Annotated in this window: 176 protein-coding genes, 3 tRNA genes and 3 pseudogenes (1 of these 182 only partly in view); 108 read left to right on the top strand and 74 right to left on the bottom strand. The window is 72.6% G+C overall.

Annotated features, from left to right (window positions below):
- Positions 1–251 precede the first annotated feature (251 nt).
- Positions 252–689, bottom strand: coding sequence for a MarR family transcriptional regulator (locus IE219_RS23045; protein WP_229849954.1), 438 nt, complete (start codon positions 687–689; stop codon positions 252–254).
- A gap of 115 nt (positions 690–804) precedes the next feature.
- Here IE219_RS23045 and IE219_RS23040 point away from each other — a divergent pair, with 115 nt between their 5' ends.
- Positions 805–1,635 (top strand): alpha/beta fold hydrolase, encoded by an 831-nt coding sequence (locus IE219_RS23040; protein ID WP_189980515.1) that lies wholly within the window; start codon positions 805–807, stop codon positions 1,633–1,635.
- A gap of 214 nt (positions 1,636–1,849) precedes the next feature.
- Positions 1,850–2,053, top strand: a pseudogene (locus tag IE219_RS32305) (DUF6243 family protein); the annotation flags it as partial.
- A gap of 250 nt (positions 2,054–2,303) precedes the next feature.
- Here the strand turns inward: IE219_RS32305 and IE219_RS23030 are convergent.
- From IE219_RS23030 to IE219_RS23005, 6 genes are all read right to left on the bottom strand, one after another.
- Positions 2,304–3,125, bottom strand: a complete 822-nt coding sequence (locus tag IE219_RS23030) for an MBL fold metallo-hydrolase (RefSeq protein ID WP_189980511.1) — start codon at positions 3,123–3,125, stop codon at positions 2,304–2,306.
- A gap of 228 nt (positions 3,126–3,353) precedes the next feature.
- On the bottom strand, positions 3,354–3,692 hold the full coding sequence (locus IE219_RS23025) for a MerR family transcriptional regulator (protein WP_189980509.1): 339 nt from the start codon (positions 3,690–3,692) through the stop codon (positions 3,354–3,356).
- Between the two features lie 139 nt (positions 3,693–3,831).
- Complete coding sequence (locus tag IE219_RS23020) at positions 3,832–4,140, bottom strand: SCO5918 family protein (protein ID WP_189980507.1); 309 nt, start codon at positions 4,138–4,140, stop codon at positions 3,832–3,834.
- Between the two features lie 159 nt (positions 4,141–4,299).
- The gene (locus tag IE219_RS23015; protein WP_189980506.1) at positions 4,300–5,592 is read right to left on the bottom strand and encodes a DEAD/DEAH box helicase; all 1,293 of its coding nucleotides are present in this window, start codon (positions 5,590–5,592) and stop codon (positions 4,300–4,302) included.
- Positions 5,593–5,871: 279 nt separating this feature from the next.
- A complete protein-coding gene (locus tag IE219_RS23010) occupies positions 5,872–6,075 on the bottom strand; it encodes a cold-shock protein (protein WP_189980504.1) in 204 nt (67 codons plus the stop codon).
- A 423-nt stretch (positions 6,076–6,498) separates the two neighbouring features.
- Entirely contained in the window at positions 6,499–6,915 is a 417-nt protein-coding gene (locus tag IE219_RS23005; RefSeq protein WP_189980502.1) for an arsenate reductase ArsC, read from the bottom strand.
- Positions 6,916–7,013: 98 nt separating this feature from the next.
- On the opposite strand from IE219_RS23005, the gene IE219_RS23000 reads away from it, so the two are divergent.
- Positions 7,014–7,319 carry an ArsR/SmtB family transcription factor gene (locus tag IE219_RS23000; protein WP_189980501.1) on the top strand — a complete coding sequence of 102 codons (306 nt, stop codon included), beginning with the start codon at positions 7,014–7,016 and terminating at the stop codon, positions 7,317–7,319.
- The gene (gene arsB / locus IE219_RS22995; protein ID WP_373298875.1) at positions 7,313–8,401 is read left to right on the top strand and encodes an ACR3 family arsenite efflux transporter; all 1,089 of its coding nucleotides are present in this window, start codon (positions 7,313–7,315) and stop codon (positions 8,399–8,401) included. The genes IE219_RS23000 and arsB overlap by 7 nt, the downstream gene beginning before the upstream one ends.
- 141 nt (positions 8,402–8,542) lie before the next feature.
- Here the strand turns inward: arsB and IE219_RS22990 are convergent, their stop codons facing one another.
- Both IE219_RS22990 and IE219_RS22985 read right to left on the bottom strand, forming a co-directional pair.
- Complete coding sequence (locus IE219_RS22990) at positions 8,543–9,043, bottom strand: GNAT family N-acetyltransferase (protein WP_189980497.1); 501 nt, start codon at positions 9,041–9,043, stop codon at positions 8,543–8,545.
- On the bottom strand, positions 9,040–9,402 hold the full coding sequence (locus IE219_RS22985; protein WP_189980495.1) for an ArsR/SmtB family transcription factor: 363 nt from the start codon (positions 9,400–9,402) through the stop codon (positions 9,040–9,042). Before IE219_RS22985 ends, IE219_RS22990 begins: the two co-directional genes overlap by 4 nt.
- A 155-nt stretch (positions 9,403–9,557) precedes the next feature.
- Between IE219_RS22985 and IE219_RS22980 the strand changes: the two genes are divergently transcribed.
- Positions 9,558–10,928 (top strand): NAD(P)-binding domain-containing protein, encoded by a 1,371-nt coding sequence (locus IE219_RS22980; RefSeq protein WP_189980493.1) that lies wholly within the window; start codon positions 9,558–9,560, stop codon positions 10,926–10,928.
- A 380-nt stretch (positions 10,929–11,308) separates the two neighbouring features.
- On the opposite strand, the gene IE219_RS22975 is transcribed toward IE219_RS22980, so the two are convergent.
- A complete protein-coding gene (locus IE219_RS22975; protein ID WP_189980491.1) occupies positions 11,309–11,626 on the bottom strand; it encodes a hypothetical protein in 318 nt (105 codons plus the stop codon).
- Positions 11,627–12,001: 375 nt separating this feature from the next.
- Here IE219_RS22975 and IE219_RS22970 point away from each other — a divergent pair, with 375 nt between their 5' ends.
- Together IE219_RS22970 and IE219_RS22965 are read left to right on the top strand one after the other, a co-directional pair.
- Positions 12,002–12,400 (top strand): hypothetical protein, encoded by a 399-nt coding sequence (locus tag IE219_RS22970; RefSeq protein WP_189980489.1) that lies wholly within the window; start codon positions 12,002–12,004, stop codon positions 12,398–12,400.
- Positions 12,401–13,691: 1,291 nt separating this feature from the next.
- The gene (locus IE219_RS22965; protein WP_189980487.1) at positions 13,692–14,066 is read left to right on the top strand and encodes an STAS domain-containing protein; all 375 of its coding nucleotides are present in this window, start codon (positions 13,692–13,694) and stop codon (positions 14,064–14,066) included.
- A gap of 506 nt (positions 14,067–14,572) precedes the next feature.
- Here the strand turns inward: IE219_RS22965 and IE219_RS22960 are convergent.
- From IE219_RS22960 to IE219_RS22945, 4 genes are all read right to left on the bottom strand, one after another.
- Positions 14,573–14,845 (bottom strand): hypothetical protein, encoded by a 273-nt coding sequence (locus IE219_RS22960; RefSeq protein ID WP_189980486.1) that lies wholly within the window; start codon positions 14,843–14,845, stop codon positions 14,573–14,575.
- A gap of 41 nt (positions 14,846–14,886) precedes the next feature.
- Positions 14,887–15,153, bottom strand: a complete 267-nt coding sequence (locus IE219_RS22955; RefSeq protein WP_189980484.1) for a hypothetical protein — start codon at positions 15,151–15,153, stop codon at positions 14,887–14,889.
- Between the two features lie 107 nt (positions 15,154–15,260).
- Positions 15,261–15,470, bottom strand: a complete 210-nt coding sequence (locus tag IE219_RS22950) for a hypothetical protein (RefSeq protein ID WP_189980482.1) — start codon at positions 15,468–15,470, stop codon at positions 15,261–15,263.
- A 4-nt stretch (positions 15,471–15,474) separates the two neighbouring features.
- Positions 15,475–16,029 (bottom strand): DUF5994 family protein, encoded by a 555-nt coding sequence (locus IE219_RS22945; protein ID WP_189980480.1) that lies wholly within the window; start codon positions 16,027–16,029, stop codon positions 15,475–15,477.
- Positions 16,030–16,318: 289 nt separating this feature from the next.
- Here IE219_RS22945 and IE219_RS32480 point away from each other — a divergent pair.
- Positions 16,319–16,435 (top strand): annotated as a pseudogene (locus tag IE219_RS32480) (hypothetical protein); the annotation flags it as partial.
- Positions 16,436–16,653: 218 nt separating this feature from the next.
- Here IE219_RS32480 and IE219_RS22940 read toward each other — a convergent pair.
- On the bottom strand, positions 16,654–17,862 hold the full coding sequence (locus tag IE219_RS22940) for a PP2C family protein-serine/threonine phosphatase (RefSeq protein WP_189980478.1): 1,209 nt from the start codon (positions 17,860–17,862) through the stop codon (positions 16,654–16,656).
- A gap of 427 nt (positions 17,863–18,289) precedes the next feature.
- Here IE219_RS22940 and IE219_RS22935 point away from each other — a divergent pair, with 427 nt between their 5' ends.
- On the top strand, positions 18,290–18,799 hold the full coding sequence (locus tag IE219_RS22935) for a DUF5994 family protein (protein WP_189980476.1): 510 nt from the start codon (positions 18,290–18,292) through the stop codon (positions 18,797–18,799).
- Positions 18,800–18,816: 17 nt separating this feature from the next.
- On the opposite strand, the gene IE219_RS22930 is transcribed toward IE219_RS22935, so the two are convergent.
- A complete protein-coding gene (locus IE219_RS22930; RefSeq protein ID WP_189980474.1) occupies positions 18,817–19,248 on the bottom strand; it encodes an STAS domain-containing protein in 432 nt (143 codons plus the stop codon).
- Positions 19,249–19,329: 81 nt separating this feature from the next.
- Positions 19,330–19,728, bottom strand: coding sequence for an ATP-binding protein (locus IE219_RS22925; protein ID WP_189980472.1), 399 nt, complete (start codon positions 19,726–19,728; stop codon positions 19,330–19,332).
- A gap of 601 nt (positions 19,729–20,329) precedes the next feature.
- Here IE219_RS22925 and IE219_RS22920 point away from each other — a divergent pair.
- Positions 20,330–21,187: a slipin family protein gene (locus IE219_RS22920; RefSeq protein ID WP_189980470.1), complete on the top strand. Its 858-nt coding sequence runs from the start codon at positions 20,330–20,332 to the stop codon at positions 21,185–21,187.
- Positions 21,188–21,652: 465 nt separating this feature from the next.
- On the opposite strand, the gene IE219_RS22915 is transcribed toward IE219_RS22920, so the two are convergent.
- Positions 21,653–21,723 (bottom strand) — tRNA-Gly (locus IE219_RS22915).
- Positions 21,724–22,124: 401 nt separating this feature from the next.
- Here IE219_RS22915 and dcd point away from each other — a divergent pair.
- From dcd to IE219_RS22900, 3 genes are all read left to right on the top strand, one after another.
- A complete protein-coding gene (gene dcd, locus IE219_RS22910) occupies positions 22,125–22,700 on the top strand; it encodes a dCTP deaminase (protein WP_189980468.1) in 576 nt (191 codons plus the stop codon).
- 14 nt (positions 22,701–22,714) lie between these two features.
- Entirely contained in the window at positions 22,715–23,212 is a 498-nt protein-coding gene (locus IE219_RS22905; protein ID WP_189980467.1) for a phosphoribosyltransferase, read from the top strand.
- A 193-nt stretch (positions 23,213–23,405) separates the two neighbouring features.
- Positions 23,406–23,930, top strand: a complete 525-nt coding sequence (locus IE219_RS22900) for a hypothetical protein (RefSeq protein ID WP_189980465.1) — start codon at positions 23,406–23,408, stop codon at positions 23,928–23,930.
- A 74-nt stretch (positions 23,931–24,004) separates the two neighbouring features.
- On the opposite strand, the gene IE219_RS22895 is transcribed toward IE219_RS22900, so the two are convergent.
- The 3 genes from IE219_RS22895 to IE219_RS22885 form a co-directional block, all read right to left on the bottom strand.
- Entirely contained in the window at positions 24,005–24,922 is a 918-nt protein-coding gene (locus IE219_RS22895; RefSeq protein ID WP_189980463.1) for a Yip1 family protein, read from the bottom strand.
- A gap of 159 nt (positions 24,923–25,081) precedes the next feature.
- Entirely contained in the window at positions 25,082–27,343 is a 2,262-nt protein-coding gene (locus IE219_RS22890) for a (Fe-S)-binding protein (protein ID WP_189980461.1), read from the bottom strand.
- 163 nt (positions 27,344–27,506) lie between these two features.
- Entirely contained in the window at positions 27,507–28,094 is a 588-nt protein-coding gene (locus IE219_RS22885) for a sugar transferase (protein ID WP_189980459.1), read from the bottom strand.
- Positions 28,095–28,338: 244 nt separating this feature from the next.
- Here IE219_RS22885 and dnaK point away from each other — a divergent pair, with 244 nt between their 5' ends.
- The 4 genes from dnaK (at position 28,339) to IE219_RS22865 (ending at position 32,531) form a co-directional block, all read left to right on the top strand.
- Positions 28,339–30,183 (top strand): molecular chaperone DnaK, encoded by a 1,845-nt coding sequence (dnaK, locus tag IE219_RS22880; RefSeq protein WP_189980458.1) that lies wholly within the window; start codon positions 28,339–28,341, stop codon positions 30,181–30,183.
- Positions 30,180–30,806 (top strand): nucleotide exchange factor GrpE, encoded by a 627-nt coding sequence (gene grpE / locus IE219_RS22875; protein ID WP_189980450.1) that lies wholly within the window; start codon positions 30,180–30,182, stop codon positions 30,804–30,806. The genes dnaK and grpE overlap by 4 nt, the downstream gene beginning before the upstream one ends.
- 92 nt (positions 30,807–30,898) lie before the next feature.
- Positions 30,899–32,074 carry a molecular chaperone DnaJ gene (dnaJ, locus tag IE219_RS22870; protein WP_189980448.1) on the top strand — a complete coding sequence of 392 codons (1,176 nt, stop codon included), beginning with the start codon at positions 30,899–30,901 and terminating at the stop codon, positions 32,072–32,074.
- Positions 32,075–32,078: 4 nt separating this feature from the next.
- Entirely contained in the window at positions 32,079–32,531 is a 453-nt protein-coding gene (locus IE219_RS22865) for a heat shock protein transcriptional repressor HspR (RefSeq protein ID WP_189980446.1), read from the top strand.
- Positions 32,532–32,645: 114 nt separating this feature from the next.
- Here IE219_RS22865 and IE219_RS22860 read toward each other — a convergent pair whose 3' ends face one another.
- The gene (locus tag IE219_RS22860; RefSeq protein WP_189980444.1) at positions 32,646–33,617 is read right to left on the bottom strand and encodes a helix-turn-helix transcriptional regulator; all 972 of its coding nucleotides are present in this window, start codon (positions 33,615–33,617) and stop codon (positions 32,646–32,648) included.
- Positions 33,618–33,963: 346 nt separating this feature from the next.
- Here IE219_RS22860 and IE219_RS22855 point away from each other — a divergent pair, with 346 nt between their 5' ends.
- Positions 33,964–34,296: a Rieske (2Fe-2S) protein gene (locus tag IE219_RS22855; RefSeq protein WP_189980441.1), complete on the top strand. Its 333-nt coding sequence runs from the start codon at positions 33,964–33,966 to the stop codon at positions 34,294–34,296.
- A 128-nt stretch (positions 34,297–34,424) separates the two neighbouring features.
- On the opposite strand, the gene IE219_RS22850 is transcribed toward IE219_RS22855, so the two are convergent.
- Positions 34,425–34,829 carry a pyridoxamine 5'-phosphate oxidase family protein gene (locus tag IE219_RS22850; protein ID WP_189980439.1) on the bottom strand — a complete coding sequence of 135 codons (405 nt, stop codon included), beginning with the start codon at positions 34,827–34,829 and terminating at the stop codon, positions 34,425–34,427.
- A gap of 122 nt (positions 34,830–34,951) precedes the next feature.
- Here IE219_RS22850 and clpB point away from each other — a divergent pair, with 122 nt between their 5' ends.
- Positions 34,952–37,537, top strand: coding sequence for an ATP-dependent chaperone ClpB (clpB, locus tag IE219_RS22845; RefSeq protein WP_189980437.1), 2,586 nt, complete (start codon positions 34,952–34,954; stop codon positions 37,535–37,537).
- Between the two features lie 42 nt (positions 37,538–37,579).
- Here clpB and IE219_RS22840 read toward each other — a convergent pair whose 3' ends face one another.
- On the bottom strand, positions 37,580–38,008 hold the full coding sequence (locus tag IE219_RS22840) for a hypothetical protein (protein ID WP_189980435.1): 429 nt from the start codon (positions 38,006–38,008) through the stop codon (positions 37,580–37,582).
- A gap of 115 nt (positions 38,009–38,123) precedes the next feature.
- Between IE219_RS22840 and IE219_RS22835 the strand changes: the two genes are divergently transcribed.
- Positions 38,124–38,657 carry a type III secretion system chaperone family protein gene (locus IE219_RS22835; protein WP_189980433.1) on the top strand — a complete coding sequence of 178 codons (534 nt, stop codon included), beginning with the start codon at positions 38,124–38,126 and terminating at the stop codon, positions 38,655–38,657.
- 59 nt (positions 38,658–38,716) lie between these two features.
- Here IE219_RS22835 and IE219_RS22830 read toward each other — a convergent pair whose 3' ends face one another.
- Positions 38,717–39,895, bottom strand: coding sequence for a pyridoxal phosphate-dependent aminotransferase (locus IE219_RS22830; RefSeq protein WP_189980431.1), 1,179 nt, complete (start codon positions 39,893–39,895; stop codon positions 38,717–38,719).
- Between the two features lie 633 nt (positions 39,896–40,528).
- Between IE219_RS22830 and IE219_RS22825 the strand changes: the two genes are divergently transcribed.
- The 17 genes from IE219_RS22825 to IE219_RS22745 all read left to right on the top strand — a co-directional run bounded on the left by IE219_RS22825 (position 40,529) and on the right by IE219_RS22745 (position 59,224).
- Complete coding sequence (locus tag IE219_RS22825; protein WP_189980429.1) at positions 40,529–41,047, top strand: DUF2617 family protein; 519 nt, start codon at positions 40,529–40,531, stop codon at positions 41,045–41,047.
- Between the two features lie 75 nt (positions 41,048–41,122).
- Positions 41,123–42,799, top strand: coding sequence for a polyamine aminopropyltransferase (locus tag IE219_RS22820; protein WP_189980427.1), 1,677 nt, complete (start codon positions 41,123–41,125; stop codon positions 42,797–42,799).
- A 62-nt stretch (positions 42,800–42,861) separates the two neighbouring features.
- Entirely contained in the window at positions 42,862–43,857 is a 996-nt protein-coding gene (locus tag IE219_RS22815) for an SRPBCC family protein (RefSeq protein ID WP_189980425.1), read from the top strand.
- A 69-nt stretch (positions 43,858–43,926) separates the two neighbouring features.
- Positions 43,927–44,718: an aldose epimerase family protein gene (locus IE219_RS22810; RefSeq protein ID WP_189980423.1), complete on the top strand. Its 792-nt coding sequence runs from the start codon at positions 43,927–43,929 to the stop codon at positions 44,716–44,718.
- A 10-nt stretch (positions 44,719–44,728) separates the two neighbouring features.
- On the top strand, positions 44,729–45,268 hold the full coding sequence (pyrE, locus tag IE219_RS22805) for an orotate phosphoribosyltransferase (protein WP_189980421.1): 540 nt from the start codon (positions 44,729–44,731) through the stop codon (positions 45,266–45,268).
- Positions 45,269–45,519: 251 nt separating this feature from the next.
- A complete protein-coding gene (gene fbaA / locus IE219_RS22800) occupies positions 45,520–46,542 on the top strand; it encodes a class II fructose-bisphosphate aldolase (RefSeq protein ID WP_189980419.1) in 1,023 nt (340 codons plus the stop codon).
- A 74-nt stretch (positions 46,543–46,616) separates the two neighbouring features.
- Entirely contained in the window at positions 46,617–47,834 is a 1,218-nt protein-coding gene (locus IE219_RS22795) for a MalY/PatB family protein (RefSeq protein ID WP_229849946.1), read from the top strand.
- A 205-nt stretch (positions 47,835–48,039) separates the two neighbouring features.
- Positions 48,040–50,031 (top strand): WD40 repeat domain-containing protein, encoded by a 1,992-nt coding sequence (locus IE219_RS22790; protein WP_189980417.1) that lies wholly within the window; start codon positions 48,040–48,042, stop codon positions 50,029–50,031.
- A gap of 87 nt (positions 50,032–50,118) precedes the next feature.
- Positions 50,119–50,532 (top strand): DUF3151 domain-containing protein, encoded by a 414-nt coding sequence (locus IE219_RS22785; RefSeq protein ID WP_189980415.1) that lies wholly within the window; start codon positions 50,119–50,121, stop codon positions 50,530–50,532.
- Between the two features lie 277 nt (positions 50,533–50,809).
- A complete protein-coding gene (locus IE219_RS22780) occupies positions 50,810–51,508 on the top strand; it encodes a DUF3152 domain-containing protein (RefSeq protein WP_229849945.1) in 699 nt (232 codons plus the stop codon).
- 124 nt (positions 51,509–51,632) lie between these two features.
- Positions 51,633–52,637: a tryptophan 2,3-dioxygenase family protein gene (locus tag IE219_RS22775; RefSeq protein ID WP_229849944.1), complete on the top strand. Its 1,005-nt coding sequence runs from the start codon at positions 51,633–51,635 to the stop codon at positions 52,635–52,637.
- On the top strand, positions 52,630–53,826 hold the full coding sequence (kynU, locus tag IE219_RS22770) for a kynureninase (RefSeq protein WP_189980409.1): 1,197 nt from the start codon (positions 52,630–52,632) through the stop codon (positions 53,824–53,826). Before IE219_RS22775 ends, kynU begins: the two co-directional genes overlap by 8 nt.
- Before the next feature lie 103 nt (positions 53,827–53,929).
- A complete protein-coding gene (locus IE219_RS22765) occupies positions 53,930–54,808 on the top strand; it encodes an alpha/beta hydrolase (protein ID WP_189980407.1) in 879 nt (292 codons plus the stop codon).
- Between the two features lie 96 nt (positions 54,809–54,904).
- Entirely contained in the window at positions 54,905–55,891 is a 987-nt protein-coding gene (locus IE219_RS22760) for a hypothetical protein (RefSeq protein WP_189980405.1), read from the top strand.
- 76 nt (positions 55,892–55,967) lie between these two features.
- On the top strand, positions 55,968–57,335 hold the full coding sequence (locus IE219_RS22755) for a sensor histidine kinase (RefSeq protein WP_189980403.1): 1,368 nt from the start codon (positions 55,968–55,970) through the stop codon (positions 57,333–57,335).
- Complete coding sequence (locus tag IE219_RS22750) at positions 57,332–57,997, top strand: response regulator (RefSeq protein ID WP_189980401.1); 666 nt, start codon at positions 57,332–57,334, stop codon at positions 57,995–57,997. Before IE219_RS22755 ends, IE219_RS22750 begins: the two co-directional genes overlap by 4 nt.
- A 27-nt stretch (positions 57,998–58,024) precedes the next feature.
- Entirely contained in the window at positions 58,025–59,224 is a 1,200-nt protein-coding gene (locus IE219_RS22745; RefSeq protein ID WP_189980399.1) for a cytochrome P450, read from the top strand.
- Positions 59,225–59,230: 6 nt separating this feature from the next.
- On the opposite strand, the gene IE219_RS22740 is transcribed toward IE219_RS22745, so the two are convergent.
- Together IE219_RS22740 and IE219_RS22735 are read right to left on the bottom strand one after the other, a co-directional pair.
- Positions 59,231–60,799, bottom strand: a complete 1,569-nt coding sequence (locus tag IE219_RS22740) for an ABC transporter permease (protein WP_189980397.1) — start codon at positions 60,797–60,799, stop codon at positions 59,231–59,233.
- The gene (locus IE219_RS22735) at positions 60,796–61,695 is read right to left on the bottom strand and encodes an ABC transporter ATP-binding protein (RefSeq protein ID WP_189980395.1); all 900 of its coding nucleotides are present in this window, start codon (positions 61,693–61,695) and stop codon (positions 60,796–60,798) included. The genes IE219_RS22740 and IE219_RS22735 overlap by 4 nt, the downstream gene beginning before the upstream one ends.
- Before the next feature lie 102 nt (positions 61,696–61,797).
- Between IE219_RS22735 and IE219_RS22730 the strand changes: the two genes are divergently transcribed.
- The gene (locus IE219_RS22730; protein ID WP_189980393.1) at positions 61,798–62,337 is read left to right on the top strand and encodes a GbsR/MarR family transcriptional regulator; all 540 of its coding nucleotides are present in this window, start codon (positions 61,798–61,800) and stop codon (positions 62,335–62,337) included.
- Here the strand turns inward: IE219_RS22730 and IE219_RS22725 are convergent.
- Both IE219_RS22725 and IE219_RS22720 read right to left on the bottom strand, forming a co-directional pair.
- Positions 62,328–63,629 carry a hypothetical protein gene (locus IE219_RS22725; RefSeq protein ID WP_189980391.1) on the bottom strand — a complete coding sequence of 434 codons (1,302 nt, stop codon included), beginning with the start codon at positions 63,627–63,629 and terminating at the stop codon, positions 62,328–62,330. The genes IE219_RS22730 and IE219_RS22725 overlap by 10 nt on opposite strands.
- 69 nt (positions 63,630–63,698) lie before the next feature.
- Complete coding sequence (locus IE219_RS22720) at positions 63,699–64,502, bottom strand: diacylglycerol kinase family protein (protein WP_189980389.1); 804 nt, start codon at positions 64,500–64,502, stop codon at positions 63,699–63,701.
- A 142-nt stretch (positions 64,503–64,644) separates the two neighbouring features.
- Here IE219_RS22720 and IE219_RS22715 point away from each other — a divergent pair, with 142 nt between their 5' ends.
- Positions 64,645–65,928 carry an adenylosuccinate synthase gene (locus tag IE219_RS22715; protein WP_189980388.1) on the top strand — a complete coding sequence of 428 codons (1,284 nt, stop codon included), beginning with the start codon at positions 64,645–64,647 and terminating at the stop codon, positions 65,926–65,928.
- A 90-nt stretch (positions 65,929–66,018) separates the two neighbouring features.
- Here the strand turns inward: IE219_RS22715 and IE219_RS22710 are convergent, their stop codons facing one another.
- Both IE219_RS22710 and IE219_RS22705 read right to left on the bottom strand, forming a co-directional pair.
- Positions 66,019–68,049: a serine/threonine-protein kinase gene (locus tag IE219_RS22710; RefSeq protein WP_189980386.1), complete on the bottom strand. Its 2,031-nt coding sequence runs from the start codon at positions 68,047–68,049 to the stop codon at positions 66,019–66,021.
- Positions 68,050–68,100: 51 nt separating this feature from the next.
- Complete coding sequence (locus IE219_RS22705) at positions 68,101–69,693, bottom strand: PstS family phosphate ABC transporter substrate-binding protein (RefSeq protein WP_189980384.1); 1,593 nt, start codon at positions 69,691–69,693, stop codon at positions 68,101–68,103.
- 194 nt (positions 69,694–69,887) lie between these two features.
- On the opposite strand from IE219_RS22705, the gene IE219_RS22700 reads away from it, so the two are divergent.
- The 5 genes from IE219_RS22700 (at position 69,888) to IE219_RS22680 (ending at position 75,083) form a co-directional block, all read left to right on the top strand.
- Entirely contained in the window at positions 69,888–70,829 is a 942-nt protein-coding gene (locus IE219_RS22700) for an NADP-dependent oxidoreductase (protein WP_189980382.1), read from the top strand.
- 271 nt (positions 70,830–71,100) lie between these two features.
- Positions 71,101–71,988 (top strand): glycoside hydrolase family 19 protein, encoded by an 888-nt coding sequence (locus tag IE219_RS22695; RefSeq protein ID WP_189980380.1) that lies wholly within the window; start codon positions 71,101–71,103, stop codon positions 71,986–71,988.
- 182 nt (positions 71,989–72,170) lie between these two features.
- Positions 72,171–73,532, top strand: coding sequence for an aspartate aminotransferase family protein (locus IE219_RS22690; RefSeq protein WP_189980377.1), 1,362 nt, complete (start codon positions 72,171–72,173; stop codon positions 73,530–73,532).
- An 81-nt stretch (positions 73,533–73,613) separates the two neighbouring features.
- The gene (locus IE219_RS22685; protein ID WP_189980374.1) at positions 73,614–74,327 is read left to right on the top strand and encodes a GntR family transcriptional regulator; all 714 of its coding nucleotides are present in this window, start codon (positions 73,614–73,616) and stop codon (positions 74,325–74,327) included.
- A gap of 105 nt (positions 74,328–74,432) precedes the next feature.
- Positions 74,433–75,083, top strand: a complete 651-nt coding sequence (locus IE219_RS22680) for a putative DNA-mimic protein (protein WP_189980373.1) — start codon at positions 74,433–74,435, stop codon at positions 75,081–75,083.
- 27 nt (positions 75,084–75,110) lie between these two features.
- On the opposite strand, the gene IE219_RS22675 is transcribed toward IE219_RS22680, so the two are convergent.
- Entirely contained in the window at positions 75,111–75,815 is a 705-nt protein-coding gene (locus tag IE219_RS22675) for an SLATT domain-containing protein (protein ID WP_229849951.1), read from the bottom strand.
- Between the two features lie 288 nt (positions 75,816–76,103).
- Here IE219_RS22675 and IE219_RS22670 point away from each other — a divergent pair, with 288 nt between their 5' ends.
- From IE219_RS22670 to IE219_RS22645, 6 genes are all read left to right on the top strand, one after another.
- A complete protein-coding gene (locus IE219_RS22670; RefSeq protein ID WP_189980369.1) occupies positions 76,104–76,439 on the top strand; it encodes a YbaB/EbfC family nucleoid-associated protein in 336 nt (111 codons plus the stop codon).
- 58 nt (positions 76,440–76,497) lie between these two features.
- Positions 76,498–77,097 carry a recombination mediator RecR gene (gene recR / locus IE219_RS22665; protein ID WP_189980368.1) on the top strand — a complete coding sequence of 200 codons (600 nt, stop codon included), beginning with the start codon at positions 76,498–76,500 and terminating at the stop codon, positions 77,095–77,097.
- Positions 77,098–77,132: 35 nt separating this feature from the next.
- Entirely contained in the window at positions 77,133–77,789 is a 657-nt protein-coding gene (locus IE219_RS22660) for a DUF5063 domain-containing protein (protein WP_189980366.1), read from the top strand.
- 127 nt (positions 77,790–77,916) lie between these two features.
- Entirely contained in the window at positions 77,917–79,185 is a 1,269-nt protein-coding gene (locus tag IE219_RS22655) for an aspartate kinase (protein WP_189980364.1), read from the top strand.
- A gap of 377 nt (positions 79,186–79,562) precedes the next feature.
- Complete coding sequence (locus IE219_RS22650; protein WP_373298872.1) at positions 79,563–80,270, top strand: SigE family RNA polymerase sigma factor; 708 nt, start codon at positions 79,563–79,565, stop codon at positions 80,268–80,270.
- Complete coding sequence (locus IE219_RS22645) at positions 80,267–81,493, top strand: hypothetical protein (protein WP_229849943.1); 1,227 nt, start codon at positions 80,267–80,269, stop codon at positions 81,491–81,493. The genes IE219_RS22650 and IE219_RS22645 overlap by 4 nt, the downstream gene beginning before the upstream one ends.
- Positions 81,494–81,551: 58 nt before the next feature.
- On the opposite strand, the gene IE219_RS22640 is transcribed toward IE219_RS22645, so the two are convergent.
- On the bottom strand, positions 81,552–82,301 hold the full coding sequence (locus IE219_RS22640) for an SURF1 family protein (protein WP_189980362.1): 750 nt from the start codon (positions 82,299–82,301) through the stop codon (positions 81,552–81,554).
- A 233-nt stretch (positions 82,302–82,534) separates the two neighbouring features.
- Between IE219_RS22640 and IE219_RS22635 the strand changes: the two genes are divergently transcribed.
- Together IE219_RS22635 and IE219_RS22630 are read left to right on the top strand one after the other, a co-directional pair.
- Positions 82,535–83,923, top strand: a complete 1,389-nt coding sequence (locus IE219_RS22635) for a tetratricopeptide repeat protein (RefSeq protein ID WP_229849942.1) — start codon at positions 82,535–82,537, stop codon at positions 83,921–83,923.
- A gap of 51 nt (positions 83,924–83,974) precedes the next feature.
- A complete protein-coding gene (locus IE219_RS22630; RefSeq protein ID WP_189980358.1) occupies positions 83,975–84,985 on the top strand; it encodes a YdcF family protein in 1,011 nt (336 codons plus the stop codon).
- Here IE219_RS22630 and IE219_RS22625 read toward each other — a convergent pair.
- Positions 84,975–86,843 (bottom strand): alkyl/aryl-sulfatase, encoded by a 1,869-nt coding sequence (locus IE219_RS22625; protein WP_189980357.1) that lies wholly within the window; start codon positions 86,841–86,843, stop codon positions 84,975–84,977. The genes IE219_RS22630 and IE219_RS22625 overlap by 11 nt on opposite strands.
- Before the next feature lie 134 nt (positions 86,844–86,977).
- Here IE219_RS22625 and IE219_RS22620 point away from each other — a divergent pair, with 134 nt between their 5' ends.
- The gene (locus tag IE219_RS22620) at positions 86,978–87,259 is read left to right on the top strand and encodes a hypothetical protein (RefSeq protein WP_189980356.1); all 282 of its coding nucleotides are present in this window, start codon (positions 86,978–86,980) and stop codon (positions 87,257–87,259) included.
- A 14-nt stretch (positions 87,260–87,273) separates the two neighbouring features.
- On the opposite strand, the gene IE219_RS22615 is transcribed toward IE219_RS22620, so the two are convergent.
- The gene (locus tag IE219_RS22615) at positions 87,274–88,416 is read right to left on the bottom strand and encodes a serine/threonine-protein kinase (RefSeq protein WP_189980544.1); all 1,143 of its coding nucleotides are present in this window, start codon (positions 88,414–88,416) and stop codon (positions 87,274–87,276) included.
- A 311-nt stretch (positions 88,417–88,727) separates the two neighbouring features.
- Between IE219_RS22615 and IE219_RS22610 the strand changes: the two genes are divergently transcribed.
- Positions 88,728–89,606 (top strand): glycosyltransferase family 2 protein, encoded by an 879-nt coding sequence (locus tag IE219_RS22610; RefSeq protein WP_189980355.1) that lies wholly within the window; start codon positions 88,728–88,730, stop codon positions 89,604–89,606.
- Here IE219_RS22610 and IE219_RS22605 read toward each other — a convergent pair.
- The 6 genes from IE219_RS22605 to IE219_RS22580 all read right to left on the bottom strand — a co-directional run bounded on the left by IE219_RS22605 (position 89,599) and on the right by IE219_RS22580 (position 94,956).
- The gene (locus IE219_RS22605) at positions 89,599–90,357 is read right to left on the bottom strand and encodes an alpha/beta fold hydrolase (RefSeq protein WP_189980354.1); all 759 of its coding nucleotides are present in this window, start codon (positions 90,355–90,357) and stop codon (positions 89,599–89,601) included. The two genes, IE219_RS22610 and IE219_RS22605, sit on opposite strands and share 8 nt — an antisense overlap.
- 132 nt (positions 90,358–90,489) lie before the next feature.
- Positions 90,490–92,007, bottom strand: a complete 1,518-nt coding sequence (locus IE219_RS22600; RefSeq protein ID WP_189980353.1) for a flotillin family protein — start codon at positions 92,005–92,007, stop codon at positions 90,490–90,492.
- Positions 92,008–92,072: 65 nt separating this feature from the next.
- On the bottom strand, positions 92,073–92,576 hold the full coding sequence (locus tag IE219_RS22595; protein ID WP_189980352.1) for an NfeD C-terminal domain-containing protein: 504 nt from the start codon (positions 92,574–92,576) through the stop codon (positions 92,073–92,075).
- Between the two features lie 125 nt (positions 92,577–92,701).
- On the bottom strand, positions 92,702–93,769 hold the full coding sequence (locus IE219_RS22590) for a PucR family transcriptional regulator (RefSeq protein WP_189980542.1): 1,068 nt from the start codon (positions 93,767–93,769) through the stop codon (positions 92,702–92,704).
- A gap of 88 nt (positions 93,770–93,857) precedes the next feature.
- Positions 93,858–93,931, bottom strand: a tRNA-Pro gene (locus IE219_RS22585).
- Positions 93,932–94,014: 83 nt separating this feature from the next.
- A complete protein-coding gene (locus IE219_RS22580) occupies positions 94,015–94,956 on the bottom strand; it encodes a metallophosphoesterase (RefSeq protein WP_189980351.1) in 942 nt (313 codons plus the stop codon).
- Positions 94,957–95,030: 74 nt separating this feature from the next.
- On the opposite strand from IE219_RS22580, the gene IE219_RS22575 reads away from it, so the two are divergent.
- Entirely contained in the window at positions 95,031–95,495 is a 465-nt protein-coding gene (locus IE219_RS22575; protein WP_189980350.1) for a GatB/YqeY domain-containing protein, read from the top strand.
- 84 nt (positions 95,496–95,579) lie between these two features.
- Here IE219_RS22575 and IE219_RS22570 read toward each other — a convergent pair whose 3' ends face one another.
- Positions 95,580–97,823 (bottom strand): transglycosylase domain-containing protein, encoded by a 2,244-nt coding sequence (locus tag IE219_RS22570; protein WP_189980349.1) that lies wholly within the window; start codon positions 97,821–97,823, stop codon positions 95,580–95,582.
- A 538-nt stretch (positions 97,824–98,361) separates the two neighbouring features.
- Between IE219_RS22570 and IE219_RS22565 the strand changes: the two genes are divergently transcribed.
- On the top strand, positions 98,362–98,706 hold the full coding sequence (locus IE219_RS22565; protein WP_030749207.1) for a WhiB family transcriptional regulator: 345 nt from the start codon (positions 98,362–98,364) through the stop codon (positions 98,704–98,706).
- A gap of 25 nt (positions 98,707–98,731) precedes the next feature.
- Here the strand turns inward: IE219_RS22565 and bagB are convergent, their stop codons facing one another.
- Together bagB and bagA are read right to left on the bottom strand one after the other, a co-directional pair.
- A complete protein-coding gene (gene bagB / locus IE219_RS22560) occupies positions 98,732–100,177 on the bottom strand; it encodes an ATPase BagB (protein ID WP_189980340.1) in 1,446 nt (481 codons plus the stop codon).
- The gene (bagA, locus tag IE219_RS22555) at positions 100,174–101,139 is read right to left on the bottom strand and encodes an ATPase BagA (protein ID WP_189980338.1); all 966 of its coding nucleotides are present in this window, start codon (positions 101,137–101,139) and stop codon (positions 100,174–100,176) included. Before bagA ends, bagB begins: the two co-directional genes overlap by 4 nt.
- A gap of 176 nt (positions 101,140–101,315) precedes the next feature.
- On the opposite strand from bagA, the gene sp36 reads away from it, so the two are divergent.
- The 5 genes from sp36 to IE219_RS22530 all read left to right on the top strand — a co-directional run bounded on the left by sp36 (position 101,316) and on the right by IE219_RS22530 (position 104,917).
- A complete protein-coding gene (gene sp36, locus IE219_RS22550; RefSeq protein WP_189980336.1) occupies positions 101,316–101,474 on the top strand; it encodes a Sp36 family protein in 159 nt (52 codons plus the stop codon).
- Complete coding sequence (locus IE219_RS22545; protein ID WP_189980334.1) at positions 101,471–101,941, top strand: RidA family protein; 471 nt, start codon at positions 101,471–101,473, stop codon at positions 101,939–101,941. The genes sp36 and IE219_RS22545 overlap by 4 nt, the downstream gene beginning before the upstream one ends.
- Positions 101,942–102,113: 172 nt before the next feature.
- A complete protein-coding gene (locus IE219_RS22540; RefSeq protein WP_189980332.1) occupies positions 102,114–102,974 on the top strand; it encodes an NUDIX hydrolase in 861 nt (286 codons plus the stop codon).
- On the top strand, positions 102,971–103,807 hold the full coding sequence (locus IE219_RS22535) for an MBL fold metallo-hydrolase (protein WP_189980330.1): 837 nt from the start codon (positions 102,971–102,973) through the stop codon (positions 103,805–103,807). The genes IE219_RS22540 and IE219_RS22535 overlap by 4 nt, the downstream gene beginning before the upstream one ends.
- A gap of 225 nt (positions 103,808–104,032) precedes the next feature.
- Positions 104,033–104,917 (top strand): prohibitin family protein, encoded by an 885-nt coding sequence (locus tag IE219_RS22530; protein WP_189980328.1) that lies wholly within the window; start codon positions 104,033–104,035, stop codon positions 104,915–104,917.
- Between the two features lie 92 nt (positions 104,918–105,009).
- Here the strand turns inward: IE219_RS22530 and IE219_RS22525 are convergent, their stop codons facing one another.
- Positions 105,010–105,684, bottom strand: coding sequence for a Crp/Fnr family transcriptional regulator (locus tag IE219_RS22525; protein ID WP_030495802.1), 675 nt, complete (start codon positions 105,682–105,684; stop codon positions 105,010–105,012).
- 501 nt (positions 105,685–106,185) lie between these two features.
- Here IE219_RS22525 and nth point away from each other — a divergent pair.
- From nth to IE219_RS22510, 3 genes are all read left to right on the top strand, one after another.
- Complete coding sequence (nth, locus tag IE219_RS22520) at positions 106,186–107,172, top strand: endonuclease III (protein ID WP_373298871.1); 987 nt, start codon at positions 106,186–106,188, stop codon at positions 107,170–107,172.
- 64 nt (positions 107,173–107,236) lie between these two features.
- Entirely contained in the window at positions 107,237–107,941 is a 705-nt protein-coding gene (locus IE219_RS22515; protein WP_189980324.1) for an NUDIX hydrolase, read from the top strand.
- 68 nt (positions 107,942–108,009) lie between these two features.
- The gene (locus IE219_RS22510) at positions 108,010–109,209 is read left to right on the top strand and encodes a MarP family serine protease (RefSeq protein ID WP_189980322.1); all 1,200 of its coding nucleotides are present in this window, start codon (positions 108,010–108,012) and stop codon (positions 109,207–109,209) included.
- 75 nt (positions 109,210–109,284) lie between these two features.
- Here the strand turns inward: IE219_RS22510 and IE219_RS31905 are convergent, their stop codons facing one another.
- The 6 genes from IE219_RS31905 to IE219_RS22485 form a co-directional block, all read right to left on the bottom strand.
- Positions 109,285–109,479 (bottom strand): hypothetical protein, encoded by a 195-nt coding sequence (locus tag IE219_RS31905; RefSeq protein WP_229849941.1) that lies wholly within the window; start codon positions 109,477–109,479, stop codon positions 109,285–109,287.
- A 118-nt stretch (positions 109,480–109,597) separates the two neighbouring features.
- The gene (locus IE219_RS22505) at positions 109,598–110,533 is read right to left on the bottom strand and encodes an alpha/beta fold hydrolase (protein WP_189980314.1); all 936 of its coding nucleotides are present in this window, start codon (positions 110,531–110,533) and stop codon (positions 109,598–109,600) included.
- The gene (locus IE219_RS22500; RefSeq protein ID WP_189980312.1) at positions 110,530–111,027 is read right to left on the bottom strand and encodes a phage holin family protein; all 498 of its coding nucleotides are present in this window, start codon (positions 111,025–111,027) and stop codon (positions 110,530–110,532) included. Before IE219_RS22500 ends, IE219_RS22505 begins: the two co-directional genes overlap by 4 nt.
- Positions 111,028–111,062: 35 nt before the next feature.
- The gene (gene nhaA / locus IE219_RS22495) at positions 111,063–112,451 is read right to left on the bottom strand and encodes a Na+/H+ antiporter NhaA (RefSeq protein WP_189980310.1); all 1,389 of its coding nucleotides are present in this window, start codon (positions 112,449–112,451) and stop codon (positions 111,063–111,065) included.
- A 271-nt stretch (positions 112,452–112,722) separates the two neighbouring features.
- Entirely contained in the window at positions 112,723–114,735 is a 2,013-nt protein-coding gene (acs, locus tag IE219_RS22490; protein ID WP_189980308.1) for an acetate--CoA ligase, read from the bottom strand.
- A 339-nt stretch (positions 114,736–115,074) separates the two neighbouring features.
- Positions 115,075–117,414 (bottom strand): SulP family inorganic anion transporter, encoded by a 2,340-nt coding sequence (locus IE219_RS22485; RefSeq protein ID WP_189980306.1) that lies wholly within the window; start codon positions 117,412–117,414, stop codon positions 115,075–115,077.
- Between the two features lie 347 nt (positions 117,415–117,761).
- Here IE219_RS22485 and IE219_RS22480 point away from each other — a divergent pair, with 347 nt between their 5' ends.
- The gene (locus IE219_RS22480) at positions 117,762–119,060 is read left to right on the top strand and encodes a polysaccharide deacetylase family protein (protein WP_189980304.1); all 1,299 of its coding nucleotides are present in this window, start codon (positions 117,762–117,764) and stop codon (positions 119,058–119,060) included.
- A gap of 155 nt (positions 119,061–119,215) precedes the next feature.
- Here IE219_RS22480 and IE219_RS22475 read toward each other — a convergent pair whose 3' ends face one another.
- The gene (locus tag IE219_RS22475; protein ID WP_189980302.1) at positions 119,216–120,202 is read right to left on the bottom strand and encodes an ATP-binding protein; all 987 of its coding nucleotides are present in this window, start codon (positions 120,200–120,202) and stop codon (positions 119,216–119,218) included.
- A gap of 102 nt (positions 120,203–120,304) precedes the next feature.
- On the opposite strand from IE219_RS22475, the gene IE219_RS22470 reads away from it, so the two are divergent.
- Positions 120,305–121,123 carry a Fic family protein gene (locus IE219_RS22470; RefSeq protein ID WP_189980300.1) on the top strand — a complete coding sequence of 273 codons (819 nt, stop codon included), beginning with the start codon at positions 120,305–120,307 and terminating at the stop codon, positions 121,121–121,123.
- Between the two features lie 345 nt (positions 121,124–121,468).
- Here the strand turns inward: IE219_RS22470 and IE219_RS22465 are convergent, their stop codons facing one another.
- The gene (locus tag IE219_RS22465) at positions 121,469–122,329 is read right to left on the bottom strand and encodes an HAD family hydrolase (RefSeq protein WP_189980298.1); all 861 of its coding nucleotides are present in this window, start codon (positions 122,327–122,329) and stop codon (positions 121,469–121,471) included.
- A gap of 450 nt (positions 122,330–122,779) precedes the next feature.
- On the opposite strand from IE219_RS22465, the gene ssd reads away from it, so the two are divergent.
- The 7 genes from ssd (at position 122,780) to IE219_RS22430 (ending at position 128,192) form a co-directional block, all read left to right on the top strand.
- The gene (gene ssd / locus IE219_RS22460) at positions 122,780–123,910 is read left to right on the top strand and encodes a septum site-determining protein Ssd (RefSeq protein ID WP_189980297.1); all 1,131 of its coding nucleotides are present in this window, start codon (positions 122,780–122,782) and stop codon (positions 123,908–123,910) included.
- Entirely contained in the window at positions 123,907–125,127 is a 1,221-nt protein-coding gene (locus IE219_RS22455; RefSeq protein WP_229849940.1) for a TadA family conjugal transfer-associated ATPase, read from the top strand. The genes ssd and IE219_RS22455 overlap by 4 nt, the downstream gene beginning before the upstream one ends.
- Positions 125,124–126,002 carry a type II secretion system F family protein gene (locus tag IE219_RS22450; protein ID WP_229849939.1) on the top strand — a complete coding sequence of 293 codons (879 nt, stop codon included), beginning with the start codon at positions 125,124–125,126 and terminating at the stop codon, positions 126,000–126,002. The genes IE219_RS22455 and IE219_RS22450 overlap by 4 nt, the downstream gene beginning before the upstream one ends.
- Positions 125,992–126,807, top strand: a complete 816-nt coding sequence (locus tag IE219_RS22445) for a type II secretion system F family protein (protein WP_189980295.1) — start codon at positions 125,992–125,994, stop codon at positions 126,805–126,807. Before IE219_RS22450 ends, IE219_RS22445 begins: the two co-directional genes overlap by 11 nt.
- A 161-nt stretch (positions 126,808–126,968) precedes the next feature.
- Positions 126,969–127,106: a DUF4244 domain-containing protein gene (locus IE219_RS32585; protein WP_373298870.1), complete on the top strand. Its 138-nt coding sequence runs from the start codon at positions 126,969–126,971 to the stop codon at positions 127,104–127,106.
- A 46-nt stretch (positions 127,107–127,152) separates the two neighbouring features.
- Positions 127,153–127,560, top strand: coding sequence for a TadE family type IV pilus minor pilin (locus IE219_RS22435; protein ID WP_308434038.1), 408 nt, complete (start codon positions 127,153–127,155; stop codon positions 127,558–127,560).
- Entirely contained in the window at positions 127,554–128,192 is a 639-nt protein-coding gene (locus IE219_RS22430) for an Rv3654c family TadE-like protein (protein WP_308434037.1), read from the top strand. Before IE219_RS22435 ends, IE219_RS22430 begins: the two co-directional genes overlap by 7 nt.
- Here IE219_RS22430 and sftH read toward each other — a convergent pair.
- Positions 128,101–130,623 carry a DEAD/DEAH box helicase gene (sftH, locus tag IE219_RS22425; RefSeq protein ID WP_189980284.1) on the bottom strand — a complete coding sequence of 841 codons (2,523 nt, stop codon included), beginning with the start codon at positions 130,621–130,623 and terminating at the stop codon, positions 128,101–128,103. The two genes, IE219_RS22430 and sftH, sit on opposite strands and share 92 nt — an antisense overlap.
- Positions 130,624–130,703: 80 nt before the next feature.
- On the opposite strand from sftH, the gene IE219_RS22420 reads away from it, so the two are divergent.
- The 10 genes from IE219_RS22420 to IE219_RS22375 all read left to right on the top strand — a co-directional run bounded on the left by IE219_RS22420 (position 130,704) and on the right by IE219_RS22375 (position 145,019).
- Positions 130,704–131,057, top strand: coding sequence for an STAS domain-containing protein (locus tag IE219_RS22420; RefSeq protein WP_189980282.1), 354 nt, complete (start codon positions 130,704–130,706; stop codon positions 131,055–131,057).
- 12 nt (positions 131,058–131,069) lie between these two features.
- On the top strand, positions 131,070–131,540 hold the full coding sequence (locus IE219_RS22415; protein ID WP_189980279.1) for an ATP-binding protein: 471 nt from the start codon (positions 131,070–131,072) through the stop codon (positions 131,538–131,540).
- Between the two features lie 354 nt (positions 131,541–131,894).
- Positions 131,895–132,551, top strand: a complete 657-nt coding sequence (locus tag IE219_RS22410; RefSeq protein ID WP_189980277.1) for a small secreted protein — start codon at positions 131,895–131,897, stop codon at positions 132,549–132,551.
- A gap of 385 nt (positions 132,552–132,936) precedes the next feature.
- Positions 132,937–134,496, top strand: a complete 1,560-nt coding sequence (locus IE219_RS22405) for a DUF7059 domain-containing protein (RefSeq protein ID WP_189980275.1) — start codon at positions 132,937–132,939, stop codon at positions 134,494–134,496.
- Positions 134,497–134,810: 314 nt separating this feature from the next.
- A complete protein-coding gene (locus tag IE219_RS22400; protein WP_189980274.1) occupies positions 134,811–135,008 on the top strand; it encodes a hypothetical protein in 198 nt (65 codons plus the stop codon).
- 427 nt (positions 135,009–135,435) lie between these two features.
- Complete coding sequence (topA, locus tag IE219_RS22395) at positions 135,436–138,270, top strand: type I DNA topoisomerase (protein ID WP_189980272.1); 2,835 nt, start codon at positions 135,436–135,438, stop codon at positions 138,268–138,270.
- A gap of 206 nt (positions 138,271–138,476) precedes the next feature.
- The gene (gene tmk, locus IE219_RS22390; RefSeq protein ID WP_189980269.1) at positions 138,477–141,812 is read left to right on the top strand and encodes a dTMP kinase; all 3,336 of its coding nucleotides are present in this window, start codon (positions 138,477–138,479) and stop codon (positions 141,810–141,812) included.
- Between the two features lie 160 nt (positions 141,813–141,972).
- On the top strand, positions 141,973–143,175 hold the full coding sequence (locus IE219_RS22385) for a DNA polymerase III subunit delta' (RefSeq protein WP_189980267.1): 1,203 nt from the start codon (positions 141,973–141,975) through the stop codon (positions 143,173–143,175).
- Positions 143,176–143,283: 108 nt separating this feature from the next.
- Positions 143,284–144,861, top strand: a complete 1,578-nt coding sequence (locus IE219_RS22380; RefSeq protein WP_189980265.1) for an alpha/beta hydrolase — start codon at positions 143,284–143,286, stop codon at positions 144,859–144,861.
- Between the two features lie 84 nt (positions 144,862–144,945).
- A tRNA-Thr gene (locus IE219_RS22375) sits at positions 144,946–145,019 on the top strand.
- Between the two features lie 253 nt (positions 145,020–145,272).
- Here IE219_RS22375 and IE219_RS31900 read toward each other — a convergent pair.
- Positions 145,273–145,809 (bottom strand): annotated as a pseudogene (locus IE219_RS31900) (hypothetical protein); the annotation flags it as partial.
- Between the two features lie 170 nt (positions 145,810–145,979).
- Between IE219_RS31900 and IE219_RS22370 the strand changes: the two are divergent.
- The 3 genes from IE219_RS22370 to IE219_RS22360 all read left to right on the top strand — a co-directional run bounded on the left by IE219_RS22370 (position 145,980) and on the right by IE219_RS22360 (position 149,882).
- Positions 145,980–146,363, top strand: coding sequence for a hypothetical protein (locus tag IE219_RS22370; RefSeq protein ID WP_189980263.1), 384 nt, complete (start codon positions 145,980–145,982; stop codon positions 146,361–146,363).
- A gap of 88 nt (positions 146,364–146,451) precedes the next feature.
- Positions 146,452–147,909 (top strand): ATP-binding protein, encoded by a 1,458-nt coding sequence (locus IE219_RS22365; protein WP_189980261.1) that lies wholly within the window; start codon positions 146,452–146,454, stop codon positions 147,907–147,909.
- Entirely contained in the window at positions 147,906–149,882 is a 1,977-nt protein-coding gene (locus IE219_RS22360) for a Druantia anti-phage system protein DruA (RefSeq protein WP_189980259.1), read from the top strand. Before IE219_RS22365 ends, IE219_RS22360 begins: the two co-directional genes overlap by 4 nt.
- A gap of 227 nt (positions 149,883–150,109) precedes the next feature.
- Here the strand turns inward: IE219_RS22360 and IE219_RS22355 are convergent, their stop codons facing one another.
- The 5 genes from IE219_RS22355 to IE219_RS22335 form a co-directional block, all read right to left on the bottom strand.
- Positions 150,110–151,303 carry a hypothetical protein gene (locus IE219_RS22355; protein ID WP_189980257.1) on the bottom strand — a complete coding sequence of 398 codons (1,194 nt, stop codon included), beginning with the start codon at positions 151,301–151,303 and terminating at the stop codon, positions 150,110–150,112.
- Entirely contained in the window at positions 151,300–151,866 is a 567-nt protein-coding gene (locus tag IE219_RS22350) for a DUF4365 domain-containing protein (RefSeq protein WP_189980255.1), read from the bottom strand. The genes IE219_RS22355 and IE219_RS22350 overlap by 4 nt, the downstream gene beginning before the upstream one ends.
- A 145-nt stretch (positions 151,867–152,011) precedes the next feature.
- A complete protein-coding gene (locus IE219_RS22345; protein WP_189980253.1) occupies positions 152,012–157,579 on the bottom strand; it encodes a DEAD/DEAH box helicase family protein in 5,568 nt (1,855 codons plus the stop codon).
- On the bottom strand, positions 157,576–158,667 hold the full coding sequence (druD, locus tag IE219_RS22340) for a Druantia-type antiviral defence protein DruD (RefSeq protein WP_189980251.1): 1,092 nt from the start codon (positions 158,665–158,667) through the stop codon (positions 157,576–157,578). Before druD ends, IE219_RS22345 begins: the two co-directional genes overlap by 4 nt.
- Positions 158,664–161,546: a hypothetical protein gene (locus IE219_RS22335; RefSeq protein ID WP_189980249.1), complete on the bottom strand. Its 2,883-nt coding sequence runs from the start codon at positions 161,544–161,546 to the stop codon at positions 158,664–158,666. The genes druD and IE219_RS22335 overlap by 4 nt, the downstream gene beginning before the upstream one ends.
- A gap of 971 nt (positions 161,547–162,517) precedes the next feature.
- On the opposite strand from IE219_RS22335, the gene IE219_RS22330 reads away from it, so the two are divergent.
- Both IE219_RS22330 and IE219_RS31895 read left to right on the top strand, forming a co-directional pair.
- Complete coding sequence (locus tag IE219_RS22330) at positions 162,518–163,312, top strand: nucleotidyl transferase AbiEii/AbiGii toxin family protein (protein WP_229849937.1); 795 nt, start codon at positions 162,518–162,520, stop codon at positions 163,310–163,312.
- Between the two features lie 211 nt (positions 163,313–163,523).
- A complete protein-coding gene (locus tag IE219_RS31895) occupies positions 163,524–163,811 on the top strand; it encodes an integrase (protein WP_229849947.1) in 288 nt (95 codons plus the stop codon).
- Positions 163,812–164,292: 481 nt separating this feature from the next.
- Here the strand turns inward: IE219_RS31895 and IE219_RS22320 are convergent, their stop codons facing one another.
- The 4 genes from IE219_RS22320 to IE219_RS22305 form a co-directional block, all read right to left on the bottom strand.
- Positions 164,293–165,732 (bottom strand): hypothetical protein, encoded by a 1,440-nt coding sequence (locus IE219_RS22320; RefSeq protein ID WP_189980247.1) that lies wholly within the window; start codon positions 165,730–165,732, stop codon positions 164,293–164,295.
- Positions 165,729–166,655, bottom strand: coding sequence for a hypothetical protein (locus IE219_RS22315; RefSeq protein ID WP_189980245.1), 927 nt, complete (start codon positions 166,653–166,655; stop codon positions 165,729–165,731). The genes IE219_RS22320 and IE219_RS22315 overlap by 4 nt, the downstream gene beginning before the upstream one ends.
- 651 nt (positions 166,656–167,306) lie before the next feature.
- The gene (locus tag IE219_RS22310; RefSeq protein ID WP_189980243.1) at positions 167,307–167,804 is read right to left on the bottom strand and encodes a sigma-70 family RNA polymerase sigma factor family protein; all 498 of its coding nucleotides are present in this window, start codon (positions 167,802–167,804) and stop codon (positions 167,307–167,309) included.
- Between the two features lie 91 nt (positions 167,805–167,895).
- The gene (locus IE219_RS22305) at positions 167,896–168,276 is read right to left on the bottom strand and encodes a DUF6479 family protein (protein ID WP_189980241.1); all 381 of its coding nucleotides are present in this window, start codon (positions 168,274–168,276) and stop codon (positions 167,896–167,898) included.
- Positions 168,277–168,416: 140 nt separating this feature from the next.
- Here IE219_RS22305 and IE219_RS22300 point away from each other — a divergent pair, with 140 nt between their 5' ends.
- The gene (locus IE219_RS22300; RefSeq protein WP_189980239.1) at positions 168,417–168,926 is read left to right on the top strand and encodes a SigE family RNA polymerase sigma factor; all 510 of its coding nucleotides are present in this window, start codon (positions 168,417–168,419) and stop codon (positions 168,924–168,926) included.
- A 187-nt stretch (positions 168,927–169,113) separates the two neighbouring features.
- Positions 169,114–170,460 (top strand): hypothetical protein, encoded by a 1,347-nt coding sequence (locus tag IE219_RS22295; protein ID WP_189980236.1) that lies wholly within the window; start codon positions 169,114–169,116, stop codon positions 170,458–170,460.
- 34 nt (positions 170,461–170,494) lie between these two features.
- On the opposite strand, the gene IE219_RS22290 is transcribed toward IE219_RS22295, so the two are convergent.
- A complete protein-coding gene (locus tag IE219_RS22290; RefSeq protein WP_189980235.1) occupies positions 170,495–172,204 on the bottom strand; it encodes a bifunctional 3'-5' exonuclease/DNA polymerase in 1,710 nt (569 codons plus the stop codon).
- Between the two features lie 178 nt (positions 172,205–172,382).
- On the opposite strand from IE219_RS22290, the gene IE219_RS22285 reads away from it, so the two are divergent.
- Positions 172,383–172,955, top strand: coding sequence for a GNAT family N-acetyltransferase (locus IE219_RS22285; RefSeq protein WP_189980233.1), 573 nt, complete (start codon positions 172,383–172,385; stop codon positions 172,953–172,955).
- Positions 172,956–173,008: 53 nt separating this feature from the next.
- Here the strand turns inward: IE219_RS22285 and IE219_RS22280 are convergent, their stop codons facing one another.
- Positions 173,009–173,341, bottom strand: a complete 333-nt coding sequence (locus IE219_RS22280; RefSeq protein ID WP_189980230.1) for a hypothetical protein — start codon at positions 173,339–173,341, stop codon at positions 173,009–173,011.
- Between the two features lie 584 nt (positions 173,342–173,925).
- Between IE219_RS22280 and IE219_RS22275 the strand changes: the two genes are divergently transcribed.
- The 3 genes from IE219_RS22275 (at position 173,926) to IE219_RS22265 (ending at position 177,735) form a co-directional block, all read left to right on the top strand.
- Positions 173,926–175,077 carry a DUF2786 domain-containing protein gene (locus IE219_RS22275; RefSeq protein WP_189980228.1) on the top strand — a complete coding sequence of 384 codons (1,152 nt, stop codon included), beginning with the start codon at positions 173,926–173,928 and terminating at the stop codon, positions 175,075–175,077.
- Positions 175,078–175,139: 62 nt separating this feature from the next.
- On the top strand, positions 175,140–177,266 hold the full coding sequence (locus IE219_RS22270) for an FUSC family protein (RefSeq protein ID WP_189980226.1): 2,127 nt from the start codon (positions 175,140–175,142) through the stop codon (positions 177,264–177,266).
- Positions 177,267–177,522: 256 nt separating this feature from the next.
- On the top strand, positions 177,523–177,735 hold the full coding sequence (locus IE219_RS22265) for a DUF397 domain-containing protein (RefSeq protein ID WP_189980527.1): 213 nt from the start codon (positions 177,523–177,525) through the stop codon (positions 177,733–177,735).
- 95 nt (positions 177,736–177,830) lie between these two features.
- On the opposite strand, the gene IE219_RS22260 is transcribed toward IE219_RS22265, so the two are convergent.
- Positions 177,831–178,328: an ATP-binding protein gene (locus IE219_RS22260; protein WP_189980224.1), complete on the bottom strand. Its 498-nt coding sequence runs from the start codon at positions 178,326–178,328 to the stop codon at positions 177,831–177,833.
- 384 nt (positions 178,329–178,712) lie between these two features.
- Between IE219_RS22260 and IE219_RS22255 the strand changes: the two genes are divergently transcribed.
- The 6 genes from IE219_RS22255 to IE219_RS22230 all read left to right on the top strand — a co-directional run bounded on the left by IE219_RS22255 (position 178,713) and on the right by IE219_RS22230 (position 184,372).
- Entirely contained in the window at positions 178,713–179,585 is an 873-nt protein-coding gene (locus IE219_RS22255) for a Sco1979 family transcriptional regulator (protein WP_189980222.1), read from the top strand.
- A gap of 89 nt (positions 179,586–179,674) precedes the next feature.
- Positions 179,675–181,138, top strand: a complete 1,464-nt coding sequence (locus IE219_RS22250) for an aldehyde dehydrogenase family protein (RefSeq protein ID WP_189980219.1) — start codon at positions 179,675–179,677, stop codon at positions 181,136–181,138.
- A 121-nt stretch (positions 181,139–181,259) separates the two neighbouring features.
- Positions 181,260–181,799, top strand: coding sequence for a DinB family protein (locus tag IE219_RS22245; RefSeq protein ID WP_189980217.1), 540 nt, complete (start codon positions 181,260–181,262; stop codon positions 181,797–181,799).
- 42 nt (positions 181,800–181,841) lie between these two features.
- A complete protein-coding gene (locus tag IE219_RS22240) occupies positions 181,842–182,555 on the top strand; it encodes a PadR family transcriptional regulator (protein ID WP_189980215.1) in 714 nt (237 codons plus the stop codon).
- Positions 182,556–182,642: 87 nt separating this feature from the next.
- Positions 182,643–183,611: an ATP-binding cassette domain-containing protein gene (locus IE219_RS22235; protein WP_189980213.1), complete on the top strand. Its 969-nt coding sequence runs from the start codon at positions 182,643–182,645 to the stop codon at positions 183,609–183,611.
- The gene (locus IE219_RS22230; RefSeq protein ID WP_189980205.1) at positions 183,608–184,372 is read left to right on the top strand and encodes an ABC transporter permease; all 765 of its coding nucleotides are present in this window, start codon (positions 183,608–183,610) and stop codon (positions 184,370–184,372) included. The genes IE219_RS22235 and IE219_RS22230 overlap by 4 nt, the downstream gene beginning before the upstream one ends.
- A gap of 7 nt (positions 184,373–184,379) precedes the next feature.
- On the opposite strand, the gene gad is transcribed toward IE219_RS22230, so the two are convergent.
- The 3 genes from gad to IE219_RS22215 form a co-directional block, all read right to left on the bottom strand.
- Entirely contained in the window at positions 184,380–185,801 is a 1,422-nt protein-coding gene (gene gad / locus IE219_RS22225; RefSeq protein ID WP_189980202.1) for a glutamate decarboxylase, read from the bottom strand.
- Positions 185,802–185,868: 67 nt separating this feature from the next.
- A complete protein-coding gene (locus tag IE219_RS22220) occupies positions 185,869–187,146 on the bottom strand; it encodes an ion channel protein (protein ID WP_189980200.1) in 1,278 nt (425 codons plus the stop codon).
- A 260-nt stretch (positions 187,147–187,406) separates the two neighbouring features.
- Positions 187,407–187,775 (bottom strand): YbjQ family protein, encoded by a 369-nt coding sequence (locus IE219_RS22215; RefSeq protein ID WP_189980198.1) that lies wholly within the window; start codon positions 187,773–187,775, stop codon positions 187,407–187,409.
- A gap of 198 nt (positions 187,776–187,973) precedes the next feature.
- Here IE219_RS22215 and IE219_RS22210 point away from each other — a divergent pair, with 198 nt between their 5' ends.
- On the top strand, positions 187,974–189,116 hold the full coding sequence (locus IE219_RS22210) for a DedA family protein (RefSeq protein ID WP_189980196.1): 1,143 nt from the start codon (positions 187,974–187,976) through the stop codon (positions 189,114–189,116).
- Between the two features lie 70 nt (positions 189,117–189,186).
- On the opposite strand, the gene IE219_RS22205 is transcribed toward IE219_RS22210, so the two are convergent.
- Both IE219_RS22205 and IE219_RS22200 read right to left on the bottom strand, forming a co-directional pair.
- On the bottom strand, positions 189,187–190,836 hold the full coding sequence (locus IE219_RS22205; RefSeq protein ID WP_189980194.1) for a threonine/serine exporter family protein: 1,650 nt from the start codon (positions 190,834–190,836) through the stop codon (positions 189,187–189,189).
- Positions 190,837–190,975: 139 nt separating this feature from the next.
- On the bottom strand, positions 190,976–191,467 hold the full coding sequence (locus tag IE219_RS22200) for an inorganic diphosphatase (RefSeq protein ID WP_189980193.1): 492 nt from the start codon (positions 191,465–191,467) through the stop codon (positions 190,976–190,978).
- 102 nt (positions 191,468–191,569) lie between these two features.
- Here IE219_RS22200 and dacB point away from each other — a divergent pair, with 102 nt between their 5' ends.
- From dacB to IE219_RS22165, 7 genes are all read left to right on the top strand, one after another.
- Positions 191,570–192,970 (top strand): D-alanyl-D-alanine carboxypeptidase/D-alanyl-D-alanine endopeptidase, encoded by a 1,401-nt coding sequence (dacB, locus tag IE219_RS22195; RefSeq protein WP_189980191.1) that lies wholly within the window; start codon positions 191,570–191,572, stop codon positions 192,968–192,970.
- Positions 192,971–193,052: 82 nt separating this feature from the next.
- Entirely contained in the window at positions 193,053–194,195 is a 1,143-nt protein-coding gene (locus IE219_RS22190) for an Rv3626c family coenzyme F420 biosynthesis-associated protein (RefSeq protein WP_189980189.1), read from the top strand.
- A 239-nt stretch (positions 194,196–194,434) separates the two neighbouring features.
- Complete coding sequence (gene tilS / locus IE219_RS22185) at positions 194,435–195,451, top strand: tRNA lysidine(34) synthetase TilS (protein ID WP_189980187.1); 1,017 nt, start codon at positions 194,435–194,437, stop codon at positions 195,449–195,451.
- Between the two features lie 41 nt (positions 195,452–195,492).
- Positions 195,493–196,032 (top strand): hypoxanthine phosphoribosyltransferase, encoded by a 540-nt coding sequence (gene hpt, locus IE219_RS22180; protein ID WP_189980525.1) that lies wholly within the window; start codon positions 195,493–195,495, stop codon positions 196,030–196,032.
- A 174-nt stretch (positions 196,033–196,206) separates the two neighbouring features.
- Positions 196,207–198,240: an ATP-dependent zinc metalloprotease FtsH gene (gene ftsH / locus IE219_RS22175; RefSeq protein ID WP_189980178.1), complete on the top strand. Its 2,034-nt coding sequence runs from the start codon at positions 196,207–196,209 to the stop codon at positions 198,238–198,240.
- A 96-nt stretch (positions 198,241–198,336) separates the two neighbouring features.
- A complete protein-coding gene (gene folE / locus IE219_RS22170) occupies positions 198,337–198,942 on the top strand; it encodes a GTP cyclohydrolase I FolE (RefSeq protein ID WP_189980176.1) in 606 nt (201 codons plus the stop codon).
- Between the two features lie 27 nt (positions 198,943–198,969).
- A complete protein-coding gene (locus IE219_RS22165) occupies positions 198,970–199,503 on the top strand; it encodes an SMI1/KNR4 family protein (RefSeq protein WP_189980174.1) in 534 nt (177 codons plus the stop codon).
- 7 nt (positions 199,504–199,510) lie between these two features.
- On the opposite strand, the gene IE219_RS22160 is transcribed toward IE219_RS22165, so the two are convergent.
- Entirely contained in the window at positions 199,511–200,005 is a 495-nt protein-coding gene (locus IE219_RS22160) for a DUF3180 domain-containing protein (protein ID WP_189980172.1), read from the bottom strand.
- 48 nt (positions 200,006–200,053) lie between these two features.
- Positions 200,054–200,308 carry the 3' end of a 2-amino-4-hydroxy-6-hydroxymethyldihydropteridine diphosphokinase gene (gene folK, locus IE219_RS22155; RefSeq protein WP_189980170.1) on the bottom strand. 345 nt of this gene lie beyond the right edge of the window, so only the last 255 of its 600 coding nucleotides appear in the window; its start codon lies beyond the right edge, outside the window; its stop codon occupies positions 200,054–200,056.

The raw sequence follows: 200,308 nt of genomic DNA, 5'->3' as shown, positions 1-200,308 counted from the left end.
AGACCGCCCAGTCCTACGAAGCAGCCGTCACTCTCGCATCACTCCTGATGTGGGCGTGACATTTGACGACAGAACCTAGGGCGAGCTGCGGTTCGGCGGCCACGCCGCCTGCGACCGCGTCCCCCTTTCGGCGCGGGTCGGGCGACCCATGTCCTTCGCCGAGCGGGGCGAACGGGGCACGGACCTGACCCCGTGGTGATGGAGGGAAGGCCGGAGGGGCGGGGAGCGCGTGCGGCCCCGCCCGTACCGCCTCAGCCCTCGACGCGGCTGAGGGCGCCCGGGTCGAGGTGGGCGGCGAGGAGGTCCAGCGCGGCTTTGACCTCGTCCAGTCGGTCCGGGTCCGCGAGGGCGCGGGCGAGGACGCCGTCGACGGTCGCGGACCGGACCTCGGCGACGCGGGGCGAGGCGTCCGGGGCGGGGCTGAGGAGGGTGCGGCGGCGGTCGGCCGGGTCGGTGCGGGCCTCGACCGCGCCCGCCTCGCGCAGCCGCGCGACGCAGCCGGAGACCTTGCTCTGGGGGAAGCCGGTCCGCGCCGCGATGTCCTTGACGGACGTGCCCGGGTGCGCCTTGACGTCGGCCGCGACGATGATCACCGACTGGGCGCTCGTCCCGTGCGCGCCGATGCCCTCGGTGGGGATGGCGGCCTCGCCGAGCTTCATGAGTGTGCGGCCCAGCAGGGCCAGGTCCATGCCGTTCACGCGACAAAGGTACATCGAATCCGATGCATCAGTATTGATGCATCGGATTCGATGGAATAGCGTGGGGTCACCCTCCACCGAGACGCCCGTGAAGGAAGGACCACCCATGACCACCGGCCTGCTCCCCGTCGACGGCGCGACCCTCTACTTCGAACGGCGCGGCTCCGGCCCGCTCCTGCTCGTCTCGCAGAGCGGCGAGGGCGACGCCCGCCGCACCGCCGACCTCGTCGACGCCCTGGCCGGCGACTTCACGGTCCTGACCTACGACCGCCGCGGCCTGTCCCGCAGCACGCTCGACGACCCCGGGCGCCCCGTCACCGTGGCCGACCACACCGACGACGCCCACCGGCTCCTGGCCCACACCGCCGACGGTCCGGCGCTCATGCTCGGATGCAGCTTCGGCGCCGTCATCGGCCTGCACCTGGCCGCCCGCCACGGCGCACGGCTCGACACCCTGATCGCCCACGAGCCCGTCGCCCCCTGGCTCCTCGAAACGGACGCGGAGGCCGACGCCCACCGTCGCGAACTGGCCGGAATCCAGGACCTGTTCGCGACCGGCGGTCTGCCCGCCGCGCTGCCGGCCATCGTCGCCTCCCTCGGCATCGACCCGGCCGCCGCCGACACCGAACCCGACCTGACCCCGCACCCGATGGACGCGCGCCGCCGAAGGAACTTCGCCCGCTTCATCTCCGACGAGTTCACGGCCCTGCGCGCCGACCCCGGCTGCCGCGACCGCCTCTCCGGCACCCCGACCCGCATCCTCCCGGCCACCGGCCGCACCACCCCGGTGACCGTCTTCGACCACCGGGCCGCCCACGGCCTGAGCGCCCTCGTCGGCCACCCGGTCGTCACCTTCCCCGGCGGCCACAACGGCAACACCACCCACCCCCGTGCCTGGGCGACCCGCCTCCGCACCCTCCTCGCCCCCGCGCGATGACCGGACCCGGCCCGCGTCGGCGCGGTACGGGCCACCGGGGCGGGCGGCGGGACCGGCCCCGCCCACCGGCGTGCGGGCCCGGCGGAACCGGGTAACGTCGTGGCCGTCTTCCAGACGCCGATTCACCGGTGGGGGCGCGACGGGCCTCCGCGTCGCCGCGCCCGTCCCCGCCGGCGCATCCGTAGATCACCTCACACCAGCACCGGGAGAACCCATGCCCGACAGCAAGAACATCGACAACCCCGTGGGCCAGGGCGGCGGCCAGCGCAAGAAGCTGTCCCGCGCCGAACGGCAGGACAACGGGCCGCACCGCAACCTCGACCGCCGGGGCGCCGCCGACCGGAAGGCGGAACTGGTGCGCAGGATGCGCGAGAAGACCCGGGCGGCGGAGGACACCGCCCAGCCGGACGCCCGCACCGGCGGCCGTACCGCCGACGCCGGAACCGACGCCGCCGCCGACACCGATGCCGGAACCGCCGCCGACACCGGTGCCGGAACCGCCGCCGGAACCCCGGAAAGCTGACGCGACCGCGCGGGACCGTCCCCCTCGCGGTCGGCGACGCCGTCGAGGCGACGGCTGCCGGCAGGGACCTCCCGGGACGGAGGCGGACCTCCGGTCAAGGTGTCCACGTGCGCCCGTTTCCCCGGGTGAGGCGCCGGACCTCCGGTCAAGGTGTCCGCTCGTGCCCGTTTCCCCGGGTGAGGCGCCGGACCTGTCCTTCGTGGATGCCGCTCGTCCACTCCCAGCCGGGCCGGGGCGAGACGACCCGCGGGTCGCGGGAGGCGCGGGTGTCGCGCAGGTCCTCCACGTACGCCCGGTCCAGTCCGATCCTCGCGCGCACCTCCCCGTCCCCGGCGACGGACCCGTGCCCGGGGACGAGGACGTCGACGTCGTCCGCCACGCCCTCCAGCAGCCCCAGCCCGGCGAGGTAGTCCTCGACCGGGTCGTCGGTGTCGCCGAGCATGGGGACGAAGACGTCGGAGAGCATGTCGCCGGCGATGAGGACCCGGCTCTCCGCGACCAGCAGCGCCGCGTGGCCCGGGGCGTGTGCCGCGTGCTCGACGATCCGCACCTCGGGCCCGTCCCAGGGGAGCCGCGCGGTTCCGGCGGGCAGGCCGGTGACGAGGCCGTACGAGGCCAGCGGCGTGTCCTCGGCGATCTCCGGCGGCAGCCCCTCGGTGACGCCGGTCCTCCAGTCCGCGTGCGACAGCACGTCCCGCATGAAGTCCGCGCAGCGTGCCGTGCCGTAGCGGGGCGCCTCGCCGAGTGCGGGGTGCCAGAGGACGTGGTCCCAGTCGGGATGCGTCGAGAAGCCCGCCACCACGGGCAGGCCCAGCTCGCGGAGGTCGTCCGCCAGGCAGGTCATCTCGGTGCCGGTGATCCCGGCGTCCACGAGGAGCACGCCGTCCCCGCCCCGCACGACGACGGTGTTGTTCCGGAGCAACTCGCTCCGGTGGATCAGCACGCCCTCGGCGATCTGCTCCAGCATGGGCACCTCCCGTTCGAAGACCGCGACCGCGGCCGTTTCCCGCCCGGCACCGGTCCGCCGCGCCTGAACCTAAGTCAGATGACGTCCCCAGGAGGGCACTTCGAGCGGGAAGGGACTCGCCGACCCGGGGCTTCACACGAGCGGGCGACGGGACGCGGACCCGCGCCGGAGACCCGGGAGCCACCCGCTGTCCACCGCTCCTGCCGGCACGTCGTGGCGCGGGCCGGTTCAGTCGGTCGCGGGAGACTCGGGTTCGCCCGACGCGCGGCGGTACTCGGCGTTGATGCGCTGGGCTTCCTCGAGCTGGTCCTCAAGGGCGATGATGCGGCAGGCCGCCTCGATGGGGGTGCCCTGGTCGACGAGTTCGCGGGCTCGGGCGGCGATGCGCAGTTGGTAGCGGGAGTAGCGGCGGTGGCCGCCGTCGGAGCGGAGCGGGGTGATCAGCCGGGCTTCCCCCAGGGCGCGGAGGAAACCGGGCGTCGTACCGATCATCTCGGCGGCCCGGCCCATCGTGTAGGCGGGGTAGTCGTCGTCGTCGAGACGGCCGAGCGGATCGTCTGCTGTCATTCTCACCTCTCCGGCGGACCTTCCGGTGCGCGGCCGGTGGCCCGGCTCGTTCACCGAGGGTAACGCCGCGGTCCGCGGTGCCGTTACCGGCACCGCGGACGGACCGGTGGACGGGCGGTGCTCCCGTCCCGCCGGCCCGTCAGGCCGCCGGGGGTGTGCCCAGGAGGTGCGACGCCCGCCGGACCGGGTCGGTGACGGCCGGGGCGGAGGCGGCCGGACGCGTGCCGCACGTGAAGCCGAGCCTGGTCATGGCCCGGAGGACCTCGCCGACGCCGAAGTCGCGGCGGTCCTGGCGCGTGACGACCGCGCCGACCTGCTTGGCCGGGTAGTCACGGTGTCCGATGGTCACGAACGGGCCGGAGACGGGTTCGGGCACGACGCTCTCCATCGCCTCCAGGACCCCCCTCTCCGTCAGCTCGAACGGGAATCGGGCGATCACACAGCGCATGGGACCTCACAGGGGAAGGGAAGGGGCGCTCCGGGCGGGTTCTCCCGGTGCGGGCGGGGCGGGGTTCGGGTCGGTGCGGGTGTCACGAGCGGCTTCTGGCGGGGAAGGGAGGACGTGCGGGGTGGCGCGGGGTCCGTCGGCCGCCGTTCCGGACGGCGGCTACGCCCCGGGGACGGGGACGCCCGAGGGGGTCCGCGCGCCCGTGATGCGGCGCAGTTCCGCCTCCCCGGGACGGATCCGGGTGACGAGGGGCTCGACGCCCGCCGCCGACATGAGACGGGCGGTGGCGCGGCGTTGCTTCGGTGTGACCAGGGTGACGACGCTGCCGGGGTTTCCGGCCCTGGCGGTGCGGCCGCTCCGGTGCAGGTAGTCCTTGGGGTCGGCGGGCGGGTCGACGTTGACGACGAGGTCGAGTCCGTCGACGTGGATGCCGCGGGCGGCGACGCTCGTGGCGACGAGCACCGGCACCTGCCCGCTCCTGAACCGCGCGAGCGCACGGGAGCGCTGGGGCTGGGACTTGCCGCCGTGCAGGGCCGCGGCGAGCACCCCGCGGGCCAGCAGGTCCCCGGTCAGCCGGTCGACGGCGTGCTGGGTCTCGAGAAACATGATCACGAGCCCCGTACGGGCGGCGATCTCGGCGGTCGCGGCCTGTTTGTCGTCGGGGTGGACGTGCAGGACGTGGTGCTCCATCGTGGTGACCGCCCCGGCGGCGGGGTCCACGGAGTGGACGACGGGGTCCGACAGGTAGCGGTCGACGAGCCTGTCGACGCTGCGGTCCAGGGTGGCGGAGAAGAGCAGCCGCTGACCCCCGGCGGGCACCTGGTCGAGGAGTTCGGCGATCTGGGGGGCGAAGCCCATGTCGGTCATCTGGTCCGCCTCGTCCAGAACGGTGACGGCCACCCGGTCCAGGCGGCAGTCGCCCCGGACGACGAGGTCCCTGAGCCGGCCCGGCGTGGCGACGACGATCTCGGCGCCCTTCCGGAGGACGTAGGTCTGCCTGCTGAGGGGCGTTCCGCCGACGACCGTGGCCAGCCTCGACCCGACGGCGCGGGCGTACGGAGCGAGTGCCTCGGCCACCTGCTGCGCCAGCTCGCGGGTGGGGACGAGGACGAGGGCGAGGGGCCGCCGGGGCGCGGCCCGGGTGCCGGCCGTACGGGTCACCAGGGCGAGCCCGAAGGCCAGTGTCTTGCCGGAGCCGGTGCGTCCGCGCCCCAGGACGTCCCGGCCCGCGAGCGCGCTCGGCAGGGTCGCGCCCTGGATGGGGAACGGCACGGTGACGCCCTCGGCGGTGAGCGCGGCGAGCAGCCGGTCCGGCAGACCGAGTTCGGCGAACGATCCGACCGCCGGCAGGGCGGGAACGGCCGGAGCGGAGCGGGAGGCCCCGTGCCGGCCGGAGGCGGAGTCTTCGCCGTCCGGGGCCGAGGGGCGGCGGGTCTGGTGCGTGCTGTTCATGCGGGACCTTCCTCGGTGCGAGGCGCATCAAGGAATTTCCGCGGTGAAGGAGCGGAACGGAAGATTTCCCGACGGTCTCGAATGGGGCATGAAAGCTGAACCGCCGGAGAACGGGCCGGAAAGAGGCCGGAAAAGTGTGAGCGGCGGAGGGGCGGCACGGAGGCGGTGACCGGGCCGACGGCCGCGGCGGCCCCTGGGCGGAACCGCTCGGTGGGGCTTACGCAGCAGGGGCCCGCACCCCGAAGGATGCGGGCCCCTGCTGCGGCATGTGCGCCAGGATCAGGCGGCGACGATGTTCTCGGCCGTCGGGCCCTTCTGGCCCTGCGCGATGTCGAAGCTGACCTTCTGGCCTTCCTGCAGCTCACGGAAGCCCTGGGAGGCGATGTTCGAGTAGTGGGCGAACACGTCGGGGCCGCCACCGTCCTGCTCGATGAAGCCGAAGCCCTTTTCCGCGTTGAACCACTTCACGGTGCCCGTGCTCATGACGTTTCTCCTTCTGGGGATCATCGGTGTCCGCACCGCGCGGAAACCATGTCGCCGTGATGATTGCCCCACCGGAGAATCCGGAGATGGAAAAAGTGCTCCCGCTGCCTTGGGGGCCGCCTGGGGCACTTGAAGTCTTGGGAACCACAACTGCAACTGAAATCGACAGTAGCACGGCCTCGGCCGAGGGGCCGGAGAAATATCTCCGCTCTTTTTGTGCGGCATTAATTCTCCCCGCGCAGCCTGTCGAATTCTCATGCCGCGCGACCAGATATCGGCCCGGCGTCCGAGCTCCGTCCACCACTCCCTGCCCGCGGGCGGGGCGGGTCTCGAACCTTCCCGCGCCTGCTCCGGGTGCGCCCACGCCCCTGAGGGGGCCACCCGAGGAGGGTTACGGCTCCGGGAGAAGCCGCCCGCGGAGGGTTACGCCTGCCGCCCCGCGTCGATCTCGGCGATCAGGGCCTCGACGCGGAGCCTGATCTCGTCCCGGATGGGGCGGACGGCTTCGACGCCCTTGCCCGCCGGGTCCTCCAGGGCCCAGTCGAGGTAGTTCTTGCCGGGGAAGACCGGGCAGGCGTCGCCGCAGCCCATGGTGATGACGTAGTCCGACGCCCGGACGGCCTCGGTGGTGAGCGCCGTGGGCGTCCGGCCGGTGATGTCGATGCCCGCTTCGGCCATGGCCTCGACGGCGGAGGGGTTGATCCGGTCGCCCGGGACCGAACCGGCGGAGCGGACCTCGACGCGGTCCCCGGCGAGGTGGCGCAGGAATCCGGCGGCCATCTGGGAGCGGCCGGCGTTGTGGACGCAGACGAAGAGCACGGAGGCGAGCGGAGCGTTCATCGGGTTCTTCCTGGGCGGCGGGGACGGGGCCGTACCGCACCCCGGGACGTATCGGTCGCGGGTGGTGCCGGTGCCGGGTGACGTGAAAGTATCAGCCCATGATGACGTCAGTCGACACTGATCTGATTCGGGTGCTGGCCGATCCGCTCAGGCTCCGGATCGTGACCCTGCTCGCCCGCGAGACCCTGTGCACGACGCACCTGGTGGAGGAGACGGGGGCCCGGCAGACCAACCTCTCCAACCACCTCAGGGTCCTGCGCGAGGCGGGGGTCGTGGAGACCGAGCCCTGCGGCCGGTTCACGTACTACCGGCTGAGGCCCGAGGTCCTCGAAGCGCTGGCCGGCCGGTTCGCCGGTCTCGCCGCCGAGGCGCGCGCCCACGCCGGTTCCAAGAGGTCCTGTTGAGCCCCGCCGCCCCCGCGACCGCCGCCGGGGAGACCTCGGCCGTCGCGAAGCTGTCGACGCTCGACCGCTTCCTCGCCGTCTGGATCCTTCTCGCCATGGGTCTCGGCCTCGGCCTGGGGCGGCTGGTCCCCGGCCTGGACGACGCCCTCGCGAAGGTCGAGATCGGCGGCGTCTCGCTCCCGATCGCCGTCGGCCTGCTGATCATGATGTATCCGGTCCTCGCCAAGGTCCGCTACGACCGGCTCGACGCCGTCACCGGCGACAAGAAGCTCATGGTGTCGTCGTTGGTGATCAACTGGGTCGTCGGCCCGGCGGTCATGTTCGCCCTGGCGTGGACCTTCCTGCCGGACCTGCCCGAGTACCGCACCGGCCTGATCATCGTCGGCCTCGCCCGCTGCATCGCCATGGTCGTCATCTGGAACGACCTCGCCTGCGGCGACCGCGAAGCCGCGGCCGTCCTCGTCGCCCTCAACAGCGTCTTCCAGGTGCTCGCCTTCGGCCTGCTGGGCTGGTTCTACCTCGACGTCCTTCCCGGCCTGCTCGGCCTCGGGGACGGGGAGGCCCTCGACATCTCCATGGGGGAGATCGCGCTCAACGCCGTCGTCTTCCTCGGCGTCCCGCTGCTCGCCGGATTCCTCACCCGGCGCGTCGGCGAGCGGCGGACGGGCCGGGAGGCGTACGAGCGGACGTTCCTGCCGAAGATCGGCCCCTGGGCCCTCTACGGCCTGCTGTTCACGATCGTCGTCCTCTTCGCGCTCCAGGGGAGGACGATCACCTCGCGGCCCCTCGACGTCGCCCGCATCGCGCTCCCCCTCCTCGTCTACTTCGCGGTCATGTGGTTCGGAACCTTCGCGCTGGGCAAGGCGATCGGCCTGCGCTACGACCGCACCGCCACGCTCGCCTTCACCGCCGCGGGCAACAACTTCGAGCTCGCCATCGCCGTCGCCATCGCCACCTTCGGCGTCACCAGCGGCCAGGCGCTCTCCGGTGTCGTCGGCCCGCTCATCGAGGTCCCCGTCCTCGTCGCCCTGGTCCACGTGTCGCTGGCCTGGCGCGGGAGGTTCGCCGCCGCGCGGCGGTAGGGACGACGGCGTCGACCACCGGCGCCCCGCCCGGGACTCCCTCCGCCTCTTTCCCCCCGCCGCGCACTCCTCCCTCCCCGGCCGCCCGGTCGGCGCCGGGGCCGTCCCCCCGCCGAAGGGATTCGCCGGGTGCGGGGGGCGTCAGGAGACGGTGGGGCTGCGCCGCTCGACGAGCGTCACGTCCCGCCACGTGCCGTGGTGGCGGCCGACGCGTTCGCGGGTGCCGACGACCCGGAAGCCGGCTCGGGCGTGGACGGCGAGGCTCGCGGTGTTCTCGGGGAAGATGCCGGACTGGACGGTCCAGATCCCGGCGGCCTCGGTGGAGGCGATGAGCGCGTGGAGGAGGGCGGAGGCGACACCTCGGCCACGGGCGTCGGGACGGACGTAGACGGAGTGCTCGACCACGCCCGCGTACGCGCACCGGTCGGACACCTTCGTCGCGGCGATCCAGCCCAGGACCCGGCCCGAGCCGTCGAGGGCGGCGAAGCGGTGCTCGGGGAGCCTGGCCGCGTCGAACCGCTCCCAGGTGGGGGCGGTGGTCTCGAAGGTGGCGTTCCCCTCGTCGATCCCCGCCCGGTAGATCGCGATCACCTCGTCGGCGTGCGCCCCGGTCAGGGGCACCACCCGGACGGAGCCGGTCATACGGCCGCCGCCCTGGTCAGCAACTGCCCCATCGCGGCGAGGACGGCGGGCTCGACCCGGTAGTAGACCCAGGTGCCGCGCCGCTCGGAGGAGAGCAGCCCGGCCTCCTTCAGCTTCTTCAGGTGGTGCGAGACGGTCGGCTGGGAGACGCCCACGTCGGAGATGTCGCAGACGCACGCCTCGCCGCCCTCGTGCGAGGCCACCGCCGAGAACAGGCGCAGGCGCACCGGGTCGCCGAGCGCCTTGAACATCTTCGCCGTCCGCTCCGCCTCCTCGGCCGTCAGCGGACGTTCCGCCAGCGGCGGACAGCACGGCTCGACCTCGTTCCGGAGCGGCGGCGACACCTTCGCATTCGACATGTGTCTATGTTGACACATGTCGAACCAGCCCCCCCTGGGCGCCTCGCGGATCGCCAGCCTGATTAGAAGAATGTCTATGTTGACGCCTGTCGATACCGGGTGCCATGCTGAGGGCGCGAGAGATCGATGAACGTCGAAACAGGAGAGGGTCCGTCATGAACGCCACCGACACCGACACCGCCACCGAGCGGCTGCCCGTCGTGGTCATCGGAGCCGGCCCGGCCGGCCTGGCCGCCGCCGCCCACCTCGTCGACCGGGGCCTTCGGCCGCTGGTCCTGGAAGCGGGTGCCGAGGCGGGCGCGGCGGTGCGCGCGTGGGCGCACGTGCGGCTGTTCTCCACCTGGGGCGAGGTCACCGACCCGGCCGCCGAGAAGCTCCTTGCCCCCACCGGCTGGGTGAAGCCCGACCCGACGACGTATCCGACGGGCGGGGACTGGGCGGAGCAGTACCTCCAGCCGCTGGCCGAGGCCCTGGGGGCGGCGGTCCGCTTCGGGGCGCGGGTCACCGGCGTCTCCCGCTCGGGCCGCGACCGGACCGTCGACGCCGACCGCGAGGCCCGGCCGTTCACCGTCCACGTCACCCACGCCGACGGTCACGAGGAGCGGCTGCTCGCCCGCGCGGTGATCGACGCCTCCGGCACCTGGGCCACCCCGGGCCCGGCCGGCGCCTCCGGCCTGCCCGCCCTCGGCGAGAAGGCCGCCGCGGACCGGATCTCGTACCGCGTCCCCGACCTCACCGACCCGGCCGTCCGCGCCCGTTACGCGGGCAGGCGCACCGCCGTCATCGGCTCCGGCGCCTCCGCGTTCACCGCCCTCGCCTCGCTCGCCGACCTGGCCAAGTCCGAGGACGGCGAGGGAACGAAGGCGGTGTGGATCCTGCGCCGCGGCATCTCCGGCTCCACCTTCGGCGGCGGCACCGCCGACCAGCTCCCCGCCCGCGGCGCCCTCGGACTCGCCGCCAAGGCCGCCGTCGCCGCCGGCCACGCCGACGCCGTCACCGGCTTCCGTACGGAGGCGATCGAGCGCGAGGGCGAGCGCCTCGTCCTCGTGGCCGAGGACGGCCGCCGCCTCGACCCGGTCGACGAGATCATCGTCCTCACCGGCTTCCGCCCCGACCTGTCCTTCCTCTCCGAGCTCCGCCTCGGCCTCGACGAACGCCTCCAGGCCCCCCTCGCCCTCGCCCCGCTCATCGACCCCAACCAGCACTCCTGCGGCACCGTCTACCCCCACGGCGCCAAGGAGCTCTCCCATCCGGAACGGGACGTCTACCTGGTCGGCATGAAGTCCTACGGCCGCGCCCCGACCTTCCTCGCCCTCACCGGCTACGAACAGGTCCGCTCCGTGGCCGCCGCCCTGGCCGGCGACCACGAGGCCGCCGAACGCGTCGAACTCACCCTGCCCGAAACCGGGGTATGCGGCGGCAGCGGCCTCTTCGACCAGCCCCAGAACACCGAGGCCACCGACGCCGGTTGCTGTACCCCGTCCCCGGCACCGATCCAGCTCGGCACCACGATCTTGGCGCCATAGCCATGAGGCAATGACAAAGGCCCAGGTCACTGACCTGGGCCTTCTCCTACGAGCGGATGGCGGGAACCGAACCCGCGCTACAGGGCTTGGGAATCACCCGGTACTTCGGCTCGCATATATCGCCTGACCTGCTTGGACTTGCTTGAACGTGCTTGGGGCGGCCGTGCCGCCGGGCCTTCCAGCGTCGTCGGGCCCAGTCCCCGGTTTCGCCGATGGCGGTGAAGAGGGCGGCGGCCGCGGCACTCGGCGCCAGGCCGGCCGGGTGTCCCGTCGCGTGTCCCAAGAGCCGGAGCGCGAGGGTGAGCACGGCCCACCAGGCGGCGATCGATACGGCCTCACGTCGCGCGCGGCTGGTCCGAGGTGCGGTGGCGGACATGACGTCAAGATCCCTCGTGCGGGGTCGCGACCGGGCGGTGCCGATGCGTACGGGTGGTGAGACCCAGAGCCAGGAAGCCGGCGACGGCGAGCAGACCGCCGGCCGCCGTGCAGGCGAGCGTGAGGTCGGGTGAGGCGCCGGTCATGCGGGGCAGCGCGTTGAAGGGCGCGGTGGCGTAGATCAGGAGGAGGGCACGCCCGCGCGGTCGGACAGGAGCCAGTCGGTGGCGCAGCCGTTCGGGGACTCGGTTCGTGGCCATGGCCACGCCGGCCGGCAGTACCGTGAGGGAGAAGAGCGCGAGGCCGGTCCACTGCCATGTCATGGGGCTGACTCCTGGGGTGCGGGCACAGCGTGGACGACAGCGCGGCTGTCCCGAGATCGCTGACGCCGTAGAGCGGACTCCGGCGCGAGGGTGACCCTAGCGAGGTCGCAGAGAGCCGCATCAGGGGCCGGGCCGTCTGTCTGCACGCGCCCATGCTGCCGGAACCCGGCAATGTTTTCCCCGGTGCGGGATGGCACGCTCGGTTCTGCGCCGAGGCGAGACCGCGGACGAGCCGGGCGGCTCTGTCTTCTCGTTCGCCGCCCCCATGGCACCCGTGCCGACCGCGACGTCGGGGCCCTGCCCGGGGACAAGGCGACCAGGCACTCCCCCGTGGTCCTGCGACTCGGAGCCGACCGCGATCAACGGAGGAGGGGCATGGACTGGCTGTGGGACAGGTTCGGCGATATCGGCCTGTTGCTCTTCGGGCCACTGGTGGCCTGGACGGCCTGGGGGTGGCGGCGCCGCCTCGATCGGGCTCCCGCGTGGGTGGCCCGTGGCCCGCGATGGGCCGTGCGCTGCTGGGTGGCGGGTTTCGTGCTCCTGGGGATCGGCATGGGCGGCAGCGGTGTGTACGGCCTGACGGGACTGCCGGAGCCCTGGGCGGTCCGCTTCTTCCGCGCCGCCGGCCCGATGCTCTACCTCGTCGTCTTCTGGTGCCTTCCCCATGGAGCGAGACGGGGCGGGGACAGGCGGTGGCCGGTTTCCGGCACGGCCGAAGGGACCGCGCAAAGGAACCGGGACGATGGCGGGTCGCCCAAGGGCCGCGTGACGTGAGGCGGGAGGGGTGCTCGCGGGGTGCCGGGCGGTGCACCGCTGCCCCTCGCCGACCGGCCGTCACCCCCCCGTGCGGCCGTCGTCGTGCCCCTCGCGCGCCAACACACGCAGCACCGGCAGAGGTGCGCACCGCAACCGCTGCGAACGCGTCCGTCCGTCCCCACCGTCGGCGAGGAACGCCGCCCCTGCGACGGAACCGGCCATCACCAGCACCTCCCCGCCGGTGGCGTCGCAAGGCTCCACGACCAGCGCCGCCCAGCGGCAGGCCGGCCAGGACGAAGGAGAACCGGCCCCGGCGGAACGTCCGCGCGGCGGGCAGCGGTTGTACGACCGGCCCGGCCGCTTCCGGGGCCAGCGCCCGCCGACGTCCGGCGGGCAACGGCACGGGAGGTCTACTCACCCGCGCATGATGATCACGCGCGATGTACCGGACGGCTGACGGGACGACAGCAGGCCGGACACGAGCCGGGACGTCCGGCCCGCTGCCGCTTTCTCAGCCGGCCGACGCCTTGAGACGCGGGGCAGCACACCGCACTCCACCGGCCGGGGACATCCGCGGGCGCCCCGCGAGAGACACCGCTCGGCCTTTCGCGACCTGACGAAACGACTTCTTACGGCGCCTGTATGGCACGCCAGCCCCAAGAGGTCTAGACAACAACGAAGCCCCAGGTCTCCGACCTGGGGCTTCGCACAAGAGCGGATGACGGGAATCGAACCCGCGCTATAAGCTTGGGAATCACCCGGTACTTGAGTAGGTGCGTAGCCTCTGACCTGCGAGAATGTCTACTGACGGCTCCGCGTCGACTGCCTCCGGCGAACCTCTGGTGACCGCTGTTCACCGCCCCTACTGGCACGTTGTGGCACGCACTCCTGGACTCATCGACGGGGGGTGCCCGCCGTCCGGGTCCTTCTGCCGGGCACCGCTGGGCGCGAGTTCGGGAACGAAGCGGGTCAGTCTTCGGGCGGTTCTTCCAGTGCTTCCCGTTCATGCCGCCCCCTGGTGACCGCTGTTCACCCCCTTGAAGGGCACGGATGGGGCACGTGACAGGTCTCCTGTCGAAGTCCACGGGGATCGAAGTCTCCGGTCGGCAGGACGCCCGGGGGGACGCTCTCCCTCGCAGCCGGTCCCACGCGGCGCGCGGTCCCGGAGGACGGTGGTCGCGTCGTAGGTGTCCGTCTGCCTCGTTCGGGTGGAATCTTTCCCCCTTGTCGGGGATCGGTGCTGGTCACATGGGGTGAAAGGGGCGCGTGGCTCGTTCCCCGGCCCCGGGCGGGAGGCGTTGATGGGGACGTGAGTACTTCAAGCGCCGTCCCGATACTGTCCGCCGCTCTCGCCACCCCCGCTCCTCCCGTCGTGCACGACTCGGGCGCGGACACCGCGCCCGGCGTCATAGTCGTCGACTCCTGCACGACCCTCGGCACCACCCTGGTCGTCCGCCTCGCCGGAGAGATCGACCACTTCAGCGCCGCCCCGCTGCGGGCGCTGCTGGCCTCAGCAGCCGCCGACGGCTGCACCGGCCTCGTCCTGGACACCTCCCGGGTCACCTTCTGCGACTCCGGCTTCCTGGCCGTCCTCGACTGGTGGCCCCAGCAGGGACGCCGCCTCAGACTCGCGAACCGCTCCCGGGCCGTTCAGCACCTTCTGGACGCCGCTGCACCAGCATGACGACAGCGGGCCCGTGCCGACTCCCTGACGGCGGCAGGTCGGTCATGACGTTCCTGCTCCTCACCCGCGTCCCTCTGCTCGCAGCGGTTCTCCTTGCGCATGGGGAGCCGCGCGAACCGGGGCATCGCCGTCCCGCCCCACCTCCGCGACCCGCACCTCGCAGGACTCTGATCCACTGCCGCCTGGCGCCCCCGCTCCTCTGCGCCATGCGATAGACGACGGAAGGGGTGGGGGCCCGCGGCGGCGCGCGGGCCCCACGACGGATCTCCGGGCTGCCGCTGACCGGCGTTGCGAGGGACGACGGGCGCCGACGTACCGGCCGGTGCCCCGTCCGAGACCTCGGGTGGGCGGTCCCGGCGGCGGTCGTCACAACGGCCCCGGCGCATTCACTCCGTCGGGGCCGCCCTTCCGGATCGTCACACGTGAGCGTGCTCGATCCGTGTTCGATTTTACGACCGTCCATCGGGGCGGGCCAGCGGGCCGGCGGGCCACGGGGGCGGTCCGGCTCAGCCGCGTTCTTCCTCCTGGGCCTCCATGCGGCGGATTCCCTGGTGGGTGAGGGAGACCATCGCGGGTGTGTTGCCCGGTTCCCAGTCGACGCTGATCAGGCCCTCGCCGGTGAGGTAGGTGCAGGCGGCGGCCAGGTCTTCCTCCGGGATGCGCAGGTCGTTGCGCAGTTTCCGCCCCGGGACACCGAGGAGGCGGTTGCCTTCGGTGGCTTCGTAGAGGGCGGTCAGGATCCGGTCGCGGTACCCCTGTCGCTCGCGGAGTGTGGCCATGACCGGGTCCTTTCGTCCGGGTGGGGAACGGCCGCGGGTCGTCACACCTCGTCGACGTGGGTGCCGGTGAGAGGGGACGGGCTGCTGGTGGTGAGCCAGGAGCGGGCGGGCCCTGCGGCGGTTTCGGTGTCGACGGTGAGGTGGAGCCGGGTGCCGCCGTCGGGAGCGGGGTAGCTGCGCTGTTCCGTCCCGGCGAACGAGCGGCGGATCACCTCGGCGACCGTGCGGGCGGCTTCGGGGGTGGCGGCGACGATGCGGATCTCGGCCTGTCCGGCCGAGGGCAGGGCTGCGGTGTCGGTGCGGTACAAGGGGTGTGTTCCCTTCGCGGGTGAGCGAGAGGCCGGCGGGTGGGCTGTCCCGGGTGTGGGGTGGCCCCACTCGCGGCCTTCGGTCGGAGGAGTGGTCTCCGGAGCGGTCAGGGCCAGGTGCCCACGGTCCCGCGGCGGGCAGCTTGCTCCGTCGGCGTGTGGGGGCTGTGACCGGGCGGTCGGACGACGGCCGGGAAGGGGTCGCTGTAGTGGCGGGCGGCGATGCGTGTCTCGTGCTGGGCGCTGAGCCGGTGGGCAAGGAGCGTGCCGAACGTGATCAGCGCAGCGACGGCCGCGAGCACGATCAGGGTCTCCATGGCGTCACCACCGCGTGGTCTTCGGCAGCGGAATCATTCGCGCGCCGGTGACCGGGTGCCGGAGGGGCGGCAGGGCGGCCCCTCCGTCCGTCTCCCAGGCGTCCTCGCTGCTGCGGGCGTCGCGCACGCGGCGGCCGGTCGCGGCTTCGTCGGACATCAGGACACCAGCGGTGAGGACACCACCGGGGACCGCGGCGGCCGCCATGAGCCGGCTGGCTGCGGCGGGTTCGGTCTCGGGCGGTATCACCAGCAGGTCGACCCGGCCGACGGTGTAGGAGAGCAGGATCATCTTGTCGGGATCCTGCTCGGTGAACCAGCCGACGTGCACGGTGTGCCCGGTGGCAGGGACCTTGTGCGGGACGACGGGCCAGCGGGTGGGGTTCACCGTGACGCGTGTGATGCGTCCGAAGCGCTCTTCCAGCGCGTCGGCCAGGGGCGGAAGCTCAGCGGCGAGGTCACGCGAGCGAGGCCACCAGGCGCCGTCCAGGAGACCGGCGAGGGTGGTCTTCGGCGTCAGCGAAAGGCGCGCCGAATGCGGGGGTGCGAGGGCGGTGGTCATGATCGCGGACCCGTCTCCGGGCCGCCCTGCGGGGCGGCTCAGTGTCTTGATCGCCGGAAACGACGTCCGCGTGGAAGCGGGTGCTCGAGTTACTCCCGGTACCTCCAGCCTACTCCGCGCCGGGGCCGGACGAGCGGTCTCCGGCCGGCCGATTTCCCGGGCCGGGAGCATCCGCCCAGGTCGGCGGTCGCGGGCGTGACCGCGGGCACGCGCGTACCGTGCCGTCTCGGCGGTGCCTCGCAGGCCATGAGGTACCGGCGGCCCCGCGCGGACAGGCGGACCACCAGGGGTGAATCCGGCAACGAGTCCCACCGAGTGGTCAAGCCCCGGCACGGACCTGCTCCGGCGGCGGACCGCGCGGTGCCTCGGAGGCGTTCCCGACGGTGCGTGGTGGCCCCGTTCCCGGGACGTCGCGACCGAACTGTCCGCCCTGGTGGAGATGCTCACCACCGCACCTCAGTCCCCTCACGGACGTCGGCCCGGACACGCGCGCCCGGCAGGTCCCTCATCACCCTTGGCCACGAAGACCGCTTCGCCCTCCTGGCAGCGCCTCCGGGCACGCCGCCCGACGCCGTGGCTCGTGCGGTCGACGTCGGCAACTGCACCTTGCGGCACGTCCCTCCGTCACCCGCGCCACTCGATCAGGAGGAGCGTGGAGTCGTCCGAAGTGGCTTCGCCGCGTGCCCGTTTGAGGGTGTGGGACAGGTCCCGCGCCACCGCGTGCACCTCCCGGTCCGCCCTGTCCAGCTGATTCACCCAGTCGATCAGCTGGTCCTCGCCGAACTCCTCCTCGCCGCTCTCGTGTTCCTCGATCAGCCCGTCGGTGAAGCAGAGGATCCGGTCCCCTGGTTCGAGCGCCACCTCGCTGACCCGTGGCTGGTCTCCGCCGAAGCCGACGGGGAGGGTGGTGGGGCTGTTCAGGCGGCGTACGACGCGGTGGTCTCGGATCAGCAGGGGGGCGGGGTGTCCGGCATTGACCCACTGGAGGAGGCCGGTTCCGGTGTCGAGCCGCAGCATCTGCGCGGTGACGAAGTGGTCGGGGGCGAACTGCTCGGCGACGGCCCGGTCCATGAAGAGATAGATCTCGGAGAGTTCGACGCTGATGCGGCGGGCGTGCCGGTACGCGCCGATGGCGACGGTCGCCATGGTCGCCGCGTCCAGGCCGTGACCCATGGCGTCGATCATGGCGAGATGGAGGACGTCCCCGTTCAGGGCGTAGTCGAAGCTGTCGCCGGCCACGTCGTAGGCGGGTTCCAGGACTCCGGCGACCGCGACGCGGGACATCCTCATGGCGAGCGGTGGCAGGAGGGACCACTGGATCTCGGCGGCGACGCTCATCGGTTCGCCGCGCCGGGCCCGGAAGAAGAGGTCGGTGTAGCCGTTCTTGGTCTGCAGCGTGGCGGCGGCCAGGGCCGCGAGCCTGCGCAGGAGGCGGCGGACGTCGTCGTCGACCGCGTCCAGGGTGACGGCCAGGACGCCTGCCTGGTCGCCACCGTCCAGCAGCGGGGCATGGACCCGTACGCCGTCGGCCACCGGCACCTCGACCGCGCGCGAGGTGAGGAAGCAGCGGCCGGCCTCCGTACCGTCGATGGGCACGGCATCGCCGTCCTCCAGTCCGTCCCCGGCGAGGGGGACCAGGTTCCGCTGCCCGTAGTCCTGGAGCAGGATCCGCACCTCGCGGCCCCCCATCCGGGCGACCGCGTCGGCGAGGGCCGGCCCGATCCGGTCGGGCGGCAGCCTGTGGACGTGGTCCAGGAGCCCGCCCAGCAGCATCTCCCCGAAGCTCTCCGCGCGGTCGGCATCCCCATCGTCCTCGTGGCGTCCGACGGTCATCCGGGGCCTCCAGGCGAACAGCGGGGCGGCACGGCCTGATCCGTCGCCGGGGGCCGGACCGGACGGCATGGCGGTGCGGCTTCCAGGATGCTCCGCGGCGGCCGGGGCCGCCACGCGCGCCGGCTCCGGCCGCCCGGTCAGGGTCCCCCGGCGTGGGGCCCGGTACCGCTCAAGGGCCGGCTGGTGGCCGGTCGGGACCGTCCTTCCCGCCCTTGCCCGGACGACCGAAGTCAGGCGGTACGTCTCCGCACGCGCACGGGTACGTCCGAAGCCCGGGTGCCGATCGGTTCCCCGGCGGAGGGCTGCGCGCCCGCACGTCCCCCGGAGTACGGTGAAAGCGCGGGGCCGCCGCCCCGCCCGCCGGCCCGGCGCCCGCCGTGGCACCGGCCGTGCGGAAGCGGCACCACCCGTGGACGGGCGGACCACCATGACCGACGCACACGTTTCCCCCCACCAGGTCCCCGCACCCCAGCGCCTCCTGCCGGACGAGGTCCACCGCTCGGTCGAACCGGGCACCGCGCTGCTCCGGATGGAGACGACGGGGGCCCGGCAGAGCCTTCTGGACGGCGCGTGGTGGCCGCGCTCGCGTGACGTCGAGCGGGAGGTCCCGCCGCTGCTCACCGCCCTGACCGAGTACCTCGGGCCCGTCACCCGGGTCGGCCTGGACGCCTCCGCCTGGAACGGCATCCCGACCCGCCTCGTCGTCGACGGCCGGGTCGTGCACCTCGATTCCTTCCCCGTCGGCGACGACACCGTCCTGATCACCCGCGGCGACAACGACCACTTCTCCCTGATGGTCGTCCCACCGGACACACCACCGCAGGCCGCCCGCACGGCCATGGCCCGCGCCGTCGACGCCGGCAACGCCAGTCAGGCCGCCGAGATCCTCCTCGCCGGGCCGCCCCGGTCGGCGGGCCCGGCGACCGGGGCGGCCTGATCAGAGGGGGGCAAGGCTCAGACGGAGCCGGAGGCGCCGCGGTCCGTCGCGAGGAGGACGAGGGGGAACAGACGCAGGGTGCCCGTGAGCTCGAACAGGCGCCGGATCCGGAAGGGAAGCGGCCCGACGAGGACGAGCCCGGCGGGTCCGCGACGCGCCTCGACCAGTGCGTCGAGGAAGGCGGAGTCCCCGAAGCCCACCCGGGAGACATCGAGCAGGATCCGCTCGGCGTCGTCCCGGCGGGCATCGCCGAGCGCTTCGCGCAGGCAAGGGACGGTGTCGGAGTCGAACTCGCCCGCCGCGCGGAGGAACCACGTCGAGGATGTCTCGCTGCCCGCACGCTCGACGCGTGCGCATCCGTTCACCGCTCGGTGGACGCGCCGCGCGGAGTGGAGGGAGACACGCCGCGTCTCGCTGCCCGGGATCCGTGGGTCGTTCGCTTCCCTCACGACCAGACCCCCTCACCGGTGTGAGCTGGTCGGAGAATCCGCCGGTCGCTTCTCCAGTGTGCGGCCCCGCCGCGTCGTCCGTCAGCGGGGGAGGCCGATCCGGGCATGGACGGTCTTGCCGCTCCCGTGGCACACCACGGTCAGCTCGCTGGTCAGACGGGCGATGATGCCCCAGCCGTATCCGCCGTCCCCGTCAGGGCTCGGGCTCCTGGGACGCGGTGGTTCGCGGCTGTGATCGCTCACGTCGATGTCCATGGCGTCCGGTCGCAGGGCGAGGTCCACGGAGCATCCGCCCCCGGCATGACGGACGGCGTTGCTCACCAGCTCACTGACCACCAGCATCGCGTCGGCCTCGGTCGCCTCGCTGACCGCCTCGCCCGCCAGGAGGGCATCGGCCACGAGGCCGTGCATCTCGCGGCGTGCCTCGGCGGCGGCCCACGGGCCGCGGATGGTGCAGTGCCGTCGAATCGAGGCCGCCATGTCGGTCCTCTCCGCGAGCGAGGGCGCCGGCTCTTACGGGGCCGTCTGCCCGCATCCGGGCCGCCGATGTGCGGCCCTGCCGGGGGACGGCAGTTCCCGGACGGCCTTCCCGGGACGACGCGAAGGCCGGACACGCGGAGGAGACCGGGAGCGGCGGTCGGCCAGCAGCGGTCAGCTCGCGGATCACGGGCGGGTCCGGCCTGCTCAGGGTGCTGGTCGTGGTGGATGTCGTACGGTCCTGGCGCGCTCGTGGTGACGTCGGGGGGCGCCGTGAGACGTCGTGCGAACCGGCACGCGGCTTCTGACGGAGGGCGTGCTCCGCCGGCAGGCCGGCCCGTCCGGCGTTCCGCGGCCGAATGCTCCCCTGACCATGAAACGCGCCTCCGCGCCGAGACGGCTCCGGGAGGGGGCGGCCCGTATGCGGACCGTCCGGCCCCTGGCCCGGGCCGACAACCCGCGCGATGCTGGGAAGGAGGAGGACTCGTCGCACGTGCAGGATCCGCGCAGTCCTCCGGGCGGCCTGGAGAAGTCCTCTTCTTGTCGCCGCCGTCGGCGGGCCTCGCGCGGGCGTGACGTGGTCCTCGTTCTGAGGAGCGGTGTCGTGGGCGTGTTGATCGTGGTTCTGATCGTGCTGGCCGTGATCGCCCTGGTGGGGCTGGCGACGGCCGTCAAGATCGTCAGGCAGTACGAGAAGGGCGTGCTGTTCCGGTTCGGCCGGCTGATCGGGGTCCGGGAGCCGGGGCTGCGGCTGATCGTGCCGTTCGTGGACGTCCTGCACCGGGTGTCGCTGCGGATCGTCACCATGCCCATCCAGTCCCAGGGGATCATCACCCGCGACAACGTCAGCGTCGACGTCTCCGCGGTCGCCTACTACCGCGTCGTCGACGCCGTGAAATCGGTCATCGCCGTCGAGAACGTCAGCGCGGCCATCAACCAGATCGCCCAGACCACCCTGCGCAAGGTCGTCGGACAGCACACCCTGGACGAGACCCTCTCGGAGACCGACCGCATCAACGTCGACATCCGCGAGATCCTCGACATCACCACCGCCGACTGGGGCGTCGAGGTCACCCTGGTCGAGCTGAAGGACATCCAGCTGCCCGAGAGCATGAAGCGCGCCATGGCGCGTCAGGCAGAGGCCGAGCGGGAGAAGAGGGCGAAGATCATCAGCGCCGAGGGCGAATCGATGGCCGCGGCGGCACTCGGCGACGCCTCCGACACCATGATGTCCCACCCGCTCGCCCTCCAGCTGCGCAACCTGCAGAGCCTGGTCGAGATCGGGGTGGACAAGAACAGCACCGTCGTCTTCCCCGCCCCCCTCATGAGCACCATCGGCGAACTCGGGACGTTCCTCGCCCGCGAGACGGCCGCCGCCGCACAGCACGACAAGACTCCGGCGGACATCACCGAGGACACCGCTGCGCGGTCCCCGGCGGACGTATCCGCCAAGCCCTCCTGACGGCCGGAGCGGCCGCCCCGAAGACCCCGCGCACGGGAGGTGCCGGCCGTGTGGCGCTCCCGAGCGGAGCCCGAGGCCACCGCGCCCGCGACCGGTCGCCCGGAGTACGCCCGGTCACGTGCCGTCCGCCGGTTCGCGGGCCCGGGAGGGCCGGAGGCCACCGTTTCGATATCCCGGACGGTGGCCTCCGGCCGGAGAACGAGAGAGGGTGGAAGCAGCCCCTCGGCGGGCAGACAGGCGCGTTCCCCCGTTCCGTTCCGTCCCGGCCACCGCCACAGCACACCGCCGCCGCTGACGGCCCCGTCGCCGCCCACCGCTTCAACCGCGTCGCCTCGTCGGTCGCGCCCGTGCTGGGCGGGCCCGACCGGAGCATCCTCGACAGCCTGGTCATCTGGGGGGGGGAACGGGACGAGCCCGGGCGACAACAACGAAGCCCCAGGTCGCTGACCTGGGGCTTCGTAGAAGAGCGGATGACGGGAATCGAACCCGCGCTATAAGCTTGGGAAGCTCATGTTCTACCATTAAACTACATCCGCGCAGCGGCCGAATGGGCCAGCCGCATCGTTGCACACTGTACCCCATGGGTCAGGTGTGGTGGAGTTCGTCTCTCCCCGGTGGGTCGGAGTGCCGCGTGGAGGGTGTCCCGTTGATCCCCTAATGTGGCTGTCTCGTCCAGCACGTGTGTAGGGGAAGGGACTTGATGGGTTCCGTGGAGCGCACCGTCGTCCGCTGTGCCGAAGGGCATGTGTTCAGTACCGCCTCGTTTCCGCTTCAGCAGCTCGGGTCCGGGCGGATCGGGCCCGGGCGGCTCATCCGGTGTCCGAGGTGTGCGCGGCTGAGGCAGGCGGTGCCGGTGGAGGTCGCGCGGCGTTGACCTGGGTGGGCGCGGATCCGGTCCCGATTGGGGAGGTCCGCGCCCTCTGCGTATCGTGGGGGCGTGCTTCTCTCAGACAAGGACATCCGGGCCGAGATCGACGCCGGACGGGTGCGGATCGATCCGTACGACGAATCCATGGTGCAGCCGTCGAGCATCGACGTGCGGCTCGACCGCTACTTCCGGGTGTTCGAGAACCACCGCTACCCGCACATCGACCCGGCCACCGAGCAGCTGGACCTGACGCGCGAGGTGGAGCCGGAGGGCGACGAGGCGTTCATCCTGCACCCCGGTGAGTTCGTGCTCGCGTCGACGTACGAGGTCATCAGCCTGCCGGACGACATCGCGTCGCGGCTGGAGGGCAAGAGCTCCCTCGGGCGGCTCGGGCTCGTGACGCATTCGACGGCCGGCTTCATCGACCCCGGTTTCTCCGGGCACGTGACCCTGGAGCTGTCGAACCTCGCGACCCTGCCCATCAAGCTCTGGCCGGGGATGAAGATCGGGCAGCTCTGCATGTTCCGGCTCAGCTCGCCCGCCGAGTTCCCGTACGGCACGGAGCGGTACGGCTCGCGGTACCAGGGCCAGCGGGGGCCGACGGCCTCCCGCTCGTACATGAACTTCCATCGGACCCAGGTGTGAGGCGGTAGCCGGACATGAGTGAAGTACGCGAGAACCTGACGTACGAGGTCTTCGGCACGGCCGTCCGCGAGCTGGCCCAGACGATCGCGGACGACGGCTACGAGCCCGACATCGTCCTCTCCATCGCCCGCGGCGGCGTCTTCGTCGCCGGCGGTCTGGCCTACGCCCTGGACTGCAAGAACATCCACCTCGTGAACGTGGAGTTCTACACCGGCGTCGGTACGACGCTGGAGATGCCGGTCATGCTGGCGCCGGTCCCGGACGCGATCGACTTCTCCGACAAGAAGGTCCTGATCACCGACGACGTCGCCGACACCGGCAAGACGCTGAAGCTGGTCCACGACTTCTGCGTCGACCACGTCGCCGAGGTCCGCTCCGCCGTCATCTACGAGAAGTCGCACTCCCTGGTGAAGTGCGAGTACGTGTGGAAGAAGACCGACGACTGGATCAACTTCCCCTGGTCGGTCGAGCCGCCCGTGGTGCGCCGCGAGGGCCAGATCCTCGACGCCTGAGCACCGCCGCCTCCCGTACGCGGGGGAAAGGCCCCCGCCGCTCCGCCGGTGGGGGCCTTTCCCGTTGAGGCGGCGGGGGCCTTCGCCGTTCCGGCGGCAGCGGTGCCCGTACGCGCCGACCGGCATCCGGGGGCCGTCGAAGCTGCCGGGCGGCGGCAGTGAGGCGGGGGCGCGTCCGTGACAGCCTCGGGGCATGGGGTGGACGTTCAGAGCACACGCGGGCCTGGCCGCCGGGCTGGGGGCGGCGCTGCTGCTGCTCGCCGGTCTCACCTGGCTGCCGGGCGGCCCGCTGCCGGTCGTCTCGGGGTGGCCGGGGGCGGTGGCCGTGCTGCCGCTGTTCCCGATCTTCCTCGCCGCGCTGGTGCGGCTCGCGCTGACGGGGGCGGACCGGAGCTTCCTGTGGCCGGCCTTCCGGTGCCTGCCGGGCAGGCTGCGGCTCGCGCTGGGGGCGCTGCTGCTGGCCGGGGTGGTGATGCTGGTCGTGAACCAGGCCGGGGCGGGGAACCTCCAGGCGGCCGAGGAGCGGGACGGCCGTTACTCCGTCCTCGACACCACGCCCCACGCGCGCGGCAGGGACGAGGTCTCCCGGAGCCGGTACCTGGCCGTCCTGGAGAGCGACCAGCGCACCCTGTTCGCGATCCCCGGGGTGCTCCTCGTCGCGGCCGCCCACCTGGTCCTGGTCGCCGGGGAGCTGCGCCGTGCGGAGCCCCGGAGGTAGGCGGCGGCCGGGCGCGTACGGGAAGGCCCCCGCCGGTGGACCGGTGGGGGCCTTCCCGTATGCGGGCTCGGGGCCTACAGGGTGCCGAGCTTGATGAGGCTCAGGAGGGCCGCGAGCTGGATGGCCGAGGCGCCGAGGGCCTTGGGCCAGGGGAGGTCGTGGGAGCGGCCGACCATCAGGGTGAAGAGGGCGCCGGCGGCGAGCCAGGTGAGCCAGCCGAGGATCTGCACGAGGCCGTTCTCGCCGCCCAGGAAGAGGGCGAAGAGGAGCCGGGGCGCGTCCGTGAGGGACATGATCAGCATGGAGAGGCCGACGGTGGGCTGCCAGGCCCCGTCGCCGCCGAGCTGGCGCGCCAGGGTGTGGGTGACCGCGCCGAGGATCAGGCCGCCGAGGACGAAGCCGACGCCCGTCATCAGGACGTACGGGATCGTGCTGGCCAGGGTGGCGTTCAGCACCTCCTCGCGGGCCTGGTCGAAGCCGAAGATCGCCAGGAGGCCGTAGAGGAAGGTGACGATCAGGGCCGGGCCCCAGACGGCGTGGTCGCGCATCTGGAGGAAGGTGTCGGCGGGGCGCAGCACGATGCCGCTCAGGAGCGGCTTCCAGCCCAGGCGGGGGCCGACGGGGACGGGCGGCGCCTGGTGGGCGGCCTGGCCGTACGGGTCGTCGACGCTGAACATCTGGGTGTGGCCCGGGTTGTTCGCCGTCGCGGCGTGCTGCTGAGGGTGTCCGTGCGGATCGCCGAAGTACTCCGGCTCCCCGTACGGGTCCCCCTGCCGCTGCCCGCCGTGCGGCTGTCCGCCGTAGGGCTGCCCGCCGTGGGGCTGTCCCCCGTACGGCTGCTGCTGCGGCTGCTGCCACTGCTGCTGGGGCTGCTGCTGCGGGTAGCCCGGCGGGGGCGCGTTGTACCCGTACGGCGCCTGAGGTGCTTGCTGCGGTCGATGCTGTCGCGGGGGGTGGTCGTCCCGGCCGCGTCCGTTCCTGAATCCAGCCACGTCATTGAACGTACCCGTTTCCGCAGCCCACCGGCTCCTTTGCGGCTGACCTGTGACATCCCCTAGGGGACGGGGGGTCCCGGGGGAGGAGGCGGCGGACGCGCGGCGAGGGCCGCCCCGCCGGGTGGCGGGACGGCCCTCGTGAGGTCCGGGCGGCGGTTACGCGGCCGGCTCGGGCTCCGGCTCCGCCTCCGGGGCGGCCTCGGGGTCGATCGGGGTCTTCACGGACTCCAGCAGCAGCTGGGCCACGTCGACGACCTGGATCGACTCCTTCGCCTTGCCCTCGTTCTTCTTGCCGTTGACGGAGTCCGTCAGCATGACGAGGCAGAACGGGCAGGCGGTGGAGACGATGTCCGGGTTGAGGGAGAGGGCTTCGTCGACGCGCTCGTTGTTGATGCGCTTGCCGATCCGCTCCTCCATCCACATCCGGGCGCCGCCTGCGCCGCAGCAGAAGCCGCGCTCCTTGTGGCGGTGCATCTCCTGCTGGCGCAGACCGGGGACGGCGGACATGATCTCGCGCGGCGGCGTGTAGACCTTGTTGTGACGGCCCAGGTAGCAGGGGTCGTGGTAGGTGATGAGGCCCTCGACCGGGGTCACCGGGATCAGCTTGCCCTCGTCGATGAGGTGCTGGAGCAGCTGGGTGTGGTGGATGACCTCGTACTCGCCGCCGAGCTGCGGGTACTCGTTGGCGATGGTGTTGAAGCAGTGCGGGCAGGTCGAGACGATCTTCTTCGCCGACTTCGGCTTCTTCGTCTCCGGGTCGTCGTCGTCCTCGCCGAACGCCATGTTCAGCATGGCGACGTTCTCCTGGCCGAGCTGCTGGAACAGCGGCTCGTTGCCGAGGCGGCGGGGCGAGTCACCGGTGCACTTCTCGTCGCCGCCCATGATCGCGAACTTGACGCCCGCCATGTGGAGCAGTTCCGCGAAGGCCTTGGTGGTCTTCTTGGCCCGGTCCTCCAGGGCGCCGGCGCAGCCGACCCAGTAGAGGTAGTCGACCTCGGACAGGTCCTCGACGTCCTTGCCGACGATCGGGACCTCGAAGTCGACCTCCTTGGTCCACTCGACGCGCTGCTTCTTGGCGAGACCCCAGGGGTTGCCCTTCTTCTCCAGGTTCTTGAGCATCGTGCCCGCCTCGGACGGGAACGCGGACTCGATCATCACCTGGTAGCGGCGCATGTCGACGATGTGGTCGATGTGCTCGATGTCCACCGGGCACTGCTCGACGCAGGCGCCGCAGGTGGTGCAGGACCACAGGACGTCCGGGTCGATGACGCCGTTCGCCTCGGCGGTGCCGATGAGGGGGCGCTCGGCCTCGGCGAGGGCGGCCGCGGGGACGTCCTTGAGCTGCTCCTCGGAGGCCTTCTCGTTGCCCTCCATGTCCTTGCCGCCGCCCGCGAGCAGGTACGGCGCCTTCGCGTGCGCGTGGTCGCGCAGCGACATGATGAGGAGCTTGGGGGAGAGGGGCTTGCCGGTGTTCCAGGCGGGGCACTGCGACTGGCAGCGGCCGCACTCGGTGCAGGTGGAGAAGTCGAGGAGGCCCTTCCAGGAGAACTGCTCGACCTGGGAGACGCCGTAGACGTCGTCCTCGCCCGGGTCCTCGAAGTCGATCGGCTCGCCGCCGCTCGTCATCGGCTGGAGCGCGCCGAGCGCGGTGGCGCCGTCGGCGTTGCGCTTGAACCAGATGTTCGGGAAGCCGAGGAAGCGGTGCCAGGCCACGCCCATGTTGGTGTTGAGCGAGACCACGATCATCCAGATGAACGAGGTACTGATCTTCACCATGGCGGTGAAGTAGATCAGCGTCTGGAGGGTGGGAACGCTCAGGCCCTTGAAGGCCAGGACGAGCGGGTACGAGGCGAAGTACGCGGCCTCGTAGCCCTCGACGTGGTGGATCGCGCCCTCCAGGCCGCGCAGCACGTAGATCGCGAGGCCGATGGTGAGGATGACGTACTCGACGAAGTACGCCTGGCCCGCCTTGGAGCCGGCGAAGCGGGACTTGCGGCCGGCGCGGCCCGGCAGGCTCAGCAGGCGGATGACCATCAGCACGGCGATGCCGAGGATCGTCATGACGCCGATGAACTCGATGTACAGCTCGAACGGCAGGAAGCCGCCGATGACCGGCAGCGTCCAGTCGGCCTGGAAGAGCTGGCCGAACGCCTGCGCCAGGGTGGGCGGCAGGGTCAGGAAGCCGACGGCGACGAACCAGTGGGCGAAGCCCACGATGCCCCAGCGGTTCATCCGGGTGTGTCCGAGGAACTCCCGGACCAGGGTGACGCTGCGCTGGTACGGGTTGTCGGTCCGGGTGCCGGCCGGCACGGGCTGGCCGAGCTTGAAGTAGCGGACGAACTGTCCGATGGCGCGAGCGAGCAGGGCAACGCCGACCACGGTCAGCGTCAGCGACACGATGATCGCGGCGAGTTGCATGACGGGCTCCTCGGGCGGGCCCGGAACGAGGCGGGCGCGGCCTCGTGCTCGCCTCGCCCTCACCCTCGCCTGGGGCCTACTAAGCGGTAACTTATTTAGTCCGTGCTGAGATTACCCGCTCGGGGCGGCGCCCAGTAGCGGCCCTCGCGGTGATCTGTGTCGCTCAGGCAAGCCTTGCCGCGCGGGCGGAGGCGCGACGGAGACGACGTCGGCGGACTGCTGGAAGCGTACGCGCCAGAACGGCCAGGTCCATGCCGAGCCAGTGGTGGTCCACGTAGTGGAGGTCGAGCAGCTCGCGCTCCTCCCACGGCAGCTCCGACCGGCCGCTGATCTGCCACGGCCCCGTCAGCCCCGGACGGACGGTCAGCCGGCGCCGCGCCTCGCCCGTGCACTCCCGGTGCGCGGGGGTCAGCGGACACGGTCCCACCAGCGACATCTCGCCCCGGACGACGTGCAGCAGCAGCGGCAGCGCGGCCAGCGGGCTGCGGGTGCGGAAGGTCAGCATCGTGAACGGCCGGCCGCCCCGCCCCGCCACCGTGCGCCGCCGCAGCACCGGCCGGTCGTCGGCGGCGCGCAGGGCGAGGGCCACCAGACCGAGCAGCGGCGCGAGCGCGACCAGCAGCGCCGTACCGGCGAGCAGGTCGAAACCGCGCTTGGGATCGAGGGCGAAGCCCGAACCGGCGCCGAGGGGGAGGGCGGTCCCGGCGGCGGGGCCGTCCGGGGCGCCGAGGGGGCGGTCGTGTGCCGTCATGTCCCGACCCTCCGGCTGAGATCATGGGATGTTCGTGGGATATGCCTGCTTTGCCCGACAAGGGGCACCAGGACTCTGCCACTTCCCGCGCCCCGACTCAGGGAGCGACGCGCTTTCCGCGTCCCTTTGAGTGATGCGGCCGACGAAGACTTGAGTGGACCAGGCTCAAGTCTGTTGACGTTCTCCGTCCCGTCGTGCATCCTTGAGTCAGTCCCACTCAAGTCAGTCAGCTGGAGGAATCGAAATGGCACGTGCGGTCGGCATCGACCTGGGTACGACCAACTCCGTCGTCAGCGTTCTGGAAGGCGGCGAGCCCACCGTCATCACCAACGCCGAAGGCGCCAGGACCACGCCGTCCGTCGTCGCCTTCGCGAAGAACGGCGAGGTGCTCGTCGGCGAGGTCGCCAAGCGCCAGGCGGTCACCAACGTGGACCGGACCATCCGGTCCGTGAAGCGCCACATGGGCACCGACTGGAAGATCGAGCTGGACGGGAAGAACTTCAACCCGCAGCAGATGTCCGCCTTCATCCTCCAGAAGCTGAAGCGCGACGCCGAGGCGTACCTGGGCGAGAAGGTCACGGACGCGGTCATCACCGTCCCGGCCTACTTCAACGACTCCGAGCGCCAGGCCACCAAGGAGGCCGGCGAGATCGCGGGCCTCAACGTCCTGCGCATCGTCAACGAGCCGACCGCCGCCGCCCTGGCGTACGGCCTCGACAAGGACGACCAGACCATCCTCGTCTTCGACCTCGGTGGCGGCACCTTCGACGTGTCGCTCCTGGACATCGGCGACGGCGTCGTCGAGGTCAAGGCCACCAACGGTGACAACCACCTCGGTGGCGACGACTGGGACCAGCGCGTCGTCGACTACCTGGTGACCCAGTTCCAGAACGGCCACGGCGTCGACCTCTCCAAGGACAAGATGGCGCTCCAGCGCCTGCGCGAGGCCGCCGAGAAGGCGAAGATCGAGCTGTCCTCGTCCACCGAGACGTCGATCAACCTGCCCTACATCACGGCCTCCGCCGAGGGCCCGCTGCACCTGGACGAGAAGCTCACCCGCGCCCAGTTCCAGCAGCTCACCCAGGACCTCCTGGAGCGCTGCAAGGTTCCGTTCCACAACGTCATCAAGGACGCGGGCATCGCCCTCTCCGAGATCGACCACGTCGTCCTCGTCGGCGGCTCGACCCGCATGCCGGCCGTCGCCGAGCTCGTCAAGGAGCTGACCGGCGGCAACGAGGCCAACAAGGGCGTGAACCCGGACGAGGTCGTCGCCATCGGCGCCGCGCTCCAGGCCGGTGTCCTCAAGGGCGAGGTCAAGGACGTCCTGCTCCTCGACGTCACCCCGCTGTCCCTCGGCATCGAGACCAAGGGCGGCATCATGACCAAGCTCATCGAGCGCAACACGACCATCCCGACCAAGCGGTCGGAGATCTTCACGACGGCCGAGGACAACCAGCCGTCCGTGCAGATCCAGGTCTACCAGGGCGAGCGCGAGATCGCGGCGTACAACAAGAAGCTCGGCATGTTCGAGCTGACCGGCCTCCCGCCGGCCCCGCGCGGCGTCCCGCAGATCGAGGTCGCCTTCGACATCGACGCCAACGGCATCATGCACGTGACCGCGAAGGACCTGGGCACGGGCAAGGAGCAGAAGATGACCGTCACCGGCGGCTCCTCGCTGCCGAAGGACGAGGTCGACCGGATGCGCCAGGAGGCCGAGCAGTACGCGGAGGAGGACCACCGCCGCCGCGAGGCCGCCGAGTCCCGCAACCAGGGCGAGCAGCTCGTCTACCAGACCGAGAAGTTCCTCAAGGACAACGAGGACAAGGTCCCGGGTGACGTGAAGACCGAGGTCGAGGCCGCCGTCGCCGAGCTGAAGGAGAAGCTCAAGGGCGAGGACGCCGCCGAGATCCGCACCGCCACCGAGAAGGTCGCGGCCGTCTCCCAGAAGCTCGGCCAGGCGCTGTACGCCGACGCCCAGGCCGCTCAGGCGGCGGGTGGCGACGCGGGCGCCGGCCACACCAACGACGCTGACGACGTCGTCGACGCCGAGATCGTGGACGACGAGCCCAAGAAGGGCGGCCAGGCGTGAGCGAGGAGACCCCGGGCTTCGAGGAGAAGCCCGACGTCCCCTCCGGCGACGCCGCCGAGACCGCCGAGTCCTCCGAGGACACGGCGGCCCCGGCCGGGGACGCGAACGACACGTCGGTGGCCGAGACCGCCCTCACCGCCCAGCTGGACCAGGCCCGCTCCGCGCTCTCCGAGCGCACCGGCGACCTCCAGCGCCTCCAGGCGGAGTACCAGAACTACCGGCGCCGCGTCGAGCGGGACCGGGTCACGGTCAAGGAGATCGCCGTCGCGAACCTCCTCTCCGACCTGCTGCCCGTCCTGGACGACGTCGGCCGGGCCCGGGACCACGGCGAGCTGCTCGGCGGCTTCAAGTCGGTCGCCGAGTCGCTGGAGACCGTGGTCGCCAAGATGGGGCTCCAGCAGTTCGGCAAGGAGGGCGAGCCCTTCGACCCGACGATCCACGAGGCCCTGATGCACTCGTACGCGCCGGACGTCACCGAGACGACCTGCGTGGCGATCCTCCAGCCGGGGTACCGGATCGGTGAGCGCACCATCCGGCCCGCCCGGGTGGCGGTCGCCGAGCCCCAGCCCGGGGCGCAGGGCAAGGCCGAGGAGTCGGACGACTCCGAGCAGGACGAGAAGTAGCGGGACGTGCCGCCCCCGGCCGGTGAGACCACCGGGGGCGGCACGAGCAGCACGGACAACAGCCGTACCCGTACGCGGGAGGAGGGACGTCGATGAGCACGAAGGACTTCGTCGAGAAGGACTACTACAAGGTCCTCGGCGTCCCCAAGGACGCCACCGAGGCGGAGATCAAGAAGGCGTACCGGAAGCTCGCCCGCGAGAACCATCCGGACGCCAACAAGGGCGACACCGTCGCCGAGGAGCGCTTCAAGGAGATCTCCGAGGCGAACGACGTCCTCGGCGACCCCAAGAAGCGCAAGGAGTACGACGAGGCGCGCGCCCTCTTCGGCAACGGCGGTCTCCGTGCCGGGGGTCCGGGCGGCGGCGGCTCGTTCAACTTCGACCTGGGCGACCTCTTCGGGGGCGCGCAGGGAGCGCCCGGTGGCGCCGGCGGTTTCGGCGGCGGCCTCGGGGACGTCTTCGGGGGCCTGTTCAACCGGGGCGGCGCGGGTGCCCGCACCCAGCCCCGCCGGGGCCAGGACATCGAGTCCGAGGTGACGCTCAGCTTCACCGAGGCCATCGAGGGCGCGACCGTGCCGCTGCGGATGTCCAGCCAGCAGCCGTGCACGTCCTGTTCGGGCACCGGCGACAAGAACGGCACCCCCCGGGTCTGCCCGACCTGCGTCGGCACCGGGCAGGTCTCGCGCGGCAGCGGCGGCGGCTTCTCGCTGACCGACCCGTGCGTGGACTGCAAGGGCCGCGGCCTGATCGCCGAGAACCCCTGCGAGGTCTGCAAGGGCTCTGGCCGGGCCAAGTCCTCGCGGACCATGCAGGTCCGCATCCCGGCGGGCGTCTTCGACGGCCAGAAGATCCGGCTGCGCGGCAAGGGCGCCCCGGGCGAGCGCGGCGGGCCCAACGGCGACCTGTTCGTCGTGGTGCACGTCGACTCCCACCCGGTCTTCGGCCGGAAGGACGACAACCTCACCGTCACGGTGCCCGTCTCCTACGCGGAGGCGGCGCTCGGCGGCGAGGTGAAGGTGCCGACCCTCGGCGGCCCCGCGGTCACCCTCAAGCTGCCCGCCGGCACGCCGAACGGCCGGACCATGCGGGCCCGCGGCAAGGGCGCGGTCCGCAAGGACGGCACCCGGGGCGACCTGCTCGTGACGGTCGAGGTCGCGGTCCCGCGCGAGCTGGACGACAAGGCCCGCGAGGCCCTGGAGCGGTACGCGGAGGCGACCGCCGACACGGACCCCAGGGCGGAGCTGTTCCAGGCTGCGAAGGGAGCGTGACGCGATGGACGGACGCAGACGCAATCCGTACGAGCTGACCGACGAGACCCCGGTGTACGTGATCTCGGTGGCGGCCCAGCTCTCCGGACTGCACCCGCAGACCCTGCGGCAGTACGACCGGCTCGGCCTCGTCTCCCCGGACCGCACGGCGGGCCGGGGGCGGCGCTACTCGGCCCGGGACATCGAACTGCTCCGCCAGGTGCAGCAGTTGTCCCAGGACGAGGGCATCAACCTGGCCGGGATCAAGCGGATCATCGAACTGGAGAACCAGGTCGCGGCGCTCCAGCAGCGCGTCGCCGAACTCTCGACGGCCGTCGAGGGCGCGGCGGCGGCGATGCGGCAGCGCGAGGCCCAGGTGCACGCCTCGTACCGGCGCGACCTCGTGCCCTACCAGGACGTGCAGCAGGCGAGCGCGCTGGTGGTCTGGCGCCCGGCGCCCAAGCGCGGCGAGCGCTGAGCGCGGCCCCGGAGACCGGAGCCGTACCCGAAACGCCTTGAGCGGTACCGGAAATACCCGAGGGGCCCCTCTCCGCACCGGCGGAGAGGGGCCCCTCGGCGTGGGCGCCCGGGGTCAGCCCTCCCGCTCCTCCCGTTCGAGGATGCCGGAGCGGGCGATGAGGAAGCCGAGCTGGGCGCGGCTGCCGCTGCCGAGGGTGGCGGCGAGCTTGGCGATGTGGGCCCGGCAGGTGCGGACGTTCATCCCCAGCCGGCGGGCGATGGCCTCGTCGACGTGCCCCTCGACGAGGAGTTTGGCGATGGACAGCTGGATGCCGGTGACGCCCTCCACGGAGGGCTGGTAGGGGACTTCGTCCTCCCAGGGGACCCCGTAGATCCAGAACTGGTCGAAGACGCCCACGAGATACCGCACGAGCCCCTCGTGGCGCAGTTCCAGGGCGACCCGGCGGTCGGTGCGGGCGGGCACGAAGGCGACCTTGCGGTCGATGACGATGAGCCGGTCGACGATCTCCTCCAGGGTGCGGACCTCCAGACCGTGCGGGCCGATCCGCTCCACGTACCCCATGGTGGCGGAGTGGTGCCGGGCGGTGTGCTGGTAGAGGGTGCGCATCCGGATGCCGCGGTCGATGAGCGGTCCGACGCGGCGCAGTCCGGCCTGGACGACCTCGGGCTTGCGGCCGCTGCCGGGCTGGATGGTGAGAAGTTCCTCGGTGCACTCGCTGACGGCGCGGTCGAGCGTGTCGTTGATGAGGTCGAGCCCCTCCAGGACCGTCACGGCCTGCGCGGCGGACGGGTCGGGGGTGCTGATCGACATGAACGGCTCGAACGCGTCGGCCAGGTTGACGGCCCGCTGCCGCTGGAGCTGGATCTCCTGCTCGATGGGGTGGACCAGCTTGTTCAGGGCGATCGACGGGGGCACCGGCCGCAGCCAGCGCGCGTCGTCCGGATCGGGGTGGACGAGGGCGAGTTCGATGAGGCACGGATCGCCGGCGAGGTCGTCCCGGGCTATGCGGCCGGCTCTGAGCGCCTTCGCGTACAGGGCTTTTGCGGCGTCGCACAGCTCTCCCGGGAGATGGTCGGTGTCCATTCCCTCCCGTGTTGACACCATATGGTCCCCCCTCAGGGTCTTGAATTACAGGAACATGATGCCTGGCGGTGGTGGCAGAAGAGGTGGGCGTGAGTCATCGTTTTAGTCGCGGGGGAGGTAGTGATTAAAAGAGGTGGAGATCGGCCATGACCAGGATGGTTCGTGCATTTGGCGCCATAGCTTTCGCTGCCGCGGCTGCTGCGGGCGTGCTCGCCCTCAACGGTGAGCCCACGTGGGACGTCCCGCCCGCGGAGGTCCACGCGGCTCCGGTTGAGCCCACGTGGGACTTCACGCCGGCCGGCGTGCGGGAGCCCACGTGGGACTCGGCACCGCTGGACTTCGGCGCATGACCGTCCCTCCGGACGACCGGACCTTCCGCAGGGAGATGGCTTCGGCCTACCGGTCCGGGTGGCACTTCGTCGATCTCGTCACGGCCATCCCCCACCGTGGCGACTCGCTGAGGGTCACCCTGTTCGGAGAGCCGGTGGTGGTGGCGCGGGAGCAGGACGAGGACGTCCGGGCCTACCGGTGCCTGCGGCGCCCCCGCGGCGCCCCGCAGCCCATCCGCTGCGCCGTCCGGTACGGCATGATCTTCGTCAACCTGGACCAGCGGGACCACCAGTTGGTGGAGCCCCGCTTCGACCCCGAGACCATCACCGCCACCCCCCGCAGTGCCTGAGCGATTCCCCCGTCGTTCAAGATCGCTCCGGCACTTCCCCCACACAACGGCGCCATCGCGGACCTGAAACGCGATGGCGCCGTTGTGCTTTTCCGTTCCGGGCGCCGCCCGGCGGGGCCGTACCGGGGTCAGGCCCGCCCCATCGCCCGGGTCAGGGCGATCTCGATGACGACCCGGTCCGGGTTGGGCGAGGGCGTGCGGCCGTACCGCTCCGCGTAGCGCGCCACCGCGTCCGCGACGGCCTCCGGCTCCGTGCGGATCCGCGCGACGCCCTCCAGGGTGGCCCAGCGCGCCCGGTCGATCTGGCAGACCGCGACCCGCGCGCCCGCCTCGCCCGCCGCCCGCACGTTCGCCACCTTCCTGCTGTGCCGGTTGGTGATCACCCGCGCCACCCCGTTCTCGGGGTCGTACGTGACGCCGACGGCGACCACGTGCGGGGTGCCGTCCGGGCGCGGGGTGGTCAGGGTGCTCACATGCCGCTCGCGCCAGAAGCTGAGGTAGGAGTCGCCGGGATTCCGGGGATCGGTCGCCATGCCCGGAAACTACCGCTTCCGGAGCCCCCTCTCATAAATTGAGCGGGTTGGACTCAACTTTATGTATGCTATAGGGGTCAGAAGAAGAGCAAGGAACCGTACTCCGGGAGGAGACCCCGCACGTGGACGCCGAACTGACCAACAGGAGCCGGGACGCGATCAACGCGGCGAGCAGCCGCGCCGTGTCCCAGGGGCACGCCGATCTGACCCCCGCGCACCTTCTGCTCGCCCTGCTCGCGGGTCAGGACAACGCGAACATCACCGACCTCCTCGCCGCCGTCGAGGCCGACCAGGCCGCCGTCCGCGCCGGGGCAGAGCGGCTGCTCGCCGCGCTGCCCAGCGTCACCGGCTCCACCGTCGCCCCGCCGCAGCCCAACCGCGAGCTGCTCGCCGTCATCGCCGACGCCGCCGACCGGGCCGGGAAGCTCGGCGACGAGTTCCTGTCCACCGAGCACCTGCTCATCGGCCTCGCCGCCCGGGGCGGGCAGGCCGGCCGGCTGCTCGACGGCCAGGGCGCCACCGCGGCCCGGCTCCAGGACGCCTTCGAGAAGGCCCGGGGAGGCCGCCGCGTGACCACCGCCGACCCGGAGGGCTCGTACAAGGCCCTGGAGAAGTTCGGCACCGACTTCACCGCCGCCGCCCGCGAGGGCAAGCTCGACCCGGTGATCGGCCGCGACCACGAGATCCGCCGCGTCGTCCAGGTCCTCTCCCGCCGCACCAAGAACAACCCGGTCCTCATCGGCGAGCCCGGCGTCGGCAAGACCGCCGTCGTCGAGGGCCTCGCCCAGCGGATCGTGAAGGGCGACGTCCCCGAGTCGCTGCGGAACAAGCGCCTGGTCTCCCTCGACCTCGGCGCGATGGTCGCCGGCGCCAAGTACCGCGGCGAGTTCGAGGAGCGGCTGAAGACCGTCCTCTCCGAGATCAAGGAGAGCGACGGCCAGATCATCACCTTCATCGACGAGCTGCACACCGTCGTCGGCGCGGGCGCCGGCGGCGACTCCGCCATGGACGCGGGCAACATGCTCAAGCCGATGCTGGCCCGCGGCGAGCTGCGCATGGTCGGCGCCACCACCCTCGACGAGTACCGCGAGCGGATCGAGAAGGACCCCGCCCTGGAGCGCCGCTTCCAGCAGGTCCTGGTCGCCGAGCCGTCCGTCGAGGACACCGTCGCCATCCTGCGCGGCCTCAAGGGCCGGTACGAGGCCCACCACAAGGTGCAGATCAACGACTCCGCGCTGGTGGCCGCCGCGACCCTGTCCGACCGGTACATCACCTCCCGCTTCCTCCCCGACAAGGCCATCGACCTGGTCGACGAGGCCGCCTCCCGGCTCCGCATGGAGATCGACTCCTCCCCGGTCGAGATCGACGAGCTCCAGCGCTCCGTCGACCGGCTCCGGATGGAGGAGCTGGCCCTCGCCAAGGAGACCGACCCGGCCAGCGTCCAGCGCCTGGAGAAGCTGCGCCGCGACCTCGCCGACCGCGAGGAGGAGCTGCGCGGCCTCACCGCCCGCTGGGAGAAGGAGAAGCGGTCCCTCAACCGGGTCGGCGAGCTGAAGGAGCGGCTCGACGAGACCCGGGGCCGGGCCGAGCGCGCCCAGCGCGACGGCGACTTCGACAGCGCCTCCAAGCTGCTCTACGGCGAGATCCCGACCCTGGAGCGCGAGCTCGCCGAGGCCACCGAGGCCGAGCGCGAGGCCCAGCGGGACACCATGGTCAAGGAGGAGGTGGGCCCGGACGACATCGCGGACGTCGTCGGCGCCTGGACCGGCATCCCCGCCGGCCGCCTCCTGGAGGGCGAGACGCAGAAGCTGCTGCGCATGGAGGAGGAGCTGGGCCGCCGGCTCATCGGCCAGACCGAGGCCGTCCGGGCCGTCTCCGACGCGGTGCGCCGCACCCGCGCCGGGATCGCCGACCCCGACCGGCCCACCGGCTCCTTCCTCTTCCTCGGCCCCACCGGCGTCGGCAAGACCGAGCTGGCGAAGGCGCTCGCGGACTTCCTCTTCGACGACGAGCGGGCCATGGTCCGCATCGACATGTCCGAGTACTCCGAGAAGCACGCGGTGGCCCGGCTGGTCGGCGCGCCCCCCGGCTACGTCGGCTACGAGGAGGGCGGCCAGCTCACCGAGGCCGTCCGCCGCCGCCCGTACAGCGTCGTCCTGCTCGACGAGGTCGAGAAGGCCCACCCCGAGGTCTTCGACATCCTGCTCCAGGTCCTCGACGACGGCCGGCTCACCGACGGCCAGGGCCGCACGGTCGACTTCCGCAACACCATCCTCATCCTCACCTCCAACCTGGGCAGCCAGTTCCTGGTCGACCCGGCGACCGGGGAGGCGGAGAAGCGGCAGCGGGTCCTGGAGGTCGTGCGGGCCAGCTTCAAGCCCGAGTTCCTCAACCGCCTCGACGACCTGGTGGTCTTCTCGGCGCTCGACGAGGCCGAGCTGGGCCGCATCGCGCGCCTCCAGATCGACCGCCTCGCCAAGCGGCTCGCCGACCGCAGGCTCGCCCTGGAGGTCACCCCCGAGGCCCTGGCCTGGCTGGCCGAGGAGGGCAACGACCCGGCGTACGGCGCCCGGCCGCTGCGCCGCCTCATCCAGACGGCCATCGGCGACCGGCTGGCCCGGGAGATCCTCGCGGGCGAGGTCCGCGACGGCGACACGGTCCGGGTGGACCGCTCCGAGGACGGCCTGATCGTGGGCCCGGCCCGCTAGCGGCGCCCTCTCCGGGCCGGGTCCGCCGGCGGACCCGGAGGACTACACGTCGAAGGCCCGGAGGCGTACGAGGGCGGTGCCGCCGTCCTCGTACACCACCTCGACGGCCACGTACAGCTGCTCGTCGAAGGAGGCGGACCGGCACAGGTCCGCCGCGCAGGAGTACGGCGGCGCGCCCGCCGGATAGGCGGCCGCCGGCCAGGCGGCCGCCTCCGCGCGCGGCAGCCGGAACTCCACCTCGACCAGCGTGTCCTGCCAGTGCTGCCCCGTGCAGCGGGCCCCCTCGGCGCCCGCCGGGAGCCGGGCGCGGGCGAACTCCATCGCCTTCCCGCAGTCCACGGCCTGTTCCCGGCCGCTCTCGGAGAGCGCGTACGCCCCCCAGACGATCATCCCGGCCGGGACGGCGCAGAGCACTCCCGCGGCCGCCGCGGCCCACGGCCACCACCGGCGCCGGGCCCGTTTCTCCCCCATGGGCGCAGATCATGTCAGCCCGCAGCGGATACCGGGGTGACTCACCCGCCGGGGCTTGCCACGGACCGGCCGGGATGGGGGAGGATGGCAACATCCGTACGAAGGGAAATACACGGTGAGCATCGACCCGTCCTCGATTCCGAATTTCGGGGGACAGCCCCAGCCCCAGGCAGGACCGGCGGGCCCCGTCGTCCCCGACCAGGACCTGGTGAAGCAGCTTCTGGAGCAGATGGAGCTGAAGTACGTCGTCGACGACGAGGGTGACCTCGCGGCGCCGTGGGAGGAGTTCCGCACCTACTTCATGTTCCGCGGCGAGAACGAGCAGCAGGTCTTCTCCGTGCGCACGTTCTACGACCGTCCGCACTCCGCCGACGACCGCGCCAAGATCCTCGACGCGATCGACGACTGGAACCGCCGCACCCTGTGGCCCAAGGTCTACACGCACCTGCACGAGGAGGAGGACGGCTCCGCCACCCTCCGCCTCATCGGCGAGGCCCAGATGCTGATCGGCACCGGCGTCGCCCTGGAGCACTTCGTCTCCTCGACGGTCAGCTGGGTCCGCGCCTCGATCGAGTTCGACAAGTGGATCGTCGAGCAGTTCGGCCTGGAGACCCCGGAGGAGAAGGCCGCGGACGACGACGAGTCCTGAGCCCTCCCGCACCGCGCCGGAAGCCGGACCCCTCCCGGGGGGTCCGGCTTCCGGCGTTCTCAGGCGAGCCGCTCCAGCCGCGCGACGGCCTCCTCCAGCACGTCCGTCCGCTTGCAGAAGGCGAAGCGGACGAAGGGGGCGCCCTCGGCACGGTGGTCGTAGAAGACGGCGTTGGGGATGGCGACGACCCCGGCGCGCTCGGGCAGCGAGCGGCAGAAGTCGAGGCCGTCGGTGGCGCCGAGCGGGCGGATGTCGGTGGTCACGAAGTAGGTGCCGGCCGGGCGGTGGACACCGAAGCCGGCCCGTTCGAGGCCGTCGCTCAGCAGGTCGCGCTTGGCCCGCAGCTCGGCGCGCAGGCCGTCGAAGTACGCGTCGGGGAGGCGCAGGGCCTCGGCGACGGCGTACTGGAAGGGGCCGGAGGAGACATAGGTGAGGAACTGCTTGGCCGAGCGGACGGCGGTGGTCAGGGCGGGGCTCGCGGTGGTCCAGCCGACCTTCCAGCCGGTGAACGAGAACGTCTTGCCGGCGGAGGAGATGGTGACCGTGCGGTCGCGCATGCCGGGGAGGGAGGCGAGCGGGATGTGGGGGAGGTCGTCGAGGACCAGGTGCTCGTAGACCTCGTCGGTGATCACGAGGAGGTCCCGCTCCACGGCCAGCTCGGCGACGGCGGCCAGCTCGGCGCGGGTGAGGACGGTGCCGGTGGGGTTGTGCGGGGTGTTGAGCAGCAGCAGCCGGGTGCGGGGGGTGACGGCGGCGCGCAGTTCGTCGAGGTCGAGGACGTAGCGGCCGTCGTGCGGGCGGAGGGTGACCGGGACGCGGGTGCCGCCGGCCATCGCCACGCAGGCGGCGTACGAGTCGTAGTACGGCTCCAGGGCGATCACCTCGTCGCCGGGCTCGACCAGGGCGAGCAGGGCCGCCGCGATGGCCTCGGTGGCGCCCGCCGTGACCAGGACCTCGGTGTCGGGGTCGTACTCCAGGCCGTAGCGGGTGCGCTGGTGGTCGGCGATCGCGGTCCGCAGCTCCGGGACGCCGGGGCCCGGCGGGTACTGGTTGCCCCGGCCCTCGCGCAGGGCGCGGACCGCCGCCTCGCGCACCTCCTCGGGGCCGTCGGTGTCGGGGAAGCCCTGGCCCAGGTTGATCGAACCGGTCCTGGCGGCGAGCGCGGACATCTCGGCGAAGATCGTCGTCCCGAAGGCGGCCAGCCGGCGGTTGAGCAGCGGTCGTGTCATGGCGGCCATCCTCGGCGGAAGCTCTGGACTTGCTCAAGTACGCTTTGGCGGCCCGGCGGGGCGGGAATCCCCCGGGCAGAGGCGGCAGGGTGCCGTCGCGAACGGGGGTCGAGACGATGGAAGCCCTGGTCATAGGGGTCGGGATCGTGATCCTGATCGTGGTGGTGTCGAGCAGCCGGAAGGCGCGGGGCGGCCGGAAGCGGCGGCGCCGGGGCGGCTGGTCCGGCGGGGACGGCGGGAGCGGGTGCAGCACGGCGAGCTGCGGCGGGTCCAGCTCCTGCGGGTCGAGCTGCGGCGGCGGCTGTGGCGGCGGGGGCGACTGAGCCGGGCCGCCACCGGGTGGTTGCCAGGGGCAACAGGCCCTGGGCGGGGCGGGATTGACGCACCGCGCGGAGCCCTCCGTTCGATCGCCGGTCGATTACGTGTGAACAAGTGAGCTGTGCTGTCCCCGAAGGGGATGGAAACCACGGCAAGTTGGGTAAAAACGCTGCGAGTCGTCCGGTGTCCGTGGTTCTCTCGCTCCTGACAGAGACAGCCCTCGGACCGTGTGTGGACCCGAGCCGGCGATCCCCCCACTCCCGTTGAAGCCTTCTCCGGGGCGCCCCCGGCCCACCCGTCAAACCGTGTTTGCGGAGCCGACCCATGCTCACCACCCTGAAGACCACCTACACCGATACGCGCGCCGCCGACCTGGCCTGGGCGCTGGGCCGCGAGCCGCTGCCCGCCCTCGCCGTGCTCGACCTCGAACTGACCGGCGCCAAGCTTCAGTTGCGCCTCCTCGGTGCCTCCCACCAGGTCCTCCTGGAAGAGGAGGGCCGCACCTGCTCCGAGACCGTCGCCTGCATGCCGGGCAGCAGCACCCCGCTGCCGCTCGGCGTCTCCAAGCGCATCGGCGAATGGGAGTACGAATTCGCGGCCCGCGTCGAGACGCTCACCCGGGGTTCCTTCGCCGGCCGCGCGCAGGAGCTCCTCGCCCTCGTCGCCGACCACCCGCACGGCCTCGCGGGGATCTTCCCCGGCTCGCCGCACGCCTTCACGGCCATGCTGGCGCAGCGTCACGAGGGCCAGGTGCGCTGGCGGACCTGGCACGCCTACCCGGAGGAAGGCCAGCTCGTGGTCACCCGGACCAGGATCGGGGCACGTATGCCCGCCATGCTCTGATGCGCCTCCCCGGGGCGCCAGGTGCACTCGTGTGGGTGACAAGGGGCGAGTGGGTCGTGACGTAGCGTTACGAGCATGATCGAGCCCACCGCGACCCTGCCACCCACGAGGGTGCGACGACGGCCGCCGCCCCGGCCGCGCGACACGGTGCGGTGGCCGGTCCTCGCCGTCGTCTTCGTCTGCGCCGCCTGCGGACTCGTCTACGAGCTCGAACTCGTCGCCCTCGCCTCCTACTTGATCGGCGACTCGGTCACCCAGGCGTCCGTCGTGCTCTCCGTGATGGTCTTCGCGATGGGCCTGGGCTCGCTCCTCGCCAAGCGGCTGCGCTGCCGCGCCGCCGTCGGCTTCGGCCTGCTGGAGGGCCTCCTCGCGCTCATCGGCGGCACCTCCGCCCTCGTGCTGTACGCCTGCTTCGCCTGGCTGGGCGAATCGCGCTGGGTCCTCGTCGCCTTCTCCCTCGCCATCGGCATCCTCATCGGCGCCGAGATCCCGCTCCTCATGTCCCTCATACAGCGGGCGCCGCGCCGGAGCGCGGCCACCGGGCGGCCGGGCCGCCCCGGCCGCCCCGGCGACCCCGACGACGCGGCCGGCACGGTCGCCGACCTGTTCGCCGCCGACTACGTGGGCGCGCTCGTCGGCGGCCTCGCCTTCCCCTTCCTGCTGCTGCCCTGGCTGGGCCAGCTCACCGGCGCCCTCGTCACCGGCGCGGTCAACGCGGTCGCGGGCGCCGTCCTCGTCCTCTGGTCCTTCCGCCGCGACCTGACCGGCCGCACCCGCGCCCTCGTCGTCGGCGTCAACCTCGCCGTCCTCGGCGTCCTCGCCACCGCGACCGTCCTCGTCGACGACTTCGAGCAGGCCGCCCGCCGGGCCGTGTACGGGGAGGGGGTCCGGGTCGCCGTCCACACCGACCTCCAGGAGGTCGTCGTCACCGGCGGCCAGGACGACCCGCCCGACCTCTACCTCGACGGCCGGCTCCGGGTCTCCGGCGCGGACGAGTACCGCTACCACGAGGCCCTCGTCCACCCCGCGATGAACGGCCCCCGGGGCCGCGTCCTCATCGTCGGCGGCGGCGACGGCCTCGCCGCCCGCGAAGTCCTCCGCTACCCCGGCGTCCACTCCGTCACCGTCGTCGAACTCGACCCCGGCGTGGTCGAACTGGCCCGCACCGACCCGGCGCTCGCCGCGCTCAACGGGCAGGCGTTCCGCGACCCGCGCGTCCGGGTCGTCACCGCCGACGCCTTCAACTGGCTGCGGGAGACCGCCGGACCCGCCCGGGAGCGGTACGACGTCGTGGTCTCCGACCTCCCCGACCCCGGCATCACCCCCAGCACCAAGCTGTACGCCCAGGAGTTCTACGGCCTCGTCGCCCGGGTCCTCGCCGACCGGGGCCGGCTCGTCGTCCACGCCGGACCCGCCACCGACCGGCCCCGCACCTACTGGACCACCGACGCCACCCTGCGCGCCGCCGGCTACGCCACCCGCCCCTACAGCGCCGAGGGGCGCGCCCCCGGCTTCGCCGCCGGACCCGGCCGCGCCGACCGCGCCAGCGGCACCCGCAGCGAACCCGACGACTGGGGCTTCCTGCTCGCCGTGCGCGGGTCCCGCCCGCCCGTCCTGCGGCTCGCCCCCGACGCGCCCCGGCTTCGCTCCCTCGCCCCCGGCGACCTGCCCGCCGCCGCGCGCCGGGCCGAGCGCACCCGGATCGGCGGACTGCCGCCCTCGACGCTGGTCCACCCCCGCTACGGCCGGTGAGCCGGGGACCCGGCGGGCGGAACGGGCGACGGCGGGCGCCCCGCTGAGTAGGCTCGGCTCCCATGGAGCATGAGGTGTTCGTCCCGGTCCCGGCCGAGGCCCTGCGGGCCGCCCTCACCGACCCGGCCCGGGTGGCGCGCTGCGTCCCCGGCTTCGAGCCCGGCACCGACCCGGCCGCCCCGGCGGGCGACGCGCTCGCCGGACGCCTCCGGCTCCGCGTCGGCGGGCGCACCATCACCTACCGGGGCGGGCTGCGGATCGTCGAACGGGACGGCGCCATCACCTACGAGGGCGAGGGCACCGAGGCGCGGGGCAAGGGCGTCGCCGAGGTCTCCCTCACCGTCGTCCTCACTCCGGCGGCCGAAGGCACCGGACTCAGCTTCACCGGCGCCCTCACCGCCACCGGGCGCCTCGCCGAGGAGACCGGGGAGGCCCGCGAGGCGGCCCGCACCCGGCTGCTGGACGCCTTCGTGCGGACGGTGCGGGAGGAGGCGGGGCGGGCGGAGGGCGAGGCCGAGGGGGACGGTGGGGACACTGGGGCCGATGGGAGCAGTGGGGCCGATGACGCGGCCGGGCCCGAGGCCGGTTCCGGCGCCGGGCCTGAGACCGGGGACGGTGACCGTGCCGAGGCCGAGGCCGGGGACGTGCTTGAGGCCGATGCCTCCGAGGTGCCCGGGACCTCCGACACCGCCGACGCGTCCAGTGCCTCCGAGGTGTCCGGTGCTTCCGAGGTGTCGGACGCCTCCGACGGCTCCGGTGGCGAGGACGATCTCTTCGCCGATGACGTCTTTCCCGAGCCGGCCGCCTCGCTGGAGCCGCCCGCCTCCCTCGGCATCCCCTCCGCGCAGCCGCCCGCCGAGGCCGCGCACGCGCGCCGGACCATGATCGGGCGCAGCGCCGAGGAGGTGGACCACGCGCCGCCGCGCGGCCGGTACGCCCCCGTGCCCGCGCCCGAGCCGAGCGGTGCGGGGGCCACCCTCCGCTGGGTCGCCCCGGCCGCCGCGCTCGCCCTCGCCTCCGCCGTGATCGTGGGCCGCGCGCTGCGCCGCCGCCGCTGACCGGCGCTCCGGCCCCGCCGGGACCGAAAGCGTCCGGTGGACCCGGGCCCAGGACTTAGGGTCGGGGGCGTGAGCAACCTGACGCGACTGACGGCGGGCGACGCCGAGCTGACCATCAACCCCGGGCACGGCGGCCGGATCGAGAGCCTGCGCATCGGCGGCACCGAACTCCTCAAGCAGGGCGACCACTACGGCAGCTTCCCCATGGTCCCGTGGTGCGGCCGGACCCGGGACGGCGTCTTCCGCGACGGTGCCGCCCTCCACCGGCTGCCCCTCAACGCCGCCCCCCACGCCATCCACGGCACCGTCCGCGACCGGGCCTGGACGCTCGCCCGCACCGACGGCACCGAGGCCGTCCTCACCTGCGAGCTGGACGACCCGTGGCCGTACAAGGGCCGGGTCACCCAGGTCCTCGAACTGGCCGAGGACCGGCTGACGCTGCGGTTCGGGGTGGAGGCGTACGACGCGTCCTTCCCGGCGCAGGCCGGCTGGCACCCCTGGTTCCTGCGGAACCTCGGGCAGGGCGGCCGTGACGTGGAGCTGGACTTCGCCCCCGCCTGGCAGGAGGAGCGCGGCGCCGACCACCTGCCCACCGGCCGCCGCGTCGACCCCCGCCCCGGCCCCTGGGACGACTGCTTCGGGATGCCGGACGGGGTCGACGCCACCCTCACCTGGCCGGAGGAGCTGGAGCTGCGGGTCACCAGCCGCGCCGAGTGGGTCGTCGTCTACGACGAGCCGGAGGACGCGGTCTGCGTCGAGCCGCAGTCCGGCCCGCCGAACGGCCTCAACACCCTTCCGCGCCTGGTCACGCCCATCGACCCGCTGGAGGTCGAGAGCGTCTGGGCCTGGCGTCGGCTTTAAGCTCGGTGGCATGACTGACGTACGCGCTGAACTGCTCCAGCAGATCAAGGACAAGGCCGTGGTGCACGGCAAGGTGACCCTCTCCTCGGGTCTGGAAGCCGACTACTACATCGACCTGCGCCGGATCACGCTGGACGGCGAGGCCGCGCCGATGGTGGGTCAGGTCATGCTCGACCTCACCGCCGACCTGGACTTCGACTGCGTGGGCGGCCTGACCCTGGGCGCCGACCCGGTCGCCACCTCGATGCTGCACGCCTCCGCCGCGCGCGGGCAGCGCCTCGACGCCTTCGTCGTCCGCAAGGCGCAGAAGGCGCACGGCATGCAGCGCCGGATCGAGGGCACGGACGTGAAGGGCCGCCGCTGCCTGGTGGTCGAGGACACCTCGACCACCGGCGGTTCGCCGCTGACCGCCGTGGAGGCCGTCCGCGAGGCGGGCGGCGAGGTCGTCGCCGTCGCCACCATCGTGGACCGGGGCGCCGCCGGGGCCATCGCCGACGCCGGGCTGACGTACCTCACGGGCTACCGCCTGGAGGACCTCGACCTGGCCTGAGCCGGGGGGACCCGGAGGAGACGGGCTAACCGCCGCGAAGTCGTGACTTAGGTCCCGGACCTCGGCCAGAGCGGTCCTGACCTGGCGTTTCGTGAAGGGGCGGGGTGTTTCACGTGAAACACCCCGCCCCTTCACGCACCACGGCCGTGGGAGGTCGTACAAGAGTCTGGAAAGATGGCACCGACGATGACGTCGCCCCTAGGTCAGGGACATAGCAACGCCCACACCCGCACATCACAAGGAGCGGACGAATGCCCATCGCAACCCCCGAGGTCTACAACGAGATGCTCGACCGGGCGAAGGCAGGCAAGTTCGCCTACCCGGCCATCAACGTGACCTCGTCCCAGACCCTCCACGCGGCGCTGCGCGGGTTCGCCGAGGCCCAGAGCGACGGCATCATCCAGATCTCGACCGGCGGTGCCGAGTTCCTGGGCGGCCAGTACAGCAAGGACATGGTCACGGGCGCCGTCGCCCTGGCCGAGTTCGCGCACATCGTCGCGGCGAAGTACGACATCACGGTCGCGCTGCACACCGACCACTGCCCGAAGGACAAGCTGGACGCCTACGTGCGCCCGCTGATCGAGGTCTCCGCCGAGCGCGTCGCGCGCGGCGAGAACCCGCTCTTCCAGTCCCACATGTGGGACGGCTCCGCCGAGACCCTCACGGACAACCTGGCCATCGGCCAGGAGCTGCTCGCGAAGGCCGCCGCCGCCAAGATCATCCTTGAGGTCGAGATCACCCCGACCGGCGGCGAGGAGGACGGCGTCAGCCACGAGATCAACGACGAGCTGTACACCTCCGTCGACGACGCGATCCGCACCGCCGAGGCCCTGGGCCTGGGCGAGAAGGGCCGCTACCTGCTCGCCGCCTCCTTCGGCAACGTGCACGGCGTCTACAAGCCGGGCAACGTCGTCCTGCGCCCGGAGCTCCTCAAGGACCTCCAGGCCGGTGTCGGTGAGAAGTTCGGCAAGACCTCCCCGTTCGACTTCGTCTTCCACGGCGGCTCCGGCTCCACCGCCGAGGAGATCTCCACCGCCCTCGACAACGGCGTCGTGAAGATGAACCTCGACACGGACACCCAGTACGCCTTCACCCGCCCGGTCGTGGACCACATGTTCCGCAACTACGACGGCGTCCTGAAGGTCGACGGCGAGGTCGGCACGAAGTCCACCTACGACCCGCGCACCTGGGGCAAGCTCGCCGAGGCGGGCATGGCCCACCGCGTCACCGAGGCGTGCGAGGCGCTGCGCTCGGCCGGCAAGAAGCTGAAGTAAGCCGCGGCGGAGGGCCCGGCACCCGCACGGGTGCCGGGCCCTTCCCGTACCCGCGGCAAGGAGGAGGAAGCACCGTGCACGACCCTGCGAACGGCCCCGCGAACGGCCTGGACGCCCCGGCGGGCGGTCCCGCGTACGACTTCGACGAGGAGCGCGACCGGCACGGCACCTGGTCGGTGCAGTGGGACGGCACCGCGGACCGCTTCGGCGTCTCCGACCTGCTGCCCTTCACCATCTCCGACATGGACTTCGCCTCCCCGCCCGAGGTCCTCGACGCCCTGCGCGCCCGGGTGGACCACGGCGTCTTCGGCTACACCGACTGGCGGCTCGGCCCCTTCCGCGAGGCGATAGCCGACTGGTACGCGACCCGGTACGACACCCGCGTCGACACCGGTGCCATGGTCTACGCGCCCTCCGTGCTCAACCAGCTCTCCCAGCTGCTGCGGATGTGGACCCGGCCCGGCGACGGCGTCGTCGTGCACACCCCCACCTACGACGGCTTCCGCAAGGCCGTCACCGGCCTCGGCCGCGAACCGCGCGGCGTCCCGGTGGGCGACCTCGACGCCCTGGAGCGGGAACTCGCCCGCCCCGACAGCACGATGCTGCTGCTCTGCTCCCCGCACAATCCGACCGGCCGGGTGTGGACCGAGGCGGAGCTGACCGACTTCGCGCGGCTCGCCCGCCGCCACGGGGTCCCCGTCGTCAGCGACGAGATCCACGCCGACCTGGCCGCCGACGGCCACCGGCACCTGCCCTGGGTCCGGATCGCCCGCGCGGGCGGCGACCGGCGCTGGGCGATGCTCACCTCCGGCACCAAGGCGTTCAACTTCCCCGCGCTCTCCGGCTCGTACGGCTTCCTCGGCGACCCGGACGACCGGGCCGCGTTCGTCCGGCGGATGGAGACCGGCGAGGGCCTCGCCTCCCCGGCCGTCCTCTCCCTCACCGCCCACATCGCCGCCTACCGGCACGGCGCCGCCTGGCTGGACGGCCTGCGCGGCTATGTGGCGGGCACGATGGAGATGCTGGCGGAGCGGCTGGCGGAGGGGCTGCCGGAGGTGACCTGGACGCCGCCGCAGGCCGGCTACCTGGCCTGGATCGACCTGCGCCCGCTCGGCATCGACGAGACCCGGCTCCAGGAGGAGCTGGTCGCGGTCGAGAAGGTCGCGATCATGCCCGGCGGCACGTACGGGACGCCGGGCTTCGTCCGGCTCAACGTCGGCTGCCCGCGCGCCAAGGCCGCCCGCGGCGTCGACGCCCTGATCCGCACGGCCCGCCGCCTGCACGCGGGCTGAGCCCGGGGCCGTACGACGTGAGCCCGCGGCCCCGCCGCGAGGGGGCCAGGGGCCGCCTGTGAGCCGTCTGTGGACCGGCTGTGGGCGGGCCCGGAGGGCGGTTGCGGGGGAATCGGGGAGGCGGCGTGTCGGCCCGGTGATCTAGGCTGCCCCCACCGTGCCCGCTCTGGGCCGGAGACCAAGTTGTGTGGGGGGTCTCTTCATCGTGCGCAAGCGCGTCCTTTCCGCCGCCACTTCGCTGGCGGTCCTCTTCAGCTCCGCGGCCCTCGTCGCGGGAACGGCCGGCCAGGCGGCCGCCGACAGCCGCAGGAACGTCCCCGTGTCGTCCGTGGGCGACATGGTCGTCGACGGCGTCCACCAGAAGATCTTCATCAGCGACCCTTCCCAGGGGAAGATCGTCGCGACCGACTACGCCGGACAGGTGCTGGGCACCTTCCCCGGCCTGTCCGGCGTCACCGGCCTCGCGCTCTCGGCCGACTCCAAGAGCCTCTACGCCGCCGTCCCGGGCGTCGACGCCGTCGTCGTCCTGGACACGGAGACCGGCACCGAGACGGCCCGGTACGCCACCGGCGAGGGCACCGGCCCGAAGTTCGTGGCCGAGGCGGGGGGCCGCATCTGGTTCGGCTACGGCACCCAGTACGACGGCGACATCGGCTCCGTCGACACCTCGGGCGAGGCGCCCGTCGTGACCCTGGAGCAGGACGCCGGGATGGACTACTCGGGGGCCCCGCGCCTCGCGGTCTCGCCGACCGACCCGAACGTCCTCGCCGCCGCCTCCTCGTACTACCACTGGTTCCGCGTCGGCGCCTACGAGGTCGGCACCGGCACCGCGGTCCGCACCGCGCGGACCGCCGAGAACCTGCAGGGCGGCACCACCAACGACCTCGCCTTCACGCCGGACGGGAAGCGGATCGTCACCGCCGGCGCGGGCAACCGGCACAGGGTCTGGCAGCTCTCCGACCTCACGCAGGCGGGGGAGTACGCCAGCGTGGAGCACGGTTCGGCCGTGGCCATCGCCGCCGACGGCACGGTGGCGGCGGGCTCCGACGCCCCGTACGACCCGGACGTCTTCGTCTACCGGCCCGGCGACACCAAGCCGGTCCGGCAGTACGACTTCCCGGCCACCGGCACGAGCAGCGGCGGCGACAGCCTCGCTCCGGGCGCCCTCGCCTGGGAATCGGGCGGCAGCCGCCTCTTCGCGCTCACCACCGCCTACGGCAGCTCCCAGGCGCTCTTCCACGTCCTGGACGAGCCCGTCAAGTCCGCCCCGGTCGTCACCGTCAAGGTCCCGGCCTCCGGCACGCTCCTCAAGGCGCTGACGGTCTCCGGCACGATCGCGGCCACGCTGCCGCTGCCGGCCGGCACCCCGGTGACCGTCACCCGGTACGACGCCGAGTCCCCGCGGGGCAAGGCGCTCGGCACCAAGCCGCTGGGCGCGAACGGCGCCTTCTCGTTCTCCGACGTCCCGACCGCCGCGGGCAACACCACCTACCGGGTGGCCTACCCCGGCGACGCCACGCACTCGGCCGCCACCGGCTCGGCCGTGGTCAAGGTGGCGGCCCTCAAGCCGGCGCTGAAGCTCAACCAGAACGGGATCGTCGTCAACTTCAAGACGGACACCTGGTTCATGGCCACTCTCGGTCCCACCTACAAGAACCGCGTGGTGGAGATCTGGGCCGACCCGTACGGCAACGAGCCGAACAAGCTGCTGCGCCGCGGCACGGTCAACGCGCAGGGGCAGCTCGCGGTCCGTACGACGCTGACCAAGGACACCGCCGTCTACGCGCGCTTCGCGGGCGACGCCCGCTACGCGTCGGCCGAGGTCCGGTCCACGGCCTACACCCGGGCGGGGGCGGCGGCCCAGCTGTCCCGGCACTACAAGTGGACGAAGATCGGCACCACCCCGTACCGGACCTTCCACCAGACGACCGACCCGCTGATCTCGGCCTGGCACAACTCCTACCCGGGCCGTGCCACCCGCCTGGACCTCCAGGTCTGGTACGACGGCGCCTGGCGCGACGGGGGCTCGCAGTTCTTCGGGCTGGCCCCCAACGGCATGGCGTACGTGACGGTCGACGTCGACGGCGCGGCGGGCCTCCGCTTCCGGATCCGCTCCTCCTACATCGACACCCAGTCCGGTGACTACGTGAACACCACCTCCTACGGGGCGTGGAGCTACTTCAACGTCACCCGCTGACGTCCGGTCCGCACCGTGAGCCCCCTCGGACGGCCCCCTCGGGAGCCGTCCGAGGGGGCCGCCGCGCTTCTGGGGCAGACTGGGGGCATGGCCATCCACGAGAACCTGCTGGGGGGACCCGCCCCCACCCTGCTGCCCGACGACCCCGAGCCGCGCGAGCTGCTCGCCCAGGGCACCGCGCCCGCCGAGGTCGCCGCGAAGTACCCGACGTCCTCGCTCGTCTGGGCGCGGCTCGCCGACGACGCCTTCGAGGGGGGCCGCGTCGTGGAGTCGTACGCCTACGCCCGCACCGGCTACCACCGCGGTCTCGACGTGCTGCGGCGCAACGGCTGGAAGGGCCACGGCCCGGTGCCGTGGGAGCACGAGCCGAACCGCGGCTTCCTGCGGGCCCTGCACGCGCTGGCCCGCGCCGCCGGTGAGATCGGCGAGAAGGACGAGTACGAGCGGTGCACGACCTTCCTGCGGGACTCCTCGGCCACGGCGGCGGAGACGCTGGGCTGACATCTCGCCCCGATAAGATCCCCCGGTCCGAGCCTGAAACAGGGGGGAAACTGTCGTGGGCAAGCGTGGCGCGCCGCCGAGGCGCGTACAGAACCGACATACCGGCCGCGGTACACAGGGCGGGGGGCGGAGCCGCCGCCGGAGCGCGACGCGCGTCACCCGCCGGGGGCGGCTCGCGCTGTCGGCCCTCGTCCTGGCGGCGGTCTCGCTCGGCGCGGGCGTGGCCCTCGCCCACTTCCGGGGCGCGGAGGGCGGCGACACCGCCGCTCCTGCCCCCGTGAGCCCCCCGCCTCCGGCCACGACCGCCCCGCCCGCGCCGTCCGCCCCGCCGCCGGAGACGACGCCGCCGACCACCGCGCCCACCCCGAAGAAGAGCGTGAAGCCCACGCCCGCGAAGAAGAAGACCGTGCCCGTGTCCGGTCCGGGCACCTTCACCGCCGCGCGGGCGTCCGGGAAGGCCACCGGCACGGGCGGCACGCTGCGTACCTACCGGGTCGAGGTCGAGGACGGGATCGACCTGTCGGCGCACGGCGCGGCCGAGGAGATCGAGGCGATACTCGCCCATCCGCGCGGCTGGGCCGCGCACGGCCGGGGCCGCTTCCGGCTGGTCGGCTCGGGCGGCGACTTCGTCATCCGGATCGCCACCCCGGACACCGCCGACGCGCTCTGCGCCAAGCAGGGGCTCGACACGCACGGCGAGCTGAACTGCGAGACGACCGACGGCGTGGTGGTGAACCTGCGCCGCTGGATGCTGGGCTCGCCGACCTTCGCCGGGCCGCCGGAGGAGTACCGGCACCTGATCATCAACCACGAGGTCGGGCACGAGATAGGCATCCGCAAGCACATGGGCTGCGGGGGGCCGGGGAAGCCCGCGCCGGCGATGATGCAGCAGATCAAGGGCCTCGACGGCTGCCACTCGAACGCGTATCCGTACAGCGAAGAGGGGATCTACATCACCGGTCCGATCGTGTCATGATGCGCTTGGGACGGCGCGCGACGGAGCACGCCGCCCGAGGGGACCGGGGCTCCCGTGGCGCACGCGAGGACGTGCGCGCGGTGGAGCGGACCGCTACCCGGTAGTTCGTACCGAGGAGACAGAGATGTCGACCTTCTCCGAATTCCCCGAAACCTCCGGAGCCCCCGGTTCCGGAGGCCGAGCCGACGCCGCGGCCGCCGAGACCGCCCCGGTCACCGAGACCGCCCCGGTCACCGAGACCGCCCCGGTCACCGAGACCGCCCCGGTCACCGAGACCGCCCCGGTCACCGAGACCGCCCCGGCGGCCGACGCCGCCGCCGACGCGCCGAACCTCGACTTCGCGGGCACCACGCCCTACGAGGACTACGTCCAGGCGGACGTCCTCACCCACCTCCAGCACCTGCGCTCGGACGACCCCGGCGAGATGGTCTTCCTGGTCACCACCCAGGTCATGGAGCTGTGGTTCACCGTCATCGTCCACGAGTGGGAGACCGCGAGCCGGGCCCTGCGCGAGGACCGGACCCAGGTCGCGGTCGACGCCCTCAAGCGCTCGGTCCGCGAACTGGAGGCCCTCAACCACTCCTGGCGCCCGCTCGCCCAGCTCACCCCCGGCCAGTTCAACGCCTACCGGGGCGCCCTCGGCGAGGGCTCCGGCTTCCAGTCGGCCATGTACCGGCGCATGGAGTTCCTGCTCGGCGAGAAGTCCGCGTCCATGCTCGTCCCGCACCGGGGCGCGCCCCGCGTCCACGCCGAGCTGGAGAAGGCCCTCCACGAGCCCAGCCTCTACGACGAGGTCCTCGCCTTCCTCGCCCGGCGCGGCCTGCCCGTGCCCGCCGCCGCCCTCGGCCGCGACCACGCCCTGCGCTACGAGCCCTCCCCGGAGGTCGAGGCCGTGTGGGCGTCGCTCTACGCGGCCCCCGCCGAGCACGAGGAGCTGGTCCGCCTCGGCGAGGCCCTCAGCGACGTCGCCGAACTCGTCTGGCGCTGGCGCAACGACCACCTGGTGGCGACCCGCCGCGCGATGGGCGCCAAGACCGGCACCGGCGGCTCCGCCGGCGTGGCCTGGCTGGAGAAGCGGGCCCAGAAGAACGTCTTCCCCGAGCTCTGGACGGCCCGCAGCCATGTCTGACCTGCACGAGCGAGCCCGAGAGCTCGACGCCGCCGACCCGCTCGCCGGCCACCGCGCCGAGTTCGCCCTCGACGAGGGGACCGTCTACCTCGACGGCAACTCGCTCGGCGCGCTCCCCGCCCACGTCCCCGCCCGGATGGCCGACGTCATCGGCCGCGAATGGGGCGAGCTGCGCATCCGCTCCTGGGACGAGTCCGGCTGGTGGACCGCCCCCGAGCGGATCGGCGACCGGATCGCCCCCCTCGTCGGCGCCGCCCCCGGCCGGATCGTCGTCGGCGACTCGACCAGCGTGAACGTCTTCAAGGCCGTCGTCGCCGCGACCCGGCTCGCCGGGGAGGGCCGCGACGAGATCCTCGTCGACGCGACGACCTTTCCCACGGACGGGTACATCGCCGAGTCCGCCGCCCGGATGACCGGTCACCGGATCGTGCCCCTCGACCCGGCCGACATCCCCGGCGCGGCCGGCCCGCGCACCGCCCTCGCGCTCGTCAACCACGTCGACTACCGCACCGGGCGCCTGCACGACCTGCCCGGCACCACCGCCGCCCTGCGCGCGGCGGGCGCGCTCGCCGTCTGGGACCTGTGCCACAGCGCGGGCGCCCTGCCCGTCGGACTCGACGCGCACGGCGTCGACCTGGCCGTCGGCTGCACCTACAAGTACCTCAACGGCGGCCCCGGTTCGCCCGCGTACCTGTACGTCGCCGAGCGCCACCAGGCCGCCTTCGACTCGCCGCTGCCCGGCTGGAACTCGCACGCCGACCCCTTCGGCATGACCCCCGGCTACCGGGCGGCCGACGGCGCCGTCCGGGGCCGCGTCGGCACCCCCGACATCCTCTCCACGCTCGCCCTGGAGGCCGCGCTGGACGTCTGGGACGGGGTGGACGTCAACGCCGTCCGCGCCAAGTCCCTCGCGCTCACCGACTTCTTCCTGGAGTGCGTGCGGGCCTACGTCCCCGAGGGCCGGGTCGTCTCCGTCACCCCCGAGGCCCACGCCGAACGCGGCAGCCAGGTCGCCCTGAGCTGCCCGGACGCCGCCGCGGTCATGCCCGAGCTGATCGCGCGCGGCGTGGTCGGCGACCTGCGCCGCCCCGACGTGCTCCGCTTCGGCTTCACCCCGCTGTACGTCGGCTTCGCCGACACCGAGCGCGCGGCCCGGGTCCTCGCCGACGTGCTCGCCGCCGCCTCCTGAGGTCCGGCGGGCGCCGGTACGACGGCTGATCGGCGGGGGCCGGACCCTGATACGGTCCCCGCAGGTCAGGCCGATGCGGCCCCGTCCCCGAGAGGTTGGAACCATGCCGGACCCCGCCGCGCGCGACGCCGCCGAAGAGGCATCGGCCTTCTCCCACCCGGCCGTTCCCCCCGACGCCACCGCCGCCTACGGCGAACACCCCGACCAGGTCGTCGACTTCTACGCCCCCAGGGAGGGCAGCGGACGCGCCCCGCTCGTCGTCGTCCTGCACGGCGGCGCCTGGCGCGCCCCCTACGACCGGTGGCACGTCAGCCCCTTCGCCGACCACCTCGCGCGGCGCGGCTTCGCCGTCGCCAGCGTCGAGTACCGGCGCGGCCCCGGCCTGCCCCACCAGGGCGGCGCCGCCCCGGTCGCGGGCCGCTGGCCGGAGACCTTCGACGACGTGGCCGCCGCCCTCGACGCGCTGCCGGAGCTGGCCGCCGCCCACCTGCCGGGCGCCGACCCGCACCGCACCGTCCTCACCGGCCACTCGGCCGGCGGCCAGCTCGCCCTGTGGGCCGCCGCCCGGCACGTGCTGCCGGCCGGCTCCCCGTGGCGGCTGCCCGCCCCGCCCGCGCTGCGCGGCGTCGTCGCCCTCGCCCCCATCGGGGACTTCGCCCGCGCCCGCGAACTGGGCGTCTGCGGCGGCGCGGTGACCGAACTCCTCGGCGGCGCGCAGGCGTCGGAGGCGTACGGGGAACGGGCCGCCGCCACCGATCCGGCGCTGCTGCTGCCCACCGGCATCGCCACCGCCCTGGTGCAGGGCCGGGAGGACCTCGTCGTCCCGGCGGAGGTCGCCGACGCCTTCGTGGCGGCGGCGGCGCGGGCGGGCGAGACGGTCGGCCTCACGCTCCTGGAGGGCGTCGGCCACTTCCCGCTCATCGACCCGGCGGCCGACGCGTGCGCGGTGGTCGCGGAGGAGATCGCCCAACTCGCCTTCTGAGGAACGGCGGCCGCCTTTTCCCGTACCCCTCCTCCGCGTGGCGTCGATATCCTCTGCTTGTTCGAACTGCTGGGGAAACAGGGGGAGTCGGGGCACATGGGGACAGACGACCAGACGGGGGCGGTCCCGCCGCCCCCGCCACCGCATCCGCCCGCGTCCACGCCGCCCGCCGCCGCGGGGCCGGCGCACACGCCCTCCGCGCACACGCCGCCCGCGTACACGCCGTCGGCACAGCCGCACACCCCGTCCGCGCACACCCCGCCGCACGCGCCGTTCGCGCCGCCGGTCCCGGCGGCGGAGCCGGTCCGCTCCGAGCAGCCCCGGTGGGCGTGGTGGGTGGCGGGCATCGCTCTGCCGCTGCTGGGCATCGTGGCCAGCGTGGTCGTCGGCATGGACCGGGGCGACGAGCCCCCGGCCGCCGCCACCCCGCCCCCGACGACGGCGTCGTCCTCCTCGGCACCGGCCACCCCGTCGGCCGACGACCAGCCGGTGAGCACGCCCTCGTCCGCCGACGACGGGGCCGCCGCGTCGCCGCTCGACCCGCCCGACAGCCCCGCTCCCCGCACCTCGGCCCCGGCGGGCGGGCAGGTGGACCTCACCGCCCCGGCCGGACACGGCCCCGCGCGCGAGTCCTCCTGGGGACTGACCCCGGCGCCCTGCACCAACTCCGAGCAGCAGCTCATCGACCTCGACACCGGCCTCAGCCGGGTCGAGGCGGAGGACAACGGCAGGATCAAGGAGGCGGGCGGCGCCGAGCTCCAGTTCTGGCCCGAGAACTGCACGGGCAGCGACGACTACCGCCTGCGGGGCGTCCCCAACACCCGGGTGGGACTCCTGCGCGCCGACGACCCGCACACCGCCGACACCTGCCGGAAGATGTCCAACACCGGCCTGCCGCCGATGGACCTCAACGACGAGAAGACCACCGAGCAGGCCGGCTTCACCGTCGGCGCCGCCATCTGCGCCGTCACCACCGAGGGCGCCGTCGCCATGGCCACGATCGACCACATCAGCGACGGCGGCATCGGCGGCGAGGCCACCGCCAGCGGCACCCTCTACGTCTGGCCCAAGGCCGCCTCGTAGGACGCGGTAGTACTCAAGGGGGACGGCCTGGGATCCGTATCCAGCCGGACGCGGCCGTCCCCCCGGGGTCCGTACCGTGGTCGGCGTGACCCAGACACAGCCCACCGACACGAGTCGCAGCCCCGAGTACCGCCTGGCCCAGAACCTGGTCGGCGGGCTGCGGCGGGAACTCCTCCACTCCGCCTCCGCCTACCGGCCGCTGCCGCCGCTCGACCCCGAGCACGGGCCGCTGAGCTTCCTGCCGCGCTGGATGGCGCGGCGCACCACCCTGCTGCCGCACGCCGTCGTCGCCGCCTGCGCGGTGATCGTCTTCGCCGTCGGCTACTTCCACGTGGGCGGCCGGGGCCTGGTCTCCTTCGTGTACGTCGCCGCCCCGACGGCGGTCGTGCTCCTCACCCTGATACGGCCCGTCTTCGCCTTCTGGGCCTCGCTCGCGGCCGCCCCGGTCGTGGGCGTCGTCTCCGGCTTCGGCGGCGGCTGGCCCTGGACGCCCAACACCCTCGCCGCGCACACGGTCGTCGTCGTGGTGGCCGCCGCCCGCACCACGCCCCGGGCCGCCGGCTGGATGTGGCTGATCACCGCGGGCTACGCCCTCTTCGCCGAGATGTTCCTGGGCGTGGGCCGCAGCTCCGACACGATGGCGCTGCTCTTCCTCACCGCCATCGGCCTGCTCGTCGTCACCCTCTTCCAGACCCGGACCGAGGCCCGCCGCGAGGTCACCGCCCAGCGGACCGTCACCGCCACCGAGCGCTCGAAGCGGACCCTGCTCGAAGAGCGGACCACCATCGCCCGCGAACTCCACGACGTCGTCGCCCACCACATGTCGGTGGTCGCCATCCAGGCCGAGGCCGCCCCCTACCGGGTGGAGAACCCGCCGCCGGAGCTGGAGCAGGCGTTCCTCACCATCCGGGAGAACGCGGTCGCCGCCCTCACCGAACTGCGCCGCATCCTCGGCGTCGTCCGCGCCGAGGACTACGAGGCCCCCGATGCCCCCCAGCCGACCCTCGCCGACCTGCCGGGACTGCTCGCCAACGTCCGCGAGGCCGGACTCGACGTCACCATGGCGACCACCGGAGCCGTCCGCGAGCTCCCGCCGGGCGTCGAGCTCTCCGCGTACCGGATCGTCCAGGAGGCGCTGTCCAACGTGCTGCGGCACGCGCCGGGCGCCGAGGCGAAGGTCGAGGTCGGGTACGTGCTCGGCGGCCTCGGCCTGCGCGTCGCCAACGGCCCCGCGCGGGGCCTGGTCAAGCCCTCCCGTCACCCGGCCACCACCCCCGAGGGAGGGCTGCGCCCGCCCGCCCCGGCCGGCGCGGGCCACGGCCTCACCGGCATGCGGGAGCGTGTCACCATGCTCGACGGGCAGATGACGGCCGAACCGGCCGAGGACGGCGGATACGAGGTCACCGTCTTCCTGCCCGTCCGCCGCGAAGGGACCGAGCAGTGATCCGGGTGCTGATCGTCGACGACCAGGCCATGGTCCGGGAGGGCTTCTCCGTCCTCCTGGGCGCCATGCCCGACATCGAGGTCGTCGGCGAGGCCGTCGACGGCCGGGAGGCGGTCGCCCAGGTGGCGGCCCTGCGCCCGGACGTCGTCCTCATGGACATCCGGATGCCGGAGCTCAACGGCATCGACGCGACCCGCGAGATCGTCGCCGCCGACGCCGACGCCCGGGTCCTGATCCTGACCACCTTCGACCTCGACGAGTACGTCTACCAGGCGCTGCGCGCCGGGGCCTCCGGCTTCCTCCTCAAGGACGCCTCCGCCCGGCAGCTCGCGGAGGGCGTGCGGGTGGTCGCGGCCGGCGAGGCGCTGCTCGCGCCGGCCGTGACGAAGCGGCTCATCACCGAGTTCGCGCGGACCTCCGACGGCGGGCTCCCCAAGCAGCCGGCCGTCTCCCAGGTCGGCGAGCTGACCGAGCGGGAGACGGAGGTCCTGGTGCTGATCGCGCAGGGCCTGTCGAACCAGGAGATCGCCGCGCACCTGGTGGTCGCCGAGTCCACCATCAAGACGCACGTCAGCCGCGTCCTGGTGAAGCTCGGGCTGCGCGACCGCACCCAGGCGGCGGTCTTCGCCTACGAGGCGCGCCTGGTGCAGGTCGGGCGCTGAGCGGCGGGCGGGGGTAGCGTCCGGGCCATGGACGCCGCCGCCGCCTTCGACCCCTGGTCCCCGGAGTTCGTCGCCGACCCCTATCCCGCGTACGCCGCGCTGCGGGAGGCCGGGCGGGCCCACTGGTACGGGCCCACCCGGCAGTGGCTCGTTCCCCACCATGCCGACGTGTCCGCGCTGCTGCGCGACCGGCGCCTGGGGCGCACGTACACCCACCGCTTCGGGCACGAGGAGTTCGGCCGCACCCCGCCCGACCCGGCGCACGAGCCCTTCCACACCCTCAACGACCACGGGCTGCTCGACCTGGAGGGCGCCGACCACGCCCGGATCCGGCGGCTGGTGTCGACGGCGTTCACGCCGAGGACGGTGGAGCGACTGGCGCCGACCGTACGGGAGCTGGCGGCCGGACTGGTCGACGGGCTGGTCGCGGCGGGCGGCGGGGACCTCCAGGCGGCCATCGCCGAACCCCTGCCGGTCGCCGTCATCGCCGCGATGCTCGGCATCCCGCCGAGGGACGAGGAGCGGGCCATGCTGCGCCCGTGGTCGGCGGCGATCTGCGGCATGTTCGAGCTGAACCCGTCCGAGGAGACGGCCCGGCGGGCGGTCCGCGCCTCCGTCGAGTTCTCCGCCTACCTGCGGGAGCTGTTCGCCCGGCGCCGTACCGACCCCGGCGACGACCTGGTCTCCGCGCTCCTCGCCGTCGACGGGCTGACCGAGCAGGAGCGGATCTCCACCTGCGTGCTGCTGCTCAACGCCGGGCACGAGGCGACCGTCAACACCACGGTCGGCGGGGTGTGGACGCTGCTGCGGCACGACGCCTGGACCGGGCTCGCGCCCGCGGGACTGCCGGTGGCGGTGGAGGAGCTGCTGCGCCACGACACGCCGCTCCAGATGTTCGAGCGGTGGGTCCTCGACGACATCGAGGTCGGCGGGGTGGAGATCCCGCGCGGCTCCGAGGTCGCGCTCCTCTTCGGCTCCGCCAACCGCGACCCGGCCGCCTTCGGCCCCACCGCCGACGTCCTCGACCTGGCCCGCGCGGACAATCCGCACGTCACCTTCGGCGCGGGCGTCCACTACTGCCTGGGCGCCCCGCTCGCCCGGCTCGAACTGGGCGCGGTCTTCGCCGCCCTGCGCGAGCGGGCGCCGGGGCTGCGGCTCGCCGCGGAGCCCGTCCGGAGGCCCGGTTACGTGATCCGCGGCTTCGAGTCGCTGCCCGTGGAGGTGTGAGCCGGCTCAGAACCGGAGGTCCCGGCGGCGCAGCCCCGCCAGCCCGGCGGCCGTCAGGACCGCCGCCAGGACGGTGAGGACCAGCGGTCCCGTCCACGAGGCCGGCCCGCCCGGCAGCTTCGGCAGGTGGGCGTAGGGGGAGAGGTCCAGGACCGCCCGGGGCAGGTCCAGGGCCGGGCCGATCCAGCCGAGGGCCAGGCAGAGTCCGGCCGCGCCCCAAGCGGCCCCGGCGGCGCGGGGCACGGCGCCCCACAGCAGCACCGCCGCCCCGGCCAGCGTCCAGACGGCCGGGAGCTGGGCGAGCGAGGCGCCGAGCAGCGGCCCGGCGTCGCGGCCGTACGAGAGGGTGAGGCCGAGGCCGCTCAGGGCGAGGAGCAGGGCGGAGCCGGCGAAGGCGGGCAGCAGGTGCCCGGCGGCCCAGCGCAGCCGGCCGAGCGGGGCGGCCAGGAGGGGTTCGGCGCGGCCGGAGGTCTCCTCGCCGTGCGCCCGCAGCACCGCCCCGACCGCGTACAGCGCGGCGAGCAGCCCGAAGAGGGAGACCAGGGTGGCGAGGAAGGCGTCGGTCATGCCCTGCTGGCCGCCCATGCGGGCGAAGATCTCGCGGGCCTTCTCGTTGTCGCCGACCAGGTCGGCGGCGCCCTCGGCCATGCCGCCGAAGACGAGCCCGCCGAGGAGGAAGCCGGTGCCCCAGCCGGCCAGGGCGCCGCGCTGGAGCCGCAGGGCGAGCGCCCCGGCGCCGGAGAGCCGGCCGGTGGCCGGGCCGGGGCGGGCGGCGAGGAAGGAGGCGCCCACGTCGCGGCGGGCGGCGAGTCCGTACGCGAGGAGGGTCTGGAGCACGACGGCGGCGGCGATCAGCAGCAGGACGGCCCACCGGTCGCCGCCGTAGGGGCGGACGTGGACGGTCCAGCCGAGCGGGGAGAGCCAGGTGAGGGGGGAGTTCCCGCCCGCGTCCCCGGCGTCCCCGGCGGCCCGCAGGGCGAAGGCGAGGCCGAGGGCGGCGGCGGTCAGGCCCTTGGCGAGCCGGGCGCTCTCGGTGAGCTGGGCGGCGATCGCGGCGACCGTCGCGAAGACCATGCCGGTGCCGCCGACCGCGAGGGCGAGGGCGAGCGCCCCGGCGAGGCCCTGCCCGGCGAGTCCGGCGACGACGAGGAGCGCGGCGCCGGTGTTGACGGCGAGGGCGGCGAGGAGGGCGGCGGTGAGCGGGGCGCGGCGGCCCACCGCCCCGGCGGAGAGCAGTTCCTGGCGGCCGGTCTCCTCCTCCTCGCGGGTGTGCCGGACGACGACGATCAGGCCAGCGACGGCGGCGAGGACGGCGGCGAAGGTGCCGAACCGCCAGGCGGTGAGCCCGCCGAGGGAGTCGGCGTACACGGGGCCGTAGAAGGCGCGCATGGAGCTGTTGGCGGTCATCGAGGCGGCGAGCTCGGCGCGGGCGGCGGGGGTGTCGTACAGGCCGCCGAGGGAGCCGGGTCCCGAGGCGACGAGGCCGCCGGTGACCAGGGCCCACAGCGGGGCGGTCAGCCGGTCGCGGCGCAGCGCGAGCCGGGTGAGGACGCCTGTTCCGGCGAACGCGTTCATGAGGCGGCCTCGTCGTCGGCGTAGTGGCGGAGGAAGAGCTCCTCCAGGGTGGGCGGGGTGCTGGTGAGGGAGCGGACGCCGGCGGCGAGCAGGGCGGCGAGGACGGGTTCGAGCTTGTCCGTGTCGACCTGGAGCCGGACCCTGCGCCCGTCCACGTGCGGGTCGTGGACGCCGGGGAGGCGGTCGAGGCCCTCGGGCGGTGCGGCGAGTTCGGCGGTGACGCTGGTACGGGTGAGGTGGCGCAGCTCGGCGAGGGAGCCCGACTCCACGGTGCGGCCCCTGCGGACGATGCTGACCCGGTCGCAGAGGCTCTCGACCTCGCTGAGGATGTGGCTGGAGAGCAGGACGGTGCGGCCCCGGTCGCGGGCCTCGCGGACGCACTCCTGGAAGACCTCCTCCATCAGCGGGTCGAGGCCGCTGGTGGGTTCGTCGAGGACGAGGAGTTCGGCGTCGGAGGCGAAGGCGGCGACGAGGGCGACCTTCTGCCGGTTGCCCTTGGAGTAGCTGCGGCCTTTTTTGGCGGGGTCGAGCTCGAAGCGCTCGATGAGGGCGGCGCGCCGGGCCGGGTCGAGCGGGGTGCCGCGCAGCCGTCCGTACAGGTCGATGACCTCGCCGCCGGAGAGGTTGCGCCAGAGGGTGACGTCGCCGGGCACGTAGGCGAGGCGGCGGTGGAGGGCGACGGCGTCGGCCCAGGGGTCGCCGCCGAGGAGCCGGACGGTGCCGGAGTCGGCGCGCAGCAGGCCGAGGAGGACGCGGATGGCGGTGGACTTCCCCGCGCCGTTGGGGCCGAGGAAGCCGTGCACCTCCCCGGTGGCGACGGTGAGGTCGAGCCCGTCGAGGGCGTGGGTGCGGCCGAAGGACTTGTGGAGTCCGGTGACGGCGAGGGCGTTCGTCATGCTTCGGAACGTACGCTCATTTCACAAACTTGTGAAGTTAAGGAAGCGTATAAAGTCGGGGCGGAGACCGGGACGCGCGCGGGCGAGGGAGACGATGACGCCATGACCAGGAACGACGAGGAAGCGGTGTCCCGGTTCGTGGAGCGCTTCGCCGCCGAACTGACCGAGGCCGGGATGCAGCGCATGGCCTCCCGCGTCTTCGCCGCGCTGCTCGCCTCCGAGACCGCCTCGCTGACCTCGGCGGAACTCTCCGAGCAGCTCCGCATCAGCCCCGCCGCCGTCTCCGGCGCCGTCCGCTACCTGACCCAGGTCGGCATGGTCGCCCGCGAGCGCGAACCGGGCACCCGGCGCGAGCGGTACGTCCTCCACAACGAGATCTGGTACGAGACCTTCACCCGCCGAGACCAGGTCCTCATCCGCTGGGAGAAGGTCCTGCGCGACGGCGCCGACACCCTCGGCCCGGCCACGGCGGCCGGCGCCCGCACCGCCGAGACCGCCGACTTCTTCGCCTTCCTCCAGGACGAGATGATCGCGATGATGGACCGCTGGCGGGAACGGAAGGCGGCGCGACGGACGGCGGGGGCCGCGCCCGGGACGGAGACCGGGGCCGGGGCCGTGACCGGAGCCGGACCTCAGGACTGAGCTTCGGCCTCCGGCGCGGGCTCGGCACCCAGCAGCGCGGCCAGCTCCTCCAGCAGCTCCGCGCCGTCCCGCGAACCGGCCTCCAGGTACGGCCCCGCCGGCCACAGCGGCCGGCCCCCGTGCCAGGCGACGACCACCGGCTCGCCGTCGTCCCCGGCCCGGTCCAGCCGGCCGCGCAGCTCCACGGTCCCGGTCGCCGCCACCGGCCGGTCCGGCGGCATCAGCGGCAGCACCCCCTCGGGCCGGTCGTCCGGACCGCCGTGCGCGGGGAAGAGCACGAGGAACAGGCCGTCGCCGACCGGCGCGGGCACCAGCGCGTACCGCCGCTCGTCCGGTACGGGTGCCAGCGCGGCCCGCACCAGCAGCCGGACCACCGGCAGCCCCCGGGCCGCCACCTGGAAGCAGCTCCACAGCACCCAGGCCACGGCCGCCGCGAGCAGCAACAGGGACCAGACGGACGGCCGTCCCGGGACCTCCGCCTCCGGGTCGGGCCAGATCACGTCCATCCCCACCAGGGCGCCGTAGGCCGCGGTGCCGACCAGGCCGAAGCCCACCCGGTGCAGCCCCGCGAGGCGCCGCAGCCCCCGCACCCGCCACCACGGCGCCGTCCGCGGGTCCGGCTCGGGGGACAGCGGCCTCCGGCCTGACGGCGACCACGCGCGCGCGTGGGCGTCGAACCGGGCACGGGAGGGCGGCGCGGTCTCCACGGCTCCGGCGGCGTCGTGCGGCTGGGCCGGGGCCGGCAGCTCCGCCAGCCCCAGCCCCTCGGCGAACTCCACGAGCCGCAGCCGCGCCGCCGCGCCCCGGACCGGCTTCACCCGGAAGAGGGGGCCGCCGCCGGGCGCCGCGAGCACCCCGCCCTTCCGGGGGTCGCCGCACCACCACAGCACGCCCGTCCCGCCGGGCCGGACCTCCGCCCACCGGGCCGCCGTCGCGATCACCCGCAGCGGCCACAGACCGCCGTCCGGCCCGGCGAGGACGACCCGCTCGCCCCGGCTGCCGCTCACGGCCACCGCGAGGTGCGCCGACCACGGCCCGGCGGCCAGGACGCGGCGGAAGCGGAAGGCGTACAGGAGCCGGAAGGGGCCGAAGAAGAAGGTCAGCACCCCGGCCACGCCGGTGAAACCGGCCACGTCCACGGCCCACTCCGGCTCCTCCGGCAGCAGGCCGAAGCCAAGGCCGGAGAGAACCACCAGGAGTACGCCGACCGCTGTCAGGGCGATGCCCCCGCGCCGGTACCCCCGCAGCTCCGCCGCCGTCCCCGGCAGATCCAGCGCGCGCGCCTCGGCCACCCCCACCACCCCTTCTCCCACCCCGGCATACGGGGCCGACCCTAGCCGCCCGCCCGCCGAAACGGCAGGTCAGGCCAGCGGAACCGGCTGTTTCGGGAGGGTCAGGGTCCAGCCGTCCGCGCGGACCGTCCAGACCCGGTGGCGGACCGGGCCCGCCACCCGGCCGTCCGCGCGGTAGCGGAAGTCCGGGCCGGAGACCGCGAGGGTGCCGGCGACGGCGAGGCGCGGCGGCGCGGCGCCCGGGTGGACGGTCACCTCCGCCCCGCCGCCCGCGGGCCGGACCGTCACCCCCGCGACCGGCGCGTCCACGTCGGCGAGCAGCACCCCGTCCGCCTCCACCCGCAGCCGGTGGGTGCGGGCGCCGGGCTCCCCGGGCGCGGGCCGGACCAGGGTCCGCACCAGGGAGCGGCAGGTGCCCCACACGGAGGGCGCGGGCCCGGCGGCGGGCGCGGGCGCGGCGGGCAGTCGCAGCTCGCCGAGGACGACGCCGCCGCTGTCGTCCACCAGCAGGTCCAGGCTCCGGGCCGTCCCGTCCAGGACGGTGCGGGCGGCGGCCACCGCGCCGTGCGGCACGCCGAGCCCGTACGCGACCTCCAGGGCGTCCGGCGGGCCGATCGGCACCAGCGCGAGCGGCGTCCGGTCCCGGTGCAGCAGGGCCACCGCGCGCAGCAGCGCCCGGTCGTCGCCGACCACGACGGGCCGCCGCGACCCGCGCCGGGACAGCACGCGGGAGAACTCCTCGGGGGAGTCCGGCAGGCAGATCTTCGCCTCCGCGCCCGCGGACAGGACATCCTTCGCGATCCGTACGGACTCGCCGTCGCTTCGGCGGGCGACCGGGTCGACGATGACCAGCAGCTGGTCGTGATCCGACACCTCGGTCCTTCCTCGGGTAGTCTCTTTGTGCAAGAGCCCCTTGCGCTATTGCGCCAGGGGCTTCGTCTATTCCGGGGCACACCGGTGAGGCGGCGTAGGCCCCCTGACCTTGGAATGCCCCCTCCGGAAGGGGTGTACGCCTGTGCCCGCACTTGTGCTGCTCGGTGCTCAGTGGGGTGACGAGGGCAAGGGGAAGGCCACCGACCTGCTCGGCGGCTCCGTGGACTACGTGGTGCGCTACCAGGGCGGCAACAACGCCGGCCACACGGTCGTCGTCGGCGACCAGAAGTACGCGCTCCACCTGCTTCCCTCCGGCATCCTCTCGCCGGGGTGCACCCCGGTCATCGGCAACGGCGTCGTCGTCGACCCGGCGGTCCTGCTCTCCGAGCTGAGCGGACTCAACGAGCGCGGCGTCGACACCTCCAAGCTCCTGATCAGCGGCAACGCCCATCTGATCACGCCGTACAACGTCACCCTCGACAAGGTGACGGAACGGTTCCTCGGCAAGCGCAAGATCGGCACCACCGGCCGCGGCATCGGCCCGACCTACGCCGACAAGATCAACCGCGTCGGCATCCGGGTCCAGGACCTGTACGACGAGTCGATCCTGGAGCAGAAGGTCGAGGCGGCCCTGGAGCAGAAGAACCAGCTCCTGGCCAAGGTCTTCAACCGCCGCGCCATCGAGTCCGGCCGGATCGTCGAGGAGATGCTCCAGTACGCGGAGCAGATCAGGCCGTACGTCGCCGACACCACCCTGATCCTCAACGACGCCATCGACGAGGGCAAGGTCGTCCTCTTCGAGGGCGGCCAGGGCACCCTGCTGGACGTGGACCACGGCACGTACCCCTTCGTCACCTCCTCGAACCCGACCGCCGGCGGTGCCTGCACCGGCGCGGGCGTCGGCCCGACGAAGATCAACCGGGTCATCGGCATCCTCAAGGCGTACACCACCCGTGTCGGCGCCGGCCCGTTCCCGACCGAGCTGTTCGACGCGGACGGCGAGGCGCTGCGCCGCATCGGCGGCGAGCGGGGCGTCACCACCGGCCGCGACCGCCGCTGCGGCTGGTTCGACGCGGTCATCGCCCGCTACGCGACCCGGGTGAACGGCCTGACCGACTTCTTCCTCACCAAGCTGGACGTGCTGACCGGCTGGGAGGAGATCCCGGTCTGCGTCGCGTACGAGATCGACGGCAAGCGCGTCGAGGAGCTCCCGTACTCCCAGACCGACTTCCACCACGCGAAGCCGGTCTACGAGACCCTGCCCGGCTGGTCGGAGGACATCACGAAGGCGAAGACCTTCGCGGACCTCCCGAAGAACGCGCAGAACTACGTGAAGGCGCTGGAGGAGATGTCCGGCGCCCCGATCTCCGCCATCGGCGTCGGCCCCGGCCGCACCGAGACCATCGAGATCAACTCCTTCCTGTAGGAGTCCGCTTCCTGGAGGAGTCCGCGCGGCGCGCACGCACGAGGGCCCGCACCCGGCCGACCGGGTGCGGGCCCTTTGCCGTGCCCGGGGTCACTCGGGCCGGTAGAACTCGCTGGGCTCGGACTCCGTCATCGGGGAGACGAGGAGCCGGGGTTCGCCCTTGTACGTGTCCATCACCAGGTAGCTGCCGACGTCGCCGACCCGGCACTCCGGGTCGGCGTCGGCGGGGGCGGTCTGCGGGCCGACGACCAGCGGCGCGGTGGTGCCCGCGAGCAGCGCCGTCCAGGTGCAGTGGACCGAGTCCTGGAGCGGGTTGCCGTCCTTGTCGGTGCGGGGCCAGGTGCTGTCCGACTGGAAGACGGCCGTGCCGACGGGCCCCTGGCTGAGCGTCACCTCGTTGGTGTAGCGGTCCGCGTCGGGGCCGTCGACCAGCGGGTCGGAGCGCATCACCCAGCGGCCGAGGTAGGCGGCGGGCAGGATCTCGGAGCCGGTGCGGGTCTTGCGGAAGGTGGCCTTCGCGGTGCCCGACGTCCATTCGAGGACCTCGGGCGAGCGCAGGGTGAGGGTCTGGTGGGCGGCGGCCGTGCACCGCTGGGCGGGCTGGCTGATGGTGACGTCGGACTCGCCGAGGACCACCTTGTCCTCGTCGGCGGAGACGAGCCGGGAGCGGCCCATGCACAGCCGCCCTTCGGCGACGTGCGAGTAGAGCGCGGTCTTGGCGCCCGCCGGGCCCTGGGAGAGCTCGATGCGGACGGTCTCGAAGGGGTGCTCCTGGTCGCCCTGGAGGACGCCCTCCCAGGCGCCGAGGAAGGCGGCCGGCACGATGCCGGAGGTCCGGGCGGTGCCGCCGCCGGTCGTGCCGCCGGGGGCGGCGCCCGCGCCGGCCGTCGGCCAGAGGGTGTAGCCGACGCCCGCGGCGGCGGCCACGGCGGCGGTGGTGAGGGCGGCGACCAGGACGCGCCGCCGGGAGCGCGGCGGCCGGCCCGCCGGGAGGGCCGCGGGGACGGTGCCGGTGCCCGCGCCGGTGGCGGGGACCGCGCCGGAGCCGGAGGCGGGGGCGAGCGCGCCGGCCGGGCCGCCCGTCGTGGTGGGACCGGTGTGCCCGGCGGTACCGGTGCCCGTCGCCGTACCCGTACCGGTGTCCGTGCCGTGCGGCTCCACGCCCGCGCCCGTACCCGCCCTCGTACCCGCCTCCGTGCTCGGGTCCGTGCCCGGCTCCGGGTGCGCGGCCGTGCTCTCGGCCTCCAGGACCAGGGCCGCGTGCCGGCCCATCCGGGCCAGGACGTCCGCGGGCAGCCACGGGTCGGCGACCGGCAGCGTCTCGGCGATCTCGGCCGCCGTCGGCCGGGCCGCCGGGTCCTTGGCGAGGCAGGCCCGGATGAGGCCGGTCAGGACGGGGGCCACGCCGGTCAGGTCCGGTTCGTCGTGGGCGATCCGGAACATCTGGGCGTGCACGCCGCTGTCGGCGGTGCCGAAGGGCGAGCGGCCGGTCGCCGCGTAGGCGAGGAGCGAGCCCAGGCAGAAGACGTCGGAGGCCGGGGTCAGCTTCTCGCCGCGGATCTGCTCGGGCGACATGAAGCCGGGGGAGCCGACGACGGCGCCGGTGCTGGTCAGGCCGCCGTCGGTGGCGGTGTGCACGGCCCGCGCGATGCCGAAGTCGATGAGCCGGGGGCCGTCGACGGCCAGCAGCACGTTGCCGGGCTTGAGGTCGCGGTGCACGTAGCCGGCCCGGTGGATGTGGTCGAGGGCGCGGCCGAGCCCGGCGCCCAGGGTCCGTACCGTCTCGGGCGGCAGCGGGCCGTACTCGTCGCCGACGACCGTCCGCAGCGAGGGGCCGGGCACGTAGCCGATGGCGACCCAGGGGGCGGCGGCCTCGGTGTCGGAGCCGAGGACCGGCGCGGTGCCGCGCCCGCCGACCCGCTCCATCGCCTCGACCTCGCGGGCGAAGCGCCGCCGGAACTCGTCCTGCGAGGCCAGCTCCGCGTGCACGACCTTGACGGCGACGGTGCGCCCGCCGGCCGAACGCGCGAGGAACACCCGGCCCATGCCGCCGGCCCCGAGCCGGCCCACGAGCCGGAAGGGGCCGATGCCGCTCGGGTCTTCCGCGTTCAATGGATCCACGTCGCAAGAGGATGCCAGACGGTCCCGGGCGGTGAGGAGCACGGTCCGGCGTCAGTCCTCGCCGCAGACCCGCAGGCCCCGGGGGGTGGCGCACGGCAGGTGCCCCCGGGCGCGCACCAGGTCCTGCCCCCGGCCCCGGGCCAGGTAGTCCAGGAAGCTCGCGGTCAGCGAGCCGGCCGGCGGATCGCCCCAGGTGTACGCGTACTCGACCTCCCGGTACGGGTAGGGGGAGGCGCCCAGCTCCCCGGGGACCGGGAGGCGGCCGTCGAGGGAGACCGGGTGCAGCCCCTTCGCGGCGGCGACGGCGCCGAGCTCGGCGTAGCCGATCGCGCCGGGCAGCCGGGCGACGGTGGCCAGGACCTGGTCGGTGGAGTCGAGCTCGCAGCGCACGGCCCGCGCCTCCGGGTCGTCGGAGGTGGCGCAGTCGCGGGAGGAGTTGACGGGTTCGTTGCGGCCCAGTACGCGGCGCTGGAAGACCTCGCGGGTGCCGGAGTTGGCGTCCCGGCTGACGAGGAGCACGGGCCGGTCGGGCAGGTTCGCGGGGAGGCCGGGGCCGCGCAGCCGGTTCCAGCGGACGACGTCGCCCCGGTAGAGGGAGCGCAGCTGGTCCAGGGTGAGGCCGCGCACCGGGAGGTCGTCGTGGACGACGACGGCGAAGAGGGAGACGGCCACCGGGTGCTCGCGCAGCCGGGGCGGGCCGGCGGGGGCGGGGCCGTCGGAGAGGGCGAGGACGGCGGGCGCGCCCCCGCCCTCGCCGCCGTCCTCGCGCCGGGCCTCGGCGTCCGCCTTCGCGCCCGCGTCGGCGAGGTGGCGGACGCCGGCGGTGGAGCCGTCGGGGACGACGGTGACGGTGGCGCCCGCGCAGTCCCGCTCGTACGCCTCCGCCACCTCGCGGACGACCGGCGCGAAGGCGGTGGAGCCGGTGACGGTGAGGCTGCCGCGGGCGCAGCCGATGGGCGGCGGGTCCTGCTCGCGGACGACGAGCGCGGCGAGGGCGACGACGCAGGCGGTGAGGACGACGGTGACGGTCCGGGCGGCGCCGCTGAAGCGGCCGGCCTGGTCGTCGGGGGTGGTGGAGCGGTTGCGGCGGATGGAGCCGCCGGCGAGGGTGCCGTGGACCTTGATGTCGCGGTCGGCGACCGGGCCGGAGAGCTGGACGAGCAGCTTGAAGTAGCGGCCGGTGTCGAGGGCGATCCGGGGGACGAGGACGGCGTTGCCGGTCCGGCCGAGGCCGGGGGCGCCGTCGAGGTCGTCGCGGACGGAGCCCCAGCCGCCGGGGACGGTGGCGACCACGCCGAGGACGGTCACGGCGGGGGTGCCGAAGGTGACGCGCAGGGCGTGCGCGTCGGGGGCGACGCCGTAGTCGTCGGTGCCGATGTCGAGCTCGCGGTCGTTCTCGATGCGGAGCAGGACGAGGGTGGCGCCGTCGGCGGCGTTGCCCAGCACCTCGCCCGCGCGCACGGTCATCACGTCGCCGTCCCGGTCGGCGCCCTCCTTGTGCAGGGGGGTGTTGAGCTGGACCCGGTAGCCGAGGCGCTTGCGCTGCGGCTTGAAACGGTCGAACCAGACGGCGCCGACCGAGACGAGGACGCCGAGGAGGGCGGTGGCGACGGCGACCACGTTCTCGGCGGTTATCCACTCCATGCCCGGGACGGTACGCACGGGTGTGCGAGTACGGGGGCGGGGCGGCGGACCGACACCGGGATTTCGCCCCTTGTTCAGCCGGGGCCACCCGCCGCCCCGCCGGGGGCTCGTCCGGGTGGCCCGGCCGGGGTTGCCGGGGTGCGGGAGCGTGGATGTAATGGCGGCGAGGGGGAGCTTCCGGAGGAGGAACCCCCATGCGTGTCGTCGAAGTGACCGCCTACGGCGGACCCGAGGTGCTCAGGCTGGGCCGCCGCCCCGAGCCCGATCCCGCCGACGCCCCGGGCCGGGTCCGGGTGCGGCTGCGGGCCGCCGGGGTGAACCAGGCGGACCTCAAGATCCGCTCCGGCCGGTTCGCCGGGGTGCTGGGCGAACTGGCCCCGCCCTTCGTGCTCGGCTACGACTTCGCGGGCACCCTGCTCGACCCGGTGCCCGGCCTGCCCGTGGGCACCCGGGTGGCCGGTTTCGTGCCCTGGATCCAGGAGGGCACCGGCGCGGGGACGTACGCGGAGACGGTTCTGGTGGAGCCCGGCTGGCTGGCGCCGGTCCCGGACTCCGTGGACTTCACGGACGCCGCCTCGCTGCCGCTCTCGGTGCTGACCGCCGCCCAGGCCCTCGACCTGATGGCGCTGCCGGAGGGGTCGGTGGTGCTGGTCACCGGGGCGAGCGGGGTGGTCGGCCGGTTCGCGGTGCAGCTGGCGGCGCGGGCGGGCCACCGGGTGATCGCCCTCGGAGACGCGGGCGACGCGGCCGAGCTGGGCCTCCTCGGGGCCGACGGGGTGGTGCCGCGCGGGGCGCCGGAGGACGTGGTGACGGGGGTGCTCGGCTTCGCGCCGGAGCGGGTGGACGGGGTCTTCGACGCGGCCCTGATCGCCGACCCGCTGCTGCCGGCGGTCAAGGACGGCGGGGTCTTCGTGCCGGCCTCGCCGGAGCGGATGCCGGCGGGCGAGCGGGAGATCCGGGTGGAGGCGGTGGCCGGCCGGCCGGACGGGGCCCGGCTGCGGGAGTTCCTGGACCTGGCGGCGGCGGGCGGCCTGGCGACCCGGGTGGCCGACGTGCTGCCGCTGGAGGAGGCGGGGGAGGCCCACCGGCGCGCGGAGGCGGGCCACCGCCCCGGCCGCATCGTCCTGATGATCTGAGTCGTCCTGATGATCTGATGCTCCGCCGGGCGGCACGGTCCCGAGGGGCCGCCGTCCTGTCCCGCCCCGTGGCCCCGAGGGCCCGCCGTCCCGCCCCGTCCCGGCCGTCGCCGTACGCCCCCGGGCTCTCCGATTTTCGCCCCGCCGTGTCCCGGACATGGCGGGGCGGCGTCGTGACGTGGCGCCTTCTCGCCACTCCTGGTCTAGACCTTGACAGGTTCAGACCACTGCGGCTTCGCTGGCCTTCCCCCCACCGGAAGGACGACAGCGCATGCGACGCGTCACCTCCCTCTTCCTGGCCCTCTGTACGGCCATCGGACTCGCCGTCCTGCTCCCCGCGGCCTCCGCGGGCGCCGCGCCGGCCTGCCTGACCGCCTGGAACTCGGGCCAGGTCTACACCGGCGGCATGACCGCCTCGTACAACGGCCGCAACTGGTACGCGAAGTGGTGGACGCAGAACGAGCGTCCCGGCTCCAGCGACGTCTGGCGCGACGAGGGCGCCTGCGGCACGGGCGGCGGCGGCGAGCAGCCCCAGCCCGGCGACTTCGTCGTCACCGAGGCCCAGTTCAACCAGATGTTCCCGAACCGGAACCCCTTCTACACGTACGCCGGGCTGGTCACCGCCGCGAAGAAGTTCCCCGCCTTCGCCAACACCGGCAGCGACACGCTGAAGAAGCAGGAGGCCGCCGCCTTCCTCGCCAACGTCTCCCACGAGACCGCCGGCCTCTACTACATCGTCGAGCAGAACACCGCGAACTACCCGCACTACTGCGACGCGAACCAGCCCTACGGCTGCCCCGCCGGCCAGGCCGCCTACTACGGCCGCGGCCCGATCCAGCTCTCCTGGAACTTCAACTACAAGGCCGCGGGCGACGCGCTCGGCATCGACCTGCTGAACAACCCCTGGCGGGTCGAGCGCGAGCCGGACGTCGCCATGATGACCGGCCTCTGGTACTGGAACACCCAGAACGGCCCCGGCACCATGACCGCCCACAACGCCATGGTCAACGGCGCCGGCTTCGGCCAGACCATCTGGGCCATCAACGGCGCCCTGGAGTGCAACGGCGGCAACCCCGCCCAGGTCCAGAGCCGCGTCACCAAGTACCAGCAGTTCACCCAGATCCTCGGCGTCCCGGCGGGCTCCAACCTCTCCTGCTGACCCCGCCCCCGAAGAGAACCGCCCCGGCCGCTCCCCCGGCCGGGGCGGCGCCGCGTCCGGGGGAGCCGGGGCGACGGAATCCGCACCGGACCGCGCGGCAGAGCAAGGTGTCGTGTCCGGCGGGCTCTCGGTGGACAGGATGGTGATGGCCCTCTTACCTGCGGCTCCTTACCCTTCGGTGCATGACCCCTCATGTCGTCCCCGATCCGCAGGCCGGCGCCGCCGTCAAGGCCGCCGACCGCGCGCACGTCTTCCACTCCTGGTCCGCCCAGGGCCTGATCGACCCGCTCGCCGTGGCCGGCGCCGAGGGCTCGTACTTCTGGGACTACGACGGAAACCGCTACCTCGACTTCACCAGCGGTCTCGTCTACACGAACATCGGCTACCAGCACCCCAAGGTCGTCGCCGCGATCCAGGAGCAAGCCGGGAAGCTCGCGACCTTCGCGCCCGCCTTCGCCGTGGACGTCCGCTCCGAGGCCGCACGCCTCATCGCCGAGCGCACCCCCGGCGACCTGAACAAGATCTTCTTCACCAACGGCGGCGCCGAGGCCGTCGAGAACGCCGTCCGGATGGCCCGGCTGCACACCGGCCGCCACAAGGTCCTCTCCGCCTTCCGCTCGTACCACGGCGCCACCTCCACCGCGATCAACCTCACCGGCGACCCCCGCCGCTGGGCCTCCGACACCGGCTCGGCGGGCGTCGTCCGCTTCTGGGCCCCGTTCCTCTACCGCTCGCCGTTCTACGCCGAGACCGAGGAGCAGGAGTGCGCGCGCGCCCTCGCGCACCTGGAGGACACCATCGCCTTCGAGGGTCCCGGCACCATCGCCGCGATCATCCTGGAGACCGTCCCCGGCACCGCCGGCATCATGACCCCGCCGCCCGGCTACCTCGCCGGCGTCCGCGAGATCTGCGACAGGTACGGCATCGTCTTCGTCCTCGACGAGGTCATGGCCGGCTTCGGCCGCACCGGCACGTGGTTCGCCGCCGAGCACTTCGACGTCGTCCCCGACCTGCTGACCTTCGCCAAGGGCGTCAACTCCGGCTACGTGCCGCTCGGCGGCGTCGCCATCAGCGAGAAGATCGCCGCCACCTTCGAGACCCGCCCCTACCCCGGCGGCCTCACCTACTCCGGCCACCCGCTGGCCTGCGCCGCCGCCGTCGCCACCATCCACGTGATGGAGGACGAGAAGGTCGTGGAGAACGCCGCCCGCATCGGCGAGACCGTCCTCGGCCCCGGCCTGCGCGCGCTCGCCGAGCGCCACCCCTCGGTCGGCGAGGTCCGCGGCATGGGCGTCTTCTGGGCGCTCGACCTGGTGAAGAACCGGGAGACGCGCGAGCCGCTCGTCCCGTACAACGCCTCCGGCGAGGCCAACGCGCCGATGGCCGCCTTCGCCGCCGCCGCCAAGAAGAACGGCCTGTGGCCCTTCGTCAACATGAACCGCACCCACGCCGTGCCCGCCTGCAACGTCACCGACGCGGAGATCGCCGAGGGCCTCGCCGCCCTCGACGCCGCCCTGACGATCGCCGACGAGCACACCGTCTGAGGTCGCCCCGTGCGACCCGGGTCCTCTCCCGAAGGTCTGGACTAGAGTCTTCCGGTACCGCACGGAGGGGGCCCATCCCGCATGCCCGGCACGTCCGCGAACAGCGCCGTCACCCGCAGCACCCTCAGTCGGCAGATCGCGGACGCGCTCCGTGACGAAGTCCTCGCGGGGCGTCTCCGGCCGGGGCAGGAATTCACCGTCAAGCAGATCGCCGAGCAGTACGGCGTCTCCGCCACCCCGGTCCGCGAAGCCCTCGTGGACCTGTGCGCGCAGGGCCTGCTCGACTCCGACCAGCACCGCGGCTTCCGGGTGCACGGCTTCTCCGTCGGCGACTTCCGGGACATGGTCGAGGCCCGGATGCTCGTCGTCGAGGGCGTCTTCCGCCGCCACACCCCCGCCGCCCGCGCCGCGCGGCCCGAGCCCGACCCCGGCGTCGGGGTCGTCCTGGTGTCGATACGGCGCCGGGGCGAGGCCGCCGCGCGGGCCGCCCGCGCGGGCGATCTCGACGTCCTCATCGGCTACGACATCCGCTTCTGGCACGAGCTCGGCCGGCTGGTCGCCCGCAACGCCCCCATCGCCGACTTCCTGCACCGCCTGCGCGTGCAGACCTGGGCCTTCTCGGTGCCCCACCTGCGGGCCGAGCGGGACCCCGCCGGCCGGCTCTGGGCGGGCCACGTGGAGCTGGTGGACGCCGTCACCCGCGGCGACGCCGAGGCCGCCGTCGCGGTGGTGCGCGACCACCACGCGCACTCCCTGGCCTGGGCCGACCGGCTGGAGGCCGGGCCCGGCGCGTGAGCCGGGTTGAGGGGCCGCTTCCCGGGGCAGTTCCTCCACGGGTGGGCGCGGTCGGTCCCGCCGACTACCCTGGCCCTCCCGAAACCGACGGAGAGCGAGCCTCCCTTGGCCTGTGACCTGTGGCTGGTCCCCCTCGTCGACGTGCTGTGCCACAGCCCCGACAACCCCTTCGCCGAGGACCTCGCCGCCTACGACGCGGTGCTCAGCGCCTCCGGCCTGCCGACCGTGCCCGTCTACGCCTACATGCCGGGGCTCTCCGGCGACGTCGCCCCGGTCGCGGGCTTCGACTACGAGGCCCTGCACTTCCTGCGCCGCGCCTACCTGCTGCGGATCTGCGGCCTGCCGGTCGAGCCGGTCGGCGAGCTCGGCGGCGACTACGAGCAGCTCCTGGAGATGTTCGAGGCCACCGCCCAGCAGTCCCACCTGGTCTGGCACTACGACCACGCCGGCGCCTACGTGCCGGTCGACTTCCCCGTCCCGCTCTCCAACGACGAGCTGCTGGAGGGCGGCGGGCCGCTCGGCTCCTCGTACGGGCTGCTGCGGGAGCTGGAGTTCGTGGCGCCCGCGCTCGGCATCGACCCGGCGAACCCGCCGGCCGCCCCGGCCCCGCCCGCCCGGCCCACCGAGCTGGAGGAGCCGGCCGCCCCGGCGGCGTACGACGACGGTCCGTTCGCCCGCGAGCGGCACGTCTGGCTGGGGCTGCACGCCGCGGCCGTCCGCAGCCTCGCCCAGGGCTCCATGATCATCCTCAGCTGAGGGGTCCGGCGGCCGTCCCGGGGACCCTCAGCGGGTCTCCGGGGGCCGCTGGCGCGGCATGTTGGGCCGGGTGCCCGGCGGCAGCGGGAAGCGGCCGGGCGGGTACGGGACCTCCGGCCGGGCGGGCACCACCCCGACCGACTGGAGCGCCAGCGGCGCCGGACCCGAGCGGAACTCGACCATCCAGTCCGCCGTCTCCGCCCGCACCAGCTCGGTCACGTCCTCCGAGAAGCGGCGCAGCACCCCCAGGCACCGCTCGGCGGCCTCGCTGGCGGTGCCCTCGGTGGGCCCCAGGACCTCCCGCACGCTCTCCGAGGCCCAGTCGAACTGGAGCGCCTGGAGCCGGCGCTGCACGGCCTGCGCGGTCGCCACGTCCCTTATCCAGCCGGAGGTCAGCCCGAAGTACCGGTCGCAGGCCAGGCAGGCGGCGCCGAGCAGCAGCGAGAGGTAGCCCCAGCCGGCGGTGCCCCGGGCGACCCCGGTGAGGTCGAGCAGCGGCAGCGCGGCCCCGGCGATCACCCCGAGCGCGGTGCCCAGCCGCATCACCCGGGCGAAGCGGCGCTTCCAGACCCGGTCCGACAGGTACCACTCGGCGGTGCGCAGGGCGTTGGCCTCCACCCAGCGGTACAGCTCGTCGAGCCGCTCGGCGGGCTCGCCCCAGTCGCCCAGCGGGAAGGGCTTCCCGGTCAGATCTCTGTGCACGGCTTCCCCGGGCTGCCCCGGCGGCTGCATCTCCGGCTGGTGGCTCACCGGGGGACTCCTCTGTTCAGCCCAGCGTTCGTGTCGCTCGTGTCCTTCTGTGACGTGCGGTGCACGTGGTGCCCGCCCTTCCTACCGCCGAATGGAGGGCCGCGGGCCCGGAATCCCGGGATTTCCGCCCGCACGGGCGGGTTGATCAGGTAGAGGAGCCCGCCGTCCCTCACCCGAAAGAGTTGCCCCGGCGGGGCGGTCCGCGACCACGTAGGCTCGAACCACCGGTACGACACGTGACCGGCCGATCTTCAACCACGAGGAGTGACCGTGATCCCCGGTGGCGGCCAGCCCGACATGCAGCAGATCTTCCAGCAGGCGCAGAAGATGCAGCAGGACCTCGCCCGCGCCCAGCAGGAGCTCGCCGCGACCGAGGTCGAGGGCCGGGCGGGCGGCGGTCTGGTGACCGCGACCGTCACCGGCTCCGGCGAGCTGCGCGCCCTCGTCATCGATCCGAAGGCGGTCGACCCCGAGGACACCGAGACCCTGGCCGACCTCGTCGTCGCCGCCGTCCAGGCCGCCAACGACAACGCGCGGCAGCTCCAGCAGGCCAAGCTGGGCCCGCTCGCGCAGGGCCTCGGCGGGATGCCGGGTCTGGGCTTCTGACCGGCGCCCCCAGCCACTACCGTAAGAGCACCAGAGCACTCCCCGGAAGGGCGTTCCGTTGTACGAAGGCGTGGTCCAGGACCTGATCGACGAGCTGGGCAGGCTGCCCGGCGTCGGTCCCAAGAGCGCGCAGCGGATCGCCTTCCACGTGCTCCAGGCCGAGCCGACGGACGTCCGCCGGCTCGCCCACGCCCTCCTGGAGGTCAAGGAGAAGGTCCGGTTCTGCGCGGTCTGCGGGAACGTGGCGCAGCAGGAGCTGTGCAACATCTGCCGCGACCCGCGCCGGGACCTCACCGTGATCTGCGTGGTCGAGGAGCCGAAGGACGTCGTCGCGATCGAGCGGACCCGCGAGTTCCGGGGGCGGTACCACGTCCTCGGCGGCGCGATCAGCCCGATCGAGGGCGTCGGCCCCGACGACCTGCGGATCCGCGAGCTGCTGGCCCGCCTCGCGGACGGCGCGGTCACCGAGCTGATCCTGGCCACCGACCCCAACCTGGAGGGCGAGGCCACCGCCACCTACCTGGCCCGGATGATCAAGCCCATGGGGCTCAAGGTCACCCGGCTCGCCAGCGGCCTCCCGGTCGGCGGCGACCTGGAGTACGCCGACGAGGTGACGCTGGGCCGTGCCTTCGAGGGCCGGAGGCTGCTAGATGTATGACGACAGGGCCGGCGCGCTCCCAGGGAGGCTCCTCGATGTCTGACCCCACGCTGCACTCCATCACGCAGAACCCCGACGACTTCGCGGTCCAGATCGCCGACTCCGTCGAGAGCTTCATCGTCGCCACCACGGAGGTCGCCAAGGGCGACGAGCCGGACAGCGCGGTGCCCTTCCTGCTCCTGGAGATCTCGCAGCTGCTGCTCGCGGGCGGCCGGCTGGGCGCGCACGAGGACATCGTCCCCGACGAGCGGTACGAGCCGGACACGGGCCCGGAACCGGACGTGGACGACCTGCGCGAGCGGTTCGCGGTGATGCTGGAGCCGATCGACGTCTTCTCCGAGGTCTTCGACCCGTACGAGCCCCGCAAGGCGCCGGTCCCGGCCCGCATCTCGGACAACCTCGCCGACATCGTCGCCGACCTCCGCCACGGTCTCGCCCACTACCGCGCGGGCCGCACCAGCGAGGCCCTGTGGTGGTGGCAGTTCTCGTACTTCTCCAACTGGGGCCCGACCGCCTCGGCCACCCTGCGGGCCCTCCAGTCCCTGGTCGCCCACGTCCGCCTCGACCAGCCCCTCGCGGCCCTCGACGGCCTCGACACGGACGAGGACCTGGCGGACGACGACCTCGCCGAGGAGGCGGGCCGCGTCATGGTCCAGGAGATCGCAGGGCCCCTCGGCCTGAAGGGCCTCTAGGGCACCGAATGATCACTTCCTGAGCATGTCGTCTCAGGATGTGATAGCGAGCCGGTGTTTTTCGGTCGCTCGTTAGACTGAGCCGACCGCAGCGCGGGCTGCGGCACCGACCGAGCGAGGAGCGCACGTGGGCCTTGTCGTGCAGAAGTACGGAGGCTCCTCCGTTGCCGATGCCGAAGGCATCAAGCGCGTCGCCAAGCGGATCGTGGAAGCCAAGAAGAACGGCCACCAGGTGGTCGTCGTGGTCTCCGCGATGGGCGACACGACGGACGAGCTGATCGATCTCGCCGAGCAGGTTTCCCCCATGCCTGCCGGACGTGAGTTCGACATGCTGCTGACCGCCGGAGAGCGGATCTCCATGGCCCTGCTGGCCATGGCGATCAAAAACCTGGGCCACGAGGCCCAGTCGTTCACCGGCAGCCAGGCGGGTGTCATCACCGACTCGGTCCACAACAAGGCGCGCATCATCGATGTCACGCCGGGCCGCATCCGCACCGCCCTCGACGAGGGCAACATCGCCATCGTCGCGGGCTTCCAGGGCGTGTCCCAGGACAAGAAGGACATCACCACCCTCGGCCGCGGCGGCTCCGACACCACGGCCGTGGCGCTCGCCGCCGCGCTCGACGCCGAGGTCTGCGAGATCTACACCGACGTCGACGGCGTGTTCACCGCCGACCCGCGTGTGGTGACCAAGGCGAAGAAGATCGACTGGATCTCCTTCGAGGACATGCTGGAGCTCGCCGCCTCCGGCTCCAAGGTGCTGCTGCACCGCTGCGTCGAGTACGCACGCCGCTACAACATCCCGATCCACGTCCGCTCGTCCTTCTCCGGACTCCAGGGCACGTGGGTCAGCAACGAACCGACAGGGGACAAGGTGGAGCAGGCCATCATCTCCGGTGTCGCCCACGACACCTCCGAGGCGAAGATCACCGTCGTCGGGGTGCCGGACAAGCCGGGCGAGGCCGCGGCCATCTTCCGGGCCGTCGCGGACGCCGAGATCAACATCGACATGATCGTGCAGAACGTGTCGGCGGCCTCCACCGGCCTCACCGACATCTCCTTCACCCTCCCCAAGGCGGAGGGCCGCAAGGCCATCGACGCCCTGGAGAAGGCCAAGGGCGCCATCGGCTTCGACTCGCTGCGCTACGACGACCAGATCGGCAAGATCTCCCTCGTCGGCGCCGGCATGAAGACCAACCCGGGCGTCACCGCGGACTTCTTCCGCGCCCTGTCCGACGCGGGCGTCAACATCGAGCTGATCTCGACCTCCGAGATCCGGATCTCGGTCGTCACCCGCGCCGACGACGTCGACGAGGCCGTCCGCGCCGTCCACACGGCCTTCGGCCTGGACAGCGACTCGGACGAGGCCGTCGTCTACGGGGGCACCGGCCGCTGACCCGCCGCGCTCCCTCCCACCGCGCCCGGCCGCCCTCCAGCGGCCGGGCGCGGTGCGTCACGGGCGCGGTGAACCGGCCGACCGATTCCGGCCGTTCCGATTGGGGGGTCTTAGGAGGATCTGTGAACATCCTGTGATCAAGTCGGTGGCGGAACCCACTTGAACTGCGGCGATGCCGTGGCGGACGATGCTGTTTCCCCCATGCCGCAACTACGGGGCGGACGGGGTGCGTCTCCGCGTTCACCCACGACCGCGACGTGGGGCACGCGGTGGAACGGGGCAGGGGGAGAACGGTTGCGCATGAGGACGAACGAGCCGCCACCGGGACCGGAGGCGGACCCGTACAACCATCCCGGGGAGACACGCGTCAAACAGCCGTGCCAGACGTACTCGACATACCGGCGATCGCCCCGCCGCGCGGGAAGCGCCCGGTCGTGCTCCCCCGGCGGAGCCCCGGCGCGGTCCTGCCGCCCGGCCGGCCGCGCGCCCTCGACGGGCCGCCGGTGAGCACCACCGTGCCCATCGAATCCCGCGCGGGCGCCGTCGACGGCATCCCCGCGCCGCGCGCCGCCGCCGAGGACGCCCCCGCGGCCGGCACCACCGTCGACCACCTCACCGAGACCTACCGGGCCCACTACCGGTCCCTCCTCGGCCTCGCCGCCCTCCTCCTCGACGACACCGCCTCCTGCGAGGACGTCGTCCAGGAGGCGTTCATCCGCGTCCACTCCGCCCGCCGCCGCGTCCGCGAACCCGAGAAGACCCTCGCCTACCTGCGGCAGACCGTGGTCAACCTCTCCCGGTCCGCGCTGCGCCGCCGCATCCTCGGCCTCAAGCTGCTGTCCAAGCCGATGCCGGACATGGCCAGCGCCGAGGAGGGCGCCTACGACCGGCTGGAGCGCGACGCCCTCATCCAGGCGATGAAGGGGCTCCAGCGCCGCCAGCGCGAGGTCCTCGTCCTGCGCTACTTCGCCGACATGACGGAGGCGCAGGTCGCCGAGACCCTCGGCATCTCGCTCGGCTCGGTGAAGGCGTACGGTTCCCGGGGCATCGCGGCCCTCCGCATCGCCATGGAGGCGAAGGCATGAGCCGCGGCCCCGAGCAGGACGGGAAGCGGGACGAGCGCGGCGGCCACGAGCAGCGCCACGACCCCGACGAACGCGTCCGGCGCCTCCCGGGACGGGAGCGCGCCGGACGTGACGATCTGAGCGGACGACTGATGAAGGACAACGAGCCCGGCCCCGGCGGGGACGGCGGGGACGACGACGAGCCGGCGCTGCGGCGGCTGCTCCACGGCGCCGTCGCCGGACTCGAACCCTCCACCGACGCCCTCGACCACCTGCGGCACGCCGTCCCGGCCCGCCGCGCCCGCAAGCGGCAGGCCCTCGTCGGCGCCGCCGCCGCCGTGGTCCTGGTCGGCACCGCCGTCCCCGCCCTGGTGCATGTCGCCGGCTCGCCCGGCCTCACCGCCGCCCACCCGGTCAACGCCGGACACGGCGAGCAGGCCCAGGGCGGCACCGGCGCCGAGGCCGACACCGAGGGCCCCGCCGGGACCCGCAGCCCCGCCGCCCCGACCCCGCCCGCCGAGGGCACCCCGCAGGGCGCCGGGCAGACCGGCGACCTCCCCGGCCCCGGCGCCACCGGCACCGCCCCCGGCGTCACCGCGCCCCGCTGCGCCGGCGACGCCCTCAAGGTGACCGGCGTCGGCTCCGGCAACCCCGACGCCAAGGGCACGGTCTACGGCGGCTTCACCCTCGTCAACGCCTCCACGGCCCCCTGCCTCGTCGACGGCGACGGCCTCGTCGGCGTCCGCACCAGCGGCGCCGCCGACCCCGGCCGGATCAGCGTCGTGCGGCACTCCGCCGGAGACCCGGCCGACGGCCTGCCCGACCCCTCGGGGGACTCCTCCTCGCTGCTCCTCGCGGTGGGCGACTCGTACCAGGTGAAGTTCGCCTGGGTGCCGAGCGCGACCTGCCCGACCACCGGCACCACCCCGAGCCCCACCGCCTCCGTCCCGCCGCCCACCGTCCCGACGCCGACGCCGACCGCGCCGACGCCCACCCCCAGCGGCGGCGTCGTCGTCGAGCCCACCACGGGCCCCGGCGGCGAGGGCACCCCGGCGGGCGGCACCGAGCCGGGCGGCAAGACCGGCACCGACACCGGCATGTCCGCCCAGCTCCTGCGGGGCGGCCCGGCGACCGGCGGCATCACCGTCAGCCACACCGCCGAGCCCGGCAGCCCGTCCGCCGAGACCGTCCTGCCGGACGCCTGCGCCGGCACCGTCTACCGGACCGGCCTCCTCAAGAACTGAGCGCGGTACGCGGAAGGGGCCGGGGAGCACGCGCTCCCCGGCCCCTTCCCCGTACCCCTCAGCCCTGCCCGTCCAGGCCCAGCTCCGCGTCGCGGGCCGCCTCCGCCTCCCGGCGCAGCAGCCGGAACCACATGAAGACCACGAAGCCCGCGAAGACGAACCACTCCGCCGTGTAGCCGAGGTTCTGGAACGCCTTCGCGTCCAGGCCGGTGCCCGCCGCCGCGGCGGCCGGGACCGGGGTGAGACCGGCCGGCGACGCGCTCAGCGTGACCCACGCGTCGTACACCTCGTCGTCCACCACGTTCACCAGCGAAGCCGCGCTGATCATGCCGAGCTGCCCCTCGGGCAGCCCGCCCGCCGTGACGCCCTTGGTGCCCTGGTTCTCCGACGCCTGGAGCGCGCCCACCACCGTGACCTCGCCGGACGGCGGGGCGGGGGCCTCGGCGCCCGCCGGCAGCCAGCCCCGGACCACCGGCAGCGACCGGCCGCCGTCCGTCCGCAGCAGCGTCAGCACGTACGCCCCCGACCTCCCGTCCAGCTCGCGGCCCGGCACCAGGAACTGCTTCCCGTACCGGCCCCGGGCCTTCGCCGCCCGCCCGGAGGTCTCCTTGTCCACCGGCAGCAGCGACGCCAGCGGCACGGCCGCCTCCGCGCTCGCCGGCGGCTTTTGCTCCGCCTCCCGGTGGGAGTCGACGCGATCCTCGAACTTGCCCATCTGCCAGGTCCCCATGAACACGCAGAAGGGGATGGCCAGCAGGACGAAGAGATGGATCCCCCACCAGCGGGGGGTCCTCAGGAACCGGTACACGCCCCCCACGGTACGGGGCCGCCCCCGGCCCCCCGCCACGAGGGCTCCCGGCCCCGCCCGGCCGGAGCCGGACCACCGCGCCCCCGCCGGGCGGGCGGGAAGGGACGGCCGGAACCCGCCCCCCGGGGTGGTGGCCATGAGCGCCCCGATGCGTCACAGTGGCGACACCCGGCGATCGTGTGGCGCGCGGGGAGAACGGGGACGTACGGGGGATGGGCTCGATGGGGCGAGCGGTGGGAGAGCCGCCGGAGTACGAAATGCTGTGGGGCGAGCCGGTCGGGACGGCCCAGCTCGCCGCCGCCGAGGAGGGCTACCTGGCCTGCGGGCCCGCCGAGCGCCTGCTGTGGGAGCGGCTCTCCGTCTTCGAGGGAGCCTTCGACCGGCGGGCGGTGGAGGAGGTCTGCGGTTACGGGACGCTCGCCGCCGCCGGGGTCGGCACCGTCCTGGACCGGCTCGCCCCCCGGGCGCTGCTGCCGGTGGACGACCGCTTCGACGGCGAGGAGGGCGGACCGCGCCACTGGATGCCGCACGCCATGCGGGCCGTCGGCGCCCGGCGGCTCACCGCCCGGGGCGACCGCGCGACCGTCCTGCGCCACCACCGCCGCTGGTGCGTGGGCGTCGCCCGGCGGGCCGCCGCCTGGTGGCAGCACGGCCGCCAGCTCGACGCCCGCGACCTGGCCCTGCGCGAACTGCCCGACCTGGCGGCCGCCATGGACCCCACGACGGCGCCGCTCGCGCCCGCCGAGGAGACCGGACCCGCCCTGGAGGTGGCGGTCGCCCTGTGGTTCCTGTGGGTGGCCTGCGGGCGGGGCGTCGAGGGCCGCACCCGGCTGCGGCACGCGCTCGCCCTGCACGAGGGCCCGCCGCCCGCCCGCGCGCTCTGGCTCGCCGCCTTCCTGGAGCTGGAGTCCGGACGCCCCGAGGACGCCGACCCGCTGCTCGGCCGGGCCTGGGCGGCGGCGGTACGGGACGGGGACGTGCGCTGCCTGGGGATGCTGGCCCACCTGCGCGGGGCGATCGCCCTCCACCAGGGCCGGCCCCGGGCGGCGGTGGCCGAGTTCCGCGAAGCGCTGGAACAGCTCGGCGAGGTACCCGACTTCGGCCCCACCCGGGAGGCGTGCTGGGCCTCGATCGCCCTCTGCCTGGCCCGCGCCGACCCGGACGCCGCCCGGGAGGCCCTGGAGCGGCTGGAGCGGGACGGGGCGGAGCTGCGGACCGGGGCGGCGGGCCGCGACCTGTCCGCGGACGCCTGGGCGCACCACGCGCGGGCCGAACTCCTGGTCCGGGACGGGGAGCGGGCCCGGGCCGCCGAGCACGCCCGGCGGGCGCTGCGCGAACACCTGCGCCTGGGCTCGGCGGTCGGCGCCTCCTGCGCGGCCGAACTCCTGGCCCGGCTGCGGCTGCTGGACGGCCGCCCGGACCGGGCGGCCCACCTCCTGGGCGCCGTCGACCTGCTGCGGACCTCGGTCTTCGACGCCTCCTACCGGCCGGGCCGGTTCTGCGTGCTGGCGCGGGAGCGGAGCGAGGAGGCGCTGCGCGGGCTGCTGGACGACCCGGAGCTGCGGGAGGCGTACGAGGAGGGGGCCCGGCGGGGGCTGTTCGCCCTGTCCTGGGAGCGCTGACCGGGGCCGGGGGAAGCGGTCCGGGAGCCGTACGGTGCCTACGATGGCGGCATGTTCGCCTTCGCGGTCTCCGCCTTCTTCCTCCTGCTGTTCGGAGCGGGTGTCCTGCGCGACCGGCGCCGCTTCGCGAACGCCGTCCACCTCGGCCTCGCCGTCACCTTCCTCGGCCTCGGCCTGCTGGCCGCCGTCGAGGACCTGCCGTCCGGCCTCGTCGAGTCGCTGCTCGTGCTGATCCTGCTGGTCCTCGGCCTGGGGCCGGTGGTGCTCGCCGTCCTGCTCTGCGTCAACGGCGTGAAGATGGTCCGCCGCGAGGGCCGCCGCCCGGCCAATCTGCTGTCGCTCCTCGCGGGCCTCGGCATCCTCGGGACGTTCGGCCTGACGGCCGTCGCGGTGCTCACCCGCTCCCGGGTCCTCGGCGTCGTCGCCGTCACCCTGCTCCTCGTCCTCGGCTACGTCTCCTTCCTCTTCGTCTGCTTCGTCGGGTACGCCTTCCTGTACGGGCGGATGCGGCTGCGGCGCGACGCCGGCTTCGTGGTGGTCCTGGGCTCCGGCCTGATCGGCGGCCGCCGGGTGCCGCCGCTGCTCGCGAGCCGGCTCGACCGGGGCCGGGAGGTGTACGAGCGGCTGGCCGCGCGCGGCACCGACGTGCCCCTGCTGGTGACCTCCGGCGGGCAGGGCCCGGACGAGGAGCTGCCGGAGTCCCACGCGATGGCCGACTACCTGGTGGAGCGGGGCTTCCCGGAGGACCGGATCCGCCGCGAGGACCGCTCCCGCAGCACCGAGGAGAACCTGCGGTTCAGCAAGGAGCTGATGGACGCCGAGCGGCCGGGCGCCGGCTGCGTGGTCGTCACCAACGACTTCCACGCCTTCCGGGCCGCGCTGATGGCCCGGAAGGCGGGGGTGGACGGGCAGGTGGTGGGCTCGCCGACCGCCGCGTACTACTGGCCGAGCGCCACCATCCGCGAGTTCGCGGCGGTCTTCCTGGAGTACCGGGTGGTCAACCTGACGGTCTGCGCCGGTCTGGTCGCCCTCGGCTGCCTGGGCCTGGCGGTCACGGGGTGACGACCGGGAAGCCGGGGTCCGGGGTCGTCACGTAGGAGAAGAGCCGGGCGAGGAGGGCCGGGTCGCCGTCGACGCCCACCCCCAGCTCCGCCGGGTCCCGCCCGGCGAGCAGCCCGAGCAGCCGCTCCTTGTCCAGGGTGAGGGTGAGCCCGGCGGGGGAGCGGGGCGGGCCGGACAGCTCCCGGTGGGTGAGCGCGCCCCGGCTGAGGGTGAGCCGGCGGGTGACGGCGCCCCCGGGGGCCCCGGGCCCGCCGGGGCCGTCGGTGAGGACGAGGTCGAGGGTCAGGTCGTCGTCCCAGGCCCGGGGGCCGTCGATCCGGACGGCGAGCGAGTCGATCAGCATGGGCACGGTCAGCGCCCGCGCCATCTCGGGGTTGGTCATGTCCACCACGTCGAGGACGACGCCCTCGCGCAGCTCCTGCGCGCCGCGCAGGTAGAAGTTGCGCCAGGTGGCGTTCTCGGCGCCGAAGCCGAGCCGCTCGTACACCCCGGCCAGGGTCTCCTTCGCCGCCGCGTCCTCCGGGTCGGCGAAGACGAGGTGGTTCAGCAGGGTCGCGGCGAAGCGCAGGTCGCCCTCCTCGGCGTAGCCGCGGGCCCGGGCGAGCGCGGCGGCCGGACCGCCGGCCAGGTCCACGTACCGCCGGGCGAGCGCGGCCGGGGGGTGCTCCCACAGGTGGGCGGGGTTGCCGTCGTACCAGCCGAGGTAGCGCTGGTAGACCGCCTTGCTGTTGTGGCTGAGCGAGCCGTAGTAGCCGCGCGCGTGCCACGCCTTCTCCAGGGCGGGCGGCAGCTGGATCAGCTCGGCGATCTCGGGGCCGGTGTGCCCCTCGTTGAGCAGCCGGAGGGTCTGGTCGTGCAGGTAGGCGTAGAGGTCGCGCTGCTCGCCGAGGAAGCGGACCACGGCGTCGTGGCCCCAGGTGGGCCAGTGGTGGGAGGCGAAGCCGACGTCGTACCTGCCGTGGAAGTACTCGATGGCCTCGTCGAGGTAGTGCGCCCAGATCCGGCTGTCGCGGACGACGGCGCCGCGCAGGGTGAGCACGTTGTGCATGGTGTGGGTGGCGTTCTCGGCAAGGCAGAGGGCGCGGTGGTCGGGGAAGAGGAAGTTCATCTCGGCCGGCGCCTCGGTGCCGGGGGTGAGCTGGAAGACGATCCGCACCCCGTCGACGGTCTCCTCCTGGCCGGTGCGGGTGATGTCGACGGTCGGCGGGATCAGGCTGATGGTGCCGGTGGAGCCGCCCTGGCCGAGGCCGGTGCCGATCTGGCCCCGGGGGCCCTTGGGCAGGCCCATGCCGTACATGAAGGTGGCCCGGCGGCTCATCGCGTTGCCCGCGTACACGTTCTCGCTGACGGCGTGCTCCAGGAAGCCGGCGGGGGCGAGGATCGGCACGCCCTCCTCGGCGCCGTGTGGCAGGACGCCCCGGACGCCGCCGAAGTGGTCGCCGTGCGAGTGGGTGTAGATCACGCCGGTCACCGGCCGCTCGCCCCGGTGCTCCCGGTAGAGGGCGAGCGCGGCGGCGGCGGTCTCCACCGAGATCAGCGGGTCGACGACGACCACGCCCCGCTCGCCCTCGACGAGCGTCATGTTCGACATGTCCAGGCCGCGGACCTGGTAGATCCCCTCGGTGACCTCGTACAGGCCCTGCCGGGAGCAGAGCCGGCCCTGCCGCCACAGGCCGGGGTGGGCGGTGTCGGGGCACTCCCCGTCCAGGAAGCCGTAGGCGTCGTCGTCCCAGACGGTCCGGCCGTCGGCGGCCTTCACGACGCCGGGGACCAGGGCGGCGACGAAGCCCCGGTCGGCGTCGTCGAAGTCGGTGGTGTCCTCGAAGGAGGGGAGGGTCTCGGGGCGGGGGTCGTCCATGGGGTGCCTGCTCCGTTCCGCGCGGGGCGCCGGGGGCGTACCGGTCCATCGGACCACCGGCCCGCCGGACGCGCACGCCGGGCCGGAGGCGGGGGAGGCCGGACCTTCCTACGCTGGAGGGACGGAGGTGAGCCATGAGCCGACAGCACCACTTCCACATCGACCACCGGGGCCATTCGGTCTCGGTGACGGTGGAGGCCGGGCACCGGCCCGTCGTCGTGGTCCTCGTGGACGGCAAGGAGACCGGGCGCGCGGAGACCCGGGGCGACCGGCCGGTGACGGTCCCGGTCGAGCTGCCGGCCGATCCGCCGGTGGCGGCGGCCGTGCGGGTCACCCCCGGGCCGGGCGTGCCCCGCTGCCTCCTGCTCGCCGAGGACGGCACCGACCCGCACGTCATGGCGCCCCGGCTGTACTGAGCCGGGGGCCGGGGTCAGGACAGCAGGGCCATGCCGATGAAGAGGAAGACGACGAAGGCGACGACCCCGGCGACGGCGGCGGTCTTGCGCGGGCGGCGCCGGGACAGCTCGGCGAGGGCGCCGGTGGAGCTCCCGGCCCGGTCGGCGCCCCGCCGCCGGGACGGCGCCGGGATCCCGCCGGAGCCGGGACCCGGGGAGCGCGGCGCGGCCGTCCGGGGCGCGGGCATGGCGGCGGGCGCCGTCGGGTGCGGCGCGGGCGCGGCGGGTACGGGGCGCGGTGCGGGCGCGGGGTGCGGCGCGGGCGCGGCGGGGGCCGGCATGGCGGGCGCGGCGGGCCGGGGCGCGTACTCCCGCCAGGCGCCGGAGCCGAACCAGTCCGCGATGGCCGGGGACGGCGGCCGCTGCTCGGGCTGCTTGGCGAGCAGGCTCAGCAGGTACGCCTCGAAGGCGGGCGTGAGGACCACCCCGAGCCGGCTCGGCGGGGTCGGCGCGCTGTCGATGTGCTGGTAGAGCAGGGCGGTCGCGGTGTCCGCGCGGAACGGCGGGTGCCCGGTGAGGAGCTGGTAGAGGACGCAGCCCAGGGAGTACACGTCGGAGGCGGGGGAGGCGGGCTTGCCGAGGGCCCGCTCGGGCGCCAGGTAGAGGCCGGTGCCGACGATCTGGCCGGTCGTGGTCAGCCCGGCGGACGGGTCGTCGACGAAGCGGGCGATGCCGAAGTCGGCCAGCTTGACGGTGCCGTCGGCGTCCACGAGGAGGTTGCCGGGCTTGATGTCGCGGTGGACCACGCCCTGCCGGTGGGCGGCGGCGAGCCCGGCGGCGGCGTGCGCGGCGACCACCGCGACCCGCTCGGCGGGCAGCACCAGCGGATGGGCGGGGGAGGAGCCGAGGCTGTCGCCCTCGACCAGCTCCATCACGAGGAACAGCTTCCCGTCCCAGGTGCCGAAGTCGAAGACGCCGACGACGTGCGGGTGGCTGAGCCGGGCGGCGGTCTGCGCCTCCAGGCGGAAGCGGTCGGCTCCGGCGGGGTCGGTGGACTGGGCCAGCATCAGCTTCACGGCGACGGACCGGCCGAGCACCTCGTCGGTGGCCTGCCACACCTCGCCCATGCCCCCGCGGCCGATACACCCGTGCAGCCGATATCGGTCCGCGACCAGCACCAGGAGACGCCCTTTCGACAATCGATCATTGAGACGGCAAGCCACCAGAGTAGAGCGGCCGTTCCCGGCGGAGCGCCGCGCTCCCCCCGAAGCGGAACCCCCACGCAGGCACGGACGCCCGGGAACCCCCGAAGGGTTCCGGCCACCCGGGGCGGGCGGGCCGCCGGGGACCGCCCGGGGGACGCCCCGGGGCCGCCGGGGGGCCGTCCGGGTTCCTTCCGCGTTCCCGGAGGGTGAACAATGGGTGCCGTGGGGCCGGCGGGAGCCGGCCAGGACACGAGACCCGACCCCGATCTGGAACGGAGTGGACCGTGGCGCGACCTCGCGTGGGCGTGGCGGTACTGACGATGGGCACCCGCCCCGCGGAGCTGGGCGCGCTGCTCGACTCGGTGGCGCGGCAGGACGAGCCCGCGGCCCGGGTCGTGGTGGTCGGCAACGGCACCGGCTCGCTGCCCCCGCTCCCCGACGGCGTCACCGGCGTCGAACTGCCCGAGAACCGGGGCGTCACCGGTGGCCGGAACGTGGCCATCGACACCCTCCGCTCCTTCGGCGACGTGGACGTCCTGGTCGACCTCGACGACGACGGCCTCCTCGTCGACACCGACGTCTTCCGCCGCCTGGCCGACCTGTACGAGACCGAGCCGGAGCTCGGCGTGGTCTCCTTCCGGATCGCCGACGAGCGCGGCGAGACGCAGCGCCGTCACGTCCCCCGGCTCGGCGCGAAGGACCCGATGCGGGCGGGCGAGGTCACCACCTTCCTCGGCGGCGGCCACGGCCTGTCCATGCCGATGCTGGAGCGGATCGGCGGCTGGCCGGAGGACTTCTTCTTCACGCACGAGGAGACCGACCTGGCCTGGCGGGCGCTCGACGCCGGCTGGCGGATCCGGTACCAGCCCGAGCTGCTCCTCCAGCACCCGAAGACCAGCCCGGCCCGGCACGACGTCTACTACCGGATGACCGCCCGCAACCGCGTCTGGCTCGCCAAGCGGAACCTCCCCGCCCCGCTCGTCCCCTTCTACCTGGCGGTCTGGGTGCTCCTGACGGTCGCCCGCACCCGCTCGCCGCGCGGCCTGAAGTCCTGGTTCGCCGGCTTCGGCGAGGGGCTGCGGGCCCCGGCCGGTCCGCGCCGGCCGATGCGCTGGTCGACGGTGGCGCGGATGACCCGGCTGGGCCGCCCGCCGATCATCTGACCCCGGTCTCCTCCGGGACGGGCCCGGGGAACCGCTCCAGGAACCCCGCCAGCACCTCCGCCCAGCCCTCCGGGTCCTCCCAGAACGGCAGGTGCCCGGTGTCGAGCTCGGCCGTCTCCGCGCCCGGCACGGCGGCGGCCAGGGCGCGCTGCCGGTCCGGGGCGACCAGCGGGTCCCCGCCGGTGACCACGACGAGCGCCGGCACCGCCAGCCGGGCCAGGTCCTCCCGTACGTCGATCCGCTCCGCCAGGTCCAGATGGGCCGGGGTCCCGGCGGGCGGGGCGGGCGCCAGCGCCAGCGCGGCCCGCAGCAGCCGCAGCGGGTGCCGCTCCAGGAAGCGGGGGCCCAGTCCGGTCAGCGCCAGCTGCTCGGCGAGCAGGCCGGTCAGCCCCGCCTCGTACAGCCCCCGCCAGACGGAGACGGCCAGCCGCATCCGGGCGTCGGCGCGGGCGAAGGGCGCGCACAGGGCCAGCGCCCGCACCCGCCCGGGGTGCCGGACCGCGAGCCGTACGGCCAGCGGCGCGCCGAGCGAGTAGCCGCAGACGGCGAAGGAGTCCAGCCCGGCCGCGCCGGCGGCGGCCGCGAAGCCGTCCACGACCGCGTCGGGATCGGCGCCCGGCTCGTCGGGCAGCGCGCAGGCCACGATCCGGCGGCGGTCGCCGAGCCGGGCCGTCAGCCCCCCGAAGTGCGCCTCGGCGCTCCCGCCCGCCCCGTGCACCAGCAGCACCCCGGCCGCCCCGTCCCCCGCCATGCCCCGACTCCCCCTCCACCGCGCCGACTTCGCCCCTCCTGCTTACCACGACGGGGCTTACCACGACGGGGGCGCCGGTCCGGGCGGGAGCCCGGACCGGCGCCCCCGTGCGGGACGCGTCGGCGCGTGGGGTCAGTCGGTGATCTCGACCTTGCCGTTCACCTGCGGGGCCGGCGCGGCGCCGGTCTTCGCGGTGAGGTTCCCCAGCAGGGCCGACAGGTCGACGCCCGTGGTGGAGCTGAGCAGTTCCATGCCCTGGGCGACGTTGTCCGCGACCGCGCGGGGCAGCTTGCCCGCGCCGTCGGTGGAGATGACGGTCATCTTGTCGATCGCGGACAGCGGCTCCGCGGCCTTCGCGACGACCTGCGGCAGCGCCTCGACCAGCATCTGGAGCACGGCCGCCTCGCCGTACCGCTCGAACGCGTCGGCCCGCTTCTGCATGGCCTCCGCCTCGGCGGAGCCCTTCGCGGCGATGGCGTCGGCCTCCGCCTCGCCCTCCAGCCGGACGGCCTCGGCGATCGCCGCACGGCGGGCCCGCTCGGCCTCACCGCGCTTGGCGCCCTCGATGGCCTCGGCCTCGGCCAGCGCCTGGCGGCGCTGCTTCTCGCCCTCACCGGTGAGCCGGGACCGCTCGGCCTCGGCCTCGGCCGCCGCGATGGCCGCCATCCGCTCGGCCTCGGCCTGCTTCACGCGTGCGGTGCGCTGCGCCTCGGCCTGCTGCTCCGCCTCGTACCGCTTGGCGTCGGCGGGCTTGCGGACCTCGGTGTCGAGCTGGCGGTCGGTCAGCGCGGCCTGCCGGGCGGCGACCTTCTCCTGCTCGGCCAGGATGTCCTGCTGGCGGGCCGCCTCGGCGAGCGGACCGGCGGCGTTGGCCTGGGCGGCCGCCTCGTCGGTCTGCGCCTTGATCTCGGCCTGCTTCAGGTACAGCGTCCGCTGCGCGATCGCGATCTCTTCCTCGGCCTTCAGCCGGGCCTGCTCGGCGGCCCGCCGGGCGACGGCCTCGGCGATGTCGGCCTCCTGCTTGGCGCGGGCGGCCTCCGGCCGGCCGAGGTCCTCCAGGTAGGAGCCCTCGGTGGTGATGTCCTGGATTTGGAAGGCGTCGAGGACGAGGCCCTGCCCGGAGAGGCTGGCCTCGGCCTCCTCGGCGACCTGCCCGGCGAAGGCGGCCCGGTCGCGGATGATGTCCTCGACCGACATCCGGCCGACGATGGAGCGCAGCGCGCCGGAGAGCACTTCCTGGGTGAAGCCGACGATGCCGTCCTGCTGCATCAGGAAGCGCTGGGCGGCGGCCCGGATGGAGTCCTCGGTGCCGCCGACCTTGACGATGGCGACGCCCTCCAGGTTGGCCTTCACGCCGCGCAGCGTGACGGCGCCCCGGACGGCGATCGGGATGTGCCGGCTGGACAGGTCCAGGGAGAACTTCTGCTGGACGAACGGCACGACGAAGACGCCGCCGCCGACCACGACCTTCTGGCCGCTGTTGTCCGTGTAGACGCGCCCGGTCGTCGGGTCGGTGGCCTTCTGTCCGCGCCGTCCGGTGATGATGAACGCCTCGCTCGGGCCCGCGACCTTGTAGCGGGTGACGACCGCGAGGCCGAGCAGGACGAGCAGGACGACGATCCCCACCACGGCGGTGAGTACAGGGCTCATGAAGAACCCCCCTTCGATACGGTTCTCGGTTCAGGTCTCGGCGGGGGACGGCGGGGCCGGCGCGCTCAGCGCTCGACCGGCCGCACGGTGACGGAGGTGGTGGAGAGCACCGACTCGACCCACACCTCGGTGCCGCGCGGCACCGGTGCGGCGGCCTTGGCCGCGTACTTCACGGGCTGGCCGCCGAGGTACAGCAGCACCTCGCCGTAGCCCTCCGCGGGGATGGCGGTGACCACCGAGCCGGAGCTGCCGGGCAGGTCCTCGCCGCGCGGCGCGGGAGCGGCGGTGTCGCGCATCAGCGCGCTGCCGAACTTCCAGGTCAGCCACGCCACCACGACACCCGCGACCGCTCCCGCGCCGGTGGCGACCCCCGCCCCCGTGCCGGTCGTGCCGAGCACCAGCGCCCCCGTGAAGCCGAGCGCGGACACGAAACCGGCGATCACCGGCAGCGACAGGAACCCGTCCAGCCCCCCGAAGCCCCCGAAGAGTCCTTCCAGGACACCGTCGAAGACCAGGCTCAGGACGAGCAGCAGCAGACCGACGATGCCGAGACCGAGAAACAACTCCATGGCCCCACTCCTTCGGCTGCCGCGTTCCTGTCCGCCGTCCCGCTCACCCTCTCATCCCGGAGGCTCCCAGGACACTGCCGGGCCCCGGCAATCTTTATGCGCCCTTAATGCCGCCCCGGCCCGACTCAGAGATCGTTTTCCGGCCAGCCCAGCAGCCGGGCCCCGATCGCCGCCGTCTGGAGCGTGTACCGCTGGGTCGGGTCCCCGGGGTCCGAGCCGGTCAGCCGGTGGATCCGGTCCAGCCGGTAGGTGACCGCCCGCACGCTCAGCGAGAGCCGCCGGGCCGCCTCGGTGGTGACGCAGCCCGCGTCGAAGTACGCGTGCAGGGTGTCGAGCAGCGGCTGCGCCCCGCCCCGGGCGCCGGCCAGCGGCCCGAGGACGGTGCCGACCAGGTCCGCCATGGCCTGCCGGTCCCGCGCGAGCACCGGGTAGACCAGCAGGTCGGCGGCGTACAGCACCGGCCCGTCCAGCCCGATCCGCTCCGCCAGGTCGAGCGCGCCCAGCGCCTCCTCGTAGGAGTGGACGACCCCGCCGGCGCCCGGGTGCGCCCGGCCGACCGCGATCAGGGTGTCGTCGACGGCGGCGGCGTACGTGTGCTTGGCGAAGTGCGCGAGCACCTCCGGCTCGTCGCCGGGGGCCACGCAGATCAGCCGCCCGTCCTTGGTGGTGAGCAGGATCCGCCGGGTGCCGAACCGGGCGATCAGCGAGGACTCCACGCTCCGCGACACCGCGTACCCGTCGCCGAACGGCTCCGCGCCCTGCGCCACCGCCACCGCGTGGCTGTGCGAGAGCAGCAGCCCGAACCGCTCGGCCCGCTCCGCGAGCCGCCCCAGATCGCTCCGCCCGTACAGCAGGTCGTCGACGAACTCCCGCCGCGCCGCCTCCTCCTGCCGCACCGCCAGCTTCTGCGCCCGCTCGTGCCCCTCGGCGAAGGCGTCGACCGCCTGCTCGACGGCGCCCAGGAACAGGTCGGGGTCGGTCCCCCGGGGCAGCCCGGCCCGCACCTCCCGCGCCGCCGCCAGGTGCGCCCGCACCAGCAGCCGCAGCCCGAGCCCCGCGTCGGCGGCCCGCTCGCCGCGCCCCCGCAGCCCCTCCAGCTCCTCGCGGCTCAGCCGCCGGCCGGTCGCGCACACCCCGGTCAGGATCGCCGCGTACCCGTCGAGGTACTCCTCCGTCGCCCGCCGCCCCGTCACGGTCACCCGCCCCCCGGCTCGTCCTGGAAACCACTCAGGGGCCCGACCCGCTCTCGCGGATCAGGCCCCTGGAGGGTCTTGCTGGCTGTCGGGGTGGCGGGATTTGAACCCACGACCTCTTCGTCCCGAACGAAGCGCGCTGCCAAGCTGCGCTACACCCCGATGTCGCTGCTCTGATCTTCTCGTCGCGGCGACATCGATTACTTTAGCCCACCCGCGGCCAGAGACGAAATCCGGTTCTCGGGTCAGGCCGGGCGGGCCGTCAGCGTGAGCAGGGTGGCCTCGGGCGGGCAGGCGAAGCGGACCGGGGTGTAGCGGTTGGTGCCGCAGCCGGCCGAGACGTGCAGGTAGGAGGTGTGGCCGCCGGCGGTGTGGGTGGAGAGGCCCTTCACCCGGTCGGGGTCGATGTCGCAGTTGGTGACGAGGGCGCCGTAGAAGGGGACGCACAGCTGGCCGCCGTGGGTGTGCCCGGCGAGGAGCAGCTCGTAGCCGTCGGCGGCGAAGGCGTCGAGGACGCGCAGGTACGGGGCGTGGACGACGCCCAGGGAGAAGTCGGCGGAGGCGTCGGGGCCGCCGGCCACCCGCTCGTACCGGTCCCGCTTGATGTGCGGGTCGTCGAGGCCGGTGAAGGCCAGGTCGGCCTGGGGCAGCTTGAGCCGGCCGCGGGTGTTGGTGAGGTCCACCCAGCCGGCCGCGTCGAAGGCGTCCTTGATCCCTTCCCAGGGGTTGTGGACGGCGCCGACGACCGGCGCGTTGCCGTTGAGCCCGTGCCGGCCCTGGACCTTCTCCACCAGGTAGCGGCCGGGGTTGCGGAAGCGGGGGCCGTAGTAGTCGTTGGAGCCGAAGACGTACACGCCGGGGAAGTCCATCAGGGGGCCCAGCGCGTCGAGCAGCTCCGGCACGGCCTCGGTGTCGGAGAGGTTGTCGCCGGTGTTGACGACGAAGTCGGGGCGGAGCCCGGCGAGCCGCTGGAGCCAGGCGCGCTTCTTGCGCTGCCCGCACACCATGTGGATGTCGGAGACCTGGAGGACCCGCAGGTCGTCCATGCCCGGGGGCAGGACGGGGACGGTGACCCGGCGGAGCCGGAACGAGCGGGCCTCGAAGCCCGCCGCGTAGACCAGTCCGGCCGCGGCCGTCGCCGCGACGCCTGCCGTGACGGTGAGGGGGAGTCGGTACCGAGCGCGCATCCTCCCATCGTTCCAGACGCCCGGACGGGAAATGGACGGGCGGGGGGCGTGGGGGACCTGCGACACTGGGCGTCATGACCACGTTCAAGGCCAGGCTTCAGGACGACCTCAACGCCGCGATCCGGGAGCGCGACGAACTGCGCTCCTCGACCCTGCGGCTGACCCTCGCCGCGATCACGAAGGAGGAGGTCGCGGGCAAGACCAAGCGCGAGCTCTCCGACGACGAGGTGCAGAAGGTGATCGCCAAGGAGGCGAAGAAGCGGCGCGAGGCCGCGGACGCCTTCGAGCAGGGCGGTCGCCCCGAGTCCGCCGCGCGGGAGCGCTCCGAGGGCGAGCTCCTCGACGCGTACCTGCCGAAGCAGCTCTCCGACGACGAGCTGGAGACGATCGTCGCCGCCGCCGTCGCGGAGGCGACCGGCGCGGGCGCCGAGGGCCCGCGCGCGATGGGCGCCGTCATGAAGATCGTGAACCCGAAGGTCGCCGGGCTGGCCGAGGGCGGCCGCGTCGCCGCCATGGTGAAGAAGCTGCTCGCGGGCTGACCGCCCGGCGCACGACGAAGGGGCGCCCCCGCCGGATTCCTCTGGCGGGGGCGCCCCTATTCTCCGTGCGGTGCGCGGGGTCCGTCAGTGGTTGCCGCCGCGTCCGCCCCGGTTGTTCCCGTCACCGGTGCCGGGGAAGGAGGGGAAGCCGGGGAAGGGGTTCTCCGGCTGCCGGCCGCCGGGCTTGGCGTCGTCGCGGCCCTTGTCCTTCTCCTTGTCCTTGTCCTTGTCCTTCTCCGGGTCCTCCTTCGGCTTCTCCGCGCCGCGGGGTACGTCGACGGCGACGAAGGACGGGGTGTCGGAGCCGAGGGCGCCGGTCATCGCGATCCGCCAGATCGGGCCGGGGAGGCAGCCGCCGCAGACCTTGTCGTAGTACTGGCCGCCGATGGTGAGGCGGTACATCTCCTTGCGCTCGCCGACGTCGTCGCCGACCCAGACCGCGGTGGAGAGGGTCGGGGTGTAGCCGACGAACCAGGCGTCCTTGCGGCCTTCGGTGGTACCCGTCTTGCCCGCGTTGTCGCGGTCGCTGAGGCCGGCCTTCGTACCGGTGCCGTCCTCGACCACGCCCTTCAGCATCTGGTTGATGGTGTCGGCGGTGTGGTCGGACATCGCCCGGGTGCACTTGGTCTGCGGCACGTTCAGCTTCTCGCCGTTGGCCGTCTTGATGGACTCGATGGCGACCGGCACGCAGTAGATGCCGCGGTTGGCGAAGGTCGCGTAGACGGCGGCCATGTCGAGCGGGGTGCTCTCCACACTGCCGAGGGTGACGGACGGGCTCTGCACGATCGACTTGCCGAGCTCGCGCTCGTAGCCGACCTTCTTCGCCATCGTCAGCGTCTCGCAGAGGCCGGCCATCTGCTCCAGCTTGGCGAAGTAGGTGTTGATGGACTTGCCGAGGGCGCTCGTCATGTCGTACGCCCCCTTCTCCGACTCGACCTCGTTCTGCACCGACCAGGCGTCGTTGCCGGCGGGCCGGCCGTCGCAGCGCGTGAACTCGTTCTCCTTCATGGAGATCTTCCACGGCGTGTCGAAGGTCTGCGAGGGGCTCAGCCCCTTCTCCAGGGCCGCGGCGGCGGTGATCGGCTTGAAGGTCGAGCCGACCGGGAAGCCGTACGTGGTGCCGCCCATCTTGCTGCCCACGGAGAGGTTCAGGGTGGTCTGGAACTGCTTCTGGTCCAGGCCGTACGGACGGGACTGGCCCATCGACACGATCTTGCCGGTGCCGGGCTGGACCTGCACGACGGCGGTGGCGACCGGGTCGTCCTTGTTCACCTTGGCGACCGCGGCCCGGTTGGCGGCGCGCTGCGCCTTCGGGTCGAGCGTGGTGCGGATGGTGAGGCCGCCGAGGTTCCAGACCTTCTGCCGCTCCTCGGACGTCTTGCCGAAGACGGGGTTGCTCAGGATCGTCTTGCGGACGTAGTCGCAGAAGAAGCCGGCGCCGGCGACGGCGGTGATGCAGCCGTTCTTCGGCGTCTTCACCTTCAGCTTGATCTTGGTGGCCTTGGTCTTGTCGGCCTCCGCCTGGCTGATGTCGCCGACGTCCACCATCCGCTGGAGGACCACGTTGCGCCGCTTGGTGGCCTCTTCGATGTCGTTGATGGGGTCGTAGCGGCTGGGCGACTGCACCAGGCCGGCCATCATCGCGGACTCGCCCAGGTCGAGCTTGGCGGCGGGCTTGGAGAAGTAGCGCTGGGCGGCGGCCTCGATGCCGTACGCCTGCTGCCCGAAGAACGTGATGTTGAGGTAGTTCTCCAGGATCTTCTTCTTGCCCAGCTCCTCCTCGACCTGGATCGCGTACTTCAGCTCGCGGACCTTGCGGCCGATCGTCTGCTGGGTGGCCTGGGCGACCTTCTCCGGGTCGTCACCGGCCTCCTCGACGAAGACGTTCTTCACGTACTGCTGGGTGAGGGTGGAGGCGCCCTCGGAGACGCCGCCGGACTGCGCGTTCTTGTTGATCGCGCGCAGCACGCCCTTGAGGTCGATCGCGCCGTGCTCGTAGAAGCGCCCGTCCTCGATCGCGACGAGGGCCTTCTGCACGTACGGCGACATCTTCTCCAGCGGCACCACCTTGCGGTCCCGGGAGTAGACGGTCGCGATCACGCCGCCCTCGGAGTCCAGGATGGTGGTGCGCTGACTGAGCGGAGGGGTCTTCAGGTTGGAGGGGATCTCGTCGAACCCCTCGACGGTTCCCTTCGCCGCCAGACCCAGTGCGCCGGCCGCGGGCAGGGCGATGCCCGCCAGCACGGCTCCGGAGAGCACACTGACACCGAGGAATTTGGCGGCCTGCTGGGTCCCGGTCAGACCACCGCCCGAGCGCTTCTTTGCCATGGGGGCAGCCTAATCCGTACTCCTGAGCGTTCCGCCGGAGCGGGGGCCTCTCGGAGGGTTCGCGTACCAGACCGTGACATCCGGCGAGGTCGGACGGGGCCGGAGGGCGTACGGAGGGGACGGCGGCGGCGCGCACCGCGGCGGCCCGGCGCACCGCGGGACGGCTACGTTCCCAATCGCCGGACACGCGGATATGCCTTGGCCTAAGCTGCTCCCGACTGTCACAGGAGTGCGGTCCCGTATCAACCCCCGTGCGGCATCCGTCTGGAATCCGGCACAGGTTTCCGCGCCCCCGAAGCGCGGACGACCACCTGTCCGATTCGCGAGTTGTACTGAGATACGCGGCTTAACACACGCATGTCCTTCGATCACTCCCCTGGGTGATCTGACGCGTACGCATAGTCCGTTCGGGCCATCCAAGATTGGGCCCGAAGGGGGTGTTGCGCCGTCTCCGCCTTCCGTAACGTCCCAACTGGCAGCGGTGAATATGCCGCTGCCGCCGTGGGGGAGCCTCGATTCGGGAGAGGACGGCGCCGGTATGGGCTGGGTAGCTGACTGGAGTGCGCAGGCGGCCTGCCGCACTACCGATCCGGATGAACTTTTCGTCCAGGGAGCGGCACAGAACAGGGCGAAGGCGGTGTGCACCGGCTGTCCGGTACGGACCGAGTGCCTTGCCGACGCCCTGGACAACCGCGTGGAGTTCGGCGTGTGGGGCGGCATGACGGAGCGCGAGCGCCGCGCCCTGCTGCGCCGGCGGCCCACGGTCACCTCGTGGCGCCGGCTCCTGGAGACCGCGCGCACCGAGTACGAGCGCGGCGCGGGCCTGCTGCCCGTCGCCATGCAGGACGACGCGACGTACGAGGAGTACGCCGCGGTCGGTTAGCCCCGGCCGCGCCGCGCGGGGTCCGTCAGGACCGGTCGCGCGGCAACGACAGGCGCTCACCTATGGCCCGCAGCCCGGCGAGGTCGTGCACATCGCCGGGCAGGGCGGCCACATCGGCCACCGGCACCTCGGGGTGCAGGGCCGTGAAGCGGTCACGCGTGCGCCGCTCGCGCGCGAGCACCCGCATCCGCTCCTCGTGGAGCCGGAGCAGACCCGCGGTCAGCCGGCGGACGTCCGGATCGGCCGTGGGGGCGGCCCCGGGCGCGCCCGGACCCTCTGGTGCGTCGGCCTCTGGTGCGTCGGTCTCGACGGCCGCCCCTGGTGCGGCGGACGTGTCGTGCGCGGTGCTTCCCGCGTCGGCGGGACGTGCCGTGGGGGACTTCGCCGAGGGAGCGGCGGCGGTGGCGGAGCGCGACGGCCCGGACGACGGTGCCGGGGCGTCACGCAGTCCATTCTTCCCGTCGCCCGGATCGGCCATGCGCCCCTCGTCAAGATTTTCCGCGGCGGCCCGCGCCCGCGCCGCCGACAGCCCGGCCGCCCCGCTGCCGTGCACCCGGTTCAGCACGAGACCGGCCAGCGGCATCCCCTCCGCGGCCAGCCGCTCCACGAAGTAGGCGGCCTCCCGCAGCGCGTCCCGCTCCGGCGCCGCCACCACCAGGAACGCCGTGCCCGGCGCCTGGAGCAGCCGGTAGGTGGCGTCCGCCCGGGTCCGGAAACCGCCGAACATCGTGTCCATCGCCGCCACGAACGTCTGCACGTCCCCCAGGAACTGACCCCCCAGCAGCTTCCCCAGCGTCCCCGTCATCATCGACATCCCGACGTTGAGGAACTTCATCCCCGCCCGGCCGCCGACCTTCGCCGGGGCCATCAGCAGCTTGATGAACTTCCCGTCCAGGAAGGACCCCAGCCGCTTCGGCGCGTCCAGGAAGTCCAGGGCCGACCGGGACGGCGGGGTGTCCACCACGATCAGGTCCCACTCGTCCCGGGCCCGCAGCTGCCCCAGCTTCTCCATCGCCATGTACTCCTGCGTACCGGCGAAACCGGCCGACAGGGACCGGTAGAAGGGGTTCTCCAGGATCGCCCGCGCCCGCGCGGGCTCCGCGTGCGCCTCGACGATCTCGTCGAAGGTCCGCTTCATGTCCAGCATCATGGCGTGCAGTTCGCCCCCGTCGGGGCCCTTCACCCCGTCCACCCGGCGGGGCGTGTTGTCCAGCGCGTCGATGCCCATCGACTGGGCCAGCCGCCGGGCCGGGTCGATGGTGAGGACGACCACCCGCCGGCCCCGCTCCGCCGCCCGCACGCCCAGCGCCGCCGCCGTGGTCGTCTTGCCGACCCCGCCCGCACCGCAGCAGACGATGATCCGGGTCCCCCGGTCGTCCAGGATCGGATCGACCTCCAGGAACGGCACCGCGTCGAGACCGCCCGCGGCGGTGCCCGGGGCCTTCTCCGCCCCGGCGAGCCTCTCCGTCACGCCGCACCCACCCCTTGCCTCCGCAGTTCCCTCGCCAGCCGGTAGAGGCCCGCGATGTCCGCCCCGTCGCCCAGGTACGGCAGCTCGTACGCGGGCAGGCCGAGGCCGTCCAGGACGGCCCGCTGCGCCCGCTCCAGCTCCACCCGGCGCGCGTGCCCGGCCGCCTCCTCCAGGAGCGGCCCCACCAGCGCGCCGGAGTCCGCGATCCCGGCCGAGGCCAGCGTCCGCGCGATCTCCTCCCGCCGCTCGCCGGAGGCGGCCCGCACCGCCGCCTCGTCGAGGACCCGCGGGCGGACCATGTTCACCACCACCCGGCCCACCGGCAGCCCCGCCGCGCGCAGTTCGGCGATGCCGTCCGCCGTCTCCTGGACCGGCATCTCCTCCAGCAGGGTCACCAGGTGCACCGCCGTCTCGGGGGACTTCAGGACCTTCATCACCGCCTGCGCCTGGTTGTGTATGGGGCCGATCCGGGCCAGCCCCGCCACCTCGTCGTTCACGTTGAGGAAGCGGGTCACGCGGCCGGTCGGCGGGGCGTCCATGACCACGTGGTCGTAGACCGGGCGCCCGTCCCGCCCGCGCCGCCGCACCGCCTCGCACGCCTTGCCGGTCAGCAGGACGTCCCGCACCCCCGGCGCGATCGTCGTCGCGAAGTCGATCGCGCCGAGCTTCTTCAGGGCGCGGCCCGCGCCGCCCAGTTTGTAGAACATCTGGAGGTAGTCGAGGAGGGCGCGCTCGGCGTCGATCGCCAGCGCGTACACCTCGCCGCCGCCCGGAGCCACGGCGATCTTGCGCTCCTCATAGGGAAGCGCCTCCGTCTCGAAGAGCTGTGCGATGCCCTGCCTGCCCTCGACCTCGACGAGGAGCGTGCGCTTCCCCTCCGTGGCGAGGGCGAGGGCCAGGGCGGCGGCCACCGTGGTCTTACCGGTACCGCCCTTGCCGCTGACGACCTGGAGCCTGCTCACGCTGTCGAGCCTAACCACTGGCGGGCCCGCGCAACCGGCGGACCGCCCCGGAGAAGCCCCCTAGGGGACGGCCGGGGGAGGGCCGGGGAGGGCGGGCCGGGACGGGGGAGCGGCGGGGCGGTGCCGGGGGAGAGCCTGGGCGGGCCCGCCCCGCCGCAGCGGCTACAGTCGGCTCCATGACCAAGTGGGAGTACGTCACGGTGCCGCTTCTGGTGCACGCGACCAAGCAGATTCTCGACAACTGGGGCCAGGACGGCTGGGAGCTCGTCCAGGTCGTGCCCGGCCCCAACCCGGAGCAGCTCGTGGCCTACATGAAGCGGGAGAAGACCGCGTGAGCGGGGCCGTCGAGGCGCGGATCACCGAGCTGGGCCTGAAGCTCCCCCAGGTCGTCCCGCCGATCGCCGCCTACCAGCCGGCCGTCCGCTCGGGCGCGTACGTCTACACCTCCGGCCAGCTCCCGATGGTCGAGGGCGCCCTCGCGCTGACCGGCAAGGTCGGCGCCGAGGTCACCCCCGAGCAGGCCAAGGAGCTCGCCGCCACCTGCGCGCTCAACGCGCTCGCGGCCGTGAAGTCGGTCGCCGGTGACCTCGACCGGATCAAGCGGGTCGTGAAGGTCGTCGGCTTCGTCGCCTCCGCCCCCGACTTCACCGGCCAGCCCGGCGTGATCAACGGCGCGAGCGAGCTGCTCGGCGAGATCCTCGGCGACAAGGGCGTCCACGCCCGCAGCGCCGTCGGCGTCACCGTCCTGCCGCTGGACGCGCCCGTCGAGGTCGAGGTCCAGGTCGAGCTGACCGAGGACTGACCCGCCCGGACCGGCCGCCCGCACTCCGGGTCCGGCCGCCGCCCGGGCCCTCCGAGCCGTCGCCCCGCACGCCCGGGGCGACGGCTTCGCGCGTTCAGGGGGCGGTGGCCCCGTGTGCGATGCGGGGCGGGTGGCTCTCGTGGATTCCCGTGCGTGCGCATAGCATCCGCCCATGTCGAATGGTCAGTGGTACCCGCCCGAATGGCCCGACCGCATCCGCGCCCTCGCCTCGGGCGAGCTGGTGCCGGTGACGCCGAGACGCGCCTCCACCGTCCTGCTGCTGCGCGACGCGGCCGGCGGGCCCGAGGTGCACATGCTGCGCCGCCGCACCTCGATGGCCTTCGCCGGTGGCGCGTACGCCTACCCCGGCGGCGGCGTCGACCCGCGCGACGAGCAGCCGGTCCGCTGGGCCGGTCCGCCCCTGGCGGAGTGGGCCGCCCGGCTCGGCCTCGACGACCCCGCGCAGGCCCAGGCGGTGGTCTGCGCCGCCGTCCGCGAGACCTTCGAGGAGTCGGGCGTGCTGCTCGCCGGGGAGACCGGGGAGGGCGTCGTCGGCGACACCACCGGCGAGGACTGGGAGCGCGACCGGCGGGCCCTGGTCGCCCGCGAGCTGTCCTTCGCGGACTTCCTCGACCGGCGCGGCCTGGCGCTCCGCTCGGACCTGCTGGGGGCGTGGGCCCGCTGGATCACCCCGGAGTTCGAGGCGCGGCGGTACGACACCTGGTTCTTCGTCGCCGCGCTCCCCGCGGGGCAGCGCACCCGGGACGTCTCCGGGGAGGCCGACCGCACCGTCTGGATCCGCCCGGCCGACGCCGCCGCGGGGTACGACCGGGGCGAGCTGACGATGATGCCGCCGACCATCGCGACCCTGCGCTCCCTCCAGCCCGCCGGCACCGCCGCCGAGGCCCTGGCGGAGGCCGGGAAGCAGGACATGGCGCCGGTCCTCGCCCGCGCGCGCGTGGAGGACGGCCAGGTGGTGCTCAGCTGGCCCGGCCACGAGGAGTTCACCCGGCGGATCGGGGGCGAGGCGTGAGCGACGCCGCCGCCCTGCCCGGTCAGCCGCGCGGACTCGTCGTCTCCGGCCCCGCGACCGCGCGGGCCGTGAACGTGCTCGCGCCCAACCCGTCCGCGATGACCCTGGACGGCACCAACACCTGGCTGCTCTCCGAGCCCGGCTCCGACCTGGCCGTGGTGGTCGACCCGGGCCCGCTCGACGAGGGCCACCTGCGGCGGGTGGCCGCCACCGCCGAGGAGGCGGGCAAGCGGATCGCGCTCACCCTGCTGACGCACGGCCACCCGGACCACGCGGAGGGCGCGGGCCGGTTCGCCGAACTGACCGGGACCGCCGTCCGGGCCCTGGACCCGGCGCTGCGGCTCGGCGACGAGGGGCTCGGCGAGGGCGACGTGGTCGCGGTCGGCGGCCTGGAGCTGCGGGTGGTGGCGACGCCGGGACACACCTCGGACTCGCTCTCCTTCCACCTCCCCGCCGACCGGGCGGTGCTGACGGGCGACACGGTCCTGGGGCGCGGCACGACGATGGTGGCGCACCCGGACGGGCGGCTCGGCGCGTACCTGGACTCGCTGCGGCGGCTGCGCTCGCTCACCGTCGACGACGGCGTCCACACGGTCCTGCCGGGCCACGGGCCGGTCCTGGAGGACGCGCGGGGGGCCCTGGAGTTCTACCTGGCGCACCGGGCGGCCCGGCTGGCCCAGGTGGAGGCGGCGGCCGCCGACGGCCACCTGACGGCGCCGGAGGTGGTGGCGCACGTGTACGCGGACGTGGACCGCTCGCTGTGGCCGGCCGCGGAACTCTCCGTACGGGCCCAGCTGGAGTACCTCAGGGAGCGCGGCCTGCCGCCCGCCTGAGCCCCGCGCGCGTGCCCCCGCTCCCGCGCCGCACGCGCGCGTGCCGCCGCTTTTTCCCGCACGCGCGCGTGCGCCTCGTACGGGCGGACGCGCTCGCCGCCGTACCGGCCGGTGCGTCCGTTTCGTACGGGCTCCGCATCCGGTCCGTACGGCGGGAACTTCCCGGGCCCTCCGGAGTGTCTTACGCTCCGCTTACATCTGGCCGAAGCTCCCGGGGGGAAGCCCGTGTTCGTCATAGCCATCTTGCTGGTCATCGCCGCTGTGGTGCTCTACTTCGTCGGCCGGTCGCAGGAGTCGACCGGCTGGAGGCTGGGGGCCGCCGGCGCGCTGGTGACCGGCCTGTTCTCGCTGATCGTGAGCATGGTCTACGTGGTCAGCGCCTACGAGGTCGGCGTGCCGGTCGCGTTCGGCAAGGTCGGTACGCCGATGACCTCCGGCCTGCACGTGAAGTCGCCGTTCACCGACGTCACCACCTTCTCGACCCGCCCGGTCGACCTCAACCTCTCCGACAAGGACGTGGTCGAGGTCCGCTCCTCGCAGGGCGGCGTCATGTACGCCGAGGTGACGGTGAAGTGGGCGGTGGTCCCGACCAAGGCCGTCGAGCTGTACAAGCTGGCCGGCAGCGCGGACGCCATCCAGCAGCGGCTGGTCTACCCGGACAGCCGGGAGATCGTCCGCAACGTCTTCGCCCGCTACTCCAGTGAGCAGGGCTACGCCTCCGACCGCGAGAAGATCAACGCCGAGATCGGCACCCTGATCAAGGACCGGCTGGCGCCGCGCGGCATCGACGTCACCACGGTCAACCTGCGGAACGTGAAGCCCTCGGACGCGCTCCAGGACCAGATCGACCGCAAGATCCAGCAGCAGCAGGCCACCGAGCGGGCCCTGGAGGCCGCCCGTACCGCCAAGGCGGACGCGGACCGCCGCCGGATCGAGGCGGAGGGCATCGCCCGCGCCAACAAGATCCTCAACGACTCGCTGACCGACAAGGTCCTGGCGAACCAGTGCATCGACGCCTACAAGGAGGCCGCGTCCAAGAACCCGGTCTACGCGGTGCCCTGCGGCAGCGGCGGCTCGTCCCCGGTCATCGTGGACGGCACCAAGCGCTGACCCGCCGTCCGCACGGCACACGGCAAGGGGCCGCCCGGTCGAACCGGGCGGCCCCTTCTCCGTACGTACGGGGCGGGCGTACGCGCGCGTGCCTACCGCGAGCGCTTCGCGAGGCGCTCCACGTCCAGCAGGATCACGGCGCGGGCCTCCAGGCGCAGCCAGCCGCGCTGGGCGAAGTCGGCGAGCGCCTTGTTGACCGTCTCGCGGGAGGCGCCGACCAGCTGGGCCAGCTCCTCCTGGGTGAGGTCGTGGACGACGTGGATGCCCTCCTCCGACTGCACGCCGAAGCGGCGCGACAGGTCGAGGAGCGCGCGGGCGACCCGGCCCGGCACGTCGGAGAAGACCAGGTCGGACATCTGGTCGTTGGTCTTGCGCAGCCGGCGGGCGACCGCGCGCAGCAGGGCGCCGGCCACCTCGGGCCGGGCGTTCAGCCAGGGCTGGAGGTCGCCGTGGCCGAGACCGAGCAGCTTGACCTCGGTCAGCGCGGTCGCGGTCGCGGTGCGCGGGCCCGGGTCGAAGAGGGAGAGCTCGCCGATCAGCTCGCCGGGGCCGAGGACGGCCAGCATGTTCTCGCGGCCGTCGGGGGAGGTGCGGTGCAGCTTCACCTTGCCCTCGGTGACCACGTACAGGCGGTCGCCCGGGTCTCCCTCGTGGAAGAGGGCGTCGCCACGGGCGAGCGTCACCTCACTCATCGAGGCGCGCAGCTCGGCGGCCTGCTCGTCATCGAGCGCCGCGAAGAGCGGGGCGCGCCGCAGAACGTCGTCCACGAGTTCACTCCTACTGTCGACCTGCTCACGGGACCTGAACTCCCATGATGCCGGACGTGCCAAACAGTGCGATCAATCACAACAAGTTTGACGCACCGGACGGCTTTGCCGAACGTCAGGGGCCCGATCGGGGTGCGATCGGCGCCGGGCGGGGCGGATGCCGCCCCCGGCCCCTAGGCTGGTCGGGTGTCCAACTCGCCGGTGAGAACGCAGGCCAAGGGGGCTGGGAGAGTGTCGGCCGAAGGTAATTCCGCTGTGGGCGAACACGGCGTGTCGAAGCGGTCGAAAGGGGTGAATCGGAAAAAGAGCCCCCAGGGGGAGAGCTCCACGCGGGCCGCCGGAACCCCCGCGAAGCCGTCGGCGAAGACCGTGCCCGGGACCGCCGCGAAGCCGTCGGCGGCGGCCGCGTCCGGGACCCCCGTGAAGCCTTCGGCGAAGGCCGCACCCGAGACCGCCCCGGAGCCCCCGGCCCGCACCGTGAAGAGGACTGCCCCGAAATCCGTGAAGAAGACCCCCGAGAAGAAGACCCCGGCGGACACCGCGAAGACGGCCCCGGCGAAGAAGGCCCCGCCGGAAGCCGGGAAGACCCCCGCGAGGACGGTCTCCGCCAAGGCCGCCGCCAAGACCCCGGGGAAGGTTCCCGCCGGGACCGGCTCCGCGAAGAGCGTCGCCGGGGCCGCCCGTCCCGAGTCCCGGCTGGCGCTGGTCCGCCGGGCCCGCCGGATCAACCGGGAGCTCGCGGAGGTCTACCCGTACGCCCATCCCGAGCTCGACTTCCGCAACCCCTTCGAGCTCCTCGTCGCCACCGTGCTCTCCGCGCAGACCACCGACCTGCGGGTGAACCAGACGACCCCGGCGCTCTTCGCCCGCTACCCGACCCCCGAGGACCTGGCCGCCGCCGTCCCCGAGGAGGTCGAGGAACTGATCCGCCCCACCGGCTTCTTCCGCGCCAAGACCAAGTCGATCATGGGTCTCTCCGCCGCCCTCCGGGACGACTTCGGCGGCGAGGTCCCCGGCCGTCTGGAGGACCTGGTCAAGCTCCCCGGCGTCGGCCGCAAGACCGCCTTCGTCGTCCTCGGCAACGTCTTCGGGGTCCCGGGAATCACCGTGGACACCCACTTCATGCGCCTGTCCCGCCGCTTCGGCTGGACCGTCTCCGACGACCCGGTCAAGATCGAGGCCGAGATCGCGGAGATCTTCCCCAGGAGCGACTGGACGATGCTCTCGCACCGGGTGATCTTCCACGGCCGCCGGATCTGCCACGCCCGCAGGCCCGCCTGCGGCGCCTGCCCGATCACCCACCTCTGCCCGGCCTACGGCGAGGGCGAGACCGACCCGGAGAAGGCGCGGAAGCTGCTCAAGTACGAGAAGGGCGGCTTCCCCGGCCAGCGGCTCAACCCGCCCGCCGACTACCCGGGCCGCCCCGCCCCGCCCGCCCCGGGCACCGCCCCCGGCACCGCCCCGGGGGCCGCCCCGGGGGCCGAGTGAGCACCGGACGGGCCGCCGGGAACGAAGCGGCACGGCGACGGCGTTGGACGACACGGGGGTGCCCATGACGCGCACGGACGAATCCACCTACGGCCCCGGCCCCGGCGGCCTGCTCGACCGCGCCGGCCTGCCCGACTGGCTCGCGCCGGTCGACCGGGCCGCCCGCACGGTCGCGCCCGAGCAGCTGAGCCGGTTCCTGCCGCCCGAGAGCGGCGCGGGTCGGCAGTCCGCCGTGCTCGTCCTCTTCGGCGAGGGCGAGCGGGGACCCGAACTGCTGCTCATGGAGCGGTCCGGCAGCCTCCGCTCGCACGCCGGGCAGCCCTCGTTCCCCGGCGGCGCCCTCGACCCCGAGGACGGCGCCCCGGCCGACGGCGGCCTGCTGCGCGCCGCGCTGCGGGAGGCCGAGGAGGAGACCGGCCTCGACCCGGCCGGGGTGCAGCTGTTCGGCGTGCTGCCCCGGCTCTACATCCCGGTCAGCGGCTTCGTCGTCACCCCCGTCCTCGGCTGGTGGCGGGCGCCGAGCCCGGTCGGCGTCGTCGACCCCGCCGAGACGGCCCGGGTCTTCACCGTGCCCGTGGCGGATCTCACGGACCCGGCCAACCGCGCCACCGCCGTCCACCCGGCCGGCCACGCGGGGCCCGCCTTCCTCGTCTCCTCCGCCCTGGTCTGGGGCTTCACCGCCGGGGTGATCGACCGGCTGCTCCACTTCGCGGGCTGGGAGCGCCCCTGGGACACCTCGCGGAAGGTCCCGCTCGACTGGCGGTCATGACAGGCTGACCCTCCGGGCGACCGGGGACGAGAACGGCGACCGGAAACGAATCTGCGAGGCTGACGACGGTGAACGTGCTGGACATCCTGCTGCTGCTCGCGGCCGTGTGGTTCGCGATCATCGGCTACCGCCAGGGCTTCGTGGTCGGCGTCCTCTCGGTGATCGGCTTCCTCGGCGGCGGGCTCGCCGCCGCCCTGCTCTTCCCGGTGCTGTGGAACCGGCTCACCGACAACAGCGAGATCACCACCGTGGTGACCGTCGTCTTCGTGATGGCGGTCATCGTCTGCGCCTCCGTCGGCCAGGCGTTCACCACCCACCTGGGGAACAAGCTCCGCCGCCACATCACCTGGTCACCGGCGCGCGCCGTGGACGCCACCGGCGGCGCGCTCGTCAACGTCGTCGCGATGCTGCTGGTGGCCTGGCTGATCGGCTCCGCCCTCGCCGAGACCTCGCTGCCCACCGTGGGCCGGGAGGTGCGCGGCTCCAAGGTGCTGCGCGGCGTCGAGGAGGTGATGCCCGGTCAGGTGACCGGCTGGTTCACCTCCTTCCGCTCGACGCTCGCCCGCAGCGGCTTCCCGCAGGTCTTCGGCCCCTTCGCCAACGAGCCGATCACCGACGTCCTGCCGCCCGACCCGGCGCTCGCCGGCAGTCCGGTCGCGGCCCTCGCCCAGCGCTCCATCGTCAAGGTCGTCGGTACGGCCCCGAGCTGCGGCAAGGTCCTGGAGGGCACCGGCTTCGTCTTCTCCGACCGCCGGGTCATGACCAACGCGCACGTGGTCGGCGGCGTCGACGAGCCCACCGTGCAGATCGGCGGCGAGGGCCGGCTGTACGACGCGAAGGTCGTCCTCTACGACTGGCGCCGCGACATCGCCGTCCTCGACGTGCCGGAGCTGAAGGCGACCCCGCTGCGGTTCACCGACCGCGAGGCGCACAGCGGCGACGGCGCCATCGTCGCCGGCTTCCCCGAGAACGGCTCGTACGACATCCGCTCCGCCCGCGTCCGCGGCCGGATCGACGCCGACGGACCGGACATCTACCACCGGGGCGAGGTGCGCAGGGAGGTCTACTCGCTGTACACGACGGTCCGTCAGGGGAACTCCGGCGGCCCGCTGCTCACCGAGGACGGCACGGTCTCGGGCGTGATCTTCGCCCGCTCCCGCGACGACGCCAACACCGGGTACGCGCTGACCGTCGAGGAGATCCGCGAGGACATCGAACTCGGCCGCACCGCCGGACAGCAGGTCGACACGGAGGGCTGCGCCCTCTGAGGCTGCGCCTTCTGAGGCTGCGCCCTCTGGAAAGGGGGCGCCCGCCCGCTCGTGGGTGCCCCCGCGACCGGGCCGTCAGGCCGTGTCGCGGGGATGGCGGAGCCGGGCGGAGACCCAGCGGGCCCGCCGCCTCAGGATGCGGGAGATCCCGACCGCCTGCCCGCCGGGGGGACCGCTGCCCTCGGGCGGGCCTCCCCGCTCGCGGGAGCCCGGCCCGGAGGCGGAGCGGCGGTCGCGTGCCGTGTCACCGTAGTCGTGCGTCCAGCCCATACCGGGACGTCTGCCCGGGGCCCGGGGTCGGTAACCGCTCCGGGGACGGCCAATTGGAGTATGCGCGGGGCACATGGCCGTTCGACGCAAACCCGTGCGGGCCCGGCCCGTACCGGCCTCAGCGGTCGGGCTCGGGGTCCTTCAGCCAGTTGACCAGCTCCGCGGTGAAGGCCGCCGGGTCCTCCTCGTGCGGGAAGTGCCCGAGGCCGTCGAAGAGGCGCCAGCGGTACGGGGCTTCCACGTACTCGCCGGAACCGGCCGCGCTGCGGGTCCGCATCACCGGGTCCAGCGAGCCGTGCAGGTGCAGCGTCGGCACCCGCACCGGCCGCTTCATGCGCCGGTTGAACTGGATGCCGTCCGGGCGGGCCAGCGAGCGGACCAGCCAGCGGTACGGCTCGATCGAGCAGTGCGCGGTGGACGGGACGAGCATCGCCCGCCGGTACGCCTCCACCGCCTCCTCGTCGACCGGGCGCGGGCCCGACCACTCCCGGATCAGACGCCCCACCAGCTCGGCGTCGTCCGCGACGAGCTGACGCTCCGGCAGCCACGGCCGCTGGAAGCCCCAGACGTGCGAACCGGCCCGGGACTGGGAGAAGTCGGAGAGCATCGCCGAACGCCAGCGGCGCGGGTGCGGCATCGAGGAGACCACCAGCCGGCGGACCAGCTTGGGCCGCATGACCGCCGCCGTCCAGGCGAGGTAGCCGCCGAGGTCGTGGCCGACGAGGGCGGCGTCCGGCTCGCCGAGCGAGCGGACCACGCCGGTGATGTCGAGGGCCAGGTTGGCGGGGTCGTAGCCGCGGGGGGTGCGGTCGCTGCCGCCGACCCCGCGCAGGTCCATCGCGACCGCCCGGAAACCGGCCTCGGCGAGCGCCGGCAGCTGGTGGCGCCAGGTCCACCAGAACTGCGGGAAGCCGTGCAGCAGCAGCACCAGGGGGCCGTCGCCCATCTCGGCGATGTGGAAGCGGGCGCCGTTGGCGGCGACGTCCCGGTGGGTCCACGGCCCGTCGAGGCGCACGGGCCCGCCGCCTGGATTGCTGCTCTCGGGGAGGGTCATACGGACGAGCGTGCCACAGACTGGGCCTTGGCCATCGTCGCGTCCGCGTCGGGGAGGCCCTCGGGGCGCGGGTGCGGCTTCACGTTCTGCATGACGGCCGCGGTCTGCTTCGCCGAGGCGATGGACTTCTCCGGCGGCTTGACCTTCTTGAACTTGGAGACGGCGATCGCGCCGAGGAGGCCCGCGAGCAGCACGTTGAAGGCGAAGGACAGCAGGAAGCACCAGACCAGGTTCCAGCCGCCGTTGCCGTTGTGCCCGCCGGTCCAGGTGTTGATGGCGTACGCGAGCGCGAAGCTCAGCATCGGCAGCGAGAACAGCAGCACCACCAGGGCGCCGACGCCCATGACCGCGCCGATCCCGCCGCGCTTCACGTCCTGTCGCAGTTCGGCCTTGGCCAGCGCGATCTCGTCGTGCACCAGTGCGGACATCTCGGCGGTCGCCGAGGCGACCAGCTGGCCGAGGCTGCGCTCGGTTCCGTCGAACGGGTCGCTCATCGCTCTCCCTCTCCTTTTGTACGGTCCGAGTCAGATCATGCCGGACGGTCGGCCCCGTCGCTCGGTGCCCCCGCCAGACGGGCGCGCTCGCGGTGCTCCGCCGCCTTCCGCTCGTGGATCTCGGCCATCCGGAGGTGGTACGCCTCGGTGCCCTCCTCGTACACGTCGGGGATGCCGTCCCCGTCCTCGTCGCGGTCCTCCTCCGTGACGAGGAGCTGGTACTTCCTGACCCGCAGCTTGATCAGGAGGCAGGCGAGGGCGGCGGCGATCAGGGAGCCCATCAGGACCGCGGCCTTCACCTCGTCGGCGAGCGCCGGGTCGTCGGCGAAGGCGAGCTCGCCGATGAGGAGGGAGACGGTGAAGCCGATGCCGGCGAGGACGGAGACGGCGAAGACGTCCGGCCAGGACAGCTCGGGGTTGAGCTTGGCGCGGGTGAAGCGGGCGGTGAGCCAGGTGCCGCCGAAGATGCCGACGGCCTTGCCGACGACCAGGCCGAGGACGACGCCGAGGGTGACGGGCTGGGTGAACACGTCGCGCAGCGCCCCGCCGGAGACGACCACGCCGGCCGAGAACAGAGCGAAGAGGGGGACGGCGAGCCCGGCGGAGAGCGGGCGGACCAGGTGCTCGACGTGCTCGCCGGGGGAGTGCTCCTCGCCCTCGCGGGTGGTGCAGCGGAGCATCAGGCCCATGGCGACGCCGGCGATGGTGGCGTGGACGCCGCTGTTGTACATCAGGCCCCAGATCACCAGGGCCAGCGGCACGTACACGTACCAGCCGCGGACCTCCTTGCGGAGCAGGAACCAGAAGAGGGCGAGGCCGGCGAAGGCGCCGCCGAGGGCCGCGAAGTTCAGGTCGCTGGTGAAGAAGACCGCGATGATCAGGATGGCGAAGAGGTCGTCGACGACCGCGAGGGTGAGCAGGAAGGCCCGCAGGGACGAGGGCAGCGAGGTCCCGATGACCGCGAGGACGGCGAGCGCGAAGGCGATGTCGGTGGCGGTGGGGACGGCCCAGCCGTCCAGCGAGCCGCCGCCGACGGTGTTGACGAGGACGTAGACGAGGGCCGGGGTGGCCATGCCGCAGAGGGCGGCGACGACGGGCAGGGCGGCGGCCCGGGGGTCGCGCAGCTCACCGGCGACGAGTTCCCGCTTGAGCTCGACGCCGGCGACGAAGAAGAAGACGGCGAGGAGGCCGTCGGCGGCCCAGTGCTCGACGGAGAGGTTCAGGCCGAGGGCGGCGGGGCCGAAGTGGAAGTCGCTGACCGCCTCGTAGCCGTCGTGGAAGGTGTTGGCCCAGATGAGGGCGACGACGGCGGCGACGAGGAGCAGGACGCCGCCGACGGTCTCGGTGCGCAGGGCGTCGGTGAGGTGGCGGCGCTCGGGCAGCGAGAGCCGGCCCAGGAATTTGCGGTCGGTGGGGGCGGACATGACGGTGGACCTCCGGTCGGGCGGGCAGGGCAGAGCACATGCCGACCAGACTTCCCGGCGCACCTAGGTCTTTCCGCGGGCCTCCCCGCGGCGCCGTTGACGCGATCCTGTCGCGGTCCTGACGCGTTCCTTACCTTACCTAACGAGCTGGGCCAGTGTCCGGCGAGGTTCACTTTATGGCTTTATCTCCTTTTCTTCCTCGTGGAAGAGGCGCACGGGAAGGGCCCGCCCCGGTCTCCCGGGGCGGGCCCTTCTGTCGCGGCGGTGCGGCTCAGTCCTCGCTGGAGGCGGCCGGCAGCTGCGTCTGGATGAGCGACATGACCGAGGAGTCGGCCAGGGTGGTGACGTCGCCCACCTCGCGGTTCTCGGCCACGTCGCGCAGCAGGCGGCGCATGATCTTGCCGGAGCGGGTCTTCGGCAGCTCGGCCACCGGCAGGATCCGCTTCGGCTTGGCGATCGGGCCGAGCGTGGCGCCGACGTGGTTGCGCAGCTCGGCGACGAGGGCCTCGTCCTCGCTGGCGCCGCCGCGCAGGATCACGAAGGCGACGATCGCCTGGCCGGTGGTCTCGTCGGCGGCGCCGACGACGGCCGCCTCGGCCACCGACGGGTGGGAGACGAGCGCCGACTCGACCTCGGTGGTCGAGATGTTGTGGCCGGAGACCAGCATGACGTCGTCGACGCGGCCGAGGAGCCAGATGTCGCCGTCGTCGTCCTTCTTCGCGCCGTCGCCCGCGAAGTACCTGCCCTCGAAGCGGGACCAGTAGGTGTCGATGAAGCGCTGGTCGTCGCCCCAGATGGTGCGGAGCATCGACGGCCACGGCTCGGTCAGCACCAGGTAGCCGCCGCCCCCGTTCGGGACCTCGTTGGCCTCGTCGTCGACGACGGTGGCCGAGATGCCCGGCAGCGGGCGCTGGGCGGAGCCCGGCTTGGTCTCGGTCACGCCCGGCAGCGGCGAGATCATCATGGCGCCGGTCTCGGTCTGCCACCAGGTGTCCACGATGGGGCACTTGTCGGCGCCGATGTGCTTGCGGTACCACATCCACGCCTCGGGGTTGATCGGCTCGCCGACCGACCCGAGGACGCGCAGCGACGACAGGTCGAACTTGGCGGGGATGTCGTCGCCCCACTTCATGAACGTGCGGATCGCGGTCGGCGCCGTGTAGAGGATGGTGACGCCGTACTTCTGCACGATCTCCCAGAACCGGCCCTGGTGCGGGGTGTCCGGGGTGCCCTCGTACATGACCTGCGTCGCGCCGTTGGCCAGCGGGCCGTAGACGATGTACGAGTGGCCGGTGACCCAGCCGATGTCGGCCGTGCACCAGTAGACGTCGGTCTCCGGCTTGAGGTCGAAGACGGCGTGGTGGGTGTAGGCGGCCTGGGTGAGGTAGCCGCCGGAGGTGTGCAGGATGCCCTTCGGCTTCCCCGTGGTGCCCGAGGTGTAGAGGATGAACAGCGGGTGCTCCGCCGGGAACGCCTCGGGGGTGTGCTCGGCCGACTGGCGGGCGACGATGTCGTGCCACCACACGTCGCGGCCCTCGGCGAAGGCGGTGTCCTCGCCGGTGCGGCGGACCACGAGCACGTGCTCGACCTGCGGACACTTGGTGACGGCCTCGTCGATGGCCGGCTTCAGCGCGGACGGCTTGCCGCGGCGGTAGCCGCCGTCGGCGGTCACGACCACCTTGGCGTCGGCGTCCTGGATGCGGGAGGCGACGGCGTCGGCGGAGAAGCCGCCGAAGACGACCGAGTGGGCGGCACCGACGCGGGCGCAGGCCAGCATGGTGATCGCGGCCTCGGGGATCATCGGCAGGTAGACCGCCACCCGGTCGCCCTTGCGGACGCCCAGCTCGGTCAGGGCGTTGGCGGCCCGGGAGACCTCGTCCTTGAGCTCGGCGTAGGTGATCGAGCGGCTGTCGCCCGGCTCGCCCTCGAAGTGGATGGCGACGCGGTCGCCGTTCCCGGCCTCGACGTGCCGGTCGACGCAGTTGTACGCCACGTTCAGCTCGCCGTCGGCGAACCACTTGGCGAACGGCGGATTCGACCAGTCGAGGGTCTCGGTCGGCTCGGTGGCCCAAGTCAGCCGCCCGGCCTGCTCGGCCCAGAAGCCCAGCCTGTCCGCCTCGGCCTGCTCGTACGCCTCGGCCGTCACGTTGGCGTGCGCGGCCAGCTCGGCGGGCGGCGCGAAACGCCGCTCTTCCCGGAGCAGATTGGCCAGGCTCTCGTTGCTCACGACTTCTCCCTTTCCCAGGGCGTCCTCTGTGCGTATGTGTCCCGTGTCATAGCTCATCAGCCCGATGCCCCGGGTGACAAGAGTCTCCGGGTAATTGGTTTAGACCTGTGAGTGGCCTGATGGTGGCTTGACGGGCGGTGGCCCCTTCTCCCGAGCGGAGGAAGAAGGGGCCACACAGTCTCACGGACGAGGGAACCCGAAGGTTCAGGACGCGCGGACCGGCCCCCTCGGAAACCCCCTCGCCCACGGGGCGGGGGAGGGCGGGAACGAGGGCCGGACGCGGGGCGAGGGCAGAGCCGGGGGAGGGGGCGTGGGAGGAGGTCGGGTATGGGTTCGGAGGGTGGCCGGGACCGGGAGCCCGTACGGGAACGGCCTCCCGGCCCCACCGGCGCCGGTTCAGGAGGCGCGGGCGACGGCCACCGAGGGCGGGACGCCGTGGAAGACGTCGTCGTACTCGCGCACCTCGTCCGCGTCCGACAGCAGGTACGCCTGCGCCTCGCCCACGTGGAAGTACATCCCGTGCAGGGTCAGGCTGCCGTCCGCGAGCCGCCGCGCCACCGACTCGTACGCCCGCAGGTGCTCCAGCTGCTGCACCACGTTGGTCAGGCAGAGCTGCTCGATCTCGTCCGCCGGCAGCCGCCCGGAGATCCGGGCCCAGGCGTGCCGACGGCTCGCCATCCGCTCCAGGCTCGGCAGACCGTGCCGAAGCCAGCGGCGCAGCGGGGTCGCCGGTTCGGCCGGACCGGCGCTCAGCAGGGCCTGCATCGCGCCGCAGCCGGAGTGGCCGCACACGGTGATGGACTGCACCCGCAGCACCTCCACCGCGTACTCGATCGCCGCCGCCACCGAGTCGTCGCCGCTCTCCTCGCCGGGCAGCGGCACCAGATTGCCGACGTTGCGCACGGTGAAGAGGTCGCCGGGACCACTGGCGGTGATCATGCTGGTGACCAGCCGGGAGTCGGCGCAGGTGAGGAAGAGCTGCGAGGGCCGCTGCCCCTCCCGGGCCAGCCGCGCCAGCTCGTCCCGGACCAGCGGGGCGGTGTTCCGCTGGAACGTGCCGATGCCGTGCGCCAGCTGATGGGCCGTCGGCCTTCCGGCCGAGGGCGCGGGCGCGGCGGTCGGCCGCTCACCGCACCGGTGGTTGCGCCAGGGCGTCCAGGGGTGGCAGCACGGATGCGGGGAGCCGTCCGCCGAGGGGGTCCGCGCCGGTGCGGCGGGCCCCTCCGAGGGGCCGGTCGTCTCGACGCTGCCGCCGTGGGCCAGGTGACCGGCCGTCCAGTCGTTCAGCGCCTCGTAGGCGGCGTGGTCCATGAACGAGCCGTCCAGCTCCACCGTCACCGCCGACCCCGCGGGGATCTGGTGCAGAGCCCGGCTCAGCCGGGGCACCGCGAGGAAGGTCAACTGGCCTCTGACTCTGAGCACTTGGCGCCCGTCCCGCTCCTCCCGGGTGATCCGGGTGCGGGCCAGCCGGTGCAGCGCCACCGCGACCGCGACGGCGATGCCGAGGACGACGCCCTCCAGGAGGCCGATCAGCACGACCCCGGCCAGCGTCACCGCGTAGACGACGACCTCGCGGTGGCGGGTGACGGTGCGGATGTGCGTGATGCTCACCATCTGCACGCCGACCACCATGACCAGCGCGGCGAGCGCGGCCAGCGGGATCAGGTCGAGCACGGGCACGAGCAGCAGCGCGGCCAGCACGATCCACAGGCCGTGGAGCATCGTGGAGGCCCGGCTGACCGCTCCCGCCGACACGTTGGCCACGCTGCGGACCGCGACCCCGGCGACCGGCAGGCCGCCGAGCGCCCCGGAGACCACGTTGGCCGCGCCCTGGCCGGCGAGTTCGCGGTCCAGGTTCGAGCGCGGGACGCCCCGGCCCCGGTCCGGGCGCGCCGCGACGAGCTTGTCGACGGCCACCGCCGACAGCAGCGACTGCACGCTGGTGACCAGGGTGATGGTCAGGACACCGGCGGCGATCCCGAGGACCGGCCCGTCGGGCAGCCCCGGCAGCGCGTGACTGCTCCAGGAGGGCAGGTCCACCCGGGGCACGGTCAGCCCGGTGATCACCGCGAAGAGCGTCGCGCCGCTTACGGCGACGAGGGCCGCAGGGGCCTTTCTCGCGAACCCGCCCACACGGCCCGGCAGTCGGGGCCAGGCCAGCAGGATCCCGATGGTCAGGGCGCTGATGGTGAGCGAGGCGGGCCGGGCGTGCAGCAGCTCGGAGGGGAGTCCGAGGGCGTTGTCCACGGCGGAGATGCGGGGGGTGCCGCCGAGGACGATGTGGAGCTGGGCCAGGGCGATGGTGACGCCGATGCCGGCCAGCATGCCGTGCACGATCGCGGGGGAGACCGCGAGGGCCGAGCGGGCCACCCGGAGGGCCGCCAGGGCGAGTTGGGCGAGTCCGGCGAGGACCGTGATGGCGCAGGTGGTGCGCCAGCCGTACCGCTGGATCAGTTCGGCGGTGACGACGGTGAGGCCGGCGGCCGGTCCGCTCACCTGGAGCGGGGAGCCTCCGAGCCGGCCGGCGACGAGGCCGCCGACCGCTGCGGCGACCAGACCGGCCTGGAGCGGGGCTCCGGTGGCGAGGGCGATGCCGAGCGAGAGCGGCAGCGCGATGAGGAAGACGGCGGCCGACGCGGAGACGTCCACGCCGGCGGGGAGTCGGGGGAGGCGCGGCTCCTTCGGCGGGCTGTGGGGCCGGTGGACCCGTGGCCGGGTCGGGGTGAAGAGGGTCATGCGTTTCTCCTCCTTGATCGGCTGTGATCGAACGCGAGAGCGAGAGGGGGGAGAGCGTGGCCGAGGCGGGGCCACCGAGGGTGGCCGGGGGCGCGGTCGACGGCACGCACGGTGACGTTTCCCGTGGCCGGGCGGCAACGCTGGGTAAATGGAGCGTAATGGAGTGTAAAGACTCCGGCATTATTTTCAGGGCAAATAGGGCAACAGTTCACCGGTTCCGGTGATTGGGGGTTCCCGCACCGCTTGTCGTTTCATCGTTCCGGTCGCTGTGGTGCGACGTTGACGCCGCTCGTAACTCCCAGCCCGTACCCGTGCTCCCCGTGCCCGGAGAAGAGAGAGGTGGGCGGATGTCAGCCGCCGCGAGAGGAATCACGTTCCGCAGGAAGACGCTGGCCGCCGGCGCGCTGACCGTCGCCCTGGTCACCGGCCTGTCCGGCTGCGCGGGCTCCGGCCCCGACACGGACGCCGCCCAGGGCGCCGGAGGCGCCGGTGCCGCCGCCAAGAAGGGCCCCGCCGCCGCCCCCGCCAACCCGGTCCGCCTGATCGGCGACGGCTCCACCGCCTACACGGGCGCCCAGCCGCACCAGCCGGCCTGGAAGAAGCTGAAGGCGGGCGAGGCCCCGCCGCAGTTCGTCGTCTTCTCCTGGGACGGCGCCGGCGAGGACAGCCAGAAGCTCTTCTCCCACTTCCGGAAGGTCGGCAAGAAGTACGACGCGACCATGACGTACTTCCTCAGCGGCGTGTACCTCCTCCCGGAGGAGAAGCGGGCGATGTACGACCCGCCGCAGCACTCCGCCGGCCGCTCCGACATCGGCTTCAACGATGCTCAGGGCATCCGTGACACCGTCCGCGAACTGCGCGGCGCCTGGCTCGACGGCAACGAGGTCGGCACCCACTTCAACGGCCACTTCTGCGGCGCCGACGGCGGCGTCGGCACCTGGTCCGTGGACGAGTGGAAGAGCGAGATCCGCCAGGCCAAGTCCTTCGTCAAGAACTGGAAGACCAACGCCGGCCTGCGCACCGAGCAGCCGCTCCCCTTCGACTACGACAAGGAACTCGTCGGCGCCCGAACCCCGTGCCTGGAGGGCCGGAAGAACTTCGTGCAGGCCGCCTCCGAACTGGGCTTCCGCTATGACACCAGCGGCGTCAACGACCAGATCTGGCCCAAGAAGGACCACGGCCTCTGGGACCTGTCCATGCAGCTCGTCCCGGTCCCGGGCCGCGCCTTCCAGACCCTGTCCATGGACTACAACTTCCTGGTCAACCAGTCGCCCGGCACCACCCAGGGCGACCCCGACATGCGGACCTACTGGGGCGACCAGATGCGCGACGGCCTCGTCCAGGCCTTCGAGCGCTCCTACCGGGGCAACCGGGCGCCGCTCATCATCGGCAACCACTTCGAGTCCTGGAACGGCGGCACCTACATGCGCGCCGTCGAGGAGACCATCGCCACGGTCTGCGTCCAGAAGGACGTCAAGTGCGTCTCCTTCCGCCAGCTCGCGGACTGGCTCGACGCCCAGGACCCGGCCGTCGTCGCCAAGATGCGCACGCTCAAGGTCGGCGAGGCCCCGGCGGGCGGCTGGTCCTCCTTCCTCGCGGCTCCGGCCGCCGCCCCCGCCCCGAAGCAGCCCACCACCCAGAAGTAGCCCACCACCCGGAAGTAGGCCCCCGGGCCCCGCTGCCGCGAACCGTCACCGCCGGCCCCCCGACCGGCGGTGACGGCGCGCCCCGCCCCCGCGCCCCGAGGGGGTGGGGCCGGACGGGACTGAGGCGGGACACGGGGCGCGGGATGCGGGACGCGTCAGTGGGCGTTTCCGGCGACGGTCGGCTCGCCGAGGACGAAGCCGGGGTCGACCTGGGCCGCCAGGTCCGCCCCGGTCTTCTCGTTCCCCCAGCTCTCCGCGTTGCGCAGGTGGAAGTGGACCATCTGGCTGGTGTACCGCTCCCAGTCGCGGTTCCGGTACGACGCGTCCGCCGCCGTCCGGAGGGTCCGCAGGGCCTCGTGGTTCTCCGGCTCCAGCAGGTCGAAGCGCGGCGGCCGGCCCTTCTCCATCGCGCGGACCCAGTCCGAGTGCCCCACCGTGACGAGCAGGTCCTCGCCGACCTCCTCCCGCAGGAAGTCCAGGTCGTCCGGGCCCTGCACCTTGTTCCCGACGACCTTCAGGGCGACGCCGAAGTCCCGCGCGTACTCCTTGTACTGGCGGTAGACCGACACGCCCTTCCGGGTCGGCTCGGCGACCAGGAAGGTCATGTCGAAGCGGGTGAACATGCCCGACGCGAAGGAGTCGGAACCCGCCGTCATGTCGACGACCACGTACTCGTCGGCCCCGTCCACCAGGTGGTTCAGGCACAGCTCCACCGCGCCGACCTTCGAGTGGTAGCAGGCCACACCGAGGTCCGCCTCGGTGAACGGACCGGTCGCCATCAGCCGGATCTCGCCCGCGTCGAGCCGGACGGTCCGGGCGCACGCCTCGTAGACCGGGTTCTCCTCGCGGACCCGCAGCAGCCGCGAGCCCTCCCCGGGCGGCGTGGTCTTGATCATCGTCTCGGCGGAGGAGATCCGGGGATTGCTGCCGCGCAGGTACTCCTTGATGAGCGGCAGGTGCGCACCCATCGCGGGCAGTGCGCCCGCCTCCGCCTCGGTGAGGCCGAGCGCGGCGCCCAGGTGCTGGTTGATGTCCGCGTCGACGGCGACGACCGGCGACTCGGTGGCGGCGAGGTGGCGGACGAAGAGCGAGGACAGCGTCGTCTTGCCGCTGCCGCCCTTCCCGACGAAAGCGATCTTCATATTCACCTAGCGTAGCCGCTCGAATGCGATGCGTGGTCGAGATGTATGAAGAAGACCACTCCATCGTGGGGCGGACCCCGGGGGCGCGTAGCCTCCCTACTTATGAGTACGCACGCTTCTGACCCCTTGGCCGCCCTCGGCTCCCTGCCGGGCGTCGCCGATGCGGTGGACTCCGTACGCAAGGCCGTCGACCGGGTCTACGGTCACCGCGTGATGCGCCGCCGCAGCAACGAGATCTCCTCCGAGGCCGCGCTCCGCGGGGCCCGGGGATCGGCGGCCCTGTCCGGTGCCGACTGGGCCCTGGAGGAGGTCCGCCGCCGGACCGACTTCGGCGCGGACCCCGAGGCACGCGTCGTCGGCGCCTCCCTCCGCCTGAGCGCGGAGGCGGGTCAACTGCTCTCCATCTGGCGCCAGTCGCCGCTCCGGGTGCTCGCCCGGCTGCACCTGGTCGCGGCCGGGGAGCAGGACCCCACGGTGGGCCGCCCCCGCCAGGTCGGAGAGGCGGTCACCGAGCCGCTGGTCGAGGTGCCCCTGCCCGCCCCCGACGAGGTCGCCGCCCGGCTCGACGGACTCGCGGAACTGGTCGTCGCCGGCAGCGAGGCCCCGGCCCTGGTGACGTCCGCCGTGGTGCACGGCGAACTCCTCGCCCTGCGGCCCTTCACCTCGTACAACGGGCTCGTCGCCCGAGCCGCGGAGCGGATCGTGCTGGAGGGCAGCGGCCTCGACCCGAAGGGCGTCTGCCCCGCCGAGGTCGGCCACGCGGAACAGGGCCGGGCCGCCTATCTGGCCGCCTTCGAGGGCTATCTCTCCGGCACCCCGGAGGGCGTCGGGGCGTGGATCGCCCACTGCGGGCGCTCGGTGGAGCTGGGTGTCCGGGAGTCGACGGCGGTCTGCGAGGCGCTCCAGCGCGGCGCCGCCTGAGGCCAGTCCCGCCGCGCGGCGGGACCTCCCTCACATGGGTTGCGGCGGTACCGGAACCGGTACCGCCGCCGACACGCCCACCCAGTTACCAAGCGTCCTCGATATGTGCCCATCAGGCGGGGTGCTTTGCCCTTCGCCTGGTGCGGCTGGCCCGTAATCGACGGGTCGACGTCGCGTGGGTGCCGGGTTTCTGTGCGTCAGGTCCGTGGGGCCTTCATGCTCAACAGGTGATCCTCTCGGATGTCCCAGGTCTCGCGGGCCTGCTTCCTTTCTACTCCTGTCCGACAGGAAGCGAAAGTGGTGGCTCCGCTTCCTGTCGGATCCCCCTGTGTGAGGGGCGACTGTTCAGTTGAGAAGGGGCGAGCGGGCCGTGCCCGCCGCGGACCGGCGCCGCCGGGTGGCGTACCAGACGAGTCCGGCGGTGGCCGCCGCCGCTCCGACCGCCGCCGCGGCCACGAGCGCGGGCCGGGGCGGCATCCGGAAGGCGGGCAGCCGCTGCTTGAGCCGTACCGGTCGGCTGAAGACCAGCACCGGCCATTCCCGGGCGGTCGCCTCGCGGCGCAGCGTCCGGTCCGGGTTGACCGCGTACGGGTGGCCGACGGCCTCCAGCATGGGGAGGTCGGTCGCCGAGTCGCTGTAGGCGAAGCAGCGGGAGAGGTCGTACCCCTCCGACGCCGCCAGCTCCCGCACGGCCTCGGCCTTGGTCGGGCCGTAGGCGTAGTACTCCACCTCGCCGGTGAAGCAGCCGTCCTCTCCGACCACCATCCGGGTGGCGACGACCCGGTCCGCCCCCAGCATCTCCCCGATCGGCTCGACCACCTCGGCACCGGAGGTGGACACGATCACGACGTCGCGGCCGGCGGCGTGGTGGTCCTCGATGAGGGAGGCGGCCTCGTCGTAGATGATCGGGTCGATCAGGTCGTGCAGGGTCTCGGCGACGAGTTCCCTGACCTGGGCGACGTTCCAGCCTTTGCAGAGCGCGGAAAGGTATTCGCGCATCCGCTCCATCTGGTCGTGGTCGGCGCCGCCGACGAGGAACACGAACTGGATGTAGGCGGTCCGCAGGGCGGCGCGGCGGCTGATCAGACCGCCCCGGTAGAAGGACTTGCTGAAGGTCAGCGTCGAGGACTTCGCAATGACCGTCTTGTCCAGGTCAAAGAAGGCGGCTGTGCGCGGCAAGGAGTGGTTTTCCACAACGCTGAGCATAGGTGCCCGCCATTCGGCGTACGCTGGGGCGCGTGGGTTTGCCTGAGAAGGCTCTCGGGTACACCATGGAAGTCACGGATCGTTCGCGACCGTGCTAACCCGGCCCGGCTCCTCCCCCCCCGAGTCGGCCGGAAAGACGACCCCCGCTCTCCCCCCCGGCGGGGGTCGTCGCATGTCCGGGGGCGTTTTCTCGCGTCGAGCCATCGCTCGCTCTCCTCTCTCGCGGTGCCGCCGGTCCAGGTGCTCCCGGCCCGGCGGTCTTTCGATTCGTTACACACCGTAACCAGCAGGCTGCGTTCCGGGGAGCCCCTGGGAGAGTGGTCGAGTTATTCACAGGCGGTTACTTATCCACAGTTTTTCGGTGGTCTCCGCACGATTTCTCCGGTGGCCCCACCGTGAATCCCGTCGCGAAGTGCGCGGCCGACGGGAATCACGAGAGGGGTGTGCGCGATGCAGGAGCGGACGACCGCCCGCACGAACGGAGCGGAGCACGAGGACACGGCGCGGGAGACGGGGGAGGGGCGCGGGGCCGGCCCGCTGATCGTCACCGAGGACGTCGTCCTCCTCGACGACCTGCTGCGGCTGTGCGCCGCGGCCGGCGTCGAGCCCGAGGTGCACCACCGGGTGCCCGAGCGGCGGTCCGGCTGGACCGATCCCCCGCTCGTCCTCGTCGGGGAGGACGTGGCGGCCCACTGCCGGGGCGCCGCGCGCCGGCCCGGAGTCGTCCTCGTCGGGCGCGGGGACGACGACCCGGAGGTGTGGCGGCTCGCCGTCGCCCTCGGGGCGGACAGCGTCCTGCGGCTGCCCGAGGCCGAGGCCCTCGTCGTCGGCCGGATCGCCGACGCCGCCGAGGGAGCCGGCCGGACGGCCCTGACCGTCGGCGTCGTGGGTGGCCGGGGCGGGGCCGGCGCCTCCACCCTCGCCTGCGCGCTCGCGCTCGCCGCCGCCCGTACCGGCCGGCGGACCCTACTCGTCGACGGCGACCCCCTCGGCGGGGGACTCGACGTGCTGCTCGGCGCCGAACGCGAGAGGGGAAGGCGGTGGGGCGACTTCACCGCCTCGAAGGGACGGCTGGCCGGCGGGGCCCTGGAGGAGTCGCTGCCCGCCGCCCACGGGGTGCGGGTGCTCAGCTGGGGACGGGAACCGTCCGCCGCCGTGCCGCCCGATGCCGTCCGGTCCGTGCTCGCCGCCGCGCGCCGCCGGGGCGGAACCGTCGTGGTCGACCTGCCGAGGGCCCTCGACGCGGCCGGGACCGAAGCCCTGGCCCAGCTCGACCTCGGCCTCGTCGTCGTCCCCGGCGAACTGCGTGCGGTCACCGCCGCCCACCGCGTCGCCGCCACCCTCTCCCTGGTCGTGCCCGACCTGCGGGCCGTCGTCCGAGGACCGTACGCGACGGGGCTCGACGAACGCTGGGTCGCGGACGCCCTCCGGCTGCCGCTCGTCGGAGAACTCCCCTACGACCCCGGCATCGTGCCCGACCTGGACGCGGGCACCCCGCCGGGCGCCGACCCGCGCGGACCGCTCGGCCGCTTCTGCACCGCCTTCTGGGAGCGGGCGCTGCCCTCGGGAGACGCGGCATGACGGCGGCGGGCGGTACGGAGACCGCCGCGACGACCACCCTGCGGGGCACCCGCCCCGTGCTCCCGGCCGGCGGCGCCGGACTGCTCGACGCCGTACGGCAGCGGCTCGCGGCCAGCGGCGCCGAACCCACCCCGGCCAGGGTGGCGGCCGCCCTGCGGGCCCAGGGGCGGCTGCTCGGGGACGCCGAGGTGCTGGGAGCGGCCGAGGAACTGCGGTCCGAACTGACCGGCGCGGGGCCGCTGGAGACCCTCCTCGCCGACCCGGACGTCACCGACGTGCTGGTCTCCGCGCCCGACCGGGTGTGGGTGGACCGGGGCGCCGGTCTGGAGCGGGCCCCGGTGGTCTTCTCCGACGCGGCGGCCGTACGGCGGCTCGCCCAGCGGCTCGCGGCGGTCGCCGGCCGCCGGCTCGACGACGCCCGGCCGTGGGTGGACGCCCGGCTGCCCGACGGGACCCGTATGCACGCGGTCCTCCCGCCGGTCGCGGTCGGCTCCACCTGCCTGTCGCTGCGGGTGATGCGGCCCCGGGCCTTCACCCTGGAGGAGCTGACCGCCGCCGGGACGGTGCCGCCGGGCGGCGACGAGATCCTGCGGGCACTGATCGGCGCCCGGGTGTCCTACCTGGTCAGCGGCGGTACGGGGACGGGCAAGACGACGCTCCTCGCCGCCCTGCTCGGACTGGTCGGCGAGCGGGAGCGGATCGTCCTCGCCGAGGACTCCTCGGAGCTGCGCCCCGACCACCCCCACGTGGTGCGCCTGGAGGCCCGCCCGCCGAACCAGGAGGGGGCCGGGCTCGTCACCCTGCGGGACCTGGTCCGCCAGGCCCTGCGGATGCGGCCCGACCGGCTGGTCGTCGGCGAGGTCCGAGGCGGGGAGGCAGTTGACCTGCTGGCAGCCCTTAACACCGGTCACGAAGGCGGCTCGGGCACTCTTCACGCCAATACGGCGGCCGACGTCCCCGCCCGCCTCGAAGCGCTCGGCACCGCCGCGGGGCTCGACCGGGCGGCCCTGCACAGCCAGTTGGGCGCGGGGCTCTCCGCCGTGCTCCACCTGGTCCGGGACGCCGACGGACGACGGCGGATCGCCGAGGTCCACGTTCTGGAACGGGACCGGGACGGCCTGGTGCGTACCGTGCCCGCCCTCCGCTGGGCCCCCGAGGGATTCGCGCGGGAGCGGGGCTGGCCCCGGCTGAGCGCGCTCGTCGGCGGCGCGCGGTGACCGCCTCGCAGGCCACTGTGCTCTCCTCCCTGACCCTGCTCGGTCTCGGCATCCTGCTCGCCGTCGCGCGGGAGGTCCGGTGGCGCCGGGCGGTCCGGCGGGCCGGGGCACTGCTGCCCGGTGCCCGGCCCGGGTGTGGGGGCGCCGCCGCGCGGGCGCGCGCGATGCGCTGGTGGGCGGCGGCACGCGCGCGGCCCGAATGGCTCTGCCTGCCCGCGGCCGGGGCGGTCGCCCTGCTGGGCCGGTCGCCGCTGCCCCTGGTGGCCGGAGCCGTCGCGGTCCCGCTCGTACGGCGCCGACTGCGGGCGGCGCGGCGGCGCAAGGAGCGGGAGGCGCGGTCCGGGCGGGTGGTGGCCCTGTGCGAGACGGCCGCAGGCGAGCTGAGAGCCGGCCGGCAGCCCGGGGCGGCCCTCGCCCACGCGGCCCGCCGCACCGGTGCCCTCGGCCCCGAGGAGGTGCGGGTGCTCGCCGCGGTCGGCTTCGGCGGCGACGTTCCGCAGACCCTGCGGGCGGCGGCCCGCCGGGAGGGCGCGGAGGGGCTCGCGGGGCTGGCGGCCTGCTGGCAGGTGGCCGTGGACGGCGGCGCGGGGCTGGCGGCGGGACTGGACCGGCTGGAGGCGGCACTGCGCGAGCAGGACGAGCGGCGGGCCCACCTGCGGTCCGAACTGGCGGGCGCCTGGGCCACGGTGGGCGTGCTCGCGGCCCTCCCCCTAGCCGGGATCGGCATGGGCGCGGCCCTTGGTGCCGAACCGCTGCGGGTGTTGCTGCACACCCCGGCCGGAGGGGCCTGCCTGCTGGTCGGCGGCGTGCTGGAGGCGGCCGGGCTGTGGTGGGCCGCGCGGATCGTGCGGGGAGGTGCCGGGGATGCGGCGTGAGCTGATCCGTATGGTCCCGCTGCTGGTCCTGGGGTGCTGGCTGCTCGGCCGGGGCTGGTTCCGGCTGGTGCGGGGGCGCCGTGAGCGGGGCACCAGGCGGCGCCTCGGGGAGCTGCTGGGGGCGCCGGGAGGCGCGGTCGGGGCGAGGCGCCCGGCCGGTCGAGGGACGGGCCGGCTGCGGGTCGTCGGGGCGCGGCTCAGGGCCGTACCGACGCCTGTTCTGGCCTCGGTGGCCGGTGGGGCTCTCTGCGCGGGGGTCTTCGTCGGGCCCGCCGCGGCCCTCCTGACGGGCCTCGGCGGCTCCCTCGCCGCCCGGTGGTGGCTGCGGCGGTCCGGCGGCCGGACAGCGGCCGGGGAGGACCGGGAGGCGGCCGGCCAACTCCCGCTGGCGGCGGACCTCCTGGCGGCCTGTGCCTCGGCCGGGGCCGGGCCTGGAGCGGCGGCCGAGGCCGTGGGCCGGTCCCTGGGCGGACCGCTCGGCGGGCGGTTGCTGCGCACGGCCGCCGAACTGCGGCTCGGCGGCGAACCGGCCGAGGTGTGGCGGAGGTTCGGCGCGATACCGGGTGCCGAGGGGCTCGCCCGCTGCATGGAACGGGCCGGCGCCTCCGGGGCGCCCGCAGCGGAGGCGGTGGCCCGGCACGCGGCCGGACTGCGGGCGGCGAGCGCCCGCACCGCCGCCGCGCGGGCCCACCGGGCCCAGGTGCTGATCAGCGCCCCTGTGGGGCTGTGCTTCCTGCCCGCGTTCCTCGCGGTCGGAGTGGCCCCGGTGGTGATCGGCCTGGCGTCGGGCCTGCTGAACGGCTGAGGAGGCACCACGTGAAGGAAGACCGATTCGATGAAGGGAAAACGATGGCGAACAGGGTGAACGGGATGAAAAGGGCGAACGGTGGGGTGTGGAACCGGGTACGGGCTTCGACAGGGGCGTTCTGGCGGTCCCGGCGGGCCGGGATGCGTACTGACGACGGGATGAGTACGGCCGAGTACGCCCTCGGGACCATCGCGGCGGCGGCCTTCGCCGCCGTGCTCTACAAGGTCGTGACGAGCGGGTCCGTCGCGGGCGCGCTGGAGTCGGTGATCTCGAAGGCCCTTCATGCGCCGTTCTGAACGTCCCCAGCGCCGGTACCGGCGCTGGGGGAGAGCGCGGGGCGCGGTGGACGACCGGGGCGCCGTGACCGTGGAGGCGGCGGTCGCGCTGCTGGTGCTGATGGCTTTCGCGATGGTGCTGCTGTGGGGGCTGGCCGCGTCCGCCGCGCAGATCCGGTGCGTGGACGCGGCGCGGGCCGGCGCGCGGGCGGCGGCCCGCTCGGAACCCTCCGGGGCGGTCGTGGCCGCGGCCCGTGCCACCGCCCCCGAAGGGGCCCGCGTGACGGTGGCACGGGACGGGGAGCTCTGGCGGGTGACGGTGGAGGTGTCCGCCCCGGGCCCTGGCGGGCTCGGTGTGAACCTCAGCGCCAGGGCCGTGGCCCTCGCCGAGGAGACGGTCGGGGAGGACGGCCCGCCGGTGGCCGGGACGGAACTGGGTGCCGGAGAGGCGGTCGGGGAGGGAGGGCTGTGGTGAGGAGCCGGGGAGGAGCGTGCGGAAAGGCGCGCCGGGGGCGCTCGGGGTCCCTGGGGTTCTGGGGGCTCTGGTGGCGGAGGGCGGTGGTGGGGCGCGGGGACCGGGGTGTGGCGACGGTGTGGACCGCTGTCGCGGCGTGCGCGCTGTGTGCGGTCTTCGGCCTCGTGCTGGTGCTCGGGCAGGTCGTGGCGGCCCGGCACCGGGCGGGAGGCGCGGCCGACCTGGCGGCCCTCGCCGCCGCCGACCGGGCCCTGTGGGGCGAGGCGGAGGCGTGCGCGGCGGCCGGCCGGGTCGTGGTGGCACAGGGCGCCGAACTGGTCGGTTGCCGGATCGAGGGGGAGGAGGCCGAGGTGACGGCGCGGGTGGTCCGCGGAAGGTACGCCCCCGAGGTCAGGGCGCGGGCGGGGCCGGCACCGCTCCCTCCGGGGCTGCTTCCCGAGGGCCCGCCCCTGTTCGGCTCCGGTGCGGCTGCGCGCGGTTCGGTCCGGCCGGACCAGCGCCTTCCGGACCTCCGCCTCTCGGACCTCCGCCTCCCGAAGCTCAGTCCTTCGGGTCCTCGTCCTCCGGGTCCTCGGCTTTCGGGGCCGTTCGTTCCGGAGGTGGGGGCGTCGGGGCGTGGGGGGCTTCCTTGAGGAGTTCGGTGAGGAGGCGGACGGCGCCGCGCTTGTGCAGGGGGTTGTTGCCGTTGCCGCACTTGGGGGACTGGATGCAGGACGGGCAGCCGGTCTCGCACTCGCAGGAGGCGATGGCCTCGCGGGTGGCGGTCAGCCACTCCCGGGCGGTGCGGAAGGCGCGCTCGGCGAATCCGGCTCCCCCGGGGTGCCCGTCGTACACGAAGACGGTCGGCAGCAGGGTGTCCGGGTGCAGCGGGACGGAGACCCCGCCGATGTCCCAGCGGTCGCAGGTGGCGAACAGCGGCAGCATGCCGATGGAGGCGTGCTCGGCGGCGTGCAGGGCGCCGCCGAGGATCTCCGGGGTGATCCGGGCGTCGTCGAGCTGGTCCTCGGTGACCGTCCACCACACGGCCCGGGTGCGCAGGGTGCGGGGCGGCAGGTCCAGCTTGGTCTCGCCCAGCACCTCGCCGGTGATCAGGCGGCGGCGGAGGAAGGAGACGACCTGGTTGGTGACCTCGACGGAGCCGTAGCAGAGGCGGCCCGAACCCCACGGGATCGCGGTGTCGGTCTCCAGGACGGCGATGGAGGTGGTGTCGCGGGCGGTGGTCGAGTACGGCGGGACGGCCTCTTCGACGAGGGCGACGGAGTCCTCCAGGTCCAGTTTCCGCACCAGGTAGGTGCGGCCCTGGTGGAGGTGGACGGCGCCCTCGTGGACCGAGGTGTGGGAGGCGGCCTCGTCGACCGTGCCGAGGAGCCGGCCGGTGCCCTCCTCGACGATCCGGACGGGACTGCCGCCGCCGCCCCGGATGTCGGCCAGGTCGGCCGCCCGCTCGCGGCGGGTCCAGTACCAGCCGGTGGCGCGGCGGCGCAGCAGTCCGGCCGCCTCCAGCTGGGGCATCAGACCGGGCGCGGCCGGGCCGAACAGGGGCAGGTCCGCCTCGGTGAGCGGGAGCTCGGACGCGGCGGCGCACAGATGGGGGGCGAGGACGTAGGGGTTGTCGGGGTCCAGGACGGTCGACTCGACCGGCTGGTCGAAGATCGCCTCCGGGTGGTGGACGAGGAAGGTGTCCAGCGGGTCGTCGCGGGCGACCAGGACGGCGAGGGCGCCCTCGCCGGAGCGGCCGGCCCGGCCCGCCTGCTGCCACAGGGAGGCCCGGGTGCCGGGATAGCCGGCGATAAGAACGGCGTCGAGGCCGGAGACGTCCACGCCCAGTTCCAGGGCGGTGGTGGCGGCGAGGCCGAGGAGCTCCCCGGAGTGCAGGGACCGCTCCAGGGCGCGCCGCTCCTCGGGCAGGTAGCCGCCCCGGTAGGCGGCGACCCGCCGGGCGAGGGCCCGGTCGGTCTCGGCGAGCCGCTCCTGGGCGATCACCGAGATCAGTTCGGCGCCGCGCCGGGAGCGGACGAAGGCGACGGTGCGGACGCCCTGCCGGGTCAGGTCGGTGAGCAGGTCGGCGGTCTCGGCGGTGGCGGTGCGGCGGACCGGGGCGCCGCGCTCGCCGTGGAGCTCGGTGAGCGGCGGCTCCCACAAAACGAAGACGAGCTCGCCGCGCGGGGAGGCGTCGTCGGCGACCTCGGTGACGGACAGGCCGGTGAGCCGCGCGGCGGTGTGGGCCGGGTCGGCGGAGGTGGCGGAGGCGAGGAGGAAGACCGGCTCGGAGCCGTACCGGGCGCAGATCCGGCGCAGCCGGCGCAGGACCTGGGCGACGTGCGAGCCGAAGACGCCCCGGTAGGTGTGGCACTCGTCGATGACGACGTAGCGCAGCGCGCGCAGGAAGGAGGACCAGCGGGGGTGGGAGGGGAGGATGCCCCGGTGCAGCATGTCGGGGTTGGTCAGGACGTAGTTCGCGTACTGGCGGACCCACTCCCGCTCCTCGACCGGGGTGTCGCCGTCGTAGACGGCGGGCCGGACGCCGTTGCCGAGCGGGGCGGCCAGTTCGCGGACGGCGCGGCGCTGGTCGGCGGCGAGGGCCTTGGTGGGGGCGAGGTAGAGCGCGGTCGCCCCGCGCCCGTTGGCGGCCTCGGAGCCGTCCAGGAGGGCGGAGAGGACGGGGGCGAGGTAGGCGAGCGACTTGCCCGAGGCGGTTCCGGTGGCGATCACCACGGACGCGCCGTCGAGGGCGTGCCCGGCGGCCTCGGCCTGGTGGGCCCACGGGTGCTCGATTCCGGCCTTCTCGATCGCGGCGATCACCTCGGGCCGGATGAGGTGCGGCCAGACGGCATGACGGCCCGCCCGCGCGGGCATGTGCTCCGTATGGGTGATGCGCGCGGCCCGGCTCTCGCCGTGGGCGAGCCGTTCGAGGACCCTGCCGGGGGAGGGGCGGCTGCCCGTCTCCCCGGCCGGACGACTGGGGCGGTGATTCTTGGCCATCGGTACCGAGTGTGTCACCGGCGTGACGGACAATGCTTCCAAGGCGTCGTGCATGGCTGCTGGTAAGTGATTGAATGCCATCGCGGCTGGTGATTCGTTCTCCGACTCCGCCCGGGAGATCCGAGGGGGCGAACGCCCGATAGCAAGGTGCTGGAGGATCCGTGGACCTGTCCCTGTCGACTCGCACTGTGCCCGGAGCTGGCGGCGACCGTACGGTCGTCGAGGTCGGTGGCGAGATTGATGTGTATACCGCGCCCAAGCTGCGCGAGCAGTTGGTCGAGTTGGTGAACGACGGCAGCTACCACCTGGTTGTCGACATGGAGCGCGTGGACTTCCTCGACTCCACCGGCCTGGGTGTGCTCGTCGGCGGCCTGAAGCGCGTGCGCGCGCACGAGGGTTCGCTGCGTCTGGTCTGCAACCAGGAGCGCATTCTCAAGATCTTCCGGATCACGGGCCTCACCAAGGTCTTCCCGATCCACACGTCGGTCGACGAGGCCGTCAACGCGGTCGACTGACCGGGGGATCCCATGGCCACCGTTGAACTCCGCTTCAGCGCCCAGCCCGAGCACGTCCGCACGGCCCGCCTGGTGGCGGCCGCGGTCGCCCGCCGGGCCGGGGTGGACGAGGCGGTCCTCGACGAGGTGCGCCTCGCCGTCGGCGAGGCGTGTTCCCGTGCGGTCGGACTGCACCGGAGCAACGGCGTCACCACGCCCATCCGGGTCGTGCTGACCGAGGAGGAGAAGACGTTCTCCATCGAGGTCGGTGACGAGGTGCCCGGTGCGGGTACGGCGGCGGCCACCGCCGCCGGTGTTCCGGTCGCGCGCGCCGCGGCCCCGGCCGAGGACTTCGACGACGCCGACGGCGAGGACGAGATGGGCCTCGCGGTGATCCGCGGGCTCGTCGACGACGTCGAGGTGACTGCGGGGGAGGACGGCGGCGTCCTCCGGATGCGCTGGCCCGTCCTGCCGGCCGAGGAGGACGCGGACCTCCTGTCCTGACCCGCGTTCCGCAGAGACGTACCGAGACGCCCCTCCGGCCCTGCCGGGAGGCGTACCGGGAAGAGGCCCCGCCGTCACGGCGGGGCCTCTTCGCGTGCCCGAAGCGGACCGACCGGGGCGGGGGGCCGACCGCGGAGGTCGCCGCGGCCTTCGCGCGGGCGCTCCAAGCGGCTTCCGGCAGGCGTCTCCTGACGTGGCGTCCGTCTCATTCCTGGAGGGCGGCGGGTGGCCGCAGCCCCGGTACGGCTTGGTTCAAAAGGATTCAACACGGGATCAAACCCTCGTGCGAAAGAGGGAAGTGGTGCGCGCGCCGTGTAAGTTCCGGGGGCGAGAGTCTTGGAAGGGACCGATCCGGTGAACAAGAAGCTTGCGGCGGCGCTGTCCGGCAGTGCGGTACTGATGCTCGTGCTGTCCGGTTGCAGCGAGGACGAGGGCGACAAGGTGAACGACTGGGCCAAGTCGTTCTGCGACCAGGCGAAGCCTCAGATCCAGAAGCGTGCGGACGCCCACCAGATCATCATCTCGACCGCGGCGGACAGCCGTCCGGCGGAGATCCAGGCCGCCGACTCCAAGGCGTTCAAGGACATCGCGGACGCGGACCGGGCGCTGGCCAAGGCCGTGGAGAGCGCCGGTGTCCCGCCGGTCGAGAACGGTGACAAGGTCCAGAAGGACGTCGTCGCGGAGCTGAACGCGACCGCGACCGCCTACGACGGGCTGAAGAAGCAGGTCGACGCGCTCGACCCGGCGAACCAGCAGAAGTTCGCCGAGGGGCTGAAGGACGTCGCCGACGGCCTCACCAAGATCGAGAAGATGGACCAGAACGCCCTGGCCAACCTGGAGAGCGGCGAACTCGGCAAGGCCATGGCCAAGCAGCCGGGCTGCCAGAAGCCGACCCCGGCGGTCCCGAAGACGCCGTCCGGCTCCGCCTCCCCGAAGGCCGGCGCCACCGCCGCGCCCGCGCCGAAGACCGGCGAGGGCTCGGACAAGGCATCGGAGTCGTCGGACTCGTAGTCCCGGGTACGGCCCCGCCTCCCGGCCCCGCCTCCCGCCTCCGGCTCACGGCCCCCGGCACGGGCGCCGGGGCCGTCGGCCGGTCCGTCAGATGCCGCTTCCCGCACGGGGGATGCTCCTTCGGGAGTTCCCAGGGGTGTCCCCGGCGGGCTTCGGTGGGTGCGGCTCCAGGGGTTCCCGGAGACGGCCTGTGGGGGCTTCCGGAGGCATTCCTGGGTCTCCGGAGGCCGGGGAGCCTCCCCGGGGGCGGTCGCTGGTTCTCTCCGGGCCCGGGGCCGGGGCCTGTCGTCACGCGGTCGGGGCCGGGCCGCAGGCGGTCGCCGGGAGGCTCCGGAGGGCGGGCGCCGGACTGTCGGGCGCCGCGTTGTCACCCGCGGCCGTCACAATGGAACGCGTGAGTACGCCCAGCCTGACCACCAGCCTTCCGGTGCCCGCGCACGCCGCCCGACTGCGCGAGGCCCTGCTCGCCGCCGCCTTCACCGCCGACGGCCTGCTCGACCTGCTCGGCGCCCCGGCCTACGCGGCGCTCGCCCGCAGCGAGACCGTCCCCGCGCTGCGCGCCACCCGGGGCGACTCCCCGCTGGAGACCCTCGTCCGCCTCTTCCTGCTCCAGGAGGCCGTCGCGTCCGACCGGGCCGCCGCCGCGCTCCCGCTGGACGAGGCCCTCGCCGACGGCTGGGTGGTCCGGGAGGACGGCGCCGTGCGCGCGACCGTCGACGTCCGGCCGTACGGCGGACCGGACGGCGAGGACTGGTTCATCGTCTCCGACCTGGGCTGCGCCGTCGGCGGCGCCGGCGGCATCGGGAAGAAGGAGGAAGGGGTCGTCCTCGGCGTGGGCGGCGCCTCCACCACGCTCGCCGGCATCACCGTCCGCACCTCGGTCGCCGCCGCGCTCGACCTCGGCACCGGCTCCGGGATCCAGGCCCTGCACGCGGCCCGGCACGCCACCCGGGTCACCGCCACCGACCTCAACCCGAGGGCCCTGGACTTCACCCGCCTCACCCTCGCCCTGTCGGGCGCCCGGGAGGCCGCGCTGCTGGCCGGTTCGCTTTACGAGCCGGTCGACGGCGACACGTACGACCTCGTCGTCTCCAACCCGCCGTTCGTGATCTCCCCCGGCTCCGGGCTCACCTACCGGGACGGCGGGATGAGCGGCGACGACCTGTGCCGCACCCTCGTCCAGCAGGCCGGGGAGCGGCTGAACGACGGGGGGTACGCCCAGTTCCTCGCCAACTGGCAGCACGTCGAGGGCGAGGAGTGGCAGGACCGGCTGCGCTCCTGGGTGCCGCGCGGCTGCGACGCCTGGATCGTCCAGCGCGAGGTGCAGGACGTCACCCAGTACACCGAGCTGTGGCTGCGGGACGCCGGCGACCACCGCGGCGACCCCGAGGCGTACCGGGCGGCGTACGGCCGCTGGCTGGACGCCTTCGAGGAGACCGGCACCAGGGCGATCGGATTCGGCTGGATCACCCTGCGGCGCGATCCGGCGGTGGCCGCCGGGAAGGCCGAGCCGTCGATCGTGATCGAGGAGTGGCCGCACCCCGTGGAGCAGCCGCTCGGGCCGCACGTGCGGGCGCACTTCGAGCGCCAGGAGTACCTGCGGGACCACGACGACGCGGCACTCTTGGAGGACCGCTTCACCCTCGCCCCCGAGGTGGTGCAGGAGCAGGTCGGACTGCCCGGCGCCGAGGACCCCGAGCACGTCGTGCTCCGGCAGAACCGGGGGATGCGGCGCGCCACCCGGGTCGACCACGTGGGCGCCGGCTTCGCGGGCGTCTGCGACGGCACGCTCAGCGCGGGCCGGATCCTCGACGCCATCGCCCAGCTCATGGGCGAGGACCCGGTGCTGCTGCGGGACCGCACCCCGCAGGCGATCCGGCTCCTCGTCGAGGAGGGCTTCATCACCCCGGAGTCCCTGCTTCCGGAGGGGGCGGCCGGGGAGTGACGGCGGGACGGCACTGGCGTGAAGACGCCGACGGGGAGTGTCGGGCGGTGCGTCGCGCGAGCCGGCGCGAGGGGCGGGGGACGAGGCGGGGACGGGTGCGGTGACGGGGGTGCGGGCCGGGCCGTAGAGGGCGGAACGGGGGCGCGGTACGGCGGGTTCCGGAGGGCTTTTCCGTGGAGCCGCGCGGTCCGGTCCGTGCCGTTCACCCGGAGTTCGCGTCCCTGACGCCACGGGGTGTCAGCCTCCCTGCGGGAGACACCCACCGCCCGGCCGAGAGGGCGGGTACGGCGCCGGGACGGGAAGCGGGTACGGGCATGGAGAGCGGGCCGGCGATCTTCGCGGGAACGGCGTTCGCGCTGTTCGGGGGCGCGTTGCTGCTGTGGACCACGGTCCGCGTCCGGCACGGCGAGCCCGTCGTCCTCGGTGTCGCGCCCCGGGCCGCCGCCGCCCTCACGGGCCTCGCCGGCGTCCTCTTCCTCCTCCTCGGCGTCTGGTGCTTCGGCCGGATCTGAGACCACCGCCGGAGCCCCGCCCGGAAGCGTGACGGGACGTCCGTCCGTGAGCCCGCCCGGAAGCCCCTCCGGAGGCGTACCGGGGCCGCGCCGGGGGGTCGGTCCCGCTGCCGCGGGGCACGTGCCGGGAGCGGGGCTGAGACGCGCGGCACACCTCGCCGCCCCGCCGGTCCGGCCGTCCGGGCGGCAGGAAGGGCAGGAGTCGGGTTACCGTTCGAGTGGCCGTTGCGGGCTTTCGCCGTTTGACACGGGGGCGGGTTGTACCGTCACACTCCGCAGCGACGGGAGCGTCACCGTCCGTGGTGCTGCCGTGGGCGCCCAGCGTCGTACCGGCGCTGCCGCGCGTCGCCAGCGCCGTACGGGCCGGCCCCTGGCCCGCACGGGCCCGTACGGGCCTGGAGAGTGTCGACCGGAGAGAAGAGCGAAGTTGTCCCCGACCAGCGAGACCGCACACGGCGGCCGCCGACTCGTCATCGTCGAGTCGCCTGCCAAGGCGAAGACGATCAAGGGCTACCTCGGCCCCGGCTACGTCGTCGAGGCGAGCGTCGGGCACATCCGCGACCTCCCGAGCGGTGCCGCCGAGGTGCCGGAGAAGTACACCGGAGAGGTCCGCCGCCTCGGCGTCGACGTCGAGCACGACTTCCAGCCCATCTATGTCGTCAACGCCGACAAGCGGGCCCAGGTCAAGAAGCTCAAGGACCTGCTCGCCGAGTCGGACGAGCTCTTCCTCGCCACCGATGAGGACCGCGAGGGCGAGGCCATCGCCTGGCACCTCCAGGAGGTCCTCAAGCCCAAGGTGCCCGTCCACCGGATGGTCTTCCACGAGATCACCAAGGACGCCATCCAGCAGGCCGTGCGCAACCCGCGCGAGCTGAACAAGCGGATGGTCGACGCCCAGGAGACCCGCCGCATCCTCGACCGGCTGTACGGCTACGAGGTCTCCCCGGTCCTGTGGAAGAAGGTCATGCGCGGCCTCTCCGCCGGTCGCGTGCAGTCCGTCGCCACCCGGCTCGTCGTCGAGCGCGAGCGCGAGCGCATCGCCTTCCGCTCCGCCGAGTACTGGGACCTCACCGGCACCTTCTCCACCGGCCGCCCCGGCGACCCCACCGACCCCTCCTCGCTCACCGCCCGCCTCGCCGCCGTCGACGGCAAGCGCGTCGCGCAGGGCCGCGACTTCGGCGCCGACGGCCGGCTCAAGAGCGAGAGCGTGCTCCACCTCGACGAGGAGAAGGCCCGCGCGCTCGCCGCCTCCCTCGCCGACACCCGCTTCGCCGTCCGCTCGGTCGAGTCGAAGCCGTACCGCCGCTCCCCGTACGCGCCCTTCCGCACCACCACCCTCCAGCAGGAGGCCAGCCGCAAGCTCGGCTTCGGCGCGAAGGCGACCATGCAGGTGGCGCAGAAGCTGTACGAGAACGGCTTCATCACCTACATGCGTACGGACTCCACCGTCCTCTCCGACACCGCCGTGGCCGCCGCGCGCGCCCAGGTGACGCAGCTGTACGGCGCCGGCTACCTGCCGGAGAAGCCGCGCGTCTACGCCGGCAAGGTCAAGAACGCGCAGGAGGCGCACGAGGCGATCCGGCCTTCGGGTGATCGTTTCCGCACCCCGGCCGAGACCGGCCTCACCGGCGACCAGTTCAAGCTGTACGAGCTGATCTGGAAGCGGACCGTCGCCTCCCAGATGAAGGACGCCACCGGCGACTCGGTCACCGTCAAGATCGCCGGCACCTCCGCCGACGGCCGCGACGCCGAGTTCTCCGCCTCCGGCAAGACGATCACCTTCCACGGCTTCATGAAGGCCTACGTCGAGGGCGCCGACGACCCGAACGCGGAGCTCGACGACCGCGAGCGGCGCCTCCCGCAGGTCGCCGAGGGCGACGCGCTCTCCGCCGTGGAGATCACCGCCGACGGGCACGCCACCAAGCCGCCCGCCCGCTACACCGAGGCCACCCTGGTCAAGGAGCTGGAGGAGCGCGAGATCGGCCGCCCGTCGACGTACGCGTCGATCATCGGCACCATCCTCGACCGCGGCTACGTCTTCAAGAAGGGCACGGCCCTCGTGCCGTCCTTCCTCTCCTTCGCCGTGGTCAACCTGCTGGAGAAGCACTTCGGCCGGCTCGTCGACTACGACTTCACCGCCCGCATGGAGGACGACCTCGACCGCATCGCGCGCGGCGAGGCCCAGTCCGTGCCGTGGCTGAAGCGCTTCTACTTCGGCGAGGGCGAAGCGGCCGGCGGCGCTGCCGACGCCGGGAACGGCGACGGCGACCACCTCGGCGGCCTCAAGGAGCTCGTCACCGACCTCGGCGCCATCGACGCCCGCGAGATCTCCTCCTTCCCCGTCGGCGACGGCATCGTGCTGCGCGTCGGCCGCTACGGCGCCTACGTCGAGCGCGGCGAGCGGGACCAGGAGGGCTACCAGAAGGCCGACGTCCCCGAGGACCTCGCGCCCGACGAGCTCACCGTCGCCTACGCCGAGGAACTGCTCGCCAAGCCGAGCGGCGACTTCGAGCTGGGCGCCGACCCGGTCAGCGGCCACCAGATCGTCGCCAAGGCCGGCCGGTACGGCCCGTACGTCACCGAGATCCTGCCCGACGACGTCCCGAAGACCGGCAAGAACGCGGTCAAGCCGCGCACCGCCTCCCTCTTCAAGACGATGTCCCTGGACACCGTCACCCTGGAGGAGGCCCTCCAGCTCATGTCACTGCCGCGCGTCGTCGGCACCGACGCGGAGGGCGTCGAGATCACCGCGCAGAACGGCCGGTACGGCCCGTACCTCAAGAAGGGCACCGACTCGCGGTCGCTGACCAGCGAGGACCAGCTCTTCAGCATCACGCTGGACGAGGCGCTCGCCATCTACGCGCAGCCCAAGCAGCGCGGCCGGGCCGCCGCCAAGCCGCCGCTGAAGGAGCTGGGTACCGACCCGGTCAGCGAGAAGCCCGTGGTCGTCAAGGACGGCCGCTTCGGCCCGTACGTGACCGACGGCGAGACCAACGCGACCCTGCGGACCGGCGACAGCGTCGAGACCATCACCCCGGAGCGCGGCTACGAGCTGCTCGCCGAGAAGCGCGCCAAGGCCCCGGCCAAGAAGACCGCCAAGAAGGCCCCGGCGAAGAAGACCGCGGCCAAGAAGACGGCCGCGAAGAAGACCACGGCCGCGAAGACCACCGCCGCCAAGAAGACGGCGGCCAAGAAGACGACCACCGCGAAGAAGACCACGGCGGCGAAGAAGACGACCGCGTCCTCGGCACCGCAGGACTGACGGCGGGGCCGGTCCTCCGCCGGGTCGTCCGCGGGGGCACGGGTATGGAAAGTGCCGCTCTCCACCCATGGAGAGCGGCACTTTCCATACCCGTCCTCGCACCTCCCCGAGGGGGCGGAAGCGGGCCCTCCCGGCCCCCTTCCGGCCTCCTACGTTTGTTCGGACGGACGCCCCGGGGAGCAAGCCCGTCCGGATAGGGTGGACGGATGACGCGAGCAGAGCAGCAGCCAGACCGCCTCGGCGATTCCGACGCCGCCCTCGTCGCGGATTCCAGGGAGCGCGCCGTGCGGGCCCTCGTCCGCCACCTCCCGCTGCGCCGCCTCTGGAGCGCCCAGCTCCTCGGCGGCGTCGGAGACGCCCTCGCCCTCCTCGTCCTCGTCCTCCTCGGCCTCCAGGCCGCGGCGGCCCAGGACGCGTTCGGCGGCGGACCGCGCGGGCTCGCCTTCGCCGTGGCCGCCGTCGTCGGCGCCCGGCTGCTCGCCACCGTCCTCTTCGGCGCCGTCCTGCTCGGCCCGCTCACCGCCCTGACCGCGCCCGGCGGCGCCCTCGACCGGCGCTGGACCATGATCGGCTCCGACGGGCTGCGGATCGCGCTGCTGGTCATCGCGCCCCTGTGGGTCGACTGGACCCCCGGCGACGCCCTGTGGTTCCTGCTCGGCACCGTCTTCCTCACCGGCTCCGCCGAGCGCCTCTGGACGGTCTGCCGCGACGGCGCCGCGCCCGCGCTGCTGCCCGCCGCGCCCGTCGAGGGCGACGCCGTCCGGCCGCTTCCCGACCACCTCGGCGCCCTGCGCACGCTCAACCAGCGCACCGCCTTCCTCGCCGTCCCGGCCGCCGCCGCCGTCCTGCTCGCCGCCACCCTGGTCGGCAACCTGCTCGGCTCCGGCATCGACTGGTTCTCGCTCCACCAGGCCGCCCTCGGCGCGTACGTCGCGGCCGGTCTCTTCGCCGCCTCCGTCAGCGTCCTCGCCGCGATGACCCTGCCCGGCGGGCAGACCCCGCGCCCGCGCTCGCCGCTGGAGGGGCTGCGCCGCCCGGCCGCCGAGAAGGGCCGCACCGGAGCCGTACCGCTGCTCGTCCTGGCCTGCGCCACCGTCGCCGGTGCCATCGCCGCCGCGGCCTCGCTCGCCGCGCTCCACGCCGGGGACCTCGGCGGCGGGCCCGTCACGTACGCCCTGCTCGTCCTCGCGCTCAGCGGTGCCACCGCCGTCGGCATCCGCACCGCCCGCTCCGTGCTCCCCGTGCTGTCCCGGCGCCGGATGCTCGCCCTGGCGACCGCCGTCACCGGCGTCGCCCTGATCGCCGTCGGCCTCGTGCCCGACACCGCGACCGTGCTCCTCCTCGCCGTCCTCGCCGGATACGCGGCGGGCGTCGCCGCCCACACCGGGCACGTCCTGGTCGACCAGGAGACCGAGGAGCCGCACCGGGAGCGCGTCACCGCCCACCTCCAGGCCACCGCGCGCGTGGGCATCGCCCTCGGCGCGCTCGCCGCGCCGCTGCTCGCCGCCGCGATCGGCCCGCACCGCCTCGCCTCCGCCTCCGGGACGTTCGTCTTCGACCACGGCGGCGCCGCCTTCACCCTCGTCCTCGTCGGGGCGCTGCTGCTGCCCGTCGCCGCGCTCGTCCTCGCGAAGACCGACGACCGGGCGGGCGTCCCGCTCCGCCGCGACCTGCGCGACGCGCTGCGCGGCGGCGACCCGGCCCAGGCCCCCGCCGCGACCGGCTTCTTCATCGCCCTGGAGGGCGGCGACGGCGCCGGAAAGTCCACCCAGGTGCAGGCCCTCGCCGACTGGATCCGCGCCAAGGGCCACGAGGTCGTCGTCACCCGCGAGCCCGGCGCCACCCCCGTCGGCAAGCGGCTCCGCTCGATCCTGCTCGACGTGTCCTCCGCCGGACTGTCGAACCGCGCCGAGGCGCTGCTGTACGCCGCCGACCGCGCCGAGCACGTCGACTCCCTGGTCCGGCCCGCCCTGGAGCGGGGCGCCATCGTCATCTCCGACCGGTACATCGACTCGTCCGTCGCCTACCAGGGCGCCGGCCGCGACCTGTCCGCGACCGAGATCGCCCGCATCTCCCGCTGGGCCACCGGCGGCCTCGTACCGCACCTGACCGTGCTCCTCGACGTCTCGCCGGAGACCGCCCGCGAGCGGTTCACCGAGGCGCCGGACCGGCTGGAGTCGGAGCCGCCCGAGTTCCACGCGCGCGTGCGGGCCGGATTCCTCGCCCTCGCCGCCGCCGACGCCTCCCGCTACCTCGTCGTCGACGCGGGCCAGGAGCCCGAGGCCGTCACCACCGTCGTCCGGCACCGGCTCGACCGGATGCTGCCCCTCTCCGAGGCCGAGGTGAAGGCCGCGGAGGAGGCCCGCCGGAAGATCGAGGAGGAGGCGCGGCGCAAGGCCGAGGAGGAGGCCGCCCGCAAGGCCGAGGAGGAGCGCCTGGAGCGCGAGCGCCAGGCCCAGCTCGCCAAGCTGCGCGCCGAGGAGGAGGAGCGCAAGCGGCGCGAGGAGGAAGAGGCGCGCCGCCTGGAGGCCGAACGGCAGGCCGAGGAGGCCCGGCGCAAGGCCGAGGAGGCCCGGATCGCCGCCGAGGAGGAGGCCCGCCGCCGCGCCGCCGAGGAGAAGGCCCGCCAGGAGGAGCAGGAACGACTCCGCAAGCAGGCCGAGGAGGAGGCCCGGCTGCGCGCCGAGGCCGAGGCGCTCCGCCAGGAGAAGCAGCGCAAGGCCGAGGAGGCCCTGCTCCGCGCGGAGGAGGCCCGCCGGGTCGCCGCCGCGGCGGCCGCCGCCAAGGCGGCCGAGGAGGCCGCTGCGAAGGCGGCGGCGGAGAAGCTCGCGGCCGAGGCCGCCGCGAAGGCCGCCGCGGAGAAGGCCGCCGCCGAGCGGGCCGAGGCCGAGAAGCGGGCCGCCGCCGAGAAGGCCGCCCGCGCCGCCGCCGAGGCGAGGGCCGCGGAGGAGCGGCGGGCCGCCGAGGCGAAGGCCGCCGCCGAGCGGAAGGCGCTGGAGGAGTCCGCCAACGAGGTCACCGTCCAGACGCCGATCGTGCGGCTGGGCAAGGACGACGGCGCCGGTGGTACGGGCTCCGCCCCCGCCGTGTCGCCCAACGAGGTGACCGTGCCGACCCCGGTCGTACGGCTGGACGACGAGACGGCCGTCCTGCCGCAGATCCGCGAGGACGGGACGGCCGTACCGCCGAAGGCCGGGGAGGACGAGACGGCCGTTCTGCCGCAGGTCCGCGAGGACCGCGGTGGGCGGGACGGGGGGAACGGCCGGTCCGGGCGTCAGGACGGCGGAAGCGGCCGGTCCGACCCGGCCGACCGGGTGCCGCGCGACTTCTTCCGCGACGAGCGGGACGCCGACGCCGAGGGCGGCCGCTCCGGCGACGTCACCCGCGAGCTGCCCCGGCTCGACGAGGAGGGCCGCCCGCGCCCCCGCTCCGACTGGGCCGAGGACACCCCGCTGGACGACCTGCCGACCCTGGCGGACGAACTGTTCGGCGCGTACGAGGACGAGGACGGCGCCCCGGAGGACGGCCGCCGGCGCCGCTGACCCGGAGCCCGCCCGGTACTGAGGGGCCGGGCGGGCTTCCGGACCCCACCCGGACCGGAGCGGGACCGGACCGGACCCCCGCCCGGCTCGGAGCGGGACCGGAGCGGGATTGTCAGGGGGCTGCCCCACAATGGAGGGCGTACCTTCAGGAGGGGCAGACATGGCCGTATGGGACGACCTGGTCGGACAGGCGAGGGTCGAGGAGCAGCTCGCCGCCGCCGCGCGGGACGCCGACGCCCTCGTCACCGCCCAGGCCGGGGGCGGGCCCGCCCCCGAGGCGTCGAAGATGACCCACGCCTGGCTGTTCACCGGCCCGCCCGGCGCCGGCCGGGTCGACGCCGCGCGGGCCTTCGCCGCGGCCCTCCAGTGCGTGAGCCCCGACCGGGCCCTCGGCGGCGCCCCCGGCTGCGGGTTCTGCACCGGCTGCCACACCGCCCTGGTCGGCACCCACGCCGACGTGACGACGATCGCCGCCGTCGGCACCCAGATCCTCGCCGACGACATGCGCGAGACGGTCCGCAAGTCCTTCACCTCCCCGGCCAACGGCCGCTGGCAGGTCATCCTCGTCGCCGACGCCGAGCGGCTGAACGAGAAGTCGGCCAACGCGGTCCTGAAGGCCGTGGAGGAGCCCGCGCCGCGCACCGTCTGGCTGCTCTGCGCCCCCTCCGTCGAGGACGTGCTGCCGACGATCCGCTCCCGCTGCCGCCACCTCAACCTGCGGACCCCGCCCGTGGAGGCCGTCGCCGACCTGCTGATCCGGCGCGACGGCATCGACCCGGAGACCGCCCACGCCGCCGCCCGCGCCACCCAGGGGCACGTCGACCGGGCCCGGCGGCTCGCCACCGACGAGCGGGCCCGCGCCCGCCGCGCCGTCGTCCTCAAGCTGCCGGTACGGGTCGCCGACATCGGCGGCTGCTTCAAGGCCGCCCAGGAACTCGTCGACGCCGCCGCCGAGGACGCCAAACAGGTCGCCGAGGAGGTCGACGCCAAGGAGACCGAGGAGCTGAAGGCCGCCCTCGGCGCCGTGCAGGGCGGCCGGATGCCGCGCGGCACCGCCGGAATGATGAAGGAGCTGGAGGAGAAGCAGAAGCGGCGCGGCCGGCGCACCCAGCTCGACAGCCTGGACCTCGCCCTCACCGACCTCACCGGCTTCTACCGCGACGTGCTCACGCTCCAGCTCGGCGCCCGCACCCCCCTGGCCAACGAGGACGTGCGGGACACGGTGGAGCGGATCGCCCGCGGCACCACCCCGGAGCGGACCCTGCGCAGAGTGGAGGCCGTCCTCGCCTGCCGCCGCGCCCTCGACCGGAACGTGGCACCGCTGCTCGCGGTGGAGGCCATGACGATGGCGCTACGGGACTGAGGCAGCGGGCGCCTGACGGTACGGCCCCGGGGGCGCACGACCGGCCGGATCAGGGCCGTACGACCGGCGATTGGACACGCTCCGTACCCTTCCGGATACGCTCCGGGGATGGACTCCAGGCGTTTGCTCCGTACCTCCGCCGCGGCCGTCGCCGTCGCCGGACTGATCCTCTCCGGCTGCACCGGGGGCAGCGACGCGGCGTCGCCGACGGGGTCCGCGACCCGGGCGGCCGGCGGCGCGTCCGCGACACCGGGCCCCGCCTCGCCCGCCCCCTCGCCCGAGGAGCTGAAGAAGTACTACGGGCAGAAGCCGGCCTGGCGCGACTGCGGCGTCTCCGGTTTCCAGTGCGCGACCCTGCGCGCCCCGCTCGACTACGCGAAGCCCGCCGGGCCCGAGATCGAGCTGGCGGTCTCCCGGGTGCGGGCCACCGGACCGGGCGAGCGGATCGGCTCGCTCCTGGTCAACCCGGGCGGGCCGGGCGGCTCGGCCGTCGGCTACCTCCAGGGGTACGCGGGCATCGGCTACCCGGAACCGGTCCGCGCCCGGTACGACATGGTGGCCGTCGACCCGCGCGGCGTCGCCCGCAGCGAACCGGTCGCCTGCCTGACCGGCCCGGAGATGGACGCGTACACACAGGTCGACCAGACCCCGGACGACCAGGCCGAGGTCAACGCCCTGACGGCCTCCTTCAAGCGCTTCGCGGCCGGGTGCGAGAAGCGCACCGGCGCGGTCCTGCCGCACGTCTCCACCGTGGAGACCGCCCGCGACATGGACATCCTGCGGGCGGTCCTGGGCGACGCGAGACTCCACTACGTGGGCGCCTCGTACGGCACCTTCCTCGGCGCCACCTACGCCGAACTGTTCCCCGGGCGGGTCGGCCGGCTCGTCCTCGACGGGGCGATGGACCCCTCGCTCTCCGCGCTCGACCTCAACCGCGACCAGACGGCCGGCTTCGAGACCGCCTTCCGGGCCTTCGCCGCGGACTGCGTCGCCCGGCCGGACTGCCCGCTCGGCACCGGAACGGTCGAGTCCGCCGGGCAGGCGCTGCGGAAGTTCTTCCACGCCGCCGACGCCGCCCCCGTCCCCACCGGCGAGAAGCGCGCGCTCGGCGAATCGCTCGCCACCACCGGCGTCATCGCCGCCATGTACGACGAGGGCGCCTGGCCCCAACTGCGCGAAGCCCTCACCCGGGCCATCGGCGGCGAGGGCTCGGCCCTGCTGGCCCTCGCCGACAGCTACTACGAGCGGGAACCCGACGGCACCTACTCCAACCTCATGTACGCCAACGCCGCCGTGAACTGCCTCGACCTGCCCCCGGCCTACCAGGGCCCGGCCGACGCCGCGAAGGCCGCCCCGTCCTTCACCGAGGCGTCCCCCGTCTTCGGCGAGGGCCTCGCCTGGGCCGCCCTGAACTGCACCTACTGGCCCACCCCGGCCACCGGCCGCCCGCACCGCATCACCGCCGAGGGCGCGGCCCCCGTCCTCGTCGTCGGCACCACCCGCGACCCCGCCACCCCCTACAAGTGGGCCCGGTCCCTCGCGGACCAGCTCTCCTCCGGCACCCTCCTCACCTACGAGGGCGACGGCCACACCGCCTACGGCCGCGGCAGCGACTGCGTCGACACCGCCATCAACACCTACCTCCTCGAAGGCACCCCGCCCACCCCCCGAAAGCGCTGCTCGTAGCCCCGCCCGGGGGTGGTCGGACCGCCCCCGGAAACTGTGTAGACTTGGCGACGCTGCTGCACCCACCATGGTGTCGCGCAGCATGCCGCCTTAGCTCAGTTGGCCAGAGCAACGCACTCGTAATGCGTAGGTCTCGGGTTCGAATCCCGAAGGCGGCTCAGGTTGAACCCCAGGTCAGGCGTATGATCTGGGGTTTCTTTTTCCGTTGACCTTGAAATCTCGGCAAATCGGGCACCCCCCTGTCTGTGCATCGTAATGCGTAGGTCGAAGGTTCGATTCTGTGACGAGACCGACGGTCCAAGACTCTGAACTGGTCTTTTGCTTGCCGGTAGGGGCAGGCCAGGTTGGCACAACGGATCCTCGTGGACAACCGGTGGACAGCCGTGCGTGAAACTCCGTCAGAAACTCTCGTCACCCCCTGGCCAACGGGTGAAATTCACCGGTCTCCGAGGGGCCGTCGGCGGCGTCGGGACTGTTTGGTTCTGACATGGATCGATGGCGAGAAGGTCGGATCACGGACGCGCGTGTGCGCAGGAGGTCGTTGAGGATGCACACCGGCGATGCCGAGTGCACTGCCAGCCGGGCGTCGAGCGCTGTCTCCCACTGCTCAGTCACTCCAATCATGAGGCGCTTGTGCATGCCAGGGGTGACGTGGGCATTGAGTGCTGAGACAGAGCCGTCAATGTGGCCCCTTCGGTTGTCCATGAGGACCCTCCCGGTGCCCGGGTCTTCCATCTAGGTTCGATGGGTGTGACACAGCCCGTGAGGTGTGAGGCCCTTGGCGGTCGAGAGCCAGCAGGCGTTGGCCCGGTTGCTGGCGCCGCGTCCTCGGGCTGGAACGCCGGGCCAAGGCTTGCCGAGCAGGCGTACGGGGCGGGCTTCTTGCAGTGCCTTCTTTGGATACCAGCCCAAGACTGCGAGGGCGAACAGCCAACTCGCGAAGATCCGGCTCCACGCCGTTCGCGTCGCCATCAGGGCAGGGCCCCTGCCTTGCTCAGGACGGACAACCCGCTATACCGGGTGTCTCGCCACAGACTGGCAGGAAAGGCAGTGGATACTCGAGACGGTAGCTGACCGTCTTGGCACACACGGCTTGTCTCTTCAGCCATGATGCTCACATGGCCACCATCCAGTCAGCAGCCGAGATCGCATCCCTCCTGGAGCGACTCAATGGGAAGAAGATCGCCGCGCTCCAGGTGCTCGGCGTCAACTCTCTCAAGTCCGTTTCACCTCTTCCAGACGCGCTCGTGGGGGAGGCAGTGGCAGAGGTGGACGTCGCTGAGCGCATCATCACCATGCACACGGCCGGCCACCGCATCTCGTTCGATCTGCAACGTACGGGCCGGGTCGTAATGCTCGAATCTGCCGAGCCCTACCAGCATGTTGCTGGGGTTAGCCGCCCTACGGTCCGCCTCCTCACGGCTGACGGATCAGGCATGGACCTGACCGAGCCAGCTAAGACGAAGCGGATCACAGTCACGATCGTGACCAGGTCTGAGTGACGTTGCCGCACCGTATGACTGGCTTTCCAGGCGTCCTCGATGCAGCTACTCTCGACGCAGGAATCTGAGCAAGTCATCGGGAGAAGCGATGGGCCAGCAGACGCAACGCAAGGACGACCTCCTGGTCTCCTCCAACTTCATCCGCGCAGTCCGGGAGTCGGGCTACGTCAGTCTCTCGACCGCCCTCGCAGAACTCATCGACAACTCGCTCCAGGCGGTAGCGACGAAGGTCGCAGTCACGGTCACGAGGCCCAAACCAGGTGGTCTTCCGGAGATCCGTGTGGAGGACGACGGCGAAGGCATGCCACGCTCCGGGCTCGAGGCATGCCTCCGCTTCGGCGGCTCGTCACGCTTCGACGAAAGGCAGTCGTTCGGCCGGTTCGGCATGGGGCTGCCCGCCGCGTCCCTCAGCCAGGCGCGGCGAGTAGAGGTGACCTCATGGCAGAACGGTCAGGCGGCCAACCGGGTCTGCTTGGACGTTGACGCCATCGCGGCCGGGACACCAGTTGATCTTCGGGCTCGCCGTCAGCCCGGCGCCACGACGGGGTCGGGCTGCCTGGTGACCTGGCAGCACTGTGACCGTATCGAGTACCAGCGCCTCGCCTGGCTCGAGCGTGTGCTGCGGCGGGACCTTGGACGCATCTACCGCCGCTTCCTCAGCAACGGGGACCTCACGTTGACCCTCAATGGGAAGCGGGTCGATCCGGTCGATCCAATGCTTCTCACGGCGAAGATCGAGGGGCACAGCGCAAGCTTGGCGTTCGAGCCGCTCCGCTACGAACTGGCAGCGTCGTCGGGCAGGACGGCCTTCGTTACTGTCCGGTTCGCGATGCTGCCGGTGCAGCACTGGCAGCACCTGGATAACGCGACCAAGCGGCGCAGCGGCATCGTAGGCGGAGCTGGCGTCTCCATCCTCCGCGCCGGTCGCGAGATCGCGAGCGGCTGGCACCTCATGGGGGCGAAGCGCAAAGAGAACTACGACGACTGGTGGCGCTGCGAGATCGAGTTTGATCCCGTCCTCGACGAGCACTTTGGTATCACCATCAACAAGCAGGGAATCCGGCCTTCCCAGGTACTCCAGGAGGCCCTCGGGTCGGAGTTGGAGGCGATCGCCCGGCTTTTGAACTCACGTGTCCGCCAAGCTTTCGAGGAGGTCAAGTTTCGAGCGGCCACGGAGGCGTCATGCCGGGTAGCGGCGGCCGCGGATGCCGATCTGCCTGTCATTCCTACGGCGGGTAGGGGCTCGGGCGCCCTGAGCTACCGGATTGGATCCGAGCAACTCTCGATCGATAAGATGTTCGCCTCCTCTCTGAAGCGGCGCACGCTCGATGTCACACTGAACGTTGACCACCCTGCCTTCGCAGCGTTGTACCGCCCGCTCCAGAAGTTGGGTGATGAGGCGGCAGGAGAACTCCGGACTGCTCTCGAACTGTTCCTCCTGTCCTTGGCCCGCACCACAACACTCCTCAGCCGCGACGGCCACAACTGCGACGATCTCCTGCGCATGTGGAGCAGGACCTACGGACGGATGCTCCAAAAGTCATGAAAGAAGAGGCCAAGCTCGTTCCTCTCAGCCTTCCGGTCGATGCCTCCCGCCGGGAACGGCAAGGGTTCGCCCGGCTCTGCACCCAGCTTGCGAGCACGCCAGTGGGGGCTGAAGCCGTAGGCGACCACGAGCGGTGGATGAAGGCAGCCAAGATCAACAACTTGTACGACCAGCCTCTGTTTGCGGCAGCTGCTCACGTCGCCATTGATCTTGTGGATCAAGGCTGGACGGTTCGAGTGGACAGGTCTGAGGCCGTCTTTACTCCCCCTTCGGTCCACGGCGACCGCAAGGTGGAGAAGGCCCGGATCCGGCGCCAGGAGCACCTCCGCCGTGACGAACAGCTCAGAAAGAGCAGCGTTCGACGGTTCGTCGAGGGAATGGAGCGCACGCACCAGCACGGCGACCGATTGGTCTCCGTCTTCAACCTGATGCGTGACGGCCGCGAGCTGGCTGACGCGTTTCAGCGCGCCGGCGCGTCTGCCGATGTCATTAAGCCCTACATCCAAATCGTCGACTCATCGACTTGTGAACTTACTGGATTCAAACTTCACGACATCTGGCGTTACTTCCGTCACACATGGTCCAACGCCTACGCGACCGTGCCTGGTCGTTCGATGCCGATCTTGGTCCGGGACGCAGCCACCGAGTTCCACGCGGTGATCGGGTTGGCGGCCATCTCCAGCCCTGTCGTCCAGATTGCCGAGCGTGACCACTGGATGGGCTGGGAGACGGATCAGTTCCTCGAGCAACTGCAAGCTGAGCCCACTGCTGATATTGCTGGCTGGCTGGTTCAGCGGATCGAGGGCCAGCAGAGCGAGATCTACGTTGACGATCTCCTTCGTGACGGGATTCTCCAACCAACCGACCTGGCAGCGCCCACGCCCGAGGTCTTCGCTCGGCTGCGGGCCGATGCCGATCGGCACCGACAGAGGCACCACCAGGCAAGCACGATTCGTGCAGTCCGCAACATTGACCGCGAAGCGTGGGTGGAGCGCGCCGAAACTGACCTATTTCGGAGCAAGCGTTCGTCAGCGCTCGCAGAAGCCCTAGAGATCGCCAGCCTACTTGGAGGCTATCTCTCTCCGCCCACGATCGAAGGACTGACCAAGGCATTCTCGGATCCGAAGGCCCGTTCGCAGATGCGCCGAGTGGTGCGTCGCGCACGTGGAGAGAGGGTCGGTACTGTCATCGCCGACCTCACCGTCTGCGGCGCCGTGGCGCCCTACAGCGCGCTAGCGGCGGGGAAGCTAGTGGGGGCACTTGCCGTCTCGCCCCAGGTTCTGTGCGCTTACCGCGAGAAATATGCACGCCCGAGCGAGATCGCGTCGGCGATGGCCGGCCGCCCGATCCTGCGTGAGCCGCGGCTCTCCTTCGTCGGAACCACGTCGCTCTACGGCACAGGTTCAAGTCAGTACAACCGACTGTTTTGGCCTGCTGACGTCATGGGCGGTGAGAGCGACATCCGTATGGGCTTTCACGAGCTTGGACGGTCACGATCCTTCGGGACCTCTCACTTCTCCGATGAGACCGTCGACGCCCTGGTTCGAGTCTCGACGTTGCGCGGCTCGCTCGTCCGGGTCAACAGTCTCTTCGGCGAGGGTGTCAGCCCCCGACTACGCAAGGTCCGAGTGGGGCTGGCAGCGCTTGGCTGGCCCGCCAACGAGTTGCTCAAGCACGGACGCGAGCGCATCCTCTACGGGGTTCCTCTGGTCGAGAACGTGCGGGACTACTCGCTCGGCGTCGACCAGGAGCCGAGGTACCTGCTGAATCCCGAACTGACCGAAGCGGACGCGAAGGTCTCCGAGTGGTGGCTTGAGCGCTGGTGCCGACGGCGGGCCACACAGGAGCATGTTCTTGAGTCCATGCGCTCGCATCGGTTGGTACGTCCAGTGGAGCACGGTGCCCGCGTGCCGCTGCCTGTAGGAGAGGGAATGGCGGCGCCCGGCGAGGAAATGTTCCCTATCTCCAATTAAGAGACCGTTACCACCTACTCCAGACGTCGGCGCTGGCCAGCGAACTGTCTGGGAGGCATTCCGGCACGATGACTACCGACGGGACGTGCCCCGTCTCTTGCTCAAGCGCGGATGCTTGAGCACAGGAGTTGTCATGCGATCGCCTGTGTCCGCGGGCTGTGCTACACCCGGTTCCGGGGTAGCACAGCCCGCGAGGGACGGACGCTGGTGCACGGAGTGCTCTTGCTTCATGCCTCGCCCAAGTCGGGTTTTGACGATCCTGAGAGATGCTGCAGGAAGCTCGAATCGACTTCGATATCGCCCGTCAGACGCCATGCACGACGTTCGTACGAGAGGTCTCCGGTCACCGTAAAGGGCAGTTGGCGCCTATATGCCATTATTGCCCAGCCGTGATTCTCTCCAGCTAGCGGAACCTGGACTCGCAGAGTTTTTCCACTTACCTCCGCCGCGACGGTAATGATTGCTGATTCGTCGTTGCTGGATGCCGCATCATCCCGCGTGAGTGATTTTACGAGTCCGACCAACGTCTCCCGTCGTGTGGGCTCTTCCCTTCGTACGAGCCGCTCCCGGACTCGCGGGAGCTCATCAATCACATCGCGGTCCAGCGCAATGGTTGCTAGTCCCACGTCCGGCTTACGTTCAGCTGCTGCCCATTGGAAAGACAAGTCCAGCGAACGAAGGTGTTCGGGCTGCGACATATCTTCGAGTGATTCCACTAGACCTGCACTTAGCCCTAGCCTGCTTGGAAATTCGAGGGCCTCCTGGTCCCAGGATTGCGTCAGGCGCTTTGTGGTCTCGAGTCCTCTGGCTAGGGTCTCCATAACCCGCCGGGGGAAGGCAATAGTTGACCGCTCGAGGCTGCCGATAGCCTCGGGGCTAGGGTCTCCCAGGCGTGTTACGACAGTGAACACAAAACTGCCACGCTTCGTGTGTCCAAGCCGTACGTCTTCATCCAGGAATTCTCCTACTGCTGCTGGCCTGCGTCCCTTATGCGAGTGATGGGGGTCAGCGGTTGTGGTTGCTGCTGCCCTCATCATCTTGTAGATAGCTTGCAGCGTCTTTTCGGCTTGCTGGAAGGGGATTGTGCCGTCAATCATGCCTTGGTCGAGACGAACGAAAAAGAGGTCCGCGCGTGTAGCGATGATGTGTTCCAGTAGCTGACCTGCATCCCAGTCATGAATGTGCCCGAGTGATTCGAGTGCATCCACGAAGCGTGGCATGAAATCTGCGAAGTCCGTAGCAAGCGGGATCATGACCCGTGGCGCGGCGGAAAAGCGACCCGAGCCGTAGCGCCAGACCTGACGAACATCCGGCTGTTGATGTTCGAGTTCCCAGTCATGAGAAGCCAGGAACTGGGAGACAGCAAGAGGGGTCAACGCAGATGCAATATCGCGGTAACTGTCGAGTATGGATCGGTTCACCGCGAACCCTCCTCTGCATCGCCGATCGTCTTCATTATGCCCAAAAGCTGCTCGCCCGTGAACAGGTTTCGACGCGGCAAATGTACCGTGTGGTACTCCTTGATCGGGCCGTCATATCTCAGATTATCGGCAGACTCCCAGAACATGCGGCTTCGCGTGAACAAGCCCCATTCGTCGGTTCGTAGCCATGGCTCTGGTTCGCGTGGAATAAGGAGTACACCGAGATAGGCGGGGATGTACCGTTTCCTGCGTGTCAATTTCCGAAACGGCTTTGCCTTCATGCGCCAGGTCATGCTGTCATCTTTGAGCAGACTTTCTTGGTAGGTGCACTTGAGTTGGAGCTCGAACTGCGGACCGTAGTAGCCGCGGTACTCCGCCGAGGAAACGATCGTAATGTCAACGCCCTCATAGTCAGTCTCATGAGGTTTTATCGAGCATCCGGCGGCGTAGGCGATCATTCGCGTAAACGACACGCTGAAATGTTCCTGTAGTGCCGTGATCGGCACTTGCCCCTCTGCGAGGTCATCCTCACCCATGGCCTCTTCGAGGTCATCTGCCGGCATACATCCCCCTCCTGGTACCGCTGCCAGCGGTCAAATTCACCCTAAGGTCTTTCTTTTCCGTTCATGGGCTACGTCACACGAACGACGGTTGCGCTTGGTGACGACAGGACCGCCACCGACGCCTTGGCGCCGGTGGCGGTCCAAGTCAGCTCAGCGCCTGCAGTACCTGCTGGCTGGCGAACGGAAGATTGCGAGAGATCACCATGTCGTCGATCAGGCGGACTAGCACGTTGCCGGACTGTCTTGCCGCACGCAGACCGTCAGTTGGTGCCAGATCAGGGCTCAGCGGGCCGTGCACGCCCAGGATCCACTGTTGGTCACCATGCCTTGCCAGGATCGGCGCGGTGATCGTTCCAACTCCCTGAACGTCGATTTTGGCCCCTCGGGCGAAGGAAATGTCGTCGAGCGCTCGGCTGTTGAGGTCCTCGTAGAGCTTGTCGGCCGAACGTTCGAGTCGCTCCTCGTCCAGACTCGGCGGGGTTCCGTGGATCAGGTAGCGCAGCAGACTGGCGCCGACGTGCCGGTCAAGGAGGTTGTGCTCGAATCGGTTGCGGAAGCTGCGTAGACAGCGGTAGCAGGACTCGTCGCAGTTCGCTGGGCATTCTTCGAGTCGCTCCAGCGTCCGTTCAAGGATTTCCATTCCGCAGTCGTTGACCCGTCGAGCGAAGCCAGCACCACCTGCGAGCGTGTCGTACACATAGATCTCGGCCTCAAGGCCTTCTTTACCGAGGGGAGTCAGCGCAGGACGGTACTCTGCCTGTAGTTCCGTAGCCTCGATATCGAGCTTCTGGGTCGCGGCGATCGTCAGCGCCTCAGCGACCGTACGGAGCGCGACGTGTGTCGACAGCAGAGCTGGCCTCAACGTGATCGGCGAGGCCACCTTCAAGCGAACCAGAAGCACATCCGAAATAAAGTCAGTTCCCAGCACTAGACCCCGTGTTGAGCCTGTTCCGGGACAGTCGGGCTCCTTTTCGTCGGGGTAAGGCTTCTTGTGCGTACCGACGACCACCCCAGTCGCAGTCGCAGTCGGCTCGATAAGCCCGCAGCGCGTGCAGTAGGTGTATCCCTCGTTGCGTGGGCCGGTGTTGGTGACGAGCAGGGTTTCGCGGCGGTACGTCTGTGCCAAGCGATCGGTGACACGCTGCCAGGCAGTCTCCTCGGTCGGCCCGGGCGCCATGAGCTTGGCGCGTGTGGCGTAACTGCGGGTCGGCGCGTCGTCTGGGCTTGTGCCCGGCGCCTTATCGGCCGGGTGCGCAAAGCCTGGCGGTCGCATCCAGTTCTTAGCCTTGCCGAACTTGCCCTCGGCGCCGCAGGCTGGACAGTCACGCTCTTTCCCACGCTCTGCCGGGTCGTGAGGGAAATGCTTGGCGTAGTGGCACACCTGGCACTCGAAGTACAGCAGCTTGTCCCGCCAGGCTTGAAAGCGTTCCTCTTGGACCGGTGCGTAGATGGCACCGGAGGTCCACTCCTTGTTATCAACCCACACCACTTTGCCAGGTGCGTACTGGCTGAGGGCCACCGGGAGCCCCTGGCTGGGCGCATAGTGGAACTCGGCCTTGAACGGTGTTGACCGATCGAGATCGAAGACGTGGAAGGCCACGACATCGGTCGGGAACGCGTAGCGCGGCAGCACCCCCTTGTACAGCAGCCGATCAAGCAGGTTCGTCTGGCTCCGCCGGGCGCTCGGCTCCTCGGCGCCGTCTTCGGCGGGGCCCTCTGCCTCCACCTCATCGGGCTCCGGTGAGGCGTTTTTCTCGGAAGCAGCCGGCAGACTCCCGTCGAGGTCCAGGTCAAGGGCTTTGTCGATCTCACGGAGTGTGCTCGTGACGACACCGCTCAGAACGGCCTCGCGGTCCGCCTCACTCAGTTCATAGGGAAGCCACGACGCAATCTCCTCACGCAGCGCGTGCTCCTCGGACCTCAGCCACTCTTCCAAGTCGATCCGATTCAGGGGGGATGCTGTCCCTACGAATGCCTCCACAGTGCCGAGGACTTCGAAGAGCTGCGGCTGCTCGTCGGGTTCGATTGCTGGCAGCCGATCTTGGTGATAGCGCTGTAGCAGGTAAGCGATGACATGGCGACGCGTGATTTCGTCATTGTTCATCGTCAGTACCGGGTCGTCGACTTCACCGCGGATCATGAGCGCTGGCTGACGGAAGTAGTGGTCGTCATGTGTGTCGGCGCTTCCGAAGGCCAATACGGTGGCGACAGCGTTGCCTCTACGCCCCGCCCGCCCTGCGCGCTGCTGGTAGTTGGCACGCGATGGGGGCATGTTGCGCAGCGCGACGCCGGTTAGGCTGCCGATGTCGATGCCGACTTCCATCGTGGTCGTGCAGGACAGAACGTCGATGGCGGCGCGTGCCTGCTCACCTTGGCGGGTCAAGCCGAGGTCGACGTCCTGGAACAGCAACTCGTGTTCTTCCGCCTTGGAGAATACGGCGTCGGACTGGGCGGCATTGAGTTGTGCCGTGTGCTCGGCGGCGATGATGCTCAATGGAGGCTCAGGCGGTTCACTCAACGCCCGGGACGCACTGGCGCGATAATAGCCCTTCCGGGCTTGGAAAACGGGATCAGTGTCGGGATTTAGCGTGCGAACCCGATCGTAACCGCAATTGACGCACCGGATTGTGCCGGGAAAGGGCCGCTGCGTGAAGCGGCAGCGCTCGCAATATCCCCACATTCCACCAAGTTCCAGGGCAACGTTCTGGGCCAACAACTGAAACTTGCCGGCCACTGGTTTGCAGAACGTTTTCAGCAACGTCTGCAGCCAGTCGTCCGCGAACTTCTTCCTCGCCGCCTTCGAATCGAGCCAACGCTCGATCGATTGGAACTTACCCCTGTGCGGTTTGACGCCGCCCTTCGTCCTCCCCCATTCACCATCGGTCATCGAGGGGAACCAGATGCCGCGGGTTGGGCTGCTCCACTGCGCTAGCCACAACCGGACGAGCGCGAGCTTGGCCTCGGCGCTGTTTGCGACCCCGTCGATGTCCGGCAGTTCCGTCAACAATGTATCGGTGAGGTCCGCCCGCTCACGGAGGGATGCCAGGCCCAGGGACGACAGCCCGTAGTACTTGTCCGTTAGCGTCGCGTACATCGCCCTCAACAGCGACTGCGGCGGATTGGCGGTGGTGAGCAGTGGCACCAACCCAGCAGGATTGCCTGAGAGCGCACCGTTGTCGATTGCCTTCGCGACCGTGTCCAAGACATGGAGCGTCTCCATGGGGCGTAGTTCCGGACGCAGCCGCACCGACAAGACTCGCGCTCCGACCATGACGGCCACGTACAGACGCTCCAAGCTGAGCGACGGCGCCAGGAACGGTTGATTCGCCAGCTCCTGCCACCCGCGCAAGATCAGGGGCCGAATGGCATCGCGCATCGAGTAGCTCTGAAGATTGGGTGCAAGCCGCGCAGCAACCTGCCGGGAGTCGGAGAACGCGAGCACCTTGCGACCGCGCAGCGGCGCAAAGTCGGTGTACGGCTGGGCACCTGGCGGTTGGACCTCGAGCTGACGTGTCACCAAGGCTTGGAACGGCTGGTCTCCCTTCGTCTGGTGATCCTGCACCGAGGAACGGCCGGGCCCAGCGAGTTGCCCGCAGACACCGCAGGGCTTGAACTCTCCGTTCGCCTCCGCCTCACCGTCACCGCCATCGTCGTCACCCTTGACGACCTCTCCCCTTCGAAGCCGAGGAATGAAGACGCTGCGGACGCGGGCACCGAGTTCTTCTGGATTGAGCCGGCCGGTAACGAGATCGATGTCGGCGGGCTCGACATCGCCATCGGATGGGTCCTCAAGTAGTAGATCGAGTGCCTCGAGTTCGGGGATGGAACCCGATGCGGACTCGAACGATCCCCCCGGCTCGTGCCATAGGTACGACGGCTCGATTACGTCGTCGGTATAGGTCCGTGCATAGGCGGAGCCGCAGTGCCTGCAGGTGTACAGTTCGAAGACCCGGGCACCACAGCCGCAGGTTGCCCTCGGCTGGGCGTAAAGCTTGCCAACCGGCCCCGGCTCTGGGTGCACTTCCCGGTCAACCTCCGGACAATCGGGGTCGATACACGCCCACAGGCCAGGCAGCCCACGAAAGAACGCATGCACGCGACATGGCAGCAGGCCCGCGTCATCCGCCGATCGTCGCGCCGCACTACCCAGCGCTACCAGGGAAGATACAGCCCTATCGGCAAGCTCCGTCTCAACAGTCGGGAAAATGAGCGCGCCCAACTCACTTACCGGTTGTGCCCGCTGCATCGTCTCGTTGACGAGCAGATTCATCGGGCCGAATCCGCTGAGAGCATCGTGCAGCAGTTCACCGACCGTGGCGCCCTCTGCCACGGCGACTTTTCGATAGTCCAGAAGCCCCTGAACGGCGGCGATGCGGGCCTCGTCTTCCTCACCCTCGTAAAAGTCGTGCATCGGTACGGCAGCGAGACTTTGAGCGTCCTGGAGGCTCCCCGGCCCAGCGAGCTCTCGGAGTGCGAGACGACCTTCGACCGTCCTGAAGTCGGACTCGGATTTGCCGCTCAACTGCGCAGCGAACTGACGCGCGTACTCAGGGCTCGCGAAGCTCGCACTCGTACAGATCACCTGCAGGCGCTCGGGCGCGATGCCAAGCCTTGCGCGGAGCCGGCGCAGCAGGAGAGCAACCTCGGCGCCGGCTGCGCCGCGGTAGAGATGGGCCTCATCGATGACCAGGAGGAACTTCTCGTCTGGATTGTTCGCCAGCCAGGCCCGCGTCGCATCGAACACCGGCCGCTCAAGCGGGCGCATCAACATGTACTCAAGCATCGAGTAGTTCGTGATCAAGACATCCGGAGGTGCGTCGAGCACCTCGTGGCGCGTCAGGAGTTCGGGGTCGTTGGGCTGAAGCACGGCACGGACGAACTCGCCATCCCTGTTCTTCCAGCGGGAGCCACTTTCGCCGTACCAGGCCTTCAGATTCGGCTTGGCCGGCCACTTGCCACGTGATCGCAGCTTGTCGATGAGAGCTGCCGCCTCGCCGTGCCCCTGCGACGAAGGGTCGTCTGCCCGGTTGATGAGGTGAACGTAGAAGTCCTCGATCGAGCGAAGCCGTGCCTGGTCCTTCTCAACCTTCCGTACGCCTGGGTACAGGGTTCGGCTGGTGTAACGGGCGAAGCGTGCTGGGCGATCGGCCCACGCGCTGAACTGGGCCGTGACGCGCGGATCGCCGAGCAGGAGCCGAAGACGACCCAACTGGTCATTCACCAGCGCGTTCATCGGATAGAGGATCAAGGACCGCACAGCCGGAGCGGCGAAGGAGTCGGGCCTGTTCGCCGCCTCTGCTGCGAGCTTTGCCAGCATCGGCAGGAGGAACGACTCGGTCTTTCCTGAGCCGGTACCAGTGGTGACCGCAAGGCTAAGGCCGTCACGAGTCGTCCACTCAAGTGCCTCGGCCTGGTGGGTATAGGGCGGGTCGTACAGCAGTGGCTTCAGGTCACCAACGTGTGTTGTCAAGCTGCCGAAGAGCGCTTGGACAGGTGCAGCGAGTTCGAGATCACCAAAACTTCGGTTTGTCTGATAGCGGGGGGTGCTCTCAATGAAGGGCGCTCGGAACAGCACGCCCTCTTCTTCGAGCAGCACACGACGCTGATCGATCACGGTGGGATGCCCCACGTGATAGGTCGCCTCGATGTAGTCCCGAAGGGCTGCCTGAATCCTGGTGACCGTCTCCGCGATCGTTGGCGCTTCCACTGTCACGCCACCCCTCCCTCTTCTCTGACGTGCATCCACAGCATGTCAGTGACGAACGCCGACATCTCGCCGATCACCGAGATCGGTACGCGATACGACGTCAATGCGCCTCTCGCCCGTGAAACGGGGGTTCCCACGAGCTCGAGGTAGCGCTGAGCCCAGCCGGGCACAGGACCGAACAGGTCCAACAATCGGCTCCCGGGCGCCCCTGCAGCGGACCGGACGTGCATCACCTGCGGGTTTCCGATCACGGCATCGATGGCTGCCTGGAAGCGCCACGCTTCGTCGTACGCCGTCGCATCAGAGGTCTCAACCGGAAGATCCACAAGTGCCCGAGGCACGCCACGCTCGATCCGTACAAGACACCACAGGTCTGCACCGTAGGCCTGGGGCCGGCGAGCAACGAAGTCGCCGGAGTCGCCGTCCGAGGGTGGTCGCCAGCGGCCGCGGTAGTAGTGAACTGACGCCCCAGGATCGATGATTGTTAGACCGCTAACATGGCCAGATTCTGCAGCCTGGTCCAGGCGCTGACGCATCGCAACGACGACAGCGGCGGCGCGATCCGCACTCGGGTGGTTGAGCCAGTGCTCACGTCGGATCTCACGCAGGCCGGCGGCACGCAATCGGATAGGACCCACCTCTGGGTCCAGCTCTACGGACCGTGTATGGCCCTCGTACAGTACCTCCGTGTCAACAGACTCATCCACGAGCGGGGAGGCGTTGGGGCGTACGCCCAGCAAGAGGTACTGCCCGGGAGCCTTCGCCACGTACGAGGGAGGAGCCAGGTAGAGCTGGCGACTGCCACGATCCTCCTGGCGAGGGAGTTCGACCAGGTCACCAATCGACACCAAGAGATCCAACTGCTCTGCCACCTGGCCGCGAGTAACCAAGCAGGCCTCGTCGAGAGGGCTGATGGCTTCAAGGACAGCTTCCACGAGTCGACGTGGCGTCGCCGGACACAGGAACGAGGCCGCTCGGCGAAGCGAGGCGCATATCGCTTCGGTCGAGAACAGGTCAGTAGCCGTCTCATCCAGCCCCAGCGCACGGACCGCCCGCTCCGCAGCATGCGTACCACTGACCGGAGTTATGTTCATCGGCTACCTCCGATAACTGGCTGGTTCGACGCCTCTCGTAGGTCTTCAGTCCCGAGCACGGCGAATCGAGCTGCCCGAATGAGCGCAGGAGAGTGCAGCACACAGTCCAGGAGCTGGTCTCGTTCGGTTTCGTCCCAACTCACAAGAGAGCCCGGTCTGGTCACAAGAGGAAGCAAGAAGTCTGCTGCGGTGTTCGGATCGTCGATGCCACTAGCTGCAGCGATGATGCGGATCGCACGGGCGAATCCCTCGCTCAGCGCTGCCGGTGAGTCCGCCCATTGCCAGAGGTGGCTGGCAATCTGCTGAGCCGCAGCACGCTGCTTCGGATTCTGGCCCACGAGTTCCCGCATTTCGTCCAACACATCCGGCGGCTTGCGATCGCCGACAGGAATGCGTTTGCGCTCCAAATGAGCCCACCTGTTTCCTGCGGCAAGAGACACAAGGGTCGTCGTGATTGTGTTGAGAACCTGTTCCCGCTGATGACGGGTGAACGGATCTGCTGGCGCATCGGCGTGAAGCCATCGGTGGTGACCAAAGATGAGTCGCTTCATCTCGGAGAGCGACTTGTCTGCGTACCGGATGATCAGACGATCGTTTAGTCTCTGGCGCATCCGGTTTGGCTCGGGTGGCAAGACGATGGCCGCGGTCACATTGCCAGACGTCGCCTGCAGCAACCCTCCATTCGTCGGGACGAAAATTGGTCGACGGGAATCGCAGCGCTCGCCGGTCAGAGGTTTCTCCACCGGAAACAGGAGCACCTGAGTGTCATCCCTGCCCGTCCGATCGATCAGACGTGCCTCATGCTCGCCATTGTGCCGCTTGGTAAGCACCCAGCGGAGCGGATGGAAGCCACGTTCGCAGACCAGGGACGCGAAACCTACTCCGCTCCGGGACACCGATACTTCGCACGACTCGGCCTCGTCGTAGACGGCGAGCAGCTTTCTCTTGTGCAGTTCCTGATCTGCCAACCGTTCCCACGCGCTGTCACTGAAGGGAAGCGAGATATTGTGATGTGCCTGTGCCAGCGTATTGCCAGCATCGTCGCGCAGCGCAATCATGAGTTCCGCCTTCGTATCTAGCGGACCGTCGATCGAGAGGCTCGCCCCACCATCCCAGAGCTCGGTCAGTTTCGGACGAGCTGGCGTGGCGAACAGCCGGATGCCTGCTCCCTCCGTAGTGTCATCCAGGTTCGTGTGTGGGTCGCAGATAGTGATTGCGAGCGAACCGCTTGCAACAGTCGCACCCATGCCTGCGTTCAGGAGCTTAACGTCCACCTCATGAGGGCCCAGAGCGAGGTCCTCAAGGGCGAAGATCAACTCTGGCTTGGTGGCAGGCCACTCGAGCACGATTGGGAGGCCGCCGTCGATCGTCACAGCGCACATTTCCGTCGCCTGACTAGATCGCACCGCGAGCAGCGCCGGCTCCCCAGCGAGCCACTCGACAGCGCCCTCGCCGTCCCAGGCCCCGGGGACGAGCCCGACGGGCCGAATCGACACATCCGTCACCACTGACAACTCGGCCGTCGCAAGATTGGCGATTTCAGCTTCGCCAATAACTTCTGGAATCTTCACCTCGAAGGCGTGCACTCCTTCAGCCAGAATCGTTGCTTTAATGGCGTACGGCAGCGCCGGCGGTTCACTATCGAGTCGTCCAACTAAGTAATATTCATGGCCGGGTCGCACGAATTTTCCCTTTACCTCAACGGCTAGCCCACCCGGTTGCTTCCGGAAAACCCACCATGGGCCCTGGGTGATGGAGCAATGGTCCGCGATCAGACTGTTAACGACTGATGACCCCCGCTCCAGTTGGATAATGGGATTCTCGGGCCGAGGCCATGTGGACAGAGCCACTTCGCCCGGGTACAGCAGTTTTCCGCGGGGAAGCGGTTGGCGGCGACCCTCAATTTTCGGGCGACAATTCCGAAGTTCCTGACCAACTTGATCGTTCCGTGCCTGTAGCGGCGTGAGATCCGGCAGCTCCAATGAGGGACGCCAACCGCCGTCTACCCTCCGCAGGACTAGCTTCGGGTTAGTGATGGCCGCGAGTGGCCGCCGCCGGTTCGCGGGCCCCATATTCGACTTCATAGGGAGAAATCCGCTTGAACGGATCAAGTTGGCGGAGTGCTTGGCGCGGGTCAACCAGGTTCGTGACTGCCCTTCGTTGGTCAGGTCGTCGACCAGGCGAGTGAGTGCCGATCGCACTAGGTACGGGGAGTCCTCCTCGTCGCCTGAGAGCATCGCGGCGGCCACTTGGCCGAGGAGACTCTGGTTGCTGCAGAAAATCTGGAAACGCTCGCTGTATCCACCCGTGCGCGAAGCCAGGCATGCGCCAAGAGTGTTGGGATCGCTGAGGAGCTCTGCGGTCAATACCGCGCGTGACTCAAACAGCAGCTGTGCGAACTGCCGTTGGAGATCGGCCGGCATGATTGCGTGCGTGATTGGCCAAGCAATGATGTTGAAGTTGGCCGCAAAGCCTCCCTTCGGCTCGGCCCCGCCGTAGTCGGTTGCGAATCGCTTGAACCATTGTTTAATGCGCTGGCGGTTGGTGGGCACACTCCAACCCGGACTGCTTTCCCAGCCCGGTGTCTTCTGAGCGAAGAGAGGCCAATACTCATCTCCAACGTACTCATAGCCGATCTCTGCTGCGTAAACTACAAAGGGTAGCCACCAGGTGCGGGAGCGAGTATCGAGTCCCTGTCCGACGGCCCCGCGCACGGCTGTCAGAAGCAGTTCGAAGTCGCCACTGCTGAGGCTGTGCTCCAGCGCAAAGACGGGAGCCGCCGGCTGGAGGGCCTGGCGATGTTCGTGAAGGCTCCGGAAGTGGTCATGCAGTCGCTTGTGCAAGTACTTGAGGAGTTCTACTGAACCGTCGCGCGCCATCCCATCCATGCTTGGTGTCACCTCTCTTGGGTCTTGCATTGCCGCATAGATAGTCTCCGACAGAGCAACGACACCTGGGGGCGTCACGCAAGATCGACACCTGCGGGTGGGAACTGACGTTCTTGTGCCGCCAGCAAGGGTCTAATGTGACAAGGTGTTGTTCCTGACGGGGGTACGTTGGATGTGGTCGGGCACCCACACTCGCCTCGCGGCTTGATGGCACCCCCGGGCCAGGAGGTCAACGGTGTACGCCTGGAGCGATTGCCAGCCCGCGCGGCGTGGACCTTCAGGGCGTTGACTGGATCGTCCTGGATCTCGGATCGTGATCGTGGGCTTCCCTCATGTTGGCGGCCGTGGAGGCGATGTGCAGTCGCCAGAGGCTGCTCTTACAACTGGCCGCTGAAGACTGGTGCTGCCCAACCGTGCGGGATGCAGCACAGTCGAACGCTACCCCTTGTCGACCTCGCCTTTGACCTCTTGTTCCGCGTTCCAGCCCTGGCTCCCGTCGGGGATGCAAGCCGTGCCCAGCAGAGAAGCTGCTGCGGGCGACGGAGATCAAAGAGCCTGCTGCGCGGGTGCGAGGACTCTGAGGGGTCAGGTGCCGTGAGCACTGTGCCGGTGGTCTACGGAATGGGGCATGCTGGTGTCATGAGCAGGTATGCGGAGGCGCGACTGTACGTAGTGCCGGAATCGCTGGAGGAACTGGAGGGGCCCACGGAAGGCTGCGTTCGGCTGCCTCGGCACATCGACTGGGGTCCCGCATACGAGTACGAACTCACGGATCCGACGGATCTTGCGGTGATGTACGAGCGGGTCCTGCGTGAGGCGCGCTTGCGGGAGGACCTGCAGGCGTATCTTGATGGCACTACGTTGCGGCGGCTGTGGGGCCGGCTTGTACTGCCTGCCCCGGCGAGAGCTCTGTGGGAGCGCCGATTCCCCGAACTGGTGGCACGGCGATCGGCCGCCGCGTAGTGGACGAGTTGCACCTGCGGTTGATCCGCCTCGGTCTGGAAGCACTGGGTGACGACTTCGGGTTCGCCCTGGCAGGCGGGTATGCCGTTCAGGCCCATCACATTGTTCAGCGGCTCAGTGACGATGTGGACCTGTTCGCTCCGATCGAGCGCCGAGGTGAGATGCCCGCAGCCACGGAGCGGATCGTGTCCGTTCTTGGCGACAACGGATACCGCGTGGAGATCCTTCAGCAGGCGGAAACCTATGTGCGGCTCATGGTCTCGGATCCGGTGAGCGGGCAGGAGACCAAGGTCGAGTTGGTTGCGGAGTTCCTCCAGCGGTCGCCAGTGGCGTCCGAGTGGGGGCCGGTGCTACATCGGGACGATGTGGCGGCCGGCAAGATGGAAGCTCTGTTCTCCCGGGCCGAGGTCCGTGACTTCATCGACGTCGACGCCCTCATCCAGGCCGGGTACTCGCGGGAGCGGCTGATCGAACTCGCTGCTCAGCGGGACGCAGGCTTCGACAGGGCCGTTCTGGCTCAGATGCTGGCCGGTGTCGGTCGATTCAGCGACCGGCAGTTCTTGGTATACGGAGTGGATCAAGCCCGGGTCGACGGCATCCGCGCACAGTTCGAGGACTGGCGGCAAGAACTTCAGAGCCCGGGCGCGGACGGTGCGCGTACGGCAGCGGCCCGTGCTTCTTCCCCCGCTGCGAACAGGGCTCGCGCGGATTCGGACGCACCTGCCGGTCCAGTACCCCAGGCGGCTGGCGAGCCTCGCCGGGAACCTCCGAGCAACGGTCCCCGGCGTCGCTGAGTCCGTTTTGCGGCAGCCGAATCCAACTGGCTGCGATCACTCGTATGGGTGAATCCCTTGTTCTGGGAGGTTCTTTCCGTGTGCGTATGGATGACGCTGGTGATCAATCAGGTGTGTAAGACGCTGAGGTGTTGACCCGCGGCATGGGGAGGGTGCGGTGACAGAGCAACTCGGAGCGGTCGGCGGTGCGGTCCTCACCCGTGAGGACTTGATGGCCTTGCCACCCACGGTGGACCTGCAGACGGCGAACAGGGTCCTCTCGATAGGGAGGTCTACTGGCTGCGGTCTGGCGAAGCGGGGTGAGTACCCGTGCAAGGTGCTGAAGCTTGGCAACGCCTACCGGGTGGTGACCGCTGATCTCCAGCGTCTGGTGGCGCTCGACGACACGGCCAAGGAACCAGTGCTCTCGGTGTCGCCGCAGGATCACAGGAACGCTGCCGTCACGCATGAAGAAGTGACGCGACGTTGCTGCTGTCATTGCCGGTGCTGTTCCTCGTAGGACCCGTAGGGAACGAGAGGTCTCGTCGATCTGTAGGTTTACAACAGATAGCGTGGCAGGCAGCCCAAGCGTGTACTGCCTATAACTGAAGGCTTCTCAGCGGCCGCCAGGCAGTCCGGGAGCATCTTTGCCGGTGGACAGCCGGTGGACAGACGTCTTTGGACGGGGTGGCACGAGGTACTACGGGGTGGCCCAGTCCACATGCTTTGATCAGGGAAAACGTCACGAGGTGGCATGGCGCGGCACCGCGCGTCATGAACGCTTTCGGACTCGTAATGCGTAGGTCTCGGGTTCGAATCCCGAAGGCGGCTCGGAATTACCCCAGGACTCACTCGCCGTGACCTGGGGTTTTTTCATGCCCGGGTGATGCGCGTCGTGTGAGGGGAACGCCGTGGGAACGGCTTGCGTGAGCGCTCGGCAGGCCGACCGGCTCGGCATCAGGTCGGCGAGCCGCGTCCGTCGGGGGAGTGGCCGCGTTGCTTCACCAGTTGGGGTCGAGGACCAGCGGGGCATCCTCGGATGCCATCCAGGCGTCGAACTCCTCGGGTGTCATGAAGACGGGACGGCCTGCCTCCGCGGCTGTCAGCGCCGCCAGACCGGACAGCGCGGCTGCCGGATCGGTGCTCGCAAGCCGTTCCCGTACGTCCTTCAGGCCGGGCAGCACGACGGCCGACGCGCGCGTCACCGGGCCCAGGGCGGCCGCCGCTGAACCCAGCAGCCCCGAGGTCAGGGACGCCGTGAGCAGCTCCCGCTCCAGCAGCTGCGCGCCCGGCCCGCCGGTGCCGCGGACCGCCACCAAAGCGGCCTGCAGGCCCTGCGCGATCAGCGTGCCGGCTGCCTGGCCCACCAGACCGCCCACCAGTGCCCCGACCACCGGCACCGGGATCACTGTTTGCGTCACCGCCCCGCATGCCCAGCCCAGAGCGGTCCGCAGAGTGGCCTCCGCGCTGCAGGCCGCGAACTCGCCCGCGTCGATCCGCCCGCGCGCCAGTGCCACACCGGCCTCCGCCACCGCGTACGCGGCACCGGCCGTCGCGAACGCCAGGTCTCCGCCGCCCAGCACCGCAGGAAGACGGCCGGCCCTCGACGCCGTACGGATCACCGATCCCAGCCCCGCGACGGCCCCGGACCGCGCCGCAGCCTGGGCCGCCGACGCGGCCGCTGTGAGGGCCGCCGACGCGGCCGAGGTCTCACCCGCCCGCACCCGGGCCAACTGTCCGGCGGCGGACACGGCCCCGGCGACCAGCCCGCCGACCGCCGCCGCCGTTCCCGCCGCAGCCGCCGCCTCCCGGCCGGCCGCTCGTATCGCCTCACCGCGTGCCCAGCGCATCGGGTCGAGGGCCGAGCGGTGCGCGTCGGCCAGGTCGATCGGGTCGGAGGTGACGTTGCCGTACTTCAGCCGGTCCTTCAGATGCGCGTGGGCGTCCGAGTAGTCGGCGAACCGCACTCCCTCGGGAGACATGGCGAGTCGGCGCTCCAGCAGACTGTCCACGGCGGCGACCCGGTCGCCCGCCACCAGCCGCGCCATCCCCTCGTAGTGCGGCTGGGCCACCTGGTGCGCGGTCTTCGGGACGCTGTCCATCAACTTGGCCTGCGCCTGGCCCACGAGCCGGCCCCGGTCGACGAGCCAGACATCGGCCGGGGCCGTCTGTGAGCCGCCTTCGGCCCACTCCGTGACCACAGCCCGGACCGACGCGCCGGCCCGGATCGCGTTCTGGTTGAAGGAGAGCGCGTGCTGTACCTCGAAGAGGTGTCCGGCACGCTGGGCGTTGCCGATGTTGACGTACCGGTGCACCAGCCGCTCCACCGTCTTCTGGGTGCGCAACGTCTCGACGGTGGCCTCGGCCAGCCGGCGGGTGGCGGCGTCCGCGACCGTCCAGGCGGCCTGGTCGGCGGCGCCGGGCAGAACCGTACGGCTCATGCGGCGGATGCCAGTGCGGCAAGGTGGGCACGGGCGTCCGCGACGACGCGGCCGGACAGCTCGCCGACCCGGCCGTCCTCTCCGGCCGGCGGAGCTGCCATCACCTTCACAGTCGTGCAGGCGAGATCGAAGACCTCCTTGACCTGGGCTCGCTGCTCCGCGTCGTACGCCCCGTAGTCGTCATGGTCGGCGGCCAGTGCCGCGAAGGCCGGCAGCCGCGCTTCCATGGCCACGCAGAGGTCCTTGAGCACGAGGCGGATCTCCCGGCTGCGCTGGAACACCTCGGACAAGGTCCGGCGAGCCTCCGCCAGTTCGGACTCCGCCGCTCCCAGTTCCTCGGCGACCTTTTCCTGGTCTTCGCGGGCCGAGCGGCCCTGCCATTCAAGGAGGACACCGCCCACGACGAGCGCTGGTACGGCGACAACCGCGGCCAGGACCATCGTTCCGGCGGCCACTCCGCCGCCGCCCGCCGCCAGCGAACCACCGCCCAGCCAGGCCAGGGTGGCGCTACTCGCGGCGGCTCCGGAAAGCCCGGAGATGGCTGTGCCGGTGGACGCGGTGGCGAAGGCGCCGACGGCCAGGTAGGTAGCCGCGCCGATGCTGGCTCCGGCGGCTCCGCCCCCGACGAGTGACCCGACCGCGGACACCGCGAGTCTCTGTATCTCCTGCAGATCGACGTCGGCCGTGGCGTGCCCAGCCGGGTCCACCGGGGCAAGTTCGGCCAGATCCACCCGCTTGAGCCGCGCGAAAGCGTCCCGGAAGGGGACGAGGGCCCGATCGTAGGTGGCCTGCCGCTGCTTCTCCTGCGCCGTACTCTCCTGGACGACGTGCCGGTCGAGCTTCCTGCGGCGGGTGCTCAGCTCCTCCCTGCGCTGTTCGTTCCTTCGCGCGAGCAGGACGGCTCGGTACATGGCTACGGCCATGCGGCATTCCCTCCCCTGGACAGTCGCACTGACTGGACGTCAGGCTATCGCCGTTCGGGTGCCCACCTGGGCATGTCTGTGATGTGGAACGTCCCAGGGGGCGCCCCAAAGCAGGTGCGATGGGTTTGTGAGCGTGATGCGTGAGCGAAGCGGCGGTCAGCCCGTCTTCGTCACCTTCTTGGCCTTGCGCTGGAGCGGGACCAGCTTGGCGGTGGCCTCGGCGGCGCTTTTGCCGATGTGGGGAGCACTTTCTGGTGGATGTCGCGCGTGATCCGGGCGCCGCTGTGTCTGAGAGCGGCCCCTTCGTGGCGGGTGGCTGGTCAGCGGCCTGTTGCGACGAAGCGGAGGTAGCGGAGCAGGCCAAAGGCGCGGCGGTGCTCCACGCCCGCCGTGGCGAGCTGGGTGGCTGGCAGGCGGTGTGTGGTTGTGGCGCTGGCGAGTTGGGCCTGGCGCTGATGGGAGCCGGTCCGGGTCCAGGAGCACATGCTCTTTTTCAAGCCCCTCGCCTTTATCGGTGACGTCATTCTCGGAGCTGACGAGGCGCATTGGCTCAAGAGCTGTTTCTCGTCCACGGAGTGGTGGCGTCGACCGGTCGAGCGGGGAGACGCCGACTGATGCACTGGATGGAGTGACGGGGCGGCCGGGGACAGGTCAGGGTCGCCAGGTGGGTGGGGTCGGCGAGGGCGTCGATGCTGGGGATGTGGTTGTGGGCGCCGCGTCGGGGTGGTGGGCGCGGGCGCGGGTCGCTGTCTGGCGGAGGGCGGCCGGGGCGCGTTCCAGGGCGGGGGCCAGGTCCTCGTAGGGGACGCCGAAGTCGTCGTGGAGGACGAGGATCAGGCGTTCCGCCGGGGTGGGGGAGAAGGGCGCGGGGGACGACCACGGGTCCCAGGGCGCGGTGTGGCGGGTCTCGCGGGCCCGGAGGCGGCCGAGGCAGACCCGGGCCAGGACGGTCTCCGGCGGTGGGCCGGGGTCGGGGACGGGCCCGGGGCCCCGGCGGGCGCGCGGGCCGGGGCCGTACGAGGAGAGGATCCGTTCGGTGGCGCGCACCGCCTCCTCCGCCTCGGGGGAGGAGGCGAGGAGACGGTGGGCCATGGCCCGCAGGCGGGCGTGGTCGGGGGCGGTCGATCCGGTGACCGGTGGGGTGCCCACCGGTGGTGGGGCCGTGTCGGGGCCGGCGCCGGTTGGTGGGGTGGTGCCTGGGGTGGGGCTGGGCGCTGGTGAGGGGCCGGGCGGGGGCATGTCAGTCGCCGTGGCCGGGGCCGCCGCTGCCGAAGCCGCCGCTGGAGATGCCGCCCCACTTGCGTTTCTCCTCGCTGGGGGGTTCGGGGGCGGTGGTGCCGCCGTCCTTGAGCTGGTAGGGCATGAGGCGGTGGGCGCCGTCGGTGCGGGGGACCTCGTTCGGGCTGCGGTACTCGGACGCCTCGCCCGGGATGCCCGCGTCGTCCGGGCGGTGCGGCTGTTCCTCGGGCTTGGGGGTCCGGGATTCACGGTCGCGGACGCGGAAGCCCAGCCAGACCGCGGCGATGAGGACGGCGACGAGCACGAGGCCGCCGATCACCTGGCCGAGGCCGGACTGCCAGACTCCCGCGGCCAGCGTCTGCGCTGCGCTGAGAGTGTTCATACTCCAGGGTTACCCGATTTTCGACAGTTTGTACGTTTCTGGCGGCGGCTCCTGAAGAATCTTGAAACATCCGAGCCCCTCCGCCGCGTCGATGGGGTGTACGGCGCCCGCACCATCCGAGCCACGCGAGAAGGAGGCGCATGAGAAAGACCCGCGCGGACGAGTTCCTGGAGTTCGCCTCGGCGCGCACGGGCCAGCTGTTCCGGTCGGCCTGCCTGCTGACCAGCGGGGACGTCCATCTCGCCGAGGACCTCACGCAGGAGACGCTCGGGAAGATGTACGCCCTGTGGGGCCGGGTCTCCCGGATCGGGAATCCCGCCGCGTACGCGCAGACCGTTCTCGTCCGGACCTTCCTCAGCCATCAGCGCCGCCGCTCCGCGACCGAGCGGCCCCTGGGAGAACTGCCCGACCGCACCCCCGACGACGGCACCGACCCCGCCCTGCGGATCGCCCTGCTCGACGCGCTTGCCGCACTGCCCGCGAAGGACCGGGCGGTCGTGGTGCTGCGCTACTGGGAGGACCGCAGCGTCGAGGAGACCGCCGACGCCCTGCACACCAGCTCCGCCGCCGTCCGCACCCGCTGCACGCGGGCGCTCGGCAAGCTCCGCCAGCGGCTCGGCGGCACCATCGGCGAGTTCGCCGCCCGCTGAGCCGAGCCCGCTCCTCCCGACCGCTTCCGGGGCCGTTCCCCGGAGCCGCTTCCCGGGGCCGTTCCCAGGTCCCAGACCCTGGCCCGGGTCCCGTTCCCTGATTCCGTTCCCAGGGAGGAGCGGCTCCGGGATGGGGACCGCCCCGGGCGTCCCCCCGTACCCACCGAACCGAAGACGGTGATCCGCCATGCCCCAGTACGACCCGAACGGCCACCACGACCCCGCCGCCGACCCCGGTTTCACCGCCGAGCTCGGCTCCGCCCTGCGGACCGCAGGCGAGGGGTTCGCCCTCGACGGGCGGCCCGAACTGATCTCCGCCGGACTCGTCCGCGGCCGCCGCCGGCTGCTGCGCCGCCGCCTCGCCGTCACCGGGGGCGCCCTCGCGCTCGCCGCCGTCGGCATCGGAGGCGTCTACGCCGGTTCCGTCGTCACCCCCGACGGCGCGGCCGCCAAGGCGTCCGTCGCGGCCCCGCCCACGAGCGAGAAGCCGCGCGGCGAGGAGACGCGCGGCGAGAAGCCGCCCGTCGAGGCCGGTGAGCCCGGGGGGCCGCGGCAGGGCGCGATCCCGATCGGCGACATCATCACCGTCCTCAAGGCCAACGCCCCGGCCGGCACCTGGAAGTTCGACCAGGAGGACGGCGTCGGCCAGGGCGTCTCCGGCACCTTCGACGACGGCCGGGGCGAGTCCGCCTTCTTCCTCTCCCTGTCCCGCGCGGGCGGCACCGGGGAGACCGGCGCCGCCATGGTCACCTGCCCCGACAAGGTGTACGTCCCCTACGACCGGTGCACCGACGGCCGGACGGCGAACGGCTCCCGCGTGATGATCCTCCAGGGGTACGTGTACCCCGACAAGCGCGAGGAGACGAAGAGCTGGCGGGCCACCCTGCTCACCAAGGACGGCTTCCTCGTCGACTTCAGCGAGCACAACGCGCCCGCCGAGAAGGGCGCCGAGGTCAACCGCGAGAACCCGCCCCTCACCGGCACCCAGCTCAAGGAGCTCGTCGCCGCCGACGCCTGGAAGCCGCTGCTGGACCTGATCCCGCCCTACGTCCCGCCGACCGGGCAGCCGGACGGCCAGCCCCTCCCGCCGCCGGTCCCGGGGGTCCAGGGCAGCGCCGTCCCCAACGCCCTGCGCAGCCTGCTGCCCAAGCACCTCCGGATCACCGACAAGGGCGGCGAGGGCGACTTCGGCTACGCCGTCGTCGACGACGGCAAGGGCAAGAGCCTCGTCCAGGTCAACGTCCAGTACGGCATGGGCGACGCCTTCGGCGGCACCGGCGAGGTCACCACCCTCCCCGACGGCCGCAGGGTGGCGCTGTCCCAGCAGCCCGGCGAGAAGGGCGGCGCGGGCGTGGTCTGGTGGACGGCCGACACCGTCACGCCGGACGGCTTCCGGGTCGTCGTCTCCGCCTTCAACACCGGCGCCCAGCACCAGGACGCCACCCGCGCAGAGCCCGCGCTCACCATGGAGCAGCTGAAGGCGCTCGCCCTCGACCCGAAGTGGGCCAAGCTGCCCACCAAGGCCGTGCGGTAGCCGGAAGCGGCCGGGAGAAGGGGGCGGTGGGCGGTCACTTGGCGTCCGCGTACCGCTCCACCGTCGCCGTCGTGAACGGGAACCGGACCGGGGTCCGCCCGAAGGCGATCAGCCCCGCCTCGTCCCCCGCCGCCCGGATCGCCTCCGTCACCGCCCCGGCCTCCTCCGCCGGGCAGTGCACGATCACCTCGTCGTGCTGGAAGAAGACCAGCTCGGCCCGCATCCCGGCGGACGCCAGGGTGCGGCGCAGGGCCGCCAGCATCAGCAGCGCCCAGTCGGCGGCACTGCCCTGGACGACGAAGTTGCGGGTGAAGCGGCCGCGCGCCCGCGCGTTCCCCGAGGCGTAGCCCGGGGTGAAGCCGGGGGCGGCGCCGTCCTCCGCCGGGGGAGGGCCGTCCGCGTCCTGCGGGAGGCCCGCCTCGCCGTCCTCGTCGGCACCGGCCGCCCGCGGGCTGGTCCGGCCCAGCCAGGTGCGGACCAGCCGGCCCTCCTCACCGGCCCGCGCCGCCTCGTCCACATAGGCGACCGCGCGGGGGAAGCGGCGGCGCAGCGCCGCCAGGTTCTTCAGGCCGTCGCCGCTGGTCTGCCCGTAGATCGCGCCCAGCAGCGCCAGCTTCGCGTGGTCCCGGTCGCCGGAGAAGGCCCGGTCCGAGAGCCGGGTGTACAGGTCGTCCGGATGCCCGGCGACGTCCATCAGGCCCGGGTCGCGGGAGATCGCGGCCAGCACCCGCGGCTCCATCTGGTCGGCGTCCGCCACCACCAGCCGCCAGCCCTCGTCGGCGACGACCGCGCGCCGGATCACCTTCGGGATCTGGAGGGCCCCGCCGCCGCTGGTCGTCCAGCGCCCGCTGACCGTGCCGCCCGGCAGGTACTCCGGCCGGAACCGGCCCTCGCGCACCCAGTCCGCCAGCCACGTCCAGCCGTGCGCCGTCCAGATCCGGTACAGCTTCTTGTACGCGATCAGCGGCTCCACCGCCGGATGGTCGACCTCCGCCAGCTCCCACCGGCGCGTCGAGCGCAGCCGGACGCCCGCCCGCGCGAAGGCCCGCACCACGTCCGCGGGCAGGTCCGGCCGGACCCGGTGGCCGAACGCCGCCGACACCTCCTCCGCCAGCTCCGCCAGCCGGCGCGGCTCGCCCCCGCCCGCGTACCGCTCGCCCAGCAGCTCGTGCAGCAGTTCCCGGTGCACGTCGGCCCGCCACGGCAGGCCCGCCCGGTGCATCTCGCCCGCCACCAGCATCCCCGCCGACTCGGCCGCCGTCAGAAGCCGCATCCTGCCCGGGTGCTCCGCCCGGTCGTGCCGGCGCTGCTGCTCCGCGTAGACCGCGAGGAGGCCCTCGAAGGACACCGGGGAGACCGGCGCCGGCTCGAACAGCGAGTCCTGCGAACCGGGCTCGGCGGCGCGCTGCGGCGGATCGGGCGGTACGGGCGCGTTCCGCAGCCGCGCCCAGGCCGCCGCCGCCGACCGGGGCTCGCCGAGCCGGCCCTCGTGCCCCAGGAGCAGCTGCTCGGCGGCCTCCACGTCGTAGCACCGCTCGACCCGGACCCCGGCGGCGAGCAGCCGCGGATACACCTCGGCCGTCGACCGCCACACCCAGCGCGCCGCCTCCGGCCGGGACCGGACCGCCGCGACCAGGTCGGGCTCGCGGCGCACCGCCCCCGCGGGCGCGCCGTCCGGCCCGAGGGGGACGAGGACCGCGCCCTCCCCCTCCGGCTCCGGCGCCAGCGCCCACCTCTCGCTCATGGGTGCGAGTCTGGCAGCCGCCACTGACAGCGGCGGGGCACGACATCCGGGGCGGGCGCGCGGATCCGCGCGCCGGCGCGGCCGACGAGCCGACAAGCCGATAAGGGGGAGCGGCGGCGGCCGGAGCCGGGCAAGCTGACCCCGTTCCCTGACGGCTCGACGACGGAGGAAGACGACGATGTACGCGATGTCCCTGGGCGACGGTGCGGAGCTGCGGCCGCTGGAGCCCTGGCAGGCCGACGAGTTCCTCGCCCACATGGACCGGGGGAGGGAGTTCATCGGCGCCCGCAACGGCCTTCCGGACGTCGTCACCGACCTGGAGTCGAGCCGGGCCTTCCTGCGGGCGTACGCGGAGAAGGCGGCGGCCGACACCGGCCGCATCCACGGCATATGGCTCGACGGCACGCTGGTCGGGGCGGTCATCCTGCGCACCCTCGACGCGGCGGCCGGGAAGGCGGAGGCCGGCTGCTGGCTCGAACCGGCCGCGACCGGCCGGGGCCTGGTCACCCGGGCGGCGCGGGCGCTGATCGGCTGGGCGGTCGAGGTGCGCGGCGTCCACCGGGTGGAGTGGGTCGTCGCCTCCTCCAACGCCCCCAGCATCGCCGTCGCCCGCCGCCTCGGCATGAAGCGGGACGCGGTCCTGCGCGAGAGCTACGCCTACCGGGGCGTCCGCCACGACATGGAGGTCTGGTCGGTCCTGGCCCCGGACTGGCACACGTCGGGGGCGACGGCCGGGACCACCGGGGGCTGACGGGGCCGCCGGGGCTGGCGGGTCCGCTGGGGTCGCTGGGGCTGACAGGACCCCTAGGCGTTCTCGGCTGCCCCGGCGTCCCCGGGTTCCTTGGCGCCCCCGGTGCCCTCGGTTTCCCCGGCGTCCACGGCGCCCCCGGTGTGCGGGACGAAGACGCTGACGCGGTACGCGGTCGGGTGGTCGCCGCGTCCGCACATCATGTCCAGCCAGAGGTCGTCCGAGGCGACCCGCTCCTCGGTGACCAGTCGGCGGGCCTCGGTGCGCCAGGCGGTCTCGTCCGGTCCGCTGTACCGGACCTCCCACCGGCCCGCCCCGGGCCGGTGGCGTTCCGCCTCGCGCTCCCGTGCCCGGGCCGCCCGCTGTTTCCGCCTGCGCTGCTTCGGCATCCGCCCATGATGGCGGAGGGCCGCACGCGCGCGTACGAAGGCGGCGGAAAACGACCGCACGCGGGCGGGGCGGCGGCCCGGCTCCGACCCCGGCCACCGCCCCGTCCCACGATCGCCGCTCAGCGGGCGAGCCGCCAGGCGGGGAGGGCCGACGCGGCGACGGCGACGGCCGCGCAGACCCCGGCGGCGGCCCCCTCCGCACCCGCGCCCGCACGCGTGCCCATGTCCGTGCCCGTACGGCTTCCCACGCGCGTGCCCGCGTCCGCGTCCGTACGGCCTCCGGCGCCCGTGCTCGTGCCCGCCGTCAGGGTCCACCGGGCCCGCAGGGCGGTAGGGACCTCGGTGTCCACAGGCTGTGGACGGCCCGGCGGGCCCGCAGCAGGGTCGACTTGCCGGCCCCGGAGGGAGAGGGGGCGGGAGCGGTGGTTCTCGTCATGGGTCCAGGCAACCGTTCCGGGCCGCCGCGCTCACGCCCGCTGCGGGGCGTCCCCGGGGTGGGGCCGGGCATACCCCGGCGGGCGGGCCGGCCGGAGGCTGAGACCATCGGGGGAGGTACGGGAACGGGGCGAGGAGGAGGCACGGCGATGCGGGACGAGGCGCGGGAGGCCACCGTCGAGCGGGCGCTGCGGGAGGCGCTGCACACCGGGGCCGGGGACGACCGCTCCCTCGACACGGCGGCCTCGCTGTTGGCCGCCGATCCGGCCGCCGACGCCGGTCTCGCGCGGCGCGGCGAGGAGTACGTGCGCGGCCTGTGGGAGCGCGGCTGGCAGCCCGCCGACGTGGCGCGCGTGGTCCGGCGCGAGCTGGCCGAGGAGCACCTGCGGCTGCTGGCCGGGCTGGTGCGGGCGGAGACGGCGCGGTACGCGGTGCTGCCGGGGCGCTGGCGGGCGCAGCTCGACGCGCTGGACGCCCCGGAGTGGACGGCGGACCGCTTCTCGTACGCGACGGCCGTCCTGGAGCTGTACCGGCTGCTGGTCCGGCTTCCCCGGCTCGACGCGGTGGGGCCGGTCCCGGGGGACGTGCTGCCTCCGGCGGCGGCCGGGGAGCCCCGGACGCTGACCCGGATCCGGGCGCTGCTCGCCAAGGCGGAGCGCACCGACTACCCGGACGAGGCGGAGGCGCTGACGGCCAAGGCGCAGGAGCTGATGGCCCGGCACAGCCTCGACGAGGCCGGGCTGGCCGCCGGGGCGCCGGCCGGGTCGGCGCCGGGCGCGCTGCGGATCGGGGTGGAGCCGCCGTACGAGCAGGCGAAGGCGATCCTGCTGGACGCGGTCGCGTCCGCGAACCACTGCCGGGCGGTGTGGAACGAGGCGTACGGCTTCTCGACCGTGGTCGGCTTCGAGGCGGACCTCGACCCGGTGGAGCTGCTGTACACCTCGCTCCTCGTGCAGGGCACGGCGGCGATGACCCGGGCGGAGGCGGAGCAGCGCCGGGGCGGCCGCAAGCGCACCAAGTCCTTCCGGCAGTCCTTCCTCCTCGCGTACGCGCACCGGCTCGGCGCCCGGCTGGCGGAGACCTCCCGCCGGGTCGCCGCCGAGGCCCCGACGCTGCTGCCGGTCCTGGCCTCCCGCGAGGTCGCGGTGGCGGCCCGTACCGACGAGCTCTTCCCCGAGACCCGGGCCACCCGGGTCCGGGCCCAGTGGGACGAGGCGGGCTGGACGCACGGCGCGTCCGCCGCCGAGGCCGCCGCCCTGGGCCCGGACCGGCCGCGCCTGCGCGAGCGGGACGGCCGGTGAGGACCCTGCGGTCACATATGGGGTGAATGTCGGCTTCGGGGTGATTCCTCTACGCTCGGATCATGAGCTGGCTCCGGGCGCTGAAGGAGACCGCCCGCTCCGGCCTCGCCGTCGAGCGGCGGCGGCTCTCCCCCCTGATCGCCGCCCGGGGCGCGCTCGGCCTGGCGCTCGTCGTGGGCTTCTCGCTCGCCCTCTTCGGGCCCGCCGTCGCGGCGGCCTCGGCGTTCGGCGCGTTCCAGGCGGCCATCGCGACCTTCCAGCGCTCCTGGCGGCCCCGGCCGACCCTCGCGCTCGCCTCCGGCGGCAGCCTCGCCGTCTCCACCTTCCTGGGCTATCTGACCGGCTCGCACACCGTCCTCTTCCTGGCCCTGCTCCTCCTGTGGACCTTCCTCTCCGGGCTGGCCTGGGCGGTCGGGCCGACGGTCGGCATCATCGCCTCCTCCAACGTGGCGATCATGCTGGTCACCATCACCCTGCCGACCTCCGTCGCGGCCGCCGCCGGACACGCGGCGATGATCTTCACCGGCGGGCTGGTCCAGGCCGCCCTGGTGGTGCTGCTGCCGGTCCGGCCCTGGGGCGCCCAGCGGGACGCGCTCGCCGACGCGCTGGCCGCCGAGGCGGACTACGCCCGCCGGCTGCGCCACGACCCGGTCGCCCCCTTCGACCCGGTCCCGCTGATGAACGCCCGCAGCGCCGCCGCCGTCACCGTCCGGCAGGCCCGCCGCCGCCCCGCCGAACTGCACGGCCCCCGGCGGCTCGCCGAACGCATCCGGCCGGTGCTCGCCTCGCTCGCCGACCCGGCCGTCGGAGCCCCCGCCGAGGGGCCCCGGCGCGACCGGGTCCGCGAGCTGCTCGCGGCGGCGGCCGAAGTCCTGGACGCCGCCGCCCGCGCCGTCCGGCACGGCGAGCCCGTCCGGCTGCCGCCCGGCGCCGTCGCCGCCCTGCGCACCCCGGACACCGGCACGATCCTCTCCGGGCGCTCCCACCGCGCCGCCCTCCGGCTCGCCGCCCTCCTCGACGACGTCGTCGAGGCGGCCGACCCGAGGACCGGGACCTCGCCGGACGACCCGGTGCCCGACGACGCCCGCTCGGTCGGGGCCCGCGCCCTGCGGCTCTTCCGCCGGGCCAAGCTCCCCGGCGGCGGCCCGGCGGCCCGCACCCGGCCGTCCCTGCCGCGGCTCGTCCCGGTGGCGGTGGCGAAGATGCGGGCCGAGCTGCGACCGGGGTCGCCGGTGCTGCGGCACGCGGTCCGGGTCTCCGCCGTGACCGCCGCCGGCTACCTGCTGGGCCTGGTGCTGCCCTTCGGACACGGCTACTGGGCGCCGATGGCGTCCGTGATGGTGATGCGGCCGGACTTCTCGCAGACGTACGCCCGCTCGGTGGCGCGCTTCGGCGGGACCCTGGTGGGGGTGGCGCTGGCCTCGGCCGTCGTGCAGACCGCCCACCCGGACACGTACCTCTCGGCCGGTCTCGCGGTCCTCTGCGCCTTCGGCATGTACCTGCTGATGCGGACGGGGTACGCGGTGAGCCAGGTGTGCGTCGCCGCGTACGTCGTCTTCCTGCTCGGCATGGAGGGCTCCGGGATCACCCAGACCGTCCGCGACCGGGTCCTGCTCACCCTCCTCGGCGGACTCCTCGCGATGCTCGCCTACGCCGTCTACCCGGCGTGGGAGACGCCCCGGCTGCGCGGCCGGCTCGCGGACTGGCTGGCCGCCTCGGGCCGGTACGCCACCGCCGTCGCCGCCCGGTACGCCGACCCGTCCGGCGCGGCCGGCCCCGACGTGCGCGAGGCCCTGCTCTCGGCCCGCGCCGCCCGGGTGGCCTGGCACGACGCGGTCGGCCGGGCCGTCCACGAGCCGGTCCGGCACCGGGGGCTCTCGCACGCGGCGGCGGAGGGCGCGGGGCACGCGCTGGCCGAGTTCGGGCGGGCCGCGATGCTCCTGGAGGCCCATCCGCCCGAGCGCGACGCCGTGCCGCTGCCCGCCGCGGCGGGGCTCGCGGAGGCGCTGCGGGAGGCGACCGAGCGGGGCGCGCGGGCGGTGCGCGAGCGGCGGGTGCCGGAGTGGGACGGCCTGCGGGAGACGGTCGCCGCCTGGGACACGGAGGTCGCCGACCCGCTGCTGCGCAAGGCGGCCCGGCTCCTCCTGGACGCCCTCGACGAACTGTCCACCACCCTCACCGACGCCTGAGCGGCCCGTCCGGGAACCTCGGCCCCCGCGCCCTCGTCCCTCCAGGAGGAGGGGCGTACGGGAAGATCGCGGGGGCTTCCGCATCCCCGCCGACCTGGCCGCACGCTGTGTCGCGTAGTGGCTACGCCACCCCCCGTGCACGTGCATCTGCTCATGCAGCCGCATGTGAACGAAGCTATGATCCGAGGAAGTTGAGTCCTGCACCAAGCAACTCGGGGAGCTACCAGTGCACCACGCGCGTCACGCGTACAACGGCATGGCGGCCGCGGAGCTGCGGGGTGTCGTCTGGCAGAAGAGCAGGCACAGCAACTCCCAGGGATCCTGCGTCGAGTTCGCCAAGCTCCCCGGCGGCGAGGTCGCCGTGCGCAACTCCCGCCACCCCGAGGGGCCCGCGCTCGTCTACACGCCGGCCGAGATAGAGGCGCTCCTGCTGGGCGTCAAGGACGGCGAGTTCGACCACCTCGTGTGACCCCCGCCGCCCCGGGCGGTGTCCGCAGGGCACGGCGAAGGGCCCCGGCGTTCCCCGCCGGGGCCCTTCCCGTCGTTCTCACGGACGCGCGCGCCCTACTCCTCCGGGCCGACCCGGAACAGCGCCCACACGACCTTGCCCTGGAGCGTCCCCGCGAGCGGGTGCCAGCCCCAGCTGTCGCTGAACGACTCCACCAGGAACAGCCCCCGGCCCGACTCGGCGGAGAAGTCCTCCTCGCCGCCGCGCGCCTCCGGGCTCTCCCGGCTGGGATCGCGCACCGCGCACACCAGGCGGGACGCCCAGCGCATCAGGTGCAGGCGCACCGGCGGATGCGCGGGGGAGTCCGGCGGGCCGTCGGGGACGGCGTGCCGCAGCGCGTTGGTGACGAGTTCGGAGACCACCAGGGCCACGTCGTCGAACCGGTCGGCGAGCCCCCAGCCGTCCAGCGTCGAGCTGGTGAACTTCCGGGCCCCGCGCACGGCTTCGTACCGGGCGGGCAGGGCGCAGGAGGCGGAGGTGGAGACGGCGCCGGGGTCGATCGGCGGGAGACCCTGCCGTAAAGGCTCGAGCACGGTCGATCCATTCGTCCCCATGCGAGGCACTCCCGGGTAGCGCGACGGTGGTGCGACAAGTGGTGCGTGGTGCGACAAGCGGTGCGACGGCACCGCAAGTGGTGCGACGACACTGCAAGTGGTGCGGACAACACGAACGAGTGCGCGGCTGCGCGGGGTCCATGGTTCCGAATGCGCCGACGTGATGCAAGGGCAGATGCACGTGCATGCGGCCGTGCGGTGCCTGACCTGTCCACGACTGTGGCGAATCTGTGGAAATCTTCTTGACAGCGGCGCGTCGGCGCGCGTCCGAATCTCTCCCCCCGGCATCCCCTTCCGTAACCAGATGTGTACGCGCTGAAGCGTTTGGTGGCAGAATCCGGGGCTCTACGGGGGCTCGTCATCGTGAAGGGGAGGGCAGCAGCCGTGACCGCGGGCGAAACCAACGGAGCGGGCGGGAGCGTGGTCCGGCGCATCCTGCTGGGCTCGCAGCTGAGGCGCCTGCGCGAGTCGCGGGGCATCACCCGCGAAGCCGCCGGGTACTCGATCCGGGCCTCCGAATCCAAGATCAGCCGCATGGAGTTGGGCAGGGTGAGCTTCAAGGCCCGGGACGTCGAGGATCTGCTCACGCTCTACGGCGTCACCGAGGAGAGCGAGCGCGGCGCCCTCCTCGGCCTGGCCCGCGAGGCCAACCTCGCCGGCTGGTGGCACAGCTTCGGCGACGTCCTGCCGGGCTGGTTCCAGACCTACATCGGCCTGGAGGCCGCCGCCTCCCTCATCCGCGTCTACGAGGTGCAGTTCGTCCACGGCCTGCTCCAGACCGAGGAGTACGCGCAGGCCGTCGTCACCCGCGGCATGCCCGACGCCTCCCGCGCCGACATCGAGCGCCGCGTCGCCCTGCGCGTCGAGCGCCAGAAGGTCCTCGTCTCCGAGCGCGCCCCGCACTTCCACGTCATCCTCGACGAGGCCGCCCTGCGCCGCCCGTACGGCGACCGGGCCGTCATGCGCGGCCAGTTGAAGCACCTCATCGAGATCTCCGAGCACCCCGGGGTCACCCTCCAGGTGATGCCGTTCAGCTTCGGCGGGCACGCCGGCGAGAGCGGCTCCTTCACCATGCTCGGCTTCCCCGAGTCGGACCTGTCCGACATCGTCTACCTGGAGCAGCTCACCGGCGCCCTCTACCTCGACAAGCGCGAGGAGGTCGCCCAGTACGGCGGCGTCATGGAGAAGCTGGCCCAGGACAGCCCCGATCCGGCCGGAAGCCGGGATCTCCTCCGGGGCCTCCTTCAACTCTCCTGATACATCAGTACGATGACGTCTCATCAGTAGCCCCGGAGACCGGGCCAGCGGGCCCGGCCGTCCGGCCGCGCGCAGAGGGGTCTCGCAGCATGCCGCACTCGCACTTCACCGACCTGGCCCACCAGTTCATCGACGGCGAGTGGAAGCCGGGCAGCGGGTCCTGGGACATCATCGACTTCAACCCCTACACCGGGGAGAAGCTCGCCTCCATCACCGTCGCCACCGCCGGCGAGGTCGACCTCGCCTACCGGGCCGCCGAGCGCGCCCAGACCGCCTGGGCCGAGACCAACCCGTACGCCCGCCGGCTCGTCCTGGAGCGCGCGCTGCGGATCGTCGAGGACCGCGAGGAGGAGATAGCCGAGACGATCGTCGCCGAACTCGGCGGCACCCGCCTCAAGGCTGCCTTCGAACTGCACCTCGCCAAGGAGTTCCTGCGCGAGTCGGTCCACCTGGCGCTGCGCCCCGAGGGCCGCATCCTGCCCTCCCCGGTGGACGGCAAGGAGAACCGCGTCTACCGCCTCCCGGTCGGCGTCGTCGGCGTCATCTCCCCCTTCAACTTCCCCTTCCTGCTCTCCCTCAAGTCGGTCGCCCCGGCCCTTGCGCTCGGCAACGCCGTCGTCCTCAAGCCGCACCAGAACACGCCGGTCTGCGGCGGCACCCTGGTCGCGAAGATCATGGAGGAGGCGGGGCTGCCCGCCGGGCTGCTCAACGTCGTCGTCACCGACATCGCCGAGATCGGCGACGCCCTCCTCACCCACCCGGTGCCGAAGGTCATCTCCTTCACCGGCTCCGACAAGGTCGGCCGCCACGTGGCCACGGTCTGCGCCCAGAACTTCAAGCACGCCGTCCTCGAACTCGGCGGCAACAGCGCCCTGATCGTCCTCGACGACGCCGACCTCGACTACGCCGTCGACGCCGCCGTCTTCAGCCGCTTCGTCCACCAGGGCCAGGTCTGCATGGCCGCCAACCGGATCCTGGTCGACCGGCGGGTCGAGGCCGAGTTCACCGAGAAGTTCGTGGCGAAGGTGCGGACGCTGCGGGTCGGCGACCCGGCCGACCCGGCCACCCACATCGGCCCGCTCATCAACTCCCAGCAGGCCGAGTCGGTCGACGGCGCCGTCGAGCAGACCCTCGCGGCCGGCGCGACCGCCCTGCTGCGCGGCACCGTCGACGGCAACCTGGTCTCCCCGTCGGTCCTCACCGGCGTCCCCGCCGACGCGGCCGTCCTCTCCCAGGAGATCTTCGGCCCGGTGGCCCTGATCCTCCCCTTCGACGGCGAGGACGACGCGGTGCGGATCGCCAACGACACGCCGTACGGGCTCAGCGGCGCCGTCCACACCGCCGACGTCGAGCGCGGCGTGCGGGTCGCGAAGCGCGTCCACACCGGCATGATCCACATCAACGACGGCACCGTGCACGACGAGCCGATCGTCCCCTTCGGCGGCGAGAAGCACTCCGGCATCGGGCGGCTCAACGGCGACGCGATGGTCGAGGCGTTCACCACCCAGAAGTGGATCTCGATCCAGCACGGCCGCAGCCGCTTCCCCTTCTAGGGCGACGCCGGGCGACGCCGGGCGACTCCGAGCGGCTTCAGGCGGCTTTAGGACGTCAGCTGTCCTCTTTCGTTCCTAGGGTGGGAACCGCACCGAGCACGACGGACGGAAGGCGGACATCATGGTGGCTCTGGTTCCCCCGGAGACTCCCGGGGACGAGCGCGGCGCGTTCCTCAACTTCATCACCACGCAGCGCGAGGCGCTCCGCCGCTCGCTCCTCGGCCTCACCGAGGAGCAGGCGGCGAGCCGCCCCAGCGCGAGCGGGCTGAGCCTCTCCGGCCTGGTCAAGCACGTCGCGGAGACCGAGCTGAACTGGCTGCGGCTCGCCCAGGAGAGGGAGAACGAGAGGCAGCGGAACGAGGAGACCTGGAACGACGCCTTCCGGCTCGTCGACGGGGAGACGATCGCCGACGTCCTCGCCTTCTGGGACGGCGTCGCCGAGGAGACCGAGGAGTTCGTCCGTACGGTCCCCGACCTGGACGCCGTCTTCCCGCTGCCGCCCGCCCCGTGGTTCCCGGCGGACGGGCGGGTCTCGGTCCGCTGGATGCTGCTCCACCTGGTGCAGGAGATGGGCCGGCACGCGGGCCACGCCGACGTGATCCGCGAATCCCTCGACGGCCGCACCTCCTTCGAGCTGATCGCCATGGAGCGCGCGGGCTGAGCCCGCCTACCCTGGTCGGAACCGATCAGGGAGGTACGTGGGATGTCGGCGATCCGCCTGCTCGTCCTGGGCGCGGTGAAGCAGCACGGCCGCGCCCACGGCTACCAGGTCCGCAACGACCTGGAGTACTGGGGCGCGCACGAGTGGTCCAACGCCAAGCCCGGCTCGATCTACCACGCGCTCAAACAGATGGCGAAGCAGGGGCTGCTGCGCGCCGACGAGAGCGCGCCGAGCACGGCCGGCGGCCCGCCCCGGGTCGAGTACGAGATCACCGGGGCGGGCCGGGCGGAGTACCTGCGGCTGCTGCGCGAGGCGCTCTCCACCTACGACCAGCAGACGGACGTCCTGTCGGCGGCGATCGGCTTCGTCGTGGACCTGCCGAGGGCGGAGGCGGTGGAGCTGCTCCGGGAGCGGCTGCGGGGCCTGGACGCCTGGCGGGCGGCGGTGACGGGCTACTACACGCCGGAGGGCGGCCCCGGGCAGCTCGGGCACATCGGCGAGATCATGCACCTGTGGGTGCACTCGGCGGACGCGGGCCGGGAGTGGACGCTCGGCCTGATCGAGCGGATCGAGGGCGGGGCGTACACCTTCGCGGGGGAGGGTGAGCCCTTCGTGGGCGTCCTGGCGGAGGGCCAGGAGAACCCGTACGCGACCGGTGACGGCGGCAGGCCGGAAGGCGGGGCCGGCGGAGCACCGGAGGGTGGGGCCGGCGGAGCACCGGCGGACGGGGCCGGCGCGCCGGAGGACAAGGATTAATCAAGTTTGACTAGCCCGTGCGAGGGGCATACCCTCCCCGCCGGACCGCTGGTCAAATTTGACTAGCGAGGAAGCGGGAGGAAACGGATGACCGAGGGCGGCGAGGCGATCCTCATGGAGGACGTGCACAAGCGGTACGGGGAGAAACGGGCCCTGGCCGGACTGGACCTGGCCGTGCGGCGCGGCACGGTCCACGGCCTGCTCGGCCCCAACGGGGCGGGCAAGACCACGGCCGTACGGGTGCTGGCCACCCTGCTGCGGTATGACGGGGGCCTGGTGCGGGTCGCCGGGCACGACGTGCGCGAGGAGGCCGCGCGGGTCCGCCGCCGGATCGGCCTGCTCGGCCAGCACGCCGCGCTCGACGAGGCGCTCAGCGGCCGGCAGAACCTGGAGATGTTCGGCCGCCTCTTCCACCTCGGCGCGCGCGGCGCCCGCGCCCGCGCCGACGAACTCCTGGAGCGCTTCGGGCTCGCCGGCACCGGCCGCACCCCCGCCGCCCGCTACAGCGGCGGCATGCGCCGCCGGCTCGACCTCGCCGCCTCGCTCCTCACCGAGCCCGAGGTGCTGTTCCTGGACGAGCCCACCACCGGCCTCGACCCGCGCGGCCGGGGCGAGGTCTGGGAGTCCGTGCGCTCCCTCGTCGACGGCGGCACGACGGTCCTGCTCACCACCCAGTACCTGGAGGAGGCGGACCGGCTCGCCGACCGGATCTCGGTGGTCGACGGCGGCCGGGTGGTCGCCGAGGGCACCCCCGGCGAGCTCAAGACCCGGGCCGGGCGGGACCGGATCGACGTCGTCGTCCGGGACGCCGACCGCCTCGACGAGGCGGTGCGGGTGCTGCCCTTCGCCCCCGGCGAGACGGCCGTCGACCGGGACCGGCGGCTGGTCAGCGCCCCCGTACGGGACCGGATGGCGGCGCTCGCCGAGACCGTGCGGGCCCTGGAGGCGGCCGGGATCGAGGCCGAGGACGTGGCGCTGCGGCGCCCCACCCTGGACGAGGCGTTCCTGCGGCTGACCGGCGCGGACGCCCGGCGCGGCGAGGAGGCGGCGGCATGAGCGCGGCGTACGCGGTCTCCGACTGCTGGACCATGACCCGGCGCGAACTCGCCCACTGGGCGCGGCAGCCGGTGCAGGTGGCCGTCGGCCTGGTCTTCCCGGTGATGATGCTGGTGATGTTCGGCTACCTGGTCGGCGGCGGCCGTACCGTCCCGGGCGACTACGTCGACTTCCTGGTGCCCGGCATGCTCACCCTCACCATGGTCTTCGGCCTGGAGGGCACCATGACGGCGGTCACCCGCGACCTCGACAAGGGCGTCGTGGACCGCTTCCGGTCCATGCCGATGACCGACGGGGCGGTCCTCGTCGGCCGGGCCGCCGCCGACATGCTCCAGTCGGCCGCCGGACTCCTGGTGATGACCGGCGTCGGGTACGCGATGGGCTGGCGCGCCCACGGCGGGCCCGCCGCCTTCGCCGGGGCCCTGGGCCTGCTCCTGCTGCTGCGCTTCGCGATGCTCTGGGCCGGGATCTTCCTGGCCCTGGTGGCGGGCCGGCCGGAGCTGGTGCAGAGCGTGCAGATCCTGGTCTGGCCCTTCGGCTTCCTCTCCAACGCCTTCGCGTCGCCGGACTCCATGCCCGGCTGGCTGGGCGCGGCCGTCGAGTGGAACCCGATGTCGGCGACGGCCACGGCGGTCCGGGAGCTGTTCGGCAATCCGGGCGGCGAGCCGGGCTGGGTGACGGCGGCGGTCCTGTGGCCGCTGGCGCTCCTCGCCCTGTTCTTCCCCCTGGCCGTACGCAGGTTCCGCCGGCTCGGGGCGTAGCACCGCGCTAGTGGTGGAAGGAGGTCGCCGCGTCCTTGTCGTGGGTGAAGGGGCGCGGCTGGCGGCGCAGTTCGGGCAGCAGCCGGTTCAGGTCCTCGACGAGGAGCCCGGCGAGGTCGGCGGAGAAGCCGTTGCGGCAGACGATCCGCAGCACGGAGAGGTCCTCGCGGTGGGCGGGGAAGGTGTAGGCGGGGACGAGCCAGCCGCGCTCGCGCAGCCTGCGGGACACGTCGAAGACGTCGTAGGCGGTGACGTCGGGCGCGGTGGTGAAGGCGAAGACGGGCAGCTGGTCGCCGCGGGTCAGGAGCCGGAAGTCGCCCATGGCCTCGATGCGTTCGGCGAGCCCCCGGGCGACGTCCCGGCTGGTCTGCTGGACGGCCCGGTAGCCCTCCCGGCCCAGCCGGAGGAAGGTGTAGTACTGCGCGACGACCTGGGCGCCGGGACGGGAGAAGTTGAGGGCGAAGGTCGGCATGTCGCCGCCGAGGTAGTTGACCCGGAAGACGAGCTCCTCGGGGAGCTCCTCGGTGCTCCGCCACAGGGCCCAGCCGACGCCGGGGTAGACCAGGCCGTACTTGTGGCCGGAGGTGTTGATGGAGGAGACGCGGGGGAGGCGGAAGTCCCAGACGAGGTCCTCGTCGAGGAAGGGGGCGACCATGCCGCCGGAGGCGCCGTCGACGTGGACGGGTACGTCGAGGCCGGTGCGGTCCCGGAGCTCGTCGAGGGCGGCGCAGATCTCGGCGACGGGCTCGTAGGAGCCGTCGAAGGTGGAGCCGAGGACGGCGACCACGCCGATGGTGTTCTCGTCGCAGAGCGCCGCGGCGGAGGCGGCGTCCAGGTGGTAGCGGTCGCCCTCCATGGGGACGAGGCGGGGCTCGACCTCCCAGAAGTCGCAGAACTTCTCCCAGCAGACCTGCACGTTGACGCCCATGATCAGGTTGGGCCGGGCGGCGGCCGGGTACCGGTCGGCGTTCCGCTTGGCCCAGCGCCGCTTGAGGGCCATCCCGGCGAGCATGCACGCCTCGCTGGAGCCGGTGGTGGAGCAGCCGACGGCGGCGGCCGGGTCGGGCGCGTGCCACAGGTCGGCGAGCATGGCGACGCAGCGGCGCTCCAGCTCGGCGGTGCGCGGGTACTCGTCCTTGTCGATCATGTTCTTGTCGCTGCACTCGGCCATCAGCACGCCGGCCTGGGGCTCCATCCAGGTGGTGACGAAGGTCGCCAGGTTGAGCCGCGAGTTCCCGTCGAGCATCAGCTCGTCGTGGACGAGCTGGTAGGCGCTGGCGGGCGGCAGCGGGCCGTCCGGCAGCCGGTGCCGGGGCGGGGCCTCGGTCATGCCGCCGACCGGGTCGGCCTCCCCGTAGAAGGGATTGAGGGCGAGCCGGCGGAAGGACTCGGAGTCGGCGGCGTCGGGTCCCTTGTGGAGGGGGGCCATGGGGTGCTCCTCGGGGGCGGGGCGCGCCGGGGCGCGCGGTGTCGGGGGCGTACCGGGGTGCGAGGGGTCAGCGGAGGGCCTCGCCCCGGTGGTCGAGTTCGAGCTGCGGACGGCCGGTGACGACCAGCCAGGCGGGCAGGGAGGCCAGGCAGAGCAGGGTGAGCATGGCGGGCGAGGCGGCGAGGACGGCGGCGATGAAGAGGCTCACCCAGCCCTGCCGGGTGGTCGCCATCAGGACGCCGAGGACCGCGGCGGAGACGGCGACCGCCGGATGGACCTCCGGGACGAGCGCCTGGGCGATCAGCCCGAAGGCGGCGCCGATGAAGACCGCGGGGAAGACCCGGCCGCCGCGGAAGCCGCAGGCGCCGGCGACCAGCAGGGCGACCAGCTTCACGACGGCCAGCCGGGCCAGCTCGCCGGAGGAGAAGGACCCGATGGAGCCGACCAGCTCCTTCGTCTCGTGCAGGCCCTTGAAGAGGGTCAGGTGGCCGCCGAGGGCGCCCAGCAGGCCGAGGACCAGGCCGCCGAGCGGCAGCATCGCCATGGGGTGCCGCAGCCGTCCGAAGGCCCGGTGGAGGTGCGGGAAGGCGTAGCAGCCGAGGAGGCCGAAGAGGGCGCCGAGGGGGGCGATCACGAGGGCGGCGAGGAGGTCCTGCCAGCCGGGGTCGGTCAGCGGCGGCAGGCCCATGGCGAAGCTGGGGGAGGAGACCAGCTGGGTGGTCATGGCGCCCGCGCCGGCGGCGACGAGCGGGGCGAAGAGGCGGTCCCACAGGGAGCCGGGGCCGGGCTGCCCGGTGAGCGCCTCGGAGAGGACGAGGGCGGCGGCGACGGGGGTGCCGAAGAGGGCGCCGAAGGTGCCCGCGACGGCGAGCGAGACCCAGAAGGCGCCGGGGACGTTCGGCGCGGCCCGCAGGCCCAGCCAGGCGGCGAGGGCGATCGCGGAGGCGATGGTCGGCTGCTCGGGGCCGAGGCTGACGCCGCCGGCCAGCGCGAGGGTGCTGGCGAGCAGCAGGCCCGGCACCACGCCGGGGGCCATCGGCGGCCCGCCGAGCCCCTCGGAGGCGGGGTCGGGCCCGGCGTGTCCGTACACCTTCCAGACGACGAGGCCGACCGCGACGCCGGTGGCGGTGAGGACGGTGATCATCCACAGCGAGGAGTAGGCGCCGATGTCCAGGGCGTCGGGGAGGGTCTCCCAGAGCACCCCCTGGAGCTCCTCGGCGATCTTGCTGATGCCGAGGAAGAGGAGGGCCGATCCGACGCCCACCACGAGGGCGGGCAGGATCTGCGGGAGCAGGAGCCGTACCGGGGCATCGGCGGGGGCGGTCGCGTCGTGATCGGTGGCCACCGCCCCACCATAAGTGGGCAAATCGCCTACAACATCTCGAAAGGCCGATGAACCCGGACGCACGCCACACCCCGCCGGCCCGGCGGGAACCGGGAGGCCCCGCCGGGGCGGACGCCTGGCCGGAACCGGGCGGCCCGCCGGGGCCGGGGCCGGACGGATTCCGGCCCCGGGCCCGGCGGTGGGGACCCGGGCGCGCGGCGCGGGCACGGCGGCGGTGCCGTGCGCGCACGCCTCCGCGGCGGCGTCCGCGGCCGTACGGCTCAGGCGCGCGGCGCGATCACCACGGCGGTGCCGTACGCGCAGACCTCCGTGCCGACGTCCGCGGCCTCGGTCACGTCGAAGCGGAACATCAGCACGGCGTTCGCGCCGCGCGCCCGCGCCTGCTCGACCAGCCGCTCCATCGCCTGGTTCCGGGTCTCCACCAGGGTCTTCGTCAGTCCCTTCAGCTCGCCGCCGATCATGGACTTCAGACCGGCGCCGATCTGACTGCCCAGGTGGCGGGAGCGGACGGTCAGGCCGAAGACCTCGCCGATCACCTGCCGCACCTCGTAGCCGGGCACGTCGTTCGTCGTCACCACCAGCACGTCGGGGTGCGGCCCCTGGCCGCCGCCGTACTCCTCGATGCCCATGTCGGCATCCACCTCCTGCGCTCGTCGGACCGTGTGCCACCGAGCCTAAGGAGCGCGCGGGAATCCCGCGCGCGGCCCGTGCGGGCCGGATGGAACCGGGGGCGTTCACCCCGCGTTGATAGCTTGGGGCGCGCCGACGGCACGTCCCCGCCTCTCCCCCCGACGTGCCCCACCCCCGACCGCAGGAGCCCGGTACCCGTGAACACCCTTGCCCTCGGACCGAGCTGGCTGGATCCGGACTATCTGATCCAGACCTTCGGCCTGATCGGCGTCCTCGTCATCGTCTTCGCCGAGTCCGGCCTCCTCATCGGGTTCTTCCTCCCCGGTGACGCGCTGCTCTTCACCACCGGCCTGCTGGTCACCACCGGCAAGATCGACACTCCGCTGTGGCTGGTCTGCACCCTGATCGTCGCCGCGGCGATCATCGGCGACCAGGTGGGCTACCTCTTCGGACGCAAGGTCGGCCCGGCGCTGTTCCGCCGTCCGGACTCGAAGCTGTTCAAGCAGGAGAACGTCGAGAAGGCCCACGAGTTCTTCGAGAAGCACGGCCCGAAGTCCCTCATCCTGGCCCGCTTCGTGCCGATCATCCGCACCTTCACGCCGATCATCGCGGGCGTCAGCCGGATGAACTACCGCTCCTTCATCATCTTCAACATCGTCGGCGGCGTCCTGTGGGGCGCGGGCGTGACGGTGCTCGGCGCCTCCCTCGGCAAGATCGACTTCGTGCACAAGCACATCGAGATGATCCTCGTCGGGATCGTCCTGCTGTCGGTGGTCCCGATCGTGATCGAGGTCCTCCGGGCCCGCTCCCAGGCGAAGAAGGCCGAGGCCCAGGCCCCGGCGGAGGCCGCGGCCCCCGCCGGACAGGACGCCCCCGCCGCGTACGGCTCCCAGGACGGGTACGGCACCCCGCCGGCCGGCCAGGGCGGCTACGGCGACCAGGGCGGCCACCCCGGCCACCCCGGCCGGAACGACCAGCACGGACAGAACGGCGCCTACGGCGGCCAGGCCGGCTACGGCAACCAGGACGGCTACGGCGGCGGGTACGGCGGCCAGGGCGGCTACGGCCAGGGCGGCTACGAGGGGCAGCAGGCGGGCTACGGGCAGCAGCAGGGCTACGGCCAGCAGCCCCCGTACGGCGGGCAGGGCTACGGCGGGCAGGGCGACCACGCCCAGGGCGGGTACGGCCGGCAGGACGCCCAGAACCCCGCGTACGGGCAGCCGCAGCAGCAGTACGACCCGCAGCCGCAGCAGTACGGCCAGCAGCCCTCGTACGGCCAGCAGCCCCCGTACGGCCAGAACCCGCCGTACGGCGACGACGGCCACCCCCGGCAGCGCTGACGCGGACCGCGACACGCAGGAGCCCCCGCACCAGGCCGGTGCGGGGGCTCCTGCGTGTCGCGGACACGCCCTAGAAGCCGCGGGTCCGCTTCGCCGCGCTGCGGGCCGAGACCGTGCCCGGCGACCGCATGAAGAGGCGGGCCAGCTCGCCCCCCAGGTTCACGCCGATCGCGATGGCCAGCGCCAGCGCCGCCGCCTTCGCCAGGTACGCGAAGCCCTGGTCCAGGTTGTTCTGGGAGATCGCGAGCACGCCGAAGTACGTCGCCGAACCCGGCAGCAGCGGCCCGATCGCCGCCGTCACGTACGGCAGCGAGGACGTGTGCCGGTAGCGGGCCATCAGCTGCCCGAAGAGGCCCACCAGACCGGCCGCCACCGCCGTCGCCATCACCGCCGACCCCTCCGCGGTCACCGCGATCGACGCGTAGACCACCCAGGCCACCCCGCCGTTCAGCGTCGCGAAGAGCACCGTGGCCCGCGACTGCTGGAGCAGGATCGCGAAGGTCGCGCACAGCACCATCGACGAGACCGTCTGCGTCACCGGCCGCTCCACCGCCCGCAGCGCCCCCTCGGGGTTCAGCTGGGCGCCGAACTGCACCGACACGTACAGCACCGACAGCACGCCGACCACGATCGCCACGAAGAAGTACGCGACCTCCAGGAGCCGCGCCGAGGCCGTGATGTAGAAACCGGTCAGACCGTCCTGCACGGCCGCCACCAGCGCCCGCCCCGGGATCAGCGCGAACAGGCCACCGGTGATCACCGCCGACGGCCGCAGCCCCGCGTGCAGCAGCGTCAGCAGCACCCCCATCGCGGCCGGCGGCATCGCCGCCGCCAGGAACTGGTAGAACTCCGGCAGCCCGCGCCCCGCGCACAGCCACGCCAGTCGGTCGCCAAGGACCGCGCCCAGCGCCGCCACGAAGAAGACCGTCGTGTCGCCGCCCAGCAGCACCGAGGCCGCCCCCGCCAGCAGCCCCGCCGCCGCCGTCAGCGCCCAGCCGGGGTACGGGTGGCGGTTGCGCCGGATCTCCGCGAGCCGCCGGTACGCCTCCTCCGGCGACACCTCGTGCGCCGGCGCGTTGATGTCCGCGAGGAGCTGGTAGACCGCCGCAAGGCGGGTGTAGTCGGTGCCCCGGCGGCGCACCGTCCGGTTCGCCGTCAGCGGGTCGTCCACCAGCGACGGCTGGTACGTGACCGACAGCAGCGTGAAGGTCACCGTCGGCTCGCACCGGTCGAGCCCGTACGACCGGCAGATCGCGAACATCGCCGCCTCGACGTCCTCCGCGCCCTCCCCGCCCGCGAGCAGCAGCTCGCCGATGCGGAGCGACAGGTCGAGCACGCGCGGCACCGACGGCCCCGTCTCGCCCTTCGCCGCCGGCGCCTCCGGCACCGGCCGGTCGCCGACCGGCAGCCGCAGCATCGTCCGCATCCGGTCCTGCCACGGCGCGTTGTGCGGCAGCCGGGCCAGCGGGACCCCGTACGCCGGGGTGAAGGCGGTCGGCGAGTCCTTCGCCGAGTACGTCGACGGCGGGGCGAACGCCGAACCCTCCGGTTCCGCCTCCGGCTCCGGGACCAGCCCCTCCGGCCGCGCGAACGCCGACCCCTCCGGCTCCGGCGGCGGCTCCGGAAGCAGCCCCTCCGGCAGGGCGAACTCCGAGGTCGCCTCGTCCGACAGCGGCTTGCGGTCCTCCGCATCCTCATCGGGGCCCACCGGCTCCGCCACGCTCTCTCCGCCTCACACCCGCGACATCAGGGAACACTGGATTCCAGTATGGGCGTCAGACGGACGTGCGAAACGCGGACGTGCGAAAGGCGGCCCGCCCCGAAGGGCCGACCGCCTCCCGCACGTCACGACCCGGGGGTCAGTGAGCGCCCTGCTCCTTGGCGCGCGCGATCGACTTCTCGATCTCCGCCTCGGCCTCCGCGCGGCCGACCCAGTCCGCGCCCTCGACCGACTTGCCCGGCTCCAGGTCCTTGTAGACCTCGAAGAAGTGCTGGATCTCCAGGCGGTCGAACTCCGGCACGTGCTGGATGTCGCGCAGGTGCTCCATGCGCGGGTCCGTCGCCGGGACGCACAGCAGCTTGTCGTCGCCGCCGGCCTCGTCCGTCATGCGGAACATGCCGACGGCGCGGCACTTGATCACACAGCCCGGGAAGGTCGGCTCGTCGAGGATGACCAGCGCGTCCAGCGGGTCGCCGTCCTCGCCCAGGGTGTTCTCGACGTAGCCGTAGTCGGTCGGGTAGGCCGTCGACGTGAAGAGACGGCGGTCCAGGCGGATGCGACCGGTCTCGTGGTCGACCTCGTACTTGTTCCGCGATCCCTTGGGGATCTCGATGAGAACGTCGAACTCCACGGGTGGCTCCTCCTGAATCAACACAAGTGAATGCTCGCGACGACGCGCGGTGATTAAGTGTCCCTCACGAGCGTCCGTGATCGCGAAAGGGGCTGGTCAGCAATGCCGCAACCGAGGGTCTGGCAGCTCACGGCGGGCTCCGCCGCGCTCGGTCTGGCGCTCGCCGCCGCGGCGATCACCGCGGCAGGCCCCTGGGACGCGGGACAGCGTACGGCCGAGCGGGCCCGCGCCGCCGCCCCCCTGACGGGTGGCGAGCGTCACCCCGCCCCCGCCGCCGCCCCGAAGCGCCCCGTGCCCGCCCCCGCGCCCAGCGCCCCCGGCGTCCTCACCGCGCTCACCGCCCGCACCGCCGCCGGCACCCCGCCCGCCGACCTCGGCCGGCTCCTCGCCCCCCTGCTGGCCGACCCCGGCCTCGGCCCCTCCCGGACCGCCTCCGTCGTGGACACCGCCACCGGGAAGCAGCTGTACGGGGCGGGCGCCACCACCCCGATGACCCCCGCCTCCACCGTCAAGATCGCCACCGCCGCCGCCGCGCTCTCCGCCCTCGGCCCCGACCACCGCATCGACACCACCGTCACCGCCGCCCCCGACGGCACCGCGATCACCCTCACCGGCGGCGGCGACCCCACCCTCGACCCCGCCCGCCTCACCGCCCTCGCCGGCGACACCGCCCGCGCCCTCAAGGCCCGCGGCCGCGCCTCCGTCCGCCTCGCCTACGACACCGGCCGCTACACCGGCCCCGCCCTCCACCCCATCGGCCCCAACGAGAACATCGCCCCCGTCACCGCCCTCATGACCCGCGAGGGCCGGCTCGACGACAGCGCGAGCGGCCCCGCCCCCCGCTCCGCCGACCCCGCCCGCGACACCGCCGCCGCCTTCGCCCGCGCCCTCACCGCCGCCGGCGTGAAGGTCACCGGCGACCCCGCCCCCGGCCGCACCCCCCAGGGCGCCCCCCTCGCCCGCACCCGCTCCGCCCCCCTCGCCGACCTCGTCGAGCACACCCTCACCCACAGCGACAACGACCTCGCCGAGGCCCTCGCCCGGCAGACCGCCCTCGCCCGCCGGCGGCCCGCCAGCTTCCAGGGCGCCGAACGCGCCGTCCGCGACGAACTCGCCGGCCTCGGCCTCCCCGTCACCGGCGCCCGCTTCGCCGACGGCAGCGGCCTCGACCGCCGCGACCGGGTCTCCGCCGCCCTCCTCACCGCCCTCCTCACCCGCGCCGCCGACCCCGCCCACCCCGAGCTGCGGCCGCTGCTCACCGGGCTCCCCGTCGGCGGCTTCACCGGCACCCTCGCCGGCCGCTACGGCCAGGCCCCCGCCGGCGCCGGACTCGTCCGCGCCAAGACCGGCACCCTCACCGGCGTCAACACCCTCGCCGGCACCGTCGCCACCACCGACGGCCGCCTCCTCGCCTTCGCCTTCCTCGCCGGCCGCACCCCCTCGCCCACCGAGGCCCAGCCCGCCCTCGACCGCCTCTCCGCCGCCCTCACCGGCCAGAAGTGAACCCCCCGACCGGCCGGAACGGACCCCCCGCTCCGGCCGACGGAGCGGGCCCGAACCGCCCCCGAGCCCGTACCGTTGACGCATGACGAGCATCGGTGGTGCAGGCACGTCCGGAATGGTCGACTGGAACCTCGCGGTCGCGACCGCGACCAGGCTGGTCCGCCCCGGCCCCGACGTCGGCCGCGACGAGGCCCGCGCCGTCGTCGCCGAGCTCCGCCGGCACGCCAAGGCCGCCGAGGAGCACGTCCGGGCCTACACCCGGATGCTCCCCGACGGCGCCCACGGGAACACCGACACGCCCGTCCTCGTCGTCGACCGCACCGGCTGGATCAAGGCCAACGTCGCCGGCTTCCGCGAGCTCCTCACCCCGCTCCTCGGCAAGATGCAGGAACGCCGCTCCGGCACCCCCGGCGGCGCGGTCCTCGGCGCCGTCGGCGGCAAGGTCACCGGAGTCGAGCTCGGCATGCTGCTCTCCTTCCTGGCCTCCCGCATCCTCGGCCAGTACGAGACCTTCGCCCCCGTCACCCGCGACCTCCCCGGCGCCCCCGAGGGCGGCGGCCGGCTCCTCCTCGTCGCCCCCAACATCGTCCACGTCGAACGCGAACTGGGCGTCTCCCCGCACGACTTCCGGCTCTGGGTCTGCCTCCACGAGGAGACCCACCGCACCCAGTTCACCGCCGTCCCCTGGCTCCGCGACCACCTCCAGAGCGAGATCCAGGCATTCCTCGCCGCCACCGACGTCGACCCCGGCACCTTCCTCGAACGGCTCCGCGAAGCCGCCCAGGCCCTCGCCGGCGGCCGCCCCGAGGCCGAGGAGGGCGACCCGTCCCCCTCCCTCGTCGAACTCGTCCAGACCCCCGAGCAGCGCGACATCCTCGGCCGCCTCACCGCCGTCATGTCCCTCCTCGAAGGCCACGCCGACTTCGTCATGGACGGCGTCGGCCCCCAGGTCGTCCCCTCCGTCGCCGAGATCCGCGAGAAGTTCCAGCAGCGCCGCGCCCGCGGCGCCTCCCGCCTCGACCTCGCCCTGCGCAAGCTCCTCGGCCTCGACGCCAAGCTCCGCCAGTACCGCGACGGCGAGCGCTTCGTCCGCGCCGTCGTCGACCAGGTCGGCATGGACGGCTTCAACCGCGTCTGGACCTCCCCCAACACCCTCCCCACCAAGAGCGAGATCGCCGCCCCCGCCGACTGGATCGCTCGCGTCCACCGCCGGACGGACTCCTGAGGACTCCCGGCACTCCCGGGACGGAAGGGGCCCCGGTCCACCACCACGCGCCGGAACACGCCGCGGACCGCCCACCAATCACCCGTCCGAGGGACCCTGAGCGGGGGGTGGAGCGTGCAATGCTCGGGTAAGGGCCACGTTTCTGTCACCATCGACACACTCTGAGTGACCAAACGCCCCGTTCCGACCGTTAAGACTCCGACCGAGGCACCCCACCCCATTCACGAAGGGCACCGATCATGGGTCCCCATCCTGCGGTCGCGGCGATACGCCTGGCGGTCCGCCGCGTACTCCACGACGTCCTCACCGAGCACCCCGCCGACCCCGCCGCACCCCGCGACGCGCACCCCCTCGTGCTCGTCGCCTGCTCCGGCGGCGCCGACTCCATGGCGCTCGCCTCCGCCCTCGCCTTCGAGGCCCGCAAACTCCCCGTCCGGGCCGGCGGCATCACCGTCGACCACGGCCTCCAGGACGGCTCCGACAGCCGCGCCGGCGAGGTCGCCGACCGCATGGCCGCCCTCGGCCTCGGCCCCGTCGAGGCCGTCGCCGTCACCGTCGGCCGCGAAGGAGGCCCCGAGGCCGCCGCCCGCGACGCCCGGTACGCCGCCCTCGACGCCGCCGCCGAACGCCACGGCGCCACCGCGATCCTCCTCGGCCACACCCGCGACGACCAGGCCGAGACCGTCCTCCTCGGCCTCGCCCGCGGCTCCGGCATCCGCTCCCTCTCCGGCATGGCCGCCGTCTCCGGCGCCCGGGGCCGCTACCGCCGCCCCTTCCTCCGGCTCGACCGCCAGACCGTCCGCACGGCGTGCATCGCCCAGGAGCTCGCCGTCTGGGACGACCCCCACAACAGCGACCCCGCCTACACCCGCTCCCGGCTCCGCCACGAGGGGCTCCCCGCCCTGGAGAAGGCCCTCGGCAAGGGCGTCGTCGAAGCCCTCGCCCGGACGGCCCAGCTCTCCCGCGACGACGCCGACGCCCTCGACACCTGGGCCGCCGACGCCGAGACCACCGCGCGCGACGAGGCCGGCGCCCTCGCGTGCGACAAGCTCTCCGGACTGCCCCCCGCCGTACGCCGCCGCGTCCTGCGCCGCGCCGTCATCGCCGAGGGCGCTCCCGCCGGATCCCTCTTCGCCCGCCACATCGAGGAACTCGACCGGCTCATCACCGGCTGGCGCGGCCAAGGGGCCATCAACCTGCCCGGACGCGTCGAAGCCCGCCGCCAGGGTGGCAGACTGGTCATCCGGCAAGGCTGACGCACGCTGCAACGAAAGTGACCCGGGTGAACGAGAAGGACATGGGCACCGACCTCCAGTCGGTGCTCATCACCAAGCAAGAGATCGACGCCAAGCTGGCCGAGCTGGCCGCGGAGATCGACGCGGAATACGCGGGCAAGGACCTGCTCATCGTCGGAGTCCTCAAGGGCGCCGTGATGGTGATGGCGGACCTGGCGCGCGCGCTGTCCACCCCCGTCACCATGGACTGGATGGCCGTCTCCTCCTACGGCGCCGGCACCCAGTCCTCGGGCGTCGTCCGCATCCTCAAGGACCTCGACACCGACATCAAGGGCAAGCACGTCCTGATCGTCGAGGACATCATCGACTCCGGTCTGACGCTGTCCTGGCTGCTGTCGAACCTCGGCTCGCGCGAGCCGGCCTCCCTGGAGGTCTGCACCCTGCTGCGCAAGCCCGAGGCCGCCAAGGTCGCCATCGACGTCAAGTGGATCGGCTTCGACATCCCCAACGAGTTCGTGGTCGGCTACGGCCTCGACTACGCGGAGAAGTACCGGAACCTCCCCTTCGTCGGCACCCTCGCCCCGCACGTCTACGGCGGCTGAACCGCCGCCCCCGTTCCGGGGAACCCGCACCGCCTTCGCTCCGTTGAACCACGGGAAGGCGGTCGCGGGTGACGGTACTGAGGTACCTTCCGAAGAACAGCTTTTTTCATACTGCGGCTCTCAAGCGGCATTTACCTACGGGCAGGAGGGACGGGGCGTTCTCGCTCCGTATGGATGGACGTGAAGCGATACTTCCGTGGTCCGGTCATGTGGATCGTGCTGGCCGTCCTCGCCGTGGTCGTGCTGATGCAGGTCGTCGGCTCGTCCGAGGGCTACAAGACGGTGGACACCGGCCAGGTGGTCCAGGCGATCGACAAGAACCAGGTCAAGCAGGCAAAGATCACCACCGGTGACGAGCAGCTGGTCAAGCTCGAACTCGTCGACGGCGTCAAGATCGACAAGAGCGGCAAGATCCAGGCGAGCTACATCGGCACCCAGGGCGCCGACCTCGCCGACAAGCTCCAGCAGAAGTTCGAGGCCGGGCAGATCGAGAAGGGCTACACGATCTCCCCGACGAAGCAGTCCGCCTTCGTCTCGATCCTGCTCTCACTGCTCCCCTTCGTCCTCATCGTCGTCGTCTTCCTGTTCCTGATGAACCAGATGCAGGGCGGCGGCAGCCGGGTCATGAACTTCGGCAAGTCCAAGGCGAAGCTCATCACCAAGGACACCCCCAAGACCACCTTCGCCGACGTGGCCGGCTCGGACGAGGCCGTCGAGGAGCTCCACGAGATCAAGGAGTTCCTCCAGGAGCCCGCCAAGTTCCAGGCCGTCGGCGCCAAGATCCCCAAGGGCGTCCTGCTCTACGGCCCGCCCGGAACCGGCAAGACGCTCCTCGCGCGCGCCGTCGCCGGCGAGGCCGGCGTGCCCTTCTACTCGATCTCCGGCTCCGACTTCGTCGAGATGTTCGTCGGCGTCGGCGCCAGCCGTGTCCGCGACCTCTTCGAGCAGGCCAAGGCCAACGCCCCGGCCATCGTCTTCGTCGACGAGATCGACGCGGTCGGCCGCCACCGCGGCGCCGGCCTCGGCGGCGGCCACGACGAGCGCGAGCAGACCCTCAACCAGCTCCTGGTCGAGATGGACGGCTTCGACGTCAAGGGCGGCGTCATCCTGATCGCCGCCACCAACCGCCCCGACATCCTCGACCCCGCCCTCCTGCGGCCGGGCCGCTTCGACCGGCAGATCGCCGTCGACCGCCCCGACATGCAGGGCCGTCTGGAGATCCTCAAGGTCCACCAGAAGGGCAAGCCGGTCGCCCCCGACGTCGACCTCGCCGCCGTCGCCCGCCGCACCCCCGGCTTCACCGGTGCCGATCTCTCCAACGTCCTGAACGAGGCGGCGCTGCTCACCGCCCGCTCGGACAAGAAGCTGATCGACAACCACATGCTGGACGAGGCGATCGACCGTGTGGTCGCGGGCCCGCAGAAGCGGACCCGGATCATGTCGGACAAGGAGAAGAAGATCACCGCGTACCACGAGGGCGGCCACGCCCTGGTCGCGGCGGCCTCCCCGAACGCGGACCCCGTCCACAAGATCACCATCCTGTCCCGCGGCCGTGCCCTGGGCTACACGATGGTCCTCCCGGACGAGGACAAGTACTCCACCACCCGCAACGAGATGCTCGACCAGCTCGCCTACATGCTGGGCGGCCGGGCGGCCGAGGAACTGGTCTTCCACGACCCGACCACCGGCGCCGCCAACGACATCGAGAAGGCCACCGCCACGGCCCGCGCGATGGTCACCCAGTACGGCATGACCGAGCGGCTCGGCGCCATCAAGTTCGGCGGCGACAACACCGAGCCCTTCCTCGGCCGTGAGATGTCGCACCAGCGCGACTACTCGGAAGAGGTCGCCGCGCTGGTCGACGAAGAGGTCAAGAAGCTCATCGAGACCGCGCACAACGAGGCGTGGGAGATCCTCGTCGAGAACCGCGATGTCCTCGACAACCTGGTCCTGGCGCTCCTGGAGCGGGAGACCCTGGGCAAGGAGGAGATCGCCGAGATCTTCGCCCCCATCGTCAAGCGCCCGGCCCGCCCGGCCTGGACGGGATCGGCCCGCCGCACCCCGTCCACCCGCCCGCCGGTCCTCTCCCCGAAGGAGCTGGCCCTGACCAACAGCGCCAACGGCTCCTCGGCCAACGGCACGGCCACCCCGGTGGACACCACGAAGGGCATCGACATCGCCCCCGAGGACCCCTCCACCGACGCCTGACAGGCACCCGGAATGGCTGCCGCGCCCCCACAGGTTCTAGCCTGTGGGGGCGCGGCTTTTCCGCGCATTCGGCCAGTCAGACGGAACGAGGCACAGATGACCGACCCGGTGACGCTGGACGGCGAGGGCGCGATCGGCGAGTTCGACGAGAAGCGCGCCGAGGCCGCCGTACGGGAACTCCTCATCGCCGTCGGCGAGAACCCGGACCGCGAGGGCCTCCGCGAGACCCCGGCGCGGGTGGCGCGCGCGTACAGGGAACTGTTCGCGGGGCTGTGGCAGAAGCCCGAGGACGTCCTGACGACCACCTTCGACCTGGGCCACGACGAGATGGTCCTGGTGAAGGACATCGAACTGACGTCCCAGTGCGAGCACCACCTGCTGCCGTTCCACGGCGTGGCCCACATCGGCTACATCCCGGCCGAGTCGGGCAAGATCACCGGCCTGTCGAAGCTGGCCCGCCTGGTCGACGTCTTCGCCCGCCGCCCGCAGGTGCAGGAGCGGCTGACCACGCAGGTCGCCGACTCGCTGATGCGGATCCTCGACGCGCGCGGCGCGATCGTCGTCATCGAGGCGGAGCACATGTGCATGGCCCTGCGCGGGGTCCGCAAGCCGGGGGCGAAGACGACCACCTCGGCGGTCCGGGGGCAGCTGCGCGACGCCACGACGCGCGCCGAGGCCATGTCGCTGATCCTGGCCCGGTAGGGAAGCGGCGGGGGTTAGCCTGCGGGGATGAGCGAGGTGTGCGGCGGGGACCGCCGTTTTCCGGAGGCGCTGGGGGCCGTGGCCCGTACCGGGTTCGACTACGACGACGGGCGGGGCATCGACTTCGAGCCGTACGACGCCTTCGAGTCGGCCGGGGAGACCACGGACTGGCTCCGGAGCTGGACCGGGAACGAGGAGCTCGACGGGGACGCCTTCCGGATCTTCGGACAGGACGGGAGCGGCGGTCTCGCGGCGCTCTGGTGCGTGCGGGAGGGGCAGCCGCTCGACGCCCAGCCCGTGGTCTTCCTGAGCTCGGAGGGCGAGCGGGGCGTGATCGCGGGAAGCCTGTCGGACTTCCTGTGGGTGCTGGCCGACGGGGTCGGGCCGATGGAGGTCGTGCTGTTCGGCGCCCTGGAGGGCGAGGGGCGGGCGAACGCCGGGCTGACCGCGCTCGCCGAGCGGTACGCGACCACGCCGCGGCGGCCGGCCCGGGAGATCGTCGCGGAGGCCGCGGCCGAGTTCCCGGGCTTCTCCGACGCCGTCGACGCGCTCTGCCGCTGAGCCGGCCTCAGGTCCGGGCGGTGCCGCCCGGACCCTTGTCGTCGTCATCGGAGTCGCCGGGGAGCTTGCAGACGCGCTCCAGGAAGAGGGCGGCGGCGATGACGGCGGCTCCGGCGACCACCGAGGCGGCCGCGTAGAGGGCCTGGTCGCGGCGGGCGGGGACGTCGAGCGAGCCGAGGAGGAAGACGCCGACGCCGCCGTACAGACCGGCGACGAGGGCGGCGACCAGGGCGCTGGCCTGGCCGAAGACGACGGCGCGGGCGGCCATCAGGGGCTCGACGCCCTTGGCGCCGGGGCGGCGCTCGCGCTGGGCCCGCAGCCGGGCGCGGATCGAGAGGGCGGTGGCCGTGAGGACCACCGCGATCACGGCGAGGACGACGGGCGCGGCGAGCGGCACGCTGGGGAGCGTGCCGACGGAGTCCCAGAGGCGGGCGGCGCCCCAGGAGAGGACGCCGGCGACCAGGAAGAGGCCGGCGAGCACCTTGAGCCGCAGTTGTTTCACCGGGTGTCCTTCACGTGGTCGCGAGTGGTCTGCCACGTAGCGTAACGACTACTCGGGCAGGCGGAGTTCCAGGTCGGGGCGGGGAGTGAGGCCGGCGTCGCCGACCTCGGCCAGGAGGTCCGCCACGGGGCCGCGGCCGGGCAGCAGGGCCTCCGCGTCCAGGTCGTGCCAGGGGGCGAGCACGAAGGCGCGCTGGTGGGCACGGGGGTGCGGGAGGGTGAGGACGGGGTCGTCGGAGACGACGTCGGCGTAGCTGATGATGTCCACGTCCAGGGTGCGGGCGCCCCAGCGCTCGTCCCGGAC

It is taken from the genome of Streptomyces termitum, from assembly GCF_014650175.1.
GTDB lineage: Bacteria > Actinomycetota > Actinomycetes > Streptomycetales > Streptomycetaceae > Streptomyces > Streptomyces termitum.
Note: the sequence above shows the minus strand (reverse complement) of the source record. Positions and strands in the feature narration are given on the sequence as shown.

Bases quoted from the DNA above. Each gene is read 5' to 3' on its own strand.
- IE219_RS23045 (WP_229849954.1), bottom strand. From the start codon at position 689: ATGGACCTGGCCCTGCTGGGCCGCACACTCATGAAGCTCGGCGAGGCC.
- IE219_RS23040 (WP_189980515.1), top strand. From the start codon at position 805: ATGACCACCGGCCTGCTCCCCGTCGACGGCGCGACCCTCTACTTCGAA.
- IE219_RS23030 (WP_189980511.1), bottom strand. From the start codon at position 3,125: ATGCTGGAGCAGATCGCCGAGGGCGTGCTGATCCACCGGAGCGAGTTG.
- IE219_RS23025 (WP_189980509.1), bottom strand. From the start codon at position 3,692: ATGACAGCAGACGATCCGCTCGGCCGTCTCGACGACGACGACTACCCC.
- IE219_RS23020 (WP_189980507.1), bottom strand. From the start codon at position 4,140: ATGCGCTGTGTGATCGCCCGATTCCCGTTCGAGCTGACGGAGAGGGGG.
- IE219_RS23015 (WP_189980506.1), bottom strand. From the start codon at position 5,592: ATGAACAGCACGCACCAGACCCGCCGCCCCTCGGCCCCGGACGGCGAA.
- IE219_RS23010 (WP_189980504.1), bottom strand. From the start codon at position 6,075: ATGAGCACGGGCACCGTGAAGTGGTTCAACGCGGAAAAGGGCTTCGGC.
- IE219_RS23005 (WP_189980502.1), bottom strand. From the start codon at position 6,915: ATGAACGCTCCGCTCGCCTCCGTGCTCTTCGTCTGCGTCCACAACGCC.
- IE219_RS23000 (WP_189980501.1), top strand. From the start codon at position 7,014: ATGATGACGTCAGTCGACACTGATCTGATTCGGGTGCTGGCCGATCCG.
- IE219_RS22990 (WP_189980497.1), bottom strand. From the start codon at position 9,043: ATGACCGGCTCCGTCCGGGTGGTGCCCCTGACCGGGGCGCACGCCGAC.
- IE219_RS22985 (WP_189980495.1), bottom strand. From the start codon at position 9,402: ATGTCGAATGCGAAGGTGTCGCCGCCGCTCCGGAACGAGGTCGAGCCG.
- IE219_RS22980 (WP_189980493.1), top strand. From the start codon at position 9,558: ATGAACGCCACCGACACCGACACCGCCACCGAGCGGCTGCCCGTCGTG.
- IE219_RS22975 (WP_189980491.1), bottom strand. From the start codon at position 11,626: ATGACATGGCAGTGGACCGGCCTCGCGCTCTTCTCCCTCACGGTACTG.
- IE219_RS22970 (WP_189980489.1), top strand. From the start codon at position 12,002: ATGGACTGGCTGTGGGACAGGTTCGGCGATATCGGCCTGTTGCTCTTC.
- IE219_RS22960 (WP_189980486.1), bottom strand. From the start codon at position 14,845: ATGGCCACACTCCGCGAGCGACAGGGGTACCGCGACCGGATCCTGACC.
- IE219_RS22950 (WP_189980482.1), bottom strand. From the start codon at position 15,470: ATGGAGACCCTGATCGTGCTCGCGGCCGTCGCTGCGCTGATCACGTTC.
- IE219_RS22945 (WP_189980480.1), bottom strand. From the start codon at position 16,029: ATGACCACCGCCCTCGCACCCCCGCATTCGGCGCGCCTTTCGCTGACG.
- IE219_RS22940 (WP_189980478.1), bottom strand. From the start codon at position 17,862: ATGACCGTCGGACGCCACGAGGACGATGGGGATGCCGACCGCGCGGAG.
- IE219_RS22935 (WP_189980476.1), top strand. From the start codon at position 18,290: ATGACCGACGCACACGTTTCCCCCCACCAGGTCCCCGCACCCCAGCGC.
- IE219_RS22925 (WP_189980472.1), bottom strand. From the start codon at position 19,728: ATGGCGGCCTCGATTCGACGGCACTGCACCATCCGCGGCCCGTGGGCC.
- IE219_RS22905 (WP_189980467.1), top strand. From the start codon at position 22,715: ATGAGTGAAGTACGCGAGAACCTGACGTACGAGGTCTTCGGCACGGCC.
- IE219_RS22900 (WP_189980465.1), top strand. From the start codon at position 23,406: ATGGGGTGGACGTTCAGAGCACACGCGGGCCTGGCCGCCGGGCTGGGG.
- IE219_RS22890 (WP_189980461.1), bottom strand. From the start codon at position 27,343: ATGCAACTCGCCGCGATCATCGTGTCGCTGACGCTGACCGTGGTCGGC.
- IE219_RS22885 (WP_189980459.1), bottom strand. From the start codon at position 28,094: ATGACGGCACACGACCGCCCCCTCGGCGCCCCGGACGGCCCCGCCGCC.
- dnaK (WP_189980458.1), top strand. From the start codon at position 28,339: ATGGCACGTGCGGTCGGCATCGACCTGGGTACGACCAACTCCGTCGTC.
- dnaJ (WP_189980448.1), top strand. From the start codon at position 30,899: ATGAGCACGAAGGACTTCGTCGAGAAGGACTACTACAAGGTCCTCGGC.
- IE219_RS22865 (WP_189980446.1), top strand. From the start codon at position 32,079: ATGGACGGACGCAGACGCAATCCGTACGAGCTGACCGACGAGACCCCG.
- IE219_RS22860 (WP_189980444.1), bottom strand. From the start codon at position 33,617: ATGGACACCGACCATCTCCCGGGAGAGCTGTGCGACGCCGCAAAAGCC.
- IE219_RS22855 (WP_189980441.1), top strand. From the start codon at position 33,964: ATGACCGTCCCTCCGGACGACCGGACCTTCCGCAGGGAGATGGCTTCG.
- IE219_RS22850 (WP_189980439.1), bottom strand. From the start codon at position 34,829: ATGGCGACCGATCCCCGGAATCCCGGCGACTCCTACCTCAGCTTCTGG.
- IE219_RS22840 (WP_189980435.1), bottom strand. From the start codon at position 38,008: ATGGGGGAGAAACGGGCCCGGCGCCGGTGGTGGCCGTGGGCCGCGGCG.
- IE219_RS22830 (WP_189980431.1), bottom strand. From the start codon at position 39,895: ATGGCCGCCATGACACGACCGCTGCTCAACCGCCGGCTGGCCGCCTTC.
- IE219_RS22825 (WP_189980429.1), top strand. From the start codon at position 40,529: ATGCTCACCACCCTGAAGACCACCTACACCGATACGCGCGCCGCCGAC.
- IE219_RS22820 (WP_189980427.1), top strand. From the start codon at position 41,123: ATGATCGAGCCCACCGCGACCCTGCCACCCACGAGGGTGCGACGACGG.
- IE219_RS22815 (WP_189980425.1), top strand. From the start codon at position 42,862: ATGGAGCATGAGGTGTTCGTCCCGGTCCCGGCCGAGGCCCTGCGGGCC.
- pyrE (WP_189980421.1), top strand. From the start codon at position 44,729: ATGACTGACGTACGCGCTGAACTGCTCCAGCAGATCAAGGACAAGGCC.
- fbaA (WP_189980419.1), top strand. From the start codon at position 45,520: ATGCCCATCGCAACCCCCGAGGTCTACAACGAGATGCTCGACCGGGCG.
- IE219_RS22785 (WP_189980415.1), top strand. From the start codon at position 50,119: ATGGCCATCCACGAGAACCTGCTGGGGGGACCCGCCCCCACCCTGCTG.
- IE219_RS22775 (WP_229849944.1), top strand. From the start codon at position 51,633: ATGTCGACCTTCTCCGAATTCCCCGAAACCTCCGGAGCCCCCGGTTCC.
- kynU (WP_189980409.1), top strand. From the start codon at position 52,630: ATGTCTGACCTGCACGAGCGAGCCCGAGAGCTCGACGCCGCCGACCCG.
- IE219_RS22765 (WP_189980407.1), top strand. From the start codon at position 53,930: ATGCCGGACCCCGCCGCGCGCGACGCCGCCGAAGAGGCATCGGCCTTC.
- IE219_RS22760 (WP_189980405.1), top strand. From the start codon at position 54,905: ATGGGGACAGACGACCAGACGGGGGCGGTCCCGCCGCCCCCGCCACCG.
- IE219_RS22745 (WP_189980399.1), top strand. From the start codon at position 58,025: ATGGACGCCGCCGCCGCCTTCGACCCCTGGTCCCCGGAGTTCGTCGCC.
- IE219_RS22740 (WP_189980397.1), bottom strand. From the start codon at position 60,799: ATGAACGCGTTCGCCGGAACAGGCGTCCTCACCCGGCTCGCGCTGCGC.
- IE219_RS22735 (WP_189980395.1), bottom strand. From the start codon at position 61,695: ATGACGAACGCCCTCGCCGTCACCGGACTCCACAAGTCCTTCGGCCGC.
- IE219_RS22730 (WP_189980393.1), top strand. From the start codon at position 61,798: ATGACCAGGAACGACGAGGAAGCGGTGTCCCGGTTCGTGGAGCGCTTC.
- IE219_RS22705 (WP_189980384.1), bottom strand. From the start codon at position 69,693: ATGGAGTGGATAACCGCCGAGAACGTGGTCGCCGTCGCCACCGCCCTC.
- IE219_RS22700 (WP_189980382.1), top strand. From the start codon at position 69,888: ATGCGTGTCGTCGAAGTGACCGCCTACGGCGGACCCGAGGTGCTCAGG.
- IE219_RS22695 (WP_189980380.1), top strand. From the start codon at position 71,101: ATGCGACGCGTCACCTCCCTCTTCCTGGCCCTCTGTACGGCCATCGGA.
- IE219_RS22690 (WP_189980377.1), top strand. From the start codon at position 72,171: ATGACCCCTCATGTCGTCCCCGATCCGCAGGCCGGCGCCGCCGTCAAG.
- IE219_RS22685 (WP_189980374.1), top strand. From the start codon at position 73,614: ATGCCCGGCACGTCCGCGAACAGCGCCGTCACCCGCAGCACCCTCAGT.
- IE219_RS22675 (WP_229849951.1), bottom strand. From the start codon at position 75,815: ATGCAGCCGCCGGGGCAGCCCGGGGAAGCCGTGCACAGAGATCTGACC.
- IE219_RS22660 (WP_189980366.1), top strand. From the start codon at position 77,133: ATGTCTGACCCCACGCTGCACTCCATCACGCAGAACCCCGACGACTTC.
- IE219_RS22645 (WP_229849943.1), top strand. From the start codon at position 80,267: ATGAGCCGCGGCCCCGAGCAGGACGGGAAGCGGGACGAGCGCGGCGGC.
- IE219_RS22630 (WP_189980358.1), top strand. From the start codon at position 83,975: ATGTTCGCCTTCGCGGTCTCCGCCTTCTTCCTCCTGCTGTTCGGAGCG.
- IE219_RS22625 (WP_189980357.1), bottom strand. From the start codon at position 86,843: ATGGACGACCCCCGCCCCGAGACCCTCCCCTCCTTCGAGGACACCACC.
- IE219_RS22620 (WP_189980356.1), top strand. From the start codon at position 86,978: ATGAGCCGACAGCACCACTTCCACATCGACCACCGGGGCCATTCGGTC.
- IE219_RS22605 (WP_189980354.1), bottom strand. From the start codon at position 90,357: ATGGCGGGGGACGGGGCGGCCGGGGTGCTGCTGGTGCACGGGGCGGGC.
- IE219_RS22600 (WP_189980353.1), bottom strand. From the start codon at position 92,007: ATGAGCCCTGTACTCACCGCCGTGGTGGGGATCGTCGTCCTGCTCGTC.
- IE219_RS22595 (WP_189980352.1), bottom strand. From the start codon at position 92,576: ATGGAGTTGTTTCTCGGTCTCGGCATCGTCGGTCTGCTGCTGCTCGTC.
- IE219_RS22580 (WP_189980351.1), bottom strand. From the start codon at position 94,956: ATGCGCGCTCGGTACCGACTCCCCCTCACCGTCACGGCAGGCGTCGCG.
- IE219_RS22575 (WP_189980350.1), top strand. From the start codon at position 95,031: ATGACCACGTTCAAGGCCAGGCTTCAGGACGACCTCAACGCCGCGATC.
- IE219_RS22570 (WP_189980349.1), bottom strand. From the start codon at position 97,823: ATGGCAAAGAAGCGCTCGGGCGGTGGTCTGACCGGGACCCAGCAGGCC.
- IE219_RS22565 (WP_030749207.1), top strand. From the start codon at position 98,362: ATGGGCTGGGTAGCTGACTGGAGTGCGCAGGCGGCCTGCCGCACTACC.
- sp36 (WP_189980336.1), top strand. From the start codon at position 101,316: ATGACCAAGTGGGAGTACGTCACGGTGCCGCTTCTGGTGCACGCGACC.
- IE219_RS22540 (WP_189980332.1), top strand. From the start codon at position 102,114: ATGTCGAATGGTCAGTGGTACCCGCCCGAATGGCCCGACCGCATCCGC.
- IE219_RS22515 (WP_189980324.1), top strand. From the start codon at position 107,237: ATGACGCGCACGGACGAATCCACCTACGGCCCCGGCCCCGGCGGCCTG.
- IE219_RS31905 (WP_229849941.1), bottom strand. From the start codon at position 109,479: ATGGGCTGGACGCACGACTACGGTGACACGGCACGCGACCGCCGCTCC.
- IE219_RS22505 (WP_189980314.1), bottom strand. From the start codon at position 110,533: ATGACCCTCCCCGAGAGCAGCAATCCAGGCGGCGGGCCCGTGCGCCTC.
- IE219_RS22500 (WP_189980312.1), bottom strand. From the start codon at position 111,027: ATGAGCGACCCGTTCGACGGAACCGAGCGCAGCCTCGGCCAGCTGGTC.
- nhaA (WP_189980310.1), bottom strand. From the start codon at position 112,451: ATGTCCGCCCCCACCGACCGCAAATTCCTGGGCCGGCTCTCGCTGCCC.
- acs (WP_189980308.1), bottom strand. From the start codon at position 114,735: ATGAGCTATGACACGGGACACATACGCACAGAGGACGCCCTGGGAAAG.
- IE219_RS22485 (WP_189980306.1), bottom strand. From the start codon at position 117,414: ATGACCCTCTTCACCCCGACCCGGCCACGGGTCCACCGGCCCCACAGC.
- IE219_RS22480 (WP_189980304.1), top strand. From the start codon at position 117,762: ATGTCAGCCGCCGCGAGAGGAATCACGTTCCGCAGGAAGACGCTGGCC.
- IE219_RS22475 (WP_189980302.1), bottom strand. From the start codon at position 120,202: ATGAAGATCGCTTTCGTCGGGAAGGGCGGCAGCGGCAAGACGACGCTG.
- IE219_RS22470 (WP_189980300.1), top strand. From the start codon at position 120,305: ATGAGTACGCACGCTTCTGACCCCTTGGCCGCCCTCGGCTCCCTGCCG.
- IE219_RS22465 (WP_189980298.1), bottom strand. From the start codon at position 122,329: ATGCTCAGCGTTGTGGAAAACCACTCCTTGCCGCGCACAGCCGCCTTC.
- ssd (WP_189980297.1), top strand. From the start codon at position 122,780: ATGCAGGAGCGGACGACCGCCCGCACGAACGGAGCGGAGCACGAGGAC.
- IE219_RS22455 (WP_229849940.1), top strand. From the start codon at position 123,907: ATGACGGCGGCGGGCGGTACGGAGACCGCCGCGACGACCACCCTGCGG.
- IE219_RS22445 (WP_189980295.1), top strand. From the start codon at position 125,992: ATGCGGCGTGAGCTGATCCGTATGGTCCCGCTGCTGGTCCTGGGGTGC.
- IE219_RS32585 (WP_373298870.1), top strand. From the start codon at position 126,969: ATGAGTACGGCCGAGTACGCCCTCGGGACCATCGCGGCGGCGGCCTTC.
- sftH (WP_189980284.1), bottom strand. From the start codon at position 130,623: ATGGCATTCAATCACTTACCAGCAGCCATGCACGACGCCTTGGAAGCA.
- IE219_RS22415 (WP_189980279.1), top strand. From the start codon at position 131,070: ATGGCCACCGTTGAACTCCGCTTCAGCGCCCAGCCCGAGCACGTCCGC.
- IE219_RS22405 (WP_189980275.1), top strand. From the start codon at position 132,937: ATGGAACGCGTGAGTACGCCCAGCCTGACCACCAGCCTTCCGGTGCCC.
- IE219_RS22400 (WP_189980274.1), top strand. From the start codon at position 134,811: ATGGAGAGCGGGCCGGCGATCTTCGCGGGAACGGCGTTCGCGCTGTTC.
- tmk (WP_189980269.1), top strand. From the start codon at position 138,477: ATGACGCGAGCAGAGCAGCAGCCAGACCGCCTCGGCGATTCCGACGCC.
- IE219_RS22385 (WP_189980267.1), top strand. From the start codon at position 141,973: ATGGCCGTATGGGACGACCTGGTCGGACAGGCGAGGGTCGAGGAGCAG.
- IE219_RS22380 (WP_189980265.1), top strand. From the start codon at position 143,284: ATGGACTCCAGGCGTTTGCTCCGTACCTCCGCCGCGGCCGTCGCCGTC.
- IE219_RS22370 (WP_189980263.1), top strand. From the start codon at position 145,980: ATGGCCACCATCCAGTCAGCAGCCGAGATCGCATCCCTCCTGGAGCGA.
- IE219_RS22365 (WP_189980261.1), top strand. From the start codon at position 146,452: ATGGGCCAGCAGACGCAACGCAAGGACGACCTCCTGGTCTCCTCCAAC.
- IE219_RS22360 (WP_189980259.1), top strand. From the start codon at position 147,906: ATGAAAGAAGAGGCCAAGCTCGTTCCTCTCAGCCTTCCGGTCGATGCC.
- IE219_RS22350 (WP_189980255.1), bottom strand. From the start codon at position 151,866: ATGCCGGCAGATGACCTCGAAGAGGCCATGGGTGAGGATGACCTCGCA.
- druD (WP_189980251.1), bottom strand. From the start codon at position 158,667: ATGAACATAACTCCGGTCAGTGGTACGCATGCTGCGGAGCGGGCGGTC.
- IE219_RS22335 (WP_189980249.1), bottom strand. From the start codon at position 161,546: ATGGCGCGCGACGGTTCAGTAGAACTCCTCAAGTACTTGCACAAGCGA.
- IE219_RS31895 (WP_229849947.1), top strand. From the start codon at position 163,524: ATGGCCTTGCCACCCACGGTGGACCTGCAGACGGCGAACAGGGTCCTC.
- IE219_RS22320 (WP_189980247.1), bottom strand. From the start codon at position 165,732: ATGAGCCGTACGGTTCTGCCCGGCGCCGCCGACCAGGCCGCCTGGACG.
- IE219_RS22315 (WP_189980245.1), bottom strand. From the start codon at position 166,655: ATGGCCGTAGCCATGTACCGAGCCGTCCTGCTCGCGCGAAGGAACGAA.
- IE219_RS22305 (WP_189980241.1), bottom strand. From the start codon at position 168,276: ATGAACACTCTCAGCGCAGCGCAGACGCTGGCCGCGGGAGTCTGGCAG.
- IE219_RS22300 (WP_189980239.1), top strand. From the start codon at position 168,417: ATGAGAAAGACCCGCGCGGACGAGTTCCTGGAGTTCGCCTCGGCGCGC.
- IE219_RS22295 (WP_189980236.1), top strand. From the start codon at position 169,114: ATGCCCCAGTACGACCCGAACGGCCACCACGACCCCGCCGCCGACCCC.
- IE219_RS22290 (WP_189980235.1), bottom strand. From the start codon at position 172,204: ATGAGCGAGAGGTGGGCGCTGGCGCCGGAGCCGGAGGGGGAGGGCGCG.
- IE219_RS22285 (WP_189980233.1), top strand. From the start codon at position 172,383: ATGTACGCGATGTCCCTGGGCGACGGTGCGGAGCTGCGGCCGCTGGAG.
- IE219_RS22280 (WP_189980230.1), bottom strand. From the start codon at position 173,341: ATGCCGAAGCAGCGCAGGCGGAAACAGCGGGCGGCCCGGGCACGGGAG.
- IE219_RS22275 (WP_189980228.1), top strand. From the start codon at position 173,926: ATGCGGGACGAGGCGCGGGAGGCCACCGTCGAGCGGGCGCTGCGGGAG.
- IE219_RS22270 (WP_189980226.1), top strand. From the start codon at position 175,140: ATGAGCTGGCTCCGGGCGCTGAAGGAGACCGCCCGCTCCGGCCTCGCC.
- IE219_RS22265 (WP_189980527.1), top strand. From the start codon at position 177,523: ATGGCGGCCGCGGAGCTGCGGGGTGTCGTCTGGCAGAAGAGCAGGCAC.
- IE219_RS22260 (WP_189980224.1), bottom strand. From the start codon at position 178,328: ATGGGGACGAATGGATCGACCGTGCTCGAGCCTTTACGGCAGGGTCTC.
- IE219_RS22250 (WP_189980219.1), top strand. From the start codon at position 179,675: ATGCCGCACTCGCACTTCACCGACCTGGCCCACCAGTTCATCGACGGC.
- IE219_RS22245 (WP_189980217.1), top strand. From the start codon at position 181,260: ATGGTGGCTCTGGTTCCCCCGGAGACTCCCGGGGACGAGCGCGGCGCG.
- IE219_RS22240 (WP_189980215.1), top strand. From the start codon at position 181,842: ATGTCGGCGATCCGCCTGCTCGTCCTGGGCGCGGTGAAGCAGCACGGC.
- IE219_RS22235 (WP_189980213.1), top strand. From the start codon at position 182,643: ATGACCGAGGGCGGCGAGGCGATCCTCATGGAGGACGTGCACAAGCGG.
- IE219_RS22230 (WP_189980205.1), top strand. From the start codon at position 183,608: ATGAGCGCGGCGTACGCGGTCTCCGACTGCTGGACCATGACCCGGCGC.
- gad (WP_189980202.1), bottom strand. From the start codon at position 185,801: ATGGCCCCCCTCCACAAGGGACCCGACGCCGCCGACTCCGAGTCCTTC.
- IE219_RS22215 (WP_189980198.1), bottom strand. From the start codon at position 187,775: ATGGGCATCGAGGAGTACGGCGGCGGCCAGGGGCCGCACCCCGACGTG.
- dacB (WP_189980191.1), top strand. From the start codon at position 191,570: ATGCCGCAACCGAGGGTCTGGCAGCTCACGGCGGGCTCCGCCGCGCTC.
- IE219_RS22190 (WP_189980189.1), top strand. From the start codon at position 193,053: ATGACGAGCATCGGTGGTGCAGGCACGTCCGGAATGGTCGACTGGAAC.
- tilS (WP_189980187.1), top strand. From the start codon at position 194,435: ATGGGTCCCCATCCTGCGGTCGCGGCGATACGCCTGGCGGTCCGCCGC.
- hpt (WP_189980525.1), top strand. From the start codon at position 195,493: ATGGGCACCGACCTCCAGTCGGTGCTCATCACCAAGCAAGAGATCGAC.
- ftsH (WP_189980178.1), top strand. From the start codon at position 196,207: ATGGACGTGAAGCGATACTTCCGTGGTCCGGTCATGTGGATCGTGCTG.
- folE (WP_189980176.1), top strand. From the start codon at position 198,337: ATGACCGACCCGGTGACGCTGGACGGCGAGGGCGCGATCGGCGAGTTC.
- IE219_RS22165 (WP_189980174.1), top strand. From the start codon at position 198,970: ATGAGCGAGGTGTGCGGCGGGGACCGCCGTTTTCCGGAGGCGCTGGGG.